The sequence below is a fragment of the Aurantiacibacter sp. MUD61 genome (genome assembly GCF_027912455.1).
Classification (GTDB): domain Bacteria; phylum Pseudomonadota; class Alphaproteobacteria; order Sphingomonadales; family Sphingomonadaceae; genus Alteraurantiacibacter.
In genome coordinates, this window is the sequence record NZ_CP115446.1 from 1,761,050 (window position 1) to 1,988,719 (window position 227,670).

Consider the following 227,670-nt stretch of genomic DNA (forward strand, 5'->3'; position numbering starts at 1 on the left):
CGTCAGGATCGCGCGGCTTACCGAACCCGCGCTTTTGCGCTGGCGATTTTGGGGCGTGATGAAGAGGCGGTATCGATCGCCGAAACGATGTTGCCCGCGCGCCTTTCAGGTCGGCTCGCGCCTTACCTTCGCTATATGCCCAGCCTCACCCGTGCGCAGCAGGCGGCGGCGGCCAATTTGGGGCGTTTCCCCAATGCGTCCGACATCGGCCGCGATACGCCGCAGATCGCTGCACTGTCCGAGAGTGCAGATCCGGTCGCGCCTCCCGCATCGAGCAGCGATCGCCTCACCCCCGCTGGCGAGCCGCTCGGGCGGACCGCAGCGCCGCTGGTGGATGAGAATGGGGAGCTTCCGGCACTTGCAGAAGCGGAGATGCCGCCGAGTTCGGTAGCGGAGGCTGAGCCGCCGATGGTTACGCGGGCCCCGGTTGAGCAAGCTCCCGAACCCGTAGTGGTCGCTGTTCTCGACGAGCCTGTACAAGCTCCGGCTGTAAACCCGCCTGCCGCCGATGCGAGGCCATCTTTCACGATTTCCGAAGCTCCAGCGCCCGCTTCCGAAGTCGCTTCGACCGGCGATCCGGCGGTTGAGCAGGTCATTGCGCAAACCGAAGAGCGCAGCGCGGAGCAACTGGGACTTGAAGAGGCTTTTGCCGACTTCGTCCTTCCATCCAGCGGCACTGTAGCGCCCAGCAGCGGAGCGGTGGACATCACCACCATCGAGCCTGCGCGCGAGGAAGTGGAGGAGGCACCGCCGCCCCCGCCAGCGAATACGAGCCGCCATTGGGTGCAGGTTGCCACTGGACAGGACACATCCGCCTTCCGCTTCGACTGGCGGCGGATTGTGCGCAATGCGAACGGGCTGCTCGATGATCGCGAGGCGTACACCGCGCCATGGAACGCGACCAACCGGCTGGTGACCGGACCTTTCGATTCGGCCCGCGATGCGCAGGATTTTGTCTCCGAACTGGCCGAAGCGGGCGTCGATGCGTTCCGATTCACCAGCGCTGAAGGCGAAGAAGTGCGTCCGCTCGATTGATCGGGCGATCAGGCCGCTCCCTCGGGCGGGGCCGATTTGTGCACACCTTGTAAACAAGCCAGACGAGTTTTGCCCGACCGTTTTGGCCGCTCCGATTGCGCCAAATATGCCTTACGACGCATTAAGCTCTGCATGATCTTTTCGCGCAGAAATCACGCATGAACACCGATCGTGCGACGATGGAACCGGCCGATGATGCGGCCCCGGTAGAAATGCTCGCAGCGCTGTTTGAAGCCCATGGCTGGGCCTTCGAACAGGTCAGCGATGATGAAGTTACCGTAGAGATTCCAGGCAGTTGGACGACATACCAGCTGCGCGCGATCTGGCGGCGCGAAGATCATGTCCTGCAATTGCTCTGCCTGCCCGAGATCCGCGTGGGCGATGACAAGCGGCAGGTCGCCTTCGAGCTCCTCGCGCTGATCAACGAACAGCTATGGCTCGGCCATTTCGATATCTGGTCGCAGGGCGGAATGCTGCTCTATCGCCACGGCCTGATGCTGGGCGATGACGGCATGCTGAGCATCGACATGGCGCAGATGGCCATCGAATCGGCCGTGGCCGAATGCGATCGCTTCTACCCGGCTTTCCAATTCGTGCTGTGGGGTGACAAGGCACCGCGCGCTGCGCTCGATGCCGCTTTGGTCGATGCTGCGGGCGAAGCCTGAGCCGCAAGGCTTGAGACTTTTCGCCAACCGCCTACATCCGCTGCAACTGCGGAGATAAACATGAGCAAAACGGCAAAAATCCTACTGATCGGTTGCGGCAATATGACCGGGGCCATGCTGGAAGGCTGGCTGGCTGCGGGCCTGCCCAAGGAAAGCTTCACCGTTGTCACCCCCACGCGCGAAAGCGTGCCGGGCGATGTGGAACTGCTGCGCGAAGTGCCCACAGACCGGGAATTCGACGCGGTGCTGCTGGGGTTCAAGCCCTATATGCTCGGCGATATCGCGCCCACTTTGCAGGGCGTGACTGGCCCCGGCACGATTGTCCTGTCGGTGCTCGCCGGCGTCCAGCTCGATACGCTGCGCTCGAACTTTCCCGATGCGCAGGCGGTTGTCCGCGTCATGCCGAACCTCGCTTGCGCCATGGGCAAATCTCCCGTCGCCCTTGCAGAAGAGGGATTGGAAGAAGAAGGGCGGGAAGCGATCTTTGCTTTTCATGAGCCGCTCGGCACGCCCGCATGGGTCGGTGAGGACCGGTTCGACCTCGTCACCGCGCTGGCAGGCAGCGGTCCGGCATTTGTCTATCGCTTCATCGACGCGCTCAGCACCGCCGCCGTCCGGCTCGGCCTCAAGGAAGATCAGGCGCGCGAATTGGCAGTCGCGATGACCGAAGGCGCAGCCGCGCTTGCCCAGCAATCGGAACACGCTCCGGGCAAGCTGGCGGATATGGTCGCGAGCCCCGGCGGCGTGACTCGCAAAGGCATGGATGTGCTCGATGAAGACGAAGCGTTGACCCAACTGATGACCAAATGCTTGCGTGCAGCACGCGATCGCAGCGCGGAAATGGCCCGGGAAGCGCGCGAATAGGCGGTTTCAAGGGTTAACGCGCGGAGCTGGTGACAGTCTCCGGTTTTCCTTGAAAATCACTCGCAAAATGCCAATATTACCTGTGATCCGGTTCGCTATGGTGTGGCCGGGCTAAAGGAGTTTTGGAAAACATGGCAAATTGGAACGACAACCAGACCCGTCAGGGTTTCGGAACCGCTCCGGGCCAGACGGGCGATGTTGCCGCCGGCACCACGTTTGATGCTGGCCTGCGCAAGCATATGCTCTCGATTTACAATTACATGGCATCGGGCGTGTTGCTGACCGGTGTGGTCGCGATGCTGTTCGCCCGTGGCGGTGATGAGTCGATGGCCGCTAGCGTGTTCTACAATGGCGGTATTCTCGCCTGGGTGATCATGCTTTCGCCGCTCGCCATCGTGTTCGCGATGAGCTTTGGCCGCGATCGCTTCTCCACCGGCACGCTGCAAGCGATGTTCTGGGGCTTTGCGGTGCTGATGGGCCTCTCGCTTTCGACCGTATTTCTCACCTATACCGGCGCATCGATCGCGACGACATTCTTCGCGACGGCTGGTGCCTTCGCTGGTCTCAGCCTCTTCGGCTACACCACGAAGAAGGATATTTCGGGCTGGGGCAGCTTCCTTATCATGGGCGTAATCGGCCTTCTGATTGCGATGGTCGCAAACTGGTTCCTCCAGTCGCCCGGCCTGGATCTCGCGATTTCGGCAATCGGTGTGCTGATCTTCGCTGGCCTGACCGCGTATGACACGCAGCGTCTGAAGCAGGAATATCTGATGATCCAGCAGGCCAAGATGACGAACCCGTCGGTTGCTGCCGCTTACCCGCTGGGCAAGCTGGTGATCATGGGTGCGCTGAACCTGTATCTCGATTTCATCAACATGTTCCTGTTCCTGCTGCGCTTCATGGGTGCAGCCCGCGAATAGGACTGAGAAACGATCATATTGGCGACACGCTTTGTCGCACATCTGATTCATTTGAACGTGCCCGGAGTGCAAATCTGCATTCCGGGCATTTCTTTTGTGCGGACAGCGGGATAGTCATCGCAGGGTAATGGACCATCGGGGATAGTCATTCCCGGGCAGAGGAATTTAGGCCGATTATGAATACACCACCGCTGACCATCAGAAAGACGGAGCGCAAGGGTATCGCAGCGCGCGCCGCGATCATTTGTGCCACCGCTGCACTGCTTGCCGCCTGTGCAACGCCGCCACCCCCTCCGCCGCCACCGCCTCCTCCCCCGCCTCCTCCGCCAGTAGTGGAGGCCATTCCCTATCGCCCGGTTCCGCCTTCGCTTGCCGCCTACCGCATGGATATTCCGCGCAAGGATGCGATGGGCGTACGCACGACGGTCAACTCCAATCTCGGACAGGATAGAGCGATCTGGCACTTCCGGTCGGGCTGGAATGTGGCGGCGCTCAATTGCACGGCAGAGCGCTACCAGAATATCCTGGATGGCTATGGGGCCATGTTGCAGAACGAAACCCAGCTGCTGTCCGGGGTGAACAACCGGCTGGAAGCACAATATCGGCAGCAAGCGGGTGGCGATCGGAGGGCGGCCATCCGCCTGCGCGAAACCGAATCGACCGAAGTCTACAATTACTTCACGCTTCCCGCTGCGCGCCGCGAGTTTTGCAATGTCGCGCAGTCACTGGCGACCGATTATCTGACGACCCGGCCAGGTGATTTCGCGCTTTTCGCGATCAACGGCCTCGCTCAATACGAAGTGGCGTTCGAACGCTTCTACACCGCATACGAGCAGTATGAGGTCGCCTCGGCTGAGTGGGACGCCCGCTATGGCGCGCAATATGGCGCATCGCAGCCCGGCTGGGTCGCGCTGTATGGCACCGCATCGCAGCAGGCCGCTGCCGGGGTGCAGAATTTCAATACCACGCCGGCGGACCCGGTTGTCGTCCCGGATACCGATACCGGCGCGGCAATCCCCGTCATTCCGGTAGATGAAGGTGCCGCCAGCACCCCCGTGGTGCAGCCGATTCCTGATGAGAACATCGTCATGCCCGCGCCGAGCGAGGATGACGAGGCGAACTAAAAGACAATCTTCAAAGGTGCATGGGCGGCAAAACTCATCTAAAGGGCCGCCATGCACTTTCTTGATCAAGCAAAGATTTTCCTGAAGTCCGGAGCGGGCGGCCCCGGGGCTGTCAGCTTTCGGCGCGAAAAATACATTGAATTCGGCGGTCCTGACGGCGGCAATGGCGGCAAAGGCGGCGATGTCGTCCTGGTTGCGGTGCCCGGCCTCAATACCCTTATCGACTTCCGCTATGCGCAGCATTTCAAGGCGAAGCGCGGCGGCCATGGCATGGGTAAGGATCGCTATGGTGCGGGCGCAGACGATCTGGTGATCGAAGTGCCCGTGGGCACGCAGGTCCTTTCCGAAGACAAGGAAGAGATTATTGCCGACTTCACGAAGGAAGGACAGCGCGTCGTCCTGCTTGAAGGCGGCATGGGCGGGCGCGGCAATGCGTCCTACAAGACCTCCACCAATCGTGCACCGCGCCAGCACCAGCCGGGTGAGCCGGGTGAAGAAATGTGGGTGTGGCTGCGGCTGAAACTGCTGGCCGATGTGGGGCTGGTCGGGCTTCCCAATGCGGGTAAGTCCACTTTCATCAACGCCGTATCCAATGCGCGGGCGAAGGTTGGTGCCTATGCCTTCACCACGCTTATTCCCAAGCTCGGCGTTGTTCGCCACAAGGGGCGCGAGTTCGTGCTGGCGGATATTCCGGGCCTGATCGAAGGCGCAGCTGATGGCGCAGGCATCGGTGATCGCTTCCTCGGCCATATCGAGCGCTGCCGGGTGCTGATCCATCTGATCGATATTTCAGGACTGGGCGAGACCGATCCGGTCGAAGCCATGCGCGTCGTCGATGCAGAACTCGAAGCCTATGGCGCAGGCCTTGAAGGCAAAGCGACGCTGGTCGCACTCAACAAGATCGATCTTGCCGATGCCGAGCTGGCAGCAGGCTTTTCAGACGAGTTGAAAGCGGCGGGCGCAGACGAGGTATTTCCCGTATCGGGCGCAACGGGAGAGGGTATCGAGGAACTGCTCGATGCCGTTTTGAGTTACCTACCTGACCGGACGATGACCGAACAGCCTGGCTCGCTTTCCAGCGAGGAGGATGGTTCCAGCGGGGAGGGCGAAGGCGAAAGCTGGTCCCCGATCTGATCGTTCCTATCTTCGCCGCAACGGTTTATCTTTTAGCAGACATATAAACGGCCAATACCCATGCCCATCAAAACTCTCCTCGACTTTCGTGATCCCGAAGCGTGCAAGCGCATGGTCATCAAGATCGGCAGCGCGCTGCTGGTCGATGGTAGCGGGAGGGTTGAAGTCGAGTGGCTGCGCACGATCGTCAACGAAATCTGGACCGCGCGCGAGATGGGGATCGACGTGGTCGTGGTCAGCTCCGGCTCGATTGCTATCGGCGCAAAGCAGCTCGATTTTTCCGAAGGCGGGCGGCGAACCTTGGCGGAGGCACAGGCATCCGCCTCGGTCGGCCAGATCGAGCTGGCCAGCGTCTGGCGGCAGCTGCTTGCCGAGCGAGATCTGACCGCCGCACAAATGCTGCTGACACTCGATGATTTCGAAAGCCGCCGCCGCTATCTCAACATCTCTGCCACGCTGCGCCGCCTGCTCAAGAGCGGTGTTGTGCCAGTGGTGAATGAGAATGACACGATCGCGACCGGCGAAATCCGCTTTGGCGATAATGACCGGCTGGCTGCGCGGGTGGCGCAGGCATGTCAGGCCGATGGTGTCATCCTGCTCACCGATGTCGATGGACTGTATGACAAGCATCCGGATGAGCCCGATGCCGAACGCCTCGACGAAGTCCACGGTGTCACCGACGAGATCCACGCGATGGCCGATACCGAATCCGGCTCGGGCCTCGGGTCGGGCGGCATGACCGCCAAACTGCTGGCTGCCGAGATCGCCGAGAAAGCAGGCATTGCGCTCGCCATCGTCAACGGCACTGAGGAAAATCCGCTCGCCCGGGCCATGGCCTCTCAGGCGGCAACGCTGTTCCTGCCGCAGCGCGATGAAAGCGGACGCCGCGCGTGGATCGGTGGGCGCATGCGCTTTGCCGGTTCGATCAAAGTTGACGATGGCTGCGTCCGTGCGGTTCGCAATGGCAAAAGCGTGTTGGCGGCCGGCGTGATCGGCTCCGATGGAGACTTCGAGCGCGGCGACATCATCCCGGTGTTCGACGTTGCCGGAAACATGATTGCGAAGGGCTTGGTCGAATATGATGCCGATGATGTGGAAGCTATCATGGGCATGCAGAAAGACGATCAGGAGGCCATTCTGGGCCATGCACCGCGCTCTGCCGTCATGCACCGCGACCACCTGGTGCTAATGTGATCCTTGCCGTCACCGGCGGCACTGGCTTTGTCGGTCAGGCGGTTCTTGAGGAAGCAGCGCAGCGAGGAATTACCGTTCGCGCTCTGACCCGCAGAGAGCAGGCCGAGAGCGAAAATATCACATGGATCCGTGGGGATTTGTCAGACACAGCGGCCCTGGCGGAACTGATGCGCGGCGCAAATGCTGTGCTGCATATTGCCGGTGTCGTGAACGCGCCTGATGAGGCGGGTTTCAAAAGCGGCAATGTCGATGGCACGCGCAATGTCTGCGATGCGGCACGCGAAGGAGGCGTAAAGCGGATCGTCCACGTCTCTTCCCTCGCCGCAAGGGAGCCGGGCCTCTCCATGTACGGCCATTCCAAACGCATGGCGGAAGAAGTTGTGCAGGTGAGCGGCCTCGACTGGACGTTAGTGCGCCCGCCCGCCGTCTACGGGCCGCGCGATACCGAGATTTTCGAGCTCTTCAAAGCGGCGAAAATGCGCTTCGTACCCATGCCGCCGAAAGGGCGCACTTCGATCATTCATGTCGCTGATTTGGCGCGGCTTTTGGTCGCAATCGCCGAGGACAGCACCAAGAATGTCGGCCGTATTTTCGAACCCGATGATGGCCGCGAGAATGGGTGGAGCCACAAGGAGCTCGCCAAAACCATTGGTGCTGCGATGGGCAAATCGGTCTGGGCGCCGCATGTCCCGCGAGCCCTGCTGTTCGGCGCCGCCAAGGCCGATCGTTTGCTGCGCGGGGCCAAGGCCAAGCTCACACCGGACCGGGCGAGTTACATGGCGCACCCTGATTGGGTGTCCGATCCCGCCCAAGCGGTCCCAGCCGCGGTCTGGCGTCCGGAAATCGCTTCCGGCGAGGGATTGACGCAGACCGCAGACTGGTACCGCAAAGCTGGCTGGCTCTGACAGCAAAGATCAATACACCATATGGGGTGTTGTCTTATGCGCATGGATGGGTAGTTTGATGCGCATCAGCCTTCGGTGGGGATACCGAAGGGGACAAGCCGAGGGGGATTCTATGGCAAAAAGGGCAAAGCCCGTTTCACGTCGTTCGTTTGTGGGCCTGATCACGGGTGCCGCAGCAGCGACAATCGTTGCCGGTCCGGCCGTCGCTCAGCAGACGGGACGTACCGACAGTGACCCGAATGACCGTGCCGGCCAAGGCCGCACCGGTTATTCAGACAGCGACCCGAGTGATCGTGCTGGCCACGGCCGGACCGGTCGAACAGACAGCGATCCGAACGATCGCGCAAACTATGGCCGCGGTGGCGGTCGGAGCAGCGGCAGCGGTACGACCGACTCCGACTCCGGTTCGAACTCCGATTGCGGTGGCCGCGGTCGCGGTACCAGCAATGGCCATTCGGACAGCGATCCCAACGATCGCGCCGGTCAGGGTCGTAGCGGTCTGACCGATTCGGACGATAGCGATCGCGCTGGTCGCGGTCGTGGTCGCGGCTCCTGCGCATAATCGCCAGGCAAGCGTTCCGGGAAAAATAAAGGGCGGGAGCGGGCATGGCCTTCTCCCGCCCTTTTTCACGATTGAAAAGGCATAGATTACTGATGCAGGGTCAGCCCAACCATTCCGCTGCCAAACAGGCAGTCGAAATGCTTATCGCGCCGCTTACCGCGGACGAATTCTTCGCCGAGTATTACGAGCGCAAATATTTTCACAATCCGGTGATCCATCCCGAAGCAGCCGACCTGCTGAGCATGGATCGTATCGATGAAGTGATTTCGGATAGCGAATTGCCGCCCAGCTCGCTCAGTATGGCGAAGTCCGGGGAAGGCCTCGATCCTGCGGAATATACGTTTGAAAACGGCGTGATTGATCGCGGCGCAGTGCTCGATAGCTACCGCGATGGCGCGACGATCATCCTGCCGCAGCTTCATCTCGCCGATGGCAAATTGTACAGCTTCTGCCTTGCGCTGGAACGTGAATTCGGCGCGCGGATGCAGACGAATGTCTACCTCACTCCGCCCGAGGCGCATGGCTTTGGCATCCATTATGACGATCACGACGTCTTCGTTATCCAGATCGCCGGGGCCAAGCAGTGGGAAATCTATGGTGACCGCGATGGTCTGCCCTTCCGCGGGGAAAGCTTCCGCAAGGATCGCGATGATCCGGGCGAGCTGAAGGAGACCTTCATCCTGCAGCCGGGCGAATGCCTCTACGTGCCGCGCGGCACGGCCCATCGTGCGCCCAATCATGGCGACGAGCCCAGCCTGCACATCACCGTCGGCATCCTCCACCAGACATGGGCGGAATTCATGCTCGAAGCGGTGGGCGAGGCGACTTTGCGCATTCCCGAAATGCGCCATTCGCTGCCGCGCAAATTGTTCTTCGACGATGGCAGCGAACGTGCCGATCACGCCGCGATGTTCTCAAGCCTCATGAATGAAATCGCCGAGAAAGCGAGCTTCGATGCGACGCTGGCGGCGTTCTCCGGTAATTTCGTAAAAGCCCAGGGGCCACGCCTGCGCGGGGCGCTGACTGCGCTCAGCCAGGGGATTGGCGCAGATGATCGCCTTCGTGTTCGCGAGCATATCCTCTACAGTTTTGAAAGCGCTCCTTCTCAAAGCGGTGAAGGTGAAGAAACGCAGATCGTGCTCTCCGGCTCTTCGATGCCCCTCTCAGCCGAACTGGCACCACAATTGCGCGACAAGATAGCTGCGGGTCAATTCGCCAAGAGCGATTTCAGCGTTTCCGATGCCGAAGAGCTCGACGATATTATCGGAACACTCGTCGCTTACGGCCTGCTACTGCCCGAATAGGACCTAGAGGAACGGCTCATAGCCCGGGGGCAGGGCGCTCACATCGCTTTCGCCGTCATCGGACGAATGGATGCCGCATTCCGTCTTGTCCCAGCCGCGCCAGCGACCGGCGCGGGCGTCCTCGCCGGGTTTTACAGGGGACGTGCAGGGCGCGCAGCCGACCGAGAGGAAGCCTTTCGCTTCCAGCGGGTGACGGGGGAGGTCACGCTCTGCGAAATAGGCTTCGAGATCGTCCTTTACCCAATCGCCCAGCGGGTTGAGCTTCAGGCGCCCGTCCTCGACTTCGAAGCGGGCGATGTTCTGGCGGGTGTGCGACTGAAAAGCCTTGCGGCCCGAAATCCAGCTGTCGAGCCCGGCCTTGGCGCGGGCCATCGGCTCCACCTTGCGAATCTCGCAGCAGCCATCGGGATCGTAAGACCAGCGCAATCCGCTTTCATCCTTCTGCGCCAGTACTTCAACCTTGGGCGTGACCACCTGGCTGTTGCTGAAGCCGAAACGCGCGATCAGATCTTCGCGATAGGCGAGCGTTTCGGGAAACATCTTCAGCGTATCGACGAAGATGACCGGAATGTTCGGGTCGGCGCGCGCGACAAGGTCGAGCAGGACGGCGCTTTCGGTCCCGAAACTCGATACGACCGCAACATTGCCAAGGATGTTTTCCGCAAACAGCGTGCGCAGCATCTCCAGCGTTTCCACGCCATCGAAACGCGCATTCAGCGCATCGGCATCGGCCTGCGTAAACGCAGGCGCCGTGTCGATCACATCCAGTTTGCGGGCAGGTTCAGCCATGCCGCAGCTTCCAGATCGGCACCGCATCGTCGACGGTCGGCTGGTAGACATGCTCCCAGCGCGAGAAGGCCGTGTGCGCGTCCTCCTCATCCAGCGCTTTGTCCGGGGCAAAGGCATCGAAGCCGCACCGGCGCATGTAGGCGAGCTGGTCCACCAGCACATCACCTACCGCGCGCAGCTCTCCGGTGTAGCCGTGCTCGCGCAGCAGCCGGGCTGCCGAATAACCACGGCCATCGGCGAAAGTCGGGAAATTGACTTCGATCAGCCGGATACGCGCCAGATGCGGGAGCAATTCACGCGCGTCGTCGCCCGGCTCGATCCGCACGGCACTCGCATCGGATTGCTCGAGGAAAGCATCGACAGTCACCTGCGCGCCATCGCTCGCCTCATCGTCGCGGAAGCGGAATTGCACGGCATCAAGACCGGTTCCGAGGTCCGTATCAGGCATAAAGCGCCTCCTTGAATGTATCCATGCCGACCCGGCGATAGGTGTCGAGGAAGCGTTCGCCCTCCTGCCGCTGGGCGAGGTAGGTGTCCGCCACCTTCTCCACCGCGTCGACAATGCCAGCTTCGTCGAAACCGGGACCGGTGATCTTGGCGAGGGAGACATCTTCCGCCTCGCTGCCGCCGAGCAGCAGCTGGTAATTCTCGACGCCTTTGCGGTCGACACCGAGGATGCCGATGTGGCCTGCATGGTGGTGCCCGCAGGCATTGATGCAGCCCGAAATCTTGAGCTTCAATTCGCCTAGAGCATCGCCCTTGCCGGACGCTGCAAAGCGCTCCGAAATCTTCTGTGCGATCGGGATCGAGCGGGCATTGGCGAGCGAGCAATAATCGAGCCCGGGGCAGGCGATGATATCGTCGATCTGGTCCAGATTGGGCGTGCCGATTCCCGCAGCTTCCAGCTTCTCCCACAGCTCATGCAATCGCGCGATTTCGACATGCGGAAGCACGATATTCTGAGTGTGCATGACGCGGCATTCGTCGAAAGAGTACTCCTTGGCGAGCTCGGCCATCAGATGCATCTGCTCTGCGGTTGCATCGCCGGGAATGCCACCGACGGGCTTCAGGCTGATGACGGCTGAGCAGTAATCAGATTGATGGTGGGGATTGAGATTACGCCGTACCCATTTTGCGAACTCGTCATTCCCGCGCAGGCGGGAATCCAGCTTTTCTTCGATCCGCGCTGCAAATGTAGCTGGATCCCCGCCTGCGCGGGGATGACGAAGTTGGGTGGGTAATTCGAAGTAGCCCTTGATCCGGTCCAGTTCTGCAAGCGGTGGTTCGACGCCCTGATCCTGCAAGTGGGCGAATTCTTCTTCTACCTGCCGGGCGTATTCCTCCGCGCCCATTTCATGGACGAGGATCTTGATACGCGCCTTGTACTTGTTGTCGCGCCGCCCGTGGCGATTGTAGACGCGAAGGCAGGCCTCGGCATAGGTCACCATCTGGTCCAGCGGCACGAAGTCGCGGATCAGCGGGGCGATCATCGGGGTGCGGCCCATGCCGCCACCGACATAGAATGCAGCGCCGAGCTCACCCGCATCATTGCGAACGATATTGATGCCGATGTCGTGAAGCCGCATGGCCGCGCGGTCTTTCTCGGAAGCGATTACGGCGATCTTGAACTTGCGCGGCAGGTACGAAAACTCCGGATGGAAGCTCGACCATTGTCTCAGCAATTCGGCATAAGGCCTTGGATCGACGACTTCATCAGCGGCAGCGCCAGCAAAATGGTCTGACGAGATATTGCGAATGCAATTCCCGCTCGTCTGGATCGCGTGCATTTCGACCTTCGCGAGGTCCGCCAGAATGTCGCCTGCATCTTCCAGCTTGATCCAGTTGTACTGGATGTTCTGCCGAGTGGTGAAGTGGCCGTAGCCCTTGTCGTATTTGTCGGCGATGTCTGCCAGCGCATGCATCTGGCGGCCGTTGAGCGTGCCATAGGGAATGGCGACGCGCAGCATATAGGCGTGAAGCTGGAGGTAGAGCCCGTTCATTAGCCGGAGCGGCTTGAACTGGTCCTCGGTCAGCTTGCCTTCGAGACGCCGGCGGCACTGGTCGCGGAATTCCTCGACACGGGTGTCCACCATCGCCTCGTCGTATTTGTCATACTGGTACATCAGATCACCCAATCCCAGCCGCGCTGCTCGGCGGCTTTGTATCCGAGGTCTTGCCGCACGGTCGGGCCGAGTGCGCGAACGCGGTCCTTTATGTGTGCGGGGCGAGGGCCGTCTTCGGTTTGCTCGGCGGCAATGGCGTAGGGTGCGTTCACGCGGCGGGCGGATTCCTCACGCGCCATGATCGCCTCTGCCTCGTCGCCTGCATCCGCTGCATCGGCAATGTGGAGTGACCATCCCTGGCCATCCCACCACACGACAGCGCCAGTTTTCAGGTCGTTTCCGGTAAGGATTTTCATGCGGCAAACTCCTGCACGGTTGCAGCGATGGCGGCATTGGGTCGCGCGGTCACTTCACCGATGATGATGAGCGCGGGGCTCTGCACCGCTTCGGCTTCAACCAGATCGGGCAAGGCCGCGAGGGGGCCGCGCAACACGCGCATTTCCGCACGGCAGGCATTCTCGACGATGGCCACGGGCATATCGGGCGCAAGGCCATCGGCCATCAGCTTCTCGGCAATCAGCGGTGCGGTTTTGACGCCCATATAAATCACCAGTGTGCGGCCAACACCCGCAAGGCCCGACCAATCCTGATCGGAAAGCCCCTTGCACTGGCCAGCTACGAAACTCACGATACTCGCGCTGTCACGGTGTGTGAGCGGGATGCCGGATGCGGCCGCAGCGCCATTGGCTGCTGAAATGCCGGGGACGACTTCCACCCGCACACCGGCAGCATGCGCATCTTCCATTTCCTCGCCGCCGCGCCCGAAGACGAAGGGATCGCCGCCTTTCAGCCGCACGACATCGCGCCCGGCCTTCGCCTCGCGGACCAGCAGGGCGTTGATCTCCTCCTGCGGGAGAGTGTGCTTCGATCGCTGCTTGGCAACGGAGACCAGGCGCGCATCGGGCGGTGCCATGGCGAGTATCGCGGGATCGACAAGCCCGTCGTGAACGATCAGCGAAGCGCTTTCGATCAGCCGCGCGGCGCGCAAGGTCAGAAGGTCAGGATCGCCGGGGCCAGCGCCGACAAGGAAGATTGTGCCGTTTTGCATGCAGCCCAGATGCGCGCATCGCCCATGCTGCACCAGCGAGAATGGATTGGGGCGGGTTTAGGTGAACTTTACCCGCCGCTTTCGGACAGTTCGCTCGCCCTATTTCTCGATCCGCTGCGAAATGGCTTCCACCAGCTGCTGGAACTGGTCGTTGGTACGCAGGTTCAAATCTCGCTGCGGGAACGGGATTTCGATGTCGTTCTCCTTGAACAGCTGCCAGATCCGCCGGTAAACATCCGAGCGGATATTGGCCATGCCTTCCTCCGGATCCTGGATCCAGAAGCGCACATCGAAGTCGACCGAACTATCGCCGAACCCCATCAGATTGACCCGCGGCTTGGGTGATTTGAGTACGCGCGGCACATCGTCGACGGCCTTGTAAAGCAGCTCGGTCACCAGCTCGATATCGCTGCCATAAGACACGCCGACCGGCGCTTTCACGCGCACATCGCGTGAGCTGTAGGACCAGTTGACCACCTGATTGATCATCAGGTTTTCGTTCGGAATGAGGTATTCGGTCTGGTCACGCGTCACCACGGAAATGGCGCGGATGCCGATCTTGCGGATCTGGCCAAAGCTTTCCGTCCCGGCATTGTCGGTGACGGAGATCACGTCCCCCGGCTTGATGGACTTGTCCATCAGCAAGATGATGCCGGAGATGAGGTTACCGAAGGTCTTCTGAAGGCCGAAACCGATGGCGAGACCGAAAGCACCGGAGAACACCGCCAGCGCGGTGAGGTCGATTCCCAGCAGGTCGATCCCGACGAGAAATGCGGCCACCCAGATGATGATGGTGGCGATTTTCTCCACAAGAACACTCTGGGATTCGTCGAGCCTGGTGACGCGCTTTAATATGCCGCGCATGCCTTTGGTTATCATCCATGCAATCGTGATCACCACGGCGATCACGAGGACAACCACGAAAACATCCCACAGCGAAACGCGCATGGAGCCGACTTCGAGCGCCATGCCCTGCATGGAATCGATCATTCCGCCAACCGTTTCGCTGCGCTCGCTGACTGCATCGCCCAGATCGGCAGCGGTGGAAACGGCATCGGTCGCTTCGGGCTCTGGCGCATCGACGGATTGATCGGGCAGCGCCATCAGCGGTTCGCCGGTTTCCGGATCGATGATGGGTTCGCCCGTTTCCGGGTCGAGTACCGGCACTGCTTCTTGCGATGGCACGCCCATCATCTGCTCGCCGGTCTCCGGATCGATCAGCGGCTCACCCGTTTCCGGATTGAGCAAAGGCACGGCTTCGGGTGCAGATTCGTCCGCCGTGGCAGTCGCAGTGGGGGTAGGCGTGGTAATCGCGCTCATTTGGTCTCCATGGCGGCAAATCCGTTTTCCAGGTCACGGATCAGATCCGATGGGTCTTCTAAACCGATGGCGAGGCGAACGCCAAGCCCGCTGCCATGATCGACTCCCTGCGGCCAAGCATGATGGTCCCGGATGCGAGCCGGGTCGGCCGGGATGATAAGGCTTTCATAGCCGCCCCAGCTGAAGCCAATTCCGAAGAGTTCGAGAGCGTCGATGAAACGGCCGCGCGCCGCCTTGTCGGCAACTGCAAAAATGAAACTGAAGAGGCCGCAGCCGCCGGTGAAATCGCGCTTCCACAGGTCGTGACCGGGTGCGCCGGGGAGCATGGGGCATAGCACTGCCGAGACTTCATCGCGTGATTCCAGCCACTTGGAAATCTCAAGTGCACTTGAGGTCGTCTTTTCCAGGCGTAAACCCATGGTGCGCAAGCCGCGCAACGCCAATGCAGCATCGTCGGGCGAGACGACTTGTCCCATATACTGCGCTTGCAAGCGGATGCGCTCGATTATGGGCGCGGCGGCAGAGGCGCTTCCCATCATCAAATCCGAATGTCCGCCGATATGCTTCGTGAGGCTCATGATCGACACATCGCAGCCATGGGCCAGCGCGCTGAAGCCCAATGGCGATGCCCAGGTATTGTCGATAACGCTCAGCACGCCGTGCTCGCGGGCAATGGCTGTGAGGGCGGGGACATCGCAGACTTCCATTGTCAGGCTGCCCGGACTTTCCAGCATCACGACTTGCGACTTGTCGGAGATCGCTTCAGCCAGCGTCTCGGGCTGCATCGGATCGAAAGTGCGTGTGGCAATCCCCATGCGCCTGAGCATCCCGAAAGCGATCGCACGGGTGGGTTCATAGGCGTTGTCGGTCAGCAAAAGCTCGTCACCGGGCTTGAGCAGCGCGAGCAACGTGGCCGCAATCGCCGCAACGCCGCTTGGGAAGAGTTCGGTGCCGTCCGCACCCTCTTCAAGGCCGGTCAGCGCATCGGCCAGCGCCCACTGCGTCGGCCCGCCGCGACGCCCGTAATAGAAATGGCCGTCCGCATTGGGCCTTCCCTTCGCGAGGTCCGCCACATCTTCGTAAAGATGTGTGCTGCTGCGCCAGACGGGGGGATTGACCACGCCGCCGGGCTTGCCGGGCGCGGTGGTCCATTCTTTCAGCCGACCGGCCTCGACAAGGCGTGTGGCAGGCTTGTGCTTCTTGTCGCTCATACTGCTGGTCCGGTCTCCACAGGCATATCGGGATCGCTGCCCCAATCGCTCCAGCTGCCGTCATAAAGCGCGGCGTCCTTGCCGATCAAATGCAGGGCGAACAGCAAGACAGATGCCGTGATGCCGCTGCCGCAGGTGGTGGCGATCGGCTTGTCGATATCGATCCCGGCTTCGGCAAAGGCCGCGCGAATTTCCGCCGCGTTTTTGAAGGTCCCATCCGAGTTGAGCACCGCGCCAAAGGGCAGGTTCCGCGAACCGGGAATATGACCGCTCGCAACGCCCGACCGGAAGTCACCCTCTTCGCCGGTGAAGCGAGCGGCTCCGCGCGCATCGACGACTTGCTCTACCTGCGTGTCGATATTGGCGAGCATTTCTGCCTTCATGCGGATAAGACCTTCGCCGCCTGTGCTACGATGCTCGGTCGCTCTGCAATGACTTTCGCCGCTTTCGACTGCGCGATCTTCTGCAATCCATTTTGACAGCCCGCCATCCAGGATCGCGATGTTCTGAAGGCCGAACAGTCGGAGCAGAAACCACGCCCGCGCAGAGCTGCGAAGGGCGCTGTTGTCGTAAAGGACGACGCGTGTGTCCGGAGATACACCGAGTGCCGACATACGCGCATCGAATTGCGCACGTGTGGGCGGGGCCGACGGCACGGGATCGTCCGGATTGGTTAACGATTTCAGCGCGAGGAAGCGTGCGCCGGGAATATGCGCCTCTGCAAATTCGTGTCCCGCATCTCGCTGCGCTGAGGGCAGGTGCGCCGAGGCATCGAGCACGATCAGGTCAGCTGCGCCAAGCTCTTCGGCAAGCCATTGGGTGGATACGAGCGATTGCATATGTTGGGGAGTAGAGGCTTGGGGGCCGACAGTAAACGTCGGGCGAGCGCGCAGGTTGAGAAACGGTCAGCCATATTTGCGCGCAAAGCATGCTTGTGCGCGGGCCAGCTTCGCGCCATTGGGGCGGGTATGACTGATACAACAGATGCCAGCCCGTCCGGTCAGCCGCAATTCCTTGGCCAGCAGAGCCCGCTTCCAGCCAGTCCGGATGAGGCGAAACTCGATTATGTGCCCAATCCGCGTGCCGGAGAGCTCTATCTCGTGCGCTTTGCCGCGCCTGAATTCACTTCGCTCTGCCCGGTCACCAGCGCGCCCGATTTCGCCCATCTCGTCATCGATTATGCTCCGGGCGAGACGATCGTGGAATCGAAAAGTCTGAAGCTGTTTCTCGGATCGTTCCGCAATCACAATGGCTTCCACGAAGATGTCACCGTGGGCATCGGCAAGCGGCTGTTTACCGAAATGCAGCCCAAATGGCTACGCATCGGCGGCTATTGGTATCCGCGCGGCGGCATACCGATCGACGTGTTCTGGCAATCGGGCGCGCCGCCGGAAGGCCTTTGGCTGCCGGATCAGGGCGTTGCTCCCTATCGCGGACGGGGCTGAACTACTCAAACTTCACCGCGCCCTCGACTTGCCTTCACGCGCTCTCGTGGATAGGGAAGCGCGCGACTGACACGGCCGATCATCTCGGGCCGGTAATTTTCGAAAAGACAAGGATTTTCGCATGCGTATCGTAATGATTGGCACTGGATATGTCGGACTGGTTTCTGGCGCCTGTTTCGCCGATTTCGGCCACACGGTGACCTGTGTCGACAAGGACCAGTCCAAGATCGACGCGCTGCTGAACGGCGAAATTCCGATTTTCGAGCCGGGTCTTGATGAGCTGGTCGCTAATAATGTTGCTGCCGGACGTTTGTCCTTCACGCTCGATATTGCCGAAGTCCTGCCGGAGGCTGACGCGGTCTTCATCGCAGTAGGCACGCCGACCCGCCGCGGCGATGGCCATGCAGACCTTTCCTATGTCTACGCGGCAGCCGAAGAAATGGCTCCGCTGCTGCGCGATGGCGCGGTGGTGGTCGATAAGTCGACGGTGCCGGTGGGAACCGGCGACGAAGTGGAAAGCATCATCGCCAAGACCGCGCCGGACCTTAAGTTCTCCGTCGCCTCGAACCCCGAATTCCTGCGCGAAGGTGCGGCGATTGACGATTTTGCCAAGCCGGATCGCATCGTTGTCGGCGTGAACGATGACCATGCGAAAGAGGTGATGGAAGCGATCTACCGCCCGCTCACCAGCAATGGCGCTTTGCTCATCGTGATGAACCGCCGCGCGGCTGAGCTGACCAAGTATGCCGCGAACGCTTTCCTCGCGACCAAGATCAGCTTCATCAACGAAATGGCTGACTTATGTGAGAAAGTTGGCGCGGATGTGCGCGATGTGGCGCACGGTATCGGCACCGACAGCCGCATTGGCGGACGCTTCCTGATGCCGGGCCCCGGCTATGGCGGCTCGTGCTTCCCCAAGGATACGCTCGCGCTGCTGAAGACGGCCGAGCAGTTCGACGCTCAGCAGGCGATCGTTGAAGCGGTCGTCAAATCCAACGATGATCGCAAGGCGGCGATGGGCGGCAAGGTGATCGGCGCGCTTTCGGGCGATGCCAAGGGCAAGACCGTCGCCGTGCTCGGCCTGACGTTCAAGGCAGACACCGATGACATGCGCGATTCGCCCGCGATCGACATCGTCCGCGCGCTTACTTCTGCGGGTGCGACCGTACGAGCCTACGATCCGGAAGGCATGGAGCAAGCGCAGAAGATTGACGGGCTTGGCGCCGATGACATCACCTATTGCGAGGACGCTTATTCCGCCATGGAAGGCGCAGATGCGCTGGTGATCATCACCGAATGGAAGCCGTTCCGCGCGCTCGACCTGACCAGGGTCAAGGAGCTGATGGCAGCGCCCGTTATGGTCGATCTGCGCAACCTCTACAGCCGCAAGGATGTCGAGGCGAACGGCTTCACCTATGTGGCGGTTGGCCGCTAAGCGACTGCTGCGCCCCTACTTTCCTGGCTGAAATGCGAATGCGCGCTTGCCTTGTCAGCGCGTGGCGGCATAGTCGCGCCGAGGGTTGAACGGGGATTTTTCGATGAAGAAGCTTTTCGCAATCGCAGGCATGGCACTGCTGTGTCTGTCGCAGACAGTATTGGCGCAATCGACCGAGGGCACTGTCACCGCCTCCAACGGAGTTTCGCTGACCGTTCATAACGACAAGGCGGAAGGCATGGTCGAATACGCCGCGCCCGAGGTCTCTTTCGCGATCGACAATTTCGCCATCGAAAGCAGCGCCATCGTGACCCGCTGGGGCCCGCGTCAGGATCCGGGCGATGCCTTTGTCAGCTTCATCGTTGCCTATAACGGCAATTTCATCGGCTTCGATCGCGCAACGACGACCGGCGGTGAAGACCTCGAAACAATCGTCATTCTGCAGGATGATTCCAGCTGTCAGCGCGCGGGTTCTGCAGATTGCATTTTCATGGAAGTATTCCGCATCCTGCCGACACCGAGCCAAGTGAGCGCAGCCGCGCGCGACGGCATGTTCCCGATCCGCATTGCCAGCAATCGCGGCAGGCCCATCACGGTCGATGTCCCGCTCAGCTATTTCGAAGCGGTCAACAGCCGATAAGGCGCAAGTTACGGTAAATATTCAGGGAAGTGGTGCCGGCTAGAGGAGTCGAACCCCTGACCTGATGATTACAAATCAACTGCTCTACCAACTGAGCTAAGCCGGCACATCTGTCCGCGGACGGCGGCTCCTTAAGGGCAAACGACCGGCTTGAACACCTATTTTTTTACGCGCCATTCGCGGGCGTAGGCGCTTTCGGAATTATACTTGCGATCATGCGCATGCGCCTGTTCGTCCAGCTCTTCCTCACTTGAGCCTCGCGCTACGTGGTCCTTGATCAATGTGTCACGCCGGATGGCGATCAATTGCACCATCGGCATGCCTGCGGGCAGCACGAAATCGCCCACGCCGCCGCGCCACAGGAAGGGGAAATTGATGGTGGTCGCGAATTTGTCGCAGTCCACGAAACCCGAAAAAAGCTGGAATGGCAGATCGGGGCGCGAGAGCGGCGTGGTGAACAGCACCGAATACCCGTCAGGCACTCTGATCCGCCACGGATTGACGAATTTGAGCGGTGTGACGGGGCCAAAGGGCGGCGCAGGTGCACCAATCTGCCCGGGATGGTGAAATTCGATCGGCTGGAAGGCGACCTCATGCGGCCACCCGAATTGCATATTCTGCTGATCCTGCGGCACGCGGATGTGAGTCTCGTATGGCAGCGGGATGACGTATCCCAGCGCAAAGGCGTCGGTAACCGGCAGGCACGCCTTTACGGTCATGCCGGGCTTACCGTCTGCGTCGGGTATATCCATTTCCCGCGGCAGGTCCTTGAACCAGTCCGGAGCGAAACGGATCGCGCGATCGGGCTTGGGCAAAGTGCCTTCAAGCTCTGGATCGCACAGAAACGCGATTTCGGGGTCATCCGTCATCGGCAGACTATTGGTCAGCGGGCACCGAAGGTCCAGCCTTCTGTCCGCGCGATTTCAGGTGTCAGCTTCTCAGGCGACCAGAGAGCGTCCACTTGCGCGGCATTGCGAAGCCACGCCGCGGTGATGAGAGCATCGGAGGCGTGATCGTCGATAGGGCCGCTTCCACAGATCGCAGGGCTGCCGAGCCTTGCAAGCGCCTCGTCCAGCTCTTCAAAGCTGCGGATTTTGCTGCGCGAAGCGGAGCGTCCGGCCGCCATGGATGCGAGCGCGGTATAAATCTCGACGACGACCGATCCGGTGTAGGGCAAGGGATCGATCGGCCAAACCGGCAATTCACCGCGCAGTGCGTGAAGCACGCGCATGCCGGTCAGGCTCGATTTCCCCACCTGCGCCGCGCCGACCAGATTGAAATTGGAGTAGGGTTTGCATCCCATCGCTTCCTGGGCGCGCTCGGTGACACGCAAACGGCCCCTCCCGCCGGCTGCGCCGCCCGCGCCGAACCGCGCGCCTTCGCGTCCGCCGTGGCGGCGGAAATAATGCGATGCCTCGGGGTGGTCCACGAAGCTTCCGGCAGAGAAATGCTCATCGCCCTCGCAGATGACGTCGATCAGCGCCCAGAGCGATTTTGCATCGGGCGGCGACTTCTCCCATCCGGGAAAGTAAGCGCCTTCATCCGCGTACGGCAGGGCAATGCCCAAATCGAGGCCGACGAGCGAATTGTCCGGCAGTGCGTCTGCCAGCACATCGCGCACTTCGGCTCTGGTCCATCCTGCCTCGCGTTCGACAAGCACCGGCGGTCCCCCATCGGCATGCGCCACCGCCATCGTGATTGCCTTGTGCCGTGCGCCTTGGGCGCCTGACCAGTCGACCGCGATAAAGTGCTCGAATTGTCTAACCGCCACGCTCGCCCCTCAGCTTTGCCCAATAATCCAGCCGCTCCTGTATCTTGCGCTCGAACCCGCGCTGGACGGGTTGGTAGAACTCCTGCGGCTCCATTTCATCCGGCCAATAATTGTCGCCGGAAAAGCCCTCATCCGCATCGTGATCGTAGGAATAGCCTTTGCCGTATCCGGCATCCTTCATCAGCTTCGTGGGCGCGTTGACGATGTTCATCGGCGGCATCAGGCTGCCGGTTTCCTTCGCGCTCCGCCACGCCGCTTTCTGCGCCTTGTAGACCGCATTCGATTTGGGCGCGGTGGCGAGATAGATGCAGGCCTGGACCAGTGCCAGTTCACCCTCAGGCGAGCCGAGAAACTGATAGGCATCGCGCGCGGCAACGCATTGGGTGAGCGCGGCAGGATCGGCCATGCCGATATCTTCCACCGCCATGCGGATCAGCCGCCGCGCGAGGAACAGCGGTTCCTCTCCCGCCACCAGCATCCTCGCCATGTAATAAAGCGATGCCTGCGGATCCGACCCGCGCACCGCTTTGTGCAGGGCGGAGATCAGGTTGTAATGGCCCTCCCGATCCTTGTCGTAAACAGCGACACGGCGCTGCAGGAACTGGCCGAGCGCTGCGGGATCGAGCGGCTGGTCGATCGCTGCATTGTAAAGCGTTTCTGCCTGGTTGAGCAGGAAGCGACCATCGCCATCGGCGCTCGCAACCAAGGCGTCCCGCGCTTCATCCGTCAGGGGGAGGGGACCTTCCAGCTCTTCAGCCCTGCCCAGCAATTTGCCCAAGGCCTCTGCATCGAGGCGGTGCAGGATCAGGACCTGCGCGCGGCTGAGCAAAGCAGCATTGAGCTCGAAACTGGGGTTCTCCGTGGTCGCGCCGACCAGCGTGACCACGCCCCGCTCAACGAAAGGCAGAAAGCCATCCTGCTGTGCGCGATTGAAGCGGTGGATCTCGTCCACGAAGAGAAGCGTACGCTGCCCTGCCTTCTTGGCTCTCTCGGCTGCGGCAAAGGCTTTCTTGAGATCGGCGACGCCGGAGAAAACAGCGCTCACCGCTTCATATCGCATGCCGACTTCCGCAGCGAGAAGGCGAGCGATGCTGGTTTTGCCTGTCCCCGGCGGCCCCCACAGGATCAGGCTGGAGAGGCGGCCAGCGGCGATCATCCGGCCGATCGCACCTTCGGGGCCGGTAACGTGATCTTGCCCGATAACCTCCGCCAAGGAGCGCGGGCGCAGCCGATCGGCGAGCGGCGCATCTTCTGCCGCTTCGTCTGGACCATCGCCGGGGGGAGCATCATCGCCAAACAGGTCAGCCATGGCTTCTCTCTGCCCCAGCTCAGTTGAGAAAGGTAGCGAGCAACGAAATTTTTGCCCGATTGATGCGAAAGCCTCTTGTTACGATAGCTCTAAGATATATCTTAAGGCTGGGACGAGAAATGGAGTTCTGGCCATGGCCAAGAAGAAAGAAGCGGCTGGCAAGCCGCGCAAACCACGCAAGGTCACCGTCAAGCGGAAGGCCACGACGCGCCGCACGGCAAAGCCGAAAGAGGAAGTGATCGAGGAAGAAGATCTCGAGCCGGTAGAAGGCGAAACGCCGCCCGAAGGCGCAGATTTTGACGTGCATGTCGAAGTCGAGATCGAAGACCGCCCGGAAGGTGAGGACTTTGATGTCGATGTGGATGTGGACGATGACGAGGATGACGCCCGCACCCGGCGACGCCGCCGCAATCGCGCCGAGTTCAAGCGTCAGTTCAAACGTGAATTCAAGCGCGAGTTCAACACCGACGATATCTTCGGTCCGGACGGCATTTTCGGCCGTGGCGGCCCATTCGGCGGCGGCGGCCCGTTCAATGCGAGCGGCATCTTCGGCCCCGGCGGCCTCTTCGCCATGAACAACAATCGCAATCGCGGCCGTGGTCCGCGCCGTGGCGGTCCGCCGCGCCGGCGCGAACGCATGTTCGGCCCCGGCGAATTGCGGCTGGTGCTGCTGGCCATGCTCGCCGAAGAGCCGCGCCACGGATACGAGCTGATCAAGGCGTTGGAAGAGATGACCGGCGGGGCCTATTCACCCAGCCCCGGCACCATCTATCCGACGCTACAAATGCTCAGCGATGAAGGCATGATCGAAGAGCAGGAAAGCGAAGACTCGCGCAAGCTCTACCAGGCCACCGATGCCGGCATCGATGAGCTTGAAGAACGCGGCGATGAAGTCGACGATCTGTGGGAACGCCTCGGTCGCAAGGCCGAGCGTGCAAAGCCCGCGGCAGGATCGGCAGACGTGTTCCGCTCGCTCGGCAACCTCGCCACCGTTTTGACCAACAAGGCGGCGCGGGGCGATCTGAAAGACGTGCAGAAAGATCAGGTGATCGATCTGATCGATGCACTCGCGCGCAAGATTGAGCGGCTCTAGCGCGACGGCGATTTTGCCAAACGCGTAATTCCTGATAACCCTCCTCCGGGATTTCTCGGGGGAGGGTATCATGACAAATGAATGCGCAGCCACGCCGTGGCATCTATGGGTTATCGGCATTGTCACGCTGATTTGGCATGCGGGCGGGGCGCTCGACTACACGATGACGCAGACGCGAAACGCAGATTATCTTCAGGCTGCGGCCGATCAGGCGGGCGTTTCGCTTGATGTAATGCTCGATTACTTCACGACATTTCCGGCCTGGGCAGATGCGGCTTGGGCATTGGGTGTGTGGGGCGGATTTTTCGGCTCGCTGTTGCTGCTGTTCCGCAGCCGTTTTGCGCTTTATGCCTTTGCCGTTTCGCTGGCAGGCCTTGCAGTATCGACTGTGTATCAGAGCACAGCGAACATGCCGGCAGAGCTCAACACTGCTTTCACCTGGATATTCACCGCGGTGATCTGCATCGTGCTGATCCTGCTCATTATCTATTCGCGCGCGATGGCGGCTAAGGGCGTGCTACGCTGAGACCGCCTGCTTGGCTCCGCCATGTTCTGAAACAAGGCGGAGATAGGCGTCGGCGACTGCCGAATTGATCGCATCCCATGAATACTCGCGGCTGCGCAGCTCGCCTGCGCGCCCGTGGGCTTCGCGTAAGGCCGCGTCACGATTATAGACTTCCACCGCATCGGCGAACAGCTCTGCCTTGCCGGGTTCGATCAAGCGGCCGGTGACGCCGTCTTTGACGAGGCTGGTGCTACCGGTTGCGCGCGCGGCGACCACCGGAATGCCGCTGGCCATGGCTTCCAGCGTCACATTGCCGAAGGTCTCGGTCACCGAGGGATTGAGCAGCATATCCATGCTGGCAACGGCGCGGCCAAGGTCCGCTCCCTTCTGGAATCCGACGAAAGCTGCATCGGGGCAATGTTCGGCGAAGAAACTCTTGGCCGGGCCTTCACCCACCACCAGCACTTTGTGCGGCACGCCGCGTGCCTTCAGCAGGTCCGTCGTTTCGGTGAAGACATCGAGACCTTTCTCGAGGACGAGCCTGCCGAGGAAGCCGATCGCAACATCTTCATCACCGATGTCGTGAGCGCGTCGCCATTCCATATCGCGGCGAGAGGGGTCGAAAATCTCCCTGTCGACCCCGCGTGCCCAGATCGAAATGTCATCGCCCATGCCCTGTTCTTCGAGCACGTCTGCCATGCTTTGCGACGGCGCGACCAGTGCATCGGCGCGGTTGTAGAACCGCTTGAGGATGGAAACCGCCAGAGGCTCGAGAAAAGCGAACCCGTAATAGCGCGGATAGGTCTCAAACCGCGTGTGCACGCTGGCGAGGATCGGCAGCCCACGCGAGCGCGCCCAGCGCACAGCGGCATGGCCGGTAAAATCGGGAGAGGACACATGCACGATATTCGGGCGAAATTCTGCCAGATCGCGCTTTACGTCGGCATTGAAGCCCAGAGGTATGCGATATTCGCCGCGTCCGGGAATGGGCACATTGGGAACGCCGACCAGGTCCCCTGCAGGCTCGAACGCAGGCTCATCGACCTTGGGTGAATAGACGCGCACCGACGCACCCTGGCGCAGCAGGTAGTCGGTCAGGCGATTGAGCGCCTGGTTCGCGCCATCGCGGACATAATTGTAATTGCCGCTGAACAGCGCAACGCGAAGATCGGTTGTGTCCATTGAAAGTGCCTTTAGGCGAGAGCTGCCCGGATTGCGAGAGGGGGCAGGGGCTGTGCCGTCGAGATGCCCCCAAACTGCAACCGCAGGACCACAGTCTTCCGTATGCGATAGTCCTCGGAAATGAGGGGCGATTTATCCGCTTGACAAATAACCAGAATAGTAATAACTAATATGATTATTAGATAAGAGGCGAGTCAATGGAAGATCGCGAGTTCATTGAAAATTACGACCCCACAGAGTTTCCGGCGGTCGCGGTTACCGTCGATACCGTCCTTCTGAGTGTGGTGGATGGCAAGCTTGTTGCCCTACTGCAGGAGCGTGGCGCGGCGCCGTTCGCTGGCAAGTTGGCAATTCCAGGCAGCTTCGTTCGCGAAGAGGAGGGGTTGGACGAGGCTGCCGAGCGGGTTGTCGCCACCAAGGCAAGGCTCGAGCATGTCTGGCTCGAGCAGCTCTATTCCTTCGGCGCGCCCGGGCGAGACCCGCGTATGCGTATCGTTACAGTGGCGTACTTCGCGCTGCTCCCTGCAAAGATCGCGCTGCAGGCGGTGGATCGGCACCCGGATCTGACACTTGCAGAGGTGGCGGAGCCCGGCAAACTGGCCTTCGACCACGCCGAAATCCTCCGAACGGCAGTGCTACGCCTTCGTGGCAAGCTGGATTACGTACCGCTGGCCTTTGCCCTTCTGCCGGAGAAATTCACCCTCCGTGAGTTGCAGCAGGTGCATGAGGCGATCCTCGCCACCCAATTTACCAAGCCTGCTTTCCGGCGCCGGATGATCGACCAGGGTTGGATCGAGCCGACCGGCGAATTCGAAAGCGGCACACCCTATCGACCGGCGGAACTCTACCGCTGTAAACCCCAGCAGGACTGAAGGAGGTCTGTCATGGCGAACATCACAACATATGGCCCGCTCGCATTGCTGCGTGCCGATCCCAGCCAGCACGTGCTGCGTTATGCCAAAGGCCGCCTCAAGGCGAGCGGCCGCGGTCTCGTTTTCTGGTTTGCGCCTGCCACTGCCAGCCTTGCCGAGGTTCCACTCGATGACCGGGAAATGACTTTCTACACCAAAGGGCGCAGCGCGGATTTCCAGGACGTCAGCGTGCAGGGCATGATCGGCTGGCACGTCGCCACGCCCGAGCAGGCCGCCGACCGCATCGATTTCACAATCGACCCGCGCAACGGCCGCTGGAACGCCCGTCCGAGCGAAAGCATCGAGACGCGCATCAGCGGCATCGCAGCGCAGGCTGTGCTCGAATATCTCGCCACGGCTCCGGTGCGCGAATTGCTCGATGCTGGTGTCGATCCCTTGCGCGACATCGTCGGCGCGGCGCTCGCAGACAATCCAGGGCTGACGCAGATCGGCGTCGAGGTGGTGAGCGTCCGTCTTGCGAATCTCGCACCCACCAGCGAACTCGAACGTGCGCTTCAGACCCCGACTTTTGAGGCGCTCCAGCAGAAGGCGGACGAGGCAACATTCGCCCGGCGGGCGCTGGCGGTCGAGAAGGAGCGGGCAATTGCCGAGAACGAGCTGGCGACGAAGGTCGAACTGACCCGGCGGAAGAAAGTGCTCATTGCGGAAGAGGCCGAGAACGCGCGCGATGCCGCTCGCGGTGAGGCCGAGGCGCAGATGATCGCAGCCGAAGGCGAAGCGGAGCGCATCCGCGCAGTTGAAAAGGCAAGGGCAGAGGCCGAGAAGGCGCACATGGATGTCTATCGCGACCTGCCGCCGCAGGTACTGCTTGGTCTTGCCGCGCGCGAATTCGCCGGCAAGCTGGAAAACATCGAGCAGCTCAATGTGACGCCCGACATGCTTGCCCAACTGGCGCGCGAGTTTGCCGGGGCGAAAGCCGGGACGAGGCCCGCTTCGGTAATCGAGGGCTAAGGCGATGGAGGCGCTTCCGCCACGCGCGGTCTTTGTCACCCGCCCGTCAGAATACGAGCACCTGATCGCACGCCATGCCACGCGCGATCAGGTGCGCTTCTTCCTCGAACAGCGCGGACATACCCTTGCGGAGGTTGAAGCCCGTCACGCGCTGCAGGAAAGCGCAATTGCCGCAGCCCATGCAGCCTTGCCGGGTGAGTGGCGGTACGCCGACGTCCGGCGCGAAGATCTTGATCGATTCCTGTTTACGCCGGAGGACCTTGTCGTAGCAGTAGGGCAGGACGGACTAGTGCCCAATGTCGCCAAGTACCTAAGCGGACAGAAGGTCATTGGCATCAATACCGATCCCGGGCGCAACGACGGGGTGCTGGTGCGCTTCACCGTTAATCATCTCGACGGTTTGTTTGAACGGGCGTGGCATGCCGATGCACAGATCGAGGCGCGGACGATGGCTGAAGCGAAGCTCGATTCAGGCGATCGGCTGGTAGCGTTGAACGAGCTCTTTATCGGTCATCGGAGCCATCAATCGGCACGCTACTTCATCGCCGATGATGGGCGGGGCGAGGAACAGAGCAGCAGCGGACTGATTGTTGCAACCGGTACAGGGGCGACCGGCTGGGCACGCTCGATCATGCTGGCTACGGGGGCAGATCTGCAACTCGCCCCGACACAGACAGCGCTGGGGTGGTTCGTTCGTGAACTCTTTCCCAGTGTTGCCACGGGCACCAGCATGCGGCGCGGCGTGCTGACGAACGATACGCTGCGGATCACCAGCCATATGAACGATGGCGGAGTAGTCTTCGCCGACGGGATGGAGGCCGATTTCCTCCAGTTTGGCTGGGGGCGAAAGCTCGAAGTCGGCGTGGCAAGTGAGAAGCTGAACCTCGTCACGGCCTGATCGCCTGTCGCTTACTTGGGCAGACCCAAGCCAAGAAAAATAGCATCCGGCGTAACCACTTCAGCGTTGCGCACGAAATGTCGGGTCACCAAACCCATTTCGGAGCTCACCCCATGTCCAAGTTCAAGTCCCTTATACTCGCAATTGCGGCACTCTTCGTAGCTGTTCCCATGGCCGCTGTGGCCCAGCCCACGTGGACCCAATATTCGCAAAGCGCCTTCGAGGCCGCGCAGGCTGAAGGCCGCACCATCGTGGTCAACGTTCACGCCGACTGGTGCCCAACCTGCCGCGCGCAGGCGCCGATCCTCGAAGATTTGCGCAATGACGAACGTCTTGCCAATGCGGTCTTCATCCGCGTCGATTACGACAACGATAGCGCTTTCCTGCGCGCCCACCGCATTCCGCGTCAGTCCACCATTCTGGTGTTCAACGGCAGCGAAGAAGCTGGACGTTCGATCGCCGAAACCAATCGCGATCGCCTGCGCTCTTTCGTGCTCGGCAATATCTGACGCGCTTTCGCAAACGTCCTGACAGAGCTCAGCATCATGATCAGCAGCATCGCTCTCGCATTCCTCGCCGGCCTGGTGACGATCCTCAACCCTTGCGTCCTTCCGCTCGTTCCGATCATCATCGCCACAGCCCTGGGCAAAAGCAAAATGGGACCAGTAGCATTGGCCGCGGGATTGGTGCTGAGTTTTTCCGTCTTCGGCCTGCTGGTGCTTGCCTTCGGCTTTTCGGTTGGCGTGGATGAGCGGGTCGTCCGAACGGCGGCGGGTGGTCTGCTGGTCGTTGCGGGGGGAGTGATGCTCATGCCACGCGCGCAAATGGCGCTCAGCGCAGCAGCCGCGCCGATAACCAGCGCAGGCCAGCGGATGCTCGGCCGCACCAGCGGTGAAGGCGCCGTCGGCCAGTTCATGGTCGGAGGTTTGTTCGGCCTAGTCTGGGCGCCATGCGTTGGACCGACCCTGGGCATTGCAATCGCGGCTGCGGCGCAGGGTGAAAACCTCCTCAGCGCTTTCGGTATCTTTCTGGTTTTCGGCCTAGGCGTGGCGACATCCATCCTCGCTTTCGCCTATGGCTCGCGCAAGGCGCTGGGGCAGCGCAGCAAATCACTGCAATCGCTCGCCAAATATGCAAAGCCCATGTTCGGCGGAGCAGTGCTTGTCGTGGGGCTCATGGTCCTGACAGGTTTCGACAAAATGATCGAAATCTGGGCGCTCAATCACATGCCGCAATCGCTGGTAGAATTCACGACCCGTTTTTGAGCCGGATCTTTCAGCTTACCGAAAGAGCGTTTGCGTATCTGCAAATTTGGCGGGCGTGCTTTTGTTCGACATTGCTGCGTGAGTTCGACTAAGCAAAGCCCATGTCCTTGATCCTGATTACCGGCGCAATGACGGCAGGATTTGTCGCCATTCACATTTTCATAGGATGTCTAGCGTTTTTGCAAAAGCGGCCGCGCAGTCGCTGGTTGTCCTTCGCAGGCGGAGTGTCGGTCGCTTGGGTGTTTCTGCACGTGCTACCGGAAATTGCTCTGCATCGCGGAGAGTTCGCTGACTCTTTGGAAGTGACGCCCCTTTTTGCAGAGACCGTTGTCTACGGCCTCGCGTTGTTTGGGCTCACAGTATTCTACGGGCTGGAGCGGATGGTTCGCACGAGCCACGATGCCAACCGTGCTGCGGGACTGGCTGCGCGCATGGGGAAGTCGGTGCTCTTCCTGCACCTTGCATTGTTCGGGCTGTTGAATCTGCTTGTCGCCTACCTTCTCAATCATCGCGAGAGTGACGACAATTTATGGTCTTTAGCTTCGTATTTTCTCGCTATCTCCCTCCACCTCTTGGTTCTGGATTTTGATGCGCGGCAGGATCATCCGGAGGCATATGATCGATATGGTCGTTGGGTGCTTGTTGCGTTGACGGTCTTTGGTTGGGTGCTCGGCTTGCAAGTGGTTTTGCCAGACGTCTTCATCGGCTGCTTGTTCGCATTTCTCGCAGGTGCGATCATATTGAGTGTCCTGAAGGAAGAACTGCCGGAAGATGGAAATAGCGCTTTCCTGCCATTTCTCGCAGGAACCTCACTCTTCGCTTTCCTTGCTTTGGTTGAAAAGCACTTGGCCTGACGGCTTTATGGCAATCCGCCCGGAGGATTCGTGCCCCTTCGCGTGGGAACGAGTCATATCGCATCCTGTTTAATTGACATGAAAACTAAAGTCGCTGTTCTGTCAGTCTGTATTCTCGCAATGACGGGATGCGCAAATCCTCAACCCACCTCGGACGATCCGGCGGAGCCACCTGCACTTCCGGCAGACAGCCAGGCGGAGAGTGTTGCGCCTGATGCCAATAATGAAGCGGCGGGATCAGAAGACGAAGCGCGCGCCGACGCTGGCGCTTTGCGGGACACGATCCCCGAAAGATTTCACGGGCGGTGGGCAGAAAGCCTTGATCACTGCGAAACCCGCGGCCACCAGCGCTACGATATCGGTGCGCGCGAAATCGGCTTTTTCGAAAGCACCGGTATCGTTCAGAACGTTCGCGCGGATGGCGATTACGCCGCAGCTACGGTCAGTGAGCAATATGGCGATGCACCGCCTTCCGAATACGCATTCTACATGGCCATCGAAGACGCGGATACGATGCGTGTCCGCTACGATGACCGGCCACGTTTCCGCATCTATCGCTGCGACGCAAACGATTGAACGGATTTTCCGCTGCACGCGGGTTTTGCTAGGAAGACGAAGTCCTTACAAATTCACAATTATAAAAACGCTCGGGTCGCTCCAGACAGGAGACTTCGATGAGCGATACAAGAATTGGACAGTTCGACGGCAAGCCACTGGTCTACGATCGGAGCGCGCCAAGTCATTACGGGGTCGGCGGAGTGCCGACCAAGCCTTACATCAATGCTGAATTTGCCAAGCAGTGCGAGAAATGCTTCGCGGAGCTGTTTTCATTTATGGATAAGCACGCAGGACTGGTGGTGGAGTCGATCCTGACCGGCGGCGTCAGCCGCGCGGGCATGGGAACGAGCCTCCATCACAAGAACCGCGCGTTCGACCTCGATGCCTTTCTGTTCGCCGACGGATCGAACTGGGTCGCCACCACTTTCCCGCAGCGCCCGCAATTGTATCTCGGGATCGAAGCGATCCTGCGACGGCATTTCGGGACCGTCCTCAGCTACGATTACAATGCCGCGCACCGCGATCACTTCCATTTCGACAATGGCACGAATGTCGGCTTCAAGCAGTCGGCGAAAAGCCACGTGATCTTCATCCAGAACGTCCTCACATTCGTCTACCAGATCCCGGCCGGCCGCGATGGCGTGTGGGGGCCGGAGACGGAGCGCGAGGTGACAGCACTGCGCAAACAGCTCGAAATCGGTCCGTTTTCAACCAAGTCGAACTGGTTGGAGTTCCTGTCGACTGCCGCGAAAGCCGCGTTCGAGCTGGAGGCCGGCAAGGTCGGTGACCTCGAGCCGCTAGAGCCGCTGGTCTGCGAATGTTGCGGAAGGCCGTTCTAGGGCCTGGACCGCCGCATCCGCCCGTTCAGTCGGCATTCGCCCGCTTGGCGCGCTTGCGTTCATGCGGGTCGAGGTGAAGCTTGCGCAGGCGGATGTTCTCCGGCGTTACTTCCACGATCTCGTCATCACCGATGTAGGCGATCGCCTGCTCCAACGTCATCTTGCGCGGCGGGGTCAGGCGGATGCCTTCATCCTTGCCGCTGGCGCGGAAGTTGGTGAGCTGCTTAGACTTGAGCGGGTTCACCTCGAGATCTTCGGGCTTGGCGTTCTCGCCGATGATCATGCCCTGATAGAGCTTCTCACCCGGTGAAACGAACAGCACGCCGCGTTCCTCGATGGTGTTGAGCGCATAGGCCATGGCTTCGCCCTGTTCCATGCTGATCAGCACGCCGTTCTGGCGACCTTCGATCTTGCCCTTGTAGGGGCCATAGCTGTCGAACAGGCGGTTCATGATGCCCGTGCCGCGCGTGTCGGACAGGAATTCGCCGTGATAGCCGATGAGACCGCGTGACGGCGCGACGAAGGTCAGGCGCGTCTTGCCGCCGCCGCTGGGGCGCATTTCAGTCATCTCGGCCTTACGCTTTGCCATCTTCTCGACGACGGTGCCCGAAAATTCATCGTCCACATCGACGACGACGGTTTCATACGGCTCCAGACGCTCGCCATTCTCTTCGCGATAGAGAACGCGCGGGCGACTGATCGAAAGTTCGAAGCCTTCGCGGCGCATGGTTTCGATGAGCACGCCGAGCTGCAATTCGCCGCGGCCCGCAACTTCGAAAGCATCCTTGCCGGCGCTTTCGGTGATGCGGATAGCGACATTGCCTTCGGCTTCACGCTCCAGGCGGTCACGGATCACGCGGCTCTGCACCTTGTCGCCTTCACGGCCCGCATAGGGGCTGTCGTTGACGGCGAATGTCATGCTGAGCGTCGGCGGATCGATTTCCTGCGCGTGGATCGGAACCGAGACGCTGGGGCTTGCGAGCGTGTTCGATACGGTCGCATCGGTGAGACCCGCGATAGCGACGATATCACCGGCCTTGGCGTGCAGCACAGGCTCACGCTCGAGACCATTATAGGCGAAAACCTTGGTAGCGCGGCCGACTTCGACGACCTTGCCGTTCACGTCGAGCGCGTGGATCGGCATGCCGGTTTCCAGACGTCCGCTTTCGATGCGGCCGGTCAGGATACGGCCGAGGAAGGCATCGCGGTCGAGCAGCGTCGCCAGCATGGCGAACTCGCCATCGGGATCGAGATCGGGCTCGGGCACGTGGCTCACGATGAGATTGAAGAGCGGCAGCAGATCGCCTTCGCGCGCTTCGGGGTCTTCGCTGGCATAGCCATTGCGGCCCGATGCGTAGAGAACAGGGAAGTCGAGCTGCTCGTCATTCGCATCGAGATTGACGAACAGATCGAATACTTCGTCCAGAACTTCGCTCGCGCGGGCGTCCTGGCGATCGATCTTGTTGACGACCACGATGGGCTTGAGGCCAAGGCCAAGCGCCTTGCCGGTCACGAATTTGGTCTGCGGCATCGGGCCTTCGGCAGCGTCCACAAGCAGGATGACGCCATCGACCATGCTCAGGATGCGCTCCACCTCGGCGCCGAAATCGGCGTGGCCGGGCGTATCGACGATATTGATACGATAGGAATGCTGGCCGCCTTCCGGCTTCCACTCGACACTGGTCGGCTTGGCGAGAATGGTGATCCCGCGTTCCTGCTCCAGCTCATTGCTGTCCATCGCCCGTTCTTCCACGCGCTGGTTTTCGCGGAAAGTGCCGGACTGGCGGAAGAGCTGATCGACAAGAGTGGTCTTGCCATGGTCGACGTGGGCGATGATCGCCACGTTGCGAAGGGGGGCGGACATTATGCGGTTTTCCTGTGTATGGGCAGGCAGCCAACAATGCTGCACCTGCGAATTGGCGCGCCTCTAGCCTATGCGGGCGCGGGGGGCAAGTTGTGTGGCTTCACGCCCTATTTACGCATGCGTATGCGCACGCGGCGCTTCGTGTGGCAAGGCTGCCTTACGTATAGGTCAGGTTGCTAACTGTTGCGCCAATGATACAGGTATCATGACATCTCGGGGATGACGCGCGAAGTGGAATTGTCGGAAACATTTGCGCCGAGTAACAACAATCGACTAATTCAGGTCGCTGAAGGACAGGGGTTTATCGCCAAAACGGCGAAAATTCCCATCCTGAGGGAGAGATGGAGAATTCAATGAAAACTACGTTTGCTGGCGTTGCCGGCTTTTCGCGCAACCTGCTTTGCGGCGCGGCCGCTCTGGCGCTGGTTGCTCCGGGCGTCGCTCTGGCACAGGATGCAGACGATCCTGAAGTCGCTGCAGAAGATGGCGATGAAGCGCAGGGCAACACCATTCTGGTGACCGCCACCAAGCGTGAAACCACGCTGCAGGAAATTCCCGTTGCCGTGTCCGTGACCGGTGCAGAGACGCTGGAGCGCGACGTGATCCGCGACATCCGCGATCTGCAGACGGTGGTTCCTTCGCTGACCGTCGGTCAGCGTCAGTCCTCGGCCAACACCGGCTTCTTCATCCGCGGCTTCGGTAACGGTGCAAACAACGCCGGTATCGAACCCTCTGTCGGTGTGTTCATCGACGGCGTATATCGCAGCCGTACCGCATCCTCCATTTCCGACCTGCCGAATGTGCAGCGCGTCGAGGTCCTTCGCGGCCCGCAGTCGACCCTGTTCGGCAAGAACGCTTCTGCCGGTGTCATCTCGGTCGTCACGGAAGAGCCGCAGTTCAACTTCGGCGGCAATGCCGAGCTGACCTATGGCAATTTCGATCAGGTCGTGGCCCGTGGCTATGTCACCGGCCCGCTGACTGACTCGGTCGCCTTCAGCGTCGGTGCAGGCCTCAACAGCCGCGATGGTTTCTTCGAAGACCTTGGCACGGGCGATGCATCGAACAACCGCGATCGCTGGTATGCGCGCGGCCAGTTGCTGATCGACAATGGTGAAAACCTGCGCATCCGCGTGATCGGCGATTATGACGCCATCGACGAGGTTTGCTGCGGCGTCGTCAACGCGCAGAGCGGTCCGTCGACAGGTGTGATCCAGCTGCTTGGCGGTCAGGTCACCAATCCGAACGATCCGTTCGCCGATGTGATCTACAACAACTTCAACTCGGTCAACGACATCACTAATCACGGTATTTCGGCGCAGGTCGATTACGACATTGGTGCTTTCACGCTGACCTCGATCACCGCCAGCCGGACGACCGAGGCGATCACTGTTCAGGATTCGGACTTCTCGACTGCCGACCTGATCTATCCGAACTCGCAGGACCTGCGTCTCGACACCTTCACCCAGGAATTCCGCATTGCGGGCACGATCGGTGATCGTATCGACCTGCTGCTGGGCCTGTTCTACATCAATGAAGATGTCGATCAGTCCAACCAGCTGCTGTATGGTGCCGATTTCCGCAACTATGCCAACCTGCTGACAGTAGGTGGCAGCGGCGGTGCATTCTCGCTGTTCCAGGACCCGAACAATCCCGGCGCCGTACCGCTTGATCTGGTGTTCAGCCAGGCGTTCGGCCAGAATTTCGTCGATCAGTTCTATCTGCAGGGTCAGGGCTTCACCGAAGCGTACACGCTGCAGTCGGAAGCCTATTCCATCTTCGGACAGGTCGATTTCGAAATCATCGACGGTCTGGTTCTGACGCTGGGCGGCAACTACACCGACGACAGCAAGACCTTCACGCAAAATGCCGTTTCGACCGACGTGTTCTCCTCGATCGATTTCGATGCGCCGCAGCTTGCGCCGTTCCGCGGTCAGGTTCTGACGCAAGGTGCCATTGCCACGACAGTCGGTACGCAGCTTGGCCTCGGCCGCCGCGCTACAGCGGCTGAAGTAACTGCCTTTGCATCCGGCACCAGCCCTGCTGGCGCTGCTGGTGCAGCCGCGTTCCCGACGATTGTTGCCGGGGCGCAGGCTTTCGCTGCTGCAAACGTCAACAATCCCGAGGCAAACCCGCTGAACCCGCTGCGTCCGTTGCAGTTCCTGCCGCCGTTCATCAACGTGCCGAACGCAGTCGAAGATGGCGAAGTGAACGACGACAACTTCAGCTACACCGCACGCCTTGCCTACGACGTGACGCCTGATGTGAATGTCTACATCAGCTACGCCACCGGCTTTAAGGCAAGCTCGGTCAACCTGTCGCGCGATGCCCGCCCGACGCTGGCTGATCGTCCTGCAATCATCGCTGCCGGTCTCGAACAGCCGAACCAGACCTATGGTTCACGCTTTGCAGGGCCAGAAGAGTCCACCGTGTATGAGGCCGGTATCAAGACCGACTTCGACATTGCGGCGCTCAACCTGACAGTGTTCCAGCAGGAGATTGAGGGCTTCCAGTCCAACATCTTCACCGGTTCGGGCTTCGTGCTTGCCAACGCAGGCAGCCAATCGACCTGGGGTGTTGAATATGAAGGTACCTTCTTCCCGGCTGATGGCCTGACCATCAACACGGCGGTGACCTACCTCAACCCTGAATTCGACAGCTTCACGCAGTCGGCACAGGGCGACATTTCGGGCACGACGCCTTCGGGCATTCCTGAGTGGACCGTGATTGTCGGCGCCTCGTATGAAGCCGATCTGGGTGGCGGCACGCTTACCCCGCGTGTGAACTACCTCTGGTCTTCCGAGTACCAGCTGGTTGAAGGTCTGCCGAACTTCGCAGTCCGTAATCCGGATGGCACGATTGCCGATGGTGGTCCGGCGATTGCCGCAGGCTTGCCGTTCACCGCTCGCCAGAACAACCTCACCGCGTCGCTGACCTATGCGCACGACAGTGGCTTCGAGCTGCAGGTGTGGGGCCGTAACATTCTGGATGACCGTTACTTCGGTACCGTCTTCGATAGCCCTGCCCAGCCTGGCAGCGTTTCGGGCTACCCGAACGATCCGACGACATACGGCATCACCGGTCGCTTCCGCTTCTAAGCGCGCCGAATACGAAATCCTCTTCGGAGGAAGGGAAGGGGGCCTGCAGGTCCCCTTTTTCTTTGCTCACTCACAATGTCGCGCTTGCAACGCAAAGCGTTCTGTGATGGCATGCGTTTCTGGTTTGAAAGAGGGGACTATTTCAATGGAATATGCAGGTTTTTGGCTCCGTGTCGGGGCGTATATAATCGACACAATCGTCGTCAGCATCGTTGCGGGCCTAATCGGCGGCATCGTTGGCGGTGTAATAGGTGCAGGCGTCGCCACGACGGGTGGTGACATCAACGCGATGGAAACCGGCCTCAACTTTACTGGCGGCGTTATCGGTCTGGTGATCGGCATCGCCTATTACGCAGGGCTTGAAAGTTCTTCCTGGCAGGCGACGCTTGGCAAGAAGGCCGTGGGCATCATCGTGACCGATATGAACGGCAACCGGATCAGCTTCCTGAATGCGCTTGGCCGTTATGTCGCGAAGATCCTGTCGGCCATCATCCTTCTGATCGGCTATATCATGGTCGCATTTACGGAGAAGAAGCAGGGCCTGCACGACATGCTGGCAAGCACGCTCGTCGTGAAAGGCCAGCCGGGCGATTACGGCGCAGCAGGCGTCTTCGACTAAGCACTAAAACCATTCAGCCAGAGAGTTGACGGGCGGTCCTGCGGGGCCGCCCGTTTTCTTTTGTCAGAGCGAGCGCAGCGTCTGCGCGGGGCGAGCTCTGAGCAGCGGCAACGACGCGCCGAGAGCGAAGGCGAAGACCAGAAGCAATCCACCGCCCAGGACGGCGAGAATTTCAGTCCAGTCGGGCAGCCAATCGAATTCGAACAATTGCACGACGATAAGCCACGCAATCCCCGTGCCGAGCGCAAGCGCCACGCCTGCAAGCACGGCTGCGAGCAGGCCGAACTCTGCAAATTGCAAGGCGAGCAACTGATTGCGGCTGGCTCCGAGCACACGCAGGATCACGGTATCGTAAATCCGCGCCGCCCGTGCTGCAGCGATGGCGCCGAGCAGCACTGCGATCCCGGCGAGCACCGCAACCGATGCGGCGGCCAGAATGGCGATCGAGACCTGATCAAGGATGGTGCGTGCTTCGGTAAGGATCGGGCCGACTTCTATTACGCTGGCCGCAGGGAAGGCCTGCACCAGCTGCCGCAGCAATCCGCCCGCCTGCGTGCCTTCCGGCAGGTCGACGGTCGCAGCGAGATTGTGCGGCGTATCCTCAAGAGTGTTGGGCGAGAAGATATAGACATTGTTGAAGCCAAGGCTTTCCCAGTCGATCCGGCGGATGCTGGCGACTCGTGCGGTCCGCTCGACGCCAAGGACCGACACGGTAATGACATGGCCGACTTCAATCCCCGCGGCCTCTGCCAGATCGGCATCGATGGACACCAAATTTTCGCCGGTGTGATCGGGCTCCCACCATTCGCCTTCAACGACCGCATTGCCTTCGGGCAGAGTGCTGGAATAGGTGAGGCCGCGTTCGCCGCTAAGGCCCCAAGCGCCTTCGGGCAGCTCTTCCAGCTCTGCGACCACGGTGGGATTGTCCGCAGGCCCGTAAGACACGATGAACCCGCGCAGTGTAGGAACAGCTTCAATCACCGCATCTTCTGACACGCCATCGATGATCGTGTTGAATTCCTCAATGCCATCCTTGGGAATATCGAGGACGAAATAGTCGGGCGCGCGTTCGGGGACGGAGCGCTGGATATTGCCGTCGAGGCTCGACTGCACACCTGCTAGCAGGACGAAGGCCGCGAGACCGAAGCCGAGCGCCGTAACGAGCGAACCGGTCGCCGCGCCGGGGCGGTGGAGATTGGCGATCGCGGCACGCACGATCGGATTTCTCGCACGCGGAGCCTTGGCCGCGCCCTTGCGGATCGCGATGCCCAGCAATGCGAGTAGCCCAAGGATAAGCGCTGCACCGACAAGGAAGCCTGCCGAAAGGAGCGGCTGCGCCGAAAAGGCTATGGCCAGAATGGCAATTCCCGCAAGGCCGATCCCGACGGGGAGCGCAGCGGCTTTCCACTGGCGGGCGAGCGGCGAAACGCGCGCCCTCATCAGGGCCATCGCCGGGAAAGTCTTTGCGCGCGCCAGCGGAGGCGCGGCAAAGACCATCGCCACCAGCAGGCCGAAGAGCATGGCGCGTGCCAGCGCCCACCAGTCGAGCGTCAACGACGTATTGACCGGCAATAGCGCACCCAGCGCATTGGCGAGCAATGGTGTGACCAGCACACCTGCAACAAGGCCTGCGAGCGATCCCACGAGTGCGGCTGCACCAACTTCCAGCGCGTAGATGCGTGAGATGTCACGCGATGTCGCGCCGAGGATCTTGAGCGTGGCAATGGAATTGCGTCGCGCTTCCAGATAGGAATTCACCCCGCCGCCGATGCCGATGCCTGCGATGACGAGCGCGGCAAGTCCTACCAGCGTCAGGAACTCACCCATGCGGCTGACGAAGCGCTCTGCGCCCGGCGATGCACGGTCGGCGGTGCGTGTATCGAATGGCACGCCCGGAAATGCTTCGAACAGCGCTTCCTCGACTTCTTCGGCGTCGTAATTGCCATCGAAAGCGAGGCGCGTTTTCGTCTCGTAAAGCGCGCCGGGCAGGGTGAGGCCAGCTGCAGCTGGAAAATCTTGCGCCACGATAATCGTCTGCCCTAGGGCAAAGCCTTCGCTCAAACGGTCGGGCTCTTCCTCGATGATGCCAGCGACCACCAATTGCTCTGAGCCGACTGTGAAGCTGTCACCTGTTGCGACACCCAAGCGCTCCGCCGCGCCGGGGGCGAGGAAAGCTTCATTGCCTTCAGGAGCGGCAGATGCGCCAGCGCCTTCGATCAGCAATTCGCCGTACAATGGGTAGTTGGGTGCAACGGCCTTCAACTCGACCGGCACGGCCACGTCTTCAGTGGTCGCCATGGCCTGCAGACGATAGCCCGCCGACAGCTCGCCATATTGTTCGAGGAATTGCGTTTCCTCTTCGCTCAGCAATCGCTGCCAGAGTTCGATTTCCAAATCGCCGCCAAGAATGGCCTGACCCTGGGAATCGAGCTCTGTCTGGATGGCAGAGGTCAGGCTGCCGATCGCGGCCAGCGCGCCAACGCCGAGGAACAGGCAGACGAGAAGCAGTCTCAGTCCACGAAAACCGCTGGAGAGGTCACGACGCGCGATGGTCCACGCGCGGCCCCAGCTCATGCTGCTCTGCGCCACCGGTTCAGCCCTTCGCCGTATCGCTGGCGATCACGCCGTCACCAAGGGTGACAATGCGGTCGCAGCGCTCGGCCAGCTTGCGATCATGGGTAATAATAACAAGGGTTGCGCCGGTTTCCTCGCGGCGGCGGAAGAGGACATCCTCCACGCTGGTGCCGGTCGAAGTGTCGAGATTGCCGGTCGGCTCGTCGGCAAAGATCAGCGGTGGGCGCGAGGCGATGGCACGCGCGATGGCGACGCGTTGCTGCTCACCGCCGGAAAGCTGCGCGGGATAATGCGTCAGGCGATGGCCGAGGCCTACCGCTTCCAGTTCGGCGCTGGCTTTGCTCGATGCATCGTCGTCTCCGGCCAGTTCCAGCGGTGTGGCGACGTTTTCAACCGCCGTCATCGTCGGCAAAAGGTGGAACGCCTGTAACACGATGCCAATGCGTCCGCGCCGTGCGAGCGCCAGCGCGTCTTCATCGAGAGCCGTAAAATCCTCGCCCGCAACCGTCAGCTTGCCGGATGTCGCGCGCTCTAGGCCTGACAGGACTGCCATCAGCGAGCTCTTCCCGCTGCCCGACGGGCCGAGCAGGGCGAGTGTCTCGCCGGGCATTACGTCGAAATCGATACCGCGCAGGATTTCGACAGCAGCATCTCCCTCGCCAAGCGTGAGGCGGAGATCGCGCGCGGAAATGACCGGCTCTGCGGAAGCGGATTGTTCAATGGGACTTGTCACCAGCGCGCGATGGCATAGCTAAGGGCTATGAACAAGCCATCCCAAAGCCCGTGGCGGAGAGGTGTCGCCGCTTCGTCGATTGCCTTTGCGCTGACCCTGTCCGCCTGTGAGAGCGAGGCGCCGGTGGCGGAGCCCGAAACGTCCCTGGATGAGCCCATTGAAGAGGCTCTGCCCGTCATGGGGCCGGAGCGTGTAATTCTCGGCTTTGGCGACAGTCTGATGGCGGGCTACCAGCTGCCGGAGGAGCAGGGCTATCCGGAAAAGTTGGAAGCCGTGATGCGGACGCGCGGGATCAATGCGCGCGTGATCGATGCTGGTGTGTCGGGCGACACTACTGCGGCCGGTCTCCAGCGGATCGGCTTCGTGCTCGATAATCTGGAAGAAACGCCCGATCTCGCCATTGTGGAGCTGGGCGGGAATGATCTGCTGCGCGGCTTCACGCCCGATCAGACGCGCGAAAACCTGACCGGAATTCTCGATGCGCTGGCCGCGCGTGATATTCCGGTGATCCTGATGGGCATGCGTGCACCTCCCAATTACGGGGCCGAGTATCAGGCGAGCTTCGATGGTCTCTACCCGGCATTGGCAGAGGAATATGATGCGGCGCTTGTGCCATTCTTCATGGCTCCGCTTCTGGAAAACCCGAGCCTGCTCATGGATGACCGCATCCATCCGACAGCGGAAGGCGTGGAAGAAATGGTCGCGGCCACGGTCGATGACGTAATCGCGGCTCTGCCCGAAGAGGACAGCTAAAGGCCCGCGTTAGGCAGCGACCGCGCTGCCGCTGTCGATCTGCCAGACTTTCGCTTCACCAGCGATCTCATCGAAAGGCGCGGCTTCCGTCCCGGTGATCCACGACTGCGTACCGCTATCCTTCAGCCGCTCAAACAAGGCTGCTCGTCTCACCGGATCGAGATGAGCGGCGACTTCATCCAGCAACAGCACGCTTGGCCGCCCCTTGGCCGATAGTGCAGCGTGAGCGAGCGTGATCGCGATAAGCATCGCTTTCTGCTCACCGGTCGAACATTCGGCGGCAGGCATGGCCTTGCCTTCCATCACCACTTCCAATTCGTCACGATGCGGCCCAACCAGAGTGCGCTGGGCGGCGCGATCGCGTGGGCGATTGGCGGCGAGCTGCTCGGCGAATTCGCGCTCGTCGATGGCGCCGCCGGGAATATGGGTGAGGGCAGGGCGCGCAAAGGGCTCGGTCGGGTAAGCGGCAAGCTCGGCAGAGAGAGCTTCCACCAGCCGCGCACGTCCCTGCGCCAGTGCGGCCCCTGCTTCGGCCATCGGGCTTTCGATACTGTCGAGCCACGTAGGATCGGGCGCCTGCTCGTCCGACAAAAGCCGGTTGCGTTCGCGCAGGGCATTTTCATAGCGGCTTGCATGGCGCGCATGCGATGGCTCGATCGCGACCGTCAGCCGGTCCATGTAACGCCGCCGCGCACCGGCACTGTCCATGAACAGCCGGTCCATCGCCGGGGTGAGCCAGCCGATGGCGAGCCATTCGCCCAGCGAGATCGCGGTTGCATCGGCGCCATTCACCTGCACCACGCGCCTTCCGGGGCGCTCCGCCAACACGCCCGTGCCCAGCTTGACCGGCTCTGCCCCATCCAGCGTATCGAGCAGCGCGCTGACACCGAAACCGCCGCGCCCCGAATGCGATGCCATATCTGCGAGAGCTGCGCGCCGTAGCCCTCTGCCCGGCGCGAGCAGAGATATTGCTTCGAGCACATTGGTCTTGCCCGCGCCATTTTCTCCCAGCAGCAGATTAACGTGGCGCGCGCCGTCAAGCCGCGTTTCAGCGTGGTTGCGGAAGGTGGAAAGGGTGATGCGATCAAGCGCCATAGGATGCTTCTCAGCCCTAAGCGACGCCGCGATGCGAGACCATAGGAAATCGCGCCACCAATAGTTGGTAAATTTTCCCAATATGTGGATTGTAAAATCCTGCAACATGTATGGCGAATGAACAAGAATGGCAGAATTCTGCGGTTTTTTCAGTTTGGCACGCCCCCTGCAATGTAGTGGGCATGGAGCAAAACAACCCGCTCCGAACCAAAATGAGGAGAATTGAAATGACCATGACCAACGAATTCACCGGCAAGATCTTCGCTGCTTTCGGCGCATTTGCCATCACCATGACGCTGCTGGTTTCCAGTTTCGCCGGCCCCAATGCAACGACTGTCGCAACTCTGCTTGCCTAACTCACAACTACCCAAAGGAAGGATTTTACGATGACCAACAACACTGATCTTCTCGGCCGCGTCTTCGCCGCTTTCGGCGCCGTCGCCATGACCATGACGCTGTTCGTGAGCAGCTTCGCTCCGCCTGCCACCACCGTTTCGGGAATGCTGGTGTGAGCAATATCCAGAACAAGAACGCCAATTCGCCGAACAAATTCCGCCTCGACCGGGTGGATGGCAAGATCGGCGGCGTATGCGGCGGTATCGCCAATTACATGAATGTTGATCCGCTGATCGTTCGGCTGATCTTTGCGGTGGGTGCAATTGCCGGTTTCGGCACTTTCATTGTACTCTACCTCGCGATCTGGTTGCTGGCCAAGTAATCGAGCCCGATTACAGGCCGGCAGCCAACCGCCTCAGGCTGCTTTTTCGCGAGAGCCAAAGGGTGAGAAGTTGGTATCGGTGTCAAACACCTCCACTCCTTCACGCCGCTTGAGGAAATTGATGACCCAATAGGTGACCGGCGTGAGGAGTGCTTCCCACGCCGTCTTGATAAGCCACTGCGAGGCAATCGCCTGCAGAACCAGTTCCATCGGCCATCCGGCCAGCCCGTAAAAGGCGATGGGATAAAAGATCAGGCTATCGATACCTTGCCCGACCACGGTCGATCCGATCGTCCGGCTCCAGAGCATTTTCCCCTTCGTCCAGACTTTCATGCGCGCCATGACAAAGGCATTGGCGAATTCGCCCGCCCAGAAAGCGACGATGCTGGCAAGCACGATGCGCCAGGTATTTCCGAAAACGAATTCATAGGCGTCCTGCCCCGGCCAGCCTTCCGCAGGTGGCAGGGAAACGACGACCCACGCCATGAACGCCATGAAGATGAGTGCGGCAAAGCCTGTCCAGATCACGCGCCGCGCATTGGCATAGCCATACACTTCGGTGAGGATGTCCCCGATGATGTAGCTTACGGGGAAGAACATCACGCCCGCACCAAACGCCCAGGTCGCGCCATTCGGCAGTGTAACCGCACTCAATTTTGACGCGCCGATCACATTGCTGAGCAGCAGGATCGCAACGAAGGCCGCCATCACATAGGGAAAATAGCGGAAATGCGCGTGTGCAACGGCGCTACTATCTAGTTTTTTGGGATCAGCACTCATGCATCGCGTCTAACCACATTTGCGCCGCACGCAAACATCGCTATTGGCCCTATCGACGCGCCCATAGCTCAGCTGGATAGAGCACGGGTCTTCTAAACCTGAGGCCGCAGGTTCGAATCCTGCTGGGCGCGCCAAACAGGGGAAAGCATGCCAGAGGCGTGCTTTCCCCTTTTTGTTTTGCGGTATTGCCGCGACTTATGAAGAAGCGCCGACGAAAATGCTTTTCGCGTTGGTGAATTCCTTCACGCCGAAACCGCCGTGTTCGCGGCCGTAGCCGGAGTTTTTCACGCCGCCGAAGGGCATTCTCGGATCGGCCACGCCATACACATTCACGAACACCATGCCGGTATCGAAGTGGTTTTTCGCCAGTTCGATCGCGCGCTCGGTGTCGCCTGAAAGGATGCCGCCGCCAAGGCCATAGCGGCTGTCATTGGCGAGCCGCATGGCATCTTCGTCATCCTTCGCCTTGATCACAGAGGCTACCGGCCCGAAAAGCTCGTCGTCATATGCCGGCTGGCCCTTGCTGACGTTGGAAAGGACGGTGGCCGGATAGTACGCGCCTTCGCCATCCGGGATCGCGCCACCGCATTCGATTTTCGCGCCTTTCTCGACGGATTTGTCGACCTGCTCCTGCAGGGTGTCGCGCAGATCGCTGCGCGCCATTGGTCCCATGTCGCTGTCATCCGCATTCGGATCACCGGTCTTGATGGCTTCAAAACGCGAGACGAACCGTTCGAGGAAATCGTCGTAGATCTTCTCGGTCACTATGAAGCGCTTGCCGTTAATGCAGGTCTGCCCGTTGTTGTAGAGCCGCGCCTGGGCACAGACTTCTGCCGCCGTATTGAGATCGGCATCTTCCAGCACGAGGTAAGCGTCGTTCGATCCGAGTTCGAGGACTGTCGGCTTAAGCAGCTTCCCGGCCTTTTCGGCAACATGCTTGCCCGCCTTGTCGGAGCCGGTCAGCGTAACACCGCGCACCTTGTCATGCGCGATGACTTCGTCGGAAAGGTCATGACCGATCATGAGGACCGTGAAGAGATTTTCGGGCAGTCCGCCTTTCCGGAAGATTTCTGCCAGCTTCAGGCCGCTACCTGTGCAGTTCGACGCATGCTTCAGCAGCACGCCGTTGCCCGCCATGAGATTGGCGATCGCATACCGCACGACTTGATAGGCCGGGAAATTCCACGGCTGGATGCCGTAGACGACGCCGATGGGGGAGTAGGTCACGATACCGTGATCGGCATTATCGGGATTGCGTTTTTCGTCGGCCAGCTCATCAGGCCCGGTCTTTGCGGTGTAATCGCAAATGCCTGCGCACAATTCCACTTCATCGCGGCTGTCGCCAATCAGTTTGCCGACCTCGTCGGTCATGAGCTGCGCGAGCTCTTCCTTGTTGTCGCGCAGGGCTTGCCCGATGGAGCTGATGACATCGGCACGTTCCTGCAGCGATTTCATCTTCCAGTCGAGAAACGCCTCATGGCAAGCGTCCACTTTGCCAAGGGCGGTTTCCTTGTCGTGCTCTTCGTAGGTTTCGAGCTCCGTCCCATTTGCCGGATTGATCGTCGTTATCGTGCCCATGGCCGTGTCCTTTTTCGAATAAGTATCGGGTTTGGTACAGAAACGCTCCAAGCGGCATGCGGGTCCTTAGCTGGGGCAGGATGGGCGGACGCAGCGATGAAAGGAGATCCGCGCCGCCGACGGGAAAAGAGTCGGGAAAATTTACACACCGCGCCCGCGTTAACTTTTCGCAAACCATCGTCTCGCGCAGGAATCCGGCGTTGCGCTAAACTGGCACGCCCCGTGCAATGTTACATGCGTACCCAAGTTCTTCGAATGAGGCGGGGCCGATTTCCAAATGGTCCCCAACCAGTCTCCCGGCTCCGCCTCCCCGAAGACATCTTCCCAAAAATCGATGAGACCTAGCGGCGACCGGCCCAAGGCGTATCGCTGCGATCGACCAGCATTTGCCCGGCGAAGGGCTGGCACAGATCCCACGCATCGGAAGGCTCGGCAGTAAGCCAGGTCTGCCAATCGCTTTCCGCGATGATCACCGGCATGCGGTCATGGACCGATCGCACCGTATCGTTCGCATCGGTCATTACCATTGTGTAGGCGCGGTCCCACTCGCTCGTATCGCGCCAGAAACCGGCGATGGCGAACAGCGGCGCGTCCTTTGGGCTAAACCATGTGCGCGTCTTCGCGCCCTTCGCCCCCTCGGCTTCGGCAAAGGCGGAAACAGGAATCAGGCAGCGGCGGTTTTCAAAGCTCGATCGCCAGAACGGGCTCTTCAGCTTGTCCTTGCGCGCATTGTTGACCGGCTTAGGCTTGAGCGGCTGGCCCTTCGCGCCCTTGCGTTGCAGCGGGAAGCCCCAGACCATTTGCTGCAGACTGCCTTCGGCCAGCACCATCCCCGGATAGCCGGGATAAATCTCTTCGGGCGCATTCCCGCCGGGCGCGACGCTCATATCTTGCGCGATCGCATCGAAAAATCGTGCGACCTCATCCTGCGATTTTGACATTTTGTAGAGGTTGCACATGTTGCCGCTCGTCTATTCGCCGAGAAGGTAGCCCGCTTCTGCCGCAGGGACAGGCTCTGCAATCGCGCCGCCAGCCATCGGCCAGATAATATCTCCGGTCACCACGCCCATGCTCATCGGCAGCAGGCTTGAGAGGAAGATATGCACGGGCGTCGGGGCGGGGCCGTCGAATTCGGTGACATAGACGCTCATTGAAAGCTCGCGATTGGCAGCATCCCAGGTAACGGTCTCGCAAGTATCGGTCACGAGTTCGGGCTCTCCCGAAAGACCGAAAGCATCGAAGCTGACGCGGAAATGCTTGCCGAGCGGGATCGCGCCTTCTTCGATCGGGCCATTGAGCACATAGGCGTCAAAGCTGCCATCCTCGCGCGGAGGCAGCACGATGGTCGCGAAAGTGACGCCGCTGGCAGAACCCTCGGCCTGATCGGTGCAGAATGTATTGTTGCCTGCTGCCAGCACCGCGCGCGGTGCGAAGCCGCGGGCCTCTGCCATCGCAGCGAAAGCGCCATCGATTAGCGGGGCGTTGCCGGGCAGGTGGATGGTTTCTGCAATGATACGGCCGTCGGAAACCTGATATTCGGCGAGCGCGATCAGCGCAGCATTATCGCCTTCGCCCCTGCTGCCGATCACGACCGTATCCCACACGCCATCCTGCGCGGCGGGCATGGCAACGGCACCCTGATAGCTTGCGTCAGGCGTACTGCTGGTCATCCCCGCATATTGCATCTGCGCCAGCGCCACCGCCTGTTGCACGTCGGCCATCAGCTGGGCGGTCTGCTCCGCATCGCGGGCCATTGCGACACGCTCTTCCTGGCTCTGCATATCCTGCGCGATCACGGAAGTGGGCAGGGAGCAGGCGAGGGCGGCGGCAATAAAAGTGCGGATCATGGAAACTCCATCGGCAAGAGGCGTATGCCTATCGCAATTCGAAGCTGAACGAAAACGGACCGCAAAAGCGGCCCGTGATCATAGTTCAGTTTGTTTGCGCCGAGAAGCGCATCAGGTCTCGGTCTTTGCGACCTGCTTTTCGTCCATCAGGGTCTGCAATTCGCCTGCTTCAAACATTTCCATCATGATGTCGCTGCCGCCGACGAATTCGCCCTTCACATAAAGCTGCGGGATGGTCGGCCAGTCCGAATAGGCCTTGATGCCCTGGCGGATTTCCATGTCCTGCAAAACGTCCACGCTTTCAAACGCGACATTGCAGTGATCGAGGATCGCCACAGCGCGGTTGGAAAAGCCGCACTGCGGGAACAGCGGCGTGCCCTTCATGAAAAGGACTACATCATTGTCGCCCACGATCTTGCCAATGCGTTCTGCGGTTTCAGTGTTGGTATCGGTCATCTGTCCCACCAGGTAATTTGAATGTCTGAGTGGTCAGTTGGGGACGGAGGTATGCAGTTGCAAGGCGTGCAGTTCCCCGCCCATGCGCCCGCCGAGCGCGGCAAAGACCATCTTGTGCTGCTGCACCCGGCTTTTGCCCGCGAATTCGGCGGAGGTGACACGGGCGAGCCAGTGATCATTGTCATCGGCAAGCGCCTGCATCTCCACTTCGGCGTCAGGCAGGGCTTCCTTGATCAGCCGGGCGATGTCTTCAGCGGGCATGGGCATGAAAAAATGCTCCTCAGCTCTCGCTCATATACTGGCGCTTGGCTTCGATTGCGCATTCGAGCAGGCGCGCACGCACATCGGATTCGCTGACATCGCAGCCGGCCTGCGTAAGATCGCCGAGCAGCTTGCGCACGACATCCTCGTCACCCGCTTCCTCGAAATCGGCCTGCACGACAGCCTTCTTGTAGGCTTCGGTTTCTTCAGGAGTCAGATCCATCAGGCCAGCGGCCCACTCGCCCAGCAGGCGATTGCGGCGTGCAGCGACTTTGAAAGCGGTTTCTTCGTCCATCGCGAATTTTGCCTCTTCGGCGCGTTCGCGGTCTTTAAAATCGGTCATGTGGGTTCCTCCGGAATGTGGTGGGGGCTTAGCGCGACGAAAGGTCAGGCGGCAATGCCTGTTCCGCGCGCGAGCCAGGGTTTTTCGTTGCGAATGCCGCTTTCGTAATCGGAAATCGCGCCATCGCGACTTAGTGTCATGCCGACTTCGTCCAGGCCTTCCATCAGGCAGTGTTTACGGAAAGCGTCGATTTCGAAAGTGTAACGATCCTGGAACGGCGTTGTCACGGTCTGCGCATCGAGATCGATGGAGATGGTATCGGTTTCGGCGACTTCGAGCAGCCGATCGATTGCGGCCTGTGGCAGCTCGACGGTAAGAATCCCATTCTTGAAAGCATTGCCTGCAAAAATGTCCGAAAAGCTGGGAGCGATGACGGCGCGAATGCCGAGATCGAGCAGCGCCCATGCGGCATGTTCGCGGCTGGAGCCGCAGCCGAAATTGTCGCCCGCGATTAGGATTGGCGCGCCAGCGAACTCCTCGCTGTCGAAGGGGTTGTCCGGCTCGTTTGCGCGGACGGATTCGAACGCGCCCTCGCCCAGTCCGTCACGGCTGATGGTTTTCAGCCAGCGGGCAGGGATAATTACGTCGGTATCGATATTCTTGCGGCCGAAGGGAATGGCACGCCCTTCCACTTCGCGCAGCTTTTCCATCAATCTGTCTCCGGCTTCTCGCCACTGGGGATGGGGCCGGGCTGGGTCGGCTCGTTATTCTTGCGCTTCTTGTTCACATAGAGAAGCGCTGCCGCCACGGCGGCTGATCCGATGGCGCCTGCTGCAATAGCGGCCTTGCCTTTGATGTTCTTCGTCATGCTCTTTCAATGCGCTTCGACGCTCGATGTTTCAAGAAAATCACGCAAGATTTGCCAACGATCTTCTTTCTCACCAAGCGGCATTCTGGCGTAGGCAGCACTGGAAGATGGCAGGTCGATCTGCGTGATAGCGCTTTGCGACAATTGCGACCGACCGATCTTGGCAGCCGTCCGGCCGTTGAAGCAGACCGCCTGCAGCTGTGGCAATTTGCCGATGAGCTCTGCCAAGGGATTGTGCTCTGCGTCCCGGATCGAGGCATCGAGCGAGCCCTCACGGCGCGCGGATGCAACCACATCCCACAGGCCTATGCCCCAACGCTTGAGCACGGCGAGCTTCTCCACATAGTTCAGCGAAACCAGATCCCTCCCCACCGCGCTTCCGACAAGGTGCCAGAAGCGGTTTTGCGGATGGGCGTAGTAACGCTGTTCCGCCAGCGATCGTTCGCCAGGCAAGCTGCCAAGAATCAGCACCCGGCAATGGGGCGCGACCTGTGGCGGGAAAGCGGCCTTACGCATCCTCTCGCTGCAGTTCTCTCACATCCGTCAGCCTGCCGGTCACAGCTGCGGCGGCTGCCATTGCGGGGCTCACGAGATGGGTGCGGCTGCCGGGCCCTTGGCGGCCGACGAAGTTGCGGTTGCTTGTAGAGGCGCAGCGTTCTCCTGCCGGCACTTTGTCCGGGTTCATGCCGAGGCAGGCGGAGCAACCCGGCTCGCGCCATTCGAGGCCGGCTTCGGTGAAGACCTTGTCCAGCCCCTCAACTTCGGCCTGCTCTTTCACGAGGCCTGACCCGGGGACGACGATCGCCCATTTCACATTGTCCGCTTTCTTGCGGCCGCGCAGTACGTCTGCCGCTGCCCGCAGGTCTTCGATGCGGCTGTTGGTGCAACTGCCGATGAATATGTTCTGCACCTCCACCTCGCGCATCGGCGTGCCGGGGGTGAGGCCCATATAGTCGAGGCTGGCGCGCGCTGCTGCCTGCTTCGACGGATCGGCAAAGCTGGCGGGATCGGGGATGCTGCCGGTGATCGCGACCGTATCTTCCGGGCTGGTGCCCCAAGTGACGGTTGGCGCGATTTCGGCGGCGTTGATGACAACGCTTTTGTCGAACTGCGCGCCGTCATCGGTGCGGAGAGTTCGCCAGTATTCGACTGCGGCATCCCAGTCCGCATCCTGCGGAGCGAACGGGCGGCCTCTCAGATTAGCGAAGGTCTTCTCGTCGGGCGCAATCAAGCCTGCCCGCGCGCCTCCTTCGATGCTCATGTTCGAGACGGTAAGGCGGCCCTCGACGCTCATTTCCTCGAACACCTGCCCGCGATATTCGATGACGTGGCCGGTGCCGCCTGCGGTGCCGATCACGCCGATGATGTGCAGGATCAAGTCCTTGGGCGTGACGCCTCTAGAAAGCCCGCCTTCTACGCGCACTTCCATCGTCTTGCTCGGCTTCAGCAGCAGGGTTTGCGTGGCGAGAACATGTTCGACCTCGCTGGTGCCGATACCGAAGGCGAGGGCGCCGACCCCGCCGTGGCAGGCCGTGTGGCTGTCTCCGCAAACCACGGTGGTGCCGGGCAGCGAGAAGCCCTGTTCGGGGCCGACGACGTGGACGATACCCTGCTCTCGCGCGGTCGCGCCGAAGTAACGGATGCCGAATTCCTCGACATTCTTTTCCAGCGCGGCGAGCTGCTGCGCGCTCTGCGGGTCTTCGATGGGCAGGCGCGTGCCATCCTTCGCAAGGCGGGCAGTAGTGGGCACGTTATGGTCAGGAACGGCCAGGGTGAGTTCGGGGCGGCGCACTTTTCGGCCTGCGAGGCGCAGCGCCTCGAACGCCTGTGGGCTCGTTACCTCGTGCACCAGATGGCGATCGATGAAGACAAGGCAGGTGCCGTCATCACGCCTTTCGATGACGTGATCGTCCCAGATTTTTTCGTAGAGCGTGCGCAGTGTCATGCCCTGCCATTAGCCTTTGCGATGAATGGAGCCAAGTTTATGCAAAAAAGCGTTTTTGCTGACTTGGAAACTTAACCTTTCTCACCTAACTTACAGTCATGTCAGCCAAAAGCTTTTCCATTCCGATCCGCATCCTGCCCGAAGATATCGACTTCATGGGGCACGTGAACAATTCGCGTTACCTCAATTGGGTGCAGGACGTGGTGTTGCAGCACTGGCAGAAGCTGGCGCCTGCAGAGGAAGTGGCGAGCAAGGCTTGGGTCGCGCTCAAGCATGAGATCACCTATCGCAAGCCCGCTTTCCTCGACGATGATGTGATTGCAGAAACCGTGCTGGAAAAAATCGCCGGTGCGCGCAGTTTCTACAACACGGTGATCAAGCGCGGCGAAGAGGTGCTGGCGGAAGTGCAGAGCATGTGGTGCTGCATCGATAGCGAAACGCTGCGGCCCGCACGGATCGACCGCGATGTGGCAGAAAAGCATTTCGGCATTTCGCGCAAGCAAACGCCCCACACTGGCGACTAACGTCTGCCTTTGCGCTTGGCCCTGGCAGCGCCTATAATGTCGATCATGGACATCATCGTTCCCCTGCTTGTTGTCATTGCCACCATCCTGGCGATGGAAGTGGTCGCCTGGTCGAGCCACAAATACATCATGCATGGCTGGGGCTGGGGCTGGCACCGCGATCATCACGAACCGCACGATAATCTGCTGGAAAAGAACGATCTTTACGGCATCGTCGGCGCGGTGATGAGCATTTCCATGTTCATGTGGGGCTGGCCCGTTGTCGCTGGCGAATATGCTTGGCCCATGGCGACATGGATTGGCGTGGGCATCCTTGGATACGGCATTATCTACACCCTCATCCACGATGGGCTGGTGCATCAGCGCTATTTCAAATTCGTCCCGAAAAAGGGCTATGCCAAACGGCTGGTGCAGGCACACAAGCTGCACCATGCGACTGTCGGCAAGGAAGGCGGCGTCAGCTTCGGCTTCCTCTTCGCGCAGGACCCCGCAAAGCTGAAAGCGGAACTGCGGCGCCAGCGTGAAAGCGGCACTGCAGAATTGCGCGAGAGTGCTGGCCTATAAGCTTGGTTGAGGGGGAGTAATGCCAGAGACTGCGGAAATCCGGGGCCTATGGAACGGCAGCTTCCAATATTCCTCATCCGCCGATGTCGGCGATTTTCCATTCAGAGCCAAGATCGTTGAGAAGGACGGCGAAGTGTCCGGCCTTATCATCGAGGATTCGCTTTCCGGCGGGACGGTGAAGGCGGAAATCAAGGGGCGGCTGGATGGCCGCGCAATTACTTTCACCAAGACCTATCTTACTGACAAAGAGCATTACACCGCATCTGTCGAATATGCAGGGCAGGTGAGTGCTGACGGCAATGCGATGTCCGGAACCTGGAAACTGCCGCATGATGGCGGGACATTCCGCATGACGCGGTCGGACTAGCGCGGGGCCATGGCCGGCAAGGATGATCTGACCGGGCAGTGGGACGGGCATTTCGATTATCCGGCTGGCTCTGGCCCGAGCACAGCATTCATTGCCAATATCCAGCAGAAGGGCGGGCGTTTCACCGGCACGATTATCGAGCCTGACCTGTACAGCGGCGCTGCTCCGGCAGAGGCGCAGATCATTGGCGTGGTCGCGGGCCAAAGCGTCGATTTCACCAAGACCTACGTCCGCGCCAGCCGGGGCTATGAAAATCCGGTCGATTATGTCGGACAGCTGAGTGGAGACGGGAACCGCATTACCGGCATGTGGAGCATCTACGACATGAACGGCACTTTCGAAATGACACGGCAGGTCGCGATCGAGGAAAGCGTCGAGCGCGCCGAGACTGTCGAAATCGATCGGTAGTGCGCCACAAAAAAGGGCCCGCCGATAGAACCGGCGAGCCCTTTTACGCGTGGTGGCAGATTTGCCTTAGCGCGCGTAATTCACATAAATTCCGTGGATCAGGCCGGGAATAAAGCCGAGCAGCGTCAATACGAGATTGAGCAGCGCGGTTCCGCCGATGCCGTGCTTCATCGCCACACCGAGGGGCGGAAGAAGGATCGTCGCGATAAGAACGAGAATTGCCATTATGATATTCCTTTAATTGGAGAATTTCTCCCATCGTATGGAAAACCAACGGCCAGTCTGCGCAATCGTTCCGATCAATCGGGCCCCGAGCCGAGCAAGCGCCGTTTGGCGATGCGCACGCCGATGAACATCGTCAGGACGGTGGGAAGGACCAGAAGCGCGATGGTTCTGGTCGCATCGACACCGTCCAGCCCTTCCAGCCCCCATTTGACAAGCCCAAGCAGGTAGTAGCTGAGCGCGACGACGGAGAGGCCTTCGACCAATTGTTGCAGGCGCAATTGCAATTTGCTCGATCGATCCATGCTGCGCATCAGCTCTGCGTTCTGGTTTTCGATCCGCGTATCGATCCGCGCGCGCAGCAGGCTGGTGAGCCTTCCGGCGCGCTGCGACAATTGTTCTTCGCGCAAGGTGAGTGCTTCACAAAAGCGCACGGCAGGCAGGAAGCGCCTTTTGGTAAAGGTATTGAGTGAGGCGAAGCCATCGATCGGTTTGACCTGCAATTCCTCCAGCCGTTCCTGAACCAGCTTGGAATAGGCGCGCGTGGCGCTCATGCGGTATCCCGTCATGGTGGCGACGGTGGTCAGCTCGAGCGAGAGCGCGGAGAGCTCCGCCATCAGATCGTCGTCCCGGCCGTTGTTCGCGCAGAGCTTGTCGGCCAGCTTGGCCAGTTCGGTTTCGATCGCGTCCAGCCGCGGCCAATGCTCCTGCGCTTCGGGCAGGCCGAGCAGCGCCTTGTTGCGGTAATTGCCGAGGTCCTGCAGGCGCTGGACTGTCCGCGAGAAATCGCGATCATCCAGACCGTTGGCGGCGACAAGGATATGGCCGAACCCGTCGCCCTGCAGGCGGAAATCGGCCCAGATCCGCGCTTTGCCACCGATATTGCAGGACACGATTTCGTCCGGATCGAAATTCATTTTCGGCAGCATGCGCTTTGCAGCCCGATCATCCTTCAGCAGCGTCATATTGGTGGCGCGGACGATCTGGCCCGGCAGGCCGCGCGCCCATTCCATAACGGCTGAGAGATCGGGGTCGGTGCCCTCGGCGAACAGGGCGAGGCTGCTGCCTTCGCTATGACGCTCCCACGCCACCGAAATGCCGGGCGCAAAAGTGCCCGAGCGATGCGAGGCATCGGGCTTGTCCGGCGGTGCCGGCAGGATAGGATCGAGATGCGCAAGTTCGGCCGCACGATCTTCGCGGTCGACCATCAGCACCCATTGGATGACTTTCCCGGGCACGTGCAATTGCGGCCAGCGCCGCAGGTGCATTTCGGAGACAACCTGGCGGCGTAATTCGTGTTCGCGCATGCCTACTCCCCTCAGGTCGTTACCCCCTGGAAAAGGCGATCATGCCCGATAGCTTCGTCATTGGCGATAGCTTTGCGCGCAAATCGTCAGGCGGCGGCGATGCGCGCAGCATGCTCCTGCACCAGCGCGATCATGTTCGGCACGCCTTGGGTGCGGTTCGAACTGAGCTGGTTCTTGAGGTCGAAAGGGGCGAGCGCGCCGGCAATATCCATCTGCGCGACGTCGCTTGCGGGCTTGTCCTGCACGGCGGCGATCACCAGTGCGACGATGCCTTTGGTGATGGCGGCATTGCTGTCCGCGAGAAAATGGAGCTGGTCGCTCGCGCTCGTCGGATAAACCCACACCTGCGCCGAACAACCGCGCACCAGCGTCGCATCGGTTTTGAGCGCGTCAGGCATATCCTCCAGCTCGCGGCCCAGTTCGATCAGCAGGCGATAGCGTTCGTCGCCTTCGAGAAAATCATATTCTTCGTAGATGTCTTCGAGATTGCGCATGCGGGGCGCTTAGCAATCTCGTCATCCCAGCGAAAGCTGGGATCTCGTGAAAATGCGGAGAGATCCCAGCTTTCGCTGGGATGACGGGCGGGAACTAAAGATCAACCCCGCTGGCGATAGCTTCCAGCTTGCGGATGCGTTCCTTGAGGTCCGCAATTTCAATCCGCGCCATGCCTTCGGGCGAGCCGTTCTCCAGCTCTGCGGGCATCTGCCGCATTTCGAGCTCGCGGTTCTTGAGCGCCAGCCAGCCCTGCCATCCGGTGAGGGCGCTGGCCGCCATGATCAGCAGGGCGACAAGCGCGGTTCCGGCAATGATCAAGTCCAATTCCATCATCATTCTCCCCTCTCGAGGCTACCCTTCCAAAGGCGACTATTCGTCGCGCAGTTTATCAATTTCTTCGGCGGTACGGCGGGCGGGATCGGTGGCGATCCGCTCCAGCACCTTTACGCGTTCGCGCAGGTCCTCCAGCTCGGCGCGAGCTTCATCGCGCTCTTGCTCAAGCTGCCTTTCCTTGCCGCTATCACCTTTCTTGATCCGGTCGCTGCGGTTCTCAGCCCGCTGCATCATCAGCACGCTGATAGCGATGATCATGACGATCGCGACAAGGGCTGTTCCGAAACTCAACGCACTTTCTCCGCATCCAATTTCAATTCACGCAAGTCTTCGATCTGGCGCGAGAGGTCTGCGGAAGGATCGGTGACGATCCGCTCCACCACACGCAGACGGTCTTCCAGATGGGCCTGCGTTTCACTGGGCCTGGCCGCTTGAGCAGCCTTTGCCTCTTCGATCCGCGCTTCCAGTTCCAGCTTGCGCTCGGCGTGGTCCTGCACGCGCTTGTTCATGATGTAGGCGAACGGAAAGACGATGAGCGCACCCAGCAGCACGAAGCCGAAGATGAGCATAAGGTTCGGATCCATCAATTCGCTCCCTGTTTCGAGTCGCGCAGCGCCTCGATTTCGGCAGCAAGTTCGCTCGGCCGATCGGTGGCGATCCGTTCAAGTACGCGCACACGCTCTTCCAATGAGCCGGATTGCGCTTGCTTGATCGCGGCAGAGTTGCGCGAATTTCGTCGCCGCATCATCAGCCAGGCTCCACCTGCACCGGCACCAAGCGCCAGCACGGCAATCTGGATCGCGTCCATCATCAAGGCTGTATCCGGTCCGAACATCAGTTCGCCTCCGTCTTGCCTGCGCGCAGGCTCTCGATCTCGTGGGTCAGCTGGTATCCGCTATCGGTCACGATCCGCTCCACATTGGCGAGGCGATCTTTCATCGAGCCCAGTTCGGCGCGCAGCTGTGCGTTCTCTTGTGTGAGCAGCTTTACCCGCTCCTCATTCTCGGCGCTTTTGGGATAGACCGCCTTGCCCCAGCTGTTTTCGAGCGGGTAGCCGTTCTTGATCCGCATCCAGGTGGTCACGACCCAGCCGATGGTAATGGCCGAGACGCCGATCCCGATTCCCAATCCACCAAACCATTCCATCACGCTTTCTCCTTGCTTTCGAGATTGAGGGGAACGCCGTTATCGCCCGCCCCCCGCACAGGGGTCTCGCGCACCGGCGCATCGCGCAGGGCTTCGATTTCCTCGGACAGGCTGTAACCCTTGTCGGTCACGATGCGTTCGAGCACGACCATGCGATCCTGCATTTTCTCCATCGTTTCGAGCAGCTGCTTGTTCTGCTGCGCCAGCCGCTCTTCCTTGGCGGTGTCGGGCTTTTCGGTCATGCCGCCCCATTCGTTTTCCAGCGAATATCCGTGCTTGGCGCGGATCCAATTGTTCACCAGCCAACCGATGGTGCTGATCGCAACCAGCAGGACGATAAAGCCGGGGCCTCCCCAATCCATTAGACTTCTTCCTTCTTGCTAAAGTTGAGCGGCACACCGCTGCCATTATCCTCCACCGATTTGGTGTCGCGCAGCGCTTCGATCTGGGTGGCGACGTCGTATCCGCGATCGGTCACGATGCGTTCGAGCACCTGTACCCGGTCTTCCAGCGCCTGCACCTTGCTCGCATATTGCGCGGCTTTCTCGGCACTCTGGCTGGCAGTCGCTTCGATTTGCATCTGCAGCACATCCTTGCGATGCTTCGCCCAGATGGCGACTATCGGAATGCATACGCCGATGATCGGTATCAGTACGCCTAGCTCACCCACTTTTGTGTCCCCTCATTGGTCTGGTATTTGCGATCAGCGAAGCTTCTCGATTTCGCGATTCAGGCTGGGGTTGCTGTTGACGTAGAAACTTTCAACTGCGGCCAGGCGGCGATCGACATCCTTCATCTGGGCGCGGATTTCGCGAGCGGTGCGCTTCGGATTCTGGCGCACGCGCTGCCAATATTTGGTTTCCTGCGGATCGACCGAATAGAGATGCTCCGGCTTCTTGTTCAGCAGGAACCCCATGATGAGGTAGATCGGCAGGATCAGGCCACTGCTCATCGGGATCATGGCGATGGCCGCCAGCCGGATCCACAGGGCGTTCACGCCGGTGTAGTCGGCAATGCCTGCGCAAACACCCATCAGCTTGCCATTGTGCTTGTCGCGGTACAGCGTTGTGCGGGGAGTGTTCATCGGCGTGCTTCCTTTTTCTCGGCGAGCAGTTCCTCAAGCTCGCGCAGCGGCTGGTTGTCGGCTTCCTTGTCATGCTGGAGGCGCGGAGCGTCGAATTCGACATGGTCGGCGGCGACCAGGCGCTCGACAGTGTCCATGCGCTCATCAAGGCGCTTGGCGAGGCTGTAGAGGTCTTCCAGCAACGCCTCGTCATCGGTGGTGATCGTGGCGGCGGTCTTCCACTTGGTTACGTAGTGGAGGATGACCCACGGCAGGCCGATGAAGATGGCCGGTATGATGATGATTTCTTCCACGATTATTCCCCTTTGTCCTTGTCAGCGCTGCTGCTCTTGCCGAGCGCGCGCTTCATTTCCTCCAATTCCTCATCGATCTTGTCGCTGCCTTCGAGAGCGGCGAATTCATCGGCGAGGCTGTTTCCGGAACCGTCGGCAATCTGCAGCGAGTCTGCCTTGCCTTCGGCGTAATCCACCCGGCGTTCGAGCTGGTCGAAGCGGGTCAGCGCATCATCGACGCGCTCATTCGTCATCAGGCTCCGCAGCTTGACGCGGTTTTCCGCGCTTTCGAGGCGGGCTGCGATCTGGCTCTGTCGGCTGCGGGCTTCGCGCAGGCGGTTCTGCAGCTTGGCAATATCCTGCTCATAAGCGCGCAGCGCATCGTCGAGCACGGCCATTTCCTGCTTCAGTTGATCGATCATGTCAGTCGCCTTGCGACGTTCCATGAGCGCGGCACGGGCGAGATCTTCGCGATCTTTGGAGAGCGCCAGCTGCGCCTTGTCCGCCCAATCGGCCTGCAGCCGGTCAAGCTTGGCCGAATGGCGCTGCATTTCCTTCATGTCGGCAATCGTACGCGCGGCGCTCGCTCGCACTTCAACGAGGGTCTCTTCCATTTCGAGGATGATCATGCGGATCATCTTCGCAGGGTCGTCTGCCTGATCGAGCAGCTCGTTGAAGTTGGCGGCGATAATGTCGCGTGTACGGGAAAAAATGCCCATCCAGTTTCCTCCGGTGTTCAAAGCACGTCCAGTCGGGGTGGGGCTGCTGCGCAGACGGTCGATCTCCTGATCGAGCCGCGTTCCTGCGCGCTTCAGCCCATTACCCAAAGGGGTCAGGGGGTTCTTGTTGTCGTCGCTCACGCCAGTTCAACCGCTGGAGTTGAGGCAATCAGCATGTCGCTGGTGGCCAGATCCTGCTGCATCTGCGTGAACACGGCAAATGTGATCATCGCGGCAATGCTTACCAGCGCGGCGTGGCCGAGTTTGCTGGAAAAGAAGCTGTGATCGAACATCGTTATATCCCTTGTTGGGAATTCCTGACTGGAACCCTTTCTGCCCCATGAATAGCAAGGGGTGTGCCAGTTCTTGCAAAATACTGAAAACAAGCGGGAAAATGTAAATCCCCATTTTACAACATGGTTTCTGTTGCCAAGATGTGGGAAATTTCACTATATCTTGGTGCGTGGAGCAGAAAAACCAGTTTATCGGCCAGTCCGGGGCCTTTCTCGACGCGGTTGAGCGGGCCAGCCGCGCGGCGCCCATGGCGCGCCCCGTCCTTGTGATCGGGGAGCGCGGAACCGGCAAGGAACTGATCGCCGAACGTCTCCACCGCCTGTCCGATCGCTGGGACAGCCCGCTGGTTGTGATGAACTGCGCGGCGCTGCCCGAAACGCTGATCGAGGCCGAATTGTTCGGCCATGAACAAGGTGCGTTTACAGGTGCTACCAAAGCGCGCGCCGGAAGGTTTGAAGAAGCCGACCAGGGCACGTTATTTCTCGACGAACTGGGCACGCTCTCGATGGGCGCGCAAGAGCGGCTGCTGAGGGCAGTCGAATATGGCGAGGTCACCCGCATCGGCGCCAGCCGTCCGACACAGGTCGATGTCCGCATTGTCGCGGCGACCAATGAAGACCTCCCGCGCCGCGCGGACGAAGGGACATTCCGCGCCGATCTGCTCGACCGGCTGAGTTTTGAAGTGATTACCCTGCCGCCGCTCCGCGTTCGTGAGGGCGATATCGGAATGCTGGGCGACTACTTTGGCAGGCGCATGGCCGCTGAACTCGGCTGGGAGCAATGGCCCGGCTTTGCCGACCATGTGGCAGAGGCGATGGAAAACCACGCCTGGCCCGGCAATGTCCGCGAGCTTCGCAATGTCGTCGAGCGCGCGGTTTATCGCTGGGACAATTGGGAACAGCCCATCGGTGAAGTGGTGTTCGACCCCTTCGAAAGCCCATGGAAGCCGCTCAGCATGCCTTCGTCGCCGAAGAGCGCAGACGCAAAGCCGAACGGCGATGCGTCGCCAGCAGCGCCCGCCCAGCCGCGAATCGACAAAGTGGATGATCTGCGCGCTGCAGTCGATGCTCATGAACGCTCGATCCTTGAACACGCTCTTGGCGCCAATCGCTGGAACCAGCGCCAGACAGCCAAGGCGCTCGGCCTGAGCTACGACCAGCTGCGCCACGCGATCAAGAAGCACGGACTGACCGACAGCGACTAAGACCTGCTAGCAGTGCGACGGGCCGCCTTGTCGGAGCCGCTAATCCTGTTAGAAAGCTTGCCACGGGATTGGGAATCGCAACAATATGCATGTTTTGGTCGCCCCTCGGTCCGGGGCACGGGTCAGTTTTCTTCAGCTATCGCTTATCCTGCTTGGCTGGGCTGCAATGCTTGTTGCTGTGCCCGCGGTGGCGCAGGGTCGTTCGACAACGCTGACCAATATCGATCTTGTTGCCGAAGAGGCTGCGCAGGCCATTTTCCGCCTGCGCTTTTCGCCCGATATCGCCGATGTCGATCTGATCGGCGAGAATGGCGAAGCGGCTTTGCGACTGACAGATACGCGCCGCGATGCCGGGGCTGCCGTCAATCGCCGGCTCACCGGCTTCGTGCGTTCTGTCGTTTTTGAACAAAGCGGAGAGGGGCTCGTGGTGCGCTTTCGCAGTGCTGGCCCCGCCATCGTTGAAACGCAGACCAGCGGCCAGACCAATCTGCTGATAACCATTCGCCGACCGCGCCCGGGCGAACAGATCATTTCGGGAGGCCCCTCGCGTGGTCCTGATGACGATTACGGGGACAGCGGCGGAAATCTGCCTGATTTCTATGACCCACCTCCGGGTGAAGACGGCTTTGCTCTGATTGAATTGCAATATGCCGATGTCAGCGAGATCGTTGGCCTGATCGCCGATGGTGCGAGCGTGCGCCCGAACAATGCCTTTATTCGTTCCGAACCCGGCTTCGGTTCGCCGGGCACCAACGGTACCAACTATGGCAATGTCGTCCGCCCGCAGGTGGAGGAGGAGCTGCCGCTTGGTGAATCGGTCAATTCCGGGCTCGCAATCAACCGCCGCCTGAATGCGATCTGGGTCGAAGGATCTCCTGAACGCATCGCCCGTGTGCGCCGCATGATTGAGCTGATCGACCGGCCGGTGGATAGCGTCATCCTGGAAACCCAGTTCGTGGAGCTGACCGAGACCGGCGCGCGCAACATCGGGCTCGATTTCACCGATGGGCAGGGCCGGGTCGGGTTCGGCACTGTCCAGTCGGGGCAATTCCTCGACTTCGGCTTCGACCCCACGTCGATCGTGGAATCCTTTACTCTCCAGGCGGCAGTCTATGCGCAAATCCAGCAGGGCGAAGGCCGCATCGTGTCCGCCCCGCGGATTGCAGCGCAAAGCGGCTCGACAGCGAAGATCACCACCGGCGATGCCCTGCCGATCCTCACATCCATCCAGCTCTCGGGTGTGAACGGCGTTTCGCAGCAGGTCCAATATGTGAATGTTGGTGTGACGCTCCAGATCGCGCCGCGCACCAATCGTGATGGCTATGTGAATTCGGAGATTTACGCGGTCGTCTCCAGCGTTACCGGCTTTTCGCAGGGCTTCCCGACGATCAGCCAGCGCGAGGCGGAAACGAGCGCCTCCGTGCGCGACGGGGAAACCTTCGTGATCGGAGGCCTGACACAGGAATCCTCCATCGTCTCGGAAAGTCGCGTACCCATCCTCGGGGACATTCCGTTGCTTGGCGCGCTGTTCCGCCGCGAAAACTCCAGTGAGCAGAACACTGAGCTCTACATCATCATCACGCCGCACATCATTCGCCACGGCGATACTGAACGCATGCGCGAGCTGCTGCTGCGGGAAGCGAATGGCGGGCTCCCGCCGCTGAGCGAAGGCGAAGATTGAAGCGGACCATTTCGCTCCAATTCAATTGTAAAATCAGACACCTGTGGCCTGCATGCAACATTCTTGTGTGTAACGCGAAATTAACCATCAATTACGTGTTTCGCGCGCTTGACCGTCGCAAAGGTCGGCGTAGTCTGCCTCCCACGGGAAGGGAGAAAGAGGTCGTTTTTTCGCTTGATCGGGGAGGGGAACCCTGTCTTGCGCCGCGATTGTCGCTCCAGTTTTTCCGGGACTGAAAACTGAGGAGTGAATAATGAAGCTTACCAAAGGCAAAGTGCTGCTTGTTGCGGGTGCCGCAACCGCAGTCGTGTCCGTCGCCGGGCCTGCCATCGCACGCCATTCGTGGAACAACTACCACTGGCTGCTTTCGCCGGGCCAGGAAATCACCGTTCCGGTGATCGACCAGACTGACGCAAGCTGGCGCGGCCACACGCAGATGGCTGTCAACGACTGGAACCAGTCGACCGTGATTCAGGCGCCTTATGTTAACGGCACTGCCGGTGCGGAATGCACCTTCGTAGAAAACCAGATCCAGGTCTGCAACGACGATTATGGCAGCGTTGGTTGGGTCGGCCTTGCCAGCATCACGCTTGCAAATGGTCACATCAATTCCGGCTGGTCGAAGATGAACGACTATTATTTTAATCAGCCGCAATACTCCTCGAACGCTTGGCGTCAGGCAGTGATGTGTCAGGAAATCGGCCACGATTACGGTCTGGGTCACCAGAACGAAAACTTCCGTACCGACTCCACGACATCGTGCATGGAATACACCAGTAATCCTGAAGGCAATGAATCGCCCGACGCCCACGACTATGAACAGCTTCTCGACATCTACGCGCATGACGATGCCAGCGGCGGCGGCGGTGGAGGCAACGGCGGCGGCCGTGGTCGTCCGAACCGCTTCGGTGCTCAGGGCAATGGCAATGCCTATGGTATCGGCAATCGTCCGGAAACCTGGGGCCAGCCGATCGGCTTCCTGCCGGATGGTCGCCCGAACGTTTACGAAAAGCACGTCGAGGGTGTGACTGTTGTCACTCACGTGACCTGGGCGATCGGTGAAGGCCCGCGCGGCAACCATCATCGTGGCGGAGGTGATCACCACCACTAAACGCCGCGCAGCTTAGGCTGAAGGAAACGAAAGGGCCCGGTTCACGCCGGGCCCTTTTTGTTTGTTCAGCTATCCTTCCGGTGCGGACGATTCATTCGTCCCTTCGGTGGCAATAGAATTCGTCTGCGCCGATGATCAGCGTTACTTCGCTTCTTGGTGGGAAGGGTTCTATCCAGAGATCGGGCATACCATCGCGGACCGCAATCACGGGGCGGTCCGTCATGAAGAACGCTTCCACGAAACCGATCGCGTGATCGTGGCCCAGCACTTCACCCTCGGCGAGCAAATCCATATTGCCGCTCCACGCCTGCACATCGAGCCCGTCGGGTCTCTCGCTCGCGGGTCGCTCTGTGAAGGTGCAATTATCCGTACTGGTAGGGGTGAGCTGCTGTATCCACGAGCCTCTGTCCGGAGTCGGGTCCGTCCGTTCGGCAAAAGGCTTCAGTCCGCCCTCGGGCAGCCAGCTTGTCGGCACATCCTCTTCGAGTCTTTCATTCGGAGCGGGCGGTGCAATCGCGCCTTCTATCGGCTCTGCGGGCGCGGGCCGTGCAGGCTCCTCCTCACAGGCGGTAAGGGAAGCCACCAGCAGGATTCCGAGCATTGATATTCGCATATTGCTTTCCTTACGCCTCTCACCTACATAGCCCCCATCCCGACATCGTCGTGACTTTGAAGGGGCTGGCGCCGGAAGGGGCCGGCACCAAACCGCTTTGGCATGAATTGCCGCAAAACTGGAGATCCGATGGCCGATATCGCGCGCCTTACAGAAGTGATCGAACCCGAAGCAAAGGCTTTGGGCTTTGAACTCGTGCGCGTGAAGATGACCGGTTCGGGCGAAGAGCGCGCACTGCAGATCATGGCGGAGGACCCGGCAACGGGCCAGCTGCTGGTGGAACAGTGCATGCAGCTCTCGCGCCGCGTGTCCGACCAGATCGATGCAGTCGAAGAGGGCGGCGAAGTGCTGGTTGAAGGCGCTTACAATCTGGAAGTGAGCAGCCCCGGCATCGATCGCCCGCTGACGCGTCGCAAGGACTTTGCCGACTGGGCAGGGCATGAGGCGAAAATCGCACTCAGCGAGAAAGTTCACGGCCACCGCAATCTGCGCGGAGAGCTGGTGGGTATCGAAGGCGATACCGTCACCATCGCGGACAAGCAGGCTGGCGAGGTTGCTATTCCGTTCAACACCATTCACTCGGCACAGCTTGTTTTCACAGACAAGCTGATGGCCGCAACACAACCGCTCGACATGACAGGTGTCGAGGACGTAGAAGAAACAGACGAAGAAGAGGCTCAGTAAGAGATGGCCAGTCCGATTTCCGCCAATAAGGCAGAACTGCTTGCAATCGCCACCGCGGTCGCATCGGAAAAGATGATCGAGAAGAGCATCGTTATCGAAGCTCTCGAAGAAGCGATCCAGAAGGCCGCGCGTGCGCGTTTCGGCCAGGAAAACGACATCCGCGCAAAGCTCGACCCGCAGACCGGCGATCTTCGCCTGTGGCGCGTTGTCGAAGTGGTCGAGGAAGTCGACGATTACTTCAAGCAGGTCGATCTGGAGCAGGCGCAGAAGCTTGAGCCCGGCAGCAGCGTGGGCGACTTCATCGTCGATCCGCTGCCCGCCATGGACGATCTCGGCCGCATCGATGCGCAGAGCGCCAAGCAGGTGATCTTCCAGAAGGTCCGCGATGCCGAGCGCGAGCGTCAGTTCGAGGAATTCAAGGACCGCGCCGGCGAAGTCATCACCGGTGTGATCAAATCGGTCGAATTCGGTCATGTGATCGTCAACCTCGGCCGTGCCGAAGGTGTAATCCGCCGCGACCAGCAGATCCCGCGTGAAGCTGCCCGTGTGGGCGAGCGTGTCCGTGCGCTGATCAGCAAGGTGGAGCGCAACAACCGCGGCCCGCAGATCTTCCTCAGCCGCGCGCATCCCGATTTCATGCGCAAACTGTTCGCGCAGGAAGTGCCCGAGATTTACGACGGCATCATCGAGATCAAGGCCGCCGCTCGCGATCCGGGCAGCCGTGCCAAGATCGGCGTGATCAGCCATGACTCCAGCATCGACCCGGTCGGCGCCTGCGTCGGCATGAAGGGTAGCCGCGTTCAGGCCGTCGTGCAGGAACTCCAGGGCGAAAAGATCGACATCATTCCGTGGTCGGAAGACACTGCGACATTCGTCGTCAACGCACTCCAGCCCGCCACCGTGGCGCGCGTGGTGCTGGACGAGGAAGAAGGGCGCATCGAAGTTGTCGTTCCTGACGACCAGCTTTCGCTTGCCATCGGTCGCCGCGGCCAGAACGTGCGTCTCGCCAGCCAGCTGACCGGTCACCAGATCGACATCATGACCGAGGAAGAAGCATCCGAGAAGCGCTCGAAGGAATTCGCCGAGCGTTCGAAGATGTTCGAAGAAGAGCTCGACGTCGACGAAACGCTGTCGCAGCTGCTTGTTGCTGAAGGCTTCGTGGAGCTCGAAGAAGTCGCCTATGTCGAGCTGGCCGAACTCGCCAGCATCGAAGGCTTCGACGAAGAGCTTGCCGAAGAACTGCAGAGCCGTGCCAAGGAAGCGCTTGAGCGGCAGGAAGAAGCACACCGTGCTGCCCGCCGTGAACTCGGCGTGGAAGACGATCTGGCCGATCTGCCGCATCTCACCGAAGAAATGCTGGTCGTGCTCGGCAAGGCCGGGATCAAGGATCTCGACGATTTGGCCGATCTCGCCACTGACGAGCTGATTGCGAAGAAGCGCGAAGCACCGCGTCGTCGCAACAATGATGGTCCGCCCATGCGTCGTCCGCAGCGCACTGAAGACAAGGGCGGCGTGCTCGGCGCGTTCGGCCTGTCCGAAGAGCAGGGCAATGAAATCATCATGGCTGCACGCGCCCACTGGTTCGAGGACGAAGAGGTAGCTGATACTGCTGCCGATACTTCGGACTCCGAGGCCCAAGCAGAGGAGGCCGCCGATGCGGAATCCTCAACATGACACATTAGGTTCGCCTAAAACCGAGACCGGCGCTTCCCCTGAAAAGGGGAGCGAGCGCCGTTGCGTGCTGACCGGGCAGACCGGATCGCGCGACGCTCTGTTGCGTCTTGCGATCAGCCCGGATGGTCACGTGCTGCCCGATGCGCTGGCAAAGGCGCCGGGACGCGGCGCGTGGATCGGGGTATCGCGCGCTGAGCTGGAGGAGGCGATTTCCGCCGGCAAGCTGAAAGGTGCATTGTCGCGCGCGTTCAAATCCGGTGACTTCACAGTGCCCGAAAACCTGGGCGCTCGGATGCAGGCTGCGCTGGAAAAGGCTGTCCTACAAAGGCTTGGCCTCGAAATGCGCAGCGGACGCCTTATCTTGGGGTCTGACCGGATCCGCGATGATGCCCGCATGGGCAAGATTGCGGCGCTGTTTCACGCCCGCGATGCGAGCGAAGACGGCTGCAAGAAACTGGATCAGGCCTACCGCGTTGGCCTGGATGCAGAAGGTTCTGGAGTGACAGGCACGCGTCTGCCACTGGACCGGGAGGCATTGTCTGTGGCATTGGGCCGCGAGAATGTCGTCCACATGGCGCTTGCCGATACCAGATCGGCAGAGCGGGTCGCCATCCCGCTCGGGCGTTTGCAGACCTTTATGGGGGCCGCGCCTGCGGCCGGGACTAGCGAAGGTGCGGGAGTTATGACCGGCACCGGCGTGAATGATTGATTTTTGAAGGATAAGTACGAGCACATGAGCGAAGAAAACGACACCCCGAAGCGCACCCGCAAGCCGCTTGGCCTGAAGCGTTCGGTCGATAATGGAGAGGTCAAGCAGACCTTCAGCCACGGCCGCACGAACAAGGTTGCGGTCGAGGTGAAGCGTCGCCGCAAGCTCGTGAAGCCCGGTGAAACGCCGCCGCCTCCTCCTCCCCCGCCGCCCCCGCCTCCGCCGCCTCCTGCGGCCAAGAAGGCTGAGCCGAAGAAGCCTGCCGCACCTGCTGGCGAAACGCCGCAGGAAAAGGTGAAGCGTCTTCAGCGCGAAGCTGAAGAAGAGCGGCTCGCCCGCCAGGCCGAAGATCGCAAGCGCGAGGAACGCGAAGCGCGCGAGCGTGAAGAAGAGGAAAAGAAGCGGAAGCAAGAAAACCGCAAGGCCGAGGAAGAGGCCGAGAAGCGCGCCGAGGAGGAAGCCAAGGCTGCCACGGAAGCTGAGAAGGCCGCAGACGAAGCGCCTGCCGAAGCCCCGGTCGACGATGGCAAGAAGGCACCTGCCGCACGCAAGTTTACGCCTGTCGCACGCCCGGAGCCCAAGCGCCCCGAGAAGAAGCGCGAAGAAAAGCCCAAGCGTGGCGGTGGTGGCGGAGCGAGCGACAAGCGTCGCTCCGGCAAGCTCACCGTCAACAAGGCATTGAACGAGGACGAGGGACGTCGTGCCCGCTCGCTCGCCGCGCTGAAGCGTGCGCGGGAGAAGGAACGTCGCGCTCAGGGCGGCGGCTCCAGTCAGCCGCGTGAGAAGCAGGTCCGCGATGTCGTGGTACCTGAAGCGATCACCGTGGGTGAGCTCGCCAAGCGTATGGGCGAGAAGGGCGCCGACCTCGTGAAGGAGCTCTTCAACCTCGACATGATGGTCACCGTCAACCAGACGATCGACCAGGATACAGCAGAGCTGCTCGTCGAGCAGTTCGGTCACAATATCCAGAAGGTCTCCGAAGCCGATGTCGACATCGCAGCCGAAGAGGATGTCGATCCGGAAGAAACGCAGAAGCCGCGTCCGCCGGTCGTTGCTGTCATGGGCCATGTCGATCACGGCAAGACCAGCCTGCTCGACGCGCTGCGCAAGACCAATGTTACGCGCGGTGAAGCCGGCGGCATCACCCAGCACATCGGTGCTTACCAGGTCGTCACCAAAGACAAGCAGACGATCACTTTCCTCGACACGCCGGGCCACGCCGCTTTCACCGAAATGCGGCAGCGCGGTGCCAATGTCACCGATATCGTGATCCTGGTGGTTGCTGCTGATGACGGCATCATGCCGCAAACGATCGAGGCGATAAATCACGCGAAGGCAGCCAATGTCCCGCTGATCGTCGCGATTAACAAGATCGACAAGCCGGAAGCCGACGCGAACAACGTCCGCACCCGTTTGCTCGAACATGAAGTGATCGTGGAAGAGATGTCGGGCGATGTGCTCGATGCAGAAGTCTCTGCCAAGACCGGCAAGGGTCTCGACGAATTGCTCGAAAAGATCGCGCTGCAGGCCGAGTTGCTCGAGCTGAAGGCGCGCCCCGATCGCGATGCCGATGCGACCGTGGTCGAAGCGCAGCTGGATAAGGGCCGCGGCCCTGTTGCCACCGTGCTCGTCAACCGCGGTACGCTGAAGCGCGGTGACACCTTTGTCGTCGGCACCGAAAGCGGCCGTGTGCGTGCGCTGGTCAACGATCAGGGCAAGCAGATCAAGGAAGCCGGCCCGTCCATGCCGGTCGAAGTCCTCGGCCTTGGCGGCGTGCCGTCAGCCGGTGACAGGCTGACCGTGGTCGAGAACGAGCAGCGCGCCCGCGAAGTTGCCCAATATCGCCAGGAAAAGGCGACCGAGAAGCGCACCGCTCTGGCACCGACCAGCTTCGATACGATGTTCAACTCCGCCAAGGTTATCGAATGGCCGGTGGTAGTGAAGGCAGACGTTCAGGGCTCGGTCGAGGCGATTACCTCGGCACTGCACAACCTCTCGAATGACGATATCAAGGTCCGCGTCCTGCACGCAGGCGTGGGTGCGATCACCGAAAGCGACGTGCAGCTGGCCGCCGGTTCCAAGGCACCGATCGTCGGCTTCAACGTCCGACCGAATGCGAAAGCGCGTGAGCTGATCAAGCGTGACGGCGTGCGGATGATGTATCACGATGTGATCTATCACCTAACCGACGAAATCACGAAGGAATTGCTTGGCGAGCTTGGCCCGCTCAAGGTCGAAAACGTCATCGGTCGTGCAGAGGTCAAGGAAGTCTTCAAGTCGGGCAAGCGCGACAAGGCTGCCGGTCTGCTGGTGGAAGAAGGCGTCATCCGCAAGGGCGTGCACGCACGTCTCACCCGCGAAGATGTCATCGTGTCGGCAACGACCATCGCCAGCCTGCGCCGCTTCAAGGACGATGTGGACGAAGTCCGCGCGGGTCTCGAATGCGGTGTGGTTCTGGAAGACACCAACGACATACAGCCGGGCGACCAGCTCGAGGTGTTCGAGGTGAAGGAAGAAGAGCGGACGCTTTAATGGACGGTGTCGCGAGCCTCGTCGTTGCCATTGTCGCTGGCGCGCAGATCGCCTTGGTCATCTACGTGGTCATGCTCATGCGCCGTATTGCTGCAGCGCTGGCGTCGATCGCGAATAGTCTATGGGCCATCGGTAAGAGTTTGGAAAATTCGACGGAAAGAGAAAAGAGTCATGAAAAATCATCTTGAATGTCTTTTCGTCATCCCGGCGCAGGCCGGGATCCAGATGATTTGGTGCAAGGCCGGACTGGATTCCGGCCTTCGCCGGAATGACGGGTAATTTGATGACCGAAACACCCCCGATCCTGCAATGGCCCTCGGCCAAGATGATGGGCGCTGAATTCGTCTCGATGGATGAGGATACCCTCACCGTCGAGATGGCATTCACGCCGCCTGAGGGCTTCGCCAATATGCGTGGCTCTGTGCAGGGCGGATTGCTCGCCGGGCCGATGGATGAGGCGATGGGCGCTGCGGTTTTCCTGGGCACGAAGGGCAAGCTTCAACTTACGCTCGACATCAACCTGTCGCTGCTGCGTCCTGTCCCGATAGATCGGATGACGGTGAAGGCTCGCGCGGTGAAAGCCGGGCGGCGTGTCACCTATGTCGAAAGCGAGCTGTTCGACGTGAACGGCAAGCTCTGCGCCCGTGCGACGGCAACGACGATGACGACCGAGTGGCCGGGTCAGGAGAAGGGACCGGACGCGTAATGGCGCGCCATTCCGCCCCTGAAGACCAGTCCGTCCGCCTGCTCAAGGTTGGCGAACGCGTTCGTCATATCCTTTCCGAACTGCTCGCACGTGGGGAGGCGCATGACGAAACCTTACGCGCGCACAATATCTCGGTCACCGAAGTGCGCATGTCGCCCGACCTGCGCAACGCCAAGGTCTACGTGAAGCCGCTGCTAGGCGAGGACGAGGACGTGGTCATCAAGGCACTGCGTACCAACACCGCCTTTTTCCAGCGCGAAGTCGCCCAGCGCCTAGGGCTGAAATTCGCGCCCAAGCTGCAATTCCGCGCCGACGAAAGCTTCGATGAAGCGAGCCGGATCGACCAGCTGCTGGACGATCCCAAAGTCAGGCGCGATCTCGACGAAGAAGACTGAATTCCCCAGTCTCCGATTGCCTTGAGCTTGTCGAAGGGCTGCCCTTCCTTTTAGTCCAGCACGACACAAAAAGCAGTCGTTGGCCGATGGCCAGCTACGCTTCCAACAAGCTCAGGACGAGCGGGTCTTGGGATCTTGCGTGAGGGACCGATGGCCAAGCTCTATTTCTACTACGCCAGCATGAATGCGGGCAAATCGACCACGCTGTTGCAGGCGGATTTTAATTATCGCGAGCGGGGCATGAACACCATGCTGTGGACCGCGGCCATCGATACGCGCGCCGATGCCGCGATTGCGAGCCGGATCGGACTGGAGGCGGATGCGCACCGCTATACGCCCGGCACCAATCTCTACCGCGAAGTGACGGCACAGCATGAGCAAGGCAAACTCGCCTGCGTACTGGTGGACGAAGCGCAATTCCTTACCGCCGTGCAGGTGTGGCAACTGGCGCGGCTTGCCGATGAACTTGGCATCCCGGTGCTCTGCTACGGTCTGCGCACCGATTTTCGCGGGGACCTGTTCCCCGGCTCGGCAGTGCTCCTCGGTGTCGCGGATTCGCTCGTTGAGCTGAAGGCGGTGTGCCATTGCGGCAGAAAGGCCACAATGAACCTGCGCGTTACTGCAAGCGGCGATGCTGTGGGGGAAGGCCAGCAGACCGAGATCGGCGGTAACGAGCGGTATGTTGCGCTTTGCCGGAAGCATTTTGCCGAGCAATTGGAGATGTATCGGTGACCGTTACGTCGGCCCGAACTTGATCCGGGCCAAGACTAACTGTGGTGCGCCGTACCTGAGAAGAAGGAAGCCCGGGCCCGGATCAAGTCCGGGCCGACGGTTTCAAAAAACGCCCATCTCCAGTCCCGCAGCCAGCGTCGCGCCGAGCTCACCAGCTTTCGCCAACTCCGCCTCGCCAATGGACTTCTCCTCGAGAATCTCTTCCTTCGTTTGCGCACGCACATTGACGATCAAGGTGTCCGCCACGCGCTTCAGCCGCCAGCCTCTCGCAATCCGCTCCAGCTGTGTTTTCGCGTTTTCACCATCCGACCCGGCGCAAATCAGCGCAGCGTAAGGCCGACCTTCGATCTCTCCGAGTACATCGTAAAAGGTCCGATCAAAGAACGCTTTCATCACGCCCGCTATCGCCGCGAGGTTTTCCGGGCAGGCGAAAACGTAGCCATCAGCCGATAGCAAGTCCTCTGACTGCACATCCTCGGCTTTGACGAAGCGAACATCGACGCCGCCTGCCTCCACAGCCCCATCGCGCGCGGCTTCTGCAAGCTGGCGCGAACCGCCAGTCCAGCTATACCAGACGATGAGGAGCGTCTTCACTCCGCCACCGGCAGTGTCTCGAGGAACACGCTCACGCCCGGGCCGAGCGGCAGGTCGAACACGACCCAGGTCACCGTAATTGCAAGACCCGCAGCGATGATCCCGAAGAAATACGGCATCATAAGCGCGGTCAGGCTGCCGAGGCCGAACTCCCTGACCCAGCGTTGGCAGAAGATCAGGACCAAGGGGAAATACACCATAAGCGGGGTGATGATATTGGTCGCGCTGTCACCCACGCGGTAAGCCGCAGTGGTCATCTCGGGCGATACGCCGACCAGCATCAGCATTGGCACCAGCACGGGCGCCATGACGCTCCACTTGGCACTGGCAGAGCCGATCAGAAGATTGAGCATTGCGCCAAACAGCACGATGGCGACCAGCATCGCCCACATCGGCAATCCGCTGGCTTTCAGCGCATCGGCACCCGTCACCGCGAGCACGATGCCCATGTTGGACCAAGCGAACATCACCACGAAATGCGCGGCGACGAAGGTGAGCACGAGGTAATAGGCCATGTCCTTCATCGCCTCGCTCATCATCGCGATAAGGTCGCGGTGGTCGCCAATCGAGCCCGCTGCGCGGCCATAGGCGTATCCGGGCAGCAGGAACACCAGCAGGAAGAAGGGCAGCAGGCTCTCGTAAAACGGCGTCATGCGGCCCTGCGGCGGCGCTTCGGGATCGATGAGCGGCTGGATGGGGCCGATCGTCAAAAATGCCCACAGTGCGATCAGGGCGAGGGCGACGAGGCCAGCATTGCGAAGGCCGCGCTTCTGCTCAGCCGTCACAGCACCATCGACATCCTCTTCCGGAGCTTCTCCCGCCTGCGACTGGTCGTAGCGCCCAAGCCGCGGCTCGATCACCCGGTCGGTCACAAACCAGATCACCGGCAGATAGGCGAAAGTCATCGCGGCGATGAAATACCAATTGCCCGCAATGTTTACTGTGTACTCGCCGAACACGGTCTGCACTGCGGCCTCTGTGATGCCGAGCAGCAGCGCATCGAGTTGGCCGGGGAACAAGTTCGCGCTGAAGGCTCCTGATACGCTGGCGAAGCTGACACCGATCCCCACCAGCGGATGGCGACCCGCCGCGTGATAGATGATGCCTGCCAGCGGGATCATGACGACAAAGGCCGCATCCGCCGCGTGGTTGGCCATCATGCAGGCGAGGGCGACCGAAGGCGTCAACCAAAAGCGGGAAGCGCGCGCGACGCTCGCTTTCATGGCGGTGGCGAACAGGCCCGATCTTTCGGCCACGCCCGCGCCAAGCATTACCGTCAAAACCATGCCGAGTGGCGGGAAGTGTGTGAACGTCTCGGGCACCAGCGTGAACAGCCGCCTGAGGTTTGCCTCGGACAGCAGGCTCTCGACCGTTACGATGCGATTGGTCCCGGTGTCGGGATCGGTTTCTCCCGGGTGCGCAGCGCTCCATCCCGCCATGCTGGCAATGACGGAAAGCGCGATCAGGATGACGATAAACCAGACGAACAGCAGCACCGGGTCGGGCAGACGGTTGCCCGCCCGCTCGACCCAGCCTAGGAAGCCGGTCTGCCCGGAAGCTGTCGCTGCTGTGCTCATACCATTCCCCCTTTGGTGAGCTTCGCCCTCTTACTGCGTGGCGGCAGGTGCCATGCCGGCCGTGTCAGGCAGAGCGTAGGCCACCGGAGCATCCGGCCCGAGCGGAATACCGAGGTAGAACCAGCCCACGATCAGCACGACGCCCGAAACCAACAGCCATAGCGAGTAGGGCAGCATCATGGCGGTCAGGCTGCCGAGCCCGAAATCCTTCTGCCAACGCTGCGCGAAGACAAGGATCAGCGGGAAATACACCATCAGCGGAGTGATGATGTTGGTGGCTGAATCGCCCACGCGGTATGCAGCGGTCGCGCCTTCCGGGCTGATGCCGAGCAGCATGAGCATCGGCACGAGGATCGGTGCGAGCAGTGCCCACTTGGCAGAGGCCGAGCCCACGAACAGGTTCAACAGTGCAGCAAACAGCACCATCAGTCCGATCACCAGCGGCAGCGGAAGCCCAGTGGACTGAATCGCGTCAGCCCCGTGGACTGCCGAAATCAGGCCAAGGTTGGACCAGCCGAACATTGCCACAAAATGCGCGGCGGCGAAGGCGAGCACGAGGTAATAGCCCATGTCCTTCATCGCTTCGGCCATCATGGCGACGAGGTCGCGATGGTTGTTGATCGTTCCGGCAGCCTTTCCGTACGCCCAGCCGGTCGCAAGAAAGAGGACGAAGAAGGCCGCAACCAGCGAACGGTAGAACGGGTCGAGCTCGGTATGGATCGAGCAGTCGTCCACGCGCGCACCGGTGTCGGTGAGGCAGGCGGCCTCGTTGATGAGCGGTGTGCCGGGCGCGAAGACCATTACGGCCCACAGGGCCACGACAGCCAGCGCCGCAAAGCCCGCCCAGCGAAGGCCCTTCTTCGCCGCCGCACCGGTATGTTCGTCCGGATCGGGGCTAGTGTCGTCAGCAGCAGCGCTCGCTCCGGCAGATGCACCGCCCGTCCACGCGCCAAGCCGCGGCTCGATGATTTTGTCCGTCACATACCAGATGATCGGCAGGTACAGGAACGTCATCGCTGCGATGAAATACCAGTTACCGGCGATATTGGTGGCGAAGGACGGATCGAGCGAACTGGCGATCACGGCTTCCTCGGTAATGCCGAACAGCAGCGCGTCGAGTTGGCCGGGCGAGATATTCGCCGAGAAACCGCCTGAAACGCCAGCAAAAGCCGCCGCGATACCTGCAAGCGGATGGCGACCGGCTGCAGCGAAAAGGATACCAGCAAGCGGGATGAGAACCACGTAACCAGCGTCTGCCGCGTGGTTGCCCAGCATGGCGACCAGTGCGACAACCGGCGTGAGAAGGAAGGTCGGGGCCCCTCGCACCGCGGCAGACATGCCCGCCGCGAAGAAGCCGGAGCGTTCGGCAACCCCGGCGCCCAGCATCACGACAAGCACGTAGCCGAGCGGATGGAAGTGCGTGAAGGTCGTGGGCATCTCGACCCAGAGCCGCTGGATATTCTCAGCAGACAGAAGGCTCGTCGCCTCGATCACCAGTGCCGAACCGGTCCCTTCGTCGATCGTCACCGGGTGCAGGGCGGAGACGCCCGCAGCTGCGCAAATGATGGAGATCACCACCAGCGCGATGATCAGGTAGAAAAAGATGAAAACCGGATCGGGCAGCTTGTTGCCCGTCCGCTCGACCCAGCCGAGAATGCCGGTCTGCGTTTGCGTGGCGGTGGTGTCAGTCATCGGTGAGATCCTGTCCCTGAATTCTTTCGTTGTGCCGGGACTAACACGCCAATTGCGCAAGGTCTCCACCCTTTTGCCGGGCATTCCCCAGCTAACGCTGCGGTGCGTTCAAATCCTTGAGCATCCGGATTTAATTGTTTCGCTGAACGAAACATCTTGTCCGCGCCAATCATATCCGCTTACAAAGGTAGCGCTACCATTGCGAGCAACGCGTGGGGCTTGGAGAGGGGATACTAATGACCGAAACGCATGGTTCGGCGAATATGGCGCTGATCAGCGCCATCGTGGCAGTCGCGACGATTGGCGGCTTCCTTTTTGGATTTGACAGCGGCGTTATCAACGGCACCGTCGATGGACTTCGGATTGCTTTCAATTCCGATGAGGTTGGCACCGGTTTCAACGTCGCTTCGATGCTTCTGGGATGCGCTTTGGGGGCCTTCGTTGCTGGCCGCTTGGCCGACGTGATCGGGCGCAAGCGCACGCTGCTGATCGCGGCAGTGTTCTTCATCGTCAGCGCATGGGGATCGGGTATCGCCGGGTCCTCTACCGAATTCGTGATCGCCCGCATCATCGGCGGCCTTGCCGTTGGTGCAGCGAGTGTGCTCGCCCCCGCCTATATCAGCGAGGTTACTCCGGCCCATCTGCGCGGTCGCCTGTCCAGCGTGCAGCAGATCATGATCATTATCGGCCTGACGGCAGCATTCCTTTCCAACTATTTGCTCGCCGAATTTGCCGGATCATCCACCCAGCAATTCTGGATGGGGTATGAGGCATGGCGCTGGATGTTCTGGATCGAGCTGGTTCCGGCCACCATCTTCCTCTTGGCACTGCTCGCCATTCCGGAGAGCCCGCGTTTCCTTGTCAGCAAGGAGCGCAAGGCTGAAGCGCAAAACGTTCTCGAACGCCTGTTTGGCGGTGCATTTGCCGCCCGTAAGGTCGGCGATATCGAACAGTCGCTGGCCTCCGATCACCAACCGCGCCTGTCCGACCTGCTGGATCGCAACAGCGGCAAGATCCGAACCATCGTGTGGGTCGGAATTGGCCTCGCGGTGTTCCAGCAGCTCGTAGGCATCAATGTGGTGTTCTATTATGGCGCGGTGCTGTGGCAGGCGGTCGGTTTCAGCGAAAGTGACGCGCTGAAAATCAATATTCTGTCCGGCTCCATTTCCATCGCCGCCTGCCTTGCCGCGATCGCCCTGATCGACAGGATCGGCCGCAAGCCTTTGCTGCTGATCGGCTCTATCGGAATGGCAGTGACGCTCGCGATCATGGCGTTTTCCTTCATGAGCGGATCGCTGGTCGATGGCACGCTGGAATTGTCGGATGGCGCAGGTCTTGCCGCGCTGGTCGCCGCCAATGTCTATGTTGCGTTCTTCAATTTCAGCTGGGGCCCGGTGATGTGGGTGATGCTGGGCGAGATGTTCCCCAACCAGATCCGCGGATCGGGACTGGCCGTTAGCGGCTTTGCCCAGTGGATCGCCAATTTCGGGATCACCATGACTTTTCCGATCATGCTCGCCACCATCGGTCTGACGGGTGCCTATGGCTTCTACGCCCTCAGCGCCGCTATCTCGGTGTTCTTCGTGTGGGCCATGGTCCGCGAAACGCGGGGCAAGGAACTGGAGGACATGGAAGGCTGATCTGCTAGAAGTCCGTCATGGGAGAAGCGCGCAAGAAAGTCCGGGTCGTCGTCCTTGGCGGGGGAACCGCCGGATGGATGACGGCCGCAGGCCTTGGCAAACTGCTGTCCCGCGATGTGTCTGTCACGCTGGTCGAAAGCGAGGATATCGGCATTGTCGGGGTGGGAGAAGCCACGCTGCCGCATATCCGCGCTTTTGTGCAACGGCTTGGCATTCCCGAAGCGGAATTCATGCGCGCCACTCACGCGACGTATAAGCTCGGCATCGATTTCCGGGATTTCGGCCGCATCGGTGAAAGCTACATCCACCCCTTCGGTAGTTTCGGGGAAGAGCTTGCCGGGGTTGGCTTCCACCACTGGTGGTTGCAGATGCGCGCGACCGGTAAAGCAGAGGATCTCGGCAGCTATTCGCTCGCCGTGCAGATGGCACGCGCCAATCGTTTCCGCACACCTGACGAGGGTGCGGGCCTCACTTCCACCTTTGGCTATGCCTACCAGTTCGATGCGACCCTGTTCGGGCCTTTCATGCGCGAGTTCGGCAAGGCGAATGGCGTCACCCGCGTTGAAGGCCGCGTGACCGAAGTGGAACGCGATGGCGAAAGCGGCGATGTCACGGCTCTGTTACTCGAGGACGGGCGTCGGCTGGAGGGAGACCTGTTCGTCGATTGCTCTGGCTTCCGCTCGTTGCTGCTCGGCGGCGAAATGGCCGAGGATTGGGAGGACTGGACCCACTGGCTCCCCTGCGACCGCGCCGCCGCCATGCCATGCGAGCACGTGCCGGGCGAGCCGCTGCGCCCCTACACCACCGCCACTGCCATGCCCGCCGGTTGGCGCTGGCAGATCCCGTTGCAGCACCGCATGGGCAATGGCTACGTCTTCTCCAGCGCGCATATCTCGGAAGACGAGGCATGCGAAACAATCCGCTCCGCCGCCGAGGGCGCGCCGTTGCAGGAACCGCGCGTGCTGCGCTTCCGCCCGGGTCGCCGCAAGCGGTCTTGGAGCGGCAATGTCGTGGGCGTGGGCCTTGCGAGCGGTTTCCTCGAGCCGCTGGAATCGACGTCGATCTATCTCGCGCAAATGGCGATTACCTATCTGATCGAACTGTTTCCCGAAGACGGACAAATCGACCCGCGCGATAGGGATGAATTCAATCGGCTGGTCGATCTGGAATACGATCGCATCCGCGATTTCCTGATCCTCCACTACCACGCCACCACGCGCGAAGATTCGAAATTCTGGAACCATGTGCGCACGATGACCGTGCCTGACAGCTTGGCAGGCAAGATGGAGCTCTGGAACAGGGCAGGGCGGATCGAGAAATACTCCGACGGTCTGTTCTACGATGCCAGCTGGATTGCCGTGTACCTGGGGCAGGGCATCGTGCCGAAACGTCACGACGCGCGCGCCGCGCTGCCAGATCCGGAGCGCGTGGCAGCCGCCATGAAGACCTTGCGCGGCGCAATCGAGAACGAAGTGTCCTCACTTCCTATGCATGCAAACTATTTGCAGGACGACGCGTCCCGACTGGCTGAAAACGCATGAGTCAAGCGCGCGAGCCAATGCAGCGGATTGTCGTCGTGGGCGATGGGCAGGTGGGCGTACTGGCTGCACTGGCATGTCGCCTTGTCCTGCCGCAATGCGAGATCGCCGTCCTCGCCTGCCCGGCCGATCGCGCTGCCTTTGCCGACCGCGCGGTGACTGCCTTGCCTTTCACCAATCGGCTTCACCAGAGGCTTGGGATCACTGAGGAAGACCTCGTCCGCCAAGCCGGTGGCAGCCATCGCCTCATCACGCGCTTGCTCGGCTGGGGTGGCGAGGGGCATTCGGGCTGTTTCAGCTACGGGGCCGAAAGCGATGCGGCGAGGGATGCCGATTTCGGGCAGCGCTGGGGCGGTGGCTCGCGCAGCGATACCGACGGCGCAGCACCCGGTTCACTCGCACAAATCCTTGCCGAAGAAGGGCGCTTTGCCCCGCCGCCGGGCGGTGCGCATACACCTTTGCAGGGCGTGGAATATGCCATGCGGTGGAACATGCCTGCCTATCGAGACATGCTGATCCGTAAAGCGCAGCAGGCTGGCATAGCCTATGTGCAAGGCAGCATTGCCGAGGTGACAATTACCGAGGCCGGAGAAGTAGCCGGCCTGCAACTCGATCAGGGACAGGCGCTGGAGCCGGACTTGTACATCGATTGCTCCGGTCCGGGTGCCATCCTCGCTTCACAAATTGCAGGTTTCGAACGCAATGAATGGTCAGCTGCCTTGCCCATACGCGCGCTGGCTTTCGATCCACCCGGCCAAGCCATGCTGGCGCTGGAAGACCGCGCGCAACTGATGCCGCATGGATGGTCCATGCAGATAGCGGGACGAGACGGGTTGCAGATCGTCCATGGCCTGACTGACCAAAATGCCGAAGCTGCGAATGCGATCGCGTTCAGTCCATTCGCCCTGCGCGAAAGCTGGATCGGCAATGTCGTCGCCATTGGAGATTCTGCCGCCCTTTTCGAGCCGCTGGGGAATTTCAATCTCGATCTCGCTCACCGTCAGATCGACCTGCTGCTGGAGCTGCTCCCGGGCAATTCCACCGATCCGCTCGAGCGTGCCGAATACAATCGCCGCGCGGCGCTGATGGCGGACCGTGTGCGCGATACGCTAGGCGTGTTCTACGCCGCCCCTGCCGCATCAGACCTGTTCGGCGATAGCCAGCAATCGGTCACTCTATCACGCTGGATCGACCAGTTTACGCGCCGCGGAAGATTGCCGTTCGCCGAAGAGGCTCCGTTGCTGACCGAAGAGCTGCGCTCCCTGCTATCCGCGCTGGGGATCAAATCCGGGCCAAGTGCCTTGGCTCGCGCGTCTACGGGCGATGGCACTGCTTTCACTGCCCGCGCAGAAGCGGCGCTGCGTTTCGCTCCGCCATATGGTCACTGGGTCCAGCAGGTAATGGGCGGGAGTTAAGGCGCGGCGATGGCACTGCCATTGCGCTGCAAGAATTCAGCCTGCGTCGGCAATTGCTGCACGGTCTGGCCGATCACGCCCGCAATATGCTGCATACGCTGCGCCAGCTCCGCTTCCGGAAGTATGTCCGCAACCGGATGATATCCTTCGGGCACCAGCCCCTGTCCGTGCATCACCGCGAGCCAGCTTGCCTCGGTGAAAAGCTCATTATGCTCTCGCAACAGCCGCCCGGTCGATCGATAAAGGTCGATCTTCGCTTGCAGGCTGTCCGGCAATTCGAGCGCGCGGCAGTAACGCCAGAGCTCTTCGTCGCGCTCATTCGCCCAGTAATGCAGGACGAGGAAATCGCGGATGTCGATATATTCCTGGGCGTTCTCGCGATTGAAGCGATCGATCACAGGCTGGTCGAAGGATGCTGTCGGGAAGTAGGTCAGCAGCTTGGCGATGGCCGATTGCACAAGGTGGATGGCCGTGCTTTCCAGCGGCTCGAGGAAGCCACCGGCCAGCCCGATGGCGATGACATTCTTCTCCCACGCGCGCTCGCGGTGGCCAGCGGTAAAGCGCAAATGGTTGGCTTCGGCGAGCGGATCGCCGTCAAGATTGTCACGCAGGAGCCGTTCCGCTTCATCCTCTTTCATGAAGCCGCTTGAATAGACATGGCCGTTACCGATGCGGTGCTGGAGCGGGATGCGCCATTGCCACCCCGCAGGCCGGGCGGTGGAGCGGGTGATGGGCAGCCAATCGCCGGCGAGCGTGCAGGGCATGGCGACGGCGCGGTCACAAGGTAGCCATTTGCTCCAATCGGTGAAAGGCACATCCAGCGCATCTCCGAGAAGCAGTGACCGAAAACCCGAGCAATCCAGGAACAGGTCGCCCTCGATGACCGCGCCTGATTCCAGTGAAACACCAGTGACGAAGCCGCTCTCGCCATCTTGCGCAACATTTACGATGCGACCTTCGATGCGCGACACGCCCTGCCGTTCTGCGATCTTCCGCAAATATTTGGCATAGAGTCCCGCATCGAACTGGAAGGCATAGCCGAGGCGCGAGAGCGGGGACTTGCCATCGCCCTGCGGCCACATGAATTTGCCGGCTTGAGCCGCTGCAGCAGAGATCGAGTAATCCGAAAGCGGTGGCACCTCTCCCAACTGCTTCGCACGCAGCCAGAAATGGTGGAACTCGACCCCCAGCATATCGAGGCCGTAACTGCCGAACGGATGGACATAGGAATGGCCGGGCCGCAACCAGTCGACAAATTCGATGCCGAGTTTGTAAGTCGCGTGGGTTTCGCGGACGAATTCCTTTTCATTCATCTCCAGCAGATCGTTGAAAGCCGTGATCTGCGGGATGGTCGCTTCCCCGACACCGACCGTGCCGATCGCATCGCTTTCCACCAAGGTAATCGAGAGGCCGGGCAAGCCACCGAGCACTTTGGAAAGACCGGCGGCGGCCATCCATCCGGCGGTGCCGCCACCCACGATGACGATGCGTTTGACTGCACCTGCGCTGCTCACTGGCGGGCACCCCAGGCGGAAGTCGTAGCGGCAGGCGAGGGCGCCGCACTAACAGCAGCATCCTCTGCCCAACTGCCGCTTTTGCGCAAGAAGTCTTCCTGCGTCGGCATCGCTTCGGCGGTACGATAATGCACTTCGCGGATCTGTTCCATCGCCGCTGCGACCTTTTGCGGCTCGAGCGTATCGGCGATAGGATCGTATCGCTCCGGCATCATGTTCTGCCCCAGCATGACGGCGACCCAGCTTGGCAGGGTGAAGAGTTCGGCATTCTCCCGGAAGACTCGGCCGTGCAGGCGCCACAGATCCATGCGCTTTGCCAGAGTATCGGGCACATCCATCGTGCGAACATAGTTCCAGAACTCGGTGTCGTCTCGCTGGGTGGCCTTGTAATGCAGGATCACGAAATCGCGCACGTCCTCGAAGAGTTCGCGCATGCCGCGATTGTATTCGTCGCGTTCAAGCGGGCTGATATCCTTTTCGGGAAACAGGGCGAACAGCCGGGCGATGCCGTTCTGGATCAGATGAATGCTGGTCGATTCGAGCGGCTCGATGAATCCCGCAGAGAGTCCAAGAGATACGACATTGTGGTTCCACGCCTTCTTGCGCATCCCGGTGGTAAACCGCAGCAGGCGCGGATCGGCCTGCGGTTCGCCTTCCGCATTTTCCCGCAGGATAGCCTCGGCCTCGTCGGCATTCATGTAGGCGCTGCAGAATACATGGCCGTTGCCCGTGCGGTGTTGAAGCGGAATGCGCCATTGCCAGCCTGCACCATGCGCTGTGGCGCGGGTGAACGGCTGCGGCGATCCTGTATTGGCAGTCGGCATGGCCAGAGCGCTGTCCATCGGCAGCCAGTGGCTCCAATCTTCATAACCGGTTTCGAGTGTCTCTTCGATCAGGAGCCCGCGAAAGCCCGAGCAATCGATGAAAAGGTCGCCTTCGATCTTTTCGCCGCCCTCGATTTCGACCGATGTGACATCTCCAGTCTCGCCATCGCGGTGGGCGCAGGTTATCTTCCCCTCGATACGGCGCACGCCTTGTCGCTCTGCAAGCTCGCGAAGGAAGCGCGCGTAGAGGCCTGCGTCGAAATGATAGGCGTGGCGTATCTGCGAAAGCGGGGAAGGTTTACCGGGCTGCGGGCGGGCATACTTCCCTGCAAGCGCCGCCACTGCGCTCATCGAGAAATCGCCGATGGGAGGCGGATCGGATCGCGTCGCTTCGCGCAGCCAGAGCTGGTGGAAGGCGATGCCGTGCAGGTCCTGACCGTATTCGCCGAATGGATGGAAGTACCGGTCACCAACCTGGCCCCAATTTACGAACTCTATGCCCAGCTTGAACGTGCCGCGCGTGGCGCGCAGGAAATCGGCTTCGCGGATATCCAGCATCTGGTTGAAATTGGCGATCGGCGGAATGGTCGCTTCGCCAACGCCCACAGTGCCGATGGCGTCGGATTCAATGAGGACGAATTCGCGAACCCCGTTGTTGAAATAGCGAGCCATCGCTGCGGCACACATCCACCCGGCAGTGCCACCGCCCACGATAACGACCCGCGCGATACCGTTACCATTTTGCATCATTATTGTCCGAATTGCCCTTTGAACGGCTGAAAATTTCCATTTTTCCACTCTACAGCAATGGTGCTGCTTGCCAAGGGCGAGTCCGCGGCTTAAGGGTGGTTCAATTGACGGCCATATAAATACGCCGCGAAATGGTAGCGCTACCAATTTGGGAGGAAGGGTAATCGTGAAAATCAGGAATAAGTGTGCCGGTGATCGGCAGGGTTCTCGCAGCACCTGGCTGCGGGCAGGTTCGTCTGCTGTGGCGATCGGCTGTTTCATGCTTTCGAGCGCTGTTTACGCGCAGGATGCGGACGATTCCGATCCAGACGAAGCGACGACCGAAAACACCATCATCGTGTCGGGTATTCGCGCCAGTCTCGAAAGTTCGCAGAATATCAAGCGTGATGCCGATACCGTTGTCGATGCCATCACCGCAGAAGATATCGGCGCGCTGCCTGACCGTTCGGTGACCGAAGCGCTGCAGCGCGTTCCCGGTGTCTCGATCAACCGCTTTGCCGGTTCGAACGATCCTGACCACTTCTCCGTCGAAGGATCGGGGGTGGTCATTCGTGGCCTCAACTTCGTCCGTTCCGAATTCAATGGCCGCGATGCTTTCGTCGCCGGAGTGAACGGCCAGGCCATCAACTTCGCGGATATTCCGGCCGAGTTGCTCGGTTCGGTCATCATCAACAAGAACTCCACCGCCGACATGATCGAAGGCGGGCTGGCTGGTACGGTCAACCTCAACACCCGGCTACCGTTCGACGATTACGGCTTCAATGCCGGCTTCAGTCTCGAAGCCAATTATGGCGACTTCCGCGAGGAATGGACGCCAAGCATCAGCGGTCTCGTCAGCAACACCTGGGATACGGGCGGAGGCACGTTCGGCCTGCTGCTCAGCGGGTCCTATTCGCAGATCAAGAGCCGTGCAGACGGCATCCAGATCGCCAACTACCAGACGCGCGATGGTGCCTCGGTCCGCCAGGCCAATGCCCTTGAAAACTTCGTTTGCCGCAATCGCCTGCCCAATGGCAGCGATACGCTGACCTTGCCCGCACCCAATACCTGCGGTGCAGACCAATTGGCCGGGGCTGACGGCTTCTCCGACCTCGCAGACCTGCGCTATGCGCCAGTCGGCGGGCAATTCCGTACACAGGATTTCAATCGCGAACGCGACGGGATTGCTGCTGCAGCGCAATGGGAATCCGATGATCGTCGCACGACCCTGACAGCGCAATTCATCCGCGCGCACACAACCAATGCCTGGGGTGAGCGCACGTTTGAATCCGCACCTGATAATGCGGAATACAACACTTATCCGGTCGGCTGCTTTCTGAGTCCGGCGGCGGGTGGTCAGGCTGCCAATGAAGGTGAAATCCAGTGCGGCCCCGATTTCGTCAACTATCAGTATGACGAGACCAATTTGTTCCAGTCCGGTTACATTACCAGCCCCGCTTCTGGCTGGCGCGGTGGCGGGCCGGGTGGTGCTTCGAGCACTGGCTTCAATTTCGTCCCCTATGGCGGTGTCCAGCAAACGCTTTCACGCCGTCAGGTCGATGAAGAGACCACCAATTACGATTACGGCCTGAACCTGCAGCACCGCTTCAGCGATCGCCTGTCGGTCGAGTTGGATGCACAATATGCGACGTCGCGCCGCACAAATGCGGATATCAGCGTCTTCGGTTCGACTTTCGCCGACCAGGAAATCGACCTGTCGGGTGATTTGCCGGTCATCGTTCCGCACAAGCCAAACGTGACTGCATACACCTGGGCTGGCACTAACCCCAATCTCGATCCGCTGAGCGATGAGCAATATTTCCGCAGCGATCAGGTACAGTTCTGGCGCGCGGCGATGGATCACTTCGAAGAAAGTGACGGCGAGCAAGTAGCGTTTTCCGCCGACGTTGCTTACGAATTCGACGATGGCGCCTTCCTTCGCGAAGCACGCGTCGGTGGTCGTTATTCGGATCGCGACCAGACCATCCGCTACACGACGTATAACTGGGGCGTGCTTTCGGAAGTCTGGGCCGGTGACTCGCCGGTCCCTCTGGCCGACACCAATCCATTCCTCTACGAATTCTACGACTTCCCCGATTTCTTCCGCGGCGAAGTGCCAGGACCAATCGGCGGTTATTACTGGGGTGGTGACCTTATCGGCCAGTATGACAGTGCCGCCAGCCAGTTCCAGGCGATCAACCAGCAATGGCAGGATCGTGGTGGTCAGACAGGCTGGGTTCCCGCAGCGGCGCGCAGCGATGCTGTTGATGGCTCGCCGTTCCGACCGGACGAAATTTCGGACATCAGCCAGACCGATTACGCGCTGTATGGCATGCTGCGCTTCGATACGACCGATGTCTGGGACAGCGGCCCGCGTATCGGGGGCAATATCGGCCTTCGCTGGGTGCGCAGCGAGGTGTCCTCTGCCAGTGCCACCCGCGTCCCGACCGCAGCCGAAATCAATATCGGAGACGACTTTGCGACGCGGTGTTCGGCTGACCTGCCGGATAACGCACCTCCGGGCACGGAAGTGCAGGTGCCGGGCGGTGTCTGTGCGCTCGGTGAAGCAGGCTATGCGCAACTGCAGGCCTTCACCGGAAACACGGCTACAATCGTGCCGCGTGAGACCGAGACGGCCTATGACTACTTCCTGCCAAGCCTGAACCTTCGGGCGGAAGTGGCCGACGATGTGATCGTACGTGCAGCTGCATCGCGGGTCCTTACCCGCCCGCAGACGTCGTATATCCGCAACTACCTGACGTTCGACACCAGCCAGGGCACGCTGTTGCTTTCGGCCGGTAATCCGGACCTGCGTCCGGCAACGGCATGGCAGTTCGATCTCACGGCCGAATGGTATTTCGCACCCGTGGGATCACTGACGATCAACGGCTTCTACAAGTTTGTGGACGGGTTCTTCTTCTCGTCTCCGGAAGCTTTCGAGATCACCAACAATGGCGTCACGCTGGATACGGAGATCCTTGCTCCCGCCAATTTCGACGGCACGGGCGAAATCCGCGGTGTCGAAATCGCCTACCAGCAGACTTACGACTTCCTGCCGGGTCCGCTGTCGGGTCTCGGCATGAATGCGAACTACACCTATATCGAGAGCTCGGGCCTGCCCAACGCCTTCCTCAATACAGGTGAGCCGGTTGACACCAGTACGATCGAGCCGGGCAACCTGCCGCTTGAAGGCCTGTCACGTCATAATGTGAACGTCGCTGTGTTCTACGAGCAGCACGGCATTTCTGCCCGCGCTGCGTATAACTGGCGGTCTCGCTTCCTGTTGACGGTGGCAGACGTGATCTATCCCTACACCTCGATCTTCAACGAGGCGACGGGACAGCTCGATGCGTCGCTGTTTTACAATCTGACGGACAACATCAAAATCGGTGTCCAGGGCGTGAATCTGACCAATGAGGTGACCCGCACAAGCCAGGCATACACAGGCGATCCGGACGTGTTGGCACCACGGTCCTACTTCATGAACGATCGCAGGTTCTCATTCGTAATTCGTGGCACCTTCTAGCACTGTAAGGCTTTCACGATTGCACAGGAGGGGCCGGAGCGCATCGCTTCGGCCCCTTTTCATTTGCATTATAGAAATCGGTGCAGCCCAGCGCGAGGCGCACTGAAGACAAAAAAGCCCCGGGGCGGAAACCACACCCCGGGGCCTAGTTTTGCAGGACGTTGGGGATTGTCTTACAGTCAGCCGCGATAGGTGGTTGGCGCGTTGGCGAGCTGCTGAGCAATCGCCTCGCGCGCTGGCTTTGGCTGGTAATCGGAATCGTAAGGCGTGCCGCGTACTTCCAGACCATCTGCACGCTCCGCAGGCTCGAAATATTGCAGCCAGTTGTACCTGTCGACCATCCCCCATGCGAGGATATCTCCAAGCTGTTCGTAATCCAGCATCACGTCGAAATAGCGGCGTGTGTAATCGGCAATCAGCGCGTCGCGCACTGCGATATCTGCGGGCAGGGCGCGATCTTTCACATCGAATTCGGTGATGACCAGATCATATCCCATGGCGACGACTTCATCGAGGAAATTGCGCCATTCACGCTCCGAATATTGGCCAAGGCCGCTCGCCGGATCGCGCTCGAATATCTCGATATGTGATTGGATGCCCAGCGCATCGACTGGTGTGCCGCGCGCCTTGAAACCTTCCAGCAGGCGCAGCACGTCCACCACGTGGCCCGCATGATCGGGCTCCCAGCTCATATAGTCATTATAAACCAGCTGCTTGCCCGGCAGCACTTCGCGCGCCGTATGGAAAGCCAGGTCCAACACAGCTTCGGGGCTGCCCATCGCGCGGCTCAGGCTGGTTTCAATCGGTGCGCGGGCATCATGATCGATCGCCTCGTTGACCACGTCCCAGCTATGGATCGTATCGCTGTAGCGTTCACCGACAGTGCGGATGTGCGATGTGAGGATCTGTTCGGCCTCTGCCGCAGGGTTCGCGCCGAAATCGTGATTGTTCAGCCATTCCGGAAACCATTGCGGCCGGTGCCAGAGCAGCACATGCGCCCGAACATCCTGTCCGTTTGCCTGCGCCCAGCGCACGATATCGTCCATCGCGCGGAAGTTGTATGTGTCGCGCGATGGCCGGAGCGCCTGCCACTTCATTTCGTTCTCGGGCACCACGATCCCGCATTCCTGATTGATCAGGGCGGTGAGGCGCGGGTTCTGGATAGATCCGGCATCGGCATTGCTGCCGCTCCAGCCGATAGCAGTGCCGAACCGCCGGCCGCTGCGCTGCGCCAGTGCATCGAGTGATGCGGCACCGCCGTTTGCAGCGGTCGCACTTGCTCCGGCTTCGTCAGAAGGCAGGCCGGTGCAGGATGCAATGGCGGTCGATGCCATTCCGGCGAGCGCCGCACGGCGGTCCATGGTGAATTGCGCGGTCATGTCGTGCTCCGCTATTCGGCGACCGTGAGAGTCACTTCCTGCACATCGGCAGAATTGGGACCGACCATGATGGTGAATTCACCCGGTTCGACTTCGCGCTCCATATCGCGGTTCCACAGCGCAAAGCTGCGCGGCCGGATGGGGATGTCGACAGTAACCGTCTCACCGGCGGGAACGGAGACCCGCTCGAACCCGACGAGCTCCTGCACCGGCCGCGTGACCGAGCTGACCACGTCACGCAAATAGACCTGCACGACCTCATCTCCGTCGCGCTGTCCCGTGTTGGTCACGGTGGCACGAACGGTCACGCCTTCACCGGGCGCGATCGTGTTTGCCGAAAGCACGGGCGCAGCATGCTCGAAGGTGGTGTAGGTGAGACCATAACCGAAGGGGAACAGCGGCTGGTTGCTATCGAACAAATAACCGCGCAACGCAGTCGGCTTGCGATTGTAGACCATCGGAAGCTGCCCGGCATTGCGAGCGACTGTGACCGGCAGGCGGCCACCCGGATTGACGTTCCCGAATAGCGCATCGGCAATCGCATTGCCCTGCTGCTCCCCGGCATACCATGCCTCGAGGATGGCGTTCGAATGCTCCACGACGCCGAGATAGCTCGGTGGGCGACCGTTGATGAGGACGGTGACCATGGGCTTGTCCAACGCCGCCAAGGCTTCCACCAGCTCGTTTTGCTCGCCGACAAGGTCCAGGCTGGTGCGATCGCCAAGGTGATCGTCTCCCCAGCCTTCACGGCTTGTCTGTTCGGTGTCACCGACAAAGAGGATGATCGTATCCGCGTCGCGCGCTGCTTCCACCGTTTCGGCAATCATGCGGCGGTTGGCGGCAGGATCGGCGAGGGTCACTTCGTCGACCCACCAGTCGTCGTCTTCGGTAATGCGAACGCCTTCGGCATGGACGATATCGGCGCGGTCACCCACGATTGCGCGGATACCCTCCAGCGGGGTGATCGTCTCACGCGGGATTCCGTAATAGCCGCCAAGTCGGGCGACATCGGCATTCGGGCCGATCACCGCTATCGTCGGGCGATCCGCCCCGCCGTCCGGCATCGCCAGCGGCAAGGTCCCGTCATTCTGGAGCAGGATGAGCGATTGTTCGGCCGCACGCCGGGCCAGTGCCACGCCTTCCGGACCGTTGGACGCAAGCGCGGGGGCCATGTCGGTGACGAAGGGCTGTTCAAACAGGCCTGCATTGAATTTCATCGTCAGGATGCGCTCAACCGCAGTATCGATCTGCTGCACCGTGATTTCACCGGCGTCGAGCAATTGCTGGAGATTGCGATAAGAGGCACCATCGGGGAAATCGATATCGACCCCGGCATCCATCGCATAGACTGCCGCTGCGGGAATATCGGCTGCGATATTGTGGCGGGAAACCATTTCCTCGATCGCGAAATAGTCCGACACGACGGCGCCATCGAAACCCCATTCATCGCGGAGTATGTCCTCCAGCAACCAGATGTTCGAGTGGCTCGGAATGCCGTCGATCTCATTGTAACTCGCCATGACTGAAGCGATCGCGGTGCGTTCAACGACTTCCTCGAAAGGTGGGAAGAAGATTTCACGCAAGGTGCGCTCGGAAATCTGTGCGGGGCCCACATTGGTGCCGCTTTCCGGCTGGCCGTGACCGGTCATGTGCTTGAGCGTTGCCATCACCTGTCCTTCGCCAAGGCGGGGATCAGTGCCGACGCCCTGCAGGCCCTCCACGGCGGCAACTCCCATTTCCCCGACAAGGAAGGGGTCTTCGCCAAAGGTTTCTTCGATGCGGCCCCAGCGCGGATCGCGCGCCACGTCGACGACGGGCGAAAGCACCTGGAACACGCCCCGGGCGCGCACTTCACTGGCGATGTAATCGTTGATCTCCCGGACAAGGTCGGGATTCCAGGTGGAAGCAAGACCGATGGCCTGCGGGAAGCTGGTCGCATCGAACGCGGCAAGGCCGTGGAGCGACTCCTCATGCGGCATGACTGGGATGCCAAGACGCGTTTCCTCGCGCGCCCAGCGCTGCAGCTCGTTCACATAGGCAATGCTTTCCTCGATGGAGCGCGGCGTATTCTCGCGCGGGCTACCCGGCCCGACCTGATCGGAGGGGCGCGTGAAGAAACCGATGCCATCGGGATAGCGCTCGCTGGCGGCTTCAGCATCGAAGCGGTTCATGTCTTCCGCGTCCTGCACCTCGGCCTTGTTGGTCCAGGTGCTGATCATCTGAGCCAGTTTCTCTTCGAGCGTCATCCGCGCCATCAGGTCGGCAACACGCTCTTCCACGGGCAGCGAAGCATCCCAATACGGCGCATCCGCCATCGGCCTTTCCACGGCAATGTCCTGCGCCATCACGGGCTGCATCTGAAGTCCGCCAAGCGCCATCAGGAAAGTGCCTGTAAGCGCCATTGGTCGAAGACCGACCTTCATTGCTATTCCTCTCTCTGTGAACCTGCAGCCTTGACTCGCGACCGCCGTATGTTAGCGCTACCATCATGAGCGCGAAGAGATTTGTCAACATCCAAGACGGGCAATGTTTTCCCGCAAAGGTTGGTGTGCAGCACCAGCTTGCTTGCACCGCTTGTCGCGCGCTATGGCAAAACCCAGGATGAGCCAGGAAATCGAAAACAAGCCCCAGCGCAAACGCTCGGGCCGCCGCAATGGGAACGCTCCCACCGTCGCCGATGTTGCGCGCGAAGCGCAATGTTCCCCGATGACCGTCAGCCGCGTGGTGAATGGCGGCAATGTCCGAGAAAAAACGCGCGAGCAGGTGCTGGAGGCGATCCGCAAGCTCAATTACTCGCCCAACAAGGCTGCAAGGTCGCTTGCAGGCGCCGACCAATTGCGTGTTGGCCTGCTGTTCGACAACCCATCCTCTTCCTATCTGGCGGAGTTCCTGATGGGCGCGCTGGAGGCTGGCTCGCGCAGCGACGTGCATCTTGAAGTGCAAAGCTGTGACAACGCCCCCGATCACGCCCAGCTGATCCAGAGCATGTCCGATGGCGGAATTACCGGTTTCATTCTTCCGCCACCGCTTTGCGATGATCAACGTGTCCTTGACCTGATCCTGGAAGCGGGCGGTATCGCTGTGGCTGTGAGCCCGGGCCGCGCAAAGGGCGCGCATGCCGGCATTCTGATCGACGAATTCCAGGCCGCATTCGATATGACCAAGCACATTATCGGCCTTGGACATGAGCGGATCGGTTTCATCATCGGCAATCCCGAACAGGTGGCGAGTGGCCAGCGGCTTGAAGGGTACCGCGCGGCCATGGAGGAAGCGGGCCTGACGGTTCGTGAAAACCTGCTGGCCCAGGGCCAGTTCACCTATCGCTCCGGCATGGTTGCGGCAGAAAAGCTGCTCGATGCAGATCCGCGCCCGACCGCGATCTTTGCTTCCAATGACGATATGGCTGCAGCCACAGTGGCCGTCGCGCATCGTCGCCATCTGGATGTGCCGAGCGACATCACCGTCTGCGGTTTCGACGATACCGATCTTGCCAGCTCTATCTGGCCCGAACTGACCACCGTGCGCCAGCCGATCCGCCAGATGACAGCGAGGGCCGTGGAATTGATCGTGAAGGCAACGCGCGCCAAGCGACAGGGCCTGCCGCCGCAAATGGAGAAGGTGATCCTGCCATACGAGCTGGTCCGCCGGAATTCCGATGCCGGGCCAAGCCTTGCGACCTCTTCCAAGGACAAAAAAGCGTGAGCGAAGACAGCTCCGGCAAGCGCCGACTGCGCAGCCGCGACTGGTTCGACAATCCCGATCGCATGGACATGACCGCGCTCTATCTTGAGCGATTCATGAATTATGGTGTCACGCCGGAGGAACTGCGTAGCGGCAAGCCCATTATCGGTATCGCGCAATCGGGAAGTGATCTCAGCCCCTGTAACCGCATTCATATCGAACTCGCCAAGCGCACGCGCGACGGCATTCGCGATGCGGGCGGGATACCCATCGAATTTCCCGTCCATCCGATTTTCGAGAATTGCCGCAGGCCAACGGCGGCGCTCGATCGTAATCTGCTCTATCTCGGTCTGGTGGAGCTGCTCAACGGCTATCCGATCGATGGTGTGGTGCTGACCACCGGATGCGACAAGACCACGCCCAGCCAGATCATGGCGGCGAGTACGGTCGATATTCCGGCCATCGTGCTGAGCGGTGGCCCGATGCTCGATGGATGGCACGAAGGCGAGTTGGTGGGCAGCGGCACTGTCATCTGGCGCAGCCGCCGCAAGCTGGCTGCAGGGGAGATCGATGAGGAGCAATTCCTCCAGCGCGCCGCATCCAGTGCGCCCAGCGCCGGTCATTGCAATTCCATGGGGACGGCCAGCACGATGAATGCCGTGGCCGAGGCGCTCGGGCTCAGCCTTACAGGGTGCGCTGCCATTCCGGCGCCGTATCGCGAACGTGGCCAGTCCGCCTATCGCACCGGACGGCGGATCGTCGAAATGGTCGAGGCCGATCTCAAGCCGTCGGATATTCTGACAAGGGAAGCATTCCTCAACGCGATTGCCACGGTCAGTGTCATCGGCGGATCCAGCAATGCGCAGCCGCATATTCAGGCCATGGCGGCGCATGCCGGTGTGCCGCTGGAAGCATCCGTTTGGCAGGAGCACGGATATGACCTGCCTCTGCTCGTCAACATGCAGCCCGCTGGGGCTTATCTGGGTGAGCGGTTCCACCGTGCTGGCGGAGTGCCTGCGGCGATGTGGGAATTGCTTCAGGCGGGGAAATTGCATGGCCACGTGCTGACCTGTACGGGCCGGTCGATGGCAGAGAATATCGCGGATGCGGAGACGACTGATCGCGAAATGATCCGCCCGTTTGCTGATCCGCTGATGGAAAAGGCCGGGTTCCTCGTCCTCTCGGGCAATCTGTTCGATTTCGGTATCCTCAAGACATCGGTCATTTCAGAGGAATTCCGCCGCCGATACCTTTCCCGCCCGGGGGAGGAGAATGTGTTCGAAGCGCGCGCCGTGGTGTTTGACGGCTCCGACGATTACCATCACCGCATCAATGATCCCTCGCTCGACATCGATGAGAATTGCATCCTTGTCATCCGTGGTTCGGGCGTGGTCGGCTGGCCCGGTAGCGCCGAGGTTGTGAATATGCAGCCGCCCGATGCGCTGATCCGGTCAGGCACGCAGTGGCTGCCAACGCTGGGTGACGGGCGGCAATCGGGTACGAGCGATAGCCCGTCGATCCTCAATGTTTCACCCGAGAGTGCAGTAGGGGGCGGGCTGGCATGGCTGCGCACCGGTGACACGATCCGTGTCGATTTGAACACGGGGACGTGCAACGCGCTGGTCGATGATGCTGAAATATCCCGGCGCCTGGCGGAAGAACCCGCACCGCCGGTACCCGAGCACAATACGCCGTGGGAAGAACTGTTTCGCGAAAAGACCGGGCAGTTGGGCGAGGGCGGAGTGATGGATTTCGCGCTCAAATACCGCGGGACCAGCCGCAAGCTACCCCGCCACAATCACTAACCGAGCCGCGCCCTTGGCTGCGCAAACCCTGCCACCGGCGCTTCAAATCTCAGCAGGGCGCCCGCAAGCGAATTGGCTGCCAGTTCGTCTGCGGTAAGGTTCTTGGTCGCCGTCGTGACGAAGGCCGTGCGCAAATCCTCGCCACCGAAAGCCATTTTGGTGATGTCGCGCACGGGCAATTCGATCTGATCGACCAACATCCCGTCGGGCGAGTAGCGGGCGACGCGATTGCCGAGATAGAGGCCAGTCCAGACGTGGTCCTCGGCATCGACAACCGGCCCGTCCGGATAGGCCTCGGGGAAGTGCTCCGCTGTAGAGACGAACGGGCGCGCCTCGCCCACTCCATCGCGCGACAGGTCGGCGACCATGATGCGCTGGCTGGTGGTGTCGGTGAAGTAGATGCGATCGCCTGCAACGTTTACGGCAGGACCGTTTGTTATCGCGATGCCACTGGGCCCGGCAGGCAGGATATCGCCACGATCATAAACGTAGAACCTGCCGCTGGCGGCTTGCTCTGCATCGTCCATCGATCCGAACCAAACGCGGCCCCACGGATCGGTGCAGGCATCATTGAGCCGATTGCCGCTCGGTTCGCCAGGCACTTCGGCATGGAAGGTAAAGGTCTGCCTTTCAGGATCGAAGAGATACAATCCATCCTGCAATCCGCAGAGCAATGGACCCTCGACCGTCGGGATCGCCCAGCCGATCTGCGCGGGCGCCTCTGCCTTGGCATTGCTGCCGGTCTCAGGGTCGAGATGCCAGAGCTGCTGTCGCTTGATGTCGACGAACCAGACGACCTGGCGTTCGGCATCCCAGAGCACGCCTTCGCCGAGGAGCGCGTCTCCGCTCAGTGCTTCGAAAACTTCTACCGCCATCCTGCATCCACCCAGTAATTATGTGCCGTGCACAGCCGTGCGTCATCGGAAGCAAGGAACAGCGCCATGGCTGCCACATCATGCGGTTCAAGGCGGCCTTCGAGGCACTGCGCCGCCACGATTTCCGCTTCGCCTTCAGGCGTGTACCACTTGGCCTGGCGCGGGGTTTTGACATTTCCCGGCACGATCGTGTTGACGCGGATATTCTTTGGTCCGAGTTCGCGAGCAAGACCGCGGGTCATTCCCTCGATCGCTGCCTTGGCTGTCTGGTAAACGACCAGATCCTGCAGGCCGAGATGCCAGCTGATCGAGCCAAGGTTGATGATGGAGCCACCGCCAGCGCTTTCCATTTGCGGAGCAGCAGCGCGCGCGGCGAAGAACTGATGCTTGAGGTTGACTGCCATCGCGTCATCCCAGAGCTTCTCATCCACATCGGTCACGGAGTGCCTGTCATCGCACGCGGCGTTATTCACCAGCACATCGCAGCCGCCCAGAACCGCGAAAAGCTCCTCCAGAGCGGCGATGTAAACGTCACATCCGGTAATGTCGCATTCCCGAAAAACGGGCACATGTTGCGCGCTGGAAAGCCGCTCGACCAGCGCTTCGCTTTCCTCGGTTGCGATATCGACGAAGCCCACACGCGCTCCCTGCCGCGCGAAGGCTTCGACGATGCCTGCACCGATGCCCGAACCGCCTCCGCTAATCACCACGCGTTTACCCGCGAGGCTGGGATAGACCGCACTGCCGTTATCAGGTGTCACCACGATCCCCTCTTCAAACCTTTTCCGCCAGGCCGCGTTCGGCAAGATTGCGGATGAAACTGCCGATGCCGAATGTCCACGGGCTGGCCTTGTCGCTTGTGGTCACCGTATTCGTCAGGCTGCCCAGCCTGTCACTCCGGATCGTGACAATATCGCCCAGTTTATGCGTAAAGCCCGCTCCGGGGGTATCGCGATCCTGAACGGGCGCGAACAGCGTTCCGCAGAAAAGAACGAAGCCATCGGGATAGTGGTGCTGATCCATCGTCTGTCTGACCAGATCGAGCGGGTCGCGGCTGATCTGCGTCATGTCGTTCGCGCCTTCCAGTCTGTAGCCCTCCGGCCCGGTAATCTGCAGCTCCACTGTCATTCGACGGACGTCGTCCATCGTGAAGCTGTCGTCGAATAGCCTGATAAAAGGGCCGATCGCGCAGGAAGCGCAATTGTCCTTGGCCTTGGAAAGGAGGAGGGCAGAGCGCCCTTCGATATCGCGCAGATTGACATCATTGCCCAAGGTCGCACCAACCACCTCGCCATCGGGCGCGACGACCAGCACAACTTCGGGTTCGGGATTGTTCCATGAGGAATCCGATCGAATGCCGATTTCATCGCCCCCTCCGACGGCAGAGAGCACCGACGATTTCGAGAACACTTCGGCATCGGGGCCAATCGCCACTTCCAGATATTGCGACCAGAGGCCCTCGTCTATCAGGACTTCCTTGAGCTGCGCCGCTTCTGGCGATCCGGGGACGACCGCACGGATGCCTGTACCTACACGCTCCTCGATATGGCCGCGCAGGCTCGCTGCCTGCACCGCATCGCCCCTCGCGCGCTCTTCAAGGACCCTTTCGATGGCGGACACGGCAAAGGTCACGCCGCAGGCCTTGATGCATTGCAGATCGATAGGGGTGAGCAGGCTCCAGCCATCGGGGAGGCCGCTTTTGACAGTGCCGATTTTGCTTCCGCCCGAGAACGCTCGTCGGGCGACAGCGCCCGATACCGTCGGAGTTTCGCACGTGACATCGTAGATTTCACCATTGGCAATACGGAGCACGCACGGTCCCTCGGGCGACTGTGCCCGGGCGAGGAAGACTCCATCGGCATGATCGCGCGGTAGCCATTGTTCGATATTCACACCCATCATTCCGCTCCCGACGACCATTGGATCGCCTCCAGTAGTTCCGGATGCCATTCGCCGGTTTCCTGATCGCGGAACGGGAACGTGTTCGTATAGGCCCACATGCAGCTATCGATACCCAGCGGGGCGAATTGCTGCGTCACGGCGCTGTGGTAGGCTACGCGCTGCTCCAGAGATATATGCGCGTCGTAAGCTCCGGTCTCGCCGATGAAGGGCGTACGACCTGTCCGGGCCATATAGGCGACCACTTTCAACGCATCGTTGGCGAGGCGCTGCCGGTCAGCCTCGGTGCCATAGGTGCGGCCAATGGTCGGCGAAGGATCGACCCAGCTTGCGCCCTGATGGGTGAAATCGAACGGTTCGTAGTAGTGGAAGGTCGGATGCACATTCGGATCGTCGGGCAGTTCCAGCGTTGCCAGTGAATCCACTCCGCTCCACCACTCTCCGCCGATCACGACAGGGCGGCTCGAATTCGTTTCGCGGATCGCAAGAAGAGCCGGTGTCAGGGTGTCGAGCAAATTGCGGTTGGTCAGCGCATCGTGCGGCTCATTCTCGATTTCGAACCACAGGCGTTCATCCGGATAGTCCGCAAAACGGGCACCGATCTGGCGCCAGATCGCCGCGAGCTTCGCTGTGTTGGCTGCCGGATTGGCGTGCAATTCTTCGAAATTGTGGCTGTCGAGCAGGACGTTGAGATCCGCGGCGAAGGCCATGTCGACCACTTCCTGCACGCGGTCCATCCATACGGCATCGACGACATAATCAGGCCCAGGTCCTGTCTTGTTCGCCCAGCGCACCGGCAGGCGGATAGTGTCGAAACCTGCGCCGCGGATGGACGCAAAGTCCTCCGCATCGAGGATCTCGCCACCCCAGGAGCTTTCTTGCTCGGGTTCCAGGTGGTTGCCGACATTGATGCACTGACCCACAGGTAGCGGATCGGGAATGTCATGCGCCGCGGAATTGTCGGCAGCCGCCGCCAGCAAAGCTGTGGCGAGGAGTGTCAGGGTGCTCATTTCTCACGTCCTGTCGTCAGTGTGCGAATTAAAAAACCGCGCATCGCCTCATCGCGTCGCGGGCTGGCGGGGCCGTTGATCAGGCGCACCGCCTCGGGGAGATGATCGGCCGCTGCGTGCGCGCCATCCCCGAAAATGAAATGATGGAACCAGTGCTTCCACGCCTGCCGGTGCGGCTCGGGCAGGTCGCGGATCGACCACAGGGCGTGCACGAAGCCGGTGAATGGATTTCCGTGCTGTGCATTCTCGTGCCAGAAATTGACGAGGATATTGAAGCGGTCCTTCGCCCGCACATGATGCCACCAGAGAGCAGGGATGTAGATTGCATCGCCTGGTTGCAGTTCAGCGCGCTGAGCCTTCGCGGCGGCTTCGGCGAAGCGCGGATACAGCTCCAGGTCGGGATCGTCCGGATCGACCATGCTGACGGGTGGCCCGGCCGGCGTCATGTGCAGGGGGCCGAGGTACAGATCTCCGGTCACCTCCGGAGGGAAAAGGGTGAAAGTGCGTGGACCGGCAACGCAGACAGCGATGTTGGGTGTCATGTCCATATGCGTTGCCACCGTGCTGCCCGTGCCGAGCCAGATGCGCGATCCGCCAGCGGCCTCAGCAAAACGCTGGGGAAGGGCGTGGGCGTTCTCGAACCCCGGCAAGTGCTTGGCGGTCTCTGCCGAACCGGCGTAGAGCGACGGAGCTTTTTCCTGTTCGGCGAATGAAAGGACCTGATGCGCTACGTCGCCAAGCGACATCTGTCGCTCCTCGAAATTGAAGCCGCTAAGGTCAGGGCGGTAGAAGAACTTTCCCCCTGTCTCCGCTGGGGCAACCATCACGCTGGCTGGCTGTCCGCTATCGAACTGAGCGATCATCGCAGCCGCTTCTTGGCCTGATCGTTTTGCGGCATCGAGAAGCGGCCAGTCCTGCACGAACCCGCGCATCACGGCTGGCCGCCCCTCGCGCGCAAGCTCCGCCAACCCTGTCGCAGCCGGATCGACCTCGCCGATAGGGGCAGGATCCTTCAGGGACATGTCAGCGTTTGTTCGGCATCCGATCCCAACCGGACTTCACCGATAGCGTAGTCCGCCGCGCCCTGCGTCGCGAGAATGAAGGGTGTGGTCAGGGAGGCCATGTCAGCCCCCGCGTCACGGAAGCATTTCAGCGGAATTCCGTAGCGCACGAAGCCATCGGTTTCTGGAAGGTCCACCGCAATGGCTTCGCTGCCCGTCGCTCCCCGCACAAGCAGTTGGGATGCATCGGGTGCATCGATCATGCGCAGGGTCACAAGCAGCAGCACATCCGCATTGGTTTCGCGCGTGATATCGATCGGTTCGAAATTGCGCAGCGCCACCTCGGCAGAGCCATCGCGTATCGTGAAGCGTCGACCGCCCTCCTGCCGTCCGTAATCGATCGCGGTAACGGCAATGCGCCCATCGGCGGCTTCGGCAGGCATTGTCGTGACCCGCAAAGGCTCGGTCTGCCCGGCCGCACCGACCAGCAAGGACCAGCTGGAAGCGGGGCGACCATCCGCAAACCACATGCGGCTGTCACCTGCCGCATCGCTCGTGTCGATTTCCGGCAACATTGCCCATGGTTCTGCGGTTGAGGTGTAGGTGAGACCGTATCCGAAGGGGTAGAGCACACCGTCAGAAAGATCGGGCGTCATCGGCCACTCTGCAGGAAGCTGGCCCGAGAAATCGTGCCGGGCATTTCCTGCGCTGTCGCCCACCAGCACATCCGCAATTCCGCCACCTTCGCTACCGGGCAGCCATGCCACGACGAACGCATCGGCCGCGTTGAGAGCGGGATTGACGTAAAGCGGACGCCCGGTGATCATCACGGCAATGACCGGGATGTCCTGTTCACGCAGGCTCCGCATGGTCTCATAGGGCGCTGTCAGTTCGGGATCGAGCTGGAGCGAAGCGCGGTCGCCCTGGAACTCGGCATAGGGCCGTTCTCCGAAGACTACCACGGCGGCATCGGGGCGCTGGGTAAAGCTGCCATCGGGCGACAGCTCTGCGCTGCCACCGGCGGCGGTCACAGCTTCCTCCAGTCCGGCCCAGATCGACGTAGCGCCGGGGAAAAGATCGTTCGTCAGGCCGGTCCCCTGCCAGCTCAGCGTCCATCCGCCGGACTGGCGAGCAATGTCATCAGCTCCATCACCGGCGACCAGCAGGCGACCTCCGGGCGCAAGTGGCAGAATGCCATCATTGCGTAGCAAGACGAGGGACTGGCGCACCGCCTGCCGAGCAACATCGCGGTGCTCTGCGGAACCAAGCCGCTCCCATTCTCCGGAAAACGCGCGGTCGGAGGGGGCTGGCGCATCAAGCAGCCCGAGCCGCAATTTGACGCGTAGGACCGCGGCGACCGCCTCGTCAATGCGGGCGATCTCGATACTGCCGTCCCGCGCCCCTGCGAGCGTGTTGTCATAGATGGCGCGCCAGCTGTCGGGGGCCATATACATGTCGATGCCGGCTTCGAGCGCCTGGGCGCAGGCTTCATTCGTGCATCCGGCAACCTGGCCGTGCGCGTTCCAATCGGACACGACGAAACCGTCGAAGCCCATCTGGTCGCGCAGTACACCTGTCAGCAGGGATTCATTGCCGGTCATTTTGACGCCCTGCCAGCTCGAGAAGCTGGCCATGACCGTCATGACACCGTTCTCGATCGCGGGACCGTAAGGCGCGCCGTGAATGTCGCGCAGCTCGATTTCGGAAATGCTGGAATCGCCCTGGTCGATGCCAGCATCGGTGCCGCCGTCCGCAAGATAATGCTTGGTGCTCGCCAGGACGTAGGGACCGTCGAGAAGGTCGCGATTGCCCGGGGGGCCCTGCAAGCCGCGAACCATGGCGCCCGTATATTCCGCCACTAGCGTCGGATCGGAGGAATACCCTTCATAGGCGCGACCCCAGCGAAAATCCTGCGGCACAGCGACAGTGGGAGCAAAAGTCCATTCCTGCCCCGTCACACGAATCTCGACGGCTGTGACAGCCCCGATTTCCTCCACAAGCTCGGTATCCCGCATCGCGCCGAGGCCGATGTTGTGTGGGAAGAGCGTTGCGCCGATAATATTGGAATGGCCGTGCACGGCGTCGGTGCCCCACAAGATGGGAATCCCGACACCGCCATCGCTCCGATCTGTTGAGGAGGCGTAAAACTCGTCTGCCAGACGCAGCCATTCGCTGGCTGGAGCGAGATCGTCACCATAAGGGCCGCTGTTTCCGCCGTTGAGCACGGAGCCGAGGTTGTATGTCCGCACATCCTCCGGCGTTACGCAGCACAGGTCGGCCTGGACAATCTGCCCCACCTTTTCTTCCAGCGTCATGGAGGCAATGATCGCTGCGATCCGTTGCTCTCCTGCCGGATCACGGGGGTAGGGGTATTCATAGCTCGGCCAGATTTCGGGATTCGCCACGCCCGCCTGCGAATCTGCCTGAACGGGCTGGTCGTTCCGGGCAATTTCAGGCGTGCTGGCACAAGCAGCAAGCAGCGGAAGTGCAAGCAGGTAAGTTAGGCGCACCACAGAATCCCTCCCCAAATGGTAACGCTACCATAATCACACTGCGATGGCGCGTGTCAAAGCAATTTCGGCAATTTTGGTAGCCAGTTTGGGCGGGAAGGCGTTGATCAAGACGGATTGCCTGGAAAGAGCCTTTACCCTGCGCGGCGCATTCCCCATCTAGGACGCAATGACCGACACCCTTCTTCTCGCAGCGATCCTCATCCCGTGTTTGATCGTGGCGATCGTGTTTCACGAAGTCGCCCACGGCTGGACCGCGCTGATGCTGGGCGATCCGACTGCGAAAGAGCAGAAGCGGCTGAGCCTCAACCCGATCCGCCATGTCGATCCGATCGGCACGCTGCTGGTGCCGGGAGGGCTGGCGCTTGCGGGCTTGCCGGTGTTCGGCTGGGCCAAGCCGGTGCCTGTATTGAAGCACAGGCTCAACAATCCGCGTTTTGGAATGATGGCAGTTGCTGCTGCCGGGCCGGGCACGAATTTCATTCTCGCCGCAATTGGAGCGATTGCTCTGGGCGTGCTTGCTCCCATGCTGGCAGTGGATGGGACGGGCGAGCCGCATATTCTCATTACCGGGCTTTTCTACTTCATCTCGATCAACATTTTTCTCGCACTGTTCAATCTGCTGCCCATTCCGCCTTTCGACGGCAGCCATATTATCGAAGGCCTTCTGCCGCCGTCGGCTGCTCGCGCTTACGAGAAGATCAGGCCGCTGGGCTTCCCGCTGCTCTTCATCCTGCTGGTGGCAGTGCCATACGTCTTTCCAGAGGCGGGCATCGTGGAGAATGTCGTCCTGCCGCCGGTTGATTGGGCGATGCAGCAATATCTCGGTCTTGCGGAGTTGATCGCCGGTGAGTGATCTTGCGCAACCTCACGGCTGGCTCATCCTCGACAAGCCGCGCGGGCTCGGCTCGACGCAGGCGGTTGGCGCGGTGAAGCGGAATTTGCGCGAAGGCGGCTATCCGAAGACCAAGGTGGGTCATGGCGGCACGCTCGATCCGCTGGCGGAAGGCGTGCTTCCGATCGCTCTTGGCGAAGCGACCAAGCTTTCGGGCCGGATGCTCGACAGTGACAAGACCTACGAGTTCACAATCCAGTTCGGCGAGCAAACCGACACGCTCGACACCGAGGGGGAGGTCATTGCTACCTCGGATCGCCGCCCGCCGCTCGCCGCCATTGCGGCGATTTGTGAGCACTTCACCGGCAAAATCGAGCAGATTCCACCCAAGTACTCGGCGCTGAAAGTTGACGGAAAGCGCGCCTACGATCTGGCGCGGGCAGGGGAGGACGTCGAGCTGGAAACGCGGCGTGTCACGATACACTCGCTCGAATTTCTCGGGCCCGATCTCAGCCAGGAAGGCGTATCGCCATTCGCCACCACTCTTGGCCGCCCAGACCCCTACGATCCCCAAGCTCCGCTCGAATTGGCGGATAGCGTCACGCTCGTCGCAAAGGTTTCCAAAGGCACATACATCCGCTCGCTTGCACGGGATATCGCACGCGCCCTTGGAACGGTAGGGCACGTTACCTATCTCCGTCGCACACAGGCGGGGCCCTTCAGCGAAAATCAGGCGATTTCGCTGGACAAACTGAATGAAATCGGTAAGGGCGCGCCCATCAAAGACCACCTCCTGTCACTGGAGGCGGGGCTGGACGGTATCCCGGCTCTCGCTCTCGATCAGAACAGTGCGCAGGCGGCCAGACAAGGCCGGGTCGTTTCTGATCTGCCCCACCCCGACGGGCTCTACTTTGCCAAGCTGGAGGAAACTCCGGTGGCATTGGTGGAACTTGAAGGGGGCATGATGAAAGTCGTGCGGGGGTTCAATCTTTAAAAGGATGCCGCAGAAGGTAGAAAGACATGTCGGTAACCACCGAAAAGAAGGCAGAGATTATCAAGGACAACGCCGTAGGCAAGGGCGACACCGGTTCTCCGGAAGTACAGGTTGCCATCCTGACAGAGCGTATCCGCAATCTCACCGACCACTTCAAGGATCACCACAAAGACAACCATTCGCGTCGTGGTCTGCTGAAGATGGTCAACAAGCGTCGCAGCCTGCTGGCCTATCTCAAGCGCAAGGATCTGGAGCGGTACAACGCCCTGATCCAGAAGCTGGGTCTTCGTAAATAAGAGTTTCGTGGAAGGCGGCTCCTCGGGGTCGCCTTTCTCGCATTTGGCATCCTTCACAATCCGGTGAGGGGGCCTTGAGGCCAATCTGGGCCTCGCACCGGACCGGGCCGGTTCACCCGGACAATGTAGGCCCCGCGCTGCAATGTGGCACGCGGGTCATGAAGGATAAATATGTTCGACAAGAAAACCGTATCGATTGAATGGGGCGGAAAAACCCTCACTCTCGAAACCGGTCAGATCGCCCGTCAGGCAGACGGCGCCGTTCTGGCCACCTATGGCGAAACCGTGGTGCTGTGCGCCGTGACCGCCGCCAAGAGCGTCAAGGAAGGGCAGGACTTCTTCCCGCTGACTGTTCACTATCAGGAAAAATTCTCCGCCGCGGGCCGTATCCCGGGCGGCTTCTTCAAGCGCGAAGGCCGCGCGACGGAGAAGGAAACACTGACTTCCCGCCTGATCGATCGCCCTGTGCGCCCGCTCTTCCCGGAAGGCTTCTACAACGAAATCAACGTGATCTGCCAGGTCCTCAGCTATGATGGCGAGACCGAGCCGGATATCGTAGCGATGATTGCAGCATCGGCTGCTCTCACCATTTCGGGCGTGCCTTTCATGGGCCCGATCGGCGCCGCACGCGTCGGCTTCCGCAATGGCGAATACGAACTCAACCCTAGCCTGCAGACGGCTCTCGACGAAGAAGGTCGCCTCGACCTCGTCGTCGCCGCCACGCAGGACGCGGTGATGATGGTCGAATCCGAAGCCAAGGAACTGAGCGAAGAAGAAATGCTCGGTGCCGTGATGTTCGCGCATGAAGAAAGCCGCAAGGTTATCGGCGCGATCATCGACCTCGCCGAACAGGCAGCCAAGGAACCTTGGGAAATCGACACGTCTGACGATACGTCGGCGATCAAGGAAAAGCTGCGCGGCATCATCGGTGACGATATCGCCGCTGCTTACAAGCTGACCGACAAGTCGCAGCGTTCGGACGCGCTGAACGCAGCGCGTGCCAAGGGCAAGGAAGCCTTTGCCGACGAAGAAGCGCAGACGCAGCTCGTCGCCAACAAGGCGGTAAAGAAGCTGGAAGCCGAAATCGTTCGCGGTGCGATCATCAAGGATGGCACCCGCATCGATGGCCGTAAGCTCGATCAGGTTCGCCCGATCGAAGCCATGGTCGGCATGCTGCCGCGTACGCACGGTTCGGCGCTGTTCACCCGCGGTGAAACGCAGGCGATCTGCACCACCACGCTGGGCACCAAGGATGCCGAGCAGATGATCGATGGTCTGGAGGGTCTCTCCTACAACCACTTCATGCTGCACTATAACTTCCCGCCGTACTCGGTTGGCGAAGTGGGCCGCTTCGGCTTCACCGGTCGTCGTGAGCAGGGCCACGGTAAGCTCGCATGGCGCGCGCTGAACCCCGTCCTGCCTTCGCATGAGGACTTCCCTTATACGATCCGCGTCCTGTCCGACATCACCGAGTCCAACGGCTCGAGCTCGATGGCGACTGTTTGCGGTGGCTGTCTGTCGATGATGGATGCCGGTGTTCCGATCGAACGCCCGGTTTCCGGTATCGCCATGGGCCTGATCCTCGAAGGCGAAGACTTCGCCGTCCTGTCCGACATTCTGGGTGACGAAGATCACCTGGGTGACATGGACTTCAAGGTCGCCGGTTCGGAAAACGGCATCACCACCATGCAGATGGACATCAAGGTTGCCGGCATTACGCAGGAAATCATGGCCAAGGCGCTCGAGCAGGCGAAAGCCGGCCGTACGCACATCCTTGGCGAAATGGCGAAGGCTCTGGGTTCGGCACGTACGGGTGTGTCCAAGCACGCTCCGCGTATCGAGACCATGCAGATCGACAAGTCCAAGATCCGTGACGTTATCGGCACGGGCGGCAAGGTCATCCGCGAAATCGTCGCAGAAACCGGCGCCAAGGTCGACATCGACGATGAAGGCGTGATCAAGATCTCGTCCTCCAACGCTGACGAGATTGCGGCTGCAAAGGCCTGGATCGAAGGCATCGTGGAAGAAGCCGAAGTCGGCAAGATCTACACCGGTAAGGTCGTCAACATCGTGGACTTCGGTGCATTCGTGAACTTCATGGGCGGCAAGGACGGTCTCGTCCACGTGTCCGAAATGAAGAACGAGCGCGTCGAAAAGGTGACCGACGTCGTTTCCGAAGGCGACGAAGTGAAGGTCAAGGTCCTCGAAATCGACGGTCGCGGCAAAGTCCGCCTGTCGATGCGTGTTGTCGATCAGGAAACCGGCGAAGGGCTGGAAGACACCCGCCCGCCGCGCGAACCGCGTGGTGACAAGGGCGGCCGTGGCGGCGGTGATCGCCGTGGTCCGCGCGGTGGCCGTGATCGCAAGAACGATCGTGGTGGTCGTCGCGGCGGTGGCGACAGCGATGGCGGCAAGGGTGGCGAAGACCACATGCCAGCCTTCCTGAAGGACGACTAAGTCCTTCCATCAGGAAACGAGAAAGGGCCGCGAAGCATCTGCTTCGCGGCCCTTTTCTTTGCCCTATGGCGAGAAGCCTTCAGGGCATTTCGAGGATCGGCTTGAAGACCTTGCCATTCTCCAGATCGGCCACCGCCTCGTTGATCTTGTCGAAGGGATAGCGCTTTACCAGCCTGTCGAACGGGAAGCGGCCTTGCTCATACATCCGGACCAGCTCCGGAATGAATTGCTTCACCTTGCTGTCCCCCTCGACGCAGCCGACGATCTTGCGCCCGCTCAGGATTTGCTCGTTGGCGTCGAAGGCGTAATCGGTGCCGGAAGGCGGTGCCCCCACCACCACCAGCGTGCCACGCTTGGCGAGCGAGGCCCATGATGCGCGCGCGGCATGCTTGTTGCCCGAACACTCGATAGCGAAATCGACGCCCTCTGCCACGATCTCGCGCACCTTCTCCGCCGTGTCCGTCTCTTCGTTCACGGTGATGCTGTGCGTCGCGCCGAGGTCCTTCGCCATCTCGAGGCGCTCTTCATTCATGTCGATAGCGATGATCGTGTTGCAGCCCGCAACCTTCGCCGCCATGATTGCCGACATACCCACGCTGCCTACGCCGCATACCAGCAGGTTCGATCCGGCAGGAGGGGCAGCTGTGCGAAGCACCGCGCCGGCCCCTGTCTGGATGCCACAACCGAGCGGGCCGAGCAGGGAAATGTCGGTATCTCCCTCGATCTTCACGACATTGCGCTCATGCGCGATCGCATGGGTGGCGAAACTGGATTGCTGGAAGAAGGCTGCATTGGGACCATCCGCGAAGACCGGATCTTCGCTGCCAAGGCGCTTGTTCATGAAGTTCAGCGCTTCAAAGTCGTTGCAATAGGCCGGGTCACCTTCCTGACACGGGCGGCAATGGCCGCATGAACCATAGGAAAGGACGACATTGTCTCCCTCCGACAAATTGGTAACATGGCTGCCGCATTTCGCGATCCGGCCGGAACCCTCATGACCCAGCACGACCGGGAAGTTCGTCGGCAAATCGCCATCGCGCACGGCCAGGTCTGTGTGGCACACACCCACCGCGACAATCTCTACCAGGACCTCATGCGGACCGGGATCGGCAATCGCCTGATCGACAATTTCGAATTTGCCTTCGGCTTCGGCAATTCGTGCTATGCGGGCATCGGTGGGCATGGGAATTCCTTTCCTGTTTGCCCAATCAATGCCTGCACAGATTATGCGTTCCGGCGCTAAGTCCCCTCAATATCAATTGGATATATAATGCTGCCACGCGAAGAGATCGCCACTGCCAAGATTCCCGGCGGAGACAAATTGACCCTCATTAGCCACGGACGCGATCATATCATTATGCTGGGGCGGGATGAGCTGATGGGCACGCGCATGCAGTATAGCGAAGAGCAGCTGGCGCGGCTTACGTTGGAGCGGCTGGAAGTCCCGAAACCCCGCCTCTTGATCGGCGGTTACGGAATGGGTTTCACCTACCGCGCAGCTCTGGAAAAACTGCCCGATGGAGGCAGTGTGACAGTCGCGGAAGTGGTGCCCGAAATTCTAGATTGGGCAAAAGGGCCACTCGCGCACCTTACAGGTGAGACCCTCAAAGACCCTCGCGGAGAGATCGTCCTCGCCGATGTGGCGGCGCTTGTCGATGATGCGGTAGACGGCACCACGCCGCGCTATGATGCGATCCTGATGGATGTCGACAATGGCCCCGATGGCATCGTGCGTGATGGCAATGAGAGGCTCTACACCCGTACCGGCATTGCCCGCATGCGCGATGCGCTGAATGTCGGCGGGCTGATTGCGATCTGGTCAGCCGCGCCCGATCACAAGTTTACAGGCCGCCTCAAGGATGCAGGGCTCAAAGTCGAGGTTCAGACCGTGCGGGCGCGGCCCAATAACAAAGGGCCGCACCACACGATCTGGTTTGCACAAAGAGTGCGTTAAGCGCGCCCGACGACTTCGCCGCGCACCGGATTGTCGACCTGGACGGCCTTGGCGGCAGCATCGTCGTCATCGCGAAGGCTCGCCATATCGATGACGTGACGGAACTCGATGTTTTCATCGAGCATACGCTGAAAAGCTTCGCCGATCTCGTCCATCCGAATGCTCTTGGTGACTGCGCGGATGTCGTGCTCAGCACACAAGTCGAGCACTTCCTGCGTTGCGGCAACGCCGCCGATCAGAGAGCCGGTAATGCCGACATGGTTGAATACCATTGTCGCGGTGTCGAGCTCTTCGAAGCCGAGGAAATTGCCCACCACGCAGATCTGGCTCTTGGCCTTCATCAGCTGCAGGTACGGATTGATGTCGTGCGCATACGGAATGGTGTTGACCATCAGGTCCACGCTCATCGCGTGCTTTTCCATCGCATCGTCGTCGTTCACATCGACTATTTCGTCCGCGCCGATTTCCTTCAGCGCATCGGCCTTTTCAGGCGATGTGGTGAGTGCGATGACCTTGGCACCCAACGCCTTGCCGATCTGCACTGCCATGTGACCGAGGCCACCAAGCCCCGCCACGGCCAGCGTATGACCATCGCCCAGCCCGAAATACTTCATGGGCGCATATGTGGTCACGCCAGCGCACAGGATCGGGGCGGCGTGCTCACTGGTGAATTTCTCCGGAATGGTAAGCGCAAATTCCTCGCGCACGACAATGCCCGTCGAATAGCCGCCATAGCTGTTGGTGCCATCGGGCTTCTTGGGGCCGTTGTATGTCAGCGTGCAGCTTTTGGGGCCGGTGCAATATTGCTCGTCACCGACATCGCACTGGTCGCATTGCTGGCAGGAATTGACCATGCAGCCGACGCCGGCCCGGTCGCCCACCTTGAAGCGTGAAACGCCTTCGCCGACTTCGATCACCTCGCCAATGATTTCATGGCCTGGAATACAGGGATAAACGGTGTTCTCCCAATCATCGCGGGCCTGATGCAGGTCCGAATGGCAGACGCCGCAATGTGTGATCTGGATTGCAATTTCGCCAGCGCGTACTGGCTCGCGCGTGAATTTCAGCGGGCCAAGGTCAATGCTGGCGTCCTGCGTTCCGTATCCGATAACTTCCATGAGGGGGGCTCCATCTTCAAAAGGGTACTTTCCCTTTCAGCGGATGGCTGCCGCTTGTGTTCCAAGACTTTGGGAATTCAGCGCTCTAATCGCGCTTGATGCGCAGCCTTCCCATGAAATCGGTCTTGCCCACATCCAGACCTTTCATGCGCAGGATGGCGTAGGCGGTGGTGGCGTGGAAGAAGAAATTGGGCTGACTGAAGCTCAGCAGGAAGTCTTCACTGGCGAAGGGAATATCGATGCCCTTCTGCTCGAACACGAAGCGCGTTTCCCCGCCGATGAAGCTGTCGATTTCACCTTTTGAAAGCGCGCGCAGCGTGTTTTCGGCCGCACCCAAATTGAGGCGCATCTTTTCGAGTTCGACAGGGTATTCCTCAAGGTCCGGCGAAAAACTGCCTTTGCGCACGCCCTCGATCGCGCCGACCGAATGCACCACCATGCTCTTCACCTGATAGGCGAAGGGCAGCATGTCCTCATGCAATCTTGCCTGCGCCAGATCATCCTCGCTCTGGCCGCAGCTCTTGCAATTCTCGATCCAGTTCTGACCCGCATTGAGCATCTGGATCATGGTGGGAATGATCGCTTCGTAGAGAGAGAATGACATCGCTGCGCCTCCTTATGGCGGCAAAGCGCCACCCGGGGCTGCACGCTGGCAGGATGCGGGGTGGCAATCAAGCGTCGCTGCTGGCGGGGCTGTCCAATTCGGTGATGCGGGCAATGGCTCGGCGCAATTGCTGGTCCAGCCGGCGATTGCGTTCGCGTTCGGCTGTGAGGCTCATCAGCACCTCATTCAGCTTGGCAAATTGCCTGTCGCGCGATGGATCGGCCAGCAACAGGATCAGCGGCTCAGACCCGGGCATGGCGAGGCCGCAGGCGAGAAACTTGACGCTGATGCAGTCGCCTCCGTTCTCCGTGACCCACAGATTGACCGGCAGCCATTGATCGGCGGTAGCCGCGCGGATCAGCGTTTTTTCGAGCCTGCGGGTTTCTTCGGAATTGCGCCCGGCCAGCTGCGATCCTGCCTCGACATGGTAGTGCGCCTGCGCGCGCGGATTGGCATAAACGACGCGGCCAAGCCGGTCACTCACCATGACCGCCTGCCTCAGCCGGGTGATGATCGCGCTCTCGATCTGTGACGAGCTCACCGCACTGTGCGCAGTAACTATATCATTGAGCTGAGAGGCCAAGTCACACCCCTTCGGGTACGGTGGAGAAGAACTCCCGGCCGCGTTCTTCTGCAGCATTGTCGCGCGTCAGATAAACGATGGCTAGGCAGTGATCGTCCCCTTTGGCAATCGTCTTGGGCAGAGCGATGCGCGCATAGCCCTGATTATCAGCAGCGATACGGCCGAATACATTGGTGGTCATCTGGCACAGCGAGGGGCGGTTCTTGACCAGTTCACCGAACGGGCAAGCCGTGTTGCGGAGGATAATGCGGTCATTCTCCACACGCTCGACGGAAAACTTCCCGCCAATGCGGCGCTTCAGATCGACAAGGATGTCGGCCACTTCGCGCGGCGTGAATTGCGTTTTGTCGGCTGCCTTGTTGTATTCTTCGCGGATCCATTCGCCCACTTCGCTTCCAACCAGGGCGATGTATCCGGACGCCTCTTCCAGCCCGATGGTTTGCTCGAGCGTGCCGGACAGGCTGCGGATGATCGTACGAAAGAAACGGTCCCGCTCCAGCGGCAATTCCAGATTATTCATGCGCATGAAACTCTCCCTTGTGGGGAGGTTATCTAATTGGAATTCGCGCAATAAGTGTCCGAGACACAATAGGTGGGACGCGCGGGGTATTGGTGGGCAATTGATTAAGCTTTGGCGCCGGGAGTGTTTGTAAGTGCATGAGCCGAAGAAAAGGCCCGCCACTCCTGTCGAGTGACGAGCCTTTCGTTTTCTAGTTTGGCCTTTGTCCGATCAGCGCACGCGCGGACCGCCAAAGGGCAGGGGAGGCGGCGGACGGCGCGCACCGCGCGGCAGCTGTGCCTGATAGGCGCGCCCGCAATGTTCGACGCAGTACGGGAAACCGGGGTTCACCTTCTCACCGCAGAAGTGGAAATCGGGCTCACCCGGGTGACCCATCGGCCAGCGGCACACACGATCGTTCAGATCGAGCAGGCTGGTCTTGTCGGCGATATCGGGGCTGGGCTTTGCCGGCACAAGGCGGCGTGGCGGGGCGGGAGGGATCGGCGCCTGCTGATCGCCAGGTCCCTGACGCAGAAATCCGCCGGGGCCGTAAGATACGATCTTGGGCAGGTCTTCCTGCTTGTTCGGCAAAGGCTGGCTTGCATTCGCAGCGGAGGCCGCTGGCTTGGGTTCCGGCTTTGCTGCCGGCTTGGGCGCGGGCTTTGCCGGAGTTGCCTTTTTCGCTGCCGGCTTGGGCGCGGGCGCTGCTGCCTTCTTCTTGGGCGCAGGCTTCTTCTTCGCCTTGGCTTTCACCGGGCTCGGGCGGGCCTTCAGGCCCAGCCGGTGCGCCTTGCCGATCACGGCATTGCGCGAGACACCGCCAAGCTCTTCGGCAATCTGGCTAGCCGTGGAGCCGCCTTCCCACATCTTCGTGAGGGTGGCGATGCGTTCTTCAGTCCAACTCATGCAATCGTCTTCCAGTCTTCAATGATGCACGCGCGGTGCATCGAATTTCTTGCCAGTCCGTTCCAGCCCAGATAGGCGCGCCCCTATGGCAGAGCAAGCACAGCAGAGCATGCAGGTGAGCAATACACGCGATTTCCCGCCGAAAGGGGAGCCGCAGATCACCAATTTCAACCGGATCGGCCTGTGGTCTCTCTATATTAAGGAGATACGGCGCTTTCTCAAGGTGCAGACGCAGACTGTTTGGGCACCTGCGGTCACAACGCTGCTGTTTCTGGTGATCTTCACCGTCGCTCTCGGCCGCGATGGGCGCGAAGTGCTGGGCGTTTCCTTCGGCACATTCGTTGCGCCGGGGCTGATCATGATGGGCATGATGCAGAATGCCTTTGCCAATTCCAGCTTCAGCCTGCTCGCCGGCAAGATGCAGGGAACGATTATCGACCTGCTGATGCCGCCGCTGTCCAATGCCGAACTGATGCTGGGCATCGTGGCTGCTGCCATCACCCGCGCGGTGATGGTGGGCGGAGCGGTCGCGCTCGCCATGTGGCTATACCCTGGCGTCGAATTGCAGGTTGCGCATTGGTGGGCGGTGATCTGGTTCGGCCTGATGGGCGCAACCATGCTCGCGATCCTCGGCTTTCTCGCCAGCATTTGGGCGGAGAAATTCGATCATAACGCGGCGATCACCAATTTCATCGTGGCACCGCTCAGCCTGCTGTCGGGGACGTTCTACGTCATTTCAAACCTCGCGCCGTTCTTCCAGGCGATCAGCCGCGCCAACCCGTTTTTCTACATGATCTCAGGCTTCCGCTACGGTTTCCTGGGGCAGAGCGATATCGGCAATACCGACGAGGCGCTGCTTGGCGCCGCCGTCGGCGTGGGCGTGCTGAATATCGTGCTTGGCCTGATAACCTATCAGGTGCTCAAAAGCGGCTGGAAGATCAAATCCTAGTGCGTGAGTGAACGGCGCAGGACGTATTTGCCGCCGCGAAAATCCTCGAACAGCTGGCTCACTTGCGGGTGATCGATCGGCTCATCATCGGTGTCGATCAGCAGATTCTGCTGGCTGACATAGGCGACGTATGAGCTTTCTTCATTCTCGGCGAGAAGGTGGTAAAACGGCTGGTCCCGGCGGGGGCGCTGCCCCTCGGGGATCTGCTCATACCATTCTTCCGAATTGGCATAGACTGGATCGATATCGAAGATAACGCCGCGAAAATCGAAATTGCGGTGTTTCACCACGTCGCCGATTGCAAAGCGGGCGCGGGACCGGAGCGGAGCCTCAATCGGCTGTCCAACCTGCGATAGGGAAATATCCGAACGAGCCATGCACCAAATATAGGTGCCTTCGCATGTGCAACAAGTCGTGCGAAGCTCCAATCACCGGATTTCATGCGTTTCGCAGCAAACAGGGACTTGGCAAGTGCGCACAGCTAGGCTAACCGCGCGCTTTCCGTTCGACCCCGGCCCATCAGGGCTCGCAAAAACGGTCCCTCGCGGAGAGGTGGCAGAGTGGTCGAATGCGCTGCACTCGAAATGCAGTATACGGGCAACCGTATCGAGGGTTCGAATCCCTCCCTCTCCGCCACTTACCCCCCCCCAGGCACGGTCCTGTCAGAGGAAATGCACCGACTAGCGCATCACGCCTGATCAGCTAGTGCGGGGCATACCCCGACCAAAGAAGCCTGCCAGTCCGTGCCGCTATTTCAATTCGTCACCAGAGATTATCCGATTGGTGGTGATGATGTACGTCCGCTTTCCGCTGAGCCTGCGGAACGTGGAGGACCGTCTGGCCGAGCGCGGGATTGATATCTGCCACGAGACGGTGCGGGACTGGTGGAACAGGTTCGGTCCGCTATTTGCTGCTGACGTCGGCCGTCAGCGAGTGAGCCGGATAAAGGGCTTCCGCCAGTGGAAATGGCACCTCGACGAGGTGTATGTGAAGATCAACGGCGAGATGCATTATCTGTGGCGAGCAGTCGACCAGGAGGGCGAGGCCCTCGAGAGCTATGTGACCAAGACTCGTGACAAGAAGGCAGCGCTCAGGTTCATGAAGAAGGCGCTGAAGAGGCACGGTTCGCCGGCGGAGATCACCACCGACGGACTGCGCTCCTACGAGGCGGCGATGAGCGAACTCGGCAACACCGACAAGCAGGAAGTAGGACGCTGGGCCAACAACAGGGTCGAGAACAGCCACCTTCCGTTCCGAAGACGAGAGCGGGCGATGCTGAGGTTCCGACAAACGAAGAGTTTGCAGAAGTTCGCCTCAGTCCATCACAACGTCCACGACCACTTCAATCTCGACCGTCACCTTATTGACCGCAAGACCTACAAAGCAAACCGCTCGGCCGCCCTGGCTGGGTGGCAGAACCTCATGGCCTGAATTCAAGCGGGCAGGGGAGTGCTCTGTAAACCGGAGACCAGTTGCGATTAGACTGACAGCACCCTGAAACACCATGAAGCCATTCCGGCCTGAGAGAATCTCCCCACTTTACTCGTTTCGCAAGACTTAAACTTGGGGAAACGTCTGCGTTGGGCATCTTTGGCTCCGTCTCACAAGCACCCACGTTCAAGGCGAATTCCCTATCCTAGTCAGCGCGAAGTGATTTCGTTAGGACTGTAGAAGTTAAATTGGTATGATAGATATTGCAATCTGGTATAATCTAAAGGTTGACATATCGTCATGCCAATGTACGCTCCCAGGAAAACAAAACACATGGGAGTGGTATTATGAGCTATCGTGAATCGCGAGACGTGCCGGCTGGGCGGCGTATTCTGGCAACTCTTTTGACAAGCAGTGCTCTGATCGGATTCGCCGACACGGCAATCGCGCAGGATATTGATCCCGATGATGGGCCCGGGCCCGAAGTGGAAGCCAGTGAAGGTGGCGATATCGTCGTAACCGGTATCCGGGGCACAATTCAGAACTCGATTGAAGGAAAGCGTGACAACGATCTTATCGTGGAAGTGCTGACTTCAGACGAGATCGGCGACCTTCCCGCGCTGTCGATCGGCGAAGCTCTGGAAACGCTAACGTCCGCAGCGTCCCATCGCGAGCAGGGCGGGGCGACCGAAATTTCACTGCGCGGTCTTGGGCCGTTTCTCAGCTCCACTACGATCAATGGACGAATGGCGACAAACGGATCGGGAGACCGCTCGGTCAACTTCAGTCAGTTCCCGTCGGAGCTCTTCAACACTCTGGCAGTGTATAAGACCCAGTCTGCCAGCCTGATCGAGGGCGGGGTTGCTGGCCAGATCGCGCTCGAAACAGTTGCTCCGCTCGATTACGGCCGGCGCCGCTTTCAGGGCGAATTCAAACTGCCTTACAACCCGCAGAATTTCGACATCGATGAAGATCAGCGCTTCACTGATTTCGGATACCGCGGCACGCTCAGCTATGTCGACCAATATGACCTTGGCGACCTTGGCGAACTCGGCATTTCAATCGGCTATCAGCGTCAGGAAACGACCAATCCTGAGCAGGAGGCCAATGTCAGCAACACGATCCGCGCTTGCGTACTCGATCCAACGACAACGAGCGATGGCGTGTTCGATGACGGCAATTGCGACACCAGCGGATCAACCATCGCCGGACTGCGCGATGGCAGCGTGGCCGATGATTTTGTCATTGCCCGCAACAGCTACTCCTACCGCACGAATATCACGGATGACGAACGGGAATCCTTCTTTGCTGCGCTGCAGTATCGACCAAGCTCGAATTTCGAGATTGCCGCTGACTTTCAGTACTCAAATCGGCTTTTCAGGGAGCAACGTAGTGATCTGAATTTCGCAGAGGGCCGGCGCATTGATGGTCCCGGCGATCCCAATCGTATTGATCTGCCACTGATCTACACCGATTCAGGCGCATTGCGGCAGTTCACGAACGAGCAGCGCATCGAGGCCGTTAGCGAATATCTGCAGCGTGATGAAGAATATTACGGGGGCGGCATCAGTCTTGCTGCTGATGTATCTGACAGACTCACAATCTCGGCTGACGTTTCCTATTCGCAAACGCAGCGCATCGAAGAAGCGGTGCAAGTTCGTTTTCGCACCGAGGATAATGAAGATATCACCGGAGCCGCAGTGTGGCCCAATGCCTTTGAAAGCGATGGTAGTTCGACCAATGATCGTATCGAGACGGCGGTACAGATCATGCAGAACGGATCACAGGGCCTGAATTTCGTCACTCAGAATTTTGATGTCACCAATTACGATTTGTTTGCCAACGATCCGCGAGTGCGCGCCGATCTTGAGCAGGATCGGTTCAACTCGATCTGGGGCGCGCGTCTTGATTTTGAATACGAATTGGATGGTTTCCTTTCGTCGGTAATGGTCGGCGGCCGGTTCCAGGAACTGGCCTATCGCGATGTTCCGGGTGCTTCGAATGGGACGAGCCGCTTCGAGAACAATTACAACGATACCGACGGCACCGGCGCGCTGCAGGCGGCCAATCGAGAATGCCGCACGAACTTCCCTGTATCTGGTTTCTTGTCATCCATTTCGGGCGGAAATCCGCTGATTACGAATTTGGATGATGCCGGGAATGTGATCGGCACATCGGACACTTTCGCGACGTTCGACGCGCTTTGTGTTGTGCAGGTTCTTGAGCGCGAAGATCCGTCGGGTCTCAATTTCGATGCCAATGGCGCGCCCATCTTCCCGACGGGCGATTTCGACTCCATTCAGAATACCGACGTTTCGGAATTGTCTTGGGCTGGCTACGTTCAGGCGAATTTCGATGGCGATCTCGGTCAAGTTCCGGTGAGGGGCAATCTCGGCGTCCGCGTCGTGCACACGGACGTGAACTCCACCGGCTTTAGAACGACACTAACTTCTATCGTCGACAACAGCGATCCCAATGGACCCACGGTCACGCTCGTAGAAAATCCGGATGAGTTGACCACGGTGACTGGCGGCGGATCCTATACAGAATTCCTGCCCAGCTTTAACCTCACCGCCGAGCTATCTCCGGACCTGCTTGGCCGCGTCGCGGTCTATCGCGCGTTGTCTCGCCCGGATCCGTCCGATTTGGGATATGGGCGCGCTTTCTCAATCGATGATACCGAGGAATTTGCAAGTGTCGCTGATGCCCTCGGCATCGTGACTGGCCTCGGCAACCCGTTCACTGAGCCGCTGCTTTCGTGGAATGGCGATGTATCGCTGGAATGGTATCCGAACGAAGACTCGATCTTTGCGATCAGCGCTTATTACAAGAGCTTCAATGGCGGCTTTGAAACCTTCGGTCAGTTGGAAACCTTCAACATCGATGGCGAACTGGTCGAAGGTCTTGTCCGGACCGTAAACACGGCGGACGAAACCAGCACGATTTACGGTTTTGAAGTGTCACTCGCTCACCGGTTTGGCTGGTTGCCTGCACCATTCGACGGCCTCGGCTTTAAGGTCGGCTATAACTACGCCGACTCAGATTTCGAATTCGAAGATGATACCCTTGGTGCTATTTCGACTCTCCAGCCGGACGGGACTATCACGCAGGTCAACGGGCTGATCCCGCCATCCAATATCTTCGGCTTCTCCGAGCACGTGCTTTCGGCACAGGCCTATTACGAGATTGGTCCTATCGAATTGCAGGGTGTCTACAAATATCGTTCGAACTACTTCCAGCAATTCGTGGCCACGCCAGGACGCATTCGGTATGTGGATGACACGAGTGTCTTCGAGGCTCGCGTATCCTTCAGGCTGACAGACAATGTCACGTTCCGACTGGAAGGCATCAATCTCTTCAACGAGCCTCGCGTGAATTATCGCGGCGCGCCTGACGATTTTGGAGCGATTCAAGTGTACGGTCCGCGATACTTTGCAGGTGTTCGCTTCCGCTTCTGATGCTGGACTGGGGTGTCCGTTTCTCCCACGGACACCCCGTATTTTCGTTAGTTGCCAAAATTGGTATGACAAAGTAGGTATGCAGCGAGAACTGAAATGACTCCGATCTAGCAGCAGGGCACGAAATGACGGCGAAAAGACTTTACCAATCGATTGCACGGCAAATTGCTGAATTGATCGACGAAGGAGCCTATCCGGCGGGATCGAGGCTTCCTGGCGAGAGAGATCTCGCTGAGAAGTTTGGGGTGAGCCGTGTGACCATCCGTGAAGCGGAGATCGCTCTGCAGGCGATCGGTCGGCTGGAAATCAAGACCGGGTCGGGGGTGTACGTCAGCGAGCAGCAGCCTGAAATAGCCGATGCGCTACCGAATGTCAGCGCCTTTGAAGTTACTGAAGCGCGGCTTCTCATTGAATCTGAAGCTGCGGCACTGGCTGCGCGCAATATCACGGATGAAGGCATCGCGGAACTGGAAAAGCTCATCGAAGCGATGGGGAATGCCGATCACGACGAAGCCAATTTAGCAGACGAGAAATTTCACCTGCGTATCGCCGAGGCATCGAATAACCAAGCGCTGGTTCACACCGTCCAGCGTCTTTGGAACATGCGTGAGAAAATACCGCAGGTTAAAGCGACCTATGAGGCGGTTTGTGTCCATGACTCGAAATTGCGCACTGAAGAGCATCGTGACGTTTTCAACGCCTTGAAGGATCGCGATCCAGCTGCGGCAAGGGCGGCGATGCGTGAACATTTCCAACGCCTGATCGAGAATATGCTCGATACGACCGAGCAGCAAGCTCTTGCTGAAGTGCAGCAGCGCGCCACCGAAAGCCGCGAACGGTTTCTTGCGGCGGCCCGCCTTCCTTAAAATGCCAAACCAATTGGTATAACAGAGTTGCCAATCTGGCATATTATTGTGGTTGACACATGGCTGGCGCGGCTTATTGTCCTCTCTATAACAGAAGAGAGGATTCGGGATGTTTGGCAGACTTGCCATAATCGCGGCAGGAGCGCTTGCATGGGTTACTCCTGCGCAAGCTGAAGATTTCTTCGTCAGCACTCAGGCGGAATACGCAGATGCCGCTCGCGGGGTTGAGGCGGGCGACACCATCATTCTTGCCAACGGCGAGTGGCACGACTTCGAGATGGTTATCACTGGTGCTGGGCAGCAAGACGCTCTGATTACTGTGACTGCCGAAACCCCGGGCCAAGTCATCCTGACAGGGCAATCCAATTTGCGCATCGGCGGCCAATACGTCGTCGTATCTGGCCTTGTCTTTCGTGACGGTTACAGCCCCACTGGCGAGGTGATCTCCTTCCGCCGGGACAGTGACGATCTGGCGAGCAATGCCAGGGTCACTCAGACTGTCATCGACGGTTTCAGCAAGCCCGACCGCAATGAAACCGATTATTGGGTGGCCATGTTTGGGAGCGATAATCGCTTCGATCACAACCATCTGGTCGGTAAGACCAATCGCGGCGTTACGCTCGCAGTCAGGCTCAACACTGAAGAAAGTCGCGGCAACAATCATCATATCGACCACAACTATTTCGGCCCGAGACCAGTGCTCGGATCGAACGGTGGTGAGACGCTGCGGATCGGCACCAGCCACTATTCAATGTTCGATTCCAACACACTTGTTGAGAACAATGTCTTCGACCGGACGAGCGGCGAGGTGGAAATCATCTCGATCAAGTCTGGTGCCAATATCGTGCGCGGAAACCTGTTCCTTCGGTCGCAGGGTGCTCTCACCCTTCGCCATGGGGACGGCAATCTGATCGAGCGCAATGTGTTCCTGGGCCACGGCGTGGATCACACCGGTGGCATTCGGATCATCAATCGCAATCAGACTGTGCGAGAGAATTACATGGAGGGCCTGCGCGGCGCCGGTTTCGCCAGCGCGCTGACTGTGATGAACGGCGTCCCCAATTCGCCTGTGAATCGCTACGTCGTAGTCGACAATGCGCTGATCGAGAACAACACCGTGGTCGACAGCTTTCGCATCACGCTGGGTGCCGGCGCTGACGAGGAGCGCTCGGCCAATCCGGTGAATAGCTCCATGACCGGAAATCTTTTTGCAGGTTCGCACCGCGACACATTCATCGAAGTCGATGCAGACATGTCCGGGATTGTGTTCACTGGCAATGCTCTGGTCTCGGGCCGGGTGCACAGCGCGATCGCCGATGAATTGCCAGTGATTGAGACCGAAATGGTCCGCCGCGAGAACGGCCTTTTGTATCCTGCAAGTCCTGAACTCGAGAATGTAGGCGCTCCACGCGACCTGCAGGTTATCTCGCTCAGTGATGTCGGTGTGGAATGGTATTCAAAGCCTGGCCAAGATGGGATGTTCGGGGCAGGGCAGGAAATTGCCGTGCATGGAAGCGGTGAAGCGCTGATCTCTGCTCTCAGTCAAGCGGGGAACGGTGATACCTTCCGGCTCGCACCGGGCGATTATCATTTCGATCGCACCCTTCCGATTGATAGGCCCGTCACGCTCCTTGCCAGCGACGGAGAGGAGGTCGTGCTGCGCTTCACCCGTCCTTCGCTCTTCGAGTTGCGGGAAGGTGGCGCGCTGAGGCTGGATGGCGTTATCATCGACGGCTCTCTTGCTCCGGACAATGTCGGCAACGCTGTCATCCGAACCGGAAGCGCTCCGATCCGTGGCAATCTGCAGATTGAGCTCGAGAATGTCGAAGTGCGCAATCTTACCGTCAATCGCGACTTTGACGTGATTTACCTTGGGCCTTCCACACTTGCAGAGCGCCTCCTCATCCGCGGAAGCCAATTCTCAGGCATCAGCGGAACTGTTGTTTCTGCAGCTTCGGAGCATGACGATCAGGGGCGTTACAATGTCGACTATATGACGATTGAGAACTCGGCTTTTGCAAATGTAGTTGGCCCGGTTGCCGAAGTATATCGCGGGGGCCGTGATGAGAGCACCTTTGGTCCGCACGTGCTTATTACCAATTCGCAGTTCAGCAATGTGGGATCTGGCGCGGACGCGTCGATAGTACTGCATGGCGTGCAAGACACCTTGATTGCGGAGAACCAGTTCGCCGCATCGGCGCCGATCAGCGTGGTCCACACGGTCGGTGTTCCTCAATCTGCGATCTGGAATAATGAGTTTGCTGAAACACCCCGGCCAAGTCTGGCTGAACTCGTATTTCCGGGGCAACCGCGCGTTTCGTTGGTCGACAATTCCTTCGACGGAGTAGTCGAATGAATCTCACGCTATCCAAGCTAGCTCTCGCCGCATCGGCGTTGGTGCTGGGCAGTCCTGCTTACGCGCAGCAAGAGCGCTCGACCGTTGTTCAGGCCGAAACGGCGTCCCACTACCCGCCGCTCTTCGCAGCGGAAATGTTGATCGCCCAGGAATTCGTTGATGATATGATTGCTGCGGGTGTGACGGTGCCAGTGCCGGTCGACCCAGGCGGCGGTTATACGCACGAACAGCACAAGAGGAATTATCGGGCGATGCTGCTTGCAGGGCAGCTTTATGACCTGACGGGAGAGGACCGCTATTTCCAATTCGTACGCGAAATGCTGCTCGAATATGCGGAGCTGTATCCAACTCTGAGCGATCACCCCGCGCGTGCAAATCAGAATGTCGGCCGCCTGTTCTGGCAGGTGCTCAACGATGCCATGTGGCTGGTGCATGCAATTCAGGCATACGAGCTTGTGCGCAGCGATCTGTATGCTGCCGATCGTGAACTGATCGACAATCAACTTTTCCGGCGCGCAGCCCAATTCCTCTCGGTGGAATCCGAAAGCACATTCAATCGCATTCACAATCACGCGACCTGGGCGACAGCCGGTGTGGGAATGACCGGCTATGTGCTTGGCGACGATGAATTGGTTCACAGAGCGCTTTACGGAACTCGCGGTGATGGTGAAGCGGGATTTATCCGCCAGACCGAACTGCTCTTCTCGCCGGACGGGTATTACACCGAAGGCCCATATTACCAGCGCTTCGCCCTTTTACCGTTTATGGTTTTCGCAGGCGCGATTGATCGCAATGAGCCGGAACGCCGGATCTTTGAGCATCGCGATGGAATTCTTGAAAAAGCCCTGCTGACGACAATCCAGCTGACCTATGACGGATATTTCTTCCCCTTCAACGATGCCATTCGGGACAAAAGCCTCAATACAGCCGAGCTCTACGAAGGCGTAGCCATCGGCTACTCGGTAACTGAGAACCCGGCGCTGCTGGATATTGCGCAGTTTCAGGGCCGCACGGTGATTTCACAAGCCGGGCTTCAAATGTCGCAAGCCCTTGCCGCGGGCGAGGCGGAGCGCTTCCCCTTCCGCTCGATGCTCTTCAGCGACGGACCTGACGGGGACCAGGGAGCAATTGCAGTGCTGCGCGATGGTGTCGGGCCTGACCATTTAGCTCTCGTCGCCAAGAATGCCTCGCAAGGCATGGGGCACGGCCACTTCGACAAATTGAGTTGGCAACTTTACAATTTGGGAGAGGAGGTTGTCCGCGATTACGGCGCCGCTCGCTTCCTCAATATCGAGGCGAAACAGGGCGGTCGGTATCTCCCAGAAAACGAAAGCTGGGCGAAGCAGACGATCGCGCACAATGCGCTGGTCGTAAACGAGCAGAGCCATTTCTACGGCGATCGGGACCTCGCTGACCTGTCAGCACCCACCCAGCTGTATTTCGCAACCGACGAAGGCCTGCAGGTGAGTGTCGCCGGGATAGATGATGCCTATCCGCAGGAAGGCGTGTCCATGACCCGGCTTCTGGCGCTGGTCGATGTCGAAGGTTTCTCGCAGCCGGTCACTCTGGACCTCATGCGCGCTCAGGGTGAAGGTGAGTTGCAATTCGACCTGCCGCTGCATTACTCCGGCCACATCATGCGCTTGGGCTTTGACCCCTCCCGAAATATTGAGGGCAGGCCTGTGCTGGGGGCTGGCAACGGCTACCAGCACATCTGGGAAGATGGTCGCGGCGCGCCTGAAGCGGATCAGGCCTTCATGACATGGCTGCTTGAAGGCCGGTTCTATACCTATCGCTTCGTGCCGCAGGACAACTTCGAGGTGATCCTCGGCGAAAGCGGTGCGAACGATCCGGAATTCAACCTTCGGAGAGAGCCTCTCGTCATCCAGCGCGTGACCGGGAGTAGCAGCGCAACTTTCGTCAGTCTTGTCGAGCCTCACGGTCTCTATGACGGCGCGACCGAACAGACGATAGATAGCGACAGCCAGATCACTTCTCTGCGCCATATCGAGCAAGGCACATTTGACATTGTCCTGATCGAAACGCTGGCCGGTGCGCAAATCGCTGTCGCGATTTCCTGGGATGACAATCCCGCGGCAAGGCACACCGCCATCATCGAAGGGCGCGAAGTCACGTGGCAAGGCTATGCCGCGCGCATCCCCCTTACGGCAGCTGGAGAATGACGATGGCGCAGCAAGATCAAATTGGCAGCGAACGTTTCATCGACGCGGCTACGGTGCCGGTGGAAGAACTTGGCGGGGGAATAAAGCGCCAGATCCTGGGTTTCGGGCCTGATCTGATGGCGGTTCGCGTGTGTTTCGATAAAGGCGCGGTTGGTGAGCAGCACGCCCATCATCACGCGCAAACCAGCTATGTCGAAAGCGGACGCTTCCTCGCGACGATTGACGGAGAGGAGCGGGAACTGGGGCCGGGCGATGGCTTCTATGTGAAGCCACACGAAATGCACGGGGCGGTGTGCCTCGAAGCCGGCGTTTTGATCGACACGTTCAGTCCGGTCCGTTCTGATTTTCTCGGCTCGGAGGCTTAATGATGCAAGGCAAGCTTCGCTATTGGATTGTAGGCCTCGTCGCGCTGGCAACGATCATCAATTACATCGATCGCGGCGCACTTGGTTTCCTATGGCCAGAGATCTCGACGGAACTAGGCCTTACCGAATTCGATTACGCCATCATCCTGAATGTCTTCACATTTGCATATGCATTCGGGCAATCGATTTTTGGCAAGATTTTCGATTGGATTGGCGTCAGATTGGGCTTCGTCCTGTCGATTGTCGTCTGGTCGGCGGCAACCATGCTGCACGCAGTCGCGAATTCACTGATGAGTTTTGCAGCGTTCCGCGCAATTCTCGGTGTGTCAGAAGCAGGCAACTGGCCGGGCGCGACAAAGGCGAATGCGGTCTGGTTTCCCATCAATGAGCGCGCATTGGCGCAGGGAATTTTCAATTCCGGAGCTGCGATCGGCGGCATCGTATCGGCGCCAATTATCGGTATCCTCTTCGTTTGGCTCGGCAGTTGGCAGGCGACCTTCGTCGCCATCGGCGCACTTGGGTTTCTCTGGCTGATACCGTGGATGATTGTCTACAAGAGCGGGCCTGATGCACACCCCTGGATCAGCGTGGAAGAGCGCGCATACATTCTCACTGGGCAGAGGAATGCCGAGACTGACGAAGTTGCCGAATATACTCCGAATACGGCGGAAATCCTGAGCCGGAAGGAAAGCTGGGGCGTCATCCTCGCCAGCGCGTTTATCGACCCTATCTGGTGGCTGTTTGTAGGTTGGCTGCCGATCTACCTACTCAACACCTATGGTTTCGGTGTCGAAGAAATCGCGCGTTTTGCGTGGGTGCCTTATGTCGGTGCGATGTTTGGCGCGTGGTTTGGCGGGCTGCTGGCAGGTAAGCTGCTGAAGTCGGGCTGGACTGTCAATCGAACCCGCAAGACCGTCATCGCTCTTGGCGGGCTGATCATGCTGGTCTCGCTTCTGCTCACCACCCAGGCCGCGACACCGCTCACAGCTGTTCTGATTATGGCAGTCATCCTATTCGGTTTCCAAACAGCCATCGGCAATATTCAGACCTTGCCGAGCGATTTTTATGGCGGTGCTTCGGTGGGATCGCTCGCAGGTTTTGCGGGCACCGCGGCGAAACTTGCCGTTGTCGGTCTGAACTTCCTCATCCCGGTCATTACCGTCGAATCCTATACGCCTGCATTCATTGTGGGCGCAGCTCTCGCGATCCTGACAGTGCTGTCGATCTTCACCCTCTGTCCGGACATCAAACCTCTGAAACCAAAAGCGGCCTGAACCGGCCGACCACTCACTCGATCAAAGGGATAATCTCATGAGCAATCTGGCTGGGAAAGTCGCACTGGTAACCGGCGGCAGCCGCGATATTGGTCGTGCCGTCTGCACCAAATTGGCGTCACAGGGCGCCAAGGTGGCCGTCAATTATTTCGACAATGAGCAGGATGGCGACGACACCGTCAACGCCATCCAGTCTTCCGGCGGTGAAGCTATCAAGATCTATGCCGATTTGACAAAGGCTGAAGACGTGAATGCCATGGTTGCGCAAACCGTCGATGCTTTCGGCGAGCGGATCGATATTCTCGTCAACGTCGCCGGTGGACTTGTTGCGCGCAAGACGATTGACGAAATGGATGAGGACTTTTTCAATTTCCTGATGCAGTTGAATGTCACCTCGACCTTCCTGGCGACCAAGGCCGCCGTCCCGCACATGTCAGAAGGATCTGTCATCGTGAATTTCGCCTCGCTAGCCGGCCGCGATGGCGGTGGACCGGGAGCGAGTGCCTATGCCACTGCCAAAGGCGCGGTCATGACCTGGACGCGTGCGATGTCCAAGGAACTGGGGCCTAGAGGCATTCGGGTGAACGCGCTCTGCCCCGGAATGATCGCAACCAAATTCCACGACGATTTCAGCAAGCCGGAAGCGCGCAAAAATGTTGCTGCGGCCACTGATCTGAAGCGTGAAGGTACTGCGGAAGAGACAGCGAATGTCGTCGCCTATCTCGTATCGGAGAAAGCCTCATTCCTTTCAGGCGTTAATCTCGATGTGAATGGCGGGCTTGCCTACTCGTGAGGCGTGCTGTCCAGGTCGAGCACTTCTAACATGACTGTTTTCATCTTCGGCGAGGCGATGCTGGAGTATCATAGCCGCGGGAATAACGGTCTGCGCTATGGCGGCGACACGCTTAACACAGCGATACATTTGGCGCGTCGGGGGCATGACGTAGCCTACGTTACTGCCGTAGGTACAGATCCCATCAGCGATGCCCTCGTCGATGCCTGGGCGAGGGAGGGGATCGATACGCAGTTCGTCCTGCGGCACCCCAATCGCAGTCCTGGTATTTATGCCATTCATCTTGATGGGGCTGGCGAGCGCAGCTTTCTTTACTGGAGAGAGCGAAGCGCTGCGCGCGAGATGTTCGCACTTCCTAAGATCGAAGAAGCGCTGGCTGCCGCCAAACGGGCGGAAGTCATTTACTTCAGTCTAATTTCTCTCGCAATTATTGGTGAGGAGGGGCGTAGCACGCTACTCAACACCGCATATGAGGCGAAAGCACGGGGCTGCGAAATCGTATACGATTCAAATTTCCGGCCTCAACTATGGGATTCCGAGCAGAAAGCTCGATTGGCGTCAGAAAAGGCCATCAAATGCACTACCCTTGGTCTCCCAACAAATGTCGATGAGCAACAGATCTACGACGACAAGAGGTCGGAATGGGAAATAGCGCGAGCATGGCTCGACGGCGGCTGCTCGCGCGTCGCAGTGAAAGCGGGCGAGAATGGATGCTATTACGCGGAAAAAGCCGGCACGGCGCACCAATTCCGCGCCGAACCCGTGACGGTCATTGATTCAAGCGGCGCCGGTGATGCCTTCAACGCTGGTTTTCTTTCAGCAATGCTTAGAGGCCTAGATGAGGCTCGGTGCGTTGCAGAAGGGCAAAGTCTTGCGCGAGAGACGTTGCAGCAGTTCGGGGCTGTTCAGTTTCAATCGAAATTGCGATGACTTCATATGAAAAGAGGGAGTCCCGCTGTTAGGCGACTCGAAGATGTTCAAGAACGGACCGTGGCTGGTATAGCTTTGGTCGGTTGGATCATCCGAGAAGGCACTGTCAAAGCAAACTGGCTGAGTGGCAGAACTTCATGGCCTGCGCTGGAACTAGATCTGAGTTAGCTGCGTCAAACAGAGACGAGTTGTAGACAGACTGACAGCACCGCCATTCATCCAAATCCGTTCGCTGCAACCGGCGGCTTACTCGGATAGACGCGCGCGCAGTTGATAATCGTAGAGCGATGGGACGGCTGCCTGCCGCATCCCCATGTCTTCGATGTAGGGCGCTGGATCGTATTGCAGGTCTATCGCGCGGTTGCCGTGCATGGCGATCACATTGGCATCCGGCCCTTCGCCCGAGCCATATAGCGCGATCGTGCCGTCCGATGGCACACCGGCCTCTACATGTATCGCGACGTTCCACAGCGTGTTGTACCGGCCATGGCCCGGCCGCCAATACCCTGCGCCGCCCGCACGGAAGAGATTGTAGGACGGTGTGCCGCCATCGGTCTCGCCATTCGGGCGAACATGGACGCGGATCTGATCATACAGGTTCTGGTGATTGGCGCCGGCGTGTTGATCCAGCGTCGGCTGTGTCCAGCCCGTTGATCGCTGATAGACCGAACGCGTGGCCTGCGTGTTGAAGCTGAACGTGTGGACCGTGGGGTTGAACACTTCATTATCGGTCACCAGCACATTGTGCACATTGCCCAGGTGCACCGAATAATGCGCGGTGTGATCGCCTGTTGTCGTGACATTGGAAATGGTCACATTGGCAAGATCATCGGTCAGGATGCCCGCGTCTGAGTAGTCGATGCGGACGTTGTCGATCCAGCCGTTATAGACACCGGTGAAGTACACGGCGTTGTAGCCTGCCTCATTATGGTGCCCGAATTCGGGATTTACCGGGAACTGAAAGGCGAGGTCTTGGATGCCGACTTCGCTGATATGGTCCCAGCGCGCGAAGTAGGCGGGAAGTTCATCCGAAATATCGTGCAGCAAGGGATCGGCGATGGTCACTATGCCGTTGTTGATCGCCTCGATACGCGTGGCCTGCCGCACCAGCGGGCGATTTGGCAGCATCCAGTGGCGGTCACCAACGGGGAAGCCGTCACGGTCCTCTCCGTAAAGTTCGGCGATCAGCGGCCCGTCTTCGCCGGCGCGATTGTGCCAATGGATTTGCAACACATCACCGACCGAGAGATCGGACGTATCGGCAACGCGCAGCTGCAATGCCCCGCGTGCCCCTGATGCGATATCGGTTACTTCATCGATGGGGCGATCATATTCTTCGAGATAGGTCGCATGGCGGCCGCCCGGATAGCGCGTCCAGACGAAGCCACCGCTCCAGCTGTATTCGGAGAAAAGCACGTCGAGATTGTTCTGCGGTTGCCGCTCACGCTTGTCGTAACGGACGAGATATTCGCGCAGCTCGTCCAGCGTGCCGCCATCGTCGATCTGGTTGAGCGGGCGGGGCATGTAGAGCTCGGTTCCGCCTTCGCCGCTTCCCATGCCCGCGAGCACCACGCCGCTACGCTCGATCCAGAGGATTTCGGACAGGATATAGCGGCCCGCACCCAGCTGCACGCGGACAGGGCCGGAATGGTCGGATGCTGCCGCGATTGCCGCAATCAGCGCAGCGCTGTCATCCAGGTCGTCATCGGCCACCGCGCCGTGATCCGCCACATCGATGACCGTCTCTATGTGAGGAATGGGCTCGGCTCCGTAACCGTAACCGGCATAGGAGAAATCGGGCAGATAGGGCGCGTCTGCACCTTGGGTCAAAATGTCCGGCAAATCGGTCGCCACCTCCTGTGCCGCTGCCGGGGATGCAAGGATGGCAGTCAAAAAGCCAAAATAAAACCGATGCTTAAAGCGCATTTCAAAATCTCTCTCGTCTCTTTTCAACAAGGGTATTGACGCGGATTGTTACCGGTGTCAATTATTTGGGTAACCGGTGTCAAAAGGCGCCACTCGCTGCTGTCCGAGCGGTGAGATAGAAGTTGGAGGGAGAAACCATGCATATTTTCAGCCAGACTAACGCCATGCCCAGCGTTCGCACAGCCGCATCGTTCAAGGGACTATTGCTCGCTTCGGCGATTGCGATGGTGCCTGCCAGTGCTGCCCACGCGCAGGACGCAGGAGACGACGGTGCCGTCCAAGACGATCCCAACACCATCGTGGTGACGGGCGAAATTTCGCGGACGATCGAAAACTCTCTGGATGCAAAGCGCGAACTGGACGTGATCGGTGACGCTTTGATCGGCGATGACATCGGCGATCTGCCCGATCTTTCGGTTGCAGAGACGCTTGAGCGTATCGTTGGCGTAACATCGGACCGTTTCAAAGGCGGTGCTTCCGAACTCTCGGTTCGCGGCCTTGGCGCGTTTCTTGGCTCGTCAGTCCTGAATGGCCGCGAAATTTCGTCGGGCAGTGACGGCCGCGATGTGAACTACGGACAGTTCCCCAGCGAGCTCATCAATGGCGCGATTATCTACAAGTCGCAGCAGGCGAGCTTCATCGAGGGCGGCATCTCCGGGATTATCGAGCTACAGACGCTGCGCCCTCTCGATTACAACCGCACGTCGCTACAGATTCAAGCCCTTGCCGGTTACAGCGATTATGAAGACCGGGTGGCTGATGGTGATCCGTTCAACTACCGCATCACAGCTTCCTATATCGACCAATATGAGACCGGTATCGGCGATATCGGCATCGCGATCGGCGGCCAGATCCGCCGCGATACGGCGCCGGAGGACATCTATACCTCAAGCTCCACATACCGTCCCTGCAATACTATCGAGGGCGTGGATCAGAGCAACAATTGTGCTTATGACACCGATGCGAATGGCGTGCCCAACGGTGCGTCGGACCAGTTCTATTTCGTGTCCAACCAATACATCTACCGCGCCATGGCGACCGATGCGGACCGTGACGCGATAATGGGCGCGGTGCAATGGCAGCCAGCATACAATGTCGATATCAATCTCGACGTCCAGTATTCCTATCGTGACGATATTGAAGAGCGTCAGAACCTGGTCATTGCCGACGGGCGCCGCGATATCGTGCCTTTGGAGATATCGCCCACTGGAGCACTTCTGAATTGGACGGGTGAGACACGGATCGAGAACCAGTCCGTCTGGCGGCAGCGGACGGAAGAGTATTTCGGGCTGGGTGGGAATATCGCGTGGAGCAGCGATCGCCTCGTGCTCTCAGCAGACTTTGCATATTCGCAGACGCAGCGCCGGCAGGATGAGCTCGACATGCGGATCCGGACCAACCGGCGCGTGTTCTACGAGATCGACAAGCGTGGCCTTAATGTACCCGCATTAACATTCCTCGATGTGACCCCGGTCGAAGACAACACCGGGTTGGAATTCGATCTCAACAACCACGATATCTATGACAATGGCGCTCGCGCGCGGCGTCGGCTCGAAAATGTCGATGACGAGATTTTGGCGCTGCGTCTGGATGCGACTTATGACCTCGACGGCTTTTTCAGCTCGCTTCAGGTCGGCATGCGCTATGCAGAACGTGAGCGACTGCAAGACGATGGGATCGACCAGACCGTCAGCCTCGTAAATGGCTATGATTCTGATGCTGCTCGCGCAGCACGCCTCGATACTTTTATCGTCGAAGATCTTTACGAAGGCGCGGATACGCCCATGGAAGGTCTCACTTGGGCCCGTTGGGACGCGCAGCAATTGTTCACCGCACTGACGGGAAGCCGCGATGCCGGCTTGCCGGAAGGCAGCACGCTTTCCACCGATGACACCGATGTGAATGAAGAGACCCTGGCGGGCTATATTCAGGGCAATTTCGACACCACAATGTTCGGTGTGCCCGCACGCGGCAATATCGGTCTGCGCGGCGTGCGCACGACAATCACTTCCGTTGGTATCAGCAGCGACCTTGAAACGTCTCCCGGCCCCGATCCGGACACGATCGTCATCACAGAGGTTGGAGAGCCAACACTGAATGTTGAAACCAATCGGTTCTGGAACTGGCTGCCAAGCGCCAACCTGATCCTGGAAGTGCAGGACGACATGCTGCTGCGCTTCGCCGCCTATCGCGCCATCGCACGGCCGGATCAGCAGGCCATGTCCGCAGCACTCTCCTTCGATGATGAGGCCGATCTGGGCAATCTGGGCAGCATCGTCAGCGCGAGCGGCAACCCGTTTCTGGAGCCGTTGACGTCTTGGAACGCTGACGTTTCGTGGGAATGGTACGCTTCGCCGACCAGCTCGCTGGCGATTGCGGCGTACTACAAGCTGCTCGAGACTGGTTTTGAAACCGATGTGACCGATCTGACGCTGATCGTCGATGGTGCGCCCGAGGTTGTGCAGATCGGCCGCACGGTGAATTCGGGCGAGACCAGTTCGCTGATCGGTTTCGAAGTGTCGATGAACCACACGTTCGATTACCTGCCGGGCTTCCTCAGCGGCTTCGGCGTCAGCGCAAGTTACAACTTCGCTGACTCCGATTTCGAATTTGAAGATCCCGTGGTGGTCAGCGGCAACGCGATCCGCGATTTCACCGATCCGGCGAATATTCCCGGCTACTCACGCCATACGCTCAACGGGACGTTGTTCTATGAAACCGGACCGTTCAACGCGCGCATCGCGTACAAATGGCGTTCGGAATATTTCAAGCCGTTCCGCACGGCTCAGAATCGCTTCACCGAAGACCAGGGCTTCCTTGATTTCTCGGCGAGCTATGACATCACGGATAATGTCCAGGTGCGCTTCCAAGTGCTGAACATTCTGGATGAGCCGAATATTTTCTACCGCCCAACGCGGGACAGTCTCGCGCAGTCGGATTATTCCGGCACGCGTTACTTCCTCGGTCTGCGCGGCCGGTTCTGAACCATAGTGAGCGAACCTATCGACATGGCTTCGGCTGACCTTCTCCCGTCGGGACACCTGCACGTCTCGACGCAACTGACCCGGGCGAGGGCGGACGCACGCGCTCTCCCCGGGCCTCCCTTGGAAATGCCGGATAACCTCTCCGATGCCTATCGTTTGCAGGACCATTCGATAGCGGCCTGGGAGGACGAGCTTGTCGGCTGGAAAGTCGGCGGGATGTCGCCAGCCAGCGCAGCCGAGTTGGGGACGCCCTATCTCGCAGGGCCGATCTTCGCAAAATCCGTGCAGCATGCACATCAGGGTCGCAGCACGGAAATGCCCGTTTTTGAGGAAGGGTTCGCCGCGATAGAGCCGGAGTTCATCATTGCCCTTGGCAATACGCGGGAAGAGGATCGCATGTTTATCGGGGCGGAGATTGCCAGCAGTCCGATCCCCGATATCAACGACTATGGACCGATCACCGTCATCTGCGATTTCGGCAATAACAATGGCCTTCTAATCGGACCCGAAATCACCGATTGGCGAACCCGTGATCGTGAGATTACGGTCAGCACCCATATCAACGGCGATCTTATCGCAGAGAGCAGGCTGACAGACTTTCCTGCCGCTCCGCTGCGGGCGCTTGCCTTCCTTCTCGAACTGGCCGAGCAACGCGGATATGATCTCCCCGCAGGCACTTTCGTTTCGACCGGCGCGATTACCGGCGTGCATGAGGCGAAAATCGGCGCAACTTCCGAACTTTCATTCAGCGAATACGGCACGGTTGAGTTGCAACTCGTGCCTGCTGTCCCTGCGTGAGTTTTGGAGCTGATATGCGCAGGCGCGATGCCCTTGCAGGACTGATGGCGCTTGGCGGACTGGGCGCGCTCGGCGGGTGCAACAGTCGGTTGGGCGAGGGTGTCTTCACCAGCGCCGATACCCATGTGGACGGCTATCCGACTGTCGAGGCGGTTCGTTATTTTGGCGAGCTGCTGGAGCAGCGCACGAATGGCCGGATGAGCCTTCGCATCTATGCCGGTGGTCAATTGGGGAACGAGCGCGACACGCTGGAAGTCACGACCTTTGGCGGGCTCGACTTCAACCGCGTCAATCTCGCTCCGCTCAATTCGATCGAGCCGCTGACCGTGGTCGCCGCTCTGCCATTCATCTTCGAAAGCACGGAGCATATGCGCCAGGTCGTGGATGGCGAAATTGGCGACGAAATCCTCGCCTCGCTGGAGCGGCACGGCCTGATCGGTTTGTGCTTCTATGATTCCGGAGCGCGCAGTTTCTACAATACGCGCGGGCCCATCAACACGCCCGACGACATGCAAGGCCTGAAGCTGCGCGTGCCCGGCTCTGACCTCTACATCGACATGGTGCGATCGCTCGGCGCGGACGCTGTGCCGATGCCGCTCGACGAGGTTTATCAATCGCTCGCTCAAGGGGTGATTGACGGGGCGGAGAACAACTGGCCGAGTTTTGAAAGCGGCAGGCACTTCGAAGTTGCGCGATACTACAGCCTCACCCGCCACCTGCTCGCGCCCGAAGTCTTCGTGATGTCCAAGGAAAGCTGGGACGCGCTGAGCACGTCAGACCAGGACATCGTTAAGCAGGCGGCGCGCGATTCCGTGCCGCATATGCGTGATCTGTGGGACGCCCGCGTCGAAGAAAGCATGCGCATCGTGACGGCATCGGGCGTTGAAGTGAACGAAGTGGACCCGGCGCTATTCGCTGGCCGGATGACCGGCATGTGGGACGCATCGCTCACCACGCCTGCGCAGCGCGCACTGGTCGAACAGATACTCGCCCTGAGGAGCGGATCATGAAGCGCGGATTGGCAGACAAGGCATCGGACATCCTCGTCCGTCTGGGCGCAGCCGGACTGGTGTTGATGACGGCAGTGATCAGCTGGCAGGTCTTCGGTCGCTTCATTCTCGAAGCAAGCCCGTCATGGTCCGAGCAAACGGCGATGCTGCTGATGATCTGGTACGTCTTCCTCGCCGCCGCCGCTGGCGTGTGGGAACGGTTTCACATCCGCATAGAACTGCTTGAGCGCAGCCTTTCGCCGCAAGGCATGAAGCGATTGCGCATCGGCATTCACCTGTTGATCGCGGTCTTCGGACTGATTTTCCTCATCTACGGAGCAATGCTCGCTTGGGAAGTGCGGGTTCATGTCATTCCCTCACTCGGGATCAGCCGCCTGTTTGCCTATCTGCCGATACCTTTTGCCGGATTGCTCATGGCGCTGTTTTCGCTCGCCCGGATCAGGGTGCGGCTGAGGGAGGGGGATAGCTGATGGAAATCCTCGTCCTCTTCGGCGTGCTGTTGTTCCTGCTCGCAATCGGTGTGCCGGTCGCATTCGCGCTTTTCGGGGCGGCTCTGGCCACCTTTGCTGTCGCTGACATTCCTCTGATCGTCGCTGTGCAGCGCATGGCTGCCGGGATCAGCGTCTTCACCCTGATGGCGATACCCTTCTTCATTTTCGCCGGAGATTTGATGTACCGAGCGGGGATAGCGGAGCGACTTGTCAGAGTTGCGGATGCGGCTTTCGGGCGGGTGCGCGGCGGTTTGGGTCTTGTCGATGTGGGCGCGAGCATGATGTTCGGCGCAGTCTCCGGCTCTGCCATTGCGAGTGCGTCTGCCATTGGCTCCACCATGGTCCCGCTGATGGACGAGAAGGGCTATGATCGCGATTTCGCGGTCAATGTCACCGTGACGGCCGCCATCGTCGGCCTGCTTATACCGCCCTCGCACAACATGATCATCTATGCTGCGGCATCGGGCGGCGGCGTGTCGATTGGCGATCTGTTTCTTGCCGGCATCATTCCCGGCCTGATGACCGGTGCGATGCTGATGGTAACCACGTGGCTGGTCGCGCGGAGGCGCGGCTTGCCAAAAGGACATTTCCCTGGCTGGCGCGCATTTGTGCGGGCGTTGATCTACGCCATCCCGGGCCTGTTCACCGGCGTGCTCATCATGGGCGGCATTCTTTCCGGCATTTTCACGCCGACCGAAAGCTCGGCAATTGCAGTCGTATACACGGCCCTTGTCGGCACCTTCGTGTACCGCAGCCTCGGCTGGCAGGGTTTCTGGGAAGCGGCCCAGAAATCGGTGCGTACGGCGGCGATGGTGCTCTTTATCATCGCAGCTGCGACCGCCTTTGGCTTTGCGCTGGCCCTGTTGGAAGTGCCCGCAGCCTTGGCAGGTCTGATCGGCGCGATGACGGATAATCCGCTTCTCACGCTCCTCATTATCAATGTGATGCTGCTCCTGCTCGGCACGTTTATGGACATGGCGCCGCTCATTGTCATCACCACGCCGATCTTCCTGCCGGTGGCTGCGGCAGCTGGCGTTGATCCAGTGCATTTCGGAATTATCCTGATGCTGAACCTCGGCATTGGCCTCGTCACCCCGCCTGTCGGATCGGTGCTGTTTGTCGGTTCTGCTGTCGGGCAAGTACCGTTCGAAGCGATGATCAAGACCATCTGGCCGTTCTATTTCACATTGATCGCGGCGCTGGTGATCGTGTCCTACGTGCCCGCCGTATCGCTGTGGTTGCCGCGCATGTTCTGAGCAGGGGGCTTGGCCAATGCGTTTTATCGCCATAAAGAACAGCGATGGGCGACAGGGCTAAACCGACGATCAACGATGTGGCGCGTGTCGCCAATGTCTCCAAAAAGACGGTCAGCCGTGTCATCAACGATTCCCCGCTGCTGAGCGACAAGACCCGCGAAAAGGTGAAGGCGGTCATCAAGGATCTGGGCTTTGTGCCCAATCTGCAGGCCCGCGCATTGGCGCTCAAGCGCAATTTCATCATCGCGGTCATTCACGACAACCCCAATGCGCAGTTTCTGGTGAATGTGCAGCAGGGCGTGTTGGAAGGGATCGCCGATACGGAATTCGGCCTGATGGTGCAGCCGATCGATCGCAATTCGCCGACACTCGATGCAGACATTCGTGCTTTTATTGAGCGCCAGCGACCGATGGGTGTGGTGATGCTACCGCCGATTTCGGGATACGAATCTGTCGCCGATATCTGCCGCGAAACCGGCACGCGCTACGTGCGCATGGGCTCTATCAAAATGGACGACGCGGCCAATGTGGTCAGTTCCAACGACCGCGAGGCCGTGCGTGACGCGGTCAGCTATCTGATCGACAAGGGGCATCGCCGTATCGCGCTGATCGGAGGGCCTGAAGGCTTTACCTCGCCCAAGGAACGGACGGCGGGTTTCCGCGAAGCCATGGCATCAGCAGGGCTCGAGGTGGATGAGAACCTTGTCCAGCCGGGCAAATACACTTTTGAATCGGGCGTCAGCGCAGCAGAAGCTCTGATGGCGCTCGACAATCCGCCGACCGCAATCTTTGCCTGCAATGACGAAATGGCGATCGGGACGATGATTGCCTATCGCCGCAACGGGAAGCGGATACCGGAAGATATCTCGATCGTCGGCTTCGACGATACGCCGCTCTCCAGCCATGTCTGGCCCTCGCTCACCACGGTGCGCTGGCCGATAGTCGAAATGGCGCGCACCGCTGCGAAGAAGCTTTTGTCAGCTCCGCCTGTGGCCGAGGACGAGCCGTGGCTCTTGCCCTCACGCCTGATCGAGCGCGGCTCCGTCGTCCCGCCACAAGGCAGCTAGGACCGCAACACTCAAGATGCTGGCGACAATCAGAAATGCCCCTTGCATCCCATTATGACACCGGTTACCTAAGCGCTATGAAACGCGCGCGTGTCAGCGAATGATGCCGCCTCACACCGATCGGAAAGAGACAGCCATTATGAAAATCGCCCTTATCATCGAAAACAGCCAGGCAGCGAAGAACTCGATTGTGCACGATGCACTGACCTCGGTCGCTGAACCGCTGGGTCATGAAGTCCATCATTACGGCATGTATACGCCCGAGGATGCGGCGCATCTGACGTACAATATGAACGGAATTCTCAGCGGCATCCTGCTAAATTCCGGCGCGGCGGATTTCGTTGTCACCGGTTGCGGTACGGGCATGGGCTCCATGCTTGCCTGTAACGCGATGCCGGGTGTGTTCTGCGGCCTGGTGATCGATCCGACGGACGCTTTCCTCTTCGCGCAGATCAATGACGGCAATGCGATCGCCATGCCCTATGCCAAAGGCTTCGGCTGGGCGGCGGAACTCAATCTGCAGGATTGCTATCGCAAGCTCTTCGAGGGCGAAAGCGGTGTCGGTTATCCGAAAGAGCGGGCAGCAGTGATGAAGAAAAATCGCGGTATCCTGGCGGATATGAAGAAGGTCACCTGCCACGACATGCTGACCGTCCTGAAGAATGTCGATCAGGAAATGCTCAAAACCGCCATCTCGGGTGAGCGGTTTGCCGAATATTTCTACCCCAATTGCCAGGATGACGCGATCGCCGATTACCTCCGCAGTCTTTGATCGACGCGCAATCAGGGGAGGACCAGAAAATGGCAGGCAAAGCATTCGATCTGAGCGGTAAGGTCGCGATCGTGACCGGTGCAAATACCGGCATCGGACAGGGCATCGCCGTGGCACTGGCAGAGGCAGGCGCGGATATCGCGATCGTCACGCGTTCCGATGCGTCAGATACGGCAAACAAGATCACTGCGCTGGGTCGCCGGGCGCACATCATCATCGCCGACCTTTCCAGCATCGAGCCATGCCAGCGTATCGTGGATGAGACGCTGGACACATTTGGCCGGCTGGACATTTTGGTGAACAATGCCGGCATCATCCGGCGCGATGACGCTCTCGATTTCAGCGAAGAGGATTGGGACGCGGTCGTCGACACCAATCTCAAGGTCCTGTTCTTCCTGTGCCAAGCGGCCGGGCGGCATATGGTGGAGCAGAAGAGCGGCTCGATCATTAACATCGCGTCGATGCTGACGTTTCAGGGCGGCATTCGCGTGCCCAGCTACACCGCTTCCAAAAGCGGCGTGGGCGGCCTCACCAAGCTTTTGGCCAATGAATGGGCCTCGCACGGCGTGAACGTCAATGCGATCGCGCCCGGTTATATCGCGACCAACAATACCGCCGCTTTGCAGGCGGATGAGACGCGCAATCGGCAGATCATGGAGCGCATTCCCGCTGGCCGTTGGGGCGATCCAGAGGACATTGGCGGGGCAGCGGTCTTCCTCGCCTCGGATGCGGCGCGCTATGTTCAGGGCCATATACTGGCCGTCGATGGCGGCTGGCTTGCGCGGTAATGCAGGGCCTGATCGCATGCTTTGGTGAAGTGCTGCTGCGGTTTGCCCCGCGTGGCGGCGCGAGCCTCCGTGACACGCATGGGCTCGACCTGCATGTCGGCGGTGCGGAAGCGAATGTGGCGGTGGGCCTAGCTAATCTGGGGCTTGCGACACGAATGATCACCATCTTGCCGGAGAATGATCTCGGCATGCTGGCGCGCAAGCAACTTGCGGCGCAGGGCGTCGACTGTTCCGGGATTGGTAGCGGAGCAGGGCGCATGGGAAGCTATTTCGCTACGCCCGCGATCGGTGTGCGGCGTGGTGACGTGTTGTATGACCGTGCGGACAGTGCCTTTGCCCGTTTCGCGGCAGACAATTTTGACCCTGAAGCCGCGCTTGAAGGCGCGCGGCACCTGCACCTTTCCGGCATTTCTCTTGCTGTCAGTGAGACTGCGTCCAGTGCTACGCGCGCACTCGCAAAAGCGGCCAAGACGCGCGGTCTTACGTTGTCTGTCGATGGCAATTATCGGCCCTCGCTGTGGGAGGTCGCAGGCCGTGACCCACGCCCGGCGATCGCCGAGCTGGTGGCGCAGGCCGACCTCTTTTTTGGCAATCACAAGGATGTGTCGCTTTTGCTGAATGCGGAGTTTCCCGGTGACGGCGAAGATCGGCGCCGCGCAGCTGCCGAGGCCTTGCTGAGCGAATTTCGCAATCTCTCCACCATCGCCTCGACCGCGCGGCATGTCGATGAGCATGGCGCACACCATCTGGTCGGACGGATCGATATGCGAGAGGCGCAGGCCCAAAGCGCAACGCGCATTCTCGCGAATGTCGTAGATCGCATCGGCACGGGTGACGCATTCGCAGCGGGGGTGTTGTCCGGCTGGCTGGCCGACCCGGACAACCTTTCGAATGCCATCGAGCGGGGCATGGCTTTGGCCGCGCTCAAACACTACACGCCGGGTGATTTCTCGCTTGCGACTGAAGCAGAACTGCGCGGCGCAATGGAGGGAGCAGCCGATGTTGCCCGCTAGAATTCTCGGCATCACGCTTGCGCTGTCACTGATCGCAACTCCCGCCCTGGGCCAAGAAACAGCGCCCATAGTCCCGCCACTCACGCCTACGGATGGCACCGCCCAATGTCGGGGCGTGCAGGGGTATGCAGAGGACTTCGGCGGGGCACGGACGTTCCTTTGGCGACCCGTCTGGGTGCAATCTATCACTGCTGGAGATCATCGCGACGACATCATCGACGCGGGTGAGGCAGCGCTTGAACGCGGACCCTATTCCGTCACCGACAAGCCGCGCGTGCTGCCGGGCGCAACCGCAAATGACTACGCCTCCATCGGCCCCTACTGGTGGCCAGACCCATCGCAAAACGATGGCCTGCCGTACACGCGCCGCGATGGCGAAGTGAATCCGGAGCGTGACGGGCCGGAGTTTGACAAGGCTCGCCTGCGCGCACTGTCGGAGGATGTGCGTGAACTTTCACTGGCCTATCACGCAACGCAGGATGCGCGTTTCGCCGAACATGCAGCGATGCTCCTGCGCGCGTGGTTCATCACGCCCGAAACGCGGATGAATCCCAATTTCGATTATGCGCAGGGCATTCCGGGCCGGGTGGACGGCAGGGGCGAGGGCATTATCGAAGCATCTCACCTTTCGACCATTCTGGAGGCGGAAGGCCTGATCGCGCCATCAGGAGCCCTGAGCGGTGACGAACGCGCAGCAATGCGCAATTGGTATCGCGATTTCGTGATCTGGATGGCCACCAGCGAAAATGGCGAACATGAAATGACGAAGCGCAACAATCACGGCGTGTTCTTCGATTTCTACCTCGCGCATTTCGCGCTTTATGCTGGCGCTGCTGAGCCTGCGAGCAATGTGGTAGAGGCCTTTCCGGAATACCGCTTAGGCGTGCAGATGGACCGGCAAGGTCGCTTCATCGAGGAATTGTCCCGCACCCGCAGCTGGCACTATTCGCATTACGTGGTGGATGGCGCTGCACGGCTCGCCACGATTGCAGAATGCCTGTCGCTCGATCTGTGGAATGCGGAGCTTGAAGACGGGCGGAGCCTGCAAACTGCCTATACCTTCCTGCAGCGCTATGCCGCCACGCCGGGCAGCTGGCCGTTCCCGGATACCGATCTGGAGCGGGGACGGGTGGACCGAATGATCGATCGATCGCAGCGCATCTCGGCGCTCTACGCTCGCGATAGTGCACTGGCCGATCCGGAATATCTGCCCTGACGCCAGACTGTTCGGGTCTGCCACCCGTACTCCTTGTTTCAGGAACCCGATACTGCTCTGATGGCTTGATGCCGCGTGCAGGCAACGATCTCCGAGGAACTTATGGCCGACAAAACTTACGACATCATCATTTATGGAGCGACCAGCTTCGTCGGCCAGATCGTCACTCGCTATATGCATGAGCAGTTCGCGGGCAGCGATATGCGTTGGGCCATCGCCGGCCGGTCGCCGGACAAATTGCAACAGGTCAGGGATGAAATCGGCTTGCAGGGCGTCGCCATGATCACCGCCGACGCGAAGGACAAGCCCGCGCTGGAGACCATGTGCGCGCAGGGCAATACGATCATCTCAACGGTGGGGCCTTACGCGCTCTACGGAGATTTGTTGGTGGAGGTCTGCGCCGAAAGCGGCACGCACTATTGCGACCTGACCGGCGAACCGCACTGGATTCGCAAAATGCAGGATCGCTATGAGGCGACCGCCAAGCAAAGCGGTGCGCGCATCGTGCATTGCTGCGGCTTTGACTCGATCCCGTCGGACATGGGCGTCCTGTTCCTACAGAACCATGCGCTCAAAACCCATGGCGAGGCATGCGAGAGGATCAACATGCGCGTGGCCAAGGCGAAGGGCGGCGCGTCGGGTGGGACCATCGCCAGTATGACCAACATGGTCAAGGAAGCTTCCAGCAATCCCGAACTGCGGCGACAATTGAAAAATCCCTACAGCCTTTGTCCGCCAGATCATGACTTTACAGTCCGCCAGCCGAACGTCGGCATGGAATATGACGAGCGCTTCGGCAGCTGGATTGCGCCTTTCATCATGGCGGCCATCAATACGCGCGTGGTTCATCGTTCCAACGCGCTCAGCGGCAATGCCTATGGCACGCAGTTTCGCTATGAAGAAGCGATGGCGACCGGGAAGGGCAGCAAAGGAAAGCGGCGCGCGCGGCTGACCAAATGGGGGCTGGGAGCGCTGACTGCTGGCCTTGCCATACCGCCCGTCCGCTGGGTGATGGAATCCTTCATCCTTCCCAAACCGGGGGAGGGGCCGAGCGAGAAAGTACAGCGCGAAGGGCACTTCAATCTGGTCTTCCTCGGGACCACGCCATCTGGCGAAAAGCTGCGTTGTCGCGTCACCGGCGATCGCGATCCGGGCTACGGTTCGACAGCTAAAATGCTGTCGCAGGCCGCTGCGTGTCTCGCCAAAGATGTGCCTGATGATGCGGCTGGCGGCTTCTGGACCCCGGCAACGCTGCTCGGCGACAAGCTCATCACGCGACTTCAGGACCATGCCGGGCTGACTTTCGAGATCGAACCGGAATAATTCCGAGGGTCTCAACTTAACCCATTATCAACCATGAGCGGGCATGCATCTGAGCCTATCTTACTGGCTGGGTGCAATGGACGATCTGCTTTCCGAATTTATTGCTGAAACGCACGACATGCTTGCCGCTGTGCAAGAGGCGCTTGTCGCGTGGGAAGCCGACCCGTCCGATCGCGAGAAGCTGGATGTGATTTTCCGCTTCGTTCACACGGTGAAGGGCAATTGCGGCTTCTTCGATCTTCCGCGACTTGCCCAATTGAGCCACGTTGCGGAGAGTACGCTCGCCGATTTGCGCTCGGGCAAGCGTTCGCCGGACAAACAATTGATCGATGCCATCCTGGCGGTGGTCGATCGTATCGACGATATGGTCAGCGCGCTCGGCCGCGGCGAAGAACTCCCCGAAGGTTCGGACGCCGATCTGATTGCCGCGATGGAGTCTGGCGATGCGGCGGAAAAGGGCGGGGCAGAAACGCCCGTTACGCCGGACGCACCGCCGAAGCCGGAAGCGCAGGATACGGCGGCCCCGTCGCTTCCCGCGGCTGCGCGTTCCATTCGCCTGCCTGTGACGCTGCTCGACCGCGTAATGTCGGAAATCTCCGATGCCGTGCTTATCCGCAATGAGCTGGCACGCCATGTGCGCGATCACGATCTCGACCCGGCCGTTGCCGCGACCTTCGATCGCCTCAGCAATACGATTAACGAGCTGCGCGAAGACATCTCGCAGATGCGCATGCACCGGCTGGAGCATCTTTACACAACCCTTCCACGCATGGTGCGCGACCTTGCCAACGAGCTGGGCAAGAAGGTCACGCTGGAAATGGAAGGCGGAGAGGTAGAACTCGATCGCGAAATCATCGAGCTGATCCGCGATCCCATCGTCCATATTCTGCGCAATGCCCTCGATCACGGGATCGAAGCGCCCGAGGCTCGCGTCGAATCGGGCAAGCCGGAAAGCGGCTTCATCACGATCGCAACGCGCCAGACGGGCAACCGCGTGCGCATCACCATCGACGATGATGGCAAGGGGATCGACGCTGATCGCCTGGTGGAACGCGCCCTGAGCGCGGGGATCATCGAGAAAAGCGATGTGTCTCGCATGAGCCAGGCAGACAAGCTTGGCCTGATTTTCGAACCCGGCATCTCAACTGCCGCGCAGGTCACCTCGGTCTCCGGCCGCGGTGTCGGCATGGATGTGGTACGCACCAATATCCATCAGTTGGGCGGCACGATCGATATTACCAGCGATCGCGGGGAGGGCGCATGCATCCATATCTCGCTGCCTGCGACGCTCAGCATCGTTCCATCGCTGACTGTGCGCGTTGGGGACCACCGCTTTGGCGTCCCGCGCTCCTACGCCGAGGAAATCGTCAGCGCACGCTCGGATGAGCTCACTTTCAGCAAGACCGGGGATTCGACGCTCGTTGAATTCCGCGGCAAGCGGCTGCGCTGCATTCGCCTTGCCGACGCGCTCGACATTCCGGGCAAACCGATCGAGCAAAGCGACCTCATGGTCGTCAAACTGACCGGCGGAGACCTTTGCGCCGTCGCGGTCGACAAGGTGCTGGATCACGAAGATCTGGCAGTAAAGCCGCTCGCCGAAGCGATCATGGCGTCCAACCTCTACACCGGCGCATCGCTGCTCGACGATGGCAGCCTGGTACTGATGCTGCATGTGACGGGCATTGCATTGCAGCAGGGTCTGATTAGCGAAACGGTCCGCCGCAAACGCGTTTATGCCGTGCAGGATGATCAGGATGCCGCTGCGAAGGTCGCAATTCCGGCTGTCCTGCTGGCCACCGCAAAAGGAGAGCGCCGCCTTGTTCGGATGGATTCGGTGACGCACCTTGCGAAGGTGGAAAGCAACGCCGTGCGTCTTGGCAGTGGCGCTGCGCAGGTGGTGCTCGACGGGAAGATCCTGCCTTTGGCCGGGGCCGACATCGATGCGATTAATGGCGAGAAAGCAACAATCCTGATGCTCGGCGATGGTGAAAGCGAAATCGCCTATCTGATCAGCCGCGTGATCGACACGGTGACAATAGGCGATGATCTGATGCCAGCGGATGAGCAGGGTGAAGTCGAAGGACTGGTGCTGCTCGATGGCCGCGCAACCGAAGTGCTGGATTGTCATTGGCTTTTTGCGCGATACGCGAGGGCAGGGGCAACGAAGACGGATCGCACCTGCGTGCTTGATCTGGGTGATCAGTGGACCCGGGCAATTCTTCGCCCGCTTGTCGAAGGTGCGGGATACCGCGTGCTGGATGCAGCTGACGGCCACGATCAGGCCGATGTCGCTATCGTGAGTGCCGGATCTCCTGCTCCTGAGGTGAAAGCGGCTCGCGTCATCACCCTGTCGGCAGAGGATACCGAGGGCGAGGCATCCGACGACACCGTCCATCGCTATGATCGTGAAGCGCTGCTCGAAGCGCTCGCCAACCGTACACAGGTGTCCGCATGAGCGAGCCCATTTTCATCGCCGAGCTGGCTGGGCGGCGCATCGCCTTTGCGGCGCGTCGTCTCGAATCCATCGTGGAAATCAGCAAGATCACACCGGTTCCGCGCTCACCCGACCATATCGAAGGGCTGACGACGCTGCGCAGCCAGACACTGACCGTGATCAATTGTCGCCGCGTCCTGGGCGTCGAGGATGCCGACGTGAGCGGTGACGAGCCGCGCCAGGCCGCTGTCGTGAAACACGGCATGCATCAATATGCATTGCTGCTTGATGATGTCGAAGACGTTGTCGAATGGGATGGCGAGACCAAGGACGTTCTTGGCGGCGTTGGTGCCGCCTGGGAGCGTGTCGCGAATGGCGTGGTCGAAACCGAAGGTGGGCCGGCGCTGCTGCTCGATGTCGAACCCTTTATCGAAGTCGGGCTTCAGCCCGTCCAGTAACGAATTGCAAGGTATTGCCGTTATAGCGGCAGCACAATTTCGGAGTATTCATGTCCAAGACCTGCCTAATCGTCGATGATTCGAAAGTGATCCGCAAGGTGTCGCGGCACATCCTGGAATCGCTTGGCTTTGAAGTCTCCGATGCCGAACACGGCGAGGCGGGCCTCGACAGGCTGGACGAGCAGATGACGGACCTCATCCTGCTCGACTGGAACATGCCGGTCATGAACGGGATCGAATTCCTGCGGGCTTTGCGCTCGCGTCCTGATGGCAATGCGCCGAAAGTGGTGTTCTGCACCACGGAAAACGACGTCGATCACATTCGCGAGGCGATGGAGGCAGGCGCCAGCGAATATGTGATGAAGCCGTTTGATCATGAAACGCTGGAGCTGAAGCTGCAGCTCATCGGATTCGAGTGAGGCGCGGATCATGACATTCGAAAATACACGCGACAGTTTTGACACCCAGTCACGAGATGCATCGGGCAAGGTCGTGCGGGTGATGGTCGTCGACGACTCACTCACTGCACGTACCGTGCTTGGCAAAGTCGTCGATCGTACGGATGATCTTTCACTCGTCGGAACGGCGAGTTCGGCAGAACAGGCGATCGGGCTGCTCGATACAGTCGTCGTCGATGTGATCCTGCTCGATCTGGAAATGCCCGGAATGGGCGGGCTTGCCGGTCTACCGCATATTCTTGAGAAGTCCGGCGGTGCGAAGGTTCTGGTCGTCTCTTCTTTGACGGCGGAGGGCGCGCAGGAAACGATTTCGGCACTCTCCATGGGCGCGTCTGACGTTGTCCAGAAGCCGGAGCCGGGTCAGTTCAATGCCGAATACCGCGCGGACCTTGCGAAACGCATCCGCGCTCTCGCCGGAGCGCCTGTGTCAGCGAGCTTTGAACAGGCAGCCGATGAAAGCGCGCGCAAGGTCGATGAGCCTGAACTGCGCAAGGCGCCGAACAAGTCAGTCGATTGTATCGCCATTGGCGGATCGACGGGCGGTATTCATTCGCTCGTCCAATTCCTTGGCAAGCTGCCTAAATCGATCGTCACGCCGATTGTTGTAACCCAGCACCTGCCCAATGCCTTCATTCCCATTTTCGCGAGCCAGGTGGAAACCGCGAGCAATCGCCCCACTCGGATCGCCGAAGACGGCATGGAGCTGAAGCGCGGCGAGATTCTCGTCGCACCGGGCGATGGCCATGTCTCATTCGTGCGCGATGGAGCGCGCGCAGTCGTCAAGATCACGCATGAGGCGGTGGCGAGCGGCTGCTGCCCGTCGGTCGACCCGATGCTGGCGACCCTTGGCGAAGTGCTCGAAGGTCGCGTCATCGGCGTTGTCCTGTCAGGCATGGGCCGCGACGGACAGAATGGTGCGAAAACTCTGGTCGAAAACGGCGGCATTATGGTCGCTGAATGCGAAGAGACGAGCGCCGTATGGGGCATGCCGCGCGGTATCGCCGAGGCCGGCCTTGCTTCCGAAATCGCGGCACCTGTCGATCTCGCCCACTGGATTACGCGGCGCACTGCGGTAGCCGTATGAGTATGATGTCAGGCTCGGAGAGGATTATCTCCAATCTGCTGGCCACCCGAACAGGGCAGGAATTGAGTGAAACCCGAAGCTGGCGCATTGGCAGTGCCTTGTCGGGGATTTTCCGCGAAAAGGGCATTTCCAACATCGACCAGCTGGTCTGCATGCTGGACGAGCCCGATCAAGCGATGCTGTCGCAGCAAGTCGTCGAGGCGCTGCTCAACAACGAAACCTATTTCTTCCGCGACCGTGCGATGTTCGCCCATTGCGCAGACCATATCCTGCCGGAAATTGCCGAGCGCAATGCCGCATCGCGCAAGCTCTCTATCCTGTGTGCGGGGTGCTCGACCGGACAGGAAGCACATTCGCTGGCGATGACATTCCTGGATCAAAGCGCTCGCTGGCAGGGATGGGATATAGAGCTCGTCGGCCTCGATGTGTCGCACAGCGCGATCGCTGCTGCGCGCGCGGCCGTCTATTCCCAATTCGAAGTCCAGCGCGGCCTTTCGGTTGCGCAAATGCTCACCCATTTCCGCGAAACGCCGCTCGGCTGGGAGGCAAGTTCTGAGCTTCAGCGCATGACGCAGTTTCGCGTACACAATCTCCTGATGCCGATCCCGGGCGAACCAAAATTCGATCTGATCCTGTGCCGCAATGTACTGCTGTATTTCGATCAGGATACGCGCAAGCGGGCGCTGTCGCGTTTGCTGAAAAGCCTCAATCCGAAAGGTTGGCTGATGCTCGGCGCCGGGGAGACGATTTCCGATCGGAGCTTGCCGCTTGAACAGAGCGATGCTGCGGTCAATCTGTACCGCCGCGCGGAGTGACGCGTGTCATATTTCGGACTCAAACACTGCAACGCCTAAGCCAATAACGCGCTGAATAATGGTGATTTTGGCTTAACCAGCAATTAGTTACTTCGTTTTACATTCTCCCTGAGAAGGGATGTTTTGATGCAGCAAGAACTCGGTATATCCAAATGGGGCGCGCAAGGATTTGTTTTCGCTCCAATTGTGATCTTGAGTCTCATTTTCGCAGTGGTTGCTGTCTTGCTCGCTGCTTCAGGCGCGTTCCAGCCATCCCTTTCGTCTCCAGTCGTCATTGGCGGCGTCGCTGTCTACGCGATTGCCGTTGCCGTGCTGGCGCAGATTGGTCTGGTCTATGCGCGCCGGCTCGAACGCTGGAGCATGACCGATAGCCTCAGCACTTTGCCAAATCGCCGCGCCCTGCATGCCTATGTCAAAAATCATCCCGCGCTGCTGGAAGAAATGGCGGTGGCAATTATCGATCTCGATGGGTTCAAGTCGGTCAACGATCACTACGGCCACGCCATCGGCGACCAGCTTATCAAGGAATGCGCGATCATTCTGCGCGACTATTGCGGGGACAATGCGAAAGCGTTTCGCCTGGGCGGTGACGAATTTGCGATTTGCCTGATCGGCCCGCTTGCAGGCACGATCGTGGAAGGCATCGCTCGCTCTTTCATCGATCATTTCCGCCGTCCGATCACAATCGAGGGTCGTCGCATCGTGATCGGCGCAAGCGCGGGGATTACATCGAGCAAAGGCGCAGACCGCATCTCTTCTGGCGAGGCCATGCGCCGGTCCGATGTCGCGATGTATGCCTCCAAACGCAACGGCAAGATGCGCTCCACCTGGTATAAGAAGTCGCTCGATGCCAGTCGCGAAAGCATGCGTGAGCTTGATCTGGAAATGCGCGCCGCCTTGGCGAATGACGGTTTCAATCTGGTCTATCAACCGTTGGTGAACGCAAAGTCGGGCGAAATTGTCGCGGTAGAAACGCTGCTGCGCTGGGACTCGCGCGCCGGGGGACCTGTGGGGCCGCACATATTCGTGCCTGTTGCCGAGGAATCCGGCTTGATCAGTGAAATCGGACTTTGGGTGCTGCGGGGGGCCTGTCTGGACGCATTACCCTGGAACGACATTAAACTCTCGGTGAACATCTCCGCCGTGCAATTGCGCGATGTCGAATTTCCCATTCTCCTTGGTCAGATCCTCGAAGAGACAGGCTTCCCGGCGGAACGACTGGAGTTGGAGATCACGGAAACGTGCCTCGTCAACGACCCTGTTCTTGCCGAACGCAGTCTCGACTTGATCCGCGGTTTCGGCGTCAACGTGTCCCTCGATGATTTTGGCACCGGCTATGCTTCAATCGGCTTCCTGCGGCAGTTCCGCTTTGAAAAACTGAAGCTGGACCGCTCGCTGGTGGTCGATGCCGAAGGCGACGAGGGTTCGCGCGCCATGATGCTCTCCAGCATCACGATGGCGCAGGCGCTCAAGATGGATGTCACGGCTGAAGGCGTTGAGACCGAAGAGCAGGCGGCTCTGGTGCGAAGCGCGGGGTGCGATCAGATCCAAGGCTGGCTCTATTACAAGGCGCTGCCTGCGTCAGAGATCGCAGACAAGCTGACGAATGCCACCGATCTCCTGCCCAAGCAGGTCGTCAACGGCTGAAGCAATTCCTTGCTTCCCGCCGGACAATTGGGACGCACCAGAGCATCCGCCAACAGGCCGTAACAAGACTGGCCTCGTACCAAGGCGGAAACCATTCAACGAGACAAAGAAAAACGCGGAGAACGACGTTCCCCGCGTTTCGCAATTTTCAGGTCGGGCGCGAAAGCTCAGTCGAGATAGAAGATCTCGAAATTGCCCCAATATCTGCCGTTGATCCACATCGGCACGAAGATGTTCTTGCCGGCCCGGGCGCGATCACCCTCCGATCCCCCGAAGCGATAGCACGAAGCGGTGAAGGGCATGTCTTTCATGTCGACCGCGCGCTGGGTCGTCTCGTCCAGCACCTTGATCCGGTTGCGACAGTATTTCTCGTCATGCTCGATATTGCCCGTGGGCTTCAGCGAGCGGGTTGAGAGGTGCGTCGGCAGATAGCCATCCTGATTTGATGCGACGGAGGTGATCACTTCCTTGCGGAACGTCAGTTGCTTGTCGAGGATCGGCTGGATGAAACGATCGGCGAAATCGTTGAAGCGGTTGCTGTACTGGGTGGGATTGGTGCCCGGAATTTCGTGGTAATCCCTATCGAACACGTCCGCTTCGGCGATCGAACCATCTGCTAGCGCGCTCTCGACCAGGCTGACCACTTCGTCACGGCCCTTGATTGCCATTTCGACGAATTCGAGATCGGCTGCGGCGAAACCGCTGCGCACCAACTGGTCGAACATCTCCATCGACATGGTCTCAAGTTCGTTGATGCGTTGTTTTGCCGAGACCAGGTTTTTGTTGTTGGCGCGCGTTCCCGACGCGAAGAGCTCGAGTGCTTCCCGCACTTCCTCGACACGGGCGTTGATCGTGCTGGTGTTCTGCGCAATCCCCGAATTCTGCTCTTCGATCTGGGTGACGAATTCGGAAATTCCGTTCACCGTATCGTCGATCTGAGCGAATTTGGTCTGCGCGCTCTTGCCCTGTTCAACGCCCTTGCTGATTTTCTCGACGAGACCTTCAGCTTCTCCGCCGAGAGAATCCACCGTGCGGGCGATTTCGTCCGTTGCGCCGCGCGTGTCCTGCGCCAGCTTTTTCACTTCCTGCGCGACTACGGCAAAGGTTGCCCCGGCAGCACCGGCACGGTGCGCCTCGATCGCGGCGTTGAGCGCGAGCATATTGGTCGTCTCTGCGATCGTATCGATCTTCTCCGACACGCGGCGGACCTGGTCCATCGCGCCCGCAAAGCTCGTGATATGTTCGGCCAGAGCGACGATAAGATCTGTGAGATCCACAAATTCGCCGATGGAGTCCTTGATCACTGCCGTGCTCTGACGCAGATCGCGTTTTGCCCGATCGGACAGCAGGCGCGCCTCATCCGTAGCATCGGTGACGCGCCGCTGATCCTTTGCCAGCTCGGCCATAACCGATTGGAGCGTGCGGCGCCTGTCCTCCATATCGCCTGCGGTTTTCATGATTTCTTCGACCAGACCGCCAACGTCCACACAGCCGACGGTGACTTCACCGCAGGAGCGCGCGACAGCATCGATCAGGGACGGATCGGCGATTTCGATATTTTCATGTTTCACAGCGGTGGAATTCCTGAGGAAATTTATGCGTTTCACCAGCGTTACGGGCATATCCTTTGGGAAAAGTTAACCATAGGAATTGGGTCACAACAGCAGGCCAGCGAATGCATGCAGGAAATGCGCTTTGGTCCCCCTTGCTTTGCCATGCCTGCCTGTTTCATAGGGCCGCAATACAGCTTCATTAGGGACCCGATATGACCCGCAAATTTGCCATCGCACTCGCCGCATCCGCTTCCGTTCTGGCCACTCCCGCACAAGCGTGGGGCCCGATTGGACACCGCGTCACGGCAGAGATCGCCGAAGACAATATCAGCGGCCATACGCAGGCACAGATTGCCCAGATCATCGGGACCGAAGGCTTGCCCGAAGCGAGCACCTGGCCAGATGAGCAGCGCTCCAATCCCTCGCCATTCTGGCAGGAGACCGCTTCTCCTTTCCATTACGTCACTCTGCCGGAAGGGCGCTCTGTGGAGGATTTGGAGCATCCGCCAGAAGGTGATGCGGCGACGGCTTTGGAGCGCTTTACTGCCGTGTTGCGCGATCCCGCTGCCTCGCAGGACGACAAGGCTCGCGCGCTGCGATTTATCGTCCACATCGTTTCCGACCTCCATCAGCCGCTTCATGCAGGAAACGGCACCGACCGCGGTGGAAATGATTTCATCGTCGACTGGTTTGACGAGCAGACCAATCTGCACTGGGTGTGGGATGAAGGCATGATCCTGCGCCAGCAATTGTCCTACAGCGAATATGCCGATCGCCTGGAGCGGCGGATCACGCCCAACCGTGTCATTGACTGGTGGGATGCCGATCCCGAAGTGTGGATCGCCGAAAGCGCCGCCATGCGTGATGAAATCTATCCCGGCGTGAGCGAAGAATACGGCATGGGCACGCCGGAATCGCCCGCCATCCTGCGGTATCGCTACAATTGGCAGTGGACGCCGAGCGTTGAAGAGCGCCTCGCGCAATCCGGCGTTCGCCTTGCCGCCTACCTCGACTGGGTTTTTGCAGAGCCCGCCTAAGGCTTCCCCATCACCTGCAATCGGGCTAAGGCAAAAGCCAGCAACCCCAGACAGACGGAGAATTTGTGGCGACTAAAGTCGAAGACATCGATGGCATCCTCGATCAGCTCGAGGAGGTCTACAACAATTCGCGAAGCAACCTTATCGATGCGCTCGCCACATATGCCGAAGACCGCACCCCGCCTGCAGGGCACGCCCGCGCCGAGGGGTATTTCGCCTATCCTGAGCTGACGTTGCACTATGCGGGAAAGGTGGAGCAACCATACCCCGCGCGCGCCTATGCGCGGCTGAACCAGTCGGGCACTTACAGCAATTCGATAGCCGATCCGGCGCTGTTCAGGCCTTACCTGAAAGAGCAGCTGACGCATCTCGTCAGCGATTACGATGTATCACTCGAAGTCGGGCGCTCCGATGACGAAATTCCGTACCAATACGTGCTCGATACGTCTTCGCCCGGACTGCAGGGCGCAAGTAGCGCGGAACTGACGCGGCATTTCCCGTCATCCGATCTGATCAAGATTGGCGATGAAGTGACCGACGGCACATGGGTAGGTGAGGAGGATGAAGCGCGGCCGCTGTCGCTCTTCGATGCCCTGCGTACCGATTTCAGCCTGGCACGTCTGCGCCATTATTCGGGCACGCCGGCAGAGCATTTCCAGCGCTATGTGCTCTTCACCAACTACATTCGTTACGTTGAGGAATTCATCGATTTCGCGCTGGCCGAGATCGCCAATCCGGACAGCCGCTATGAAAGCTTTTCCGCTCCGGGTGCGGTGATCGACAGCAGCAATCTGGAAGGCGCGCGCGAACGCATCGCCTCGGGCACGTGGCGGAAGCACCAGATGCCGGCCTATCACCTGGTCGGGAAAGACAATTCCGGAATCACGCTGGTCAATATTGGGGTCGGCCCGTCGAACGCGAAGACGATTTGCGATCACATCGCCGTTCTGCGCCCGGAAGTGTGGCTGATGATCGGGCACTGCGGTGGCCTGCGCCCGAGCCAGACCATTGGCGATTATGTGCTCGCCCACGCGTACCTGCGCGATGACAATGTGCTCGATTCAGCAATCCCGCCGGAAATCCCCATCCCGCCAATCGCCGAAGTGCAGACCGCAATGTTCAAGGCCGCGCGCAGCGTCACGGGCGATAGTGACGAGCAGCTCAAGGCCCGCTTGCGCACCGGAACAGTCGTCACCACGGACGATCGCAATTGGGAACTGCACTACACACGCTCGGCACTGCGCTTCAACCAGAGCAGGGCGGTCGCCATCGACATGGAGTCCGCGACAGTAGCAGCGCAGGGCTATCGCTTCCGCGTTCCCTATGGCACGCTGCTATGCGTGTCGGACAAGCCGCTGCATGGCGAGATCAAGCTGCCCGGCCAGGCAAACGCCTTTTACGAAAAATCGATCAGCCAGCATTTGCGCATCGGGATCGAAACGCTCTCCCTGCTCAGCAAGGAAGGCGACAGTTTCCACAGTCGCAAGCTGCGCAGTTTCGACGAGCCGCCCCTGCGTTAAGGGCTGCGCGGGGCGACGACGTTCCGCACTCTGCCGCAGACAGGCACGCTCACCTCACCGGTCGCCACATAGGCTTCGATCCCGTCGATATCGAAGCCGACATTGGCGATCTGCCGGGCGCTGGTGAACTGCGCGAACCCATCGCCGCCGCCAGCCAGGAAGCTGTTGGTGACGACGCGATAGGTGCGGGCGGCATCGAGCGGCTGTCCGTCGATGACGGGAGCCAGCACGCGCTCACCCAAGGCTAGGCTGCGATCGACCTGATAGGCTGATCCTGCCGAGGGAATGAGCGCCGATCCGCACAGAACGGAGCCGTCTTCCTCGCAGAATTGCTGTTCGAGAAGCCCGACGATCTCGGCGCCCGTCATTTCCAGCACGATCAGCGTATTGCCGAAGGGAGCCATCGCGGCGAGCTCTCCGAACGTGAGGACGCCATCCTCCGCGCCGGAAAGATCGCTACGCACGCCGCCCGAATTGACGAACGCCACGTCCGCAGGCTCGTCGAGTGCAGCATTGGCAGCGAAGAGATAGGCATCGGCGACGAAATCCTGCGCAGGCCGGTCAGCGCAATCCTCGCCGCGATCCAGTGGAGCAGCGACAGGGCCGACCGCACGCTCGGCCACAGGGCGAACAGCTTCGGCATATCGTCGTACGATGGCATCAGCCTCAGGATGCGGCGTGTCGGTATCCCGGACTGCGACCGCGCGGGCCTCCAGTGAAAGAACGGTATCGGCTGCAGGATCGATCACCATGTCGATTGCGGTCACGAAACCGCCGTAGCGCCCGGCCGACGTCAGCAGCACCGGCTCTCCGCTGTCGCGCGTGATGTTGCAGATATAGCTATTGTGCGAATGGCCGGAAACGACGAGCGAGATCGACGGATCGAGCGCTTCGACGATCGGCACGATCGGGCCGGAAAGATCCGGGCAGCCATCGAGCACGAAGCGCCCGTCCACATAACCGCCCTCATGGATCAGTAGCACCACGGTGTCGGCACCTTGATCGCGCAATTGCGCGGCAAGGCGGTTGGCAGTCTCCGCTTCGGGCAGGAAAGTGTAGCCGGCGGTCGCCTGGTCAGCGACGAGATTGGGCGTGTCTTGCAGCGTCAGGCCGATAAATCCAACGCGCGCATTGCCGTAATCGCGAAGCTCGGTTCCCGAGAACAACGTTGCGCCTGCATCGTCTACGACATTGCCGGCAAGATAGGCGAAGTCCGCCCCGACAAATGCTTCGACCGCACAGGGCTCGCGCAAGGTGTAGACCTCGCATCCGCCATTCTGGATACGGCGAAGCTCTTCGATCCCGCGATCGAATTCGTGATTGCCAACAGAGGCGATATCCAGCCCGACGACCGAGAGCGCGCGAATGGTCGGCTCATCAAGGAAGAGGGAGGAGATGAGCGGGCTTGCGCCGATCAGGTCGCCCGCTGCAACGGTGACGCTATGGCCTTCTCGTAGTGCGTCCAGCGTCGCGCCCAATTGCGCAGCGCCGCCGATACGACCGCGCTGCTCCTGCCCGTTCTCGATCCACGTGCCTTCGCGATCGGATTGCTCGAGATGGCCGTGGAAATCGTTCAGCGCGAGCACCTGCAGGCTGACCGTGTCTGCGGCAGGCGAAATGCTGGAAACCGACTGCGGCTGCGTGGCGCAACCGGCAAGCGCGGCGGAGGCAAGAAGGAGGGCGGTGAGCTTATTTGTCATGCGCCCGTCTTGACGCAGACGAATGACAAAAGAAAGGCGGCGGCGCTCTTTCGAGTGCCGCCGCCCAACTTTTTTCTACGCTTTTGCGTGGTCGATTAGAAACCGACGATCAGCGAGACGCTGGCAGCACGCGGAGCGCCGATCTGGGCGAAGCCGAAGCCGTCCAGCGAGCCACCGAAGAAGCCGATGTAATATTCATCGAACAGGTTGGTGACGTTGATCTGCATCTGAGCGTTGGTGCCATTGGCCAGTTCGGCAATGTTCCAGCGCAGGTCGAGATCAACCAGCGTGTAGGACGGTGCTTCCACCGTATTCAGATCGTTGATGAAACGCTCACCGGTGTGCTTGATCTGGGCGCCCAGATCGAACGGACCGAAGGAGACCTGGCCACGACCCCCGATCGAGTAGGTCGGTGCACCCGATTCATTGTTGCCGGCAGTTGCAGCAAACACAGGCTGATCGTTCATGTCGACACCGACCTGCACATCGTCCTGAATTTCGGATTCGTTGATCGAACCGAAGATATAGAGGTTGATGTTGTCGGTCGGAGCGATCGAGAACGAACCGTCGATACCGTATTTGTCCACGCGGCCAAGGTTACGGAACACGACCGCGCCTTCACCATCGTTCGCGGTCGGATCGAAGGCCGAAGCCAGACGGTCGTCGTAGCGGGTGAAGTAACCAGCAAGCTGCGCCTGGATGATGCCGCTCTGGAAGCGAACACCGAGGTCGAAGTTGTCGGTGGTTTCCGGAACCGGACGCGCACGATCATCATCGGCAAGGTAGAGCGAGTCGTAGAGCGGATCCGTGCCCGGTACCGAAATGCCGCGCGAGAAGTTACCGAAGGCCGAGAAGTCGTCGGTCACACGATAGGTGAAGCCAACGGACGGCAACAGGCGATCGTAGTTGTATTCGCGCGAAGTCGGCGCCACGTGATCAGGATTGTCGAGTTCGTACTGGGTCAGGTCCTGACCCGGTGCCGGGCAGTTGACGAAGCCGTTGATCGAAGTGGTGTAGCAGTTCTGGTTCAGCTCGCGGGTGAAAAACGGAACACGCAGGCCAACAACAGCGGTAAGATCGCCGAAGTTACCGGCATATTCTGCCGAAAGCTGGTTCAGAATTGCGTAGGACAGACGGTCACGCTTGTTGACCTCTTCACCACGGTTGTCGAGCAGCGGATTGTCGATGGCGTAGACATTGTTGATTTCGCCATTGGCCTGCATCGCAGTGATCTGGCCGGTCTGACGGTGACGGGCATGGTCAAGCGTATAAGCAACGCGAACACGGTGATCATTGCTGATGTCGTAGATCAGGTTGGCCACAACGCCATAACGGTCGGTGCGGGTCTGGCTCGGATCGTTACCGGCAACGCGGTCGAGGATGTCACCGTCGCCGTTGAGGTCACGACCGAAGTAGTAACCGCCGCGGAATGCACCGGTCAGGCCGTCGAAGAAACCTTCACGCAGATCGTCCGGTCCGCCACCGTTTGCTTTGACGTACTGGTAGCTCGGATCGACCGTCAGGGTCAGGTTGTCGGTGATGTTGAACAGCGAGTTGATGCGGATGTTGCCCGTATCCGACGGGTTGAAGCGACGGTAGAATGCCGCGCCGCAGCCGCTGCGATCGCTGTAACGTTCTGAAACGCCGTTTTCACCTGCGCCGCCACCGATCAGGACGTTCTGATCCACGGTGCAGGGGAATTCGCCAGCGCCTTCGTACACGGTGAAACGATCTTCATTGCTGAAGTCGGGATCATCGTAGAAATCGAGCAGCGTGCTCAGACGTTCCGAACCGGCGAAGTTGTTGCGGTTGCGGTTGTAGTGGCCGGCGATCGAGATGAAGTCGCCATTGGCGCCCAGTTCCTGGTACAGACGACCGTTGAACTGCAGCTTCTTGATTTCGCCATAGGGGTTATACGGCGTGCCGTAGTTGGTGTAGCTGAGCGAGGTGAAGGCGGTGAGGCCGTTACCCGTCAGATCGCCCCAGTCGACCATGCCGAAAACACGGTAGTAATCGGTGTTCTCAGCGCCTTCTGCGAGCACATCGCCGAAGGTGGCGGTGGCGAGAATGCCAAGCTCATCACCCGGACGACGCGTACGGATGTTGATCGTGCCGCCGCTGGCCGAAGCCGTCGGGCTGTCAACGTCGGTGGTGCCGAGGTTCACGACAACGCGTTCGAGAACTTCGCTGTCAACCTGCTGGTTGGTGTAGAGGGCGTAGTTACCGCTGTCGTTCAGGGGCAGGCCGTCCAGCGTCTGCGAAACGCGGTCTGCGCCGAAGCCACGGATGGTGAAGCCACCGCCCGAAGAACCCCAGGGGTCATTGTTCTGGAAGCTGACGCCGGGGACGAGGTTAACGATGTCGTTGAGCGTCTGGCCGGGGCGCTGGCGGCGAATGATTTCTTCATCCAGCTCGATCTTGGCGCGCGGGGTGTCAGGAACTTCAACACCGCCGACGCTGAGGTCCAGCGAGCCGGTGACAACAATCGTGCCTTCGTCAAAGTCGGTCGAACCGGTCGACTGCGCGGCGGCAGTCCCGGAAAAGCCAACGGTGGCGATAGTCGCCGCGCTGGCTGCGAGGAGAAACTTCATTTTCATGATCCCGAAAATCCTTCATTGGAATGAAATTCTACCTTGGGGAGGGGCTCCAAGGCTTGTGCGCGCCCTTACAGGCAAGTTTCATTTCATTCCAATGACAGGGCAACGCCGAGAGGTCATATTGCGGACTTTTTTTGTGGATCGGATCGGAATCCAAAACCACTGTTGCTGCGCCGCAACATAATTGCGTGCAGAATGATCACACACTCGGCGGAACAGGTTTGGCGGGACGCGACTCGCAGGCCGATTCGCTGATCAGGCCAGTCCGATTTCGCGCAGCCGCTGCTGCAGGAATTCATGCGCGGTGATGGGCGGTGCAGGCTCATCGCCTTCCTTCACGCAATGCGGCAGGGCCTCGATCACGAAGTCCGGGCGGAAATGGAGGAAGAAGGGCATGGAATAGCGCGACCGGCGCGATGCCTCGCCGCCGGGATTGACCACGCGGTGCGTTGTCGAGCGAAGGCGATTGTTGGTGAGGCGCTCCAGCATGTCGCCCACATTGACCGCCAGCGCGCCTTTCGGCGGCGAAACCGGTACCCATTCGCCCTGCTTGTTGAGCAATTCGAGCCCAGCTTCCTCCGCGCCAAGCAGGAGCGTGATCGTATTGATATCCCCATGGGCGGCGGCGCGGATGGCGCCTTCGGGCACATCCTCGCTCAGCGGCGGATAATGCAGCAGGCGCATCACCGAATTGCCGTCCTCGACGGTGGAGACGAAATAGTCCTCTTCGAGGTCAAGGTGGAGCGCGATCGCACGCAGGATGCGATCGCCGGTTTGCTCGAATTGCGAATACAGCTCTTCGAACACACCTTTGAATTCGGGCTTTTCGGTCGGCCAGATATTGGGCGCCATCATCTCTGCCAACGGGTGTCCTTCAGGCAGGCTGCGGCCCACGTGCCAAAATTCCTTCAGGTCATGGACTGTCGCATCCTTGGCGATTTCCTTGCCGAACGGGGTGTAGCCGCGCGCGCCACCACCGCCCTCGATGGCGTAGGCATTCTTTGCCGCTTCAGGCAGGGCGAAGAACTCCTTGGCCAGCGATTCCGCCCGGTCGATGAGATCCTGCGGGATGCCGTGATCGCGGATGATCGCGAAGCCATATTCCTCAAAGCTGCGGCCAAGCTCGCTGGAAAAATCCTCCAGCGGGCGCGAGAGCGAGATGGATGCAAGGTCAGACATGGCGGCGCTCTTACAGAGGAAGGACGAGGCCCGCCAGTGCGGCGCTCATCAAATTCGCCAGCGAACCGGCAGCCAGCGCGCGCAGGCCCAGCTTGGCGATAACCGGGCGCTGATTGGGCGCGAGCCCGCCTGTCACCGCCATCTGGATCGCGATCGAGCTGAAATTGGCAAAGCCGCACAACGCAAAGGTCACGATAGCCGTCGTGCGGGCGGAGAACGTGCCTTCCTCCAGCGCGCCCAATTCAATAAAGGCGACAAACTCGTTCAGCACGATCTTTGTGCCGAACAGGCCGCCGGCGATGTCGGCCTCTGCCCAAGGCACGCCGATAAGGAACATGACGGGCTGGAAGACATAGCCGATCAGCTGCTGGAAAGTGACATCGGGATAGCCCATCCAGCCGCCCACACCGCCAAGGATACCATTGGCGAGCGCGACCAGCGCGACAAACACCATCACCATGGCACCGACCGCTACGGCCAGTTTGACGCCCGTTTGCGTGCCCTGGGCAGCAGCTTCGATGACGTTGGCAGGCTTGTGCCCCTCTTCGAATGTCTCAGCCATCTGCACTTCATGCGGCTTGCCACCTTCGGTCAGCGCCGCAGGGCCTTCTGCACTGATACGAAGTTCGGGCAATTCGATGTCGGCAAGGTCTGCCGCATCGCGAGCCAGGTCACTTTCGTCATCGGGCATGATGATCTTCGCCATCAGGATCCCGCCGGGAGCGGACATGAAGGCCGCGGCGAGCAGGAAGGGCACGGCTTCCGACCCAATGAAGCTTGCATAAGCGGCAAGGATCGTCCCCGCGACACCTGCCATTCCGACAGCCATCAGGGTGAACAGGCGGCTGGGCGTCAGGCTGGCAAGATAGGGGCGCACCACGAGCGGGCTCTCAGACTGGCCGACAAAGATATTCGCCGCACTGCCGAGCGCTTCGACCTTGGAGATACCGGTAATCCACCCGATCGCGCCGCCCACCCAGCGCACCAGCCGCTGCATAACGCCCCAGTGGTACAGGATCGACACGATAGCGGCAAAGAACACGATCACCGGCAGCGCCGCGATAACAAAGGTATTGGTGAAAGGATTGTCATCCATCGATCCGAAGACCGCCTCGATCCCGACCTTGGAATAGTCGAGCAGGGCAATCACGCCATCGGACAGGAACTGGATGCCCGCCACACCCCACGGCGTGCGCAGCACCAGCAGTGCCATCAGCGCTTGCAAGGCAAAGGCCGCTGCGACGACGCGCAGCCTAATGCGGGTTTTGCCGGTAGACAGCAGGAAAGCGATGGCAAGGATCGCGGCGATCCCTGCGAGAGATATCAATTGGGGAGGCACGGCGACTCCAGATCAGGTGAACCGTCAGCCTCTCTTGCGCAGTTGGGCGTCCGGTTCAACGGTTTTGCCCCTGTTATTCCCCGATCAGGCTTGCAAAGCGCCGCATGTGTTGCATAGCCATCGCGCATGACCGACACCGCAGCGACAGCCCGCGCCCTGCCCATGGCGCGATCCCTTTTCGTCATCACGCTCCTTTATGGCGGCATGACCGTGATTGCCGGCGTGCTGGCGTTCAAGCAATTCGCGATCCCGATTTTCGATCTTGGTACCATCAAGGTGGAGAGCGGAATTCTGGCGTTCCTGTTGCTGGTGGTGATGTCGAGCACAGTCTCGCAATTGCATGGCAAGGGGGCGGCAGACCGGCTGGTGCTCTGGGGTTTTCTTCCGCTGGCATTCTCGATTGCGTTGATCTGGATCGTGCTGGCACTGCCCGCATCGCCGCAAATGCCGCCGGAAAATCTCGACGCCTTCAACACGGTGCATGCGCAAACGCCGCGGATCATGGCTGCAGGGCCAGTGGCCTATGGTGTGTCGCTTCTGCTCAATGTGTGGATTTTCAACAAGCTGCGCGGCAAGGGTGAAGGCGGCGGTTTCTGGCTGATGGCGCGCGGTGCGATTGCATCGGCGATCAGCCAGGCGATCGACACGCTGATTTTTATCACGCTCGCTTTCTACGGCGAATTTCCAATCGGCGATCTGCTGGTTGGGCAGGCTATCGCCAAGATCGTGCTGAGCTTCGTGCTGGTGCCCTTCCTGATTGCAGGTGCGATTGCCATTGCGAAAAAGCTGGATGCACAGCCGGTGGGCGAGGCATTGTGAGCGACCTCCTCGCCAAGGCTAAGGAGGCGCGGCTGCGCGCCCATGCGCCCTATTCGGGTTTCTTTGTCGGGGCAGCGGTCGAGAGTGTCGATGGCGAAGTGGCGGTCGGCGCGAATATGGAGAACGCATGTTACCGCCTCGGCGTGTGTGCGGAACAATCTGCGCTCACCGCAGCTCAGCAGGCTTTCGGGCTTGAAAACGTCGCCCGCGTGCTTGTGATCGGCGGCCCGGCGGATGAGGGCCAACCCGGCGTCGGCCCGGTGACGCCGTGCGGCGGCTGCCGACAGGCGATTGCCGAAGCTGCGCAGCTTTCAGGCCGCAATATCGAGATCGTGTGCTGTGACAGGGAAGGGGATGAGACCTTGACCACCAGCATCGCCGAATTGCTGCCTTCTGCCTTTTCCCTCGATTAGGCGAAGCGGTGGAAGCTCCCGCCGTCAGCAATGACTTCGCGCGCGCAATTGTGCCCGGGAGCACCGGTGACGCCGCCGCCGGGATGCGCGCCCGATCCACACATGTAGAGCCCCTTTACCGGTCCACGATAGGCGCCGTGGCCAAGCACCGGCCGCGCCGACCAGAGTTGGTCGAGGCTCATATGTCCGTGGAAGATATCCCCGCCCACAAGGCCGAATTTGCGCTCCAAACCTTTAGGACTGAGCACCTGTTTGCCGAGGAGCGAGGCGCGGAAGCCGGGAGCATGCTTTTCGACGGTGTCGATAATGGTGTCGACGGCTGCGGCCTCTTCATCGTCCCAATCGCGACCATTGGGCAATTCAGGAGCAAATTGCTGGCAGAACAGGCTGGCGACATGCTGGCCCGGCGGAGCGAGGCTGTCGTCCACCGTGCTGGGTATCAGCATCTCGACGATCGGTGTCTTCGACCAGCCGTGTGTCTTAGCGTCGAGAAAAGCGCGGTCCATGTAATCGAGCGTCGGCGCAATGATGATGCCGGATGAATGATGCTCGCCCGGTTCGGGGTGCGCGGTGAAGCGCGGCAACTCGCTCAGCGCGACATTCATGCGGAATGTCCCGCCGCCCGCCTTGAAACCTTTCATCGCGCGGCGGAAATCCTCCGGCTGATGGCTCGCATCGAGCATTTTGCCGTAGAGCAGCCTCGGCCCGACATTTGCGATAACCCGCTTCGCGGCCACTTCTTCGCCGCTCCTGAGCTTTACGCCCGCCACGGTGCCACCATCGACCAGCACTTCGCTGACAGGCGATTCCAGGCTGATCTCCACACCCGCTTCGCGGCAGGCTTTGGCCATCAGCTGGGTGATCGTGCCCATGCCGCCGACGCAGTGGCCCCAGGCGCCTTTTGTGCCATTAACCTCGCCAAAAACGTGATGCAGCAGGACATAGGCGCTGCCCGGCGTGTCAGGGGAAGCGTAGTTGCCTACGACCGCGTCAAAGCCGAACGCAGCCTTCACCGGCTCGCTTTCAAACCATTGTCCAAGGAAGCTGGTGGCGGATTTGGTGAACAGGTCGAGCACATTCCGCTTCGCCTGCGTGTCCAGCCGGGACATGCCATAACCCTGCAACGCTGCTGCAATGAGACTGCGAAAACCATCGCCGACATTGGGCGGCGTCTTGAGCGCGAGCGCTCGCAGGACTTCGGCAACGCCTTCCAGCGCATCGTAATAGGCAGGCAGGGCCTCCGCATCGGCGTTCGAGAATTTGCGAAATTCCGCCTGCGTCCGCTCCAGCCCGCCGCCGAGTTTCAGATAGCCGCCATCTTCCTGCGGCAGGAAGTTGGAAATCGGCCGCTCGATCACCCTATAGCCGTTTTCGACGAGCCGCATATCCGCGATCACTTTGGGCTGCAGCAGGCTGACCGTGTAGCTGGCGACAGAGTTGCGGAAGCCCGGATGAAATTCTTCTGTCACCGCCGCACCGCCCACGACATCGCGCCGCTCCACAATGCGCACCTTCAGGCCGGCCTGCGCAAGGTAGAAAGCGCATACGAGGCCATTGTGCCCCGCGCCGATGATCACTGCATCATATTGCTTAGTCATGTTGCCGGTGAACCGCGTTTGGGCGTGCAAGTCCAGCGCGCAATAGGTCAGTCGGCATCGATCGGCATATCGCTGCAACGCATCCGGATTTCGCGCTCTTCAAGATCGTAGGTGATTTCAGAGCATGCCCTGAATTGCTGGCGTCCGATACGCGTGAAATGATCGTCACGGCCGCGCCTCCTGCGATCGGTCACGAGGATGGTGTTCTCCTCGAAGCGGGGATCGCCCTCTTCGGCTTCGCCAACGCTATTGGCTCGTCCATGATCGACCATGCGCACGGAAAAATTGTCGATGCGAAGATCGCCAAAATCTATCGGATAGGCGAGCTGCATGGTCCGCGTGGGACGATAGAGCCCGGGAATGATCTCAACGAGGCCATCGGTGTCCGGGATGAAACGCCCCTCCTGCCGTGTGGCGATGTAATTTGCGGTACCGGCGGAGACGAGGTTCAGTCCGATGCGGTTGGAAATCATCGCGAACAGGCGATCCTCACCTACGTCCAGCTCAATGCCGTGCCGACGAAAACGGCCGCGTCCGCGGCGCTCCATTTCAAAAACCTGCACCCTGTCCCTTGCAGTACGTTCGCCGTAGAGAAAGGTGACGAGATCGTAGGGCAGATCGTGAATGCCTATAACCCCGTCGGCGATGTGCGATGCGTTGTAGGCCGTCCAGCCGATGCGCTGGTTGACTGTGCGATTATCGTAAGTGATGCGCTCTGGCGTTGTCACCATCTGCACCTCGACCCCGCCGAAATTCCAGAGCGTGTCTGGCTGTCCTCTTAATTCCATATCCAAGACAAGGTCGATGTTGAGCGCCACCGGACCCCAGTGCGCTGAATCCACTTCAAGCCGGATAGGCCGATCGCGCAAAATGACATCGATCGTGAAGTCGTCTTCCAGCACGAGGTGATTGGGCCGCGATCCGACGACAATCGAATCTTCCGGATTCTCTGCTCCGGCATCGTCTTGCGCAGCCGCTGGAAATGCCAGCGCGAAAGCGGCTGCCAAGAAAGCTCCGAACCATGACGATGACTTTGCGCCTGTGTGCATTGCGACCTGCTCCCCGAACCAAGACACGCGTTGCTAAGACTACGGTGCCTGAGTGCAGAGTATCTTGTAGAAACCATTGAGCAACCAAGTTCGCCATGTTTTCGGCAGCTTGGCCGTGCCAGGAACGCTCAATCATTGCGCCCAGCGTTTGTGAGCGTATGAAGGCGCACGGGACTGAAGAACACACACAACACAGACAGGATGCCTATGCTCCGCACCAATTCGCTTTTCGCCGCCAGCCTGCTCGCCATTGCGATTGCCATGCCTGCCCACGCGCAGGTGCAGCCGCCCGCCGAGTCAGACGATCCTCCGGTGGAAAGCGAAGCGACGGAAGATGAGAATACGCGGATCGCGCCTCCAGCCATTCCCGAATCCGACCAGACGGGCGAAGGCGATGCCGCGCCTGCCACGGCGGAGGCTGAGGAAACCGGCTGGGACGTGAACAACCCTCCCGGGGTGCAGATCACGCAGGTGCCGATCCGCACCGATGAAGGTACATGGATGGATATCGATGTGTCTCCAGACGGGCGCACGATCGCCTTCTCGCTGCTCGGCGATATCTACACCATGCCGATTTCTGGCGGTACGCCGACGCGCATTGCAGAAGGCCTCGCCTGGGAGGTGCAGCCGCGCTTCTCTCCCGATGGCAGCCGCATAGCCTTCACATCCGACCGGGGCGGCGGCGACAATATCTGGATCATGAATGCCGACGGTTCGGACGCGCGGCAGCTGACCAATGAAGACTTCCGCCTGATGCACCAGCCCAGCTGGTCGCCGGACGGACAATTCATCGTCGCCAAAAAGCATTTCACGACCGGCCGCTCACTCGGCACGGGTGAGGTGTGGATGTATCACATTTCCGGCGGCAGCGGCGTGCAACTCGTCGCGCGGCCCAATGAACAGCACCAGAAGGAACTGGGCGAACCGATTTTCACCGCCGATGGCACCGGGGTCTATTACACTCGCAATGTGACGCCGGGCGGCACGTTCGAATATGCGCAGGATTCCAACCAGGGCCTGTTCAATATCGAACGCTATGACCTTGCCACCGGCGAAGTGACGACGGCCGTTTCCGGCCTCGGCGGCTCGGTGCGGCCCACGCCTTCGCCCGATGGCTCGATGATCGCATTCGTGCGCCGTGAGGCGCTTCAGTCGCAGCTGTGGGTGCGTGATCTCGAAACAGGGGCAGAGCGCCGGATTTACGACGATCTCGACCGCGATGTGCAGGAGACCTGGGCCATCACCGGGGTCTATCCCAACATGGACTGGACGCCGGACAGCCGCTCGATCGTGTTCTGGGCGGGCGGAAAGATCAATCGCGTCAACGCAGATGGCTCTGGCTTTGCCGAAATCCCCTTCGTGGTCGATGACACGCGCGGCGTGCTACCCGCGCCCCATCCGCAAATCCCTGTGGCGGTGGACAATGTCGATGTCACGATGGCGCGCTTCGCCACGGTTTCGGCCGATGGCGACACGGTCGTGTTCGAAAGCCTCGGTCGCCTCTACACCATGCCTGCGAGCGGTGGCACACCGCGCCGCCTGACGCGGGACAGTGGCGATGCGATGGAAGCCTACCCCGCATGGTCGCGCGATGGTTCCCAGATCGTCTATGTGCGCTGGACCGATGCCGGATTGGGCGAAATTCGCACAGTCGGGGCAAACGGGCAGGGCGGCCGCGCGATTACCAGCACTCCGGGCCATTATTCGCGCCCGCAATTCTCTCCCGATGGTCGCACCATCGTGTTCGAGCGCGGATCGGGTGGTTACCTGACTGCGCCCGAATATAGCGACAATTCCGGCGTGTATCGCATGCCCGCAAGCGGCGGTGAGCAGGTGCTTGTCAGCCGCAGTCACAGTCGCCCGCATTTCGGCGCGAGTAGCGATCGCATTTTCATGACCGGCTCTGACAGCGGCGCGCAGGCGCTGTTCTCCAGCGACCTCAACGGTGAGGATATCCGCACCCATGCGCGCGGCGATCTGGCGACAGGCTTCTATGTCTCGCCAACGGGCCGCCATGTGGCTTTCACCGAGAATTACGACGCCTATGCCATGCCGCTGATGCCGGGCGGGCAGACCGTCACCGTTTCGGGCAGCGCGCGCGCATTGCCGGTAGTCGAGGTTTCGGATTCGGGCGCCGATTACGTGCACTGGTCCGACGATGGAGATCAGCTCAACTGGTCGCTCGGCGCGATGCTGTATTCCGCCGACACGGATGAGCTGTTCGCCATGGCGCCTCCGGGCGAAGGGGAGACAAGCGGCTACGAACAACCCGAAACCGGCGTATCGCTGTTGCGCACTGTGCCAGCAGATCGCCACCAAGGCTCGCTCGCCATCACTGGTGCGCGCATCATCACCATGGCGGGTGACGATGGCGGCATCATCGAAGGCGGCACTATCCTGATCAACGGCGATGTGATCGCCGCGATTGGCCCCGCTGGTGAAGTGTCCGTCCCGGCGGGCACGCCGACAATCGATGCGAGCGGCCGCACGATCATTCCGGGTATTGTCGATGCCCACGCGCACGGCCCGGTGGCGACAAATGATCTCGTGCCGCAGCAGAACTGGCATTTGCAGCAGGTGCTCGCGCTGGGCACTACGACGATCCACGATCCATCGAGCGACAGCCCGTTCTTCGTTGCCGAAGACATGCAGCGCACCGGCATGATCCTTGCCCCGCGCATGTTCAGCACGGGCCGCATCATTTACGGGGCGCGCAGCCCCTATGCCTATGCGCAGATCGACAGTCTCGAAGATGCTCTCGACCATGTGCGCCGGCTGCGGGCGGAAGGCGCGCCGAGCGTCAAGAATTACAACCAGCCACGCCGTGAACAGCGGCAGATGGTGGTCGAGGCCGCGCGCCAGGAAAACATGCTTGTCGTGGCTGAAGGTGGCTCGCTTTACGGCATGGATATGAACCTTGTCGCCGATGGCAATTCGACGCTGGAGCACAATCTCCCCGTCGAGATCATGTATGAGGATGTGCTGCAGTTCTTCGAGCGGGCGAACACCAATTACACGCCCACTCTGGTCGTCGGCTATGGCGGCCTTGCGGGTGATCCCTATTGGCGGCAGGCGACCAATGCCTTTGAGCAGCCGCTGCTCGATGCCCATACGCCGCCCGCCATCCTGCGCGCCGCAACCGCGCGCCGCACGACAGCGCCCGAAGGCGACTTTGTGGATGACGATATCGCCCGAGAAGCAGCACGTCTCGCCGAGCGCGGAGTGGAAGTGTCAGCCGGTGGCCACGGCCAGCAGAGCGGCATCGACATTCATTGGGAAATCTGGTCCTTCGCACGCGGTGGCATGAGTCCGCTACAAGCGCTTGAAACCGCTACGATCGCTCCTGCGCGCTCACTCGGCATGGCGAGTGAGATCGGCTCTCTCGAAGTCGGTAAGCTGGCCGATCTGGTCATCCTTACGGGCAATCCGCTGGAGAACATCCAGAACACCCAGACCGTCGAAACCGTGGTGCTGGGCGGGCGCGCCTATGATGCGGCGACGCTGAACGAAGTCGTGACGGGAGACCGCCAGCGCGCGCCCTATTGGTGGGAAGATTGAGACGGCAGGACGCTAGTTGATTTCGACTAGCGTCCGCTCCTGCAGATCGCCGAAGAGCTTGCCCAATTCCTCGCGGCAGGTGTCTTCGGCGACCTCATATTCGCCGCACATGGCATTGACCAGCGAGCCGAATTGCTTGTTGTCCTCAAGCAATTCCCAAGCGCGGCGTCCTGTGTCTTTCAGGCTGTAGAACTGTCCGTTGATGATGTGCAGCAGCACCAGCTCGTCATCGACAACAGTCTCGACGAAATTGTCGGTCTTGCGGATTTCGGTGTCGTTTGAAATTTCCAAGATCTGTCCCACTATCTTTGCTCAGGGCGTGTAACCCAATTCTTCCATCACATCGCGGTGGGCGGTGTAAAGCCTGTCGCGCAATTCATCGTGCAACAATTCCCAGCCATCACCAGCGCGGCCGGCTGCCTGGAAGCGCATGTTGCGGTGGGTTCACAAGCTGGGTTAGAGGCGTATATGAATTCGCTCCCCACTCAGCTGACGGACTTGGCCGATGCGCTGCGGCCCGCGCTGGGATTTCCTTCATCCGAGACACCGCCACAGCCGTGCATTGCACTCGCGCGCTTTGCTGTGGAACGGCACCGCGTGGGCGCATTGCTCGAACGTGCTTGGGAAAGCGCCGAGGATGACGAGGTCAGGGCTTACCTCAGCCGGCATCTGAAAAACATGACGCGCCGCGAGCTCAAGCAGAAGGCAGCGGCTATGCGTTTGCGTGCTTTGCTGGATGCGCAAGGCATAGCATCACGGGAAATCAAAGGGTGGCGTCTGGGTGAGGAGCTTTACGGCCAGTCCACACTTCGTGCCGCGAAAGATGTCGATCTTCTGGTGCTTCCGGGATGCTTCTCCTCCGCGATCGATCTGGCTTCCCGGCATGGCTATATAGTCGCTGGTGAGGCAGGCGAGGCCGGTGCGGGAAAGGCTCACCGCATTGCAAGATATCACCGCGAAATCAGTATCCTTGATCCTGAACTTGGCGTGGAAATTGAACTTCACTCGCGCACTTTGAAAAATCCGCCTGCCGGGTGGCAGGAGCCCGATGTCGATCGCGACGAAGTCAGCGCTCTTCAGGATCCTGATTACGTTTTGTATCTGATCGCGCATGGCACGATTTGTCGCTGGAACCGGCTGAAATGGCTGTGCGATCTCGCCATGCTGACGCAAAAGCTCGATCCCTCAATTCGCTCTCGGGTCATGGTCCGGGCGAAGCAGTTGAACTTCGCTCCTGCGCTTCTCGCCAGCCTGCTGTTGGCCAAGCAATTGTGGAGCGATTGTCCGACTGAGCCGTGGATCGATGAACTGGAAGTTCACTCGACGCATAAGCGCGTGCAGGCTCATCTAAAAGCTTTCCGCCGCGGTATTGCCGATCTTGGCGGCGTGCCCCTGCCGGAGCGCATCCTGCGCCACGCCGAAATCTTTCGCGATCCGCCCGTGTTCGGCAAACATCGAAGCCGCATCGTAGCCCTGCGCAACAATGCGATGTTGTGGTTTCTCTGGAAGCTCTGATAGGCCGACGCCATGACCCTAGTGCGATCCATCAAGCGGCGCGTCTTGTGTATGGAAATCTGGCTCAGCCTGGCCTGGGCGCGGTTCCTCATTCGCTTCATCGCGTTTCGCCGCTGGCGGCATCTTCTGGGGCCAATTGACGTTGAGCCCGATGCGAGCGTGTGGCCTGATCTGAGCGAAGAGCGGCTGCATCAGGCATCGAGCATCGGGCGTCTCGTCAACCGGGTGGCCGATCGCATCCGTCTGTTTCAGGTGGTCTGTCTTCCGCGCGCCATGGCGTGCCGCTGGGCGCTGGCGCGCCGCGGCATACCTTCGCGCATCATCATCGGATCGAAGCGCGGAGAGGAGGCAGGTGAGGGCCTGCTGTTTCACGCCTGGTTGATGGTCGGCGACCGTGTGCTGACGGGCGAAGACGAGCGGGAGCAATTCCTCGCCTTCGGCACGCCGCAGCGCGGACTGGGGTCTAATTGAGCGTGGCAGAAAACAGGACCAGAGGCATGCGCGCATTGCTGGGTGCGATCGTGGAATTCGCTGGGCCACGCCTGCCAGCGACTATCGCCATAATCGCGCTCGCCGCCGTGCTGGAGGGCATCGGCCTCGTCCTTCTGCTCCCCGTTGCCGAGACCATTTTTGCACAAGGGGATGAGGTCGGAACCGGCCTGAGCGCCAATCTGCTGAGCTATTTGTCCGGTGCCGGCGTGGATACGCCGTTAAAGCAGCTTACGGTGATGGGCGGCGCATTCCTGGTGCTGATAATCGTCCGCGCTCTCGTCCTCATGAAGCGCGATGTCATGATGATGCAGCTCGCGCAGGGCTTCGTCGATCATATCAGGCGTGGCTTTTTCGATCGGCTCGCGCATGCCGACTGGCCGGTGATCAAGCGCTTCCGTAAGTCTCAGCTGCTGAATTCCATTACCACAAACATCGGCAGGCTGGCCGTCACCATGCAATTCCTGTCGAACGGAATGGTGCTGTCGGTGATGTCGCTCGCCTATCTGGTGGCGGCCTTTGTCGTCAGCCCGGTTCTTGGTGCTGCCCTGCTGGTCATGATCGCCTTGGGCTTGCTCTTCGCCGCGATCTGGATGCGGCGGAGCCATCGGTTGGGGCGCAATCTCAATCGCGCGAACCGCGGTGTCATGCACGAAACCACGCGCTTCCTCGAAGGGATGAAGGCGGCAAAGGCGGCGCGCGCCGAGGCTGAACTGGCCGCACGTTTTGCCGACAGTATTGCAGAGACGCGCGCGATCTCCGTGCAATTCGTCATGCAGCAATCGCGGCTGCGCAATGCGGTGCAGGTAATCGCAGCATGTTTTGCGCTGATCGTATTGCTGGTCGGCTTCGGCTGGGTGGGCCTGACCGGCGGCGAGCTGCTTGTGATGGCCGCCATCGTCCTGCGGCTCGCGCCCAATCTCGTGGCGACTTTTGGCGGATTGCAATCTATCGCGCATGCGCTGCCAGCCTTCGAAAGTATCCGCGAGCTGGAAGCCGAGCTGGATGATGCGCACCGGCATCTGCGCCCATCAGCCGAGGCGAGCGACGCAGACGCTCCTCGGTCCGGCGGTGTGCTCCGGTTGGAAAATTGCGCTGTCGAAGTGCAGGGAGAGCAGGGCGAGTCGGTGACGCTCGTGCGCACGGGTCAACTCGACATCGCTCCGGGCTCTCTGGCGCACATCGGCGGACCTTCGGGCGCTGGCAAGTCTACGCTGGTCGAGGTGATCGCCGGCCTTCACCTTCCTGCACGAGGGAGGGTCACGTGGGGCGAAGTCGCGCTGGGCGTGGACACCCGCCGCGCATGGCAATCGCAAATCGCATTCGCGCCGCAGGAGCCTTTCCTGTTCGACGGTACCGTCAGGGAAAACCTCCTGTGGCCCAATTGCGAGGCGGATGATGAGCTGATCCGTGAAAAGCTTGTTGCGTCAGAAGCCGATCAGATCGTGAGTGCTCTGCCAAACGGGTTGGACGAAGAACTGCTCGACGGCGGTGCGCGACTATCGGGCGGCGAACGACAAAGATTGTGCCTTGCCCGCGCGCTATTGCGACCTGCTCAAATGCTGATCCTCGACGAGGCGACCTCGGCGATGGACCCTCAGCTCGAACGGCGAATCATCGGGCATTTGCGCCAGACAATCGGCGACCGGATCATCCTGATGGTCTCCCATTCGTTGAACGCAGTGCAATATGCCGACCTGCGGATTGATGTGAGCAACGGTGAGGCCCGCGCCGTTCAGTAAACTATTTGAAACCTTTCTCTGCGGTCGAACGTATCTCCTCTGTACCAAACGTATGTTTACGCTCTTCGCACGCTGCGAAGAGGGTTTACGTCGGGAAGGAAACAGAGCATGTTAATGACCGTGGGAAATGGAGCTACTGACGAGATCGATCAGCGTGTGGTCGATCTGATCGCATCGAACCCGATCGCCTCTGTGGTGAGCGATCCGCGCTTGCCCGATAACCCGATTATTGCCTGCAATGACGCGTTTATGGAGCTGACCGGCTACGATGAAGACGAGATCATCGGCCGTAATTGTCGCTTCCTGTCCGGCCCCGGCACGGAGCCATGGCTGACCGAAACCATCCGCCAGGGTGTGCGAGAGCGCAAGGCCGTAATGGTCGAAATCCTGAATTACAAAAAGGATGGCACGCCATTCCGCAATGCCGTGGTGGTCGCGCCGATTTTCGACGAAGAGGGTGAGCTGGAATATTTCCACGGCTCGCAAGTTGAGCTGGAAGACGGCGCTCAGAGCCCCGTTGCGACGCGCCGGGCGCGGGCGGTCGAGAAGATCAAGGACCTGTCAAAACGCCAGCTAGAAGTTATGACCATGGTCGCCGCAGGCCTGCGCAACAAGCAGATCGCCTATGAGCTTGGACTGTCTGAAAAGACGATCAAAATGCACCGCGGCCTCGCCATGGAAAAGCTTGGTGCGAAAAGCAGCGCGGATATGATCCGCCTTGCGGTCGAAGCCGGCATCTAGTCAAAGACCCGCAGGAATCCTGCCCCAAAGGCCATATTTTAATTGGCGGAGAGGCGGTTCAAAGGGACATTGCATCGCAATCGGAAGCGCGGGGCTGCATTTCCTTCCACCCTCCCGCCTCGCTTCCTCCATCCCACCTCATCCGGTTGCGATGCACTCTCATTCCTTAAGGGATAAAGAGGTCAGGCGCGGGGTTTCTGGTCCCGGTCGATTTCGATCACCACATCGGCGCGTTCGGGCATTTCCTCCAGCATGTGGCGCGTGAGGCGCTCGTAATGTGAGACGAAGCGGATCAGCTCGTCTTCATCCAGCACACCGGGCCCAAGCGGGCTCATTGCTGCGAGCTTTTCTTCCTGTTTGCGGCGGTTGGCGAGCACCGCATCGAAGTGGTCGACCTTCAGCATAACCAGCATGTCGATAAGTGCGAACATGCGGCTGTAGTCCTCGCCCAGCCAGTGGTTGATCAAAGTGCGCCAGATGGCGTCCGGGTCCTCTTCGGCCTCCAATACGTTGATCGGCCTTTTCAGCTTTTCAGGCGGCTGAGCTTTGGCTCCGACACACCAGCCTTCGAACAACAATACGTCGACAGGGCCGGCGACACGGGTCACTTCGTTCGAACGATCGTCGCAGCTCTTGTCGAACTTGGGAATTTCGAAAGCGCGCCCCGCCAGGACGTCTTCAATGATCGCAAAACCCATCGCTACGGCGTGGGTGCCCGGAACGCCCCGCGTGGCGAACAGCGGGTGCACCTCTGCCGCCAATTGCAGGCGCTCGGAATAGGTCAGGTAAAGATCGTCCAGCGAAAGCGCCACTGCGCGCAGGCCCCGCTGCTTTAGCAGGATCTCGAGCACTTTGCAGAGCGTTGTCTTGCCGGAACCCTGCGCACCGTTGATGCCGACGATCAGCGGCTTCCGGTCCGCAGCCCGCCGCGCAATTTGTGTGGCGAGCGGCTTCCAATGCTCCTCGACGATTTGCGCGTAGTGCTCAGGCAGTTCTTCGCGCGCAATCAGCTGCGTGATCGGATCACTCATGCGACGCGGTCCGGTAAATTGTGCCCATTCGCAAAGGCACGGATGTTCTCGAGCGCTCGCATCCCCATCGCCACCCGCGCTTCCCGGGTTGCGCTGCCGAGGTGCGGCAACAGGACGGCACTGTCCACTTCTAGCAGGGCAGGGGGCACATCTGGCTCATCGGGATAAACGTCCAGTCCCGCGCCTGCCAGATGGCCGGAGCGGAGCGCATCGGCCAGCGCAGTGTGGTCGAGGACGCTGCCTCTCGCCGTGTTGATGAGGTATGAGCCGGGTCGCATCGCAGCGATCGCTTCGGCGCCCATCAAATGCTCGGTCGCCGCTCCGCCGGGCACATGGAGCGAGACAATATCTGAATTGGCGAGCAGCGCATGCAAGTCGTCGAAGTATCTCGCGCCCACTTCCTCGGCCTCCGCTTTCTCCGAGCTTGAGTGATAGGCGATCTGCATACCGAAACCGTGTTTCGCCCGCCGTGCGACGGCCTGCCCGATCCGTCCGAAGCCGACGATGCCCATCACCTTGTCCTGAAGCCCTGTCCCGATCATGTGCGTGGGGCGCCATCCGCTCCAGTCACCGCGCCGTAATTCGCGCTCGCCCTCGCTTGCGCGGCGCGTTGCCATTAGCATGAGCGTTATTGCGAGATCGGCAGTCGCGTCGGTCAGAACGCCGGGTGTACTGGTAACCGCGATGCCCGCCGCTCTTGCTGCTGCGCAGTCGATATGATCGAAACCGACGCCGTAGTTGGCGATTAGCTTCACCCGATCTCCGCCGCACAGAACTTCCGCATCGACGCAATCGGAAACGGTCGGGCAAAGCACGTCGTATCCGGCGATTGCGCGGGCAAGCTCAGTTTGGGTGAGAGGCGTGTCGGATGCGTTCAGTGTAACGTCGAATTCTTCGGCGAGCGCCGCCTCGACAGCCTCCGGCCAGCGCCTTGTCACCAATACCCGCAGCATGTGCTCATAAATCTCCGAGCAGGTGCGGACCGAGCGCGAGGAGCATGCGCGTATCGATCGCCACATCGCCGCGGCGGAAGTCTTTCAGCGTCTCTGGAAACTGGCTCAGCTTCACGCGGTGTACCGCGATATCCTCCCCGCCCACGCCGCCGCCGGGACCGGTCTTTTTCAGGCCAGTGGCTTTCAGCAGGGTGAAGCTCTCGCTCACCATTCCGGGTGATGAGAAGAATTCGCCGATCTCTTCCCAATGCTCGGCTTCGTAACCGGTCTCTTCGAGCAATTCGCGTTTGGCGGCGCTCAGCGGATCGTCGTCCTCACCGCCATCGTCGTCACCGATCAGCCCCGCAGGCAACTCGAGCGATCTCTGGCCGAGCGGCACGCGGTACTGCTCGACGAGGATGATCTCTCCATTCTCGACAGCGAGGATTACGGCCGCGCGAATATTGTGGGCGCGGCTGCAATATTCCCAGCGGCCACGTTTCTTTGCGGTGATCCAGTCGCCTTGCCAGGTCACTTCTTCGGGAGCGTCAAAATCGGGTGCGGTCATGCGGCGAGCGCTAACCGAGGGTCAGACTTCGATCAAGCGGTCGGGCAATTCATTGTCGTCATCCTCGCCGCGCGGGAAGTGTTCGGACAGCACTTTGCCCACATCGCGCACACCTGCTGCAATGCCTTCCGCCACGCAGCCCTTGCGGATTTCCACGAGCATATCCGCCATAGCTTCGCCCCAGACTTCTGCAGGCACGAGATCGGTGATGGAATCGTCGGCGACGATTTCCGCGCGATGCTCCTGCATGGAGAGATAAAGCATCACGCCCGTTTTCCCATGCGTGCGCCCTTCCGCGCCGACTTTGAAATGGCGGATCGCGCGCTCATTCACCCGCTGGCGCTTCACCGGGGATGGGATGAAAATGAAACGCAGGCGATCCCAGCTGAGGAGCGCGAAGACCGCGACAAATTTGACGAGGCCAATGCCCACAGCCCAGGCGATGACCTCGCCATAGGTCCATTCGCTGCTCCAGCCGCCTATCAGGAAATCGACCTTGTCGAGGAAGAACTCGGGGAATGCGGCAAACATGCTCATCGCGGTGAATGCCGCAGCTATCGCCCACCACAGGACGACATCGGTATAGCCGTCAGAACGATCGGCGATGACCGGCACAATTTCGCCGCTGGTGGTGAGTTCGGCCTCGCGAACAGCGCTGGAGACAATCTCGTGATCTGCTTCAGATAAATATCCCATCACCAGCCTCCTGACGCGCCGCCGCCACCGAACGAGCCGCCACCGCCGGAGAAACCGCCGCCTCCGCCGAAACCGCCTCCGCCGCCGCCCCAGCCGCCACCACCGCCGCCCGATGCGCCGCGTGCAATGGCCTTGCCGACTTCCCAAAGGATGATGTCACCCACAGCTCCGCCAACGCCTGCCCGGCGATACCCGCGGCTTGCGCGCCTGCCGCCGCGGATCATCGGCAGGATGAAGAAGAAGAACAGGAAGCCGAGCCAGATGAGCGTGCCGATCGGAAAGCCACCTTCGCTGCGTGCTTCGCCAGCATTCTGCGCGATGGCCGCCGCCTCTTCGGGCGGTAGTTCGAGCTGGGTAATAATCTGGTCGGCAGCCCATGATATCCCGCCCGAATAGTCCTCGTTGCGGAAGTAGGGCTTCATCCCTTCGATATATTCGAAGGCGAGGCCATCGGGAATGACGGCTTCGAGACCATAGCCCGTTTCGATCCGCATCCGCCGCTCATTAGGGGCGACGATCAATATGATGCCGTCATTTCTCTCCGCATCGCCCAAGCCCCATTCGCGGCCAAGCTGGTATCCGTAATCGGCAATATCGTAACCCTGCAGGCTATCGAGAGTAACGATGACGAACTGTCGCTGATTTCGCTCTTCGAATGCGTCGAGCTGCTGGGTAAGCCGCGCCTCAGTCGCATCATCGATGATGTTGGCCTGATCGAGCACAGGCGCCGTGCCACGTTCCGGGAACGTGGGCTGGGCTTGTACACTGCCGACCCAGCTCACTGTCACGAAGACAGCAAGAAGGATCAGCAAATGTCGGATGCGAGTGGTTTGCACCGCGAGAGACCTCACTCGCTGCGCATATCCAGTTCTTCGGCGACCTCTGCGCCTTCGGTCACAGCTTCGTATGGCACCATCGGCTCTGCGCCGTGGATGATGTTTGCGCCGATCGTATCGGGGAAGGTGCGGATCGTCGTGTTGTACTGTCGTACCGCTTCATTGTAGTCGCGGATGGCGACGCGGATGCGGCTTTCAATGCCTTCGATTTGCACCATCATGCGGCCGAAGTTCGCCTGGCTCTGTAGTTCGGGGTATTGCTCCTGCACCACCATGAGGCGCGAAAGCGCGCCGCCGAAGGTGTTCTGCGCCTGCTGATATTGCGCCATGGCTTCGGGATCGGACAGGTCTTCACCGCTCAGCTGGATTTCGGGACGGGTGGCAGATGCGCGCGCTTCGATCACGCTTTCCAGCGTCGCCCGCTCTTCCTCGGAGCCAGCCATGGTAATTTCCTGCAAATTGCCAAGCAAGTTGGCGCGCTGCTGGAAGGCGGCCTCCACATCGGCCCATTTGGCCTTGGCGTTTTCTTCGGCGGCGGGCACCGAATTGATACCGCAGCTTGCGAGCGCAAGACTGCCGAAGACGAGAGCGAGCAATGTGCTCAAGCGCTTGAACATGCGAATGGTCCTCCAAAATCCCGTGAAAGGTGTATTGTTAATATAGCACGGCGTGGCAGGGAAACAAGGAGAGGTCGGCTCGTTTTCCTGCAATCAGCCGGCCAGCTTCACATGCGTTGTCGGCACCCAGCACCTGTGTGGAGAACCCCGAATGATCACCCAGTTCAAGAAATTCATCGCGCGGGGCAATGTGCTCGATCTGGCGGTTGGCGTCATCATCGGCGCATCCTTCGGCCGGATCGTCACCTCGCTCAATGAAAGCATGATTATGCCCGTGATCGGCTGGATTTTCGGCGATATCGATTTTTCGAACTGGTTTATCCGGCTGGGTGAAATTCCGGCAGATTACGACGGCAGCCTGACCAATTATGCCGAGTTGAAAGAGGCGGGCGTCGCCATGATCGGTTATGGCGACTTCATCACCCAGACGGTGGATTTCTTCATCATCGCGCTGGCGCTGTTCTTCATCATCCGTTCGGTGAACCGCGTGCTGGATGAAATGCAGGAGAAGGCGAAGAATTCGGAAAACAGCTCGAATGAGGAGGATATCCCCACCGATCCGCAACTGGACGTTTTAAAGCAGATTCTGGCCGAGATGCGTACGGGCAAGGAGCCTGCGAAGTTGTAAATTCACGTCGCTTTCGGGGCGCAAACGGGCCTCGCGCTTGCCGCGCAGATAAACATGGGTAAACTTCTTTCCCGAAACATCGGGGAGAACAGGTCTATGTTTGCAGAGTTCAAGGAATTCATTGCCAAGGGCAATGTGATGGAATTGGCGGTCGCGGTGATTATCGCCGGCGCCTTTGCGGTGATCGTCACCTCGCTCACCAATGACATGATCATGCCTATCGTCGGCGCGATCTTCGGCGATGTCGATTTTAGTGCCAAGTATGCGGTGCTGAGCGGTGCCGAGCTGGTAGAGCCGGGTATGTCTCTTGAGGCTGCACGCGAAGCAGGCGCCAACGTGCTGGCGTGGGGCGCTTTCGTCACCAGCATCATCAATTTCCTGATCCTGGCTTTCATCATCTTCATGCTCGTCCGTTATGCCAACAAGGTGCAGTCGCGGTTCGAGAAGAAGCAAGAGGAAGCGGCCGAGGAGCCTGCCGGCCCGACCGAAATCGAGCTGTTGCAGGAAATCCGGGACGCTTTGAAGAAGTGATTAGCTTTGCCTCCCCTCCCGCTCGCGGGAGGGGTTGGGGGTGGGCATGGGCCGTAAGGCCCACCCCGCTGCGACTAGGCAGCAAGCTGCCAAGTCTCGCTCCCCTCCCGTAAACGGGAGGGGTTTTTACACATACACTTCACATTAAGCGGGCAGGGCCTATATAGGTCCTGCCCGTTTTTAATGGGATATGGCGATAAATTGCGCCGTGTAATAGGTACAGCGGACCCGGGGGCAGTACCCGGCGGCTCCACCAAAATTCGCGGATTTCCGCGGATCCTGATGGGGCCGAACCAGGATCGACGTGTGCTGAAAGACGGTGTTTTTGCCCGGGCTGAAAACCCCGTAAAACTGTTCAAAACCTATAAGTGCCAACGATAACGAAGCACTCGCTATTGCAGCGTAATCTGACGTCCTAACGGACTGATCTTACAAAGCTAAAGCGCGGTTGGACCCACCGGGCAACAGAAGCGGATTCCGGGGCCCCGGGGAGAGGCTAGCAACAGAATCTCCCCATCTTATTTTGACGTACGTGCGGCCTTGGTTTGGCCCTAGCGGTCCTCTCCCCGGAGAGGACAAATTTGCGGGTAGCTAGCAACAGAAACCCCCACTCAATTCACCACAGGACGAAGTCATTGCGGCCTGCAAATGCACGTTCGCTGCGCTTCCGGTGCTCACGGCCCCTAAGGCCGCTGCGCTCCGGTTCTCGCGCTCGCACATTCTCGGCTCGATCTGGCTTCGCCCTGAGGCGAATTGTTTAAGTCAGCTGGGAGTTTCGGCAGCCTCTCGCTCGGCCTTTTCGTATTTCAGGCAATCGAGGATTTTGGCGCCGGCCAGAAACACCGCGCCAGTGCAGGCGAGGAAGAGCAGCTTGCCGCCCCAACCGGGATACTGGTCCAGATAGGCAACGCCGCGGCTGGTGGCGCCAAGGGCAAGCGCGTAAATGATCAGATACGCTTCCCAGCGCGTCTTGATCACGAACAATCTGCCTAGCTTGCGAAACATGTGCTGCCTTTCGTTAACACGTCACATAGCAAACGCCGTGCCAAGCGCGGTGTTCCGCCGTTTCCGATGGTTAAGGCAGGGGCGGTTGTAAAGCAGGCCGACAGGCTTGCAGCTACACTCAGATAAGCTCTGAAAGTTCCAATGCTTCCAGCAGTTTGGCGCGCGCTGTACAGACTGTCTCGGCAAGGGACGGATCGCCGATCTGATCAGTGTCGATCGTCTCGGGCCAATACTTGCCGATGATCGATTCAATTAGGCCTGCCTTGTCGGCATCGAGCATGAAGCGCTGGTCCACCATTGCGGGATCAGCGACGACGCGCAGGCGCAGGCAGGCGGGGCCGCCGCCATTGGCCATGCTCTGGCGCACATCGACAACTTTCACGTGGCGGATCGGGCCATTGGCTTCGAGCATCGACTGCAGCCAGCTCCACACTGCGCCGTTCTCGCGGCATTCCTCCGGCACCACCAGGGTCATTTCACCATTGGGCGGGCTGAGAAGCTGCGCATTGAAAAGGTATGAGCTGACGGCATCGGCGAGACTCACCGCGCTGGCAGGCACTTCCACCACCTGCGCGCCGGGGCACTTGGCGCGGATCGCATCATAGGTGCCTGCCGGGTCGGCGAAGGCCTGTTCATGGGTGAACAGCACGTTCTCGTTCGCGACCGCGACCACGTCATTGTGAAACGCGCCTGCCTCGATTGCTTCGGGGGCCTGCTCGACGAACAGCGTGTGGTCGGGATCGAGCCCGTGGCTGCGCGCGATGATGCGGCTCGCCTGCTCGTGCTGGCGAGCAGGGAAGCGGCCACCGGTGCGGCCAAAGACGAAGACTTCGAGGCCCTTTTCGCCGTGCGATGGCGTCAAGCGCATGTGGTTGGCTGCGCCCTCATCACCGAAGGTCGGCGGCACAGCTGTGTGGACCGCGAAGTGATCCCGATCGGCGAAAGCGACCTCAAGCTGGCGAAGCGTATCGGGCCATTCGTGGCTGCGATGCGGCATGGTGACGAGGTTCGCGACAGTGAGGTGGCACTTGCCGTCCGCCGTATCACTCGCCGGGCTGACACTGGCGGCATTGGCGGTCCACATGCTGCTGGCGGACCATGCACCGGCCACAAGCACGGGATTGGTATCCTCATCCGCCGCCAGAGCGTCCAGCCAGCCGGTATCGGGGCGCGGCAGAGGCAGGAAAAAGCCCTGCGCCAGTCCCATCGCCATATTGTGGCGCATCTTGGCCACGCCCTGCAAAGCCGCCGCGCGGGGATAGGACGTTTCGCCCGCATTTTTCGTCGCCGCCAGATTGCCGAGGCTCAAGCCGGCATAATTGTGGCTGGGGCCGACGATGCCGTCGAAATTGATTTCCTGAACCGTGCTCATCGAGGAATGCTCCAGACAACATCGCCTTCGCCGACGCGAAGCAATTCGGCGGCCTGCGCGTCAATCGCTACGCCGTCACCGCGTAGCTCGCGCGCGCCGTAGCAGCAGCGGAAATCGGCGAAGCGACCGGTTGCGATCAGGGCCTTTTCGCCCTTTTCTAGTGCTACGCTTTCCACCTCACCGTGATGCGCATTGGCGATCGCGCCCACCTTGTCCGTTTCGGCGAGCATGGTCGGGCCGCCATCGAAAATATCGACATAGCCCTGGTAGGAGAAACCTTCGTTCTCCAGCATGCGCATGGCGGCGCGGCCACTGGGGTGGGGCAGGCCGATGACGCTGCGGGCATCCTCATCCAGCATGGCGATGTAGACGGGGTGCTTGGGCATCAGGTCGGCGATGAACTGGTTTCCGTGGATGGCATTGAATTCGTCCGCCTGCTGGAAGCTCATGCCAAAGAATTTGCCGCCGATCGCATCCCAGAATGGCGAGCCGCCGCGCTCATCGATGATGCCGCGCAGCTCTGCCAGGATGCGATCGCCGAAGCGTTCACGATGACCGGCAATGAAAAGGTATCGGCTGCGCGCCAGCAACATGCCGAGCCCACCCGCGCGCTCGCCGGGATGCAGGAACAGGCCGCCCACTTCGCTGCATCCGCCAAGATCGTTGGTGAGGCTCAGCATCTCTGCTTTGACCGTGCGCTCCAGTTCCTGCGAATGCTGGGTGAGGGTGGTGATGCGGTAGGAGTAGAAGGGCCATTCCTGCCCCACTGCCGTGAACACCTGGCATGTGCCGCGCACTGCGCCGGTCTCTGTGTTTTCGAGGACAAGGACGAATGTCTCCGCCTCGATCTCGTCACCTTCGCGGGCGAAGGCTTCATCGGAACGCTCCAGCTTGCCGGTCAGCGAATTGCGATCGGGTGGCAGATTGGTGAAGCCGCCACCGGTCAGCTTTGCCATTTCATACAGCGGTTGCAGGTCTTTCGCGCGCGCTGCACGCATGACGAAACTCATAGGGATGCTCCGGTGGCGAGGCGGTGGAGGACGATTGCCGATAGCTGCGCGCGCTCGGTGAGCGAAGGCACAATCATGAACTCATCGGGCGAGTGGATCTTGCCGCCGCGCACGCCCATCGTATCGACAACAGGCACATGGTTCGCGGCAATGTTGTTACCGTCGCAAACGCCGCCAGAGGATTGCCAGCCGATCTTTTGACCCAGCGCGGCGCCCGTATCTTTCACGAGGTCGAACAGTTTCTGCGCGCGTTTATCGACAGGCTTTGGCGGGCGTGAAATGCCGCCGTGTAGGTGGATCGAGACTTCATGCTCACGCTCAAGATCGGCAAGCATGGCTTTCAGATCATGGGTGAATTTTTCTGCGGCCTCGGTCGCCTTGGGCCGTATGTTGAAACGCAAAACCGCATGGTCGGGCACGACATTGTTCGCTGCGCCGCCATCGATCTTGGCGGGATTGATCGGCAAATCCGCATGCTGCATCGCCTTGAGGCGCAGCGCGCAATCGGCGGCTGCAACGATCGCGTTGCGACCATCCTCCGGATTGCGACCGGCATGGGCGGAGCGACCGGTGAAGGTCACGGAGAAATTCCCGCTACCACCGCGCGCATGGGCGAGCGTGCCATCGGGCAGGGCGGACGGCTCGTAAGTGAGCGCTGCATATTTGCCGCGCGCCAGCTGGTCGATGAGTGCTGCGGAGGATAGCGAACCGGTCTCCTCATCAGCATTGATCATCACATCATAGCCGATGGACTGCGCCGCCTCGCTGGTTTCGAGTGCCGTGAGCGCCTCCAAAATGATCGCGAGGCCGGCTTTCATATCGGCGGTGCCCGGACCGTTCAGAATGTCATCGTCGAGCCATGTCAGCGTCTGAAAGGGGTGATCTGATGGGAAGACCGTGTCCATATGGCCTGTCAGCAGGAAGCGCTTCTCCGCCTCCGGCCGGACGGAGCAGACGAGGTGCTGGCCATGCGGCTTTTCCACCTCTCGCCCGTCGCCATCGATCACGCCGACGCTGGCCGGATTACGCAGCGTCACTTCGCCCGGAAGCGAGGAAAACGCGTCTGCAAGCATGGCTGCGACTTTGGCGAGGCCCTCCAGGTTGGACGTCCCGGAATTCACCTCTGCCCAGCGCATGGTGTTGTCCAGCATACGCTGTTGATCGATGCCGGCGATCAGTTCTGTCTCTGCGGGGGTAAGTTGTTTCATCTGTAACTTGCCATAGCTTTCGCGGGCGCGCTGTCAAACGCGGTCGATTGTGCCCGAATGAGTTATCGCATGCTGGCCGTGAAGTCATGCCTAACGGCGGGCGAGCACGCTTAACCGGTACATAAGACATTCCCGCTAATAGATCGTGGTGGAATAATATCGGAGTTCGCAAATGCTAGCCGGTGGTGAGCAGTCTCGGGTCGAGACACGCCATACTGCCATGTTGCAGGCCAAGATGCGTGACCAGCGCAGCACCAGGCCTGTGCGCGTTGGCGATATTTCCCCCAAGGGCATGCTCGTGGTGAGCGACCATCCGCCGTCGCGTGGCGATTTCGTCGATATTACCATCGGCGGACATCATCTGGCCGGACAGGTTCGCTGGGTGCAGGGGCGCCGCTTCGGCATCCGCACGCGCGAGCGCATCGATGTGCAGGCGGTACTATCCGGCAAGCCAGCGAAATCACGCATCAAGGGCAAAAAGATCGAGCCCAAGAACGATCCGGACAACTGGCCGCTGAACAAGCTTATCGCTGCCTACGGTTTGCTGGGCGTGACCGCCTTTGCGTCAGCCTATCTGCTGGTGACCTATTTCGTGCTCTGATCGAGCCAGCGGGCGATTGCGACAAATTCATCGACGCTGACGGTTTCTGCCCGACGGGTTGAGTCGATTTGCAGCTCCTCAAGCGCCTCAAGACCGCCGTGTAGGCCTTTCAGGCTTTGTCGCAGCATCTTGCGTCTTTGACCGAACGCAGCCTCCGTCACCCGCGCCAACGTACTGACGCTGACGCCTTCGGGCACAGTATCGGGTTCGACATGGACGATTGCGCTCATCACTTTGGGCGGCGGGGTAAAGGCACTCCGGTGCACTTTCATTGCCAGCTTTGCGCGCGATCGCCACTGCGCCAGCACGGCAAGGCGGCCATATTCACCGCTGCCCGGCTTGGCGACGATACGCTTGGCGACTTCCTGCTGGAACATCAGCGTCAGGCTCTGCCACTGCGGCGGCCATTGCTCCGATGAGAGCCAGTTTGTGAACAGCAGCGTGCCAACATTGTAGGGGAGATTGGCGACGACGGCGAAAGGCTCGCCCATCAGCTGCGCGTGATCCACTTTCAGCGCGTCATCCTCGATGACGGTAAGCTGGCCGGGAAAAGCTTCTTGAAGTTCCGCCAAAGCCGGCAGACAGCGGCTGTCCCGCTCGATCGCCGTCACGCGGGCCCCCGCACGCAGCAGGGCGCGCGTCAGGCCTCCGGGGCCCGGGCCGATTTCGAGCACGGCCTTGTCCTGCAAATCCCCCGGGATCGCGGCGATGCGATCCAGCAATTGTTCGTCGAACAGGAAGTTCTGGCCCAGCGCTTTTGAGGCCGAAAGCCCGTGCGCCTTGATGACTTCGCGCAGCGGCGGAAGATCAGTCATTGGCGCGTCGCTCTGCAATTTCACCCGCCATGCGGATGGCGGCGATCATCGCATCGGGACGGGCGATGCCTTTCCCTGCGATGTCGAACGCCGTGCCGTGGTCGGGCGAAGTGCGGACGATCGGCAGACCCAGCGTCACGTTGACGCCCTCATCGAAGTCGAGCGCCTTGAGCGGTACGAGCGCCTGATCATGATACATGGCGATAGCCACATCGTAACTTCCGCGCTTATGCGGGGCGAAGAGCGTATCGGCAGGGTGCGGGCCACTGGCATCAATGCCTTCGCCGCGAAGCTGGGCGATAGCTGGGGCGATCATGTCGATCTCCTCGCGCCCCATGCGTCCGTCCTCACCCGCATGCGGATTGAGACCGGCAATCGCGATGCGCGGCGTTTCGATACCGAAATCGGTATGCATGGCGCGCGCGACGATGCGGGTGCGTTCGACGATCAATTCCTGCGAGAGCAGGCCGGGGACATCGGCAATGGCGCAATGGACCGTCATCGGCACGGTGCGCAAAGAAGGCCCGGCGAGCATCATTACCGAAGCGTCGCGCGGCAGGTCGCAGGCATCGGCGAAGAATTCTGTCTGCCCGATGAAGTCGGGCTGCAGCGCGGCGATGGCGGATTTTGCGATGGGACCTGTGACTAACCCGCTGCATTCGCCGCTTTGCACAAGCCGTGTGGCCTCTTGCAATGCATCGAGAGCGATACGCGCCGTATGAGCAGTAGGACTGCCCGCGTGGCAATCTGCGTCCGACTCACCGATCACGCGGAAAGGCGGCAGGCCCAAAGCCTCGGCCCGCTCAGCCGCCGCTACGACAATCTCCGGCCCGACGCCCGCCGGATCGCCAATGGTGACGGCAAGCGGGCGGGGCATGGGATCAGTTATAGTCGATCACGGCATCGCGGCGCAGGTCGCGCAGGTAACGCTGGGCGCGGCGATTGATACGCTCATCTTCCAGCTGCGCCATGATCTGATCGACCGACGGACCGCTGGTATCAGTGGGGTCGTCTCGGCCGCAAAGCATCAGGACGCGAATGCCTTCCTGCAGATCACCGAAGGGCGGTGTCGTCTCACCGACATTGAGCTGCAGCAGCACGTTCTGCAAAGCCTCAGGCAGGGCGCGCACGGCGATCTCGTCATTATTGACGGTAGATGCGCCAACAGCAGCGGCGCGCGCATCGGCGTCTCCGCAACCATTCATGCCGTCCACCGCTTCAACGAAGGCAGCTGCCTGCGTTTCGGCCTGCTCTGGCGAGGTGTTGGGACCAAAGGTGTAGGAAATCTGCTTCAGGCTGAGCACAGCGTCACGCGGATCGGGCATGCCGATCTGGCGCTGATCGATCAGCAGGAGGATCGAATAGCCGCCCGGGATTTCCAGCGGACCGACCAGCTGGCCGGGCGTCATCTGCGCAACAGCCGCTTCAAGCGTGGGCTGCTGCAATTGCTCGAGCCGCAGCCAGCCAAGGTCGCCGCCCTGAATGGCACTCGTCGCTTCGGAGAATTGGCGGGCATAGGCGATAAAGCTGCCACCATCGCGCAATTGCTCGACGATCTGGTTGGCATTTGCCATCACCTGCGCGCGGTTTGCCGGAGAGGCGGCGAGATAGATTTCGCCAACGCGATACTCGGTCGTGCCGCGCGATGCTTCAAGCCGTTCCCACAGCTCGGTCACTTCGCCTTCTGACACGTTCACGAACGGGCGGACATTACGCTGCAACAGGCGATCCCAGGCGAGCTCGCCTGCAATCTGGCGTTTGATGGTGCGCGGGGAGGAGCCGATCGAATAAAGATATTCGTCCATCTGTTGCACGCTCATGCCGCGCGCTTCGACGGCGTAGCGTTCGTAGCTCTGATCGACATCGGCCTGCGTCACTTCCATGTCGAGATTGGCCGCTTCCTGCACTTTCAGCGTCTCATCGATGAGGTTGCGCAGCACCTGAAGGCGCAGTGCGGGCATCTGCTCGGCAGGAATTTCGCCTTCCTGTGCGGCGACGAACAGCGCAACGCGGTGATCCACATCGGTGCCGGTAATGATATTGCCGTTCACGCGTGCAGTGGCGCGGCGCTCATTAGGGTTGGAGCGCTCGACGATGAAGGAAATATCCTCGGGCAGGTTGAAAGCATCGCTGCCCTGCGTTGCGACCTGCGCCTGCGCGGTGCCTCCGAGCAGGGGGAGGGCCATCGCCATAGCGGCGGCGCTGGACACGAAAGTCTTCAAGGTTCTGTTTGCGAACGAAATCACGTTGATTGTTTTCCTGTTTGCGGCGCCAATAGGAGCGCCGCTTTATGCAGCGCCCAATGACAATTGCTGGCTTAACCCTAGCTGAGCCGGATCGCGTAGCCAAGTGTAGCGGTAGAGCCAAATCCTGCGGGGCGCAGGTAGTGGATAGACGTCAGAACCCGAGATTGCGAAGATTGAAGAAGATGCGGAAGCTGCTGCCGCTCTGCGCGTCTGCGAGCTGGATATAATCGCGCCGCCATGTGAAGCCGAATTCGAGGCATTCGTCGGCATAGGCGATGCCCAGCCGCGTGCGCAGGGGCTCGAATCCGTCTGCGGTGAAGCTGGGGTCTTCCTCCCGGTCGGTGAGGTTGACGACGGCTGATCCGAAAACCGACCAGTGATCGGCGAAAGCGACGCGGCCCGCAGCGCGCAGTTCTTCGCGATCCTGCAAGTCCTCGAACGACAGGTCGATATCACGGTCGAGCCGCAGATAGCCGAGCTCGAGATAAGTCGCATCGGAGCCAATTGTCGCGTCGATTTCGTTGCGCCGGACTGCCAAACTGTCTTTGTCGAGGCGGAAGCGGTGCGTGAACTTTACGAAGTCTCGGAAGCGGACTTGCGTGCGGCCGACGAAATCGGACCATTGTTCATTGAGGCCAGTGCCATCGGGGAAAAGCGTCGGTTCGTCCGTCAGCCTGTATGACTGGCCGAAAGTGGTTTCGATCCGCCAGCCGGGGAAATTGGCCTGCCAGTCGAAGCCATAGGTGAGGCGGACGCCATCCTCCACGCGGTCGTAACCGGGAAAGCGATTGAGCGCGAAAAGGTTGGAATCTTCCAGATCGATCGCCCGCGCATCCTCATTCGGGATGTCCATATTGCGAATGTCCGGGGCGGCAACGAGTTGCACGCGCGGGGTGAGGATTTGCGTTCCGCCGAGGAATTCGCCTGCAAAAGGCCACGTCACATCGACAGCGGCAATCGCGATCCCGCGCGCCTGCCAGCCGCCTTCCCCGCGATAGCTGGGCGTGATGGTGAGGAAATTGTCGTCCGAATGATAGACATCGCCGCGCACGAGGCCGGTCAGCGTAATCTCCTGCCCCATGGGCGTGAGCGTGCGGTAATCCCATTGCGCCCGGGCGAACGCGCGCTGCGTATCCTGACCCTCCGCGCGCGTAATCGCGAGCGTATTTGCCTGCAATTCCACATTGCCGCCGAGGATCGGATCTTCCAGCCGATAGCGCGCATCCACGAGAGGCAGAGCCAGCGGGACCTGACCCTGATCCGTGCTGACGAGCAGCGCCTGTGTCGCCCAACCGGCGATCGAGACATAGGAATTGTCGTCAATCCGCTCGAGCTGGACCGTCGAACGCAGGCGGTCTTCGCGGCTGATGTCATAACGGCGCAGGAACGTACGGTCGCTGGCAAGCCGGATCGATCCGCTCGCGGTCCAGTTCTCATCCAGCTGAAAGCGGCCATTGGTCTCGATATAGCCGCGAATATCCTCTTCGCTGGTGGCGACGTTCGAATTGAGCGGGATGCGCGTGCCGTATGTACCGTAGGCCGTGACCTGAAAAGCGCCCCCGTCCGTCAGGTGGCGGTATTCGGCGGACACCATCGGGGCGGCCTCCGTGAAGACGTATCCCGTTAGCGTCAGATCGCGGTTGTCGGCGAGGCGCCAGTAATAGCTTCCCGAAAGCTCGATCCCGTTGGATGCGGTGATCCCGATATTGGGAACGAAAAATCCGCTTTCGGCGCTGCCATCCGCGCGCAGCGTCAGTCCCGGAAGCGGCAGGATGCGCGCGCCGAACAATTCGAGATAGGCATCGGAGAAGCGAATCCGCTCTGTCTCGCTGTCATACCACACGCGCTCTGCTGTGATACGCCAGCTCGGGTTCTGCGCGCAGCCCTCTGCATTGGTGACAGGGCATGCAGAATAGACCGCGCGCTGCAGCTCGATATTGCCTTCCACATCGCGCGTCGCTTGCTCGGCTGCGAGCCTCGCACCTTGCCGGAAAGCGAACAGCAGATTGGTCATCGCGCCCGCTTCCAGCTCGTCTGTCAGTTCGAGACTGTCGGTGAAAAGCTGGTTGCCGTCTTCATCGACGAAGCGGACGTCGCCCGTCGCCATGATCTGGCCTGTCAGGCGATTCCACGTGACGGCATCGGCGCGCACCGACTGATCGCCCGATCGCAGCAGCACATTGCCCGATGCGGTGACAGTGTCGGTATCCTGATCGTAATTCAGCTCGTCGGCTTCGAAGCCGATCTGGCGCTGGCCATCCTCGTTGAATTCAGGGACGAAATCGGGATCGGGAGCGGAAGCCGGGACAGCCTCATCCTGCGCAAATGCCATGGGCGCTGCGCACAGCAATGCATTGACGGCTAGGCCGGTGGCGAAGAATCGGCGCAAGGAGACGCTCGGCAGGGAAGATGGGCCAGGGACCATGGCTTGCCTATCGCACCGAGCGCCCCTAACTGCAACGCCAGCTTTGCAAGGCGCGCTGCCTTGCCATTTTGCACCGATACAGATTCTTGGGAGCCCTTATGAAAATCCATTTCAGCGACAGCCTGACCGCCGATAGTCCGCGCCTTGTTGCCCGCATTGTTGACCAGGACAAGCTGCCGCAGGACCTGCCCGATAATTTCGTGGAAGCCGCAGAAGCATCGCGCTTCACCGGCAAGACCGGGCAGACTTTCGAGGGTTTCTACAAGAAGGACGGCAAGCTGGTGCGGCTGGCTCTGGCAGGGGCTGGCAAGAAAGGCGACGACAAGCGCAACCACGCTCTGGAAAAAGCGGGTGCGGCACTGGCGGCTAAATATTCGACGAGCGGCGAGAGCGCGATTGCGCTGGATTTCGGAGCGAGCGACCTTTCCGCAGAAGACATCGTCGCGGTGATCACGGGCATCAAGCTGCGCAATTGGCGGTGGGACGAATATCGCACCAAGCTGCGCGATGAGCAGAAGAAAACGCTGAAGGAAATTGCCGTGATCGGCGCGCCGGATGGCGCCGAGTCTTTATGGCAAGAGGCAGAGGGCATTGCGAACGGTGTCGACTTCACCCGTGAACTCGTCGCTGAACCTGCCAACACCATTTATCCGGCAAGTTTCGTCGAACGCTGCCGGGAACGCTTCGAAGGCACCGGCGCCGAAATTCAGGTGCTGGGCGAAGAGGAAATGGAAAAGCTCGGCATGCACATGCTGCTGGGCGTCGGGCAGGGTTCGCGCAAGGAAAGCAAGCTGCTGGTCATCAAATGGATGGGCGGCAAAGACGGCGATGCCCCGATTGCTTTCGTGGGCAAGGGCGTGACCTTCGATACGGGCGGCATTTCGATCAAGCCGGGCCCGAACATGGGCGATATGAAATTCGACATGGGCGGCGCTGGCGCGGTTGCTGGCGCGATGCTCGCGCTTTCGCTGCGCAAGGCCAAGGCGAATGTGATTGGTGTGTGCGGACTTGTTGAGAACATGCCCGATGGCAATGCCCAGCGCCCGGGCGACGTCGTCAAATCTATGAGCGGCCAGACGGTCGAAATCCTCAACACCGACGCCGAAGGACGGCTGGTGCTGGGCGATGCGCTGACCTGGACCCAGCGCGAATTTTCGCCGTCGCGGATTGTCGATCTCGCCACTCTGACGGGTGCGATGATCATCGCGCTCGGCAATGAGCATGGCGGCCTGTTCTCGAACAACGATAGCCTTGCCGATGATCTGCTCGCGGCGGGGAAAAGCTCGGGCGACAAGCTCTGGCGGCTCCCGATCGGCCCGGAGTACGACAAGCTCATCAACAGCCCGATCGCCGATATGCAGAATATCGGCCCGCGCGGCGCTGGCTCAATCACGGCAGCACAATTCCTCGGCCGCTTTATCGAAAATGACACGCCATGGGCGCATCTCGACATTGCTGGCATGGTGTGGGCCGACAAGCCGGGTGCGACGTGGGACAAGGGCGCAACGGGCTACGGCGTGCGCCTGCTCGACAATTTCGTCCGCGCGACGGTGGAGGGGTAATAGCCTTGGCCTCAAGTAGCGAAGCGATAGGCCGCTAAATATGGGCCGCATGCGCAAGAAATCGGATCTGCCCAGCAAGATCTGCGAGACATGCGGCCTACCGTTTTCGTGGCGCAAGAAGTGGGAGCGGGATTGGGATAACGTCCGCTATTGTTCCGAACGCTGCCGGCGCAACAAGGGGAATCCCGATGGCCTCAAGTAGCGAAGCGATAGGCCGAACGAAATGAAAGTGGACTTCTACCTCCTCTCGTCCGACCCGGCACCCGCAGCCACCGCGTTGCTGGCCCGCAAAGTGCGCGAGCAGGACGAGCGCCTCCTGATCGTCGCCGATGATCTGGAATTGCTGGAGACGATTTCACAAGCGCTCTGGACCGCCGCTCCGGAACACTTTCTCGCCAATGGTATAGCCGGCGATGAACATGACGCGCGTCAGCCGATCCTGTTGTCGAATGAGGTCGAGCCCACGAACGGTGCCAAATTCCTCCTCATCGCTGATGGGCAGTGGCGCGAGCCGGAAGGCGAATTTGGCCGCCTCTTTTTCCTGTTCGATGACAGCACAATTGATGCTGCACGTCGCAACTGGAAAGCGCTCGAAAGTCGTGAAGACATGGAACGGCAATTCTGGAAACAGGATGATCGCGGGCGCTGGACGCAAGCGGGCTGAAATTCGCAGAGGGGGGCGCGCCGCATCTCTGACCCTCTTGTCTTTGTCACTCTTTATGCGATGCTCTCGCTATCCAGAGGGGAGACAAAACATGCGTCTGATATTGGCTTCAGCAGCAATCGCCATGCTCGCAGCTTGCGGATCGAGTGAGAACGGCACGATCGAAGGCGAAGATGGCACCGCCGCGTACAATGTCGATAACGATGGCGACGGCGCGGAAATCCGCTTCACTGATAATGATGGTAACGAGACCGTCGTCGAAACCGGGAGCAATTCAGAGGTAGACCTGCCTGCCGGTTTTACGATCTATCCCGGTGCAGAAGTCGTTTCCAACACGTCGGTCAGTGGCGAGCAGGGAGATGGCACGATGATCATCATGACGAGTTCCGCATCGCGTGATGATCTTGTGGCCTTCTATCGCGAGCAGGCCGAAGGTGCTGGCATCGACATCAACATGAGCATGGAAAGCGGCGACATGAACATGATCGGCGGGGAGGGCGATGGCAGCATGTTCTTCAGTTTCACCGCCAGCACGAGCGATGGTGAGACAAGCGGCATGCTGACAGTCGGCCGCCAGCCATAACCTCTCTTCAGGCTTGCCCAAACCCGGCAGTGCCGCTAGGGGCGCGCGCAATATTCATTCCCTGACTATTGCGAAGGAAATCCCCCATGGCGGTCACCCACACGTTCTCGATCATCAAGCCCGATGCCACCAAGCGCAACCTCACCGGCGCTGTCACCAAGATGCTGGAAGATGCCGGCCTGCGTGTCGTCGCGTCCAAGCGTATCCACATGAGCCGCGAGCAGGCAGAAGGCTTTTACGCCGTGCACAAAGATCGCCCCTTCTTCGGCGAACTCGTCGATTTCATGATGAGCGAGCCGGTCGTCGTGCAGGTTCTCGAAGGTGAAGACGCCGTGAAGCGCAACCGCGACATCATGGGCGCCACCAACCCGGCAGAAGCCGACGCTGGCACCATCCGCAAGGAATACGCGCTGTCGATCGGTGAAAACACCGTCCACGGTTCGGACAGCGAAGAAAACGCCAAGATCGAAATCGACTACTTCTTCAACGAAGACGAAATCGTAGGCTAAATTTCAGTTTTCTGGAATTGGGAGAGAAGCCCGGGCGGAGTGTCTTACACCGCCCGGGCTTTTCTGTTAGGTTGCTTGAGCAGTTCAGCTGATTTTTCAATTAAATCAGCCTGAATGCACGAGTCGTGCGATGTTGCCCGGCTCTGTGGAGACCGCCTATGCGTGTCTGGGGAAGACAATCCGATATCGAAACTTTGCAAAACTGGGTGGCCGCGCTGAATGCGCGCGACTTTGCCGCTATGGCCGATGCCATGGCTACCGATTTCCGGTTCATTGACAGTTCGGGTGACGAAATGGTTGGCCGGGAGCAGTGTCTTGCGATGTTGGCGACGCTGTTCGAGAAAGCCCCCGACCACAAGGTGCAGATCGATCGCATCGCGCATCGCGGTGACGATATGCTGATCAGCGGACTGACCTCAGCCAGCCACCCTAAGCATGCGACATCAACGCACTTCGTGGCGCAGGCCGATCATCGCCATGTGAAAAGCTGGCAAAGCTTCAGCGACCGGCCGACCCATACGCTGCAGCATTTTTCCAGTGCCGACAACTTGCAAAGCCCCGCTACGAGCCGCTGAAATTGCGATAGCTGCGGCTGTGGGCAGTGTGCTTGTCTTGTGCCGCACGCGTTTGCTCGTCGCCCATTGCAGAGATGGCATCATCTGACAGAGGCAAGCCGAGCTCGGCATAAACACGGCGCATCTCTGCTTTCCAGTCTTCTCCCAATGCTTCGAAATCGACTTCGGACATCGGACCATTGAAGCCGGAGAGGGCCGCTGCCATCCGGTCGTCGCGCAGCGCGATCTTGCGTTTCACTTCCTTCTCGATCCAATCCATGTCGACGTCGTCCGACTGGATGGTCATCTGGTTGGCGACAAGCGATGCGGCGCTGCTGGCGAGATTATCCTCGCAGCGTTTCGTCACGACCACGCGCGCGTCAGGAAATTCGTTCAGGATCGCTGGCAGGTCTTCGGCAAATTGCGGAACTTTGAGAACGCGCGGACGGTGCGCATTGCCGTGCCAGACCGCATCGGTGCGCAGGATTCGCCCGAATTCGCGATAGATCGGCGCAGGATCGCGGTCTTCCGAGAGAGCCGTGAAGCCGGGCACGCGCCACTGCGCTTCGTACGCACAATGATCTAGCGCGCAGGCGAGCCAGCCAAGTTCTTCATCGGGTCGCGTCGTTCCGAAGGGATGGATCGAATCGAGCCACGGATCGAGCGTGCGGGCGAAGAGCAGCGTCAGCGCGGACCACGCAGGCCGCGTGTCGGGCTTGCGCGGAACCGGGTGCCAGCTGTCGCAAAAGCGTGTGGCAGCCAATTGCGGATCGGCGGCAAGCAGGCGATGTACGCGCGTGGTGCCGCTGCGCATCTGGCCGACGATAATGATCGGCGGCGCAAGCTCCGCATGCACCAGATCGGGCTGCTCGGACCACAGCTCGCCCAATTCCAAGCGCTGGCGGATCACGCGGACAAGCTGGCCATGTGCCATGGTGAGGCCCAGGGCATTGAGCCGCGCTTCGGATTGCAGCGATTCGGCCAGTACTTCCAGCCGCAGGCGGAAATCGGCCATGTCGGCTTCACTGCGAGGTCCGCGCTCGCCCTCTGCCGGCACATCGCGAAGCGCCTTGCCCCACAGTACGTCGGTATCGAGTGAGGGAACATCGGTAATCCCGCGCGCCCAGCTTTTTTCGAGCCACCCGCAGACGCGCTCGACATGCGGCGAGCGGGCGAGGGGATGGGGGCGTGGCGGTGGAGCCATCGGCTAGAACTGATCGGCCGCGTCGTACAATTTGGTCAGCCGTTTGGGCGCGACCATGCGCCAGCTGCGGGAAAGCCATTCCTGAACCATATCCCAGTCAACGCCGGGCCGGTTGAGAATGATCCCGACCCAGCCGGACGCGCCGTAATAAGCAGGCTTGAAATAGGTTTCGGGCGCGGTTTCGGAGAGGCCGATGACTTCGTCCGGTCCGCTCGTCTTGACCAGGACCGCAATGTGTTCGCTGCCGTGATGCTGATCGAGGAAATGGGCGAAGAATTTGCCGCTTTTGCCGCCTGTATGCCAGCCGGGCGAACCGTGGCTTTCGCGCTCCTCCGCCTCGGGCTGGGCGAGGGCGAGCTTGCTCACGGTCTCTAACAGCCAATCTGCGCGATATTGCCGCCCGACGTATTCGGCAAACAGTCGCGGATAGAGCTGGTATTCGGCCAGAATCACCCGCGCGGCGAGGCTTTCTGCCGTGTCGTCGGGAAGGATGGCGACCGGCACCTGCCCCAGCAGCGGACCCCCATCGAGCTCCGGCGTCACGATATGGATCGAACAGCCGCCGAATTTGTCGCCCGCATCGATAGCGCGCTGATGGGTGTCGAGACCCTTGTACTTCGGCAGCAACGAGGGATGCGTATTGACCATGCGGCCTTCCCAGCCGTTCACAAAGTCTTCCGTCAGGATGCGCATGTAGCCGCACAGGGCGAGATATTCCGCGCCGCTTTCGCGCAGCGCCGCATCCATGATCTGCTCGTGTTCGCGGCGATCCAGACCTTTGTGATCGTGCGCAAAGGTGGCGATGCCTTCCGCTTCGGCAATCTTCAATCCGGGTGCATCGGGGCGATTGGAAGCGACGAGCACGATTTCATAGGGGCATCCCGGCAGGCGGGAATGGAACAGCAGCGCCGACATGGTCGTGCCATTGCCCGATAGCAGGCAGGCGACCTTTACCTTGCGCTGCGGCGCATCAGGCATCGTGGCTGGCTTCCCAGTCGCTTGTGCCACTCCACGTGCCAGCAGAGCCGCGCACGGTGCAGCCGCGCTGGCCTTCGACGATTTCGCCGATCCGCAGCACGTCTTCGCCAGCTTCGGAGAGAGCGTGCAACACGCCGTCGACATTGTCCGGCGCGACCGCCAGCACCATCCCAACGCCGCAATTGAAGGTGCGCGCCATTTCGCCCGGCTCGATATTCCCCTGTGCCTGGAGGAAAGCCATCAGTCGCGGTTGCTCCCAGGCATCGGCATTGACCACGGCCCGCGCGCCCTCAGGCAGAACGCGCGGCAGGTTTTCCAGCAATCCGCCGCCGGTGATGTGCGCCAGCGCATCGATCAATCCGCGCCGGACGACCGGAAGCAGGCTCTCCACGTAGATTCTTGTGGGCTCGATCAGGTGATCGATCAGCAGACGATCCTGATCGAACAGGGCAGGGCGATCGAGTTTCCAGCCCTTGTCTGCGGCAAGGCGACGCACAAGCGAATAGCCGTTGGAATGGACACCGGAGCTGGGCAGACCGAGCAGGACATGGCCGGGCGCGACGCGATCGCCTGTCAGCTGCTCGCCGCGCTCGACTGCGCCGACGCAGAAGCCTGCAAGATCGTAATCGCCATCGGCATACATGCCGGGCATTTCCGCCGTCTCGCCGCCAATCAGCGCGCATCCGGCCTGTTTGCAGCCATCAGCAATGCCCGCGATCACACGTTCGGCAACGCCATTGTCCAGCTTTCCGGTGGCGAAGTAATCGAGGAAGAACAGCGGCTCAGCGCCTTGCACGATCAGATCGTTCACGCACATGGCGACGAGGTCGATCCCGACCGTATCGTGTCGGTCGTTCTCGATCGCGAGTTTCAGCTTGGTGCCAACGCCGTCATTCCCCGCGACGAGCAGCGGGTCCTTATATCCCGCCGCCTTGGGATCGAAAAAGCCGCCGAAACCGCCGATTTCACCATCCGCGCCAGGGCGCATAGTGGCTTTGACGAGGGGGCCGATCGTCTTGACGAGGCGGTTGCCCGCATCGATTGAGACACCTGCCTGTTCATAGGTGTAAGAGTTTTTGTCCGCGCTCATGAGACTGCCATAGTCTTTCGGGCTTGGATTTCCACTCGCCTTTGGGCAAAAGGCACTCGATTTCCCCGATGAGCATGCTTTCGATCACGTCTCGCCTTCAGGCACACCGCTTTCCAGCCCTGCTCGGTCTGGCGGCTGCGCTACTCCTGTGCCTTGTCGCCGGTGCTTCCTTGCTGGCGCAGGTTTCCGGCGAACGCGGCATCGCTCCCGTCGCCAGCAGCACGGACATCGACGTGCGCGGGATCGAAGTGAACGTCACCGGTGACAGTCCGGAAGAGGCGCGCGCCAATGGCTGGCGAGAGGCGCAGCGGCTGGCCTGGCAGCAGTTGGAAGGTCCGGCCATTCCCGATTCGCGGCTCGAATCGCTCGTCGCCGCAATTGTGGTCGAAGAAGAGCAGATCGGACCGCGTCGGTATATTGCCCGGCTTGGCGTGATTTTTGATCGTCAGCGCGCGGGTGGATTGCTTGGCGCGAGCGGCAATCGCGCTCGTTCTGCACCCATGCTTACACTGCCGGTGATGGTGAGCGATGGCACGCAGCTGATGTTCGAAACGCGCAATCCGTGGCAGCGGGCCTGGGCGCAATACCAATTCGGCAGCAGCGCTATCGATTATGTGCGGCCGTCGGGCGCGGGTGGGGAGAGCCTTCTCCTTACCTATGGCCAGACAGGTCGCCGCAGCCGTGCGTGGTGGAACAACATCCTCGATCAGTTCAGCGCGGCAGACGTGCTGGTGCCGGTCGTGAATCTTTCCTGGCAGTATCCCGGCGGCCCGGTAGAGGGCCAGTTCACTGCGCGCTATGGCCCCGACAACCGCTACCTCGAGTCCTTCGCCATGCGTGCGGACAGCGCCGATGAGCTTCCTGCCATGCTGAACCGTGCAGTCGCGCGCTTCGATCAGATATTCAGCGCAGCGCTGGCCGATGGAACCCTGCGTCCAGACCCGACGCTTACGCTCGACAACATCGAGATCAGCCCCGAAATTCGCGCCCTGCTGGATGAAGCGCGCCGCGCCGAGGCGGCAGACGCAGCGGCAGCAGCGGGCGAGGATGACAATGTCGCATCAGCAGGCCTACCGGATGGAGGCACGGCTACTGCTACGCCAGAACCGGCGGCAGCTGCGGCGACCTATGTCGTTCAGGTGGCAACGCCCGATGGGAATGCCTTCGATACAGCGCTGACGCTGCTTCGCGGGACACCGGGTGTCAGCTCGGTGGCGGTCGGTTCCACGGCCATCGGCGGTGCATCTGTCCTGCGGGTGACCTATAGTGGAGAATTGCCCGCTCTCGCCGCAGCACTGCGTTCGCGCGGCTGGGCGGTGAACGAGGGCGAGAACGCACTCGGCATTTCGCGTTAAGCGCGTCAGGAGCGCATTGGTGGAGCAAATCGCCTTACCTCTGAAGGCCGGCAAGGGACCGTCGCGCATCATCATCGGTGCGGCGAATGGGCATGTTGCCGATGCGTTGACCAATGCGGCGAGCTGGCCCTTTCGCACCGCCGTTCTCACAGGACAGCCGCGTTCGGGCAAATCCCTGTTTGCAAGGTGGTTTGCTGAAAGCGGCGCGGGCGATGCGATCGATGATGCGCAATTGCTGGAAGAAGACGCGGTGTTCCATCGCTGGAACCGCGCGCAGGAGGCCGGGACTCCTCTGCTGATCATCGGCGGGGAGCCGCCGTGGGATATCCGCTTGCCTGATTTGAAGTCGCGTCTCGGCGGATCGCTGCAACTAGAGATCGGTCTGCCGGATGACGAGATGGCGCGTGATCTGCTTTTGTCGTTGGCGGAGGAACGGGGGCTGCCGCTTCGGAGCGATGCCGCAGATTATCTGATCCCACGCGCCGGACGTTCGCAGGCGGAACTTGAGCAGCTTGTCGCGACCATCGATCGCTTGTCTCTCGAGCGAAAGGCCCCACCTAACCTTGGCATCTGGCGATCCGCGCTGGAAGCTGTGCACGGCCCGGAAGAGCCGCGCTTGATTTGAGCAGGTTTTAATGGGAAACTGACTGCGATGTTTGAACGGCTCGTCAGCTACCTTGAATCGGTCCGGGCGCGCGATCCGGCGCCGCGTTCACGCTGGGAAATCCTTCTTTATCCGGGTGTTATCGCGCTCGGCTTGCATAAAGTTGCACATTGGCTGTTTGAGGCAGAGCTCTATTTTCTGGCGCGGCTGGTGAACCATTTCAGCCGCTTTCTCACCGCGATCGATATTCACCCTGGCGCCAAGATCGGGAAGAATTTCTTCATCGACCATGGCTTTACAGTCATAGGTGAGACGGCAGAGATAGGCGACAATGTCACTATTTATCAGTGCGTCACACTCGGCGGCACCAATCCTACCAATGGCGAAGGCGGCAAACGTCACCCGACTTTGCGCGACAACGTAATTATCGGCTCCGGTGCCCAGGTGATCGGGCCTATCACGGTAGGTGAGCGCGCGCGCGTTGGCGCGAATGCGGTGGTCACCGACGATGTGCCCGAAGGCGCGACGATGATCGGCCTCAAGGCGCGTTCAACGCTGGTCCCGGCAGAGCAGTGGATGAAGGAATTCATTCCCTACGGCACGCCCTGCGATGATCCCTGCGTAGAAGGCGTCAACGGCGATTGCGTTGAAAAGCTGCAAAAGGATGTGGCCCGTTTGCAAGAGCAGATCGATGCTTTGAAGAAGCAGGGCGACGTAGCGGTCGGTCCGGATCTCTTTTCCGACCGTAAAAGCGGCACCAAGAGCTGATGAAGGCAGCCGCAGGCTCTCCCAATATCATCGCGTTTCCGGGCCAGAGGCCGCCATCACAAATTGGCTTCGACCGGCAGGAACTGGGGCGCATTCTCGATCTGTACGGACGCATGGTCGCCGCCGGTGAATGGCGCGATTACGCGATGAATTTCGACAAGCATTGCGCCACCTTCGCGGCCTTCCGCCGCACCGCCGACACGCCGCAGATGCGACTTGAGAAGCGCCCCGCCATGCGCAACCGGCAGGGAATGTGGACGCTGTTTGGCGAGCAGGGGCAGGTCCTCAAACGCGGGCATGAGCTCGGCAATGTCCTCGCGCCGGTCGAGCGGCGTCTGGTGAAAGCAGTCGACAGCTAAGCAGTCCGGCTGTTCAGGCGAACACGTCACCCTGGCTTAGATGCATGCCATGCTGCTGTGCTGCCGTCACCTTGCGGATGATCTGCATCATGAACCAGGCCGAACCCAGCATCAGCAGGTAAAGCAGGATGAAAAGGCCGACGAAGGCCGCGGGCGGCAGCATGACATGCACGCCCGGGATCGAGTCGATCGCGATGTAGGTCACCGCAGCCGAAAAAACGACTAGCGCTCCCCAATTGCAGGCCACCCAGCTGGTGACGTCACCGACATCCGATTTGGCGTGCCAATCGCTTTCGCCATGGCTGCGATTGAACAATTCGCGGGTGGAGACGAAGGGCAGGTATGTGTTGACGAGGGGCACGAAAAAGGACGCGGTGGCCCAACCGGGGTTGTAATTGAGCCCGGCCAGCCGCGCCTCGTGCAGATTGGCATGGGCCCGATAAACCCACAGCGCGGTCACGACAATCGCCACACCAAAGGCGAGCAGCCAGATGAGGCCTATCGCTCCAAGGAGGAAGAAGATCATACCTCCATTGGCAGACAGCAAATTGTCGGTAGCGATCGCATAGAGCTGCAGCGAAATGGTCAAGGCCGTGCTGGCGATGAAAATCCAGAACACGATGGTGGCGACCGAACCAAGCGTCGCCAAAGAACGAATCCCGTTATTCAAGTAAATGCCCTCCTGTCGATCCCTCCCGACTTGTGCTGCGAAAATGCATTCGTGCCAAGTGGATAGGAGAGGAAATCGACAGGAGGGTTATTGGCCTAAACTGGATCAGGCTGAGGGAGCGAGCGTGCCTGCAACCGGCAGGCGCTGTTGCAGCTCGCCCGGCAGTTTGTCGACGACGACACTGCGGATGGCGGGCCAGAAGGCGGACAGCATCAACAGGGCAGAGCCGATCACCAATGCGGTCAGCGCAACCGACAGCTCGACCATGCCATTCTGTTCGAACAGCCCGGTCAGGGCGACGATCACATAGGCGAGCGCGGAAACGAGCAACGCGCGGCGATCGATCGCGAGCGCCACAAGGCCGAACAGCAGATAGGCGCCGAGTACCAGCAGGGCGCCGCCTGCACCGATCGTGCTGCCATCATTGATGCCGAGCCAGTGGAACAGCGGATGCGCGATCATCGGTGCGGCGAGCAGGTGCAGCCAGAAGGCGACATCGCTGCGGCGTGTCTGGCGTTCACGGTCGCTCATGTCCCAGCGCATGGCAAAGGCGAAAATCGCGATGCCGGCGGCAAAGACCAGCGGCAGGAGGATGTATTCCGGGCTTGTGCCCTCAGCTGGCATGATAGCCGTGACAACTGTTGCGATGACCGCAGCAGCTGTCGTCGCAGAAATCGCGGCAATGGTGATAGGCACCATGAAGCGTTTCCAGTGCAGCCATGCGCCAATTGCACCGGCAAGGAAGCTCGCGGCAACCAATGCGCCCATCATGCGCGCATTATCGTCCACGTTGCTCTCACTGAGAATCTCGATCGGAGCGGCAACCAGACCGCCGACAAAGGCGAGCATCAGCACGATGCTCGGCAAAGCCATGCGGCGCCGCTTGGTGAAGAATTCAGCCATGAACCACGCAGCAGCCGCCACCAGCAGCCCGGCGAGGCCCGGCACGATGGCTGTGCCTATGCCGCCCATGGCAACCAGCAGCAGGACCGCAGCGATGGTCACAAAGATATCGTTGAATGAATTGACCAGGCGAAAGTTTTCTTCGTCGGTCACCGGCATGCGGCGCATCTGCGCAACGTGCGTGCGGAATGCGTCGGCGCTTTCCGCAGTGATTGCCCCGCCAGCCACAGCATCACGCAGATCCTGTTCGCTATACATAAATTCCTCCCCACAGGAGTTGTCCCGGGAGAGGTTATGGGTAAAGTGTATTAGTGTGTCAATACACGGGCGTTAGTCAGAGTGAGCACGCCGCGTCGATGAAGGCGTGCCAGGTGAGGAAATGACCATCGCTGCCGAGCTCGCTATGCGGCACATCGGCATAACCGTTGGTGAAAGTCAGCACGGGCACGGAGGCGGAGCGGGCGGCGCGCACATCGTAGGTGGTATCGCCCACCATCAATGCGCGGCCACCTCCGCAATCGGCGATGGCAGCATGCAGCATGTCGGGCGCGGGCTTGGCGTTTTCCCGGCCGAGCGTATCGCCGCCATAAATCGCTGAAAAGTGATCGGTCATGCCAAGCGCATCGAGCAACTCGCGCGCGGGCTTCTCGGATTTGTTCGTGCACACGGCGAGGGTGACGCCTGTCTCACGCAGCTGCGTCAGCGCTTCTTCGCATCCGGCATAGGGCACGGTGTTGACGGCCAAATTGTCCCAATAGAATTCGATCAGCGTCTGGCTCAGCTCGCGATATTCGTCATCCCCGATCATGCCGCCGGTGGCTTCCAGCGCGCGCGTCAGCATCATGTCCGTCCCGCCGCCGATCAGCGTGCGCGATGTGTCCTCGCTAACGGGATCGCGCCCGATCCGGGTTAGCGCATGGTTTACTGCAGGACACAGGTCGCGGGCGGAGTCCACCAGCGTGCCATCAAGGTCGAAAAGGACGATATCGAAGGGAATTTTGCTCATCGGGGGTCGCAAATAGAGTGCGATGTGGAAACCGCAATGATTTGGTGGCATGGGCACTAACCATGAGTGAATCCAGACCAATCGCTGCCGTCATTCTTGCTGCGGGCAAGGGGACGCGAATGAAGAGCGCACGCCACAAGGTGCTGCATGAAGTGGGCGGGCGATCCATGATCGAACATCTGCTGGCAAGTGTCGAGGCACTTGCGCCGGAGCGTTTGGTCACCATCGTCGGCGAATCGCGCGAGCAATTGCACGATGCGCTGGGTGATCGCGTGAGCTTCGGTGTGCAGGACCCACAATTGGGCACCGGCCATGCGGTGCAGCAGGCGAAAGAGGCTCTGGCCGATTTCGATGGCGACGTGCTGGTGCTCTACGGTGATGTGCCGTTTGTCTCGACAGAGACCATGCGCGCCATGATTGCGCGGCTGAATGCTGCTGACACTCCGGCTAGCGTAGTTCTCGGCTTCGAGCCGGAGGATCCGCTGCGTTACGGGCGTGTCATCGCGCAGCAGGGCCAGATCATCAAAATGGTCGAATGGAAGGATGCCAGCGAGGAAGAGCGGGCGTGCACATTGTGCAATTCAGGCCTGCTCGCTGCGCGTTCGCAAGACCTCTTCGCTCTGCTCGATCGCGTATCGAACGATAATGCGCAGGCCGAGTATTACCTGCCCGACATCGTCAACATCGCCATCGCCGATGGCCACAATTGTGCGGTCGTTTCGACTGCGAGAGCTGACGAAGTCGCCGGCATCAATTCGCGCGCCGAACTCGCCGCGGCAGAGGCGCAGTGGCAGGATCTGCAGCGCGCCGAAGCGATGGATGCAGGCGTAACCTTACGCGCACCCGAAACCGTGTTCTTCAGCTGGGATACCGAGATCGCAGAGGATGTGGTGATCGAGCCGAATGTGGTGTTCGGACCGGGTGTCACCATCGAATCCGGCGCGCATATCAAGGCGTTCAGCCATCTCGAAGGCGCGCATGTGGGCCCCGACACTGAAGTCGGCCCTTACGCCCGCCTGCGGCCCGGCGCCGTTCTCGAAAAAGGCAGCAAGATCGGCAATTTCGTCGAGATGAAGAAGGCTACGCTGGGTGAAGGCGCGAAAGCCAATCACCTGACCTATCTCGGCGATGCGACAATAGGGGCGGGCGCAAATATCGGCGCGGGCACGATCACCTGCAATTACGATGGCTATTTCAAGCACCAGACTACGATCGGCGAGCGCGCCTTCATCGGATCCAACAGCGCGCTGGTGGCACCGATCAATATCGGCGCGGATGCCATCGTTGCGGCAGGCAGCGCGGTCACGCGCGATGTCGCCGATGGCGAGCTTCGCATGGTTCGCGCCGACCAAATGGTAAAGCCCGGCTGGGCCGATCGCTTCCACGACGCCATGAAGAAAAAGAAGAAGGCGGAAAGCAAGTGACCGACCGCTACGAGGGCAAACCCTTCCTGCGGCTGCTCGATTCATACGTGCTCGACAGTATCGGCGCTCTGGATGAGGCCAATCGCAAATGGCTGACCGAAGCGGAACCGCATTTCCGCGCGACCTATGGCGAGACCGGCACCTGGCGCGAAATCGTGGCCAAACGCATGCAATTTCCGGAAGGAATGGAAGGCGCCATTCAGGAAGTGTGGGCTAAGGGTCAGGATCGCTTTCGCGCGCAGACGGGGGAGGAACCCGATCCGGTTCCTTTCGCTGTTGCTTTCGTAGACAAGAATTTCCCGCATTAACGCGGCAAGGGGCTCAATTTATGTGCGGCATTATCGGTATTGTTGGGGATCGCCCCGTGGCAGGCAGGCTGGTCGATGGCCTGAAGCGGATGGAATATCGCGGCTATGACAGCGCCGGTGTCTGCACTCTGCATGATGGCGAATTGGTGCGCCGCCGCGCCGAGGGTAAGCTCAACAATCTGGTCGAGGAACTGGAGCGTTCGAATGCGCCCGGCACCACTGGCATCGCCCACACGCGCTGGGCGACGCATGGCCCGCCCGTCGAGAAAAACGCACACCCACATGCAACGCCTCTCGTAGCGCTAGTGCACAATGGGATTATCGAGAATTTCAAGGAGTTGCGTGACGAATTGCGCGCAGAGGGCCGCAATTTCGAGAGCGACACGGACACCGAAACGGTTGTCCACTTGATCAGCCGCGAGATTGAAAACGGCAGTCTGCCGCAAGAGGCTGTGAAGACTGTTCTTCCGCGTCTGCGCGGTGCCTTCGCGCTCGCCATCGCATTCCGCGATTATCCGGACATGCTGATCGGTGCGCGGCTCGGGTCTCCATTGGTCGTGGGGCAGGGCGAGGGTGAGATGTACCTCGGCTCCGACGCTTTGGCGCTTGCTCCGCTGACCCAGCAGATCGCCTATCTCGAAGAAGGTGATTGGGCCGTCATCACGAATGGCACAGCGGTGATCCGCGATGTCGAAGGCAATGAAGTCGAGCGCGAATTCCGCACCTCCGGCGCGTCCGCCTCTGCGATTGAAAAGGGCAATTATCGCCACTTCATGCAGAAGGAGATTTTCGAGCAGCCGACCGTCGTCGCGCAGACGCTCCGGTCCTACCTTCGCCCGGTCGAGCAACAGGTTGCGCTGCCGCAGATCGACTTCGATATCTCAGAGATCGACCGTATCACGCTGGTCGCCTGCGGCACCTCCTATTATGCTGGAATGGTCGCAAAATACTGGTTCGAGCAATTCGCCCGCGTGCCTGTCGACATCGATTTCGCATCCGAATTCCGCTACCGTGAACCGGTGCTGCCGAAGGGCGGCCTCGCGCTATTCATCAGCCAGAGCGGGGAGACGGCGGATACGCTCGCCGCGCTACGCCATTGCCGCGAGCAGGGGCAGGTGATTGCCGCGGTGGTCAACGTGCCGACCAGCTCCATGGCGCGCGAAGCCGATTTGCTGCTGCCGACCCATGCTGGCCCGGAAATTGGCGTCGCCTCGACCAAGGCGTTCACCTGCCAATTGGCGGTTCTTGCGGCTCTGGCTGCGCATTTCGCGGTCAAGAAGGGCCTGCTGAACCGAGAGGAAGAGGCAGACATCGTCGAGCATCTGCTCGAAGCGCCCGCGTGCCTCAATGCTGCGCTCGATCACGACGACGATATTGCCGCGATGGCGCACCTCATCGCTCCCGCGCGGGACGTGCTGTATCTCGGGCGCGGCGCGGACTTCCCGCTGGCGCTCGAGGGCGCGCTGAAGCTCAAGGAAATCAGCTATATCCACGCTGAGGGCTACGCTTCTGGGGAGATGAAACACGGCCCTATCGCGCTGATCGACGAAGATGTGCCGGTGATTGTCCTCGCGCCGTCCGGCCCGCTGTTCGAAAAGACCGTTTCCAACATGCAGGAAGTGCAGGCGCGCGGAGGCAAGGTCGTGCTGATTTCCGACGCGGACGGGATTGCAGAGGCTGGCGAGGATTGCATGGCGACCATCCAGATGCCCAAAGTCCACCCGCTGATCGCGCCGCTCGTCTACGCCGTGCCGGTGCAATTGCTCGCCTATCATGTGGCTGTGGCGAAGGGGACGGATGTCGATCAGCCCCGCAATCTCGCCAAGTCGGTCACCGTCGAATAGACGCGAAATGCGCTGAAATTCGCGGGCTTTACCTCGCAATAACCATTGCCTGCCTATGGCAGCTATGTGAGCAAGAACCCGACCGGCTTGCCGAAGCTTCCACTGCGACTTGCATCGCTGGAAGTGATCGGACTGCGTGAACCGTCAGAGGGGACGTGGGAACGGCTGCGGGCGCTGCAATATTCTGAATTGCACAAGTTTTCGCGCATCCGCCTGGCCGCGCACGGAATCGCCGGGACGATGGCGGCCGCGCTCTATTTCGGCACTCTGCCGCCGTGGTTGCTCGCCCTTTGGCTCATCAGCATCGTGGCAGCGGTCGCCAATGTGAGCCGTATCGACAGGCTATTCGCCGATGTCGACAAACGGCACATGACGCGCGTCGAATTCCGTCGTCAGGCATTGGCTGTCGGCCTGTGTGCCTTGCCGTGGATCGCCGCGCTGTTGGGCGCTGTGTCATTCGGTAGCTCCGCGCAGCATTTCGGCCTTTGGGCGCTTGCAGCGATGCTCATTGCGGGCAGCGCAGCCACGACCTCTTCTGCGCCCGTATCGGTGGTTGTCTTCGATCTGGTCGTGGGCGTCTCCGGCGCTGCATCCTTTGTGATTAGCGGCGATTATCCATTTGCCGTTGCGAGCCTTGCGTTTGTTCTGACTATCGTTGCTGCAGCGCTCAACTCCGCGCGGACCTATCTCTCGGCGCGTATTGCCGAGGCAGGCGTCGCTGAGAAAGACGAGGTCGTGTCCCTGCTGCTCCGCGAATTCGAGGAAAAAGAGTCGGACTGGCTCTGGCAAGTCGACAATCATCGCCGCCTGCGCTCTGTTTCGCCGCGCTTTGCCTTTGCCTTGGGCAAGGAACCGCAAGAGGTCGAAGGCGAGCGGTTTATCCGCCTTATCGGTGGGGACACCTTTGAAACGGGTGAAGTGCCGCGCAGCCTGCATGATCTCGCCGAACGGTTGAAGCGGCGCGAGAGCTTCTCCAACCTCCTGGTGCAGGTCCATATTGGCGAGCAGCGCCGCTGGTGGGAATTGTCAGGCACGCCAATGCGCGACCAGTCGGGCAATTATATCGGCTTTCGCGGCGTCGGCTCCGATGTGAGCGAACAGCGCGAGCGAGACGAGAAGATCGCCTATCTGGCGCGATACGACACGCTGACCGGTCTGCCAAACCGCCTGATGCTTACGGAGGCTCTTGGCGAGGCCATGCGCTTCTCCGAGCAATGGCGCACCCGCTGCGCTTTCCTGATGATCGACCTCGACCGCTTCAAGGCGGTAAACGATTCGCTCGGCCACCTTGTCGGGGATCGCCTGCTCGCCAAGGTGTCAGAACGGCTCAATTCGGTCTGCACCGACAATGAAAAATGCGGGCGCCTCGGCGGTGACGAATTCGCCGTTGTCATACGCGATGCGACCGATCACCTGCGCGTCGATCGCATTGCTGAAACGATCATTGAACAGCTTTCGCAGCCCTACATCGTCGACAATCACACGCTCTTCATTGGTGCCAGTGTCGGGTCCGCCATTGGCCCGCGTGACGGACAGACCGTCGAAACGCTGATGCGCAACGCGGATCTGGCACTGTACCGCGCGAAGGATGATGGGGGCGGCACGCATTGCAATTACATCCCGTCACTTCACGCCACGGCAGAGGAGCGGCGCAAACTTGAGCTATCGCTGCGCCAGGCCATCGAGAAGAACGAATTGACGCTCAACTATCAGCCGGTGGTCAACGCCAATACGGAGAAAGTCGTCAGTTTCGAAGCCCTGCTGCGCTGGAACAGCGAAGAGCATGGTTTTATCAGCCCCGCCAAGTTCATCCCTCTTGCAGAAGACACGCGGCTGATCGTGCCCATCGGCCAGTGGGTCCTGCACAAGGCTTGCAAGGAAGCCACGCGTTGGGATGACGATATCAAGGTTGCGGTCAACGTATCGGGCGAGCAGCTGCTCGAACCCAATTTCACCGCGACCGTCGTGCAGGCTCTTGCAGAGACAGGCCTAGCGGCCAATCGGCTGGAAGTGGAAGTGACCGAAAGCGTGTTCCTGCGCGATGGCAAGACCGCGAATGAAACGCTCGAAGAGATTCTTGCATTGGGCTGCTCCGTAGCGCTGGACGACTTCGGCACGGGCTATTCGTCGCTTGGCTACCTACGCGATCTTCGTTTCTCGACTATCAAGGTCGATCGCAGCTTCGTGCAGGGCGCATCGGAAGACAGTCCTGAAAGCCTTGCGATCGTTCGCGCCGTAGTTGCGATGGCACAAAGCCTCGAAATGTCGACGACTGCTGAAGGCGTCGAGACAGCCGAGCAGGCGCAGCTCGTGCGCGATCTGGGCTGCACGAAAATCCAGGGATATTACTTTGGCCGCCCGATGAGCGCAGTGGAAGCGCACTCGCTCGTTTTGAAGCGCAGCAAAGCGGCAGCGTAAGCCTCTAGGCGAGAACTTTCAGCACGCTTTCAAACAGGCGCCTGCCATCGCTCCCACCATGCGCCGGCTCAATCGCCCGCTCAGGGTGTGGCATCATGCCGAGAACATTGCCCTTTGCATTGAGAATGCCCGCGATATCGCGCCGCGATCCGTTCACTGCGTCGGGATAGCGAAAGGCCACGCGGCCATCGCCTTCGAGCCGGTCCAGCGTTTCATCATCGGCGAAGTAATTGCCATCGTGATGCGCAACAGGGATCGCGATGCGTTCGCCAGCGGAATAAGCATTGGTGAAATGGCTGCTCGCATTCTCGACGATCAGTTCAGCCGTGCGGCAGATGAAATTCTGTCCGGCGTTGCGCATCAGCGCACCAGGCAGCAGCCGTGCTTCGGTGAGCACCTGAAAACCGTTGCAAACGCCCAGCACCGGCACGCCACGCTCGGCAGCCGCGATGACGGAGCGCATGATCGGGCTGTTCGCCGCCATGGCGCCGCTGCGCAGGTAATCGCCGTAAGAAAAGCCGCCGGGCAGGGCGATGAAATCGAGGGCGTCGGGAAGATCGGCATCGCCGTGCCACACCTTGACCGGATCTGTGCCCGTCACATCGCGCAGCGCCACCCACATGTCGCGGTCGCAATTGGAGCCGGGGAATGTGACAACTGCGGTCTTCATCAGCCCACCTTCTCGATGCGGTAGTTTTCGATCACCGTATTGGCGAGCAGCTTCTGGCACATTTCGGCAAGGGCTTCGTCGCTGGTGCTGTCAGCGACGTCCATTTCGACCGTGCGTCCGATGCGGACATCGTCCACACCATCAAAGCCAAGCCCTTCGAGCGCGTGATGCACTGCGCGACCCTGCGGGTCGAGAACACCGGGCTTGAGCGAAACGTGGACACGGATTTTCATGAGAAGGGGCCTTTGCACTCTGGAATCTATGCGCCCGGCCTATGGCGTTTCCGCGCGCGCGGGGCAAGGGGGATGCAGGCGCAATCGCACAGGAAAAAGAGCGGCGAACCCAGTTGGTCCGCCGCCCTTCGCAAAAGTATCCGCTCGATTATTCGCCTTCGGTCGGTGCCACGAGGATGCGTGCATCGGCGCGGCGCTCCGGCGTCAGGTATTGCTGAGCCATGGCCTGGATTTCTTCCGGCGTGATACTCATGATCGTTTCCACCTGCGTGCGGACCCGGTTGAGGCGATCGGCTTCGCTCTGCGCGTCATTGACGATGCCGAGCCAATAGCCGTTATTCTCCTGCGCCTGCCGGATGTTTTCGATCACCGGCTGACGGGCGCGAAGGAGGAAGTCCTCCGTCACAGGCTCGTCGCGCAATTCGCGGGCAAGGCGATGGATCAGGCCAAGCGTCTGATCCGTCAGACCCGGGTCGATGACCGCAGACATGCTGATCGTGCCGTAGTCTTCGAACGTGCTGCTCGTCGAACCGCCGACACTCGGGCTGTAAGTCGCGGCAAACTCTTCTCGCAGTGTTTCGATGCCTTTCAGGCGTAGTACGCCGACCAACATCTGGTGAGTCACGGCTGCCCGATAATCGTCGTCATCGATCGTGCGCCAGATGCTGCCGACCAATGCCTGATCATCCTGACCGGTGTGGGTGAAATCGGTGATGCCGTCATCCGACAGATCGTTGAATGCAATCACACGCTCGTCAGCATAGTCGCTGAACTCAGCTTCACGCTCCGGCAACGCGCCGAAGCTCTGCGCTACAGCCGCAATCGCCTCTTCGGGATCGATATCACCGACAATGCCAATTTCGATCGCACCGTCTGCAGCCGCCGCCTGAACCGAGGCGAGCAGCGCTTCGCGGTCCACCGCATCAAGCTGCTCGCGGGTCGGGAAATCGGTGTAGGGGCTGTCCGCGATCAGCGCTCCGGAATTGAAGCCGAAGACCGAACCGGGCTGCGACAGAAGCGAATTCCAGACCTGTTCTATGACTGCGTTGAAGCGCGCATCGGCTTCCGGCCGCAAGCCAAGGTCAGTCAGGAATGCTGCGCTGACTTTCATCTGCATGTCGAGATCGTCAGGCGTGGTTACACCGCCGGTGCTGAACGTGTCGCTCCCTGCGTTGATGCCGGTCGAAATCTGGCGTCCTGCCGTTGCTTCCTGCAATTCGTCGGCAGTGTGTGCCTGCGTACCGCCGACAGCCGAAGCGATTTGCAGGTAGATACCCGCAGCAGTCGAGCTGGCCGGATCGAGCGCAAAGCTGCCGCCGTCCATGTTGACCGAGAAGCGCACGCGGCCCGGTTCAAAATCGGTCTGCTTGATGTTCAGGCGCACATTGTTGTCGAACACGACCGTGCGAATGCCGAGGTCCTCGATCATGGTGTCGGAAACGACCGTGCCCGGAGTGCCCCAATCATCATAAGCGAAAATCACCGCATCCGTATCTTCCGGCGGAGTAACAGCGACCGTGGTGCTTTCGTTGAAAACGGCCGCGACGGCTTCTTCTCCGCCGAAGTCTTCTTTCGCGGTCACGCGGACCAGCGGCGCGCCTTCGCTCCAAGCTTCGCGGAAGGTCTCGTTCACCGCATCAAGAGTCAGCTGCGGGCGCATCGCCTCGAACAGCTCGAGCCGGTACTGCGGGGTGGTGATGAAATCATTCTCGGTCGCGGCGTTCACCAGTGCCCCTGCGAGCTGCGGATGCGTGCGCGCATCGGCCTGCGCTGCGGCGCGTTCGTAGCTGCTGGCGGTCTGCGTCAGCGCGTAATCGAGCTCTGCCTGAGTGAAACCGTATTCCAGTGCGCGGCGCAGTTCCTGTTCGGCAATGGCGAGGCCCTGTTCCCAGGCCCCATCGCGGGTGTCGATGCTGAGCGAAGTGTAATCTGCCACGCCTTCATCGCTGCCGGCGCCATAGCCGCCGCCGAGGATCGGGCTGTCCGCCTGATTGGCGATGCGCGAGATGCGGCGGTTGAAGATAATGCGGGAAAGGCTGCGCAACTGGCCTTCCATGCGCTCCGCCACGGTGTCCACCTGGTCCTCGTAAGGACGCAGCTGGTAGATCGCCACACCTTCACCGATTGCCGGATCGACAAAGGTGTCGAATTCCGTTTCGCGGTCGAAGTTCACATCGCCGAGCGGCGGTATTGAGCCCGCTGCGCCGACCCCCTGCCAATCGCTGAAACGCTCAACAATCTTCGCTTCGATTTCCGCAACGTCGATATCGCCGACGACGATCAGCGTCGCGTTCTCCGGACGATAGAAGCGGTTGTAGAGATCGCGGAACATTTCCGGCGTAGCGGCGCGCACGGTAGCGTCGGTGCCGATCGGAAAGCGGCTGACATAGCGTGTGCCGGGGATGCGGAAATCGAACATGTCGCGGAAATTGCGCAGTCCGGCGCTGTCGCGCACGCGGCGTTCGCTAACGATGATCTCGCGCTCGCGGTCCACCGCTTCGGGGGTGAACAGCATTTCGCTCGCCGTTTCGCGCATCAGGAACAGCGCGGTGTCGACGCCTTCCTCGTTCGCATTGGGAATGTCGAGCATATACACCGTCTCTTCAAAGCTGGTGTAGGCATTGGTGTCCGCACCGAAGCTCGCACCGAGGCGTTCCAGCAGCGGAATCATTTCGCCTTCAGGAACATTGGTGGTGCCGTTGAAAGCCATGTGCTCGATGAAGTGGGCGAGACCCTGCTCGGCTTCGGATTCACCAAGCGACCCGAAATCGAAATGCATGCGGAACGATGCCGAGCCATCGGGCGTGTCGTTCTGGCGGATCGCATAGCGCATGCCGTTGGACAGCACGCCATATGTGTTCGCTTCGTCTTCCTGGACGTCGGTCGCTTCGACACCCCAGGCCGATTGCGCCTGCGCAGGGGCGGCAATGGAAAGCGTAAGCGCCAAAGCGGCACTGGAAATACTGGCGTTCAATACGCGGCGTAGTTTCATGGAAAGTCCCTCTCAAAACTGAAAACTGGCCCAAAGAATGCGTACCGTCCCAAGCACGCCGAGAGCTCGTAACACTCTATGCAATGCCGATGAACGTCATGCAACGGGGCTTTAGGCCATTGCTACTTATTAAGTCTCTGAATTATCGTTGCTTCAATTGTCATATCCCCAATCGGGGTGACAGGCTGCATAGTCGGAGACCCATTCGACTTCCGATGCCGCTGGAACCGAAATCCTGTTGGACCATGATGATCCCAGGTCATTGCTCCCCGGATCATAAAAGATGCGACCCATCGAGTTATCGAAATCCGGCAATCGTTCATTGTCCCGCTCTGCCCTGTCGCGATCGATTTCGCGCTCGGTAATCTGCGAAATGCGGATGAGCCTGATTGCTCGATCTTCCAGGCCGAACATGCGGCGATAATTGCGGCCGTACAAATTGGTGTCGAATGTGGAATTGTATCGCCAGTTGCCGGGCTCCGTTTCATCGGGAATTCGCACCGTAGTGACATGGCACGACCAATTGTTCTGGTTGAAATAGGGCGCATCCTGATCTTGGCCTTCGTCACGCTGCCGCCTTGAGGGAGGGCTGAAGCCTCCGCCGGGCAGGGCCATGTCATATCTGCCGCCAGATTCGCTATCCCAGTCAGGGCGACCGGTACCGGTGATCCGAAGAACGCTTGCCTGCTCATCCCGATCATATCGCCAGGTCACGGTATCGACCGTGTCCCATTGCGTTGTCCCTGCAAGCTGATTGCGGAATGCATTCTCGAGTTGCGGAGCGGTAAGTGCGGAGAATGCCGCGTACTGCCCCAGTCCCTCGATCCCACGCACAATCGTCGTCTGGACGATATTGGCGGGGACTTCGAAGCCTGCGCTGGCATCAATGTCGAAGATAGAAGTTTCGGAAGGCGCATCGAGCGGTTGCCAAGGTACTGTTTCCGGATCTGTGCCACCATCACGCAAGGGCAGCACGTTGCGATATGGCAGGATAGGGCGCTCGGTAGGCACCGCAACGCCGGGCAAAGTGCCGTCCATCCAATATGTCTGGCCGTCGATAGTGGCACGCACGAGAACATGATCGAACATGGCAGGGTTCGGCAGAAAATCTTGCAGCCCGTCATCGATACCCGCATTGCTTACCAGCACCGCTTCTGCCGGGATGCCAAGCTCGTCCAGCAAGGAAAGCAGAAGCGCGGTCTTGCCTTTGCAGTCACCCCAACGCCGTTCCCAGGTTTCCTCGGCCGTTGCCGGTGTGAAGGCGCCGGTATCCAGCCCGACATAGATGTAGCGCACCTGCTGAGTGACCAGATCGAGCGCAGCACGCGCCTGCGCCATCTGCCCATCATGATTGCGCGCTATTCGCGCGGCTTCTTCAGCCAGGGGAGATGCCGTGGGTAGCTCTCGCGCTTCTTCGAAAAGGGCGTGAAAACGTGAGGAGACCGATTCCCAACTTTCAAAGTCCGAAAACTGCATGAAGCGCTGGATCTGGAACCGTGGCGGCGCATCGCGAGGAGGTGCGAGCGCTTCCGGATTGTCGGCTTGGATGGTGATTGATCGTCTATCCCGCTGCGCGAAAGGCTCAAGATCGGGAGTCATACGGGTGGTAGGCCGATCATCCTCCTCATCCCAGCTGAGACGGAGGAGAACCCGACCTGGCGATGGATCGGCACTCATAAACAGTGCACCGAAATCGCGATCGGTCAGCGTCGGATTGGCAGTTGGGACCGTATAGGCAAATTCCAGGTCATCGCCTACGCGAAGATCGGGCACGCGCAGCGTTGCGGTCAGCAATCCATCAAGCCGCGCTGCCTCCAACTGGTCTTCCCGCCGGAGAATTTCGAACTCGCTCGTCGGAAGGAGATCCATAACCTCGCCATCGCGGATAATCCGCAGGCGGTGGACCGTCGGTGAACCTGCCGCAGGATTCCATGTCAGTGCAATATTGCCGAGCTGAAGTGCATTGGGATGCAGCAACCGGATATGATTGTGCACGAATGACCATTGCTCGTCGCCATCCAGATGGATTTCCGAATGCTGACGGCGCAGGAAGGCGAGGCCGCTGGCGTCATCGGGCACATCAAGCGCTTCGGTCTCGACCACCCAGTCGGGCATCGGACCGGTCAGAACCGTATCATCCTGCGCAAAAACGGGAGCGGATGTGGAGAGCAGGACTGCGCAAAGCGCCGGGCGAAACGGGTTCCGGTGGGATGTCATTACCCCACCATGCCAGTTTCCCCTTGCGAAACAAGGTGCTGCTGCGGATTTGTAGTGTTACTTCTTCGGCTTCGGCGCTGGTTGGCGCAGGCGGGAGCGGTGCGCGTCCATATCGAGGACTTCGCCGGGCGAATTGTCGTCCTCCTTCTGCAGCAGGCCGAGCCGCTTGGCGACTTCCTGATAGGCTTCGGCTTCACCGCCCAGGTCGCGGCGGAACCGGTCCTTGTCGAGCTTTTCACCGGTGTTGAAATCCCACAGGCGGCAATTGTCCGGGCTGATTTCGTCGGCGAGGATCACGCGGCTGAAATCGCCGTCGAAAATGCGGCCGAATTCCAGTTTGAAGTCGACGAGGCGAATATCGATCGCGGCGAACATGCCGCACATGAAATCATTGATGCGGATCGCCATGGCGGCGATATCCTGCATCTCTTCATGGCTGGCCCAGTTGAACGCTGAAATGTGCTCTTCCGACACCAGCGGATCGCCCAGTGCATCGTCCTTCAGATAGTATTCGATGATGGTGTGCGGAAGCATCTCGCCCTCTTCGATGCCAAGGCGTTTCGAGATCGAACCGGCTGCAACATTGCGCACCACGACTTCCAGCGGAATGATTTCAACCTGCCGCACCAGCTGCTCGCGCATGTTCAGGCGGCGGATGAAATGGGTCGGAATGCCGAGGTGGGCGAGACGCGTAAATACATGCTCGCTGATGCGATTATTGATCACGCCTTTGCCGTTGATCGTGCCACGCTTTTCGGCGTTGAAGGCCGTCGCATCATCCTTGAAATACTGGATGATCGTGCCCGGTTCGGGGCCTTCATACAGGATCTTGGCCTTGCCTTCGTAGATCTGGCGGCGGCGGGACATGGGCGATACCTTTCCAATGCAAAAAGCGAGCGCCCCGGCAGAGCAGAGCGGGTCTGCAAGGGCCGGGGCGCGTTGATGAAGCTACTATACACCGAAGGCGGGGTGAGGGCAATTCTGCCTGACGCTTGCAACAGCGGGCGTAATCGTCCCTAGTATTCGCTGAGACGAACTGGAGTTTCGCATGGAATCGATTGCCGCAGATTTGGAGACGATGCGCCGCGTTCCGCTGGCTGACGATCACGTGGACATGATCCGCGATATCGGGGTCGAGCGGACCTATGACGCAGGCGACATGGTCGTCGAAGTCGGCGATCCGATGGACGAATTCGTTTACGTGCTCGACGGCGAAATCGAGGTCGTCGATCCCTGGTCTGATGAGCGGTTGCTCGAGGCATCGCTTGGACCCACGCAATTCATGGGCGAAATTGCATTCCTCAATCGCGGAAATTGGTTCCTGCCAATGCGTGCGGCGAAGGACACCAGGGTGATCGCGGCACCCCGTGAGGCGATGCTGGAGCTGATGAGCCGCGTGCCAGAGCTTTCCGACCATGTGATCAGCGTGTTTGCTGCGCGCCGCCGTAAGCAATTTGAAATGCAGAATTCCTCGGTGAAGCTGATCGGCGCGGATCAGGATGCGGCAGTCCAGAAAGTCGAAAGCTTCCTGCGCCGCAACCGCATTCCATATGAAAGCTATGACCTGGATGGACGCGATGACGAAGCGATCGAGGTTTGTGAGCTGACCGGCCACTCGCCTGCCGTCATCATAGGTCAGAACGAGGTCATGGACGGCCCGACCCCGCGCAAGGTCGCGCAGCGCTTCGGCCTCGATCTCGATATGTGTTCCGAGACCATTTATGACGTTCTAATCGTTGGTGGCGGACCCGGCGGTGTCGCGGCGGCGGTTTATGCCGGGGCCGAGGGGCTGTGTGCGTTGCTGATCGAGGACACGGCCATCGGCGGGCAGGCGGGCACATCGAGCCGGATCGAGAACTACCTTGGCTTTCCCACCGGCATTTCCGGCTCCGATCTGGTCTATCGCGGAGAAATCCAGGCCATGAAATTCGGCACACGCTTCGCGATGCCGCGTCGGGTCGAAGGGCTGTCGCAGCGCGATGACGGGACGTTCTGCGTGTCGCTCGATGAAGGGACGGAAGTCTGCGCGCGCAGCGTGGTGGTGGCAACCGGCGTACAATATCGGCGCCTTCCGCTCGAAGGGCTGCGCGAACTCGAAGGGGCGGGCATCTATTACGCCGCAACCGATATGGAGGCGCGCTTTTGCCGCAACAGCGATGCAGTCGTGGTCGGCGGCGGCAATTCGGCCGGGCAGGCGGCAATGTATCTCAGCCGCACGGCCAACCACGTCCACTTGGTGGTAAGGGGCGACAGCCTCGCGAGTTCGATGAGCAGTTACCTCACTAGCCGGCTGGAGCATGATCCGAAGATCACCATTCACTACAACACCGAGGTGAGTGATCTGCAGGGCACCAATCGCCTGCGCGGCGTGACATTGGACACACCAGAAGGATCACAAGAGCTAAGCTGCGCTGCCATGTTCATCATGATTGGCGCTGCCCCGAACACCGATTGGTTGAGCGGCCATGTGAAGCTCGATGAGCGCGGGTTTGTATTGACCGGCGCTGGCAATGGCGGCGCGAGCCAGTACGAAACTTCCACACAAGGCATTTTCGCAATCGGCGATGTGCGATCGGGTTCGGTCAAGCGCGTGGCGAGCGCTGTGGGCGAGGGGTCAGTGGTGATCAGCGCCGCGTGGCAGCACGTGGCGAAACTGACCGATTAGCAGGCAAAGAAAAAGGGCGCAGCGATTGCTCGCCGCGCCCCGAATTCTTTCGATTGACTTGGATCAGTCGGCCGGCGGAACGTCTGCGACGTCTGCATAGAGGCCCTGTTCCACAATACCTTCGCGCACGTCTTCAGCGACTTCCGCGTTGTATTCCGAAACGGTCGAGATGACTTCGCCATCCTTGTCGAGCAGCAGAGCAGGCTCGCCCGAACCGGTCGGTGCCATGCGGATGAACACAGGATCCGGATAGAGGTTGTTCGAAGCGCCGTTGCTGGCGTCGACAACACCGCCGATGATGCCGCCTGCGAGCAGGTTGCCGGCAACGCTGCCGCCGGTACGGCTCTGGATGTAGATAGTCACCGGCTCATAGCCAGCAGCGGTGAAAGTCACCATCGAATCGCTACCGCGGCGCATTTCGAAAGCGCAAGGCGTGGTGCAGGTCTGGCCTGCGAGCGTCTCAATGGTTGCGCCCGTCGGTTCGGATTCGAACTCGACCGGCTGGTTCGTGCCATTCAGCACAGTTGCACAGCCAGACAGGCTGATCGACGCGATCGCAATCGCGCTAGCGAACTTCAGATTCATGATTGTTACGTCCCCGTCCAAAGATTTTTGGTTCGTTTCGATTGCAACAATTACCGACGGTGATCAAGCGCAAGCTGTGTGCAATTCACAAAATGTCGCTGTGATACAATTTGCGCCGAATCTTGGTGAGCTATGCAAGCGAACGCACGCCGCTCGACGAAGCGCGGGGATCATTATGATCTGGAAAATGGGAGATGGTGCCCGGGGGCGGATTCGAACCACCGACACGACGATTTTCAGTCGTCTGCTCTACCCCTGAGCTACCCAGGCATTCTCAGGCTGCGAGCTGCTTCATAGCTTGCTCGCGGTCAAGGGAAGCGCGCCTATGGCGAAGCGCGCGCCGCTTGGCAAGGGGGTAATCTAATCTTCGCTCGCGATATCCTCAGGCACGGCCGGTTCGCCCGGCACGGCATAGCCATCGGTGAACCATTGGGCGAGGTCCTTGTCGCGGCAGCGCTCCGAACAGAACGGCGTGAATTCCTGAGTGCGCGGCTTTTTGCAGATGGGGCAGGGGCGTGTGCTCATAATGGCACGAGTTGGGCGTGCGGGGCTTCGAGTGCAAGGGCGGGATCGGGTCGTGTCACCACTTCCTTTGCGGTTCGACGGGACAGCTCTGCCAGCCAATCCGGGGTCAACTTGGCAATCACGGCCCGATGCGCGGCCAGCTCTATCTTGCCTGCGCCAGTCAGGCGTTCCGCCTTTCGCAGCAGGAGCCGGGCCGCTGCGCCGCTGCGATCCCGCCCGATCCGTTGCAGGATGCTGGGCTGGCCTTGCGCGGCAACGATCTGGACAAAGCCAAAGCCGTTCATGGCCGTGCGTTCATGCGGCCAGCCCGCCAGGCATTCATCAAGCTTGGCGTCCACGGCTTTGCGGTTCGGCTTGTCCAGAGTTGGGAAGTCGATGCCGATATTGCCCGTGATCTGCAATCGTTTGAGGGTCCGCGCGATGACCGGCACGCCATTATGGAAAAGTGCTTCGGGATAATCGCGCAGATCCACATCGATCAATGTCATGGCGGGCGTATCGCTGACAATCAGCGCGCCCCCGAGGAATTCGATATCGCCTGTCCATGCTTCGACGAAAATCTCGTTCCAGTCGGCCTCTCGCGGGAAAGCGGGAACCACGGTCGCATCGTCCCCGTCATTGGCGATCTGATACGCGAGCGCAGGGGCGGGTGTCGGCTCTTTCTCGGTATGGGTTGATTGCGCCCGCTTCAGCCTGCCGCGCTCGGCGATGGCTTCGCGTGTCACCTCTTGACGAACGCGCATGCCTTCGGTGGTTTCACGCGGCATCCGGCTGGCATAGGCCTCTTCGCCGTTACCAAAGCGAACGACCCCGTATTTGCGCCAAACACCGTGCGGTTTAAGCGCGATGACCTGTGCATCTTCGACCTGGCCGAGCGTGAGGCCACCTGGCCAATACAGCCGGGCGGCGACGATTTCTCCATCCTTCAACAGGACGGCGCGTTCTTCGCCAATTCCTTCTTCAACCAGCCACTCAGCCAAGGTTGAAACCTGCGGCTTTTAGCAATGCCCGCGTCTCGAACAGCGGCAGTCCGACGACGCCCGAGTGGCTGCCCTGTATCCACGGGATTAGCGCCTCGGCCATGCCCTGGATGGCATAGCCGCCGGCTTTGCCTTCCCATTCACCGCTGGCGATATAGGCATCGATCTCCTCAGTGGAGAGGCGTTTGAATCTGAGCTGCGTTTCGCTCAGCCGTTCGCGGACCGAGCCATCGGGCGCGGCGAGGACTATGGCGGAAAGGACGCGGTGGCGGCGTCCCGAAAGCAATTCGAGGCAGCGGCGCGCTGTCGCTTCGTCCTCGGCCTTGGGCAGGATGCGACGCCCGCAAGCCACGACCGTGTCACCCGCCAGCACGTGCGCGGCTCTACCGTCGACGGCAGCGGCTTTCTCACGCGACATGCGCAGCGCATAATCGCGCGGCAATTCGTCTTTCGCGGGAGTTTCATCGATGTCGGTGGGCGCAATCGCGTCGGGCTCGACACCAAGGCGTGCGAGCAGCTCCCGCCTACGCGGGCTGGCCGATGCGAGAACAAGCGTGGGGGCGGGCGTGCTCATGCCCGGCTGCTTAGGACGGGTTGTAGCCCGGAGGGCCACCGCGACCCGGCATAAAGCGGTACGTGATGCGCGCCTTCGTCAGATCGTAAGGCGTCAGTTCACACAGCACCTCGTCACCCACCAGCACACGAATGCGGTTCTTGCGCATGCGTCCTGCGGTGTGTCCCAGCACTTCGTGGCCGTTTTCGAGCTCTACCCGGAACATCGCGTTGGGCAGCAGCTCTACTACCTTGCCGCGCATTTCGAGGAGTTCTTCTTTTGCCATTCAGTCCTGTATCCTTGCGTGAGGTTTAGAAAAATCTGTCGGGCGCGCATAGCGGCCTCCCTAGGAAAAGGAAAGGGTGCTGATGCGTGGGAACGCTTTGATGTTTTCAAGCCTTGTTCACTTAGTGCCAAATACCAGCTTGTAAAAATTCGGGTTCACGACCAATCCCGTGCCGGGCGGAAGTGGCTTGCACTCAATTATCAGGGAATGACCGTGCGTTCGACATTTACCGCCAGCTCGCTTGCGATTGCCGCTGCGCTCGTCCTGCATCCATTTGCGATGGCGCAGGCCCAGGATAACGCGCCGGACGCGCAGCAGGATAGCGACGAGAACGCCGCACAGCCGCCCGAAAGTGACGAAGACATCAACACCATCCTGGTGCTGGGTGCGAGCCTTGCAGGCCGTGTGGACGCGGCTGAGCCGCCGATCCTTGCTCTCGATGAGGAAGAAATCGCAGCCTATGGAGCCGGTTCTATCGCCGAGTTGGTGCAATCGCTTGGCCCCGAATTATCGAGCGGACGCGGCAGCGGGCCGCCGGTGTTCCTCGTCAATGGCGTACGCATTTCCTCCTTCCGCGAATTGCGCAGCTATCCGCCCGAAGTGATCGAGCGCACCGAAGTGCTGAGCGAGGAAGTCGCCCAGCAATATGGCTATTCGGCTGACCAGCGGGTGGTGAACTTCATCCTGAAGGACAATTTCCAAACTCTCGCGGTGGAATTGGAATACAGCCAGCCGTTCGATGGCGGCTATTCCGGGAACGAAGTCGAGGCCACTTATCTGCGGATCGATGGGCCAAACCGCATCAATCTCAATGTGGAGGCGGAAGACACCTCTTCATTGACCGAGGGCGAGCGCGGTATCATCCAGTCGACCGGCGGCGCGCCGGTGCTGGCGAGCGACCCGGATCCGGCGAATTTCCGCACGCTGGTTCCCGACACATCAAGCTATCAAGCAGACGTAAATTGGACCACGGGCCTTGGTGAAGGCGGCGATTCGCTGTCTCTCAACGCCAGTTACGAGCGGAACAACAGTCTCAGCCTGCAGGGTCTCGACAGCGTCACGCTGACCGATCCCAATGGCGAGACGCTGCTCCGCACCTTCAATTCATTGAACCCGCTGGCGGTCGATCGCACAAGCGACAGCTATTCGCTCGGCGGCGGCATCGCGACGCGCCTCGGGCTGTGGGAGCTCAATCTCACGGCCGATGCCAACCTCACCGATTCTCTCACGCGTATTCAGCAGCGGATCGACACGTCCGATCTTGTCACCTCGGCAGCGGACGGAACGCTCCCCCTTGACGCGCCACTTGGCCCCTTCGGCGAGCCGGGTTTCGATGAGGCGGAAAGCACCACTTACCGGGTGGCCAGCCTAGCGACTGCGCGCGGTATCCTGCTCGCGCTTCCGGCTGGTGATGTGAACGCGACCCTATCGGCCAATTTCGTCGCCAATGGCATCGAAAGCACCGATACCCGCAATCCCGGTGTGGTGACCGATCTCAATCGCCAGCGCTGGCGCGGAGCGGCCAATCTGGCGATACCGCTGACCAGTCGCGATGAGGAATTTGGCGGAGCCGTGGGCGATTTCACGCTGAACCTGAACGCCAGCCTGAGCGACGTTTCGGATTTCGGCACGCTGTACAGCCTGTCGGCCGGTCTGACCTGGGGCATTACCGACACGCTGACGCTGGGCTACAATCGGGAGCTTTCCGAAGAAGCGCCATCGCTCACCCAGCTGGGCTCGCCACAGATCGCGACGCCCAACGTGCCGGTGTTCGATATCGTCAACAACGAAACGGTCCTCGCAACGGTGATCTCCGGCGGAAACGATGCGCTGCCCGCGCGGTCGCAGGACGATTGGCGCGTCAGCCTGAACTGGCAGATGCCGATCCTCGAACGCGCCACGCTGCGGCTCGAGTATTTCAACAATTCGTCCGAGGATGTGACCGAAGGCTTCCCGCTGCTGACGCCGGAAATCGAGGCGGCCTTTTCCGACCGTGTAACGCGAGATGGTGCGGGGCAATTGGTCACGCTCGACAATCGCTTTGTGACCTTTGCCGAACGCGATGTGGAGCGCGTTCGGCTCGGCCTGTTTATGGGCGGTGAAATCAACCCGCGCGGTTCCGACGAAAGCGAGGGCGAGGCGGCTCCGTCTGGCGAGGGCAGGCGCGATCCGCCTCCCGGAGCGGGTGGCCCCGGCGGCGGCGGCCGTGCCGCGCAGTTCGCAGCCATGCGCGAACGCTTCTGCTCGACCGAGCCCGATGTCCTGATCGATCTGTTCAATCGCGCTCTCGCGGCGCAGGCTGCGGGTGAAGACCCGCCGCTTGATGAGAATGGTGAGCCGATCAATATCCCGCCGCAGATGTTGCAGCGACTGGCTGGCGAAGACGGCCAGATCGATCCAGAGCGGTTCGCCAGCGTGCGCGAGCGTATCTGCAGCAGCGGCGGGCCGCCGCAAGCCGGGCAGGCCGGTGGCCGTCCCAATCGTGGCGGACGGCGCGGCGGTCGCGGATTTAGAGGCGGATTTGGTGGAGGAGACGGACCACCGGTGATCCGCTGGTTTGCGAATCTCACCTATTCGCTCGAGCTGGAAGACAGCGTGCTGATCGCTCCGGGACTTGATCGCCTCGACCTGCTCGATGGCGATGCTTTGTCTGGTGGCGGCTCTGCCCGCCATTCGGTCAATTTCCGCAGCGGAGCGTTCTACAATGGCTGGGGGACATTGCTCTTCGCGGATTATCAGGGATCATCGCGCATCAACGGCTCCGGACTGCCGGGTAGTACAGACCTGTTCTTCAGCGATAATCTGACAGTGAACTGGCGCGGCTTTGTCGATTTGTCGGAGCGCACCTCGCTGGTGGAGGCCGCACCTATTCTCGATAATGTGCGCATCTCCGTGGCGATCGATAATCTTTTCGATTCCCGCCAGAGCGTGGTGGACAGCAATGGCGACACTCCGCTGCGCTACCAGCCGTTCCTCATCGATCCGCGCGGCCGCAGCTTCGGGATAGAGATTCGTAAGTTGTTTTAGAGAGCTTGGGCAGCAGCGTAGCCGCTCGCCCATGCCCACTGGAAGTTATACCCACCAAGCCATCCCGTCACGTCCACCGCTTCACCGATGGCGTAGAGGCCGGGCACTTTCTTGGCCTCCATCGTCTTAGACGAAAGCTCGGAAGTCGAAATCCCGCCCGCCGTCACCTCTGCCTTGGCAAAGCCTTCGCTGCCATTCGGGTTAAAGCGCCAGTTTGCGAGGCGCTCCTCTGCTGCGCGCAGTGTCTTGTCCGGCACATTGCCCAGATCTCCGTCGATCCCGATCTGATCCGCGAGCACATCGGCCAGCCTGTCGGGCAGTTCGTCCCTTAAGATCGAGCGGAATCGCGCGGACGGCGTCTCGCGCTTTGCATCGAGCAGCCAGCCCTGCGGCTTGTCCGGCAGGAAGCGGATCGCGACCGGATCGCCATGCTTCCAATAGCTGGAAATTTGCAGGACGGAGGGACCTGACAGTCCGCGATGGGTGAACAGCGCAGCTTCGCGGAATTTGGTTTTGCCCGCCGCCGCCTCGACATCCGCGGAAACGCCCGAAAGTTCGCGAAACAGCACCTCTTCGCCGCCCAGCGTCAGTGGCACGAGAGCAGGGCGCGGCTCGACGATTTTGAGGCCGAACTGGCGCGCCAGCCCATAGGCGAAATCGCTCGCGCCCATTTTGGGGATGCTCGGCCCGCCGGTGGCGATGACGAGGGCGGGCGCGAAGAATGTGCTGTATTGCGTGGTGACGCGATAGGTCTCGCCATCGCGCGACACCTCGGACACTTCTTCATTGCAGCGGATCGTCACAGTGCCGGGACCGGCGTTGCATTCCTCCAGCAGCATATCGACGATCTGGCGCGAGGAGCCATCGCAAAACAGCTGGCCCAGCGTTTTCTCATGCCACGCGATGCCGTGCTTCTCTACCAGATCGAGGAAATCGCGCGATGTGTACCGGCTGAGCGCACTCTTGGCGAAATGTGGATTGGCGCTCAGATAATTGGCCGGACCCGCGCCGATATTGGTGAAATTGCAGCGCCCGCCGCCCGAAATCAGGATTTTCTTCCCGACCTTCTCGCTCTTTTCGAGCACCAGGACATTGCGGCCGCGCTGCCCGGCAATCGCCGCGCAGAACAGCCCTGCAGCCCCGCCGCCGAGGATGATGGCATCGAAGGTGTCGCTCATGGCATCAGTCTGCGGTCTGCACCGCTCCGCCATCGCTGCCGCGTCGGGCGATGAAGTAAAGAACGGTGCCAGCGACCAGCAAGACGGCGAACATCTGCCATGCCTCAATATTCGCGTGGCTGGCGATCCACGCTGCGGCGATGAACGCCAGCACGGCGACTATCGCATGGAGCGGGTTAAGCGCGCCTTCGCGCTTCTCGATCACCGGCAGCGCAGCAGCGGTGATGGCATAGGTGAGCAGGCGGCACAGCGTGCTCGCGGCGGCCAGCGCGATAAATCCGTCCCATACCGCGAATGCTGCGGAGAAAATTCCGTAGAACACAATGGAATTGGCAGGCGTCTTGTGGCGGTCGCTGATTTTGGCGAACCACGCGGGCAGCATGTTCTGCCGCGCCATGCCGTAAGCCATGCGCGGTACAATGATCAGTCCGCCAAAACTGTTCGCCGCGATGGAGAAGCCTGCGCACAGCACGATCATCAGGGCGCCCCATTCGCCCAGTGCCACATCCGCTGCGCCAGCGAGCGCGCTCACATCGGCATCGGGAGCAGGGGCGATGGTCTGGTATGCCCAAATGATAATCGCGTAGAGGATCGTCACGCCTGCGAGCACCGTCACCAGCACGCGGGGAATATCGCGCTTCGGGTCGCGCACTTCGCCCGCGGGGACGGTCACTCCTTCAAAGCCGATAAAGGCGTAGAACAGCAGCAGGACAATGGACTCGACTTCACTAAACTGCGGCAGCACGATCGCTGGCGAAGTGAAACTGCCGAATACTGCAGCGAGTACCAGCACGCCCAGCGGCACCAGCTTGAGCGCCGTCAGCCCGCCGAGCGTATTCACCGATTGGCGCATGGAAAACAGGTTGATCGCGGTGAAAACCAGAATTGTAATCACGACGACGACAGTAGCGACGGTCACATCCTCCAGCGCCGGAAAAATCGCGGCAAAATAGGCGACCATGACATGCGTGTTGGCCGCCATCGCTACCATGCCGGACGCGTAACGCCCCCAGCCTGCCTGAAAGCCGACGAAACTGCCGAAAGCCGTTTTGCCGTAAAGGATCGGTCCGCCGGTCTCGTCGAAACGGGCAGAAAGCCATGCGAAAACGAGGATCAACGGCAGAAAGATAATTCCGCCGATCAGCATCATCATCGGTGCGAAACTGCCGACAGCCGCGAACAGAACCGCAGGCAGCGCAAAAATTCCGCTGCCGATCATTCCGTTCAGCTGGAAAAGGGACGAGCCCCAGAAGCCGACGGTGCGCGGCGGTGCCGAGGTGGTGCTGGGTTCAATGCCTGCCATGGCGAAAACTCGTGCCTGCAAAGCCGCGTTGACGCAAGCAATTGAGAATTGCGCATCCCCCGCCTATCTCCCTTGCATGAGCCGCAGCGACGCCGGATCCCCGCCCAATCCCCATGGTGCCGAACGCTTCAACGAGGAGCGCGCGGCTTATACCGTCAAAGGTGGTGGCAAAGGAGGCGCTCAGCCCGATCTGGAAGCCGGTGTGGGTGCGATCAGGGAAGTTGTGGCGACGCTCAAACCCAAGCCCGGCGTATATCGCATGCTCGATGCGCGCGGCGATGTGCTTTACGTCGGCAAAGCGCGCAGCCTGAAGGCGCGCGTGGCGAACTACACGCAGATCAAGGGGCTGACGAACCGTCTCCAGCGCATGGTCAGCCAGACGCGCGGCATGGAAATCGTCACTACCAATTCGGAGGCAGAGGCGCTGCTGCTCGAAGCGCAGTTCATCAAGAGATTTCGCCCACCTTACAATGTCTTGCTGCGCGATGATAAGAGCTTTCCTTTCATCCTTTTGCGCGAAGGGCACGACTATCCGCGCATCATGAAACATCGCGGCGCGCGCCGGGCGAAGGGGAGCTATTACGGGCCGTTTGCGAGTGCGGGTTCGGTCAACACCACGATCAATGCACTGCAAAAACTCTTCCTGCTGCGGAGCTGCACCGACACGTTCTTCGAACGGCGCGAGCGGCCATGCCTGCTTTACCAGATCAAGCGCTGCTCGGCTCCTTGCGTCGGTCGCATCGACCAGGAGGGCTATGACGAGCTGATCCGGCAAGCGAAGGATTTCCTCGGCGGGAAGTCTGGCGCTGTGCAGGCCAAGATCGAAAAGCAGATGGCGGAGGCAGCCGAAGCGCTCGACTTCGAAACTGCGGCTTTGCTGCGCGACAGGCTGCGGGCGGCGACGTTTATTCAGGGCTCGCAAGCCATCAATGCAGAAGGTGTCGGCGACGCCGACGTGTTCGCGCTTCACGCCAAGGGCGGCCAGATCGGCATCCAGGCCTTCTTCATGCGGGGAGGCCAGAATTGGGGCCATCGCGCCTTCTTCCCCAAAAACATCAAGGACACTGAAGAGGTAGAGGTGCTCGCCAACGTGCTGCTGCAATTCTACGAAGAGGTGCCGCCGCCGCCGACCATCCTCGTCGACCGGGATTTGCCCGAGCGCGAATTGCTGGAGGAGGCGTTTTGCGAACTGGCGGGGCGCAAGGTGAGCATTTCCGTCCCGCAACGCGGCGATCGGCGCAAACTGCTGGAGCAGGCCAAACGCAACGCTGTCGAAGCGCTGGACCGGCGCCTCGCCGAAAGCGGTACGCAGGCGAAAATCATGCGCGAAATGGCGGAATTTCTTGAGCTTCCCGAAGTGCCCGCGCGGATCGAAGTCTACGACAACTCGCACATCCAGGGCGCGAAAGCGGTGGGCGCAATGGTAGTCGCGGGGCCGGAAGGCTTCATCAAAAACCAGTATCGCAAATTCAACATCAAGTCGGCGCAGACGAATGACGATTTCGGCATGATGCGCGAAGTGATGGAGCGCCGTTTCAGCCGCGCGATGAAGGAAGATCCCGATCGCGAGAAGGCGGGGGTGTGGCCCGATCTCGTACTGATCGATGGCGGCAAGGGACAGATGTCTTCCGTGTGCGATACGCTGGCAGAACTGGGCATCGAGGACGTGCCGCTGATCGCCATCTCCAAGGGTCCGCATCATGGCCGAGAGGGGCGCGAGGTATTCCACTTCCCCGATGGCCGGGAAAAGACGCTGCCGACCAACTCGCCTGTGCTGTTCTACCTCCAGCGCCTGCGGGACGAGGTTCACCGCTATGTCATCGGTGCGCATAGGGCGAAGCGCAGCAAGGCGATCACCGCATCACCGCTCGACGAAATTCCCGGCATCGGTCCCGCCAGAAAGCGCGCGCTGCTGCTGCATTTCGGCACGGCAAGCAAAGTTCGCGCAGCGGCGCTGGAAGATCTACAGCGCGTGCCCGGTGTCAGCGACAGCGTGGCGCGTAAAATATATGATTTCTATCACGCGAGCGGCTAGCGGTAGCTCACTCTGTGGTGGGTGACCCTTGGCGGGCACGCATCCGCCTTTCCTGGAAAGCGAAGCGTGCGGCCTTGCCGACATCACCCTGGAAGCTTGAATTGACGATGCCGCCTACGGCCGATCCTACAACGGGAACGATCATTCCTGCGCGTTTCCGAAACGAGGCGAAAGCGATTGCGCGCGATACGCGTTCGATAATCTGGTCCACAACCGGTACGATCTCTTCGTGATCGGCGGCTACCAGTTCGCCATCCGGGCCAATCGAGGCTTCGAGCGCGGCGATGCGTTCCCGGCGTAAATCCGGGTCGTCCAGCGCGGACAATTCCAGAATCTGCATGCGGAACAGTTTTTCCTGCGGCCCTTCGCCGCCATAGCCATAGGCACGGCCGGTATCGCGAATTGTCCGCAAGGCAATGGCGATGGTCGCTGGAATGTCGAGGCTCATCGTCATGACCCCGCCGAAGCCTGCCGCAACGCCGGTACTTCCGCTGATGCCGCGGGCCGCTCGCGAAACGCGCTTGGCCGCTTCGCGCGCGGCCGCAATGTCAGTCGGATCGTGATCGAATTTGACGAGTTGCGGTGCGCCGACAGCTGCATCGACGCCTTTCAGCACTCCTTCAACCAGCGATTTGGGCACGACCGATGCCACCGCTTTGCCGAACGGGTGGGTTAGTCGTTCTATCCCACGTCCGAGCCATGAGGGCTTGCTATTGCGAAATTGCGCCTGCTGTTTTTCGAAGTTCATAAAAGGTGAACACTCGACGACGGTAGGATGTTCCGCGCAATTAGTTGACCCGCTCCAGCCGCAGGTCGTGGAAATCATAGCTGAAATCGGTCAGGTCGGAGATCGCCTGCATGGTCACCAGCGTTACCTCGCCATCTTCCACCGTGAAGTCGACGAAGGCGTCTGCCTTCAGCGAGCTGTCTGGCCAGAAGGCGGCGAACCGGTTGCCATCGTAGTGAGTCAGCGCGCCGTCGAGCACTTCGCTGCGGCCCATGTCGATATACAGATTGCCATCTTCGGTCTGCGAGATGACTACATCGCCGTACCACGGATCGCGATAGGTGCCGGTGTAGGCCGATAGGGGCAATGTATGCGGCTGGGCTGCTTCGGGTGCCACAAGACCGGTGGATATCTGTTCGACCCCGCGTGCTTCAGCCGCGGCAAAGGCAGCGCCCCAATCGCCGATGAAGTCGTTTTCGGGTGCTCCCACCAATGCGCTAGCGATATGGTAGTTGAAGGTGCTCGCTGCGCCGCGATAATCGTTTGTCGCGGAGAAAATCACCGCGTCATATTCGGGCAGGATCAGGAAGTTGCTCACCACGCCGGGCGCACCGCCGCCATGGCCGACCGCCAGCGTGCCTTCGAAATCGTGAATGCTCCAGCCGAGCGCATACATCGCGAGATTGGTGGAGCCTGAGGCGCGCAATCCGCCGCGCGGCCTTTGCGGGGTGACGCCCTGCCACAGTTCGCGTGCCTGGCCTTCGCTGATCAGGCGAACGCCATCAGCGGTAACACCGCCGTCGAGCCAGAACTGACCCCATTCCATCATTTCGCCGGCTGGGCACCACAATCCGCCAGCCGCTGCCCAGGTGGTCGAGAAATCAATGCGCGGATCGGTCGGCACGCCATCCTCCGCACCGGCAGCGCGTTCATGCCCGGTAACGACAGGAGCGCTGGCAGGGATCAGCGGCTTGTCGGCTGCGCACTGATCCATGCCCACAGGAAGCAGGATTTCCTGCGTGACGAAATCGGTCCAGCTCTGCCCGGAGACGCGCGCCACGATTTCGCCCGCCACGATGTAGAGGAGGTTGTCATAGGCATATTCGCTGCGAAAACCGCTGCTGGGGCGAAGGTGCTGCAGCGCGGCGATGACATCATCAGGCTCGGCATTGCCATCGGGCCAGATCAGCAGGTCACCCGCACCCAGCGGCAGACCGGAGCGATGCGTGAGGGCATCGCGCACGGTGAAGTTCGCGCTCACCCACGGATCCCACATGGCGAATTCCGGTATGTAGGTGCGGATCGGAGCGTCCCATTCCACCTCGCCACGATCGACAAGAATGGCGAGGGCGGTGGTGGTGAAAGCCTTGGAGATCGAGGCGATCGGGAACAGCATGTCCTCTGTAACCGGGCGGTTCGTGCCTTCTTCGGCGAGCCCTGCGGCGCCAAGATAGACGAGTTCTCCATCTACCTGCACAGCGGCGACCATCCCGGTGGAATCGTAAGCTGCCATTGTCCGCTGCATGGCGAGATCGAAATCGGGCGCGGGCACGACTTCCGCGCCGGCAACGGCCATTTCGACAGGAGCATTCGCTGCAGGGCTATCCGGCGTATGCGCGCATCCGGAGAGCACTGTCAGCAGGGTGAGCGCACTGATCGCGGGCTTCAACATGATACTCTCCTAATGATGCTATTCAGCCAACGTGGCGCAGCATGCCTTCCTGTGTGACGCTGGCGACAAGCTTGCCGGAACGGTCGAAAACTTCGCCACGAGCATAGCCGCGGCCGCCTCCGCTCCACGGCGAATCGGTTTTGAACAACAGCCAGTCATCGACCGCGAAGTCCTCGTGGAACCATACCGCGTGATCGAGGCTCGCGCCCTTTACCTGGCCCTGGTGGAAGCTCTTTCCATGTGGCTGCAGCGCCGTCGCCAAAATCTGGAAGTCCGAGATATAGGCCAACACCGCGCGGTGAAGGGCGCGATTTTCCGGCAGCGGGGCCACGGTTCTAAACCAGACATGGCTCACCGGTTCACGCTCTTCCGGGCGCAGCCAGTCGCGCGGCTCGACTGAGCGGAAATCCACGGGAAACGGCCGAACAAGTATGTCCTTGATCGGCCCATCGGGCACGAATTTGGCGATTTCCCGACGAATCTCGACATCGGGACGCAGGTCTTCCGGGCCGGGTACATCGGGCATTTGCGGATGCTGGTGGCCGGGGCCCTCTGCAGGCTCCTGAAAAGACGCCACGAGGTTGAGAATCGGCTTGCCCTGCTGGCTTGCCACAACCCGGCGATTGGAAAAGCTGCGGCCATCCAGGTCGCGCTTCACCCGGAATTCGATGGGCAGATCGTCGCTACCGGGGCGAAGGAAATAGGCGTGAAGCGAATGCACTTCGCGCGCGGCATCGACTGTGCGGCTCGCGGCGCCAAGCGCTTGCGCGATCGCCTGACCGCCGAATACGCGGCCCGTTCCGTCGGGCCGCCGGCGGCCGATGAAGACGTCGGCGCCCTTGGCTTCGAGCTCGAGCAGGAAGACCAGGTCGGCGAGAATACGTTCGGGAGTGGGGTGATCAGGGGGTGTTGTCGTCATTGCCCGCAGCCATGCGCGCGGGCGGGCGCGTCGTCAAGCGATGCCGGGAAGACGGCGCAGCAGGCGCATTGCCGTAGCTTTGCCTGAGTTGGTCGCAGGCCAGCGCTTGGGCGGATTGGGCTTCAGGCCAAACTTGCGGATCAGTCCGTTGAACGCACGGGCATCGGCCTCGGCATAGCTCCACTCGCTGCGCCATGTGATCGACAGCGA

At 60.3% G+C, this 227,670-nt stretch carries 218 protein-coding genes, 4 tRNA genes and 1 other RNA gene (2 of these 223 only partly in view); 114 read left to right on the forward strand and 109 right to left on the reverse strand.

Going from position 1 to position 227,670, the window contains the following annotated elements:
- The 10 genes from O2N64_RS08380 to O2N64_RS08425 form a co-directional block, all read left to right on the forward strand.
- Positions 1-1,035: the 3' portion of a tetratricopeptide repeat protein gene (locus O2N64_RS08380; protein ID WP_271077164.1), read on the forward strand. Its footprint begins 564 nt before the window's first position; the window shows 1,035 of its 1,599 coding nt (coding positions 565-1,599); the start codon falls outside the window, past its left edge; it ends in the stop codon at positions 1,033-1,035.
- Between the two features lie 158 nt (positions 1,036-1,193).
- The gene (locus tag O2N64_RS08385) at positions 1,194-1,700 is read left to right on the forward strand and encodes a YbjN domain-containing protein (RefSeq protein WP_271077165.1); all 507 of its coding nucleotides are present in this window, start codon (positions 1,194-1,196) and stop codon (positions 1,698-1,700) included.
- A gap of 60 nt (positions 1,701-1,760) precedes the next feature.
- The gene (gene proC / locus O2N64_RS08390) at positions 1,761-2,564 is read left to right on the forward strand and encodes a pyrroline-5-carboxylate reductase (protein ID WP_271077166.1); all 804 of its coding nucleotides are present in this window, start codon (positions 1,761-1,763) and stop codon (positions 2,562-2,564) included.
- A 131-nt stretch (positions 2,565-2,695) separates the two neighbouring features.
- Positions 2,696-3,484 carry a Bax inhibitor-1/YccA family protein gene (locus tag O2N64_RS08395; protein ID WP_271077167.1) on the forward strand — a complete coding sequence of 263 codons (789 nt, stop codon included), beginning with the start codon at positions 2,696-2,698 and terminating at the stop codon, positions 3,482-3,484.
- Between the two features lie 176 nt (positions 3,485-3,660).
- A complete protein-coding gene (locus O2N64_RS08400) occupies positions 3,661-4,608 on the forward strand; it encodes a hypothetical protein (protein WP_271077168.1) in 948 nt (315 codons plus the stop codon).
- A gap of 51 nt (positions 4,609-4,659) precedes the next feature.
- A complete protein-coding gene (gene cgtA, locus O2N64_RS08405; protein ID WP_271077169.1) occupies positions 4,660-5,742 on the forward strand; it encodes an Obg family GTPase CgtA in 1,083 nt (360 codons plus the stop codon).
- Between the two features lie 60 nt (positions 5,743-5,802).
- Positions 5,803-6,936 carry a glutamate 5-kinase gene (gene proB / locus O2N64_RS08410; RefSeq protein WP_271077170.1) on the forward strand — a complete coding sequence of 378 codons (1,134 nt, stop codon included), beginning with the start codon at positions 5,803-5,805 and terminating at the stop codon, positions 6,934-6,936.
- Positions 6,933-7,841, forward strand: coding sequence for an NAD-dependent epimerase/dehydratase family protein (locus tag O2N64_RS08415; RefSeq protein ID WP_271077171.1), 909 nt, complete (start codon positions 6,933-6,935; stop codon positions 7,839-7,841). The genes proB and O2N64_RS08415 overlap by 4 nt, the downstream gene beginning before the upstream one ends.
- A gap of 112 nt (positions 7,842-7,953) precedes the next feature.
- On the forward strand, positions 7,954-8,403 hold the full coding sequence (locus O2N64_RS08420; RefSeq protein ID WP_271077172.1) for a hypothetical protein: 450 nt from the start codon (positions 7,954-7,956) through the stop codon (positions 8,401-8,403).
- Between the two features lie 92 nt (positions 8,404-8,495).
- The gene (locus O2N64_RS08425) at positions 8,496-9,707 is read left to right on the forward strand and encodes a cupin domain-containing protein (protein ID WP_271077173.1); all 1,212 of its coding nucleotides are present in this window, start codon (positions 8,496-8,498) and stop codon (positions 9,705-9,707) included.
- Between the two features lie 3 nt (positions 9,708-9,710).
- On the opposite strand, the gene O2N64_RS08430 is transcribed toward O2N64_RS08425, so the two are convergent.
- From O2N64_RS08430 to O2N64_RS08465, 8 genes are all read right to left on the reverse strand, one after another.
- Positions 9,711-10,496 carry a phosphoadenylyl-sulfate reductase gene (locus tag O2N64_RS08430; RefSeq protein WP_271077174.1) on the reverse strand — a complete coding sequence of 262 codons (786 nt, stop codon included), beginning with the start codon at positions 10,494-10,496 and terminating at the stop codon, positions 9,711-9,713.
- Positions 10,489-10,944, reverse strand: coding sequence for a DUF934 domain-containing protein (locus tag O2N64_RS08435; protein WP_271077175.1), 456 nt, complete (start codon positions 10,942-10,944; stop codon positions 10,489-10,491). The genes O2N64_RS08430 and O2N64_RS08435 overlap by 8 nt, the downstream gene beginning before the upstream one ends.
- Positions 10,937-12,619, reverse strand: coding sequence for a nitrite/sulfite reductase (locus O2N64_RS08440; RefSeq protein ID WP_271079623.1), 1,683 nt, complete (start codon positions 12,617-12,619; stop codon positions 10,937-10,939). The genes O2N64_RS08435 and O2N64_RS08440 overlap by 8 nt, the downstream gene beginning before the upstream one ends.
- The gene (locus O2N64_RS08445; RefSeq protein WP_271077176.1) at positions 12,619-12,915 is read right to left on the reverse strand and encodes a DUF2849 domain-containing protein; all 297 of its coding nucleotides are present in this window, start codon (positions 12,913-12,915) and stop codon (positions 12,619-12,621) included. Before O2N64_RS08445 ends, O2N64_RS08440 begins: the two co-directional genes overlap by 1 nt.
- The gene (gene cobA, locus O2N64_RS08450; RefSeq protein WP_271077177.1) at positions 12,912-13,667 is read right to left on the reverse strand and encodes a uroporphyrinogen-III C-methyltransferase; all 756 of its coding nucleotides are present in this window, start codon (positions 13,665-13,667) and stop codon (positions 12,912-12,914) included. Before cobA ends, O2N64_RS08445 begins: the two co-directional genes overlap by 4 nt.
- Before the next feature lie 99 nt (positions 13,668-13,766).
- Complete coding sequence (locus O2N64_RS08455) at positions 13,767-14,987, reverse strand: mechanosensitive ion channel family protein (RefSeq protein ID WP_271077178.1); 1,221 nt, start codon at positions 14,985-14,987, stop codon at positions 13,767-13,769.
- Positions 14,984-16,198: a cystathionine beta-lyase gene (gene metC, locus O2N64_RS08460; protein WP_271077179.1), complete on the reverse strand. Its 1,215-nt coding sequence runs from the start codon at positions 16,196-16,198 to the stop codon at positions 14,984-14,986. Before metC ends, O2N64_RS08455 begins: the two co-directional genes overlap by 4 nt.
- Entirely contained in the window at positions 16,195-17,037 is an 843-nt protein-coding gene (locus O2N64_RS08465; RefSeq protein ID WP_271077180.1) for a sulfurtransferase, read from the reverse strand. Before O2N64_RS08465 ends, metC begins: the two co-directional genes overlap by 4 nt.
- A 129-nt stretch (positions 17,038-17,166) precedes the next feature.
- On the opposite strand from O2N64_RS08465, the gene queF reads away from it, so the two are divergent.
- The 3 genes from queF to O2N64_RS08480 all read left to right on the forward strand — a co-directional run bounded on the left by queF (position 17,167) and on the right by O2N64_RS08480 (position 19,718).
- Positions 17,167-17,643, forward strand: a complete 477-nt coding sequence (gene queF / locus O2N64_RS08470) for a preQ(1) synthase (protein WP_271077181.1) — start codon at positions 17,167-17,169, stop codon at positions 17,641-17,643.
- 121 nt (positions 17,644-17,764) lie between these two features.
- Positions 17,765-19,078: a UDP-glucose dehydrogenase family protein gene (locus O2N64_RS08475; RefSeq protein WP_271077182.1), complete on the forward strand. Its 1,314-nt coding sequence runs from the start codon at positions 17,765-17,767 to the stop codon at positions 19,076-19,078.
- A 103-nt stretch (positions 19,079-19,181) separates the two neighbouring features.
- Entirely contained in the window at positions 19,182-19,718 is a 537-nt protein-coding gene (locus tag O2N64_RS08480) for a hypothetical protein (RefSeq protein WP_271077183.1), read from the forward strand.
- Between the two features lie 30 nt (positions 19,719-19,748).
- Here O2N64_RS08480 and O2N64_RS08485 read toward each other — a convergent pair.
- From O2N64_RS08485 to O2N64_RS08500, 4 genes are all read right to left on the reverse strand, one after another.
- A tRNA-Thr gene (locus O2N64_RS08485) sits at positions 19,749-19,824 on the reverse strand.
- A 52-nt stretch (positions 19,825-19,876) separates the two neighbouring features.
- Complete coding sequence (locus tag O2N64_RS08490; RefSeq protein WP_271077184.1) at positions 19,877-20,587, reverse strand: hypothetical protein; 711 nt, start codon at positions 20,585-20,587, stop codon at positions 19,877-19,879.
- A 14-nt stretch (positions 20,588-20,601) separates the two neighbouring features.
- On the reverse strand, positions 20,602-21,489 hold the full coding sequence (locus tag O2N64_RS08495) for a hypothetical protein (RefSeq protein ID WP_271077185.1): 888 nt from the start codon (positions 21,487-21,489) through the stop codon (positions 20,602-20,604).
- The gene (locus O2N64_RS08500) at positions 21,479-22,798 is read right to left on the reverse strand and encodes a replication-associated recombination protein A (RefSeq protein ID WP_271077186.1); all 1,320 of its coding nucleotides are present in this window, start codon (positions 22,796-22,798) and stop codon (positions 21,479-21,481) included. The genes O2N64_RS08495 and O2N64_RS08500 overlap by 11 nt, the downstream gene beginning before the upstream one ends.
- A 133-nt stretch (positions 22,799-22,931) precedes the next feature.
- Between O2N64_RS08500 and O2N64_RS08505 the strand changes: the two genes are divergently transcribed.
- On the forward strand, positions 22,932-23,891 hold the full coding sequence (locus O2N64_RS08505; protein WP_271077187.1) for a PadR family transcriptional regulator: 960 nt from the start codon (positions 22,932-22,934) through the stop codon (positions 23,889-23,891).
- 70 nt (positions 23,892-23,961) lie between these two features.
- The gene (locus O2N64_RS08510; protein WP_271077188.1) at positions 23,962-24,417 is read left to right on the forward strand and encodes a hypothetical protein; all 456 of its coding nucleotides are present in this window, start codon (positions 23,962-23,964) and stop codon (positions 24,415-24,417) included.
- Here the strand turns inward: O2N64_RS08510 and O2N64_RS08515 are convergent.
- On the reverse strand, positions 24,409-25,578 hold the full coding sequence (locus tag O2N64_RS08515) for a glycosyltransferase family 4 protein (protein WP_271077189.1): 1,170 nt from the start codon (positions 25,576-25,578) through the stop codon (positions 24,409-24,411). The genes O2N64_RS08510 and O2N64_RS08515 overlap by 9 nt on opposite strands.
- A gap of 197 nt (positions 25,579-25,775) precedes the next feature.
- Between O2N64_RS08515 and O2N64_RS08520 the strand changes: the two genes are divergently transcribed.
- From O2N64_RS08520 to O2N64_RS08555, 8 genes are all read left to right on the forward strand, one after another.
- Complete coding sequence (locus tag O2N64_RS08520; RefSeq protein WP_271077190.1) at positions 25,776-26,450, forward strand: NUDIX hydrolase; 675 nt, start codon at positions 25,776-25,778, stop codon at positions 26,448-26,450.
- A 12-nt stretch (positions 26,451-26,462) separates the two neighbouring features.
- Complete coding sequence (locus O2N64_RS08525) at positions 26,463-27,461, forward strand: SPFH domain-containing protein (RefSeq protein ID WP_271077191.1); 999 nt, start codon at positions 26,463-26,465, stop codon at positions 27,459-27,461.
- Between the two features lie 4 nt (positions 27,462-27,465).
- Positions 27,466-28,359: a hypothetical protein gene (locus O2N64_RS08530; RefSeq protein WP_271077192.1), complete on the forward strand. Its 894-nt coding sequence runs from the start codon at positions 27,466-27,468 to the stop codon at positions 28,357-28,359.
- Positions 28,360-28,472: 113 nt separating this feature from the next.
- Positions 28,473-28,868 (forward strand): thioredoxin family protein, encoded by a 396-nt coding sequence (locus tag O2N64_RS08535; protein ID WP_271077193.1) that lies wholly within the window; start codon positions 28,473-28,475, stop codon positions 28,866-28,868.
- Between the two features lie 36 nt (positions 28,869-28,904).
- Positions 28,905-29,624 (forward strand): cytochrome c biogenesis CcdA family protein, encoded by a 720-nt coding sequence (locus tag O2N64_RS08540; protein ID WP_271077194.1) that lies wholly within the window; start codon positions 28,905-28,907, stop codon positions 29,622-29,624.
- 101 nt (positions 29,625-29,725) lie between these two features.
- The gene (locus O2N64_RS08545; protein WP_271077195.1) at positions 29,726-30,478 is read left to right on the forward strand and encodes a hypothetical protein; all 753 of its coding nucleotides are present in this window, start codon (positions 29,726-29,728) and stop codon (positions 30,476-30,478) included.
- 78 nt (positions 30,479-30,556) lie between these two features.
- Entirely contained in the window at positions 30,557-31,054 is a 498-nt protein-coding gene (locus O2N64_RS08550; RefSeq protein WP_271077196.1) for a hypothetical protein, read from the forward strand.
- Between the two features lie 98 nt (positions 31,055-31,152).
- The gene (locus O2N64_RS08555) at positions 31,153-31,875 is read left to right on the forward strand and encodes an extensin family protein (RefSeq protein WP_271077197.1); all 723 of its coding nucleotides are present in this window, start codon (positions 31,153-31,155) and stop codon (positions 31,873-31,875) included.
- A 25-nt stretch (positions 31,876-31,900) separates the two neighbouring features.
- Here O2N64_RS08555 and typA read toward each other — a convergent pair whose 3' ends face one another.
- On the reverse strand, positions 31,901-33,739 hold the full coding sequence (gene typA, locus O2N64_RS08560; protein WP_271077198.1) for a translational GTPase TypA: 1,839 nt from the start codon (positions 33,737-33,739) through the stop codon (positions 31,901-31,903).
- A 353-nt stretch (positions 33,740-34,092) separates the two neighbouring features.
- On the opposite strand from typA, the gene O2N64_RS08565 reads away from it, so the two are divergent.
- The gene (locus O2N64_RS08565; RefSeq protein WP_271077199.1) at positions 34,093-36,834 is read left to right on the forward strand and encodes a TonB-dependent receptor; all 2,742 of its coding nucleotides are present in this window, start codon (positions 34,093-34,095) and stop codon (positions 36,832-36,834) included.
- A gap of 145 nt (positions 36,835-36,979) precedes the next feature.
- Positions 36,980-37,453 (forward strand): RDD family protein, encoded by a 474-nt coding sequence (locus O2N64_RS08570; RefSeq protein ID WP_271077200.1) that lies wholly within the window; start codon positions 36,980-36,982, stop codon positions 37,451-37,453.
- A 63-nt stretch (positions 37,454-37,516) separates the two neighbouring features.
- Here the strand turns inward: O2N64_RS08570 and O2N64_RS08575 are convergent, their stop codons facing one another.
- Complete coding sequence (locus tag O2N64_RS08575) at positions 37,517-40,027, reverse strand: ABC transporter permease (protein WP_271079624.1); 2,511 nt, start codon at positions 40,025-40,027, stop codon at positions 37,517-37,519.
- Positions 40,028-40,046: 19 nt separating this feature from the next.
- On the reverse strand, positions 40,047-40,760 hold the full coding sequence (locus O2N64_RS08580) for an ABC transporter ATP-binding protein (protein ID WP_271077201.1): 714 nt from the start codon (positions 40,758-40,760) through the stop codon (positions 40,047-40,049).
- 27 nt (positions 40,761-40,787) lie between these two features.
- On the opposite strand from O2N64_RS08580, the gene O2N64_RS08585 reads away from it, so the two are divergent.
- Positions 40,788-41,513 (forward strand): arylesterase, encoded by a 726-nt coding sequence (locus tag O2N64_RS08585; RefSeq protein WP_271077202.1) that lies wholly within the window; start codon positions 40,788-40,790, stop codon positions 41,511-41,513.
- A 9-nt stretch (positions 41,514-41,522) separates the two neighbouring features.
- Here the strand turns inward: O2N64_RS08585 and recF are convergent, their stop codons facing one another.
- Positions 41,523-42,608: a DNA replication/repair protein RecF gene (recF, locus tag O2N64_RS08590; RefSeq protein ID WP_271077203.1), complete on the reverse strand. Its 1,086-nt coding sequence runs from the start codon at positions 42,606-42,608 to the stop codon at positions 41,523-41,525.
- Between the two features lie 227 nt (positions 42,609-42,835).
- Here recF and O2N64_RS08595 point away from each other — a divergent pair, with 227 nt between their 5' ends.
- The 3 genes from O2N64_RS08595 to O2N64_RS08605 are packed head-to-tail and all read left to right on the forward strand — an operon-like array spanning position 42,836 to position 43,326.
- Positions 42,836-42,964: a hypothetical protein gene (locus tag O2N64_RS08595; RefSeq protein ID WP_271077204.1), complete on the forward strand. Its 129-nt coding sequence runs from the start codon at positions 42,836-42,838 to the stop codon at positions 42,962-42,964.
- A gap of 30 nt (positions 42,965-42,994) precedes the next feature.
- A complete protein-coding gene (locus tag O2N64_RS08600) occupies positions 42,995-43,120 on the forward strand; it encodes a hypothetical protein (protein ID WP_271077205.1) in 126 nt (41 codons plus the stop codon).
- Positions 43,117-43,326, forward strand: a complete 210-nt coding sequence (locus O2N64_RS08605) for a PspC domain-containing protein (protein WP_271077206.1) — start codon at positions 43,117-43,119, stop codon at positions 43,324-43,326. Before O2N64_RS08600 ends, O2N64_RS08605 begins: the two co-directional genes overlap by 4 nt.
- A gap of 33 nt (positions 43,327-43,359) precedes the next feature.
- Here O2N64_RS08605 and O2N64_RS08610 read toward each other — a convergent pair whose 3' ends face one another.
- Positions 43,360-44,106 (reverse strand): queuosine precursor transporter, encoded by a 747-nt coding sequence (locus O2N64_RS08610; RefSeq protein WP_271077207.1) that lies wholly within the window; start codon positions 44,104-44,106, stop codon positions 43,360-43,362.
- Positions 44,107-44,163: 57 nt separating this feature from the next.
- Here O2N64_RS08610 and O2N64_RS08615 point away from each other — a divergent pair.
- A tRNA-Arg gene (locus O2N64_RS08615) sits at positions 44,164-44,240 on the forward strand.
- Positions 44,241-44,301: 61 nt separating this feature from the next.
- Here O2N64_RS08615 and O2N64_RS08620 read toward each other — a convergent pair.
- The 10 genes from O2N64_RS08620 to leuC form a co-directional block, all read right to left on the reverse strand.
- The gene (locus tag O2N64_RS08620) at positions 44,302-45,684 is read right to left on the reverse strand and encodes an NAD-dependent succinate-semialdehyde dehydrogenase (protein WP_271077208.1); all 1,383 of its coding nucleotides are present in this window, start codon (positions 45,682-45,684) and stop codon (positions 44,302-44,304) included.
- A gap of 341 nt (positions 45,685-46,025) precedes the next feature.
- Complete coding sequence (locus O2N64_RS08625) at positions 46,026-46,643, reverse strand: SOS response-associated peptidase (protein WP_271077209.1); 618 nt, start codon at positions 46,641-46,643, stop codon at positions 46,026-46,028.
- 12 nt (positions 46,644-46,655) lie between these two features.
- Positions 46,656-47,531, reverse strand: coding sequence for a hypothetical protein (locus O2N64_RS08630; RefSeq protein ID WP_271077210.1), 876 nt, complete (start codon positions 47,529-47,531; stop codon positions 46,656-46,658).
- A gap of 111 nt (positions 47,532-47,642) precedes the next feature.
- Positions 47,643-47,987, reverse strand: a complete 345-nt coding sequence (gene grxD / locus O2N64_RS08635; RefSeq protein WP_271077211.1) for a Grx4 family monothiol glutaredoxin — start codon at positions 47,985-47,987, stop codon at positions 47,643-47,645.
- A 33-nt stretch (positions 47,988-48,020) separates the two neighbouring features.
- On the reverse strand, positions 48,021-48,254 hold the full coding sequence (locus O2N64_RS08640; protein WP_271077212.1) for a BolA/IbaG family iron-sulfur metabolism protein: 234 nt from the start codon (positions 48,252-48,254) through the stop codon (positions 48,021-48,023).
- A 13-nt stretch (positions 48,255-48,267) separates the two neighbouring features.
- Entirely contained in the window at positions 48,268-48,591 is a 324-nt protein-coding gene (locus O2N64_RS08645) for a DUF1476 domain-containing protein (RefSeq protein WP_271077213.1), read from the reverse strand.
- Between the two features lie 44 nt (positions 48,592-48,635).
- On the reverse strand, positions 48,636-49,241 hold the full coding sequence (gene leuD / locus O2N64_RS08650; RefSeq protein ID WP_271077214.1) for a 3-isopropylmalate dehydratase small subunit: 606 nt from the start codon (positions 49,239-49,241) through the stop codon (positions 48,636-48,638).
- Positions 49,241-49,399, reverse strand: a complete 159-nt coding sequence (locus O2N64_RS08655) for an isopropylmalate isomerase (protein WP_271077215.1) — start codon at positions 49,397-49,399, stop codon at positions 49,241-49,243. Before O2N64_RS08655 ends, leuD begins: the two co-directional genes overlap by 1 nt.
- Positions 49,400-49,405: 6 nt before the next feature.
- A complete protein-coding gene (locus tag O2N64_RS08660) occupies positions 49,406-49,915 on the reverse strand; it encodes a DNA-deoxyinosine glycosylase (protein WP_271077216.1) in 510 nt (169 codons plus the stop codon).
- Positions 49,908-51,344 (reverse strand): 3-isopropylmalate dehydratase large subunit, encoded by a 1,437-nt coding sequence (gene leuC / locus O2N64_RS08665; protein WP_271077217.1) that lies wholly within the window; start codon positions 51,342-51,344, stop codon positions 49,908-49,910. The genes O2N64_RS08660 and leuC overlap by 8 nt, the downstream gene beginning before the upstream one ends.
- Before the next feature lie 98 nt (positions 51,345-51,442).
- Here leuC and O2N64_RS08670 point away from each other — a divergent pair, with 98 nt between their 5' ends.
- From O2N64_RS08670 to O2N64_RS08685, 4 genes are read left to right on the forward strand one after another with little or no spacing between them, the layout of a single operon-like run.
- Positions 51,443-51,868: an acyl-CoA thioesterase gene (locus O2N64_RS08670; protein WP_271077218.1), complete on the forward strand. Its 426-nt coding sequence runs from the start codon at positions 51,443-51,445 to the stop codon at positions 51,866-51,868.
- Between the two features lie 45 nt (positions 51,869-51,913).
- Positions 51,914-52,432 carry a sterol desaturase family protein gene (locus O2N64_RS08675; protein WP_271077219.1) on the forward strand — a complete coding sequence of 173 codons (519 nt, stop codon included), beginning with the start codon at positions 51,914-51,916 and terminating at the stop codon, positions 52,430-52,432.
- A gap of 19 nt (positions 52,433-52,451) precedes the next feature.
- Positions 52,452-52,799 carry a hypothetical protein gene (locus O2N64_RS08680; RefSeq protein WP_271077220.1) on the forward strand — a complete coding sequence of 116 codons (348 nt, stop codon included), beginning with the start codon at positions 52,452-52,454 and terminating at the stop codon, positions 52,797-52,799.
- A 9-nt stretch (positions 52,800-52,808) separates the two neighbouring features.
- The gene (locus O2N64_RS08685) at positions 52,809-53,207 is read left to right on the forward strand and encodes a hypothetical protein (protein WP_271077221.1); all 399 of its coding nucleotides are present in this window, start codon (positions 52,809-52,811) and stop codon (positions 53,205-53,207) included.
- Positions 53,208-53,273: 66 nt separating this feature from the next.
- Here the strand turns inward: O2N64_RS08685 and O2N64_RS08690 are convergent, their stop codons facing one another.
- From O2N64_RS08690 to O2N64_RS08755, 14 genes are all read right to left on the reverse strand, one after another.
- Positions 53,274-53,432, reverse strand: a complete 159-nt coding sequence (locus tag O2N64_RS08690) for a YqaE/Pmp3 family membrane protein (protein WP_271077222.1) — start codon at positions 53,430-53,432, stop codon at positions 53,274-53,276.
- Positions 53,433-53,506: 74 nt separating this feature from the next.
- The gene (locus tag O2N64_RS08695) at positions 53,507-54,736 is read right to left on the reverse strand and encodes a DUF3422 domain-containing protein (protein ID WP_271077223.1); all 1,230 of its coding nucleotides are present in this window, start codon (positions 54,734-54,736) and stop codon (positions 53,507-53,509) included.
- Between the two features lie 86 nt (positions 54,737-54,822).
- Positions 54,823-55,230: a SufE family protein gene (locus O2N64_RS08700; protein ID WP_271077224.1), complete on the reverse strand. Its 408-nt coding sequence runs from the start codon at positions 55,228-55,230 to the stop codon at positions 54,823-54,825.
- A gap of 94 nt (positions 55,231-55,324) precedes the next feature.
- On the reverse strand, positions 55,325-55,567 hold the full coding sequence (locus tag O2N64_RS08705) for a hypothetical protein (RefSeq protein WP_442866726.1): 243 nt from the start codon (positions 55,565-55,567) through the stop codon (positions 55,325-55,327).
- A gap of 33 nt (positions 55,568-55,600) precedes the next feature.
- The gene (locus tag O2N64_RS08710; RefSeq protein WP_271077225.1) at positions 55,601-55,855 is read right to left on the reverse strand and encodes a hypothetical protein; all 255 of its coding nucleotides are present in this window, start codon (positions 55,853-55,855) and stop codon (positions 55,601-55,603) included.
- Positions 55,852-56,148: a hypothetical protein gene (locus O2N64_RS08715; protein WP_271077226.1), complete on the reverse strand. Its 297-nt coding sequence runs from the start codon at positions 56,146-56,148 to the stop codon at positions 55,852-55,854. The genes O2N64_RS08710 and O2N64_RS08715 overlap by 4 nt, the downstream gene beginning before the upstream one ends.
- Positions 56,148-56,399 carry a hypothetical protein gene (locus tag O2N64_RS08720; protein ID WP_271077227.1) on the reverse strand — a complete coding sequence of 84 codons (252 nt, stop codon included), beginning with the start codon at positions 56,397-56,399 and terminating at the stop codon, positions 56,148-56,150. The genes O2N64_RS08715 and O2N64_RS08720 overlap by 1 nt, the downstream gene beginning before the upstream one ends.
- Complete coding sequence (locus O2N64_RS08725; RefSeq protein ID WP_197921952.1) at positions 56,399-56,710, reverse strand: hypothetical protein; 312 nt, start codon at positions 56,708-56,710, stop codon at positions 56,399-56,401. The genes O2N64_RS08720 and O2N64_RS08725 overlap by 1 nt, the downstream gene beginning before the upstream one ends.
- Positions 56,710-57,072, reverse strand: coding sequence for a hypothetical protein (locus tag O2N64_RS08730; RefSeq protein ID WP_271077228.1), 363 nt, complete (start codon positions 57,070-57,072; stop codon positions 56,710-56,712). The genes O2N64_RS08725 and O2N64_RS08730 overlap by 1 nt, the downstream gene beginning before the upstream one ends.
- Positions 57,072-57,380, reverse strand: a complete 309-nt coding sequence (locus O2N64_RS08735) for a hypothetical protein (protein WP_271077229.1) — start codon at positions 57,378-57,380, stop codon at positions 57,072-57,074. The genes O2N64_RS08730 and O2N64_RS08735 overlap by 1 nt, the downstream gene beginning before the upstream one ends.
- Before the next feature lie 33 nt (positions 57,381-57,413).
- Positions 57,414-57,794 carry an envelope stress response membrane protein PspC gene (gene pspC, locus O2N64_RS08740; protein ID WP_271077230.1) on the reverse strand — a complete coding sequence of 127 codons (381 nt, stop codon included), beginning with the start codon at positions 57,792-57,794 and terminating at the stop codon, positions 57,414-57,416.
- Positions 57,791-58,087, reverse strand: coding sequence for an envelope stress response membrane protein PspB (pspB, locus tag O2N64_RS08745; RefSeq protein ID WP_271077231.1), 297 nt, complete (start codon positions 58,085-58,087; stop codon positions 57,791-57,793). The genes pspC and pspB overlap by 4 nt, the downstream gene beginning before the upstream one ends.
- 2 nt (positions 58,088-58,089) lie before the next feature.
- Positions 58,090-58,848, reverse strand: coding sequence for a phage shock protein PspA (gene pspA / locus O2N64_RS08750; protein ID WP_442866752.1), 759 nt, complete (start codon positions 58,846-58,848; stop codon positions 58,090-58,092).
- A gap of 74 nt (positions 58,849-58,922) precedes the next feature.
- Positions 58,923-59,078 (reverse strand): hypothetical protein, encoded by a 156-nt coding sequence (locus tag O2N64_RS08755; RefSeq protein ID WP_271077232.1) that lies wholly within the window; start codon positions 59,076-59,078, stop codon positions 58,923-58,925.
- Between the two features lie 170 nt (positions 59,079-59,248).
- Between O2N64_RS08755 and pspF the strand changes: the two genes are divergently transcribed.
- The 3 genes from pspF to O2N64_RS08770 all read left to right on the forward strand — a co-directional run bounded on the left by pspF (position 59,249) and on the right by O2N64_RS08770 (position 63,075).
- On the forward strand, positions 59,249-60,283 hold the full coding sequence (pspF, locus tag O2N64_RS08760; RefSeq protein ID WP_271077233.1) for a phage shock protein operon transcriptional activator: 1,035 nt from the start codon (positions 59,249-59,251) through the stop codon (positions 60,281-60,283).
- A gap of 187 nt (positions 60,284-60,470) precedes the next feature.
- Entirely contained in the window at positions 60,471-61,964 is a 1,494-nt protein-coding gene (locus O2N64_RS08765) for a type II secretion system protein GspD (protein ID WP_271077234.1), read from the forward strand.
- Between the two features lie 253 nt (positions 61,965-62,217).
- Positions 62,218-63,075, forward strand: a complete 858-nt coding sequence (locus O2N64_RS08770; protein ID WP_271077235.1) for a hypothetical protein — start codon at positions 62,218-62,220, stop codon at positions 63,073-63,075.
- A 91-nt stretch (positions 63,076-63,166) separates the two neighbouring features.
- On the opposite strand, the gene O2N64_RS08775 is transcribed toward O2N64_RS08770, so the two are convergent.
- Complete coding sequence (locus tag O2N64_RS08775; protein WP_271077236.1) at positions 63,167-63,688, reverse strand: hypothetical protein; 522 nt, start codon at positions 63,686-63,688, stop codon at positions 63,167-63,169.
- Between the two features lie 129 nt (positions 63,689-63,817).
- On the opposite strand from O2N64_RS08775, the gene rimP reads away from it, so the two are divergent.
- The 8 genes from rimP to O2N64_RS08815 all read left to right on the forward strand — a co-directional run bounded on the left by rimP (position 63,818) and on the right by O2N64_RS08815 (position 71,120).
- Positions 63,818-64,372 (forward strand): ribosome maturation protein RimP, encoded by a 555-nt coding sequence (rimP, locus tag O2N64_RS08780; protein WP_271079627.1) that lies wholly within the window; start codon positions 63,818-63,820, stop codon positions 64,370-64,372.
- Positions 64,373-64,375: 3 nt separating this feature from the next.
- Positions 64,376-66,046, forward strand: coding sequence for a transcription termination factor NusA (nusA, locus tag O2N64_RS08785; protein WP_271077237.1), 1,671 nt, complete (start codon positions 64,376-64,378; stop codon positions 66,044-66,046).
- Positions 66,027-66,755 (forward strand): DUF448 domain-containing protein, encoded by a 729-nt coding sequence (locus O2N64_RS08790; RefSeq protein WP_271077238.1) that lies wholly within the window; start codon positions 66,027-66,029, stop codon positions 66,753-66,755. Before nusA ends, O2N64_RS08790 begins: the two co-directional genes overlap by 20 nt.
- Before the next feature lie 24 nt (positions 66,756-66,779).
- Entirely contained in the window at positions 66,780-69,287 is a 2,508-nt protein-coding gene (gene infB, locus O2N64_RS08795) for a translation initiation factor IF-2 (protein WP_271077239.1), read from the forward strand.
- On the forward strand, positions 69,287-69,475 hold the full coding sequence (locus O2N64_RS08800) for a hypothetical protein (protein WP_271077240.1): 189 nt from the start codon (positions 69,287-69,289) through the stop codon (positions 69,473-69,475). The genes infB and O2N64_RS08800 overlap by 1 nt, the downstream gene beginning before the upstream one ends.
- Before the next feature lie 95 nt (positions 69,476-69,570).
- Positions 69,571-69,993 (forward strand): PaaI family thioesterase, encoded by a 423-nt coding sequence (locus tag O2N64_RS08805; protein ID WP_271077241.1) that lies wholly within the window; start codon positions 69,571-69,573, stop codon positions 69,991-69,993.
- Positions 69,993-70,388: a 30S ribosome-binding factor RbfA gene (gene rbfA, locus O2N64_RS08810; protein ID WP_271077242.1), complete on the forward strand. Its 396-nt coding sequence runs from the start codon at positions 69,993-69,995 to the stop codon at positions 70,386-70,388. The genes O2N64_RS08805 and rbfA overlap by 1 nt, the downstream gene beginning before the upstream one ends.
- 150 nt (positions 70,389-70,538) lie before the next feature.
- Positions 70,539-71,120: a thymidine kinase gene (locus O2N64_RS08815; protein WP_271079628.1), complete on the forward strand. Its 582-nt coding sequence runs from the start codon at positions 70,539-70,541 to the stop codon at positions 71,118-71,120.
- Between the two features lie 102 nt (positions 71,121-71,222).
- Here the strand turns inward: O2N64_RS08815 and O2N64_RS08820 are convergent, their stop codons facing one another.
- The 3 genes from O2N64_RS08820 to O2N64_RS08830 are packed head-to-tail and all read right to left on the reverse strand — an operon-like array spanning position 71,223 to position 74,983.
- Positions 71,223-71,714, reverse strand: a complete 492-nt coding sequence (locus O2N64_RS08820; protein WP_271077243.1) for a flavodoxin family protein — start codon at positions 71,712-71,714, stop codon at positions 71,223-71,225.
- Positions 71,711-73,291 carry an AbgT family transporter gene (locus O2N64_RS08825; RefSeq protein WP_271077244.1) on the reverse strand — a complete coding sequence of 527 codons (1,581 nt, stop codon included), beginning with the start codon at positions 73,289-73,291 and terminating at the stop codon, positions 71,711-71,713. The genes O2N64_RS08820 and O2N64_RS08825 overlap by 4 nt, the downstream gene beginning before the upstream one ends.
- A gap of 30 nt (positions 73,292-73,321) precedes the next feature.
- Entirely contained in the window at positions 73,322-74,983 is a 1,662-nt protein-coding gene (locus O2N64_RS08830) for an AbgT family transporter (protein WP_271077245.1), read from the reverse strand.
- Positions 74,984-75,219: 236 nt separating this feature from the next.
- Here O2N64_RS08830 and O2N64_RS08835 point away from each other — a divergent pair, with 236 nt between their 5' ends.
- Genes O2N64_RS08835 through O2N64_RS08845 form a run of 3 tightly spaced genes read left to right on the forward strand, consistent with a single transcriptional unit; the run spans position 75,220 to position 79,576 of the window.
- Entirely contained in the window at positions 75,220-76,623 is a 1,404-nt protein-coding gene (locus O2N64_RS08835) for a sugar porter family MFS transporter (protein WP_271077246.1), read from the forward strand.
- A gap of 17 nt (positions 76,624-76,640) precedes the next feature.
- Positions 76,641-78,164 carry a tryptophan halogenase family protein gene (locus O2N64_RS08840; RefSeq protein ID WP_271077247.1) on the forward strand — a complete coding sequence of 508 codons (1,524 nt, stop codon included), beginning with the start codon at positions 76,641-76,643 and terminating at the stop codon, positions 78,162-78,164.
- Entirely contained in the window at positions 78,161-79,576 is a 1,416-nt protein-coding gene (locus O2N64_RS08845) for a tryptophan 7-halogenase (RefSeq protein ID WP_271077248.1), read from the forward strand. Before O2N64_RS08840 ends, O2N64_RS08845 begins: the two co-directional genes overlap by 4 nt.
- Here the strand turns inward: O2N64_RS08845 and O2N64_RS08850 are convergent.
- Both O2N64_RS08850 and O2N64_RS08855 read right to left on the reverse strand, forming a co-directional pair.
- On the reverse strand, positions 79,573-81,030 hold the full coding sequence (locus O2N64_RS08850; RefSeq protein ID WP_442866753.1) for a tryptophan halogenase family protein: 1,458 nt from the start codon (positions 81,028-81,030) through the stop codon (positions 79,573-79,575). The two genes, O2N64_RS08845 and O2N64_RS08850, sit on opposite strands and share 4 nt — an antisense overlap.
- A 56-nt stretch (positions 81,031-81,086) precedes the next feature.
- A complete protein-coding gene (locus O2N64_RS08855) occupies positions 81,087-82,664 on the reverse strand; it encodes a tryptophan halogenase family protein (protein WP_271077250.1) in 1,578 nt (525 codons plus the stop codon).
- A gap of 166 nt (positions 82,665-82,830) precedes the next feature.
- Between O2N64_RS08855 and O2N64_RS08860 the strand changes: the two genes are divergently transcribed.
- Positions 82,831-86,169, forward strand: a complete 3,339-nt coding sequence (locus tag O2N64_RS08860; protein ID WP_271077251.1) for a TonB-dependent receptor — start codon at positions 82,831-82,833, stop codon at positions 86,167-86,169.
- Positions 86,170-86,348: 179 nt separating this feature from the next.
- Here O2N64_RS08860 and O2N64_RS08865 read toward each other — a convergent pair whose 3' ends face one another.
- On the reverse strand, positions 86,349-87,548 hold the full coding sequence (locus O2N64_RS08865; RefSeq protein ID WP_271077252.1) for an endo-1,4-beta-xylanase: 1,200 nt from the start codon (positions 87,546-87,548) through the stop codon (positions 86,349-86,351).
- A gap of 11 nt (positions 87,549-87,559) precedes the next feature.
- Complete coding sequence (locus tag O2N64_RS08870; protein WP_333781557.1) at positions 87,560-89,971, reverse strand: glycoside hydrolase family 3 N-terminal domain-containing protein; 2,412 nt, start codon at positions 89,969-89,971, stop codon at positions 87,560-87,562.
- Between the two features lie 178 nt (positions 89,972-90,149).
- Between O2N64_RS08870 and O2N64_RS08875 the strand changes: the two genes are divergently transcribed.
- Both O2N64_RS08875 and O2N64_RS08880 read left to right on the forward strand, forming a co-directional pair.
- A complete protein-coding gene (locus O2N64_RS08875; RefSeq protein WP_271077253.1) occupies positions 90,150-91,250 on the forward strand; it encodes a LacI family DNA-binding transcriptional regulator in 1,101 nt (366 codons plus the stop codon).
- Between the two features lie 62 nt (positions 91,251-91,312).
- Entirely contained in the window at positions 91,313-93,034 is a 1,722-nt protein-coding gene (locus O2N64_RS08880; RefSeq protein ID WP_271079630.1) for an IlvD/Edd family dehydratase, read from the forward strand.
- On the opposite strand, the gene O2N64_RS08885 is transcribed toward O2N64_RS08880, so the two are convergent.
- The 6 genes from O2N64_RS08885 to O2N64_RS08910 are packed head-to-tail and all read right to left on the reverse strand — an operon-like array spanning position 93,031 to position 100,332.
- On the reverse strand, positions 93,031-93,909 hold the full coding sequence (locus tag O2N64_RS08885; RefSeq protein ID WP_271077254.1) for an SMP-30/gluconolactonase/LRE family protein: 879 nt from the start codon (positions 93,907-93,909) through the stop codon (positions 93,031-93,033). The genes O2N64_RS08880 and O2N64_RS08885 overlap by 4 nt on opposite strands.
- Positions 93,900-94,670 carry an SDR family NAD(P)-dependent oxidoreductase gene (locus tag O2N64_RS08890; protein ID WP_271077255.1) on the reverse strand — a complete coding sequence of 257 codons (771 nt, stop codon included), beginning with the start codon at positions 94,668-94,670 and terminating at the stop codon, positions 93,900-93,902. Before O2N64_RS08890 ends, O2N64_RS08885 begins: the two co-directional genes overlap by 10 nt.
- Positions 94,671-94,683: 13 nt before the next feature.
- Positions 94,684-95,811 carry a fumarylacetoacetate hydrolase family protein gene (locus tag O2N64_RS08895; RefSeq protein WP_442866754.1) on the reverse strand — a complete coding sequence of 376 codons (1,128 nt, stop codon included), beginning with the start codon at positions 95,809-95,811 and terminating at the stop codon, positions 94,684-94,686.
- Positions 95,808-96,818, reverse strand: a complete 1,011-nt coding sequence (locus tag O2N64_RS08900; protein ID WP_271077256.1) for a glycoside hydrolase family 5 protein — start codon at positions 96,816-96,818, stop codon at positions 95,808-95,810. The genes O2N64_RS08895 and O2N64_RS08900 overlap by 4 nt, the downstream gene beginning before the upstream one ends.
- A complete protein-coding gene (locus tag O2N64_RS08905) occupies positions 96,815-97,840 on the reverse strand; it encodes a cupin-like domain-containing protein (protein ID WP_271077257.1) in 1,026 nt (341 codons plus the stop codon). The genes O2N64_RS08900 and O2N64_RS08905 overlap by 4 nt, the downstream gene beginning before the upstream one ends.
- Positions 97,831-100,332 (reverse strand): glycoside hydrolase family 3 protein, encoded by a 2,502-nt coding sequence (locus O2N64_RS08910; protein ID WP_271077258.1) that lies wholly within the window; start codon positions 100,330-100,332, stop codon positions 97,831-97,833. The genes O2N64_RS08905 and O2N64_RS08910 overlap by 10 nt, the downstream gene beginning before the upstream one ends.
- 166 nt (positions 100,333-100,498) lie before the next feature.
- Here O2N64_RS08910 and O2N64_RS08915 point away from each other — a divergent pair, with 166 nt between their 5' ends.
- The 4 genes from O2N64_RS08915 (at position 100,499) to pnp (ending at position 104,911) form a co-directional block, all read left to right on the forward strand.
- Positions 100,499-101,185, forward strand: coding sequence for a site-2 protease family protein (locus O2N64_RS08915; protein WP_271077259.1), 687 nt, complete (start codon positions 100,499-100,501; stop codon positions 101,183-101,185).
- Entirely contained in the window at positions 101,178-102,158 is a 981-nt protein-coding gene (gene truB, locus O2N64_RS08920; RefSeq protein WP_271077260.1) for a tRNA pseudouridine(55) synthase TruB, read from the forward strand. The genes O2N64_RS08915 and truB overlap by 8 nt, the downstream gene beginning before the upstream one ends.
- A gap of 26 nt (positions 102,159-102,184) precedes the next feature.
- The gene (gene rpsO / locus O2N64_RS08925; protein WP_271077261.1) at positions 102,185-102,454 is read left to right on the forward strand and encodes a 30S ribosomal protein S15; all 270 of its coding nucleotides are present in this window, start codon (positions 102,185-102,187) and stop codon (positions 102,452-102,454) included.
- 171 nt (positions 102,455-102,625) lie between these two features.
- Complete coding sequence (gene pnp / locus O2N64_RS08930) at positions 102,626-104,911, forward strand: polyribonucleotide nucleotidyltransferase (protein ID WP_271077262.1); 2,286 nt, start codon at positions 102,626-102,628, stop codon at positions 104,909-104,911.
- Positions 104,912-104,990: 79 nt separating this feature from the next.
- Here pnp and O2N64_RS08935 read toward each other — a convergent pair whose 3' ends face one another.
- On the reverse strand, positions 104,991-106,094 hold the full coding sequence (locus O2N64_RS08935) for an NAD(P)-dependent alcohol dehydrogenase (protein ID WP_271077263.1): 1,104 nt from the start codon (positions 106,092-106,094) through the stop codon (positions 104,991-104,993).
- Positions 106,095-106,181: 87 nt separating this feature from the next.
- Here O2N64_RS08935 and O2N64_RS08940 point away from each other — a divergent pair, with 87 nt between their 5' ends.
- Complete coding sequence (locus tag O2N64_RS08940; protein ID WP_271077264.1) at positions 106,182-106,865, forward strand: spermidine synthase; 684 nt, start codon at positions 106,182-106,184, stop codon at positions 106,863-106,865.
- Here the strand turns inward: O2N64_RS08940 and O2N64_RS08945 are convergent.
- The 5 genes from O2N64_RS08945 to O2N64_RS08965 form a co-directional block, all read right to left on the reverse strand.
- Entirely contained in the window at positions 106,862-107,983 is a 1,122-nt protein-coding gene (locus tag O2N64_RS08945; RefSeq protein ID WP_271077265.1) for an NAD(P)-dependent alcohol dehydrogenase, read from the reverse strand. The two genes, O2N64_RS08940 and O2N64_RS08945, sit on opposite strands and share 4 nt — an antisense overlap.
- 85 nt (positions 107,984-108,068) lie before the next feature.
- Positions 108,069-108,587 (reverse strand): DUF1993 domain-containing protein, encoded by a 519-nt coding sequence (locus O2N64_RS08950; protein ID WP_271077266.1) that lies wholly within the window; start codon positions 108,585-108,587, stop codon positions 108,069-108,071.
- A 67-nt stretch (positions 108,588-108,654) separates the two neighbouring features.
- A complete protein-coding gene (locus O2N64_RS08955; RefSeq protein WP_271077267.1) occupies positions 108,655-109,128 on the reverse strand; it encodes a hypothetical protein in 474 nt (157 codons plus the stop codon).
- 43 nt (positions 109,129-109,171) lie between these two features.
- Positions 109,172-109,696: a methanogen output domain 1-containing protein gene (locus tag O2N64_RS08960; RefSeq protein WP_271077268.1), complete on the reverse strand. Its 525-nt coding sequence runs from the start codon at positions 109,694-109,696 to the stop codon at positions 109,172-109,174.
- Positions 109,697-109,900: 204 nt separating this feature from the next.
- Positions 109,901-110,575, reverse strand: coding sequence for a GcrA family cell cycle regulator (locus O2N64_RS08965; protein WP_271077269.1), 675 nt, complete (start codon positions 110,573-110,575; stop codon positions 109,901-109,903).
- Between the two features lie 85 nt (positions 110,576-110,660).
- Here O2N64_RS08965 and O2N64_RS08970 point away from each other — a divergent pair, with 85 nt between their 5' ends.
- The gene (locus tag O2N64_RS08970; protein ID WP_442866727.1) at positions 110,661-111,524 is read left to right on the forward strand and encodes an ABC transporter permease; all 864 of its coding nucleotides are present in this window, start codon (positions 110,661-110,663) and stop codon (positions 111,522-111,524) included.
- Here the strand turns inward: O2N64_RS08970 and hspQ are convergent.
- Positions 111,521-111,901 carry a heat shock protein HspQ gene (gene hspQ, locus O2N64_RS08975; protein WP_271077270.1) on the reverse strand — a complete coding sequence of 127 codons (381 nt, stop codon included), beginning with the start codon at positions 111,899-111,901 and terminating at the stop codon, positions 111,521-111,523. The two genes, O2N64_RS08970 and hspQ, sit on opposite strands and share 4 nt — an antisense overlap.
- 169 nt (positions 111,902-112,070) lie before the next feature.
- On the opposite strand from hspQ, the gene O2N64_RS08980 reads away from it, so the two are divergent.
- From O2N64_RS08980 to O2N64_RS09025, 10 genes are all read left to right on the forward strand, one after another.
- Positions 112,071-112,160, forward strand: a tRNA-Ser gene (locus O2N64_RS08980).
- 78 nt (positions 112,161-112,238) lie between these two features.
- Positions 112,239-112,955, forward strand: coding sequence for an IS6 family transposase (locus O2N64_RS08985; protein ID WP_442866755.1), 717 nt, complete (start codon positions 112,239-112,241; stop codon positions 112,953-112,955).
- Between the two features lie 347 nt (positions 112,956-113,302).
- Complete coding sequence (locus O2N64_RS08990) at positions 113,303-116,413, forward strand: TonB-dependent receptor (RefSeq protein WP_271077271.1); 3,111 nt, start codon at positions 113,303-113,305, stop codon at positions 116,411-116,413.
- A gap of 125 nt (positions 116,414-116,538) precedes the next feature.
- Entirely contained in the window at positions 116,539-117,279 is a 741-nt protein-coding gene (locus O2N64_RS08995) for a FadR/GntR family transcriptional regulator (protein ID WP_271077272.1), read from the forward strand.
- A gap of 109 nt (positions 117,280-117,388) precedes the next feature.
- Positions 117,389-119,635: a polysaccharide lyase 6 family protein gene (locus tag O2N64_RS09000; protein WP_271077273.1), complete on the forward strand. Its 2,247-nt coding sequence runs from the start codon at positions 117,389-117,391 to the stop codon at positions 119,633-119,635.
- The gene (locus O2N64_RS09005; RefSeq protein ID WP_271077274.1) at positions 119,632-121,818 is read left to right on the forward strand and encodes a heparinase II/III domain-containing protein; all 2,187 of its coding nucleotides are present in this window, start codon (positions 119,632-119,634) and stop codon (positions 121,816-121,818) included. Before O2N64_RS09000 ends, O2N64_RS09005 begins: the two co-directional genes overlap by 4 nt.
- Complete coding sequence (locus O2N64_RS09010) at positions 121,815-122,183, forward strand: cupin domain-containing protein (protein WP_271077275.1); 369 nt, start codon at positions 121,815-121,817, stop codon at positions 122,181-122,183. Before O2N64_RS09005 ends, O2N64_RS09010 begins: the two co-directional genes overlap by 4 nt.
- Positions 122,183-123,457 carry an MFS transporter gene (locus O2N64_RS09015; protein WP_271077276.1) on the forward strand — a complete coding sequence of 425 codons (1,275 nt, stop codon included), beginning with the start codon at positions 122,183-122,185 and terminating at the stop codon, positions 123,455-123,457. The genes O2N64_RS09010 and O2N64_RS09015 overlap by 1 nt, the downstream gene beginning before the upstream one ends.
- A 37-nt stretch (positions 123,458-123,494) precedes the next feature.
- Complete coding sequence (locus O2N64_RS09020; RefSeq protein WP_271077277.1) at positions 123,495-124,250, forward strand: SDR family NAD(P)-dependent oxidoreductase; 756 nt, start codon at positions 123,495-123,497, stop codon at positions 124,248-124,250.
- Positions 124,251-124,280: 30 nt separating this feature from the next.
- On the forward strand, positions 124,281-125,180 hold the full coding sequence (locus tag O2N64_RS09025) for a sugar kinase (RefSeq protein WP_271077278.1): 900 nt from the start codon (positions 124,281-124,283) through the stop codon (positions 125,178-125,180).
- A gap of 246 nt (positions 125,181-125,426) precedes the next feature.
- On the opposite strand, the gene O2N64_RS09030 is transcribed toward O2N64_RS09025, so the two are convergent.
- Positions 125,427-127,034, reverse strand: coding sequence for a glycosyl hydrolase family 28-related protein (locus O2N64_RS09030; RefSeq protein ID WP_271077279.1), 1,608 nt, complete (start codon positions 127,032-127,034; stop codon positions 125,427-125,429).
- A 209-nt stretch (positions 127,035-127,243) separates the two neighbouring features.
- Here O2N64_RS09030 and O2N64_RS09035 point away from each other — a divergent pair, with 209 nt between their 5' ends.
- The 17 genes from O2N64_RS09035 (at position 127,244) to O2N64_RS09115 (ending at position 146,720) form a co-directional block, all read left to right on the forward strand.
- Positions 127,244-130,090 (forward strand): TonB-dependent receptor, encoded by a 2,847-nt coding sequence (locus O2N64_RS09035; protein ID WP_271077280.1) that lies wholly within the window; start codon positions 127,244-127,246, stop codon positions 130,088-130,090.
- A gap of 126 nt (positions 130,091-130,216) precedes the next feature.
- A complete protein-coding gene (locus O2N64_RS09040) occupies positions 130,217-130,888 on the forward strand; it encodes a 2-keto-4-pentenoate hydratase (protein WP_271077281.1) in 672 nt (223 codons plus the stop codon).
- The gene (locus tag O2N64_RS09045) at positions 130,885-131,898 is read left to right on the forward strand and encodes a TRAP transporter substrate-binding protein (RefSeq protein ID WP_271077282.1); all 1,014 of its coding nucleotides are present in this window, start codon (positions 130,885-130,887) and stop codon (positions 131,896-131,898) included. The genes O2N64_RS09040 and O2N64_RS09045 overlap by 4 nt, the downstream gene beginning before the upstream one ends.
- Complete coding sequence (locus O2N64_RS09050) at positions 131,895-132,368, forward strand: TRAP transporter small permease (RefSeq protein WP_271077283.1); 474 nt, start codon at positions 131,895-131,897, stop codon at positions 132,366-132,368. The genes O2N64_RS09045 and O2N64_RS09050 overlap by 4 nt, the downstream gene beginning before the upstream one ends.
- On the forward strand, positions 132,368-133,645 hold the full coding sequence (locus O2N64_RS09055) for a TRAP transporter large permease (protein WP_271077284.1): 1,278 nt from the start codon (positions 132,368-132,370) through the stop codon (positions 133,643-133,645). Before O2N64_RS09050 ends, O2N64_RS09055 begins: the two co-directional genes overlap by 1 nt.
- A gap of 44 nt (positions 133,646-133,689) precedes the next feature.
- Positions 133,690-134,712: a LacI family DNA-binding transcriptional regulator gene (locus O2N64_RS09060; RefSeq protein ID WP_271077285.1), complete on the forward strand. Its 1,023-nt coding sequence runs from the start codon at positions 133,690-133,692 to the stop codon at positions 134,710-134,712.
- Positions 134,713-134,851: 139 nt separating this feature from the next.
- Positions 134,852-135,484 (forward strand): RpiB/LacA/LacB family sugar-phosphate isomerase, encoded by a 633-nt coding sequence (locus O2N64_RS09065; RefSeq protein ID WP_271077286.1) that lies wholly within the window; start codon positions 134,852-134,854, stop codon positions 135,482-135,484.
- A gap of 29 nt (positions 135,485-135,513) precedes the next feature.
- Entirely contained in the window at positions 135,514-136,272 is a 759-nt protein-coding gene (kduD, locus tag O2N64_RS09070; protein WP_271077287.1) for a 2-dehydro-3-deoxy-D-gluconate 5-dehydrogenase KduD, read from the forward strand.
- Complete coding sequence (locus tag O2N64_RS09075) at positions 136,272-137,285, forward strand: sugar kinase (protein ID WP_271077288.1); 1,014 nt, start codon at positions 136,272-136,274, stop codon at positions 137,283-137,285. The genes kduD and O2N64_RS09075 overlap by 1 nt, the downstream gene beginning before the upstream one ends.
- Before the next feature lie 115 nt (positions 137,286-137,400).
- Positions 137,401-138,501 carry an alginate lyase family protein gene (locus O2N64_RS09080; RefSeq protein ID WP_271077289.1) on the forward strand — a complete coding sequence of 367 codons (1,101 nt, stop codon included), beginning with the start codon at positions 137,401-137,403 and terminating at the stop codon, positions 138,499-138,501.
- Between the two features lie 102 nt (positions 138,502-138,603).
- Positions 138,604-139,824, forward strand: coding sequence for a saccharopine dehydrogenase family protein (locus O2N64_RS09085; protein ID WP_271077290.1), 1,221 nt, complete (start codon positions 138,604-138,606; stop codon positions 139,822-139,824).
- Positions 139,825-139,867: 43 nt separating this feature from the next.
- Positions 139,868-142,279: a chemotaxis protein CheA gene (locus O2N64_RS09090; protein WP_271077291.1), complete on the forward strand. Its 2,412-nt coding sequence runs from the start codon at positions 139,868-139,870 to the stop codon at positions 142,277-142,279.
- Positions 142,276-142,716: a chemotaxis protein CheW gene (locus tag O2N64_RS09095; RefSeq protein WP_271077292.1), complete on the forward strand. Its 441-nt coding sequence runs from the start codon at positions 142,276-142,278 to the stop codon at positions 142,714-142,716. The genes O2N64_RS09090 and O2N64_RS09095 overlap by 4 nt, the downstream gene beginning before the upstream one ends.
- 50 nt (positions 142,717-142,766) lie before the next feature.
- The gene (locus O2N64_RS09100; RefSeq protein WP_271077293.1) at positions 142,767-143,135 is read left to right on the forward strand and encodes a response regulator; all 369 of its coding nucleotides are present in this window, start codon (positions 142,767-142,769) and stop codon (positions 143,133-143,135) included.
- A 10-nt stretch (positions 143,136-143,145) separates the two neighbouring features.
- A complete protein-coding gene (cheB, locus tag O2N64_RS09105) occupies positions 143,146-144,258 on the forward strand; it encodes a chemotaxis-specific protein-glutamate methyltransferase CheB (RefSeq protein ID WP_271077294.1) in 1,113 nt (370 codons plus the stop codon).
- On the forward strand, positions 144,255-145,073 hold the full coding sequence (locus tag O2N64_RS09110; protein WP_271077295.1) for a CheR family methyltransferase: 819 nt from the start codon (positions 144,255-144,257) through the stop codon (positions 145,071-145,073). Before cheB ends, O2N64_RS09110 begins: the two co-directional genes overlap by 4 nt.
- Positions 145,074-145,259: 186 nt before the next feature.
- On the forward strand, positions 145,260-146,720 hold the full coding sequence (locus tag O2N64_RS09115) for a putative bifunctional diguanylate cyclase/phosphodiesterase (protein ID WP_442866728.1): 1,461 nt from the start codon (positions 145,260-145,262) through the stop codon (positions 146,718-146,720).
- Between the two features lie 167 nt (positions 146,721-146,887).
- Here O2N64_RS09115 and O2N64_RS09120 read toward each other — a convergent pair whose 3' ends face one another.
- Complete coding sequence (locus O2N64_RS09120; protein ID WP_271077297.1) at positions 146,888-148,291, reverse strand: methyl-accepting chemotaxis protein; 1,404 nt, start codon at positions 148,289-148,291, stop codon at positions 146,888-146,890.
- 194 nt (positions 148,292-148,485) lie between these two features.
- Between O2N64_RS09120 and O2N64_RS09125 the strand changes: the two genes are divergently transcribed.
- Both O2N64_RS09125 and O2N64_RS09130 read left to right on the forward strand, forming a co-directional pair.
- Positions 148,486-149,310 (forward strand): S1/P1 nuclease, encoded by an 825-nt coding sequence (locus tag O2N64_RS09125; protein ID WP_271077298.1) that lies wholly within the window; start codon positions 148,486-148,488, stop codon positions 149,308-149,310.
- Positions 149,311-149,375: 65 nt separating this feature from the next.
- Positions 149,376-150,830, forward strand: coding sequence for an AMP nucleosidase (locus tag O2N64_RS09130; RefSeq protein ID WP_271077299.1), 1,455 nt, complete (start codon positions 149,376-149,378; stop codon positions 150,828-150,830).
- Here the strand turns inward: O2N64_RS09130 and O2N64_RS09135 are convergent.
- The 4 genes from O2N64_RS09135 to O2N64_RS09150 all read right to left on the reverse strand — a co-directional run bounded on the left by O2N64_RS09135 (position 150,827) and on the right by O2N64_RS09150 (position 157,633).
- Positions 150,827-152,530, reverse strand: coding sequence for a bifunctional metallophosphatase/5'-nucleotidase (locus tag O2N64_RS09135; protein ID WP_271077300.1), 1,704 nt, complete (start codon positions 152,528-152,530; stop codon positions 150,827-150,829). The genes O2N64_RS09130 and O2N64_RS09135 overlap by 4 nt on opposite strands.
- Positions 152,531-152,625: 95 nt before the next feature.
- Entirely contained in the window at positions 152,626-155,121 is a 2,496-nt protein-coding gene (locus O2N64_RS09140) for a TonB-dependent receptor (RefSeq protein ID WP_271077301.1), read from the reverse strand.
- Positions 155,122-155,382: 261 nt separating this feature from the next.
- A complete protein-coding gene (locus tag O2N64_RS09145) occupies positions 155,383-156,306 on the reverse strand; it encodes an isopenicillin N synthase family dioxygenase (protein WP_271077302.1) in 924 nt (307 codons plus the stop codon).
- Between the two features lie 10 nt (positions 156,307-156,316).
- Positions 156,317-157,633, reverse strand: a complete 1,317-nt coding sequence (locus O2N64_RS09150) for a NupC/NupG family nucleoside CNT transporter (protein ID WP_271077303.1) — start codon at positions 157,631-157,633, stop codon at positions 156,317-156,319.
- 138 nt (positions 157,634-157,771) lie between these two features.
- On the opposite strand from O2N64_RS09150, the gene O2N64_RS09155 reads away from it, so the two are divergent.
- Both O2N64_RS09155 and O2N64_RS09160 read left to right on the forward strand, forming a co-directional pair.
- Positions 157,772-158,464 (forward strand): queuosine precursor transporter, encoded by a 693-nt coding sequence (locus tag O2N64_RS09155; protein WP_271077304.1) that lies wholly within the window; start codon positions 157,772-157,774, stop codon positions 158,462-158,464.
- Positions 158,461-158,877, forward strand: coding sequence for a cytidine deaminase (locus O2N64_RS09160; RefSeq protein ID WP_271077305.1), 417 nt, complete (start codon positions 158,461-158,463; stop codon positions 158,875-158,877). The genes O2N64_RS09155 and O2N64_RS09160 overlap by 4 nt, the downstream gene beginning before the upstream one ends.
- On the opposite strand, the gene O2N64_RS09165 is transcribed toward O2N64_RS09160, so the two are convergent.
- A complete protein-coding gene (locus O2N64_RS09165; protein WP_271077306.1) occupies positions 158,874-160,475 on the reverse strand; it encodes a phytoene desaturase family protein in 1,602 nt (533 codons plus the stop codon). The two genes, O2N64_RS09160 and O2N64_RS09165, sit on opposite strands and share 4 nt — an antisense overlap.
- Positions 160,476-160,522: 47 nt before the next feature.
- Complete coding sequence (locus tag O2N64_RS09170; protein ID WP_271077307.1) at positions 160,523-161,482, reverse strand: hypothetical protein; 960 nt, start codon at positions 161,480-161,482, stop codon at positions 160,523-160,525.
- A gap of 249 nt (positions 161,483-161,731) precedes the next feature.
- Here O2N64_RS09170 and O2N64_RS09175 point away from each other — a divergent pair, with 249 nt between their 5' ends.
- Entirely contained in the window at positions 161,732-165,082 is a 3,351-nt protein-coding gene (locus tag O2N64_RS09175) for an amidohydrolase family protein (RefSeq protein ID WP_271077308.1), read from the forward strand.
- A gap of 12 nt (positions 165,083-165,094) precedes the next feature.
- On the opposite strand, the gene O2N64_RS09180 is transcribed toward O2N64_RS09175, so the two are convergent.
- Positions 165,095-165,373: a PqqD family protein gene (locus tag O2N64_RS09180; RefSeq protein ID WP_271077309.1), complete on the reverse strand. Its 279-nt coding sequence runs from the start codon at positions 165,371-165,373 to the stop codon at positions 165,095-165,097.
- Positions 165,374-165,550: 177 nt separating this feature from the next.
- Here O2N64_RS09180 and O2N64_RS09185 point away from each other — a divergent pair, with 177 nt between their 5' ends.
- The 4 genes from O2N64_RS09185 to O2N64_RS09200 all read left to right on the forward strand — a co-directional run bounded on the left by O2N64_RS09185 (position 165,551) and on the right by O2N64_RS09200 (position 169,569).
- Complete coding sequence (locus O2N64_RS09185) at positions 165,551-166,597, forward strand: nucleotidyltransferase family protein (protein WP_271077310.1); 1,047 nt, start codon at positions 165,551-165,553, stop codon at positions 166,595-166,597.
- 51 nt (positions 166,598-166,648) lie between these two features.
- The gene (locus O2N64_RS09190; RefSeq protein WP_271077311.1) at positions 166,649-167,068 is read left to right on the forward strand and encodes a lasso peptide biosynthesis B2 protein; all 420 of its coding nucleotides are present in this window, start codon (positions 166,649-166,651) and stop codon (positions 167,066-167,068) included.
- Positions 167,069-167,094: 26 nt separating this feature from the next.
- Positions 167,095-168,828 carry an ATP-binding cassette domain-containing protein gene (locus tag O2N64_RS09195; protein WP_271077312.1) on the forward strand — a complete coding sequence of 578 codons (1,734 nt, stop codon included), beginning with the start codon at positions 167,095-167,097 and terminating at the stop codon, positions 168,826-168,828.
- A 114-nt stretch (positions 168,829-168,942) separates the two neighbouring features.
- On the forward strand, positions 168,943-169,569 hold the full coding sequence (locus O2N64_RS09200) for a LuxR C-terminal-related transcriptional regulator (protein WP_271077313.1): 627 nt from the start codon (positions 168,943-168,945) through the stop codon (positions 169,567-169,569).
- A 182-nt stretch (positions 169,570-169,751) separates the two neighbouring features.
- Here O2N64_RS09200 and O2N64_RS09205 read toward each other — a convergent pair whose 3' ends face one another.
- Genes O2N64_RS09205 through O2N64_RS09230 form a run of 6 tightly spaced genes read right to left on the reverse strand, consistent with a single transcriptional unit; the run spans position 169,752 to position 174,249 of the window.
- Positions 169,752-170,600, reverse strand: a complete 849-nt coding sequence (locus O2N64_RS09205) for a kinase (RefSeq protein ID WP_271077314.1) — start codon at positions 170,598-170,600, stop codon at positions 169,752-169,754.
- Positions 170,597-171,553: a 2-hydroxyacid dehydrogenase gene (locus O2N64_RS09210; protein WP_271077315.1), complete on the reverse strand. Its 957-nt coding sequence runs from the start codon at positions 171,551-171,553 to the stop codon at positions 170,597-170,599. The genes O2N64_RS09205 and O2N64_RS09210 overlap by 4 nt, the downstream gene beginning before the upstream one ends.
- A gap of 4 nt (positions 171,554-171,557) precedes the next feature.
- Complete coding sequence (locus O2N64_RS09215; RefSeq protein ID WP_271077316.1) at positions 171,558-172,100, reverse strand: NUDIX hydrolase; 543 nt, start codon at positions 172,098-172,100, stop codon at positions 171,558-171,560.
- Between the two features lie 21 nt (positions 172,101-172,121).
- A complete protein-coding gene (locus tag O2N64_RS09220) occupies positions 172,122-172,796 on the reverse strand; it encodes a TPM domain-containing protein (protein ID WP_271077317.1) in 675 nt (224 codons plus the stop codon).
- Entirely contained in the window at positions 172,796-173,584 is a 789-nt protein-coding gene (locus O2N64_RS09225; RefSeq protein WP_271077318.1) for a TPM domain-containing protein, read from the reverse strand. Before O2N64_RS09225 ends, O2N64_RS09220 begins: the two co-directional genes overlap by 1 nt.
- Before the next feature lie 59 nt (positions 173,585-173,643).
- Entirely contained in the window at positions 173,644-174,249 is a 606-nt protein-coding gene (locus O2N64_RS09230; protein WP_271077319.1) for a LemA family protein, read from the reverse strand.
- A gap of 151 nt (positions 174,250-174,400) precedes the next feature.
- Between O2N64_RS09230 and mscL (O2N64_RS09235) the strand changes: the two genes are divergently transcribed.
- From mscL (O2N64_RS09235) to ssrA, 3 genes are all read left to right on the forward strand, one after another.
- Complete coding sequence (gene mscL, locus O2N64_RS09235; protein WP_271077320.1) at positions 174,401-174,877, forward strand: large conductance mechanosensitive channel protein MscL; 477 nt, start codon at positions 174,401-174,403, stop codon at positions 174,875-174,877.
- A gap of 96 nt (positions 174,878-174,973) precedes the next feature.
- Positions 174,974-175,408, forward strand: a complete 435-nt coding sequence (mscL, locus tag O2N64_RS09240; protein WP_271077321.1) for a large conductance mechanosensitive channel protein MscL — start codon at positions 174,974-174,976, stop codon at positions 175,406-175,408.
- A gap of 134 nt (positions 175,409-175,542) precedes the next feature.
- Positions 175,543-175,887, forward strand: a transfer-messenger RNA (tmRNA) gene (gene ssrA, locus O2N64_RS09245).
- A 283-nt stretch (positions 175,888-176,170) separates the two neighbouring features.
- Here the strand turns inward: ssrA and O2N64_RS09250 are convergent.
- The 4 genes from O2N64_RS09250 to O2N64_RS09265 form a co-directional block, all read right to left on the reverse strand.
- A complete protein-coding gene (locus O2N64_RS09250; RefSeq protein ID WP_271077322.1) occupies positions 176,171-176,413 on the reverse strand; it encodes a hypothetical protein in 243 nt (80 codons plus the stop codon).
- Between the two features lie 118 nt (positions 176,414-176,531).
- On the reverse strand, positions 176,532-177,785 hold the full coding sequence (locus tag O2N64_RS09255; RefSeq protein ID WP_271077323.1) for an N-succinylarginine dihydrolase: 1,254 nt from the start codon (positions 177,783-177,785) through the stop codon (positions 176,532-176,534).
- Positions 177,782-178,795: an arginine N-succinyltransferase gene (locus tag O2N64_RS09260; RefSeq protein WP_271077324.1), complete on the reverse strand. Its 1,014-nt coding sequence runs from the start codon at positions 178,793-178,795 to the stop codon at positions 177,782-177,784. The genes O2N64_RS09255 and O2N64_RS09260 overlap by 4 nt, the downstream gene beginning before the upstream one ends.
- Entirely contained in the window at positions 178,792-180,003 is a 1,212-nt protein-coding gene (locus tag O2N64_RS09265; RefSeq protein WP_271077325.1) for a hydrolase, read from the reverse strand. Before O2N64_RS09265 ends, O2N64_RS09260 begins: the two co-directional genes overlap by 4 nt.
- A gap of 172 nt (positions 180,004-180,175) precedes the next feature.
- Between O2N64_RS09265 and O2N64_RS09270 the strand changes: the two genes are divergently transcribed.
- Entirely contained in the window at positions 180,176-180,604 is a 429-nt protein-coding gene (locus O2N64_RS09270; RefSeq protein WP_271077326.1) for a PilZ domain-containing protein, read from the forward strand.
- Here the strand turns inward: O2N64_RS09270 and rsmA are convergent.
- From rsmA to O2N64_RS09290, 4 genes are all read right to left on the reverse strand, one after another.
- Positions 180,589-181,419 carry a 16S rRNA (adenine(1518)-N(6)/adenine(1519)-N(6))-dimethyltransferase RsmA gene (gene rsmA, locus O2N64_RS09275; protein ID WP_271077327.1) on the reverse strand — a complete coding sequence of 277 codons (831 nt, stop codon included), beginning with the start codon at positions 181,417-181,419 and terminating at the stop codon, positions 180,589-180,591. The genes O2N64_RS09270 and rsmA overlap by 16 nt on opposite strands.
- Positions 181,412-182,296, reverse strand: a complete 885-nt coding sequence (pdxA, locus tag O2N64_RS09280; RefSeq protein ID WP_271077328.1) for a 4-hydroxythreonine-4-phosphate dehydrogenase PdxA — start codon at positions 182,294-182,296, stop codon at positions 181,412-181,414. Before pdxA ends, rsmA begins: the two co-directional genes overlap by 8 nt.
- A gap of 4 nt (positions 182,297-182,300) precedes the next feature.
- Positions 182,301-183,605: a peptidylprolyl isomerase gene (locus O2N64_RS09285; RefSeq protein WP_271077329.1), complete on the reverse strand. Its 1,305-nt coding sequence runs from the start codon at positions 183,603-183,605 to the stop codon at positions 182,301-182,303.
- A 211-nt stretch (positions 183,606-183,816) separates the two neighbouring features.
- The gene (locus tag O2N64_RS09290) at positions 183,817-186,090 is read right to left on the reverse strand and encodes an LPS-assembly protein LptD (protein ID WP_442866729.1); all 2,274 of its coding nucleotides are present in this window, start codon (positions 186,088-186,090) and stop codon (positions 183,817-183,819) included.
- Positions 186,091-186,188: 98 nt separating this feature from the next.
- Here O2N64_RS09290 and O2N64_RS09295 point away from each other — a divergent pair, with 98 nt between their 5' ends.
- From O2N64_RS09295 to O2N64_RS09320, 6 genes are all read left to right on the forward strand, one after another.
- Complete coding sequence (locus O2N64_RS09295) at positions 186,189-187,652, forward strand: leucyl aminopeptidase (protein ID WP_271077331.1); 1,464 nt, start codon at positions 186,189-186,191, stop codon at positions 187,650-187,652.
- Between the two features lie 40 nt (positions 187,653-187,692).
- Complete coding sequence (locus O2N64_RS09300) at positions 187,693-187,854, forward strand: DUF2256 domain-containing protein (protein ID WP_271077332.1); 162 nt, start codon at positions 187,693-187,695, stop codon at positions 187,852-187,854.
- Between the two features lie 21 nt (positions 187,855-187,875).
- The gene (locus O2N64_RS09305; protein ID WP_271077333.1) at positions 187,876-188,316 is read left to right on the forward strand and encodes a DNA polymerase III subunit chi; all 441 of its coding nucleotides are present in this window, start codon (positions 187,876-187,878) and stop codon (positions 188,314-188,316) included.
- 91 nt (positions 188,317-188,407) lie between these two features.
- A complete protein-coding gene (locus tag O2N64_RS09310) occupies positions 188,408-188,899 on the forward strand; it encodes a hypothetical protein (protein WP_271077334.1) in 492 nt (163 codons plus the stop codon).
- An 86-nt stretch (positions 188,900-188,985) separates the two neighbouring features.
- Positions 188,986-189,408: a nucleoside-diphosphate kinase gene (ndk, locus tag O2N64_RS09315; RefSeq protein ID WP_271077335.1), complete on the forward strand. Its 423-nt coding sequence runs from the start codon at positions 188,986-188,988 to the stop codon at positions 189,406-189,408.
- 158 nt (positions 189,409-189,566) lie between these two features.
- Positions 189,567-189,983 (forward strand): nuclear transport factor 2 family protein, encoded by a 417-nt coding sequence (locus O2N64_RS09320; protein WP_271077336.1) that lies wholly within the window; start codon positions 189,567-189,569, stop codon positions 189,981-189,983.
- Here the strand turns inward: O2N64_RS09320 and O2N64_RS09325 are convergent.
- Genes O2N64_RS09325 through purM form a run of 3 tightly spaced genes read right to left on the reverse strand, consistent with a single transcriptional unit; the run spans position 189,970 to position 193,234 of the window.
- The gene (locus O2N64_RS09325; protein ID WP_271077337.1) at positions 189,970-191,166 is read right to left on the reverse strand and encodes a sulfotransferase family protein; all 1,197 of its coding nucleotides are present in this window, start codon (positions 191,164-191,166) and stop codon (positions 189,970-189,972) included. The two genes, O2N64_RS09320 and O2N64_RS09325, sit on opposite strands and share 14 nt — an antisense overlap.
- A gap of 3 nt (positions 191,167-191,169) precedes the next feature.
- Complete coding sequence (gene purN / locus O2N64_RS09330) at positions 191,170-192,144, reverse strand: phosphoribosylglycinamide formyltransferase (protein WP_271077338.1); 975 nt, start codon at positions 192,142-192,144, stop codon at positions 191,170-191,172.
- Complete coding sequence (gene purM / locus O2N64_RS09335) at positions 192,137-193,234, reverse strand: phosphoribosylformylglycinamidine cyclo-ligase (protein WP_271077339.1); 1,098 nt, start codon at positions 193,232-193,234, stop codon at positions 192,137-192,139. Before purM ends, purN begins: the two co-directional genes overlap by 8 nt.
- Before the next feature lie 68 nt (positions 193,235-193,302).
- On the opposite strand from purM, the gene O2N64_RS09340 reads away from it, so the two are divergent.
- Genes O2N64_RS09340 through O2N64_RS09355 form a run of 4 tightly spaced genes read left to right on the forward strand, consistent with a single transcriptional unit; the run spans position 193,303 to position 196,320 of the window.
- Complete coding sequence (locus O2N64_RS09340; RefSeq protein WP_271077340.1) at positions 193,303-194,589, forward strand: heavy-metal-associated domain-containing protein; 1,287 nt, start codon at positions 193,303-193,305, stop codon at positions 194,587-194,589.
- 19 nt (positions 194,590-194,608) lie between these two features.
- Positions 194,609-195,214 carry an HdaA/DnaA family protein gene (locus tag O2N64_RS09345; protein WP_271077341.1) on the forward strand — a complete coding sequence of 202 codons (606 nt, stop codon included), beginning with the start codon at positions 194,609-194,611 and terminating at the stop codon, positions 195,212-195,214.
- A gap of 27 nt (positions 195,215-195,241) precedes the next feature.
- A complete protein-coding gene (epsC, locus tag O2N64_RS09350; RefSeq protein WP_271077342.1) occupies positions 195,242-195,961 on the forward strand; it encodes a serine O-acetyltransferase EpsC in 720 nt (239 codons plus the stop codon).
- The gene (locus O2N64_RS09355; RefSeq protein ID WP_271077343.1) at positions 195,961-196,320 is read left to right on the forward strand and encodes a DUF2794 domain-containing protein; all 360 of its coding nucleotides are present in this window, start codon (positions 195,961-195,963) and stop codon (positions 196,318-196,320) included. Before epsC ends, O2N64_RS09355 begins: the two co-directional genes overlap by 1 nt.
- Before the next feature lie 13 nt (positions 196,321-196,333).
- Here the strand turns inward: O2N64_RS09355 and O2N64_RS09360 are convergent, their stop codons facing one another.
- From O2N64_RS09360 to O2N64_RS09370, 3 genes are all read right to left on the reverse strand, one after another.
- Entirely contained in the window at positions 196,334-196,990 is a 657-nt protein-coding gene (locus O2N64_RS09360) for a DUF4328 domain-containing protein (RefSeq protein WP_271077344.1), read from the reverse strand.
- 105 nt (positions 196,991-197,095) lie between these two features.
- Entirely contained in the window at positions 197,096-198,151 is a 1,056-nt protein-coding gene (locus tag O2N64_RS09365; RefSeq protein ID WP_271077345.1) for a hypothetical protein, read from the reverse strand.
- 76 nt (positions 198,152-198,227) lie between these two features.
- Positions 198,228-198,899: an HAD-IA family hydrolase gene (locus O2N64_RS09370; protein ID WP_271077346.1), complete on the reverse strand. Its 672-nt coding sequence runs from the start codon at positions 198,897-198,899 to the stop codon at positions 198,228-198,230.
- A 119-nt stretch (positions 198,900-199,018) separates the two neighbouring features.
- On the opposite strand from O2N64_RS09370, the gene glmU reads away from it, so the two are divergent.
- The 4 genes from glmU (at position 199,019) to O2N64_RS09390 (ending at position 204,893) form a co-directional block, all read left to right on the forward strand.
- Positions 199,019-200,323 carry a bifunctional UDP-N-acetylglucosamine diphosphorylase/glucosamine-1-phosphate N-acetyltransferase GlmU gene (glmU, locus tag O2N64_RS09375; protein WP_442866730.1) on the forward strand — a complete coding sequence of 435 codons (1,305 nt, stop codon included), beginning with the start codon at positions 199,019-199,021 and terminating at the stop codon, positions 200,321-200,323.
- The gene (locus O2N64_RS09380; RefSeq protein WP_271077348.1) at positions 200,320-200,631 is read left to right on the forward strand and encodes a hypothetical protein; all 312 of its coding nucleotides are present in this window, start codon (positions 200,320-200,322) and stop codon (positions 200,629-200,631) included. The genes glmU and O2N64_RS09380 overlap by 4 nt, the downstream gene beginning before the upstream one ends.
- 20 nt (positions 200,632-200,651) lie before the next feature.
- Positions 200,652-202,475 (forward strand): glutamine--fructose-6-phosphate transaminase (isomerizing), encoded by a 1,824-nt coding sequence (gene glmS, locus O2N64_RS09385; RefSeq protein WP_271077349.1) that lies wholly within the window; start codon positions 200,652-200,654, stop codon positions 202,473-202,475.
- 66 nt (positions 202,476-202,541) lie between these two features.
- Entirely contained in the window at positions 202,542-204,893 is a 2,352-nt protein-coding gene (locus O2N64_RS09390; RefSeq protein ID WP_271077350.1) for a putative bifunctional diguanylate cyclase/phosphodiesterase, read from the forward strand.
- A gap of 4 nt (positions 204,894-204,897) precedes the next feature.
- On the opposite strand, the gene purQ is transcribed toward O2N64_RS09390, so the two are convergent.
- From purQ to purC, 5 genes are all read right to left on the reverse strand, one after another.
- A complete protein-coding gene (purQ, locus tag O2N64_RS09395; protein WP_271077351.1) occupies positions 204,898-205,563 on the reverse strand; it encodes a phosphoribosylformylglycinamidine synthase subunit PurQ in 666 nt (221 codons plus the stop codon).
- Positions 205,563-205,796: a phosphoribosylformylglycinamidine synthase subunit PurS gene (gene purS, locus O2N64_RS09400; RefSeq protein ID WP_271077352.1), complete on the reverse strand. Its 234-nt coding sequence runs from the start codon at positions 205,794-205,796 to the stop codon at positions 205,563-205,565. Before purS ends, purQ begins: the two co-directional genes overlap by 1 nt.
- Positions 205,797-205,944: 148 nt before the next feature.
- Positions 205,945-208,788, reverse strand: coding sequence for a M16 family metallopeptidase (locus O2N64_RS09405; RefSeq protein ID WP_271077353.1), 2,844 nt, complete (start codon positions 208,786-208,788; stop codon positions 205,945-205,947).
- A gap of 153 nt (positions 208,789-208,941) precedes the next feature.
- A complete protein-coding gene (locus tag O2N64_RS09410; RefSeq protein WP_271077354.1) occupies positions 208,942-211,005 on the reverse strand; it encodes a DUF3857 domain-containing protein in 2,064 nt (687 codons plus the stop codon).
- 57 nt (positions 211,006-211,062) lie between these two features.
- Entirely contained in the window at positions 211,063-211,872 is an 810-nt protein-coding gene (purC, locus tag O2N64_RS09415; RefSeq protein ID WP_271077355.1) for a phosphoribosylaminoimidazolesuccinocarboxamide synthase, read from the reverse strand.
- Positions 211,873-212,053: 181 nt separating this feature from the next.
- Here purC and O2N64_RS09420 point away from each other — a divergent pair, with 181 nt between their 5' ends.
- On the forward strand, positions 212,054-213,670 hold the full coding sequence (locus tag O2N64_RS09420) for an FAD-dependent oxidoreductase (protein WP_271077356.1): 1,617 nt from the start codon (positions 212,054-212,056) through the stop codon (positions 213,668-213,670).
- Between the two features lie 63 nt (positions 213,671-213,733).
- On the opposite strand, the gene O2N64_RS09425 is transcribed toward O2N64_RS09420, so the two are convergent.
- The 6 genes from O2N64_RS09425 to infA form a co-directional block, all read right to left on the reverse strand.
- The gene (locus tag O2N64_RS09425; RefSeq protein ID WP_271077357.1) at positions 213,734-214,255 is read right to left on the reverse strand and encodes a hypothetical protein; all 522 of its coding nucleotides are present in this window, start codon (positions 214,253-214,255) and stop codon (positions 213,734-213,736) included.
- A 195-nt stretch (positions 214,256-214,450) separates the two neighbouring features.
- Positions 214,451-214,525: transfer RNA gene (locus O2N64_RS09430), tRNA-Phe, on the reverse strand.
- 90 nt (positions 214,526-214,615) lie between these two features.
- Entirely contained in the window at positions 214,616-214,780 is a 165-nt protein-coding gene (locus O2N64_RS09435; RefSeq protein ID WP_271077358.1) for a DNA gyrase inhibitor YacG, read from the reverse strand.
- Positions 214,777-215,760, reverse strand: a complete 984-nt coding sequence (locus O2N64_RS09440) for a ribonuclease (protein WP_271077359.1) — start codon at positions 215,758-215,760, stop codon at positions 214,777-214,779. The genes O2N64_RS09435 and O2N64_RS09440 overlap by 4 nt, the downstream gene beginning before the upstream one ends.
- The gene (locus tag O2N64_RS09445) at positions 215,753-216,334 is read right to left on the reverse strand and encodes a Maf family protein (RefSeq protein ID WP_271077360.1); all 582 of its coding nucleotides are present in this window, start codon (positions 216,332-216,334) and stop codon (positions 215,753-215,755) included. The genes O2N64_RS09440 and O2N64_RS09445 overlap by 8 nt, the downstream gene beginning before the upstream one ends.
- A 10-nt stretch (positions 216,335-216,344) precedes the next feature.
- Positions 216,345-216,599, reverse strand: coding sequence for a translation initiation factor IF-1 (gene infA / locus O2N64_RS09450; protein WP_197921815.1), 255 nt, complete (start codon positions 216,597-216,599; stop codon positions 216,345-216,347).
- Positions 216,600-216,806: 207 nt separating this feature from the next.
- Here infA and O2N64_RS09455 point away from each other — a divergent pair, with 207 nt between their 5' ends.
- Positions 216,807-219,626: a hypothetical protein gene (locus O2N64_RS09455; RefSeq protein ID WP_271077361.1), complete on the forward strand. Its 2,820-nt coding sequence runs from the start codon at positions 216,807-216,809 to the stop codon at positions 219,624-219,626.
- Here O2N64_RS09455 and O2N64_RS09460 read toward each other — a convergent pair.
- Positions 219,623-220,804 (reverse strand): NAD(P)/FAD-dependent oxidoreductase, encoded by a 1,182-nt coding sequence (locus tag O2N64_RS09460; RefSeq protein WP_271077362.1) that lies wholly within the window; start codon positions 220,802-220,804, stop codon positions 219,623-219,625. The two genes, O2N64_RS09455 and O2N64_RS09460, sit on opposite strands and share 4 nt — an antisense overlap.
- A gap of 4 nt (positions 220,805-220,808) precedes the next feature.
- On the reverse strand, positions 220,809-222,107 hold the full coding sequence (locus O2N64_RS09465) for an APC family permease (protein ID WP_271077363.1): 1,299 nt from the start codon (positions 222,105-222,107) through the stop codon (positions 220,809-220,811).
- Between the two features lie 76 nt (positions 222,108-222,183).
- Between O2N64_RS09465 and uvrC the strand changes: the two genes are divergently transcribed.
- Positions 222,184-224,142, forward strand: coding sequence for an excinuclease ABC subunit UvrC (uvrC, locus tag O2N64_RS09470; RefSeq protein ID WP_271077364.1), 1,959 nt, complete (start codon positions 222,184-222,186; stop codon positions 224,140-224,142).
- Positions 224,143-224,149: 7 nt separating this feature from the next.
- On the opposite strand, the gene O2N64_RS09475 is transcribed toward uvrC, so the two are convergent.
- The 4 genes in view from O2N64_RS09475 to O2N64_RS09490 are tightly spaced (at most 40 nt apart) and all read right to left on the reverse strand, a layout consistent with a single transcriptional unit that may run on beyond the window.
- Positions 224,150-224,890, reverse strand: coding sequence for an EcsC family protein (locus O2N64_RS09475; RefSeq protein WP_271077365.1), 741 nt, complete (start codon positions 224,888-224,890; stop codon positions 224,150-224,152).
- Between the two features lie 40 nt (positions 224,891-224,930).
- A complete protein-coding gene (locus O2N64_RS09480; protein ID WP_271077366.1) occupies positions 224,931-226,541 on the reverse strand; it encodes a serine hydrolase in 1,611 nt (536 codons plus the stop codon).
- 22 nt (positions 226,542-226,563) lie between these two features.
- Positions 226,564-227,460 (reverse strand): acyl-CoA thioesterase, encoded by an 897-nt coding sequence (locus O2N64_RS09485; protein WP_271077367.1) that lies wholly within the window; start codon positions 227,458-227,460, stop codon positions 226,564-226,566.
- A 33-nt stretch (positions 227,461-227,493) separates the two neighbouring features.
- Positions 227,494-227,670, reverse strand: partial view of a cupin-like domain-containing protein gene (locus O2N64_RS09490; protein ID WP_271077368.1) — the final stretch only. The gene runs 708 nt beyond the window's last position; only the last 177 of its 885 coding nucleotides appear in the window; the start codon falls outside the window, past its right edge; the stop codon is at positions 227,494-227,496.

Excerpts from the sequence above, each read along its gene's own strand:
- O2N64_RS08385 (WP_271077165.1), top strand. The coding sequence starts at position 1,194 with ATGAACACCGATCGTGCGACGATGGAACCGGCCGATGATGCGGCCCCG.
- proC (WP_271077166.1), top strand. The coding sequence starts at position 1,761 with ATGAGCAAAACGGCAAAAATCCTACTGATCGGTTGCGGCAATATGACC.
- O2N64_RS08395 (WP_271077167.1), top strand. The coding sequence starts at position 2,696 with ATGGCAAATTGGAACGACAACCAGACCCGTCAGGGTTTCGGAACCGCT.
- O2N64_RS08400 (WP_271077168.1), top strand. The coding sequence starts at position 3,661 with ATGAATACACCACCGCTGACCATCAGAAAGACGGAGCGCAAGGGTATC.
- cgtA (WP_271077169.1), top strand. The coding sequence starts at position 4,660 with ATGCACTTTCTTGATCAAGCAAAGATTTTCCTGAAGTCCGGAGCGGGC.
- proB (WP_271077170.1), top strand. The coding sequence starts at position 5,803 with ATGCCCATCAAAACTCTCCTCGACTTTCGTGATCCCGAAGCGTGCAAG.
- O2N64_RS08420 (WP_271077172.1), top strand. The coding sequence starts at position 7,954 with ATGGCAAAAAGGGCAAAGCCCGTTTCACGTCGTTCGTTTGTGGGCCTG.
- O2N64_RS08425 (WP_271077173.1), top strand. The coding sequence starts at position 8,496 with ATGCAGGGTCAGCCCAACCATTCCGCTGCCAAACAGGCAGTCGAAATG.
- O2N64_RS08430 (WP_271077174.1), bottom strand. The coding sequence starts at position 10,496 with ATGGCTGAACCTGCCCGCAAACTGGATGTGATCGACACGGCGCCTGCG.
- O2N64_RS08435 (WP_271077175.1), bottom strand. The coding sequence starts at position 10,944 with ATGCCTGATACGGACCTCGGAACCGGTCTTGATGCCGTGCAATTCCGC.
- O2N64_RS08440 (WP_271079623.1), bottom strand. The coding sequence starts at position 12,619 with ATGTACCAGTATGACAAATACGACGAGGCGATGGTGGACACCCGTGTC.
- O2N64_RS08445 (WP_271077176.1), bottom strand. The coding sequence starts at position 12,915 with ATGAAAATCCTTACCGGAAACGACCTGAAAACTGGCGCTGTCGTGTGG.
- cobA (WP_271077177.1), bottom strand. The coding sequence starts at position 13,667 with ATGCAAAACGGCACAATCTTCCTTGTCGGCGCTGGCCCCGGCGATCCT.
- O2N64_RS08455 (WP_271077178.1), bottom strand. The coding sequence starts at position 14,987 with ATGAGCGCGATTACCACGCCTACCCCCACTGCGACTGCCACGGCGGAC.
- metC (WP_271077179.1), bottom strand. The coding sequence starts at position 16,198 with ATGAGCGACAAGAAGCACAAGCCTGCCACACGCCTTGTCGAGGCCGGT.
- O2N64_RS08465 (WP_271077180.1), bottom strand. The coding sequence starts at position 17,037 with ATGCAATCGCTCGTATCCACCCAATGGCTTGCCGAAGAGCTTGGCGCA.
- queF (WP_271077181.1), top strand. The coding sequence starts at position 17,167 with ATGACTGATACAACAGATGCCAGCCCGTCCGGTCAGCCGCAATTCCTT.
- O2N64_RS08475 (WP_271077182.1), top strand. The coding sequence starts at position 17,765 with ATGCGTATCGTAATGATTGGCACTGGATATGTCGGACTGGTTTCTGGC.
- O2N64_RS08480 (WP_271077183.1), top strand. The coding sequence starts at position 19,182 with ATGAAGAAGCTTTTCGCAATCGCAGGCATGGCACTGCTGTGTCTGTCG.
- O2N64_RS08490 (WP_271077184.1), bottom strand. The coding sequence starts at position 20,587 with ATGACGGATGACCCCGAAATCGCGTTTCTGTGCGATCCAGAGCTTGAA.
- O2N64_RS08500 (WP_271077186.1), bottom strand. The coding sequence starts at position 22,798 with ATGGCTGACCTGTTTGGCGATGATGCTCCCCCCGGCGATGGTCCAGAC.
- O2N64_RS08505 (WP_271077187.1), top strand. The coding sequence starts at position 22,932 with ATGGCCAAGAAGAAAGAAGCGGCTGGCAAGCCGCGCAAACCACGCAAG.
- O2N64_RS08510 (WP_271077188.1), top strand. The coding sequence starts at position 23,962 with ATGACAAATGAATGCGCAGCCACGCCGTGGCATCTATGGGTTATCGGC.
- O2N64_RS08515 (WP_271077189.1), bottom strand. The coding sequence starts at position 25,578 with ATGGACACAACCGATCTTCGCGTTGCGCTGTTCAGCGGCAATTACAAT.
- O2N64_RS08520 (WP_271077190.1), top strand. The coding sequence starts at position 25,776 with ATGGAAGATCGCGAGTTCATTGAAAATTACGACCCCACAGAGTTTCCG.
- O2N64_RS08525 (WP_271077191.1), top strand. The coding sequence starts at position 26,463 with ATGGCGAACATCACAACATATGGCCCGCTCGCATTGCTGCGTGCCGAT.
- O2N64_RS08530 (WP_271077192.1), top strand. The coding sequence starts at position 27,466 with ATGGAGGCGCTTCCGCCACGCGCGGTCTTTGTCACCCGCCCGTCAGAA.
- O2N64_RS08535 (WP_271077193.1), top strand. The coding sequence starts at position 28,473 with ATGTCCAAGTTCAAGTCCCTTATACTCGCAATTGCGGCACTCTTCGTA.
- O2N64_RS08540 (WP_271077194.1), top strand. The coding sequence starts at position 28,905 with ATGATCAGCAGCATCGCTCTCGCATTCCTCGCCGGCCTGGTGACGATC.
- O2N64_RS08545 (WP_271077195.1), top strand. The coding sequence starts at position 29,726 with ATGTCCTTGATCCTGATTACCGGCGCAATGACGGCAGGATTTGTCGCC.
- O2N64_RS08550 (WP_271077196.1), top strand. The coding sequence starts at position 30,557 with ATGAAAACTAAAGTCGCTGTTCTGTCAGTCTGTATTCTCGCAATGACG.
- O2N64_RS08555 (WP_271077197.1), top strand. The coding sequence starts at position 31,153 with ATGAGCGATACAAGAATTGGACAGTTCGACGGCAAGCCACTGGTCTAC.
- typA (WP_271077198.1), bottom strand. The coding sequence starts at position 33,739 with ATGTCCGCCCCCCTTCGCAACGTGGCGATCATCGCCCACGTCGACCAT.
- O2N64_RS08565 (WP_271077199.1), top strand. The coding sequence starts at position 34,093 with ATGAAAACTACGTTTGCTGGCGTTGCCGGCTTTTCGCGCAACCTGCTT.
- O2N64_RS08570 (WP_271077200.1), top strand. The coding sequence starts at position 36,980 with ATGGAATATGCAGGTTTTTGGCTCCGTGTCGGGGCGTATATAATCGAC.
- O2N64_RS08575 (WP_271079624.1), bottom strand. The coding sequence starts at position 40,027 with ATGAGCTGGGGCCGCGCGTGGACCATCGCGCGTCGTGACCTCTCCAGC.
- O2N64_RS08585 (WP_271077202.1), top strand. The coding sequence starts at position 40,788 with ATGAACAAGCCATCCCAAAGCCCGTGGCGGAGAGGTGTCGCCGCTTCG.
- recF (WP_271077203.1), bottom strand. The coding sequence starts at position 42,608 with ATGGCGCTTGATCGCATCACCCTTTCCACCTTCCGCAACCACGCTGAA.
- O2N64_RS08595 (WP_271077204.1), top strand. The coding sequence starts at position 42,836 with ATGACCATGACCAACGAATTCACCGGCAAGATCTTCGCTGCTTTCGGC.
- O2N64_RS08600 (WP_271077205.1), top strand. The coding sequence starts at position 42,995 with ATGACCAACAACACTGATCTTCTCGGCCGCGTCTTCGCCGCTTTCGGC.
- O2N64_RS08610 (WP_271077207.1), bottom strand. The coding sequence starts at position 44,106 with ATGAGTGCTGATCCCAAAAAACTAGATAGTAGCGCCGTTGCACACGCG.
- O2N64_RS08620 (WP_271077208.1), bottom strand. The coding sequence starts at position 45,684 with ATGGGCACGATAACGACGATCAATCCGGCAAATGGGACGGAGCTCGAA.
- O2N64_RS08625 (WP_271077209.1), bottom strand. The coding sequence starts at position 46,643 with ATGTGCAACCTCTACAAAATGTCAAAATCGCAGGATGAGGTCGCACGA.
- O2N64_RS08630 (WP_271077210.1), bottom strand. The coding sequence starts at position 47,531 with ATGATCCGCACTTTTATTGCCGCCGCCCTCGCCTGCTCCCTGCCCACT.
- grxD (WP_271077211.1), bottom strand. The coding sequence starts at position 47,987 with ATGACCGATACCAACACTGAAACCGCAGAACGCATTGGCAAGATCGTG.
- O2N64_RS08640 (WP_271077212.1), bottom strand. The coding sequence starts at position 48,254 with ATGCCCATGCCCGCTGAAGACATCGCCCGGCTGATCAAGGAAGCCCTG.
- O2N64_RS08645 (WP_271077213.1), bottom strand. The coding sequence starts at position 48,591 with ATGACCGATTTTAAAGACCGCGAACGCGCCGAAGAGGCAAAATTCGCG.
- leuD (WP_271077214.1), bottom strand. The coding sequence starts at position 49,241 with ATGGAAAAGCTGCGCGAAGTGGAAGGGCGTGCCATTCCCTTCGGCCGC.
- O2N64_RS08655 (WP_271077215.1), bottom strand. The coding sequence starts at position 49,399 with ATGACGAAGAACATCAAAGGCAAGGCCGCTATTGCAGCAGGCGCCATC.
- O2N64_RS08660 (WP_271077216.1), bottom strand. The coding sequence starts at position 49,915 with ATGCGTAAGGCCGCTTTCCCGCCACAGGTCGCGCCCCATTGCCGGGTG.
- leuC (WP_271077217.1), bottom strand. The coding sequence starts at position 51,344 with ATGACACTGCGCACGCTCTACGAAAAAATCTGGGACGATCACGTCATC.
- O2N64_RS08670 (WP_271077218.1), top strand. The coding sequence starts at position 51,443 with ATGTCAGCCAAAAGCTTTTCCATTCCGATCCGCATCCTGCCCGAAGAT.
- O2N64_RS08675 (WP_271077219.1), top strand. The coding sequence starts at position 51,914 with ATGGACATCATCGTTCCCCTGCTTGTTGTCATTGCCACCATCCTGGCG.
- O2N64_RS08680 (WP_271077220.1), top strand. The coding sequence starts at position 52,452 with ATGCCAGAGACTGCGGAAATCCGGGGCCTATGGAACGGCAGCTTCCAA.
- O2N64_RS08685 (WP_271077221.1), top strand. The coding sequence starts at position 52,809 with ATGGCCGGCAAGGATGATCTGACCGGGCAGTGGGACGGGCATTTCGAT.
- O2N64_RS08690 (WP_271077222.1), bottom strand. The coding sequence starts at position 53,432 with ATGGCAATTCTCGTTCTTATCGCGACGATCCTTCTTCCGCCCCTCGGT.
- O2N64_RS08695 (WP_271077223.1), bottom strand. The coding sequence starts at position 54,736 with ATGCGCGAACACGAATTACGCCGCCAGGTTGTCTCCGAAATGCACCTG.
- O2N64_RS08700 (WP_271077224.1), bottom strand. The coding sequence starts at position 55,230 with ATGCGCAATCTCGAAGACATCTACGAAGAATATGATTTTCTCGAAGGC.
- O2N64_RS08705 (WP_442866726.1), bottom strand. The coding sequence starts at position 55,567 with ATGATGATGGAATTGGACTTGATCATTGCCGGAACCGCGCTTGTCGCC.
- O2N64_RS08715 (WP_271077226.1), bottom strand. The coding sequence starts at position 56,148 with ATGGATCCGAACCTTATGCTCATCTTCGGCTTCGTGCTGCTGGGTGCG.
- O2N64_RS08720 (WP_271077227.1), bottom strand. The coding sequence starts at position 56,399 with ATGTTCGGACCGGATACAGCCTTGATGATGGACGCGATCCAGATTGCC.
- O2N64_RS08725 (WP_197921952.1), bottom strand. The coding sequence starts at position 56,710 with ATGGAATGGTTTGGTGGATTGGGAATCGGGATCGGCGTCTCGGCCATT.
- O2N64_RS08730 (WP_271077228.1), bottom strand. The coding sequence starts at position 57,072 with ATGGATTGGGGAGGCCCCGGCTTTATCGTCCTGCTGGTTGCGATCAGC.
- pspC (WP_271077230.1), bottom strand. The coding sequence starts at position 57,794 with ATGAACACTCCCCGCACAACGCTGTACCGCGACAAGCACAATGGCAAG.
- O2N64_RS08755 (WP_271077232.1), bottom strand. The coding sequence starts at position 59,078 with ATGTTCGATCACAGCTTCTTTTCCAGCAAACTCGGCCACGCCGCGCTG.
- O2N64_RS08770 (WP_271077235.1), top strand. The coding sequence starts at position 62,218 with ATGAAGCTTACCAAAGGCAAAGTGCTGCTTGTTGCGGGTGCCGCAACC.
- O2N64_RS08775 (WP_271077236.1), bottom strand. The coding sequence starts at position 63,688 with ATGCGAATATCAATGCTCGGAATCCTGCTGGTGGCTTCCCTTACCGCC.
- rimP (WP_271079627.1), top strand. The coding sequence starts at position 63,818 with ATGGCCGATATCGCGCGCCTTACAGAAGTGATCGAACCCGAAGCAAAG.
- nusA (WP_271077237.1), top strand. The coding sequence starts at position 64,376 with ATGGCCAGTCCGATTTCCGCCAATAAGGCAGAACTGCTTGCAATCGCC.
- O2N64_RS08790 (WP_271077238.1), top strand. The coding sequence starts at position 66,027 with ATGCGGAATCCTCAACATGACACATTAGGTTCGCCTAAAACCGAGACC.
- infB (WP_271077239.1), top strand. The coding sequence starts at position 66,780 with ATGAGCGAAGAAAACGACACCCCGAAGCGCACCCGCAAGCCGCTTGGC.
- O2N64_RS08800 (WP_271077240.1), top strand. The coding sequence starts at position 69,287 with ATGGACGGTGTCGCGAGCCTCGTCGTTGCCATTGTCGCTGGCGCGCAG.
- O2N64_RS08805 (WP_271077241.1), top strand. The coding sequence starts at position 69,571 with ATGACCGAAACACCCCCGATCCTGCAATGGCCCTCGGCCAAGATGATG.
- rbfA (WP_271077242.1), top strand. The coding sequence starts at position 69,993 with ATGGCGCGCCATTCCGCCCCTGAAGACCAGTCCGTCCGCCTGCTCAAG.
- O2N64_RS08815 (WP_271079628.1), top strand. The coding sequence starts at position 70,539 with ATGGCCAAGCTCTATTTCTACTACGCCAGCATGAATGCGGGCAAATCG.
- O2N64_RS08825 (WP_271077244.1), bottom strand. The coding sequence starts at position 73,291 with ATGAGCACAGCAGCGACAGCTTCCGGGCAGACCGGCTTCCTAGGCTGG.
- O2N64_RS08830 (WP_271077245.1), bottom strand. The coding sequence starts at position 74,983 with ATGACTGACACCACCGCCACGCAAACGCAGACCGGCATTCTCGGCTGG.
- O2N64_RS08835 (WP_271077246.1), top strand. The coding sequence starts at position 75,220 with ATGACCGAAACGCATGGTTCGGCGAATATGGCGCTGATCAGCGCCATC.
- O2N64_RS08840 (WP_271077247.1), top strand. The coding sequence starts at position 76,641 with ATGGGAGAAGCGCGCAAGAAAGTCCGGGTCGTCGTCCTTGGCGGGGGA.
- O2N64_RS08845 (WP_271077248.1), top strand. The coding sequence starts at position 78,161 with ATGAGTCAAGCGCGCGAGCCAATGCAGCGGATTGTCGTCGTGGGCGAT.
- O2N64_RS08850 (WP_442866753.1), bottom strand. The coding sequence starts at position 81,030 with ATGGCCGCCGCCGGTCTTTCCAAAGTGCTCGGTGGCTTGCCCGGCCTC.
- O2N64_RS08855 (WP_271077250.1), bottom strand. The coding sequence starts at position 82,664 with ATGATGCAAAATGGTAACGGTATCGCGCGGGTCGTTATCGTGGGCGGT.
- O2N64_RS08865 (WP_271077252.1), bottom strand. The coding sequence starts at position 87,548 with ATGACCGCGCAATTCACCATGGACCGCCGTGCGGCGCTCGCCGGAATG.
- O2N64_RS08870 (WP_333781557.1), bottom strand. The coding sequence starts at position 89,971 with ATGAAGGTCGGTCTTCGACCAATGGCGCTTACAGGCACTTTCCTGATG.
- O2N64_RS08875 (WP_271077253.1), top strand. The coding sequence starts at position 90,150 with ATGAGCCAGGAAATCGAAAACAAGCCCCAGCGCAAACGCTCGGGCCGC.
- O2N64_RS08880 (WP_271079630.1), top strand. The coding sequence starts at position 91,313 with ATGGACATGACCGCGCTCTATCTTGAGCGATTCATGAATTATGGTGTC.
- O2N64_RS08885 (WP_271077254.1), bottom strand. The coding sequence starts at position 93,909 with ATGGCGGTAGAAGTTTTCGAAGCACTGAGCGGAGACGCGCTCCTCGGC.
- O2N64_RS08895 (WP_442866754.1), bottom strand. The coding sequence starts at position 95,811 with ATGATGGGTGTGAATATCGAACAATGGCTACCGCGCGATCATGCCGAT.
- O2N64_RS08900 (WP_271077256.1), bottom strand. The coding sequence starts at position 96,818 with ATGAGCACCCTGACACTCCTCGCCACAGCTTTGCTGGCGGCGGCTGCC.
- O2N64_RS08905 (WP_271077257.1), bottom strand. The coding sequence starts at position 97,840 with ATGTCCCTGAAGGATCCTGCCCCTATCGGCGAGGTCGATCCGGCTGCG.
- O2N64_RS08915 (WP_271077259.1), top strand. The coding sequence starts at position 100,499 with ATGACCGACACCCTTCTTCTCGCAGCGATCCTCATCCCGTGTTTGATC.
- rpsO (WP_271077261.1), top strand. The coding sequence starts at position 102,185 with ATGTCGGTAACCACCGAAAAGAAGGCAGAGATTATCAAGGACAACGCC.
- pnp (WP_271077262.1), top strand. The coding sequence starts at position 102,626 with ATGTTCGACAAGAAAACCGTATCGATTGAATGGGGCGGAAAAACCCTC.
- O2N64_RS08935 (WP_271077263.1), bottom strand. The coding sequence starts at position 106,094 with ATGCCCACCGATGCCCGCATAGCACGAATTGCCGAAGCCGAAGGCAAA.
- O2N64_RS08940 (WP_271077264.1), top strand. The coding sequence starts at position 106,182 with ATGCTGCCACGCGAAGAGATCGCCACTGCCAAGATTCCCGGCGGAGAC.
- O2N64_RS08945 (WP_271077265.1), bottom strand. The coding sequence starts at position 107,983 with ATGGAAGTTATCGGATACGGAACGCAGGACGCCAGCATTGACCTTGGC.
- O2N64_RS08950 (WP_271077266.1), bottom strand. The coding sequence starts at position 108,587 with ATGTCATTCTCTCTCTACGAAGCGATCATTCCCACCATGATCCAGATG.
- O2N64_RS08960 (WP_271077268.1), bottom strand. The coding sequence starts at position 109,696 with ATGCGCATGAATAATCTGGAATTGCCGCTGGAGCGGGACCGTTTCTTT.
- O2N64_RS08965 (WP_271077269.1), bottom strand. The coding sequence starts at position 110,575 with ATGAGTTGGACTGAAGAACGCATCGCCACCCTCACGAAGATGTGGGAA.
- O2N64_RS08970 (WP_442866727.1), top strand. The coding sequence starts at position 110,661 with ATGGCAGAGCAAGCACAGCAGAGCATGCAGGTGAGCAATACACGCGAT.
- hspQ (WP_271077270.1), bottom strand. The coding sequence starts at position 111,901 with ATGGCTCGTTCGGATATTTCCCTATCGCAGGTTGGACAGCCGATTGAG.
- O2N64_RS08990 (WP_271077271.1), top strand. The coding sequence starts at position 113,303 with ATGAGCTATCGTGAATCGCGAGACGTGCCGGCTGGGCGGCGTATTCTG.
- O2N64_RS08995 (WP_271077272.1), top strand. The coding sequence starts at position 116,539 with ATGACGGCGAAAAGACTTTACCAATCGATTGCACGGCAAATTGCTGAA.
- O2N64_RS09000 (WP_271077273.1), top strand. The coding sequence starts at position 117,389 with ATGTTTGGCAGACTTGCCATAATCGCGGCAGGAGCGCTTGCATGGGTT.
- O2N64_RS09005 (WP_271077274.1), top strand. The coding sequence starts at position 119,632 with ATGAATCTCACGCTATCCAAGCTAGCTCTCGCCGCATCGGCGTTGGTG.
- O2N64_RS09010 (WP_271077275.1), top strand. The coding sequence starts at position 121,815 with ATGACGATGGCGCAGCAAGATCAAATTGGCAGCGAACGTTTCATCGAC.
- O2N64_RS09015 (WP_271077276.1), top strand. The coding sequence starts at position 122,183 with ATGATGCAAGGCAAGCTTCGCTATTGGATTGTAGGCCTCGTCGCGCTG.
- O2N64_RS09020 (WP_271077277.1), top strand. The coding sequence starts at position 123,495 with ATGAGCAATCTGGCTGGGAAAGTCGCACTGGTAACCGGCGGCAGCCGC.
- O2N64_RS09025 (WP_271077278.1), top strand. The coding sequence starts at position 124,281 with ATGACTGTTTTCATCTTCGGCGAGGCGATGCTGGAGTATCATAGCCGC.
- O2N64_RS09035 (WP_271077280.1), top strand. The coding sequence starts at position 127,244 with ATGCATATTTTCAGCCAGACTAACGCCATGCCCAGCGTTCGCACAGCC.
- O2N64_RS09040 (WP_271077281.1), top strand. The coding sequence starts at position 130,217 with ATGCCGGATAACCTCTCCGATGCCTATCGTTTGCAGGACCATTCGATA.
- O2N64_RS09050 (WP_271077283.1), top strand. The coding sequence starts at position 131,895 with ATGAAGCGCGGATTGGCAGACAAGGCATCGGACATCCTCGTCCGTCTG.
- O2N64_RS09055 (WP_271077284.1), top strand. The coding sequence starts at position 132,368 with ATGGAAATCCTCGTCCTCTTCGGCGTGCTGTTGTTCCTGCTCGCAATC.
- O2N64_RS09060 (WP_271077285.1), top strand. The coding sequence starts at position 133,690 with ATGGGCGACAGGGCTAAACCGACGATCAACGATGTGGCGCGTGTCGCC.
- O2N64_RS09065 (WP_271077286.1), top strand. The coding sequence starts at position 134,852 with ATGAAAATCGCCCTTATCATCGAAAACAGCCAGGCAGCGAAGAACTCG.
- kduD (WP_271077287.1), top strand. The coding sequence starts at position 135,514 with ATGGCAGGCAAAGCATTCGATCTGAGCGGTAAGGTCGCGATCGTGACC.
- O2N64_RS09075 (WP_271077288.1), top strand. The coding sequence starts at position 136,272 with ATGCAGGGCCTGATCGCATGCTTTGGTGAAGTGCTGCTGCGGTTTGCC.
- O2N64_RS09085 (WP_271077290.1), top strand. The coding sequence starts at position 138,604 with ATGGCCGACAAAACTTACGACATCATCATTTATGGAGCGACCAGCTTC.
- O2N64_RS09090 (WP_271077291.1), top strand. The coding sequence starts at position 139,868 with ATGCATCTGAGCCTATCTTACTGGCTGGGTGCAATGGACGATCTGCTT.
- O2N64_RS09095 (WP_271077292.1), top strand. The coding sequence starts at position 142,276 with ATGAGCGAGCCCATTTTCATCGCCGAGCTGGCTGGGCGGCGCATCGCC.
- O2N64_RS09100 (WP_271077293.1), top strand. The coding sequence starts at position 142,767 with ATGTCCAAGACCTGCCTAATCGTCGATGATTCGAAAGTGATCCGCAAG.
- cheB (WP_271077294.1), top strand. The coding sequence starts at position 143,146 with ATGACATTCGAAAATACACGCGACAGTTTTGACACCCAGTCACGAGAT.
- O2N64_RS09110 (WP_271077295.1), top strand. The coding sequence starts at position 144,255 with ATGAGTATGATGTCAGGCTCGGAGAGGATTATCTCCAATCTGCTGGCC.
- O2N64_RS09125 (WP_271077298.1), top strand. The coding sequence starts at position 148,486 with ATGACCCGCAAATTTGCCATCGCACTCGCCGCATCCGCTTCCGTTCTG.
- O2N64_RS09135 (WP_271077300.1), bottom strand. The coding sequence starts at position 152,530 with ATGACAAATAAGCTCACCGCCCTCCTTCTTGCCTCCGCCGCGCTTGCC.
- O2N64_RS09140 (WP_271077301.1), bottom strand. The coding sequence starts at position 155,121 with ATGAAGTTTCTCCTCGCAGCCAGCGCGGCGACTATCGCCACCGTTGGC.
- O2N64_RS09145 (WP_271077302.1), bottom strand. The coding sequence starts at position 156,306 with ATGTCTGACCTTGCATCCATCTCGCTCTCGCGCCCGCTGGAGGATTTT.
- O2N64_RS09155 (WP_271077304.1), top strand. The coding sequence starts at position 157,772 with ATGACCGACACCGCAGCGACAGCCCGCGCCCTGCCCATGGCGCGATCC.
- O2N64_RS09165 (WP_271077306.1), bottom strand. The coding sequence starts at position 160,475 with ATGACTAAGCAATATGATGCAGTGATCATCGGCGCGGGGCACAATGGC.
- O2N64_RS09175 (WP_271077308.1), top strand. The coding sequence starts at position 161,732 with ATGCTCCGCACCAATTCGCTTTTCGCCGCCAGCCTGCTCGCCATTGCG.
- O2N64_RS09185 (WP_271077310.1), top strand. The coding sequence starts at position 165,551 with ATGAATTCGCTCCCCACTCAGCTGACGGACTTGGCCGATGCGCTGCGG.
- O2N64_RS09190 (WP_271077311.1), top strand. The coding sequence starts at position 166,649 with ATGGAAATCTGGCTCAGCCTGGCCTGGGCGCGGTTCCTCATTCGCTTC.
- O2N64_RS09195 (WP_271077312.1), top strand. The coding sequence starts at position 167,095 with ATGCGCGCATTGCTGGGTGCGATCGTGGAATTCGCTGGGCCACGCCTG.
- O2N64_RS09200 (WP_271077313.1), top strand. The coding sequence starts at position 168,943 with ATGACCGTGGGAAATGGAGCTACTGACGAGATCGATCAGCGTGTGGTC.
- O2N64_RS09205 (WP_271077314.1), bottom strand. The coding sequence starts at position 170,600 with ATGAGTGATCCGATCACGCAGCTGATTGCGCGCGAAGAACTGCCTGAG.
- O2N64_RS09210 (WP_271077315.1), bottom strand. The coding sequence starts at position 171,553 with ATGCTGCGGGTATTGGTGACAAGGCGCTGGCCGGAGGCTGTCGAGGCG.
- O2N64_RS09215 (WP_271077316.1), bottom strand. The coding sequence starts at position 172,100 with ATGACCGCACCCGATTTTGACGCTCCCGAAGAAGTGACCTGGCAAGGC.
- O2N64_RS09220 (WP_271077317.1), bottom strand. The coding sequence starts at position 172,796 with ATGGGATATTTATCTGAAGCAGATCACGAGATTGTCTCCAGCGCTGTT.
- O2N64_RS09230 (WP_271077319.1), bottom strand. The coding sequence starts at position 174,249 with ATGTTCAAGCGCTTGAGCACATTGCTCGCTCTCGTCTTCGGCAGTCTT.
- mscL (WP_271077320.1), top strand. The coding sequence starts at position 174,401 with ATGATCACCCAGTTCAAGAAATTCATCGCGCGGGGCAATGTGCTCGAT.
- mscL (WP_271077321.1), top strand. The coding sequence starts at position 174,974 with ATGTTTGCAGAGTTCAAGGAATTCATTGCCAAGGGCAATGTGATGGAA.
- O2N64_RS09250 (WP_271077322.1), bottom strand. The coding sequence starts at position 176,413 with ATGTTTCGCAAGCTAGGCAGATTGTTCGTGATCAAGACGCGCTGGGAA.
- O2N64_RS09255 (WP_271077323.1), bottom strand. The coding sequence starts at position 177,785 with ATGAGCACGGTTCAGGAAATCAATTTCGACGGCATCGTCGGCCCCAGC.
- O2N64_RS09260 (WP_271077324.1), bottom strand. The coding sequence starts at position 178,795 with ATGAGTTTCGTCATGCGTGCAGCGCGCGCGAAAGACCTGCAACCGCTG.
- O2N64_RS09265 (WP_271077325.1), bottom strand. The coding sequence starts at position 180,003 with ATGAAACAACTTACCCCCGCAGAGACAGAACTGATCGCCGGCATCGAT.
- O2N64_RS09270 (WP_271077326.1), top strand. The coding sequence starts at position 180,176 with ATGCTAGCCGGTGGTGAGCAGTCTCGGGTCGAGACACGCCATACTGCC.
- rsmA (WP_271077327.1), bottom strand. The coding sequence starts at position 181,419 with ATGACTGATCTTCCGCCGCTGCGCGAAGTCATCAAGGCGCACGGGCTT.
- pdxA (WP_271077328.1), bottom strand. The coding sequence starts at position 182,296 with ATGCCCCGCCCGCTTGCCGTCACCATTGGCGATCCGGCGGGCGTCGGG.
- O2N64_RS09285 (WP_271077329.1), bottom strand. The coding sequence starts at position 183,605 with ATGGCCCTCCCCCTGCTCGGAGGCACCGCGCAGGCGCAGGTCGCAACG.
- O2N64_RS09290 (WP_442866729.1), bottom strand. The coding sequence starts at position 186,090 with ATGGTCCCTGGCCCATCTTCCCTGCCGAGCGTCTCCTTGCGCCGATTC.
- O2N64_RS09295 (WP_271077331.1), top strand. The coding sequence starts at position 186,189 with ATGAAAATCCATTTCAGCGACAGCCTGACCGCCGATAGTCCGCGCCTT.
- O2N64_RS09300 (WP_271077332.1), top strand. The coding sequence starts at position 187,693 with ATGGGCCGCATGCGCAAGAAATCGGATCTGCCCAGCAAGATCTGCGAG.
- O2N64_RS09305 (WP_271077333.1), top strand. The coding sequence starts at position 187,876 with ATGAAAGTGGACTTCTACCTCCTCTCGTCCGACCCGGCACCCGCAGCC.
- O2N64_RS09310 (WP_271077334.1), top strand. The coding sequence starts at position 188,408 with ATGCGTCTGATATTGGCTTCAGCAGCAATCGCCATGCTCGCAGCTTGC.
- ndk (WP_271077335.1), top strand. The coding sequence starts at position 188,986 with ATGGCGGTCACCCACACGTTCTCGATCATCAAGCCCGATGCCACCAAG.
- O2N64_RS09320 (WP_271077336.1), top strand. The coding sequence starts at position 189,567 with ATGCGTGTCTGGGGAAGACAATCCGATATCGAAACTTTGCAAAACTGG.
- O2N64_RS09325 (WP_271077337.1), bottom strand. The coding sequence starts at position 191,166 with ATGGCTCCACCGCCACGCCCCCATCCCCTCGCCCGCTCGCCGCATGTC.
- purN (WP_271077338.1), bottom strand. The coding sequence starts at position 192,144 with ATGCCTGATGCGCCGCAGCGCAAGGTAAAGGTCGCCTGCCTGCTATCG.
- purM (WP_271077339.1), bottom strand. The coding sequence starts at position 193,234 with ATGAGCGCGGACAAAAACTCTTACACCTATGAACAGGCAGGTGTCTCA.
- O2N64_RS09340 (WP_271077340.1), top strand. The coding sequence starts at position 193,303 with ATGAGCATGCTTTCGATCACGTCTCGCCTTCAGGCACACCGCTTTCCA.
- epsC (WP_271077342.1), top strand. The coding sequence starts at position 195,242 with ATGTTTGAACGGCTCGTCAGCTACCTTGAATCGGTCCGGGCGCGCGAT.
- O2N64_RS09355 (WP_271077343.1), top strand. The coding sequence starts at position 195,961 with ATGAAGGCAGCCGCAGGCTCTCCCAATATCATCGCGTTTCCGGGCCAG.
- O2N64_RS09365 (WP_271077345.1), bottom strand. The coding sequence starts at position 198,151 with ATGTATAGCGAACAGGATCTGCGTGATGCTGTGGCTGGCGGGGCAATC.
- O2N64_RS09370 (WP_271077346.1), bottom strand. The coding sequence starts at position 198,899 with ATGAGCAAAATTCCCTTCGATATCGTCCTTTTCGACCTTGATGGCACG.
- glmU (WP_442866730.1), top strand. The coding sequence starts at position 199,019 with ATGAAGAGCGCACGCCACAAGGTGCTGCATGAAGTGGGCGGGCGATCC.
- glmS (WP_271077349.1), top strand. The coding sequence starts at position 200,652 with ATGTGCGGCATTATCGGTATTGTTGGGGATCGCCCCGTGGCAGGCAGG.
- purQ (WP_271077351.1), bottom strand. The coding sequence starts at position 205,563 with ATGAAGACCGCAGTTGTCACATTCCCCGGCTCCAATTGCGACCGCGAC.
- purS (WP_271077352.1), bottom strand. The coding sequence starts at position 205,796 with ATGAAAATCCGTGTCCACGTTTCGCTCAAGCCCGGTGTTCTCGACCCG.
- O2N64_RS09405 (WP_271077353.1), bottom strand. The coding sequence starts at position 208,788 with ATGAAACTACGCCGCGTATTGAACGCCAGTATTTCCAGTGCCGCTTTG.
- O2N64_RS09410 (WP_271077354.1), bottom strand. The coding sequence starts at position 211,005 with ATGACATCCCACCGGAACCCGTTTCGCCCGGCGCTTTGCGCAGTCCTG.
- purC (WP_271077355.1), bottom strand. The coding sequence starts at position 211,872 with ATGTCCCGCCGCCGCCAGATCTACGAAGGCAAGGCCAAGATCCTGTAT.
- O2N64_RS09420 (WP_271077356.1), top strand. The coding sequence starts at position 212,054 with ATGGAATCGATTGCCGCAGATTTGGAGACGATGCGCCGCGTTCCGCTG.
- O2N64_RS09425 (WP_271077357.1), bottom strand. The coding sequence starts at position 214,255 with ATGAATCTGAAGTTCGCTAGCGCGATTGCGATCGCGTCGATCAGCCTG.
- O2N64_RS09435 (WP_271077358.1), bottom strand. The coding sequence starts at position 214,780 with ATGAGCACACGCCCCTGCCCCATCTGCAAAAAGCCGCGCACTCAGGAA.
- O2N64_RS09445 (WP_271077360.1), bottom strand. The coding sequence starts at position 216,334 with ATGAGCACGCCCGCCCCCACGCTTGTTCTCGCATCGGCCAGCCCGCGT.
- infA (WP_197921815.1), bottom strand. The coding sequence starts at position 216,599 with ATGGCAAAAGAAGAACTCCTCGAAATGCGCGGCAAGGTAGTAGAGCTG.
- O2N64_RS09455 (WP_271077361.1), top strand. The coding sequence starts at position 216,807 with ATGACCGTGCGTTCGACATTTACCGCCAGCTCGCTTGCGATTGCCGCT.
- O2N64_RS09460 (WP_271077362.1), bottom strand. The coding sequence starts at position 220,804 with ATGAGCGACACCTTCGATGCCATCATCCTCGGCGGCGGGGCTGCAGGG.
- O2N64_RS09465 (WP_271077363.1), bottom strand. The coding sequence starts at position 222,107 with ATGGCAGGCATTGAACCCAGCACCACCTCGGCACCGCCGCGCACCGTC.
- uvrC (WP_271077364.1), top strand. The coding sequence starts at position 222,184 with ATGAGCCGCAGCGACGCCGGATCCCCGCCCAATCCCCATGGTGCCGAA.
- O2N64_RS09475 (WP_271077365.1), bottom strand. The coding sequence starts at position 224,890 with ATGAACTTCGAAAAACAGCAGGCGCAATTTCGCAATAGCAAGCCCTCA.
- O2N64_RS09480 (WP_271077366.1), bottom strand. The coding sequence starts at position 226,541 with ATGTTGAAGCCCGCGATCAGTGCGCTCACCCTGCTGACAGTGCTCTCC.
- O2N64_RS09485 (WP_271077367.1), bottom strand. The coding sequence starts at position 227,460 with ATGACGACAACACCCCCTGATCACCCCACTCCCGAACGTATTCTCGCC.